Raw genomic sequence first — 227,872 nt, forward strand, 5'->3', positions numbered from 1 at the left:
CGCCGGCCGGCGGCTGCGCTGGTTCCTCGGCGCGCCGGACCGGGCACCGCTGGCGGAGAGCGAGCTCAAGGAGCATCTCAACTCCGGCTACCTCTCGTCGCTGACGGTCAACGGCGTCAACGCCTTCCTCAAGGCGTCGAAGGGGTTCCGCCTGGAGAAACTGACCAAGGAGACGCCGTCCGCGCTGGCCGGGACCGGGGTGATCGGCGAGCAGGCGTTCGCCCTGCAGCTCGGGGTGGACGGTGACGGGAAGATCAACCTGCTCGGGCTGACGCCCCCCGAGCCCTCCATGCCCGCCGCTCCCGGAAGCTGGAAGAAGCTCGACGCCCGGCTCCGCGAGGTCGCGCCGCGGGTGGGCTTCCTGGCCGCCGAGATCGACGCGCGGGGCAGGTGCGACGTCGCGCACGCCGTGGCGCCGGACACGGTACGGCCGCTGGGCTCGATCTTCAAGCTGTACGTGCTGGGCGCCGTGGCCGAGAAGATCCGCGACGGCGGGCTGAGCTGGAACGCCAAGCTCACGATCAAGCCCGAGTGGAAGAGCCTGGGCGAGGACGGGCTGACGGGCCGCCCCGACGGCGGCACCACCACGGTCAGGGAGGCCGCCAAGCTGATGATCTCGATCAGCGACAACACCGCCACCGACGTCCTGATCCACACGGTCGGCCGCAAGGCGGTGGAGGCCAAGGTACGGCGGTGGTCGAGCCATCCCGAGCGGAACCTCCCCTTCCTCACCACGCGCGAGGTCTTCCTGCTCAAGGGCGTGAACCACCCCGCGCAGGCCCGCGCCTACCTGGCGCTCGACACCGCCGGCAAGCGCGCCTACCTGAAGGACACGGTCGCCGGGCAGTCGCTGTCGGACATCGTGCTCTGGCAGAAGCCCAGGGAGATCGACACGCTGGAGTGGTTCGGCTCGCCCCGCGACGTCTGCCGGGCCTACGCGGGGCTTCTCAAGCTGGGCGGCAGGCAGGTGAGCGCGGTGATGTCCGCCAACGACGTCGGCCTCGGGCTCGACGAGAAGAAGTGGCCGCTGGTCTGGGCCAAGGGCGGTTCCGAGATGGGGGTCTTCGACCTGTCGTACCTGGCCCGCTCGGCCGGAGGGAGGACCTACGTCGTGACCGCGCTGACCAGCGACCCCGCCGGCGCGCTGGACGAGCGGGTCGCGGCCTCCGAGCTGATCTCGCTGAGCCGGGGCGGCTTCGCGCTGGCCACCCGAAAGTAGTCACTTCCAGGGGCGGCGGTGAACAGCCGCCGGAAGGTGGTCCCCCGGACGGGCGGGCTTCACCGTCGAGGCCGTGGCACTTCGTTGCCACGGCCTCGTTCGTCATGGAATAGTTGAAACATCAACTGAGTTATCACCTGCGAACATCGCAGGAAGGAATCCACAATGCCGGCCGTGACCGTAGAGAACCCGCTGACCCTGCCCCGCCTGCCGCAGCCGCTGAACGCGACCCGCGAGCGCCAGGTGCTGGCCGTCACCACCGCACCGAGCGGATTCGAGGGAGAGGGTTTCCCGGTCCGCAAGGCACTCGCGACGATCAAGTCCCAGTATCTCGATCCGTTCATCATGATGGACCAGATGGGTGAGGTCGACTACGCGCCGGGCGAGCCCAAGGGCACCCCCTGGCACCCGCACCGGGGCTTCGAGACCGTCACCTACATGATCGACGGCGTGATGGACCACGCCGACTCGCACGGCGGCGGCGGCACGATCTCCGACGGCGACACCCAGTGGATGACGGCCGGTGGCGGCATCCTGCACAAGGAGGCCCCCCCGGAGTGGCTGGTCCAGAAGGGCGGCCTGTTCCACGGGATCCAGCTCTGGGTCAACCTGCCGGGCAGCGAGAAGATGGTCGCGCCGAAGTACCAGGACATCGGCAGGACCAACGTCGTGCTGCTCAGCAGCCACGACGGCGGAGCGCTGGTCCGCCTCATCGCGGGCGAGGTCGGCGAGTTCACCGGCCCCGGCTCCACCCGGACGCCGATCACCCTGCTGCACGCCTCCCTCAGCCCCGGCTCCCGGCTGACGCTCCCCTGGCGCAAGGATTTCAACGCGCTCGCGTACGTCCTGTCGGGACGCGGCACCGTCGGCGGTGACCGGCAGCCGATCGAGTCGGGCCAGCTGGCCGTCTTCGACGGCTTCGGCAACCTTCCCGGCCTGGGCACCGACGGCGAGACCATCACGCTCTCGGCGGCTGGCACCCAGGAGAGCCGCAGCCCCAACCTGGAGGTCATCGTGCTCGGAGGCCGCCCGATCGGCGAGCCGGTCGCGCACTACGGGCCGTTCGTGATGAACACCCAGGCGGAGCTGGCGAAGGCGTTCGAGGACTACCAGGCCGGTCGTCTCGGCACCATCCCCGCCGGTCACGCCTGATCGCGGAACACGCGGCCCGGCCTCCGGGATCCGGCGCGGCCCGGAGGCCGGGATCCGGCACGGATCGGAACATCGCGGCCGAGGACGCCATGGCCCCGGCACCGGGACCCGCCGACGGGCTCATGCCTGGCTCATGCCGGACCTAGCGTTCGGTGAGGGTGACGCAGGCGACGCGGGGGCCGGCACTGCCGGCCTCGGCGCCGGTGGTGCGGGTGGGCTTGGCGTGGATCACGAGCGATTTGGGCAGCCGGCCCGGGACGAGCGCCCAGTCCTGGGTGGTGGTGGCGATGGCGTCGCCCCGGACGTCGGTGGTGAAGTCGAGCCAGACCTCGTTCTCGGCGCTCGCCTGGGTATGGGAGTGCTGGTAGTGCGGCCCGGCGTCCTCCGGTTTGAAACCGCACGCGTTGACGTGCAGGTGCGCCCCGTAGGTGCGATTGTGGAGCATGCCCTTGGCGATGACCTTGGCGGTGGCGAGCACCGCTCCCGACTCCACGGTGACCCGCGCCGAGGCTCCGGGGGGCACCAGCGCGGTGTCGTAGACGATGGCGGTGGCGCGCGGCGCGGGACTGGTGAACGTGCCGCCTCCGGCGAGGCGGATCCCCTCGGCGCTCGGACCCGCGCTGGGACTGTGCCCGGCCGGATGGGGCGCGGCGACCTGCTCGCCGCAGCCCGTGCAGAGCAGGGCGACGGCGGCGAGAACTCCCAGAATGCGCATCCACGATCTCCTTGACCGGGCCGGAGAAGAGCAGCGCCCACCATATCGAGTGATCATACGACCACGCTCGGTATTGACCGCTCCCGGCCACGCCGCCCCGGAGATCCGCGGCGGGGGCCGGACGGTCCCCGCGCCGCGCGGGAAGGCGGAGGTCACGGCGGGGGCCGGAGACACCCGCCGTCGTCGGCCCGCGCTGGGCGGGAGGACGGAGCCGCCTCCATCGGACCCGTCACCACGGCGACGACCGTGGTGTTCCTGGGGAAGGCCCCGCGTTCCGCCAGGGTGAAGACGCCCCACATCATCTTCGCCACGTAGATCCGGTCGAGCGACATCCCGTGCCGGCGGGCGAAGTCGTCGGCGAACGCGTCCAGTTCGGGAGCGCGTCTGGCGTAGCCCCCGGCGTGGAAGTCGTGGTCGATCGTCCAGTTGGCCGACACCTCGCCGTAGGCGGCCTCCTGGAGCCTGGCGACGTCGTCGGCCAGGAACCGCGCTCCCCGCAGGACGGAGAAGCCCAGGGCCCGCTGCCCGGCGGCCAGCCCTGCGGCGATGCCCGCGAGCGTGCCCCCGGTGCCGACGGGGCAGCACACGACGTCGAACGGTACGTCGATCTCCCCGGGGAGTTCGGCGCAGCCGCGGACGGCCTGCTCGTTGCTGCCGCCCTCGGGCAGCAGGTAGAACCGGCCGAACCTCCGGTGGAGTTCCTCGACCACGGGCGCGGTGCCCTTCGCGCGGTAGGTGGTGCGATCCATGTAGACCAGCCGCATCCCCGAGCGCGCGGCGAAGGCCAGCACGTCGTTGAGCGGCAGGTGCTCCTCGCCCCGGATGACGCCGACGCTCCGGAACCCGAAGCGGGCTCCGGACGCGGCGACGGCCCGCACGTGGTTGGAGTAGGCGCCGCCGAAGGTGAGCAGGGTCTCGTGGCCCAGTTCGGCGGCCCGCGCGAGGTTGTACTTGAGCTTGCGCCACTTGTTGCCCGGCAGGAGGGGGTGGATCAGGTCGTCACGCTTCAGGATCACGCGTACGCCCGCGCGGGCGAGCCGGGGGTCGTCGAGCTCCACGAGGGGCGAGGACGGCGTCCGGTCGAACTCCCGCGGCCCGTGTCCCGGATCGGTCATGATCGGCCGAGGAGCGGTTCAGGCGCCGGCCGAGGCTATCTCGTCGATGCGGGCTGCCAGGGTGAAGTCGAGCTCCGTCAGGCCACCCGCGCTGTGCGTGCTGAGCGCCAGGTGCAGGGTGCGCCAGCGGATGTCGATGTCGGGGTGGTGGTCGAGCTTCTCGGCCTCGACCGCGATCTCGTTCACGATGCGGATCGCGGCGGGGAAGTCGGTGGCGGTGATCGTGCGGCGGATCTCGTCGCCCTCGCGCCGCCACTCGGGCAGGCCGGTCAGCCGCTCGTCCACCGCGGAGTCGTCAAGCAGGTTCATCCTCCCAGGAGATCATGTCTCCGGCGAAGACGCCAAGCCTGGGCAGGCTTCCGGCGCGGCGGGCCATGGCCATGATGCCCTGGGCCATGGCGGTGGCGTGGCTGGCCTGGTCGAGGAGGGGCTCCAGCTCGGGCAGCAGGCCGGGCAGCCGGGCGAGGCTCCATTCGTGCCAGTCCGACAGGCGGGTGCCGCCGCTGTCGGGGTCTTCGGCGCGGTAGGCCGCCAGGATCGGGCACTCCCGGTGGATGCGCAGCAGCCATCTCTCGATGTCGGCGTTGAGCGCGGCGATCCGGGAGGGGGCGGCGTACAGCCAGCCGTCGTCGCCGATGCGGTCGGACTCGCCGGGGACGGCCGGGTAGGAGTGGACCACCGTGCCGTGCAGGAACAGGCCGCTGGCCACCATCAGCTGGCGGCCCTCGCACCAGTCGAGCGCCCCGCGCAGGGGCGCCGGGACGGTGTCGACGATGACCGCGCGCTGGGAGGTGCTCGGCTGCCGGGCGAAGCGTACGTGCACCTCGGCCCACATGTAGTAGCTCGCCTCCCCCGCGCCGAAGAAGGGGAAGGGGAAGTCCTGGTCGAGGAGGGCCATGTGTCGGGTTCTCCGTGGGGAGGGGACAGGAGTCGTTCCGAATATGAACGACTCCCGACGACACTCCTGGGATTACTCGCCGGAGCTCGTATTTTGACCGGATCCGGTCATTTGACGGCGCCGGAGGTGAGGCCCGACTGGATCTGGCGCTGGAAGATGATGTAAATGATCATGACGGGGATGATGGCCATGCTCAGCGCGGCGAACAGGCCCGGCCAGTCGGCCTCGTACCCGGCGCTGGTGGAGATGTTGGCGACGCCCTGGGTGATCACCCATTTGTCCTCGACGTTGCCCGAGAGCAGCACGATCGGCAGGAGGTACTGGTTCCACTGGCCCAGGATGTTGAAGATCGTGATGCTGATCAGGCCCGGCTTGGCCATCGGCATCATGACCTGGAAGAACGTCCGGGTGTGCGAGCAGCCGTCCATCATCGCCGCCTCGGCCACCGAGGTGGGCAGCGTCTTGAAGAACGCCGACAGGAAGAAGACGGTGAACGGCAGCGAGTAGGCGATGTAGACCAGGATCAAGCCGAGGTGGGTGTCGATCAGGCCGAGGTTCTTCACCACGAAGAACAGCGGGACCAGCGCGAGGAAGACCGGGAAGGTCATGCCCGACACGAACAGGAAGTAGATGAGCCTGTTGCCGGGGAAGGTGTAGCGCGCCAGCACGTACGCGGCCATCGAGCCCAGGAGCATGGTGCCCGCCGTGCTGCACGCCACCACGAAGACGGTGTTCAGCATGTACTGGCCGATGTGGGCCTTCTCCCAGGCCCGGCCCCAGGCGTCCCAGCCGAAGGAGGCCGGGAGGGTGATGGCGTCCCCGAAGATCTCGGTGTTGGTCTTGAAGGAGGACAGGAACGTCCAGACGATCGGGCCGATGATCAGGATCGCCCAGACCAGCAGCGCGACGTGGGACAGCGCGCCGAAGACCCCGAGCGGGTTCTTCACGCGGCGCCTGACGGGCGCGGGGGCGGAGGGGCGGGTGGCGTCGGGCTTGCGCGCCGTGTCCGTGGCCATCAGAACTCGATCCTCTCGCGCCGGGTCACGCGCAGGGTGAGGGCGGCGAACGTGATGGTCATGAAGAACAGCGCCACGCCCATCGCCGACGCGTAGCCGAACTTGGAGAAGTTGAACGCCGTGCGCCAGATCTCCATCGGCAGCACCGTCGTGGAGTTGTCGGGCCCGCCCCGGTCGACCGAGAGGACCTGGACCAGGGCGAAGGCGTCGAAGGCGGCGATGCCGAGGTAGACCCAGGCGACCTGCATGGTGTCCCACAGCAGCGGGATCGTGATCCTGAAGAACAGGGTGAACCGGCCCGCGCCGTCCAGCGCGGCGGCCTCGAACACGTCCTTGGGGATGGAGGACATGCCGGCCGAGAACAGGACCACGTAGAAGCCGACGGCCTGCCAGACCATCACCGCGATGATCGACAACAGGGCGATGTCCGGGTCGATCAGCCAGCCGACCGGGTCGATGCCGACCTTGCCGAGCAGGCCGTTGATCACGCCGGTGCCGTCCGGGCGGTAGATCGCCTGGAAGAGCACGCCGACGATGGCGACGGCCAGGACCTGGGGCAGGAAGAAGATCACACGATAGACCTTCGAACCCCAGATCCCGGTCATCCGGCCGCCCCGCTGCCCGCCGCTCAGGTTGAGCAGGAAGGCGAAGAACAGGGCGATCACGATCGTGACCAGCGGCATGACAAGCAGCAGAACACCGTGGTGCCGCACCGCGGCCCAGAAGACCTCGTCGTCAAAGAGCCTGGTGAAGTTCTCCAGGCCGATGAACTGGGGGTTCGCCGAGATGCCCTTCCAGTTGGTCATCGAGATGTAGAAAGCCTGTATGTACGGGCTGATCACGAAGACCACGTAGAGGAGGACCGGCGCGGCGAGAAAGCCGACGATGAACGGATACTTGCCCTGCCGCATCGGGAGCTACACCGTCCGGTTCTGCTTGGTGATGGACGAGTCGGCCTTGGTCTTGTCGGCGGCCTTCTGCATCTTCTCGCAGAACTCGTCGGCGGAGATGCGGCCGAACATGAGCGCGTTGGTCTGCTTGCGCAGCTCGGTCTCGAACTCCTTGTACCAGTTCTCGAAGCTGCTGAAGGTGACGATGTTCTGGCCGGCGGCGGTCTGCGCGGCGCTGAGGCTCGCGTTGCCGGGCGACAGCTCCAGGCCGTCGGCGGCACCGGTCACCACGGTGATGTTGCCCGACTTCTCGGTGAAGCCGCGCGCGCCCTCCTTGGAGAGCATGATGCGCAGGTACTCCAGGCCGCCCTTGGGGTTCTTGGCCTTGGCGGGGACGATGTAGGCCTCGCCGGCGGCGGCGCGGATGGCCTCGAACGGCATCTTGTCGGCGGCGGTGACGCTGGGGGTGGGCGTCAGCGCGTACTTGAAGGTCTCCGGGGTCTGGGCCTTCTGCTCGTTCTCCAGCCAGGAGCCCGACGGGTACAGTGCGACCTTGCCCTGGTTCTGGCGGAGCTGCACCTCGGTGTGGATCAGGCCCTCGAAGGACTTGTCCATGTACTTGGCGATCTCGGCCCAGGCCGCGGCGGACTGCTTCATGGAGTCGCGCTGCCAGACACCGTCGACGAGGTTGTCGACGTCGACCAGGATCTGGTTGCCCTCGATCTTCGCGGCGGAGATGAGGATCATCCAGTACGCGTAGTAGGCGGCGTTCTTGCCCGCGTACGCGAAGGGGGTGACCCCGGCGGCCTTGGCCTTCTCGGCGAAGGCCTTGAACTCCTCGAAGGTCTTCGGCGGGGTCCAGCCGTTCTTCTCGAACAGCGCGGAGTCGTACCAGAGGCCGTACGCGGAGAAGACGTAGTTCATCAGGTACGGCTTGCCGGCGATGAGGCCCGACTCGACGGTGCCCGGCGCGACCATGTCGCGCACCTTCTTGCTCGGGTCGTCGATCGAGGGGGCGTCCCACAGCTCGGTGAGCTCCAGGAGCTGGCCCTCCTGCTGCAGGGCGCCGTTGTCCATCAGGTCGGTGCCGGAGTTGGCGATCATGTCGGGGACGTCGCCGCCGGCGAACCGCGGCTGCAGGGTCTGCGCGATCTGCTGGGTGGCGACGTGCTTGATCTGGGCCTGCGGGAACGCCTTCTTGTACAGCGGCTCGTGGACCTCGGTCGCGTAGCTGTCACCCAGGCCGCCCTTGAAGATGACGACCTCGAGCGGCGCGTCCGCGGCGACGCCGAACGGGTTCTTCGCGGAGACCGCGCCGCCCGCGGAGGGGGCGGCGGAGGCCGGGGCCGCGGGGGCCGCGCCGCCGGTGGCGCAGGCGGTGAGCAGTCCGGCGCCGGGGCCGGCGATCAGAGCGCTCATGCCGATCCGGCGGAGCATCTGCCGCCGGGTGATATCTCCGGGCGTACCGGCCGAGTTGGACATGTAACCCTCCTGAACGGGGGATCAATTAGGAAAGTTTCCTAAACGTTTGCCCGAAGGTACGTACCCCCGGAGTCCACCGTCAAGAGCTCGTATCCGGTCTAGACCGAGCCGTGATGTCCTCGCGACATATCTGGTAGAAACCAAACGCCAGGGAAGTGCAATCCAATGACAGAACGGCACACAGTAGCCGATATTTCCCGGCCAACCGTTGACGCACGGCCGATGGGAAGGTAAAGGAACCATGCTCCCCGGTCATCGAGGGGCGACAACCGGTCTAGACCAGATAATGAGGGTTTGCCGCCTGATACCGCAACCCCCTACTTTTGGGGACATGTTGCTGGCCGAACAGCGCCGACTGCTGTGTGAGTACGGCCACCGGGCCGCCGCGACCGGACTGGTCGTCGGGACCGCGGGAAATCTCAGCGTGCGCGCGGGCGATCTGGTCGCCGTGACGCCCGGCGGCGTCTCCCTCGACCGGCTGGAGCCCGAGGCCTGCCCGGTCGTCGACATCGAGGGCCACCTCGTCGAGGGCGACCTGCGGCCGTCCTCGGAGACCCCCATGCACCTGGCGGTCTACGCGGCCACCGGCGCGGGCGCCGTCGTGCACACCCACTCCGTCTTCGGCACCGTGGTCGCCACGACCATGAGCGAGCTGCCGCCGATCCACTACAACGTCCTGCTGCTCGGCGGGACCGTCAGGGTCGCCGAGTACGCCACCTACGGCACCCCCGAGCTCGCCGCCTCCGTCAGGGCCGCCCTCAAGGACAGGCGTGCCGCGCTGCTGGCCAACCACGGCGGGGTCACGATCGGCGACGACCTGGACGGGGCCTTCGAGGCGACCCGGCTGCTGGAGTGGCTCTGCGAGGTCTACGTACGGGCCAGGAGCGTCGGCGAACCCCGCGTGCTCACCGAGGAGCAACTCGCCGCGGTGGTCCGGCGCGCCTTCGACCCGCCCACCTTCCCCCGCCGCGAGGACTGACCACGGCACGACCACCTGTCCGACCGGCACACCGCCGGACTTCCCGTCGCGAGGACTGACCGCATGCCCCTCCAGCTCACCGGCGCCCCGAGCGATCCGGACCTCATCCGCCTGCCCTGGGACGTCCCGCTTGAGCAGTGGCCCGAGCACCGGCTGGTCTCCCTGCCCCGCGGCATCTCCCGGCACGTGGTGCGCTTCGCCCGCCTGTCGGGCAAGGTGTACGCGATCAAGGAGATCAGCGAGTACTACGCCAAGCGCGAATACCGCCTGCTGTGGGACCTGAGCCGGATGGACACCCCGTCCGTCGAGCCGGTGGCCGTGGTCACCGGGCGGACCGACGCGAACGGCGAGCCGCTCGACTCGGCGCTCGTCACCCAGCACCTGCAGTTCTCCCTGCCCTACCGCGCGGTCATGTCCGGGACGGTCCGGCCGGAGACGCTCAACCGGCTGCTCGACGCCCTGGCCGTGCTGTTCGTGCGGTTGCACATCAGCGGCTTCTACTGGGGCGACTGCTCGCTGTCGAACGTCCTGTTCCGCCGGGACGCGGGCTCCTTCGCCGCCTACCTGGTCGACGCCGAGACGGGCGAGCTGCACCCCATGCTCAGCGAGGGCCAGCGGCTGTACGACATCGACGTCGCGCACACCAACATCTTCGGCGAGATGCTCGACCTGGAGGCGGGTCAGCTGCTGCACCCCTCCATCGACCCCGAGCAGATCGCCGACTCGGTCGTCCGCCGCTACCACCGTCTCTGGAGCGAGCTCACCTCCGACGACATCATCGACGAGGTCGACTGGCACATGATCGACCAGCGGATCCGCCGGCTGAACTCCCTGGGGTTCGACGTCGCGGAGATGATGGTCCGCCGCAAGGCGGGCACCGGCCGGCTCATCGTCCGGCCCAAGGTCGTGGACGCCGGGCACCACCAGCGCAGGCTGTTGCGGCTGACCGGACTGGACGTGGAGGAGAACCAGGCCAGGCGCCTCCTCAACGACCTCGACTCCTTCCGCGTGTCGCACGGCCTCCGCCACGAGGACGAGGCGATCGTGGCCCACCGCTGGCTGGCCGAGGTCTTCCAGCCCACGGTGCTGGCCGTGCCCCAGGAGCTGCGGGGCAAGCTGGAGCCCGCCCAGTTCTTCCACGAGGTGCTCGACCACCGCTGGTACATGTCGGAGGAGGCCGGGAACGACGTCGGCCTGCCCGCCGCGGTGAATTCCTATGTGAAGAACATTCTTGTTTTCAAGCCGGACGAAAAGGCACTCATCACCGACGACCCAACGGGTTGATTTCCACCCAGGGTATGTAACTTCCTACTCGGTTGGAGAATCGTATGCCTTCTCCTATCAAAGCCCTAGCCAGGAAGTTCGGTTACCGAGAGGTGTCCCTACGCTGACCGGGCGACGCTTGAAGTCGCTGGCGAGGGAGAGCACGTGCTCGGAATCGAAGACTGCCTCACCGAGGTAATGGCCATCCCCGGTGCCCTGGACGCGATCCTCATCGATCAGACCAGCGGGACCGCGGTGGCCACCGGCGGCGCGAGCCGCCACGCCGACGTGGAGAGGTCGGCCGCGGGGCTGAGCGAGACCCTGCGCGCGACGCTCGACGGGCTCGCCCTCGCCTCGCCCGGCGGCACGGTCCGGATCAACGACATGATCATCACCACGGACGGCGGCCACCATTTGCTGCGGCCGCTGGAAACGCTTTTCGACGGCCCTCTGGTCATTTATGTCAGGCTCGATCTCGAACGCTCGAACCTGGCACTGGCCCGCCACCGTCTCCAGGCCCTTTCCGGCCGTCTGATATCGACGTGAAATCATGCCGAACGTCGAGAACATCCTCAGCGGGCTCGCCGGCGACCACGCCACCGGCTCCCTGCGACTCGGCAAGGCGGGGATCATCTACCTCACCGACGGTCGCGTGACCTATGCCGAGAGCGCGGCGGCCCCCCGGCTGGAGGACCTGCTGGGCGCCTGCCGCGGGATATCCGCCCACGCCGTACGGCAGGTCAGGCAGGCCGCCACCCGCCGGCCACCGGACGCGCGTACCCCCCAGCCGTCGGGGGGCGAGCAGCTGGTCGCGCGGGGCCTGCTCACCAGGGGGGAACTGGAGTTCTGCGTGCTGAGCGCGGTGCTCGACGCCGCGTACTTCCTGCTGCAGGCCACCGGGCACCGGCCCAGGTTCCGGCGGGGAGAGCGGCACTGGCTCGGACCGCAGTGGTACTTCGACGCGACCGGCCTGCTCCGGGAGTGCGAGCGAAGGAAGGCGCAGTTGGAACAGACCTGGCCGTCCGCGGAGCTGGACACGCTCCCGGTCGTCCCGCTGGGGCGCATCAGCGCCCAGCGGGTGGTGCTGAGCTCGCTCCAGTGGGAGGTGCTCGTCGGCGCCGACTCCACGGCGACCCCGGCCGACCTGGCGCGCAAGCTGGGCCGTCCCGCGTACTCGGTACTGCTCGCCGTACGGCAGCTCGCCTCGTCCGGGCTGCTCCGCCTCCCGGAGCCCGCTCCGGCAGAGGCCCCCGGGGCCCCCGGGGCCCCCGGGGCCCCCGAGGCGCCGGCGCCGCTGCCCAGGCGGACGAGGGGTGCCACGGAGATCCCGGCGGCCGGTACGGGTTCTCCGGAGACGTCGCAGTGGCTTCCCAGGGCGAACGGGGACCCGGCCGACGTCAGTCTGCTCATCCGGCTCAGGAACGCATTGGAGGCGATGACTTGAGCCCGGTCACATGCCGATAAGGCTGCGGACGCTGAAGCTGATCGGAAGGAGGATGCCGGTGGAACTGCGTGAGGAGATACGGCGCGAGATGGCGGCGCTGCGAGAACGCGTACCCGACGTGAACGGGAGCATCGCGTGCAGCGTCGACGGTCTGACGATAGCGAGCGACCTGGAGAGGGACACCGAGCAGACCGGGGCGCTCTCCTCCGCGGTGCTGGCCCTCAGCCGCCGGATGACGAGCATGGCCGGCAAGGGCACCTTCGAGGAGACGTTGATCTCCGGCACCAACGGCTACGCGGCGTTCTACGCCGCCGGACCCAAGATCGTCCTCACAGTCCTGGCGCGCCCGGGGACCAACCTCGGGCTGCTCCGGCTGGAGGGCCGCAAGACGGCGGCCAGACTGGCCGCCGCCGGTTCGCGCACATCGATACCCCAGTGATCGGAGACAGCAATGGGCAACATGGACATCTCGCTCAAGGAGATGATGGCGATCGACGGTGCCGTCGGCGCGGTCGTCGTCGACTACAACAGCGGGATGGCGCTGGGCGCGCTCGGCGGGTCCAAGGACCTCGACCTCCAGATCGCGGCCGCGGGTAACACCGAGGTCGTCAAGGCCAAGATGCGGACCATGGAGTCGCTCGGCCTCAAGGACGGCATCGAGGACATCCTCATCACGCTCGGCACGCAGTACCACGTGATCCGCCCGATCGCCGGCCGGAGCGGCAAAGGGCTGTTCCTCTACCTGGCTCTCGACCGGAACCGGGCCAACCTCGCGCTCGCGCGGCACACCCTGCGCGGCATCGAGGAGAAGCTCGAAGTCTGATCCTCCGGTGCGGTCCGCGCCCCGGGAGGCACGGACCGCACCGGAGTCCTCTCAGCGTCCTCCCGGAGTCCTCCCGGAGCCCTCCCGGAGCCCTTTCGGAGCGTTCCCGGAGGACTCCGGAGGGCGGCGGCTCCGGCTCAGCCCTTCCCCGCGCCGATCTCGGCGGCGCGGGCACCGGCGACGGCCACGCCGGCCGGGGCGTGCCAGGAGGCGGACTCGACCATGACCTTGGGCTTGCCGGTCCACGGCCGCACCGCGGCGCTCACCGGCTGGGTCTGCACGCCTATCCCCAGTTCCTGGGCCTTGGCGAAGACGACCGTCGGAGGCTTGGCCGGGCTGGTGTCCCTGCGGCTCCAGGCACCGGTGGAGAACGCGACGGGGTGGTTCTTTATCCCCGTACCGTCACCCCACTTGGTGACCACGTACTTGATGTCGATGTGGCCCATCCCGCCGTTGCCGTCCACGCCGAGCGTGCTGGCGTTGAACGTTCCACCGGTCAGGTCGGCGAAGGTCTTGGCGTCGATGTCGATCATGATGCCCTGGTTCGAGGGGGAACCGGGGCCGCGGTCGCCGACGAAGAACTTGGCCTTCTTGCCCTTGTAGATGAGGTAACCCTCGGTGAGCAGGGGCCAGCTCGGGCTGGCGATCATGCCCTTCTGCATCGGCCGGCCGCTGGCGGGCAGACCGGTGTCACCGGCCCGGCCGGAGGAGTCGTCCCAGAAGTAGGAGGCCGTGGTCGCGCCCTGGAGGAGGACGGACTCGGCGCTGGCCTTCGCCACCCCGACCTCGGGGTCGGCGGTGGCGGCGAAACAGGTGGATGCGGGCAGCGCCACCGCGACACCGGTGGCGGCGAGGACGCTCGCGCCGACCAGAGCGGCGGCGGCGAGGCGGCTTCCGCGGGGCTTGTTCTTCTGCCAGGTGAACTTGCTCAGGCCGTTCTTGTGCAAACCAAGGAAGGGGCGCATGGAGAAAAGGCTCTTTCGCGAGGGAACGGGGCAGCCACGTGCGACACACCGAAGGGGTGCACTGGCGGGGACGCGCTCGTCGGAAAAGGGGGCGTAGCCGGAATCTCAGGCAATCGCTACGCGGAGCACGATCTGGAAGGTGCCGCGATCAGGCGCGGCGAGAAGGTCCGGGGGGAACGGGGGATGTCGGCGGAAGGGGGGAAAAGTTCAGGTGGTCGGCACGGACAAGGGCTGCACCGACGTGGTAACGCGGTGATCCATGAGGGGATCTCCTCTCCATCTCGTCTACCGGGTTAGCTGACGGGTTCGGGCGGTGGAGTTGCCCTACCGCCGCGTGGTCGCGGCGGATTCACCCCGGAAAAGTGGTTCCCCGGCTCCGGGGCCCCTGCGGGCCCTCGGGATTCGACGTCGGCCGGCCGCTCCCTCTTGTGAAGGGCAGGTCGCCTACCGATGACTGTGGACACTACCCACCAAAACCGGACAAAGCAAAGCAAACACCATGAAAACCCCAGAAGATCTACCTACAAGGTTCAAGGAAGCCTCATCGATCGCCCCGTCAGGCCAACACCCGTCCTACCAGCACGGATGTCTCCCCCATCTCGGTGTCCAGCCCCGAAACCCCGTCCCGGGCCCCGTTCCAGGGCCCCGCGCCCGGAGATCCACGCGGCGGAACGCCGCCTCGCGAGCCCTCCCCAGGCCGGCCGATCCCTTTCCGTAAAGGTTCACTCAAGGGGAGCCCGCCCCGCGGGTCGTCCCCGGCCGACCGGTCCCGCCCGGCCCCGCTCAGTCCCACCAGAACGACCAGGCGTTCCTGCCCTTGATCTGCTCGGCGTAGTCGATGAGGTTCCCCGCCCCCTGGATGATGCTGTCGGGACAGAACGTCCAGTGCTCCGCGGCGACGTGCAGGGCGTGCTCGGAGGTGGTCGGGGGCGCGGCGACGCTGAGGTCGAGGGTGTTGAAACCCATGCCGACCACCCGCACCCCGAACCTGTCCTCCCAGCTGCGCACGACGGCCGCGAGCGGGACCATCCACTCGTTGTGGTTGAGGGCGCCCTGCCAGCCCATGACGGCGAGGGCGTCGGCCCCGCGCTCGACCGCGACGAGCCCGAGCGGGGTCCTGCGCTCGGCCACCAGCCCGGCGTACCAGTCGGCGACCACGCCGGGGTCTGCGGCGAGCCTGCCCGGGGGGGCCGGGCCGGGGCACTCGGGTCCGAAGGGCTCGAGCAGTTCGAGCTGGTCGAGGTTGGCCTTGGCGATCCAGTCGGACCACACCTCGGCCATGAACGCGGCGGCGTGGTAGTTGTCGATCTGACCGGCCGTGTCCGGGGCGATCTGGCCGGCCGACCAGGGCTGGACGGAGTCCTCCAGCAGCACCGGCCACAGGCCCGACCGCTCGTGCTGGGCCCTCAGCCGCGCCCAGTACTCGCCGGAGACCGCCACCTCGCTGAGCCAGAACGCCGGACGGCGACGGACGGCGAGCTGGGCGTAACCGGGGTCGGGCCACACCACGTCCCCCGGCGGCAGCTCCACCGAGAGCCTCCTGCCCCTGCCCCCGCCGGTCCCGTCGCCGCCCTCGCTCCCGTCGGCTCCGTCGGCTCCATCGGCGAACAGCTGGCCCAGAACTGGCGGAAGTCGCTCACTCTCACAATCGCTCATCTCTACCGATCCGATCCTGACCACGGACCAATTTTGGCCTGTCAACCATCCCGAGGGACAGTTCTGCCCTGGTCCAGGCAAAAATTATCGGTAGTGGGGAGAAACGGAACCGGGTGGGTGCCCGTCCTCCACCGTCCGTCCGGCCGGCCAGGCGCGGTTTGTTGTGCAGTGCAGAACGTTGTGCTGCAAAGTGGCCGCAGGGCGGGGTACTCGCCTACCTTGACCAGGTATTCGATTGCCGGATCACATTGGGAAGCCGCGATGAGTGAGCCCGCTCCGGAACGCAACCGGTCGGCCTCGCTCCGACGCGCCCTCGCCGTCCTCGCGCACGTACGCGACCACGCGGGTGCGGGCCACGGCCTGTCGCTCACCCGGCTCGCCGAGGCGCTCGACCTGTCCAAGAGCACGGTGCTCCGGTTGACCGCCCCGCTCATCGAGGCCAGGCTCCTGGAGCGCGACCGCAGGAGCGGCGCATACCGGCTGGGCAGCGGCGCCCTGCACCTCGGGCAGGCCTACCTGTCCACCCTCGACCTGCGGACGGTGGCCGCCGAGGAGTCGCACCGCCTGATGGCGGAGACCAGGGAGACCGTCCACCTCGTGGTCTACGATCCGCCCGACGTGGTCTACATCGACAAGGTCGAGAACGAGACCAACGTGCGCATGGCCTCGCGCATCGGCAGCCGCAACCCCGTCTACCGCACCGCCGTGGGCAAGGCGATCCTCGCCTGGCAGCCGGAGGAGGCCGTCGAGGAGATCGTGGCCGCCGGGATGCCGCACGTCACCCGGTACACCATCACCGACGCCGCGCGCCTGCGCGCCGAGCTGGGCCGGATCCGGCAGCGGGGCTACTCGGTCGACGACCGCGAGAACGAGCCCGAGGTGCGCTGCGTCGCGGCGCCGATCTTCAACCACAACGACGTCGCCACCTCGGCGATCTCCATCTCGGGCCTCACCTCCCGGATCACCGCCGCGCGGGTGCGAGACCTGGGTCCCCTGGTGGCCGAGACGGCCCTGCGCATCTCCAGAAAGCTCGGGTCGACCCGATGACCGACGAAGCCCGCCCGCCGACTCCCTAAGGACCCGTTTTCCATGACTGATCTGGTAACGCTCGGTGAGAGCATGGCGCTGTTCACCGCGCGGCGCACCGGCCCGCTCAGGCACGCCCGCGACTTCGGGCTCGGCGTGGGCGGCGCGGAGTCGAACGTGGCCATCGGCGTCGCCCGCCTCGGCGGGCGCGCGGCCTGGATCGGCAGGGTGGGCGCCGACGAGTTCGGCGAGCTGCTGCGCTCGACGCTGGCCGGCGAGGGCGTCGACGTGCGGGGGATGCGGGTCGATCCCGAGGCGCCCACCGGCCTGATGATCAAGAGCAGGCGCACGGCCGAGACGGTCGACGTGCGCTACTACCGCTCGGCGAGCGCCGGATCCCGGCTGCGCCCCTCCGACCTGGACGTCTCGCTGATCCGCTCGGCACGCGTGCTGCACGTCACGGGCATCACGCTCGCGCTGTCGGCGTCCGCCGCCGAGGCGGTGCGGGCCGCGATCGCCGAGGCTCGCGCCGCGGGCGCGATCGTGTCGATGGACGTCAACTACCGCCGTGCCCTGTGGACGCCCGCCGAGGCCTCCGCCGCGCTGCGCGAGACCGTCGCCTCCGTGGACGTCCTGTTCGCGACCGAGGCCGAGGCCCGGCTGGTCGTCGAGGGGGACGACCCGCTCACCCTGGCCGGAGCCCTGTCGGCCCTCGGCCCGCGCCACGTCCTCATCAAGCGCGGCGCCCTCGGCGCGATAGAGCTCTCCGACGGCACCGTACGGCACGCGGAGCCCTACCGGGTCGTCGAGCTCGACCCGGTGGGCGCCGGGGACGCCTTCGCCGCGGGCTGGATCGCCGAGACCCTCGCCGGGGCGGCCCCCGAGCGGCGCCTGGCCACGGCCGGCGCCGCGGGAGCCTTCGCCGTCACCGCCGACGGCGACTGGGAGAGCCTGCCCCGCCGCTCCGACCTGGACCTGCTGCGCCCGGCCGACACGGTGGACGCGGTCAGCCGCTGAACCGGGCCCTTCCCGGGAGCGGCGGCCCGCGGTGCGGGGCGGGACGCCGGGCCCGTGGCGACGGCGCCTTAGTCGATCTTGCTGAGGTCGATGACCACGCGCTGGTCCCCGAGCCGGTAGCTGATCAGCCGTTCACCGCTCATCCCGGCCCCCGGCCCCGGTATTTGCAGGCCGTTCTTGCCGGGACGGACCCCGAAATCGCCGGATCTGCCGGTGACCAGATCGTGCAGGAGGGCACCCTCCGACTTCCTCTCCTTGCGGTAGGTCGAGCTCTGGAAGCGGCCCACGAAATCGCCGAACGCATGGGCCGGGACGAACGGCAACTCCTTCTCCCGGGAACCGTCGCGCAGCCGGTGGAAGAACCCGCCGCCGGCCTTCCTGCCGATGCACGCGGTCAGCCCGCACTGCACGTCGAGCTCACCGGGGTTGACCACTGCCGTGCGTTTCTCCCCGGTCTCCACGTTGAGCAGTTCGGCCAGGGCCGTCAATTCGGCGGAGGTCGTCTCTTCGAGGAAGTCGAACATCCCGGCCGTACCGACCCACGGCCAGCGCATGACGTGATGTCTCTCCGCGCCCGCGACGGGCTTCACCGCCCCGCCCCCGAGGGGGACGGTGAAGACGCCGTCGCTCTCCCTGAAGGAGAAGGCGATCCTGCCGTCGCCGGTCACGGCCGGCGGGTCGAGAGCCTCGTCCGCGTCCTCCTCGCCGTTCCGGTGCGAGGCCACGAGCCGGGCCTCGCCGCCGGCGAGCGGGGCCGCCCACAGATCTGCGAGCTTCTCGTCACCGATGTTGCGAGTCGTCCACCAGACCACCTGTCCGGCGCCGATGGTGAAGTCGAAGGCGAACGTCACCGTCCCCTTCGGCGTGGGAATGTCGGTGATCTTGCGGATTTTCGCGCTGTCCATGTCGTAGGCGTAGAGGGCGTCGGACTTCTCCAGACTCGACCAGGTCCCGGTGAGCAGCGTGTGGTCGTCGATGAAGGCGTGCGGCCGGAGTTCGCGCCCGTCGGGCAGCAGGGCCGGGATCTTCCTGACCGCCTGCGGCCAGACCTTCTCGACAGGGTCCGGGATCTCGGACACCTCGCCCGGAAGGCGCGGCTCCGCGGTCCCGGCGCTCGACACGGCCGTCGGGTCCGCCGCCGTCGGGTCCGGATGGTTCGCGGCGCCGCGTACCGCCACCGCGAGCCCACCCGCCACCACCGCCACGGCGAGGGCCGCGGCGGCGGTGGCCAGGGCCCGCGCGCGCGTCCCGCGACGCCGGGAACGGGCCACGATGTGCGCGGACAGGCTGCTCGGCGCGTGCGGCGCGCGCTCGGAGGCGTGGCCGAGGGCACTGCGGAGGTTGGCTTCCAGGTCGTCGTTCATCGGGTGCTCCCGTTGGCCGCTGCGGGATGGGGTACGGCGGAGCGAAGCCTGTTCAGGCCGAGCGACGCGTGACTGCGGACGGTCCCCCGGGAGATGCCGAGAACATTGGCGATCTCCACGTCGGTCAGCTGCTCGTAGTACCGCAGGACGAGCACGGCCCGCTGCTTGCGGGGCAGACCTTCGAGCGCCCGCCACAACCCCTGTTCCACGTCGGAGGGCAGCACGTCCAGATGGGCCCTTTCCGGAAGGTCCCAGGTGAGCCGCTCGCGACGGCGCAGCCGCCAGGTGCCGATGTGCAGCCGAGCCATGATCATCCTGGTGTAGTTCTCCGGATCGTGCTTGCGGCGCACCCGGGACCACGCCCGATGCAGCCGGACCAGCGCCTCCTGGGTGAGATCGGCCGCGTCGTGAGGGTCACCGCTGAGCACGTAGCCGTAACGCAGCAGTGCATCCGCCCGCTCAGCGACGAAGTCCGCGAAACGGGATTCGTCGTCCAATTGCCTTCGCCTTTACGAGTCCGTCACAGCTTTCCGGTTCCGTCACAACTCAGACGGACTCGGCGGCGAAACTGTTGAATCCGGCGGCGAAAGACGTCGCCGTCCACCCGCTCCCCGCGGTCTGCCACGGCCCGCTAGAGCTCGAAGAGCACGAGCCGATGCCGTGCCGCCATTTCCAGCACCACGCGGCACACCTCTCCTGCCCGGGGGAAGACGGCGTTCATCAGCACGAAGTCCTCACCCACGGTCAGCGGCTCGGACCATGGCGAGGTGCCGTAGTTCTCGGCGGTCAGGTCCGGGAAGAGCGCCGTCAGCTCCTCGTAGAAGGCCGCCACCTCCGGGCGCGGCTCACCGGGGGCGGCTCCGCTCTCGTCCCAGGCGAGATACCTGAGAAGGGCCTCGCGTGCGGTGATCGGTTCGGTCCCGAACCAGACTCCGAGATCAAAGCTCACACCACGTCCTCGTTCTCGCCTCGCCTGCCCGGCCGTCGAATCCTACGTGCCCGGCGGACGCCTGATATGCGCGAACGGTACGGAAAGATCGGCGCCTGCCAAGCCCGCCGGTCACCCGGTCGCGCGTGACGGCGGTTCTGTCGGTGGCGGACCGTACCCTGACGTCATGATCATTGTCTCAGGCTGGATCCGGGTCGACCCCGATGCCCGTGACGGCTACCTGCGGGGGTGCGTGAGCGTGGTCGAGCAGGCTCGCGCCTCGTCCGGCTGCCTCGACTTCACGCTCGGCGCCGACCTCGTCGACGCCGGCCGGATCAACGTCTACGAGCGGTGGGAGTCGGAGGAGACCCTCGACGCCTTCCGGGGCTCCGGGCCGGGCGACGACCAGGAGGCGGCGATCCGCGACGCCGAGGTGGCGCGCTACCAGATCTCCGGTGTCGGCCCCGCCTGACCCGGCGGGCTCTTCCCCCTTACGAATCCCCCTTACAAATGCCGGCGTCCTCATCCAGGCCGGACCGTTCCCCCGCGCCCGTCACCCGAGGCGGCGCGTCAGGCCAGGTTTCCGGCCGGGGTCCGGCCCTGGGCGGACCACTCCTGGATCCAGTTCGGGTAGGCGACCGGCGGCCGGCCGGCCTCGTCGAGTTCGGCGAGATCCTGCTCGGTGAGCGTCAGGTCACCGGCGGCGATGTTGTCCGTGAGCTGTTCCGGCTTGCGCGCGCCGACGATGACGCTGGTGACGGCGCGCTGGGCGAGCAGCCAGGCGATCGCGACCCGGGCGGGGCTCACCTCGTGCCGCGCGGCGACGGTCCGCAGCACGTCGAGCACCGTGAAGCCCTTCTCCTCCTCGAACGGCACGAAGTCGAAGCCGTTACGGGCCCGGCGGGAGTCCTGTTCGGTGGTCGCCCCGCCTCGGTCGAACTTGCCCGTGAGGAATCCGCCGAGAAGCGGTTGCCACACCGTCAGGCTCAGCCCCGCGTCCTCCGCCAACGGCACCAGCTCACGCTCGACGTCGCGCGTCGCCGGTGAGTACTGGATCTGATTGGCGACGAACCTCGCCTGGTTGTGCAGCGCGGAGATGCCCAGCGCCTTGCTGACCTGCCAGGCGGCGAGGTTGGAACAGCCGATGTAGCGGACCTTGCCCTGTCGTACCGCGTCGTCGAGCGCGCTCAGCGTCTCCTCGAGCGGCGTCAGGCGGTCGTAGTTGTGGATTTGATAGAGATCGATGTAGTCGGTCCGCAGCCGGCGCAGGCTGTCCTCCAGGGCCCGCATCACGTGCAGACGGGAAAGCCCCTGGTCGTTGGGTCCCGGCCCGACCGGAGCGAACAGCTTGGTGGCGAGCACCACGTCCCGCCGTCGCCGTCCGACCGCCCGGCCGAGCATCTCCTCGCTCTCGCCGTCGGCGTAGACGTCGGCGGTGTCGATGAAGTTGATCCCGGCGTCGAGTGCCGTGCCGACGATCCGATCCGCTTCCTCCTGCCCGAGTGCCCCGAGGTTGTGGAACACCGGGTGGTCCTTGCCGCCGAACGTCATCGCGCCCAGGGAGATCTCCGAGACCCAGACCCCGGTACGTCCCAGCAGACGATATTTCACCAGCTACTCCTTCGCGTGTACGTCCGGTCCACGGCAGTCGGCCGGGCATCCCGCACCCGTTCGGTCGCTACGTCCGGACACTGTGTCCGAAAATTACGCTACACGATGTCCGGACGAGGTGTAGCGCGCCGTTCGCCGCCGAGCGACGACCTAGGATCCGGATATGCCTTCGATTACTCGACGACGCACCGCGAGCGTCGGCCGTCCCACCTCGGCCGAGGCGGAGATCCTGGCCGCGACGCAGCGTCTCCTGATCAACGGCGCGAACTTCACCGAGCTCGGCGTGCAACAGATCTCCACTGAGGCCGGCGTCGCCCGCTCGACCTTCTACAGCCACTTCCGCGACAAGATCGACCTGCTCATGCGTCTGGCCACCGAGCTCATGGCCTCCTCGTTCGACCTCACCTCGGCGTGGGACCCGTCGGACGGCGCCGAACGTCTCGCGGACGCCTTCCTGCGGGTGGTGGAGGTCTACCGGAAACACGCCGCCGTACGGCAGGCGATCGCCGAGGTCGCCACCTACGACGCGACCGTGCGTGACTTCTGGAGCAGGGAGGTCAACCAGTTCACGGACTGGACGATCGCGATGCTCCGCGCCGAGCAGGACGCGGGCCACGTCCCCGCCGACCTCGACCCGGTGAGCGCCACCCGGGTGATCGTCATGGGCGGCGAACGGGCCCTCGTCGACCATGTCACCGCCGGGGATCCCGGCGACGACGCCGCGTTCGCCCGCGAGATGGCACTGACCTGGTGGTACGGCGTCTTCCGCCGCCCGGCGGACCACGGCAGGTAAACGCTTCAGAGCAGGCGAACGCTTCAGGCGCGAGTCGGCCGCACGCGTCGAGGGGTGTCCGTATGGCCGCCTCGACGACGGCCCGCCGATTCCCTGTCCGGCGTTCGAGCACAAGCCCCGCGGGCGCGCCTTCTCCTGGGTGGCCCTGCCGGTACCTGCCCGCTCAGGGCCTGCTTCGAGCCCCGTGAACGAAGCTCAGGGTGATGTGCTGGATCGTGGCCGCCGGCCACGGCCCCACCCCTTGACGCGTTTTCCCTTCGGAAGGCTCGCCGCATGCCCGGGAAACCCCTCGGGAGGACTGTCGCGACCAGGGCTCCCCCTGCGGCGAATCTCCATATCGAGACTGAACAGAGAATTTCCCGTGAGTGATCAGAAATACCAGATACGCCCCATGGGCCCGCAGGACCTTTCCCGTGCCGTCGAATTGTTGAACGAGACGAGCGCCCACGATGTCCGCCACGTTCTCCTGTCGGAGCTGGCCGGAAACTCGGCCCCCGCGCCTCTTCTCGCGATTGTCGCCGCAAGAGCGGACGCCGTCGTGGGTGCGGCGAAACTCACGGCGGATCCCGTGTTTCCCGAAACCGTCTCGGCTTTGGTCTCCGTCGACGCGGGCGCCGGGGGTCTCGGCGTCGGCTCGGCACTCGCCGAGCGGGTGGAGGCCGGGCTGCGACTCCTGAAGGGCGGAACGGCGACCTGCTCGATCCGGGACGATCTGCCTCGCGGGCGCGCGTTCGCGGAACGTCACGGCTTCACGGTCGCGCATCACAGCCTGGGTTTCCGCTTCGACCTGACCGGCTCCGGGTACTCGCTGGCCGCGCGGGCGGCCGAGACGGCCGAACGAGCCGGGGTGCGCATCCGGAGAGCGACCATGGCCTCCGAAGAAGACCTCATCCTTGAGTGCTTCACACGTTGCAGGATCGGGCTTCCCCTCCCCTACGGAAACCGCCCTGTCGACGTTCGCGCACGACTTCTGCAATTCCCACCCGGGAGCGTGTATCTGCTTGCCGATTCACCCGATGCCGGGTCCGTCCGGCACAAGGGTATGAGCATCCTGATACCGCAGGGGCGAAGTTGGTACGTGCGTTTCACCGGCACCGATCCCGACTTCCGGGGACAGGGAGTGGCAACCGCCGTGAAGGCGGGTTCACTTCTGTACGCCCAGCGGACCGGGGCCGAAAGCGTCACCACCCACAACGACGAATCCAACACGCCGATCATCCGTGCCAACAAGGCACTCGGCATGGTGCCGGACGTCGGATACTGGAGCCTGTTGCGTGATCTGTGAACGATGCGCGGAAGTGTCCGGCCCATGTTCACCCTGGGAACTTGAGGGCGCGGGGGCGCGGGGGGCGCGAGGGCGCGGGGGCGCGGGGGGCGCGAGGGCGCGGGCACACCGGTCCGGCAGACTGGACATGACAGAAAGGGGTCCCGCCATGACCGACAAGCCCATCCTGCAGCCCAGCCCCAGTCATCCGATCACGATCACGGCGAACCCGGCCCGGGTCGTCGTCTCGGTGGGGGGCCAGGTGGTCGCCGACTCGCGGCGCGCGCTGACGCTGCGGGAGGCGGCGTACCCGCCGGTGCAGTACGTCCCGATCGCCGACGTCGACCGCTCGTTGCTGGAGCGGACCGACACCGCCACCTACTGCCCGTTCAAGGGCGACGCGAGCTACTACACCGTCACGGTGGACGGGAAGCAGGCGGTGGACGCGGTGTGGTTCTACGAGTCGCCGCACCCGGCCGTCGCCGAGATCAAGGACCATGTCGCCTTCTATCCCGACCGGGTCGACTCCATCGTGGTCGAGTAGCCACCGCCTGGACCCGATGCGCTTTCCCGGTGCTCCCTGTGCTCCGCGTCTCCGGTGTCCCGGTGTTTCCTGGGTTCCCGGTGTTCCCGGTGTCCTCGGCGTTCCCGGTGCGAGACCTTTTCCGGGAACCGGGAACACGGCCGGGCCCGAGCGGCGGCCTGTGCGGACCGCCGCTCGGGCCGGTAAGGCACTGCCGGTCAGCTCCGACCGAGCAGCGCGTCGAGGACGGGGTCGTCCACACCCTCGACGGCGGTGGGCGGAGCGTCGGTGACGGCGTCGTCGGTGGCGAACCGGATCGCCTCGGTGAACGTGGGGAAGCAGTGCTCCGTTCCTGGCTCGTCCAATCCTCCGATCACATCGACGACGCAGTTGTTGGCGGGGGTGGGGGCGGGTTCCCCGGGTGTCGCGGCGGCCCCGCCGGTGCCGGGACGAGGGCGATCAGGGGCAGAGCCGTCCATGACCGATTCCATCCCCAGCAGGAGCGCTTGGAGCAGACGCCGGGCGGCGGGCCGGTTTCCCAGTGCCGCCCACTGTGCGGCGGTCAGATCCCCACGACTCACCCGGAGACCATTTCAGAAGTGGATCATTCATATGATCCACTTCTGAAACAGGCCTAGTAGACCTCGCTCCTGTTGTTGACGATCTCGTCGAGCAGGGCGGTGGTGTCGGCGTAGCGCTGGGCCGTCGAGCTGTTGACCGGCAGGTCCAGCGTGGCGAAGCCGTACCGGACGGCCTGTCCGACCGTGGTCGTCCCGAGCGCGCGGGTGAGCCTGCTGTCGATCTTCGTCGAGGCGTTGATCTGCCGCGCGGCCAGGTCGAACAGAGTCGCCAGCAGCTGGAACCTGGCGGGACCAGGCTGTGAACCGCCGGCCGAGAGCACCGCGTCGGCCTCGGTGTTGTCGAGCGCCCCGTTCGCGGAGCTGTCGAACTGCTGGTAGGTGGCCTGGACCCGGGCCAGCAACTCGGCTGTGCGGGCCTCGGGGTGGGTCTTCCAGTAGCCGTGCGAGCGCGGGTCACGGGTCGGCGTGACCTCGGTGATCGTCGTGGTGGCCGACGCGGCCACCGGCTCGTAGGTGCAGCCGTTGGCGTTGCCGTACGCCACGGAGGCGTGGTCGGTCAGCTTGTCCCCGGCGACGAACAGCAGGCTGGGCCTGGCCGTGAACTGCACCGACTGGTCACCGCTCGCGGCCAGCTCGCCCAGCGACCACGTCAGCGTCGTCGTCCCGTCGGCGTTGCGGGTGACCCCGGTCGGCTTGGGGCCCGTGCCCTGGTCGAGGGCCTGGCTGTAGTAGACCTCCTTGGGGAGCGTGTCGGTCAGGACGACGCCGGTGGCCTTGCCACTGCCGACGTTGGCGACCTTCAGGTCGACCGTGATCGCCTCGCCCGCGTTGACCGTGGCGGTCGCGCGCTTGTCCAGGGTGAGCTTGGGCGCGTGGACCTTGGTCGAGGCGGTCGCGGAGTTGTTCGCCGTGTTGGCCTCGGCTCCACCGGCGAGGTCCTTCGCGGTCACCTCGGCCTTGTTGGTCAGGACCTTCGCGTCCTCGGTGTCGCAGGGGACCTCATAGGTGAATGCCTCGGTCTTCGTGCCGCCTGCGCCGAGCTGCCCGACCTGACGCGTCTGGACGTCGCCGGCCGGCGGGGCGTCCTTCACGCTTGTCTGGGTCGCTGCGCCTGTGCCGATGTTGTCCAGCTTGACCTGATAGGTGAGGGTGTCGCCGGGCTCGGCGTCGGCCTTGTCGACGGTCTTCTCGATGGCCAGGTCGGGGTTGTAAAGGTTGAAGAAGGACATCTCCTGCCGGATCGCGGTGTCGAAGGTCAGTTCCGGCTCCACGTCGCCCCCGGCGCCTCCGCAGGTGGGCGCGCCCGCGGGCCAGGCGCTGCAGGCCCAGCCGACGCGGTCGGGGGACTGCGCCCTGAACCTGATCGCGGGCCAGTCCTTGTGGTCCGTGAGCGTGGTCAGGCCGTCCGCGTCGTTGATGTTCACCGGCTGGTTCGTCGTGTCGATGATCGGGACGTTGGTGCCGGCCGTGCGGTTGTCGTTCCAGTTGAGCGGCCCGTTGCCGGCGCCGGCTCGGATCACGGGGTCGCCGCCCGGGTTGGCGACGTTGGGGGCCCACCAGAACGTCCAGTCCGTGCCGTCGCTGATGCCCGCTGTCTCGTTCAGCCCGCCTTCGACCAGCTGGGGCAGCCCGCCGTCGGACAGGTCCAGCCGCACTGCGCCCACCCTCCAGTCGCGGAACTCGTCGACCAGCAGCGGCGGCGCGCTGTTGGGGATGCCCGTCTGGAAGAAGTAGTTCATGACGCTGAGGTAGTTGGGCTTGTTGTTGACGTTCTCGTTGCCGCCGTGCCGCAGGGCCATGGCGTGGAAGAGCTCGTGCAGGATGGTGCCGGCCTGGTCCTGGTCGGTGCCGACATTGGCGTCGACATCGCCCGTGCCCCGGGTGAGCACCTGCACGTCCGTCGTGTGGGCGCTGGTGGTGTCGCACCTGCGGTTGTCGCCGACGTGGATCTGGGTTCCGGTGGTGACGTCGTCTCCGGCCGCGGTCGTCTGCAGCATGCCGTCGCCGCCGTAGTCGGCGGTGAAGTCGGCCACGCACATGGTCCGCCAGTCGCCGAGAGTGACGATGAAGTCCTTGTTGTTGTCACGGACGGGTTCGCAGCACTGGCCGGAGGTTCCGACGGCGTTCAGCAGGCGGTGCGCGAAGATCCCGTAGTGCGCGTAGGGGGCGAGCTCGGCCGGGAAGTTGGCGGTGCGCGCGTTGCGGAAGTCATTGGTGTTCAGGCCCAGCTGGGCCTGTTCGGCCAGTTGCGCGCCCTCCCGGTAGATGAAGTCGATGCCGTCCTGACGCGTCCCCGGGTAGGGGCAGGGACTCGTGGCCGCGATGGGCGCGTCCTCCAGGGCGTTCTTGACCAGGGCGATCGCGCCCGCCTTGGGCTCGTGCGAGTGCCTGGTGGCGGGGGCGGCGTCCTCCATGTGGTCGAGCTGCAGGATGACCGTCTTGCGGCACGGGTCGGCGCCGAGCGCGGGCAGGTCGACGAGCACGTCGCCGGCCGCGTTCCTGATGCCGGACAGCTCGATGAGGTCCGGGATGCCGTCGAGGTCGGTGTCCGGCATCTCGGCGCCGGCGGTGATACCGATCTTGGTGATCCGGCCGTCGTTGTTGCGGGGGATGCCATGGTCGCCGTCGCCCTGGATGCAGGACTGGCCCTTGGCCGTCCGGCCGTCGGACCGGACGCACGGGGTGCCGAAGACGAGCTGGTCGCCCGAGAGTGTGCCCGAGCGCAGGTCGTAGGTGAGGTTCAGCTCCCAGTCCTCGTTGTTGGGGCTGATGTCCATCCGGTCGGAGTTGGAGTTGAAATCGCTGTCGTAGTCCCACATCGCGACCGTGATGTCCACGGTGGGCTTGTCGCCGGGCCAGTTCTCGTAGGTGAAGGTCCAGCCGCCGGGCGCCTCGGGCAGGCCGCGGGGCTCGAACTCGTCGTCCTCGATGCGGGGGCCCGTCACCAGCGGGCCATCGGCGATCTTCACCCTGGGGAAGTAGTCGCCGTCGCCCACCCCTCCGCTGTCAGGGTCCTCGACCTGGAAGAGGTACTCGATCTCAAAGATGATCTTGATGCCGGGGGGCGCCGCCGCCGCAGGAGTGGCGATGAGCGGTATGGAGGCCAGGAAAAGCGCCAGCATCGCCGCGAATGACAGACCGGCCTTCGTTCTTAAGCCCATGACGTTCTCCCCTGGAGTGCTGCCAGAAGAGCATCGTCCGTCGTGGGCCGGTCCGGCGCCTGAGTACCCCCGTACCCAAATCTCACCGGTCGCCGCCATCAACGAGTGGCTGTGATCAACTTATGAAACAGGCCTTAGATGTACTTACGCTGGATGAGGAGGCGGTGTGACTCCTGAAGCTCCGCCGGCAGGTCGTCCGGGGCGAACCATCTCGCCTCCAGGATCTCGAAATCGTCGAGCTTGAGCGTGCCGCCGGCGAACTCGGCCTCGTAGGCCACCTCCAGGCGCAGCCGGTAGCCGCTCCTCAGGCGGACCAGCTCCCCGACGTGGACCTTCAGCCCGGTCTCCTCCCGCACCTCGCGGCGGACCGTGTCCTCGAAGGTCTCCGACCTGTTCGCGTAGCCGGTCGGGAGACCCCACTGCCTGCCCTCCGGCCAGAAGCGGTGCTTCAGCAGGAGGACGTTGCCGTCCTGGTCGCGCACTACGCCGGTCACACCGACCATGAACGTGGCGTGCCGAAGCCAGTTGATGCGCCACTGGAGTGAGCCGCTGGTCAGCCTCCAGAGCCGGATGATCAGCTTCTTCACGGTGAGTCCCATCCGCGGGCCGGCGCCCGCCTGAAGATCAGACGCTACCCGCTCGGGCCATGGCGCCCGAGCCCGGCTTCACGAACCGTGAACGTAGTAGGAGTCGACCGCGGGCTGGCCGGTGTAGTTGGGTCCGGCGCGGTCGTCGGAGCCGAGATAGCGGTAGGGCAGCTCGACGACGCGCCGGCCCCGGCAGGTGATCCGGCGACGCCGGGGGTCGTAGTCCAGCCCGGCCTCCCGCAGCGCCGAGGCCAGCCGGCGCCCCGCCGGCACGCCGTCCTCGACGAGGACGCTCCGGGTGTCGAGGTTGCCGACGAGCAGGCCGTCCTCGGCCAGCCAGCCGGCGGCCCGGGACAGGACACCGAGTTTGTCGCCCACGTAGTGCAGACCGTGGACACAGGTGATCAGGTCGAAAGGTTCCTCGGGCTCCCAGCCGGTGATCGAGACGGTGACCAGCCGCAGCCTCGGCGGGCGCGACGGCCCGGCGAAGAAGTCGACCAGGTCGACACCGACGATCTCCACCTCGTCCCCGAGGTGTCGGGAGGCCTCGAAGAGAGCACGGGCCGAACCGCAACACAGGTCGAGCCAGCGCACCCGCCGCCCGGTCGGAGTCCGCTCACGCAGGACCTCCAGCACCTCGATGCCCAGCTCCCGGCCGTACCCGTTGGAACCGGTCAGCCCTCGCTCCCGGTTCATCACCCGGTTCGCCACCACCGACGAGCGCTCCAACGCCTCGTCATCGAGCAGTTCCGCCAAGGGGGCGCACTCCCTCTCGTCGGTCGCCGCATCTGTCCGGTGGAAGCTGAACCGGTTCTCGACGGCGCCGGGTGTCGTGTTTCCCGTCAGGTCAGTCGGTCGAACTCACCGATCTTGACGCCATCGACGAAGGTTCGCCACTCGGCGGGGGTGAAGAGGAGCTTGGGGCCACGAGGGTCCTTGCTGTCGCGAACCGCGACCACACCCGGCAGGTTGGCGGCGATCTCGACACACTGGCCACCGTTGTCTCCGGAGCGCGACGACTTCCGCCACACAGCGGCGCTCAGGTCCATTCCTGCCTCGCTTCCTCGATCATTTTGAGGGACATGCGGTCAGGATAAGCCCATCGACGTATGGATTCATATCTGTTCCATATCGAGGTCACGGAATCCTGGTCGGTCGTGACGTGCCCTTCGATCGACGAATCCACATGGATGGTGTCCGGTTGACCGTTCGGGAGTTCGGCGATCATAAAAGCGCCCAACATACCTGCGGTGCAATCCGGATCGACGACTTGAACGGCGAGCGTAGGCCGCTGGGCGGCCTCCAGCAGGTGGCCGAGTTGTTCCCGCATCACCTCGGGGCCGTTGACGCGACGACGAAGGACGCCCTCGTCGATGAGGACCAGGAGCATCGGGGGGTTGTCCTTGTCGAGGATTCTCTGACGGCGCAGGCGAGCCTGGACACGCTCTTCCACCTCGTCGGGAGTGGCGCGGGGGCCATGAGTGAAGAGGTGCCGGGCGTAGGACTCCGTCTGCAGCAGACCTGGGACAAGTAGGGGATCCCAGGAGCGGAGGACGAGGGCGGCGGGTTCTATTTCCTCGGCCCAGCCGATGAACCAGGCCGGGCCGCTGGGGCGGGCGACGATGTGTCGGCGCAGGTCCGTGAAGTGCGTGCTGCCGTTGGAGCCGAAGAGCAGGTCGAGCCGCTCGGCGTCGGATCTCGACGGCGTGCGGGTGGCGGACTCCAGGCGGCTCACCTGCGTCTGCGTGCATCCCAGGCGTGAGGCCACTGCGCTCTGGGACAGTTGCGCGGCCTCGCGCAACCGGCGCATCTCGGCCCCGAAACGCGCGTGCGGAGATCCGGGCTCCGGGGAGGTCTCGACGCTCATCGCATTCCTCCCGAAATAGAGAAAAACGGCCTTTTGGGTTAATGGGCGATGTCAGCTCTTGGTATCGACAGGCCGGCCGTCGGCATTTTCAGCTATCTCTCGGATTACCGATCCGGTTATGTCCTCACCTCTCATGAGGGCAATCTAATCACACGTCCTCTCGGTTCGACAGGACGGAAAAGAAAGCATCCCATCGCCTTTAACCAGGGACGAGACGAGTGATGAATGACCAGAACGGCGACCTTTCACGCCTCGATCGCGCTCGCCGGAGGCACTCGGAGGACAGGAGCGTGACGGCGGTGACCGTGTGAGATCCGAAAAGGAGACCGCGGGGAAAGAGGACGGCTGTCCTGGACATCACGGTGACGGAGCTGCGACAGCGCCGTGGGCGGGTGGGCCGTACGGCGCGTGGCGGAAGGTGTTTCCCGGGCGGGTGGAATCCGTTCCGGAGGCTCGGGCCTGGGCGCGCGACCTGCTGATCGGGCGGGTCGGAGCTCCGGTGCTCGACGACGTGCTGCTCCTGCTGAGTGAACTGGCCACGAACGCCGTGGCCCACTCCGACTCCGGGCGTACGGCGGATGGACGGGTGACCGTCTACGTGGCGCGTACCACCACGACGGTTCACGTGGAGGTCACCGACGACGGGTCGGCCGCGAGCGCGCCCGCCGTGCGCGTGCCGGAGGCGGACGACGACGGCGGGCGGGGGCTGTGGCTGGTGGAGATGGTCGCGGCCGGATGGGGTTCGCACCGCGACGACGCGGGCGGGTCGGTCTGGTTCCGGGTGCCGGGGTAGATCCGCGCACCCGGCCACTCGAAGGTGGTGGGGTGCGTACGGACACCTCCCCGTCATTACGGCGAGGGGAGCAAGGGGGGCGCTGGGGGCTTACAGTGCCATGCCGTGGCGCAGGATCCGTAACAGCCGTCGCGCATGGCTCGCGTCGGCGCCGGCGACGGCGGCCGCACCTGTCAGGGCCAGCAGGTCACCTACCGCGAGGTCGGATCGGACGGCGCCGTCCTCCTGCGCCCTGAGGAGCAGAGCCTCCGCGGTCGATCTCATCGACTCATGCCAGCGATCGAACAGTTCGGTGCGCCGCTCGTTCCTGCTCTCGGTGCCCGCGAGGGCGAGGGCACGCTTGGTCGCGACGTGGACGACGAAGCCGTCCAGCCAGTCGAAGAGCGCCTCGACCGCCGACGGCTCCCGAAGCAGTGCCGCACCCCGCTCACAGAGTGCGGCGACCTCCTCCGCGTACACGGCGACGAGCAGGTCGCCACGAGTGGGGAAGTGCCGGTAGAGAGTCGCGTTGCCCACGCCCGCTCTGCGCGCGATGTCGTCCAACGCGACCTCGGGACCGTGTTCTTCGAAGAGTTCTCTCGCCGCCGACAGCAGCAACCCGGCGTTCCGTGCGGCGTCGGCTCTGCGCCCTCGCCCGGGAGTGGTCGGCCTGTCGCCCGTACGCGCCATCTGCCTGCTCCAGACTTGTTAATGGGGACTTCCCCGCTTATGGTAGTACCCGTAAACGGGGAGGTCCCCATATCGCTCACCCGGGTTGACGACGGGCCTCATCGGAGGCCTTACGGGAGGACTGCCATGGCGCTCACCGCCGAGGATCGCGTGGCCATCGCGGAGCTGATCTCGATGCACGGTCACCTGATCGACACCGGGAGACTCGACCGGCTGCACGAGCTGTTCACCGCCGACGCCGTCTACGACGTCAGTGATCTGGGTGGAGGGATCATCGAGGGGCTGGCCGCGTTTCGCGACGCGGCGCTGGCCATGGGCGAGCGTAATCCGGTCGGCCACCACGTGACGAACATCGTTGTCACCGAAACAGCCGACGATCACGTACGCGCTCTGTCCAAGGGCATCGGCATCATGGCGGACGGGACGTGCGGAAGCGTGACCTACGAGGACACGGTCTCGCGCGGCGACCGGGGCTGGCGAATCAGCCATCGCAGGGTGCTCGCGCGGCGAGCCCCTCTGGGCGCCGGATAGGAACGGCTCCACGCCCTCGCGGGGCACCCGGGCAAGCAGGCCGGCGGAACAGGTTCAGGCCCTGGTCCGCCGCCGTTCACCGTCACCACGCCGTCCTGCCCGGGGCCGGACCCCGTTCCGGGATCAGTCGTCCCAGACGGCGTTCTTCAGGATCGTGGCCAGGCCGGGGGTGGCCCACTGGTCGACGACGAGGATCTTCGACTGCGGCAGGTACCACTCGCGCTGGTTGAACGTCGACTTCTGCTCGCTGCTGCTGTACGACACACACCGGCCGGGCCAGACCCGGTAGTGCGCCCTGTGCGCCACCCCGACGTTCCGGTAGCCGACCACGACCGCCTTGCCCATGACCTGCCCGTACTTGGGGTAGGCCAGGCAGCGCTGCACGTCGGAGGCAGGGTAGTACGGGCCCTGCGTGGGGTCGTAGCGCCGGAAGCCCTCTCCCCCGCGCTTGAGCGTCTTCGGCCCCATGACCCAGAAGCTGTCACACCTGGGCTGGAAGTAGCCGCCCTCGGGCCGAGCGCAGGCACCGGTCACCACCCGGATCTGGTCCGCGGTCCCGTACACCCGCCAGGAGTTCGGGATCTCCAGCGTCAGACCGGCGCGCAGCCGGAGCAGCGCGGTGGAGGAACCCGCGGACGCGGGAAGCTGGGCCGCCAGCACGGCGGCTCCGGCCACGGCGGTCACCGCGATCGTTCTTTTCATCATGGCGGCGACGATATGGAGCCCGGCTTGTCATCGGCTTGCAGGCTTCTTGCCCTCGAAAGGCTCCAGCCCCAAGACCGGCGGGTGGGCCGGAGCGACATACCGATGGGTATGCTCGCTGACGCGGATGCCCCCGTCCGATGGCACGGGTCAGAATCGCGAGAGAGGAGCCGGACGTGTTCAGTACTCCGAGCAACCCCGAGTCCGTCTTCACCTACGGCGCCCCCGCCCTGAAGTTCGGGCCGGGCGCCTCCGCCGAGATCGGCTTCGATCTCGGGCAGTACGGCGCGCGCCGCGTCCTCGTCGTCACCGACCCGGGGGTGGCCGCGACCGGCGCGCCGCGGCGGATCGCCGAGCAGCTCGCGGGCTTCGGCATGGAGGCGCGCGTGTACGACGGCGTGCGCGTCGAGCCGACGGACGAGAGCCTGCTCGCGGCCGTCGAGCACGCCCGCGCCTCCGGTCCGTGGGACGCCTTCGTCGCCGTCGGGGGCGGGTCGAGCATCGACACCGCCAAGGCGGTCAACCTGCTCACCACCAACCCGGGCGGGCTGATGGACTACGTCAACGCGCCCGTGGGAGGTGGCCTGGCGCCGTCACGGCCGCTCAAGCCGCTGGTCGCGGTGCCCACGACGACGGGCACCGGGTCGGAGAGCACCACGATCTGCGTGCTCGACGTGCTCGATCTGAAGGTCAAGACCGGGATCAGCCACGCCCGGCTCCGCCCGGTCCTGGCGGTCGTCGACCCGGACCTGACGCTGTCCCAGCCCCCGGAGGTCACCGCCGCCTCCGGGATGGACATCCTCTGCCACGCCCTGGAGAGCTACACCGCCCGCCCGTACACCTCCTACGAGCGCAAGCGTCCCGAGGAGCGCGTCCCGTACTGCGGGTCGAACCCGGTGGCCGACATGTGGTCCGAGCGGGCGCTGCAGCTGCTCGCGCTGTCCTTCCGCGCCGCCGTACGCGACGGGGACGACAAGGAGGCGAGGGCGCGGATGGCGCTGGCGGCGACGTTCGCCGGGCTGGGGTTCGGCAACGCGGGCGTGCACATCCCGCACGCCAACGCCTACCCGATCGCCGGGCGCGTGCGGGACTTCCGCCCCGAGGGCTACCCGGGGGACGAGCCGATGGTGCCGCACGGGATGGCCGTCGCGCTGACCGCCCCCGAGGCGTTCAGGTTCACCTTCGAGGCGCGGCCGGAACGGCACGTGCGGGCGGCCGAGCTGCTCGACCCGTCCGCCGCCAGGCCCGGCGACCTCGCGGAGTTCCTGCCCGGCGTGCTGGCGAGGCTGATGCGCGACGTCGGGATGCCCAACGGCATCGGCGGCGTCGGGTACACCGAGGCGGACGTCCCCGCGCTCGCGGAGGGGGCGATGAGGCAGCAGCGGCTGCTCGCCACCGCCCCGCGCCCGGTCGGCGAGGACGACGCGGCCGGGATCCTGAGCCGTTCCATCGCCCTGTGGTGAAGGCGCCGTTGGTGAGAACACCTTTCAGTGGAGCATGACGCGTGCCCACTGTCTCCTGGCCACGACGAGCCCCAGCGCTCCCATGACCAGGAGATAGAGCACGCTCACGATCAGGCCGGAGTCGATCCGGCCGAGGGCGCAGCCGCGCAGCAGCTGGATGGCGTGGTAGAGGGGCAGCAGCTCCACGATGACCTGTATCACCCGGGGGTAGACGGTGACCGGGTAGAACGTCGTCGCGAAGAGGAACATCGGCAGCAGCACCAGCTGCACGTACTGGAAGTCGTTCCACGCCCTGATGCGCGTCGTCACGGCCAGTCCCGCGCTCCCGAAGGCGAAGGCGACGAGCAGCGTCCCGGCCGCCGCGACCAGGGCGTCCGGCCAGGGGACCAGCCCGAACACGGTTATCACGAGGAGGAATCCGATCGCGGTGACGAAGCCGCGCAGCACCGCCCACGCCACCTCGCCGGCGACGATCCCGGTGAGGGACACGGGGGTGGACAGGATCGCCCGGTAGTGCCGCTCGTGGGTGAACTTGACGAAGGCGCCCTCCATCGTCTCGTACAGGGCGCTGTTCATCACCGCCGTGGCGAGCAGGCCGGGCGCGACGAACGCGGCGTAGGTGACGTTCACCCCGTCGACGTCCCCGACGAGCCGCCCGATGCCGACGCCGATGGCGAGCAGGTACAGGACGGGCTCGAAGATCGAGTACATCGCCATGGTCCACGGGTTGCCTCCGGTGTGCACCCGGAGGTTTCGGAACACCAGGAAGTGCGCGCCGCCCCAGCGGGGGACGGCGGGCGGCACCCGGTTCTCCGGGTTCTGCGGCATGTCGGCCCCTCAGACGTGGATGTGTCGCCGGTACGTGGTCAGGGCCACCGCGACGCCCCCGGCGGTGAGCGCGGCCAGGTAGCCGACGTGGATCGTGGAGGTGAGGGGGGTGGCGGTGCCCAGGCTCAGGGTTCGGCACAGGTCGACGCCGTGCCACAGCGGCAGGACGTACGCCAGCGGGCGCAGCCAGTCGGGGAGCGTCTCGACGGCGAAGAAGGTCCCGGAGAACAGGTACATCGGCATCAGCACGAACCGGAACACCGTGTTGAGGGTGTTGAACGTCTCGACGGTCACCGTCCACGCCGCCAGCGGGGCCGCGAAGGCCATGCCGGTCAGCAGGGCGGCGGGCACGGTGAGGACGGCCCACGGGGAGCGGGTGGCGCCGAAGGCCGCCATCACCACGGCGAACGCCAGCGCGCTCGTCCCGATCCTGAACGCCATGAACAGCAGGTGCCCGGCCATGATGTCGCGGGGTTCCAGCGGGGTCGCGGCGGCCACCAGGTAGCCCTTGCCCTGTCTCAGGGAGCTGTGGACCACGAACGCCGCCTCGACGTAGGCGTTCTGCATCGCCGCGGCGGCCAGCATCCCGGGGGCGAAGAACTCCAGGTAGTTCAGGCCGCCCAGCGACGCGGGGTCCACCAGCTGTCCGAGCCCGGCGCCGATGGCCACCAGGAAGAGCAGCGGGTTCGCCACGCTGATGACGATGGTGCCCTTCCAGGAGCGGCGGTAGCGGAGCATCCACGAGGAGAACTCGCGAAGGAACATGGGCATGCGTCGTCCGCCTCGGTCCGTCAGGGTCAGGAACGTGGACATGTCGTCCGCCTCAGTCCGTCAGGGTCCGGCCGGACAGGCGCAGGAACACGTCCTCCAGCGTCGATCTCCGGACGAGGGCGGTGATCGGGGTCATCCGCGCGGCGGTGACCGCGGCCAGCGCCGCCTCGCCGTCGTGCGTGTAGACCAGCACCCGGTCCGGCAGGACCTCCACCCGCTCCCCCTCGCCGGGGCTGACCAGGTCCTGGAGCTTCTCCGCGGCCTGCTCGTGCTCGTCGATCCGGAACCTCAGCTCCAGGACCTCGCGCGTCGAGTGCCGGCGGATGAGCTCCCGGGGTGATCCCTCGTCCGCGATGAGCCCCTTGTCCATCACCACCAGGCGGTCGCACAGCTGCTCGGCCTCGTCCATGTAGTGGGTGGTGAGCAGCAGCGTCACCCCCTGCTGCTTCAGCCTGAACAGCCGGTCCCACAGCACGTGCCGCGCCTGCGGGTCGAGACCGGTGGTCGGCTCGTCGAGCAGGAGGATGTCCGGCTCGTTGATCAGGGAGCGGGCGATCGTCAGCCGACGCCGCATGCCGCCGGACAGCGCCCCCAGGCTCTCGCCCGCCTTCTCCTCCAGCTGCGCGAACTCCAGCAGGCGCTCCGCGCGCTCCCTGATCACGCGGCGGGACAGCCCGAAGTAGAGGCCGTACATCGTCAGGTTCTCGCGCACGGTGAGGTCGGGGTCCAGCACGTCGTCCTGCGGGACCACGCCCAGGCGCGCCCGGATCCTCCGGCCGTCGCGCGCGGGGTCCATGCCGAGGATGCGCAGGGTTCCCGCGGTGGCCGGGGAGACGCAGCCGAGCATGCGCATCGTCGAGGACTTGCCCGCCCCGTTCGGGCCGAGGAACCCGAAGGCCTCCCCCCGGTCGACGTGGAAGTCGATCCCGGCCACGGCCTGGAACCCGGCGCCTCGCCGGTCCCTGGGCGGGTACGTCTTCCTCAGCCCCTCCGCCTGGATCAGCGGTGCCGCACTGTCATCGCCCGCCATGGACACCTCGGCTCCCCAGCACGATCAGTCATGTTGCCCATAAATCACGGGATCTTCATGACGTGATTTTGCAAGAGATATCTCATCCTGCGCAATATATTTACGTGTCAGGCGGAACGATGCACGTCGAGGCGGACGTTCCGAAACGGCACTTCCGTGAGCGCCACCCACGCCCCGGACGAGATCCGGCGCGCCGGCCAGGAACCCGCCGGCGACCCGGGGGCGTCGTCCGGCTCACCGGCCTCCGGGACGACCGTCACGGCAGCCGGCTTCCGGCCGGTACGGGTTCGCGGTAAGGCGGGCGGCGGCCGGCACGACGGCGGCCCGGTCGGGCGTACGACGAACTGCGCCTATCCTTCTCCCGTGGCACTGCGGTTCGAGACTCGCGCGTCCGACTCACCCTGGGTCGACACCGTGTGGACCTGTGCGAGCGAGCGGGTCGCGGAGATGACCTCGGTGGCGACGGCGTGCTGGGGTCTGGTGTTCTGGGAGCTTGAGGGCACGGCGCACGCGAACATCTCCGGCCCTGAGACCAGGACCGGCACCGCGCCGGTGCCGGAGGGCGCGACCTTCGTCGGCATCGAGTTCGCGGTGGGCACCTGGCTCCGGGCCGTGCCCACGCCGACCCTGGTCGACAGTGGCGTCGAACTCCCCGACGCCACGCACAGGACCTTCCCGCTGGACGGTCTCCGTTGGGAGACGCCCGGCCCCGACGACGCCGAGGCCCTGGTCGACCGCCTTGTGCGCGCCGAGGCCGTGGTGCGTGACCCGCTCGTCGCCGAGGTCCGCCGAGGCCACCGTCCAGTGGTCTCGGAACGCACCGTCGAACGCCGGTTCCGCGCGGCGACCGGGATCACCCGGGGCGCCGTACGGCAGATCGAACGCGTCCGCAACGCTTCGGCGCTGCTGGCCGCCGGCACCCCGGTCGCCGATGTCGTCTCCAAGCTCGACTACTTCGACGAGCCGCACCTGGCTCGTGCGCTGCGCCGGTACGTCGGGCGTACGGCGCGACAACTCCGTGAGGGCACCGGCGGTGCGATCGCCCTGGATCTGGATCAGCCGACGACGTCGTAGATCATCTTGACGACACCGTTCGAGTAAACCTCGGACGCCCGGAGGCTCAGTGCCTGCTTGTCCCTGTCCGCCCTGCCGAACAGGCTCTTCCCGGCTCCGAGCAGCACCGGGAAGACGAGCAGGTTGTACCGGTCGATCAGACCCGCGTCCGACAGGCGCCGGGCGAGCTCCGCGCTCCCGTGGATGAAGATCGCGCCCCCCTCGCTCTTCTTGAGCTCGGCGACGTCCTCGGTCGAGCGCAGGATCGTTATCGGGCCCCATCCCTCGACGAGGGCGTCGTCGGGCAGCGTGGACGAGACCACGTACTTGGGCAGTTCCTTGTAGGCGGCGTGGTCCTCCGAGTCGGGCCAGACCGGCGCGAACAGCTCGTAGCTGTGGCGGCCGAACATCAGCGCCGTCGTGTCCTCGAGCTCCTCGCCCTTGAGTGAGAACGCCTCGGGCAGGAACTCGACGTCGGCCACCCAGCCACCGCCGCGGTGCCCCTCGCTCGGCGCGCCAGGGGAGTCCACGACGCCGTCGAGCGAGACGAACGCGGTATAGACCAGATCACGCATGTGCTGTTCTCCTCATTGCCGGGTGACGGGGCCACCAGGTAGATCGACAAGCGGATGGCAGTGCCGCGCCGACGCACCGGCGGCGGAATGCCCGCGCCCATGCTAGGAAGCGCCATCGCGGCCGTCTTGTACGAAAACGACGGCCCGAGGAGGTGGCGGACGACGCCACGACCGGGCAGTGGCCGACGCGGACCGGTGCCGGCGCCGGCCGCCCCGCACCCGGCTCGCCGAGGCCCTGGCGAGCCGGCACCGGGGGTGACGGCATCCGGTCAGAGGGCCGCCGGTCCCCCGATGGTCGGCGTCGGGGTCATGATGGCCCCGTCGAGATAGTCGACGCCGAGCTCGGCGGCCCACGCGGCCATCAGGCGGGCGCGTTCCGGCGTGTCGGCGGTGAGGTTGACCAGGGTGCGGCCCTTCAGCGCGTCGGCCACCGTGTCCGCGCGGATCGCTCCCCGGGCGACGAGATCCTCGGCCCTGGCCGCCGTGCGGTTCCACACGGTCGTGGGATGGCCGTTCGCGAGGAACGCCCCGGCCAGCGCCCGGCCCATCGGCCCCAGGCCGAGAACCGTCACCGGGGTGGGGTGGTCGTGGGTCATGTCCTACTCCGATCCGATGTCGTGCGATCCGGCGTTCGCGCCCCTCGCGGAGTCCGTGCGAAGCAGGCCGATCAGGGCCGAGAGGTCGTCGTCGCCCCGGTTCGCGGCGACCCCCCGGTGGAGCAGCGTCCCCATGGGCTCCAGCAGCTCGGTGCTGACGCCCTGGTCCCTGCCGGCGTCCAGCAGGTTGACGAAGGCCTCCGCCTGCATCCCCAGGTTCGAGGCGGTGGCGGAGTGGTCGTTCGCGTCGTACGCCTTCGCCATCTCGGGAAGGCTTGTGATCATGGCGTTGAGCCACGAGACCACCAGCGGCGTGAACTCCGTCGCCGGGACCTTCTCGGAACCGACCATGGCGACGGCCTGGAAGAAGCCGCCGAACATCCCGTACATCGCGCTGAGCAGCGCGATGTCGTACAGGGCCGCCCGGCCCGCGTCCTCACCCAGGTGGGAGACGGTGCCCAGCGCCGACAGGGTCCGCTCGTGAGCGGCGAACGTCTCCGGCGACCCGCTGCAGAGGACGAGGGATCCGGGACTCCCGATCATCGGGGGCACCGCCATGATGCCGCCGTCCAGGTAGTCCGCTCCCCGCTCGGAGGCCCAGCGGGCCAGCTCGCGCGCCTGGCGGGGCGTGCCGTTGGTGAGGTTCACCAGGGTTCGGCCCGCCAGGAGGCCGGCAACGGTGCCGGGGGTGCCGGGGGTGCCGGAGCCCTCGGGGACGTCGAGGACGCCGGGCGCGCCGAGGACCTCGCGGACCGCGTCGTAGTCCAGCACGCAGACCACGACGATCGGGCTCGCGGCGACCGCCTCGGCGACGGTGGCCGCCTCGGTCGCGCCCCGCTCGGTGAGCTCTCCGCCCTTCCCCGCGGTACGGTTCCACACGGTCGTGGGATGACCGGTGTCCAGGAAGGCCCCGGCCAGCGCCCTGCCCATCGCCCCCAGACCGATGACTGTCACCGGCGCCCGATCGTCGGTATTCATTTATCCCCCTATTTCATGCGGTGTCGGCACAAGAAGGTCCCAGTCCCGGATCCCCTCGTGACCCCGGCTGGGACGTTTCGATGCTGGCGTGCCGCTGAAATTTCCTCAAGTACCTACTATTTTGTCAGGTACTAACCTTTTCGTAAGTGTGGAGAGCGGGATGAAGAAACGGACCTACTCGTGCGGGCTCGACGCCGCCGTCGACGTCGTGGGCGGCAAGTGGAAGGCGCTGATCCTGTGGGCCCTCCACTCCGGGGCCCTCCGGTTCGGCGAGCTGAGCCGGAGCGTGTCGGGCATCAGCGAGAAGATGCTGATCCAGCAGCTCCGGGAGATGGAGTCGTACGGCCTGGTGCACCGCGAGGTCTATCACCAGGTTCCGCCGAAGGTGGAGTACTCGCTGACCGAGTTCGGCCACTCGCTCAACACCGCGCTCATCCCGCTCGGCGACTGGGGCGAGATCCACATGGAGACCATCGAGGCCCTCCCCCGCCCCTGAGCGCGCGTCTCACCGGGAGGGCCCGGCCCCGGACGGGACGGCACGCTCGGCGTGCGCCAGCAGGTCGCCGAGGACCTCGCCGAGGATCTCCACGCCGTTGCGGGTCAGCACCGACGCGGGGTGGAACTGCACCGAGACGAAGCCGGGCCCGCGCAGCGCGTGGACCTCGCCGCTCGACGCCTCCCTGAACACCTCGACCGTGCCCTCGCGCTCCCGGCAGGGGAACCGGTCGGCGGAGCTGCGGGCGGTGAAGGTGTTGTAGAAGCCCACCAGCTCCGTCCGCCCCAGGAAATCGATCTTCCGCTGCACGCCCTGGTTGGGGAACGGGTTGCGGCCGATCTCCAGCCCGAGCAGCGTGCTGAGCACCTGGTGGCCGAGACAGACCGACAGGAAGGGGATGCCCAGCTCCAGCAGGCGCCGCGTCGCGTCCCGGAGATGGTCGATCTTGAAATCGTCGTGGTCCCTCGGGTCTCCCGGACCCGGGCCGACGATGACCAGGTCGTGCTCCTCCAGCCGGTAGTCCTCGTCGAACCGGCGCACGCTGACCTCGCACCCCAGCGCGGCGAGCTGGTGCCTGGCCATCGCGGTGAAGGTGTCCTCGGCGTCGATCACCAGCACCCTGCGGCCGACCAGCCTGGGCACGAGGTGCCTGCGGTTGTCCGGGCCCTCGAACCAGAAGCCGGCGAGCGGCGCGTTCCGCTCGATCAGTGCCCGCCGTATTCGCGGGTGGGTGCCCATGTCCGCCACCGGGGCGGGGGCGCCGACGTCGCCTCCCGGCGCGTGGCGCAGCGCCTCCAGCAGCCCCGCGGCCTTCGTCCGGGTCTCCTCCGCCTCGGAGGCCGGGTCGGAGTCGCGGACCAGCGTGGCGCCGACGGCGATCCGCATCCGGCCCGCCGCGTCGATGTCGGCGGTACGGATGACGATCGCGGAGTCCAGCGCCCGGCCGCCCGCCTCGTCCCGGCCGATCAGCGCGACCATGCCCGCGTAGTAGTCCCGGCCCTCCGGCTCGTAGCGGCTGATCACCCGGCAGGCGCTCTCCAGCGGGCCGCCGGTGACCGTGGGCGCGAACATGGTCTCCCGCAGGATGTCCCGCACGTCCAGCGAGCTGCGCCCCTCGATCAGGTACTCGGTGTGCGCCAGGCGCGCCATCTGCTTGAGGTACGGGCCCACCGTGCGGCCACCGAGGTCGCACACCCGGCCCATCATCTTCAGTTCCTCGTCGAGCACCATGTAGAGCTCGTTCGCCTCCTTGCTGTCGGACAGGAAGCCGAGCACCCCGCGCACCTCGGGTCCCTCCGCCGGGTACCGGTAGGTGCCGCTGATCGGGTTCATCACCACGGTGCCCGCGTCGAGGCTGATGTGCCGCTCGGGCGAGGCGCCGACGAAGGTACGCCCGCCGGTGTGGATCACGAAGGTCCAGTGGCAGCCGGGGTCCCTGCCGAGCAGCCGCCGGAAGAACGCCAGCGCCGTGCGGGTCGACCAGTTGGTGATGTCGGCGGAGAACGACCGCTTGATGACGAAGTTCGCGCCCGTTCCCCGGCCGATCTCCTCGGAGAGCACCCGGCGCACGGTGGCCGCGTACTCCTCGTCGTCGGAGTCGAAGTCGCCCTCGCCCAGCTCGATCGGCCCGTCGGGGAGCCGGTCGAGGACCTCGCCCATCGGCAGCACGGCCTGGTCGACGACGGTCATCGCGAGCAGCGGGGCCTCGTCGTCGGGGAACGCGTACCCGCGCTCGCCGATCTGGCGGTACGGCAACATCGCGAGCACCTCGTGCCGGGCACCGGCACCTCGGCGGGCGTCGTCATCGGGCGGCAGCGGGATGTCCGCGATGCGGCCGACCTCGGTGGTCTCCCCGATGAGCAGGTCGAGCCGGTCCGCCCCGGTCGAGCCCGGACGGTGCAGCAGGGCGAACGGGGGCGCCTGCGGGCCGAGGATCCGGTCGAGCAGGAGCGTCCCGGCCGCCTCGGTCATCGCCCCGGGCATCGGCCCGGTCGTCGCCGCGGTCGTCGCCGCGGTCATCGTCCCGCTCCTTCCAGCGCCGCCTCGTCCAGGACCGTCGCGTCCGGCGCGGCCCCGTCGGCGGCAGCCCCGTTCAGCATCGCCAGCGCGGACCGGGTGGACAGCGTCACCGAGCACCTCGACGCCGCGTAGTCCAGCGCCTGCCGGTGGTACTCCCGCGAGAAGTCGGCCACCGCGTCCGCCACCACGAACGTCTGGATGTCCTGGGAGAACCCCTCGTGGGCGGTCATCAGGATTCCGACGTGGGCGTACACCCCACAGATCACCAGCTGGTCGCGGCCCCTCTCGCGCAACAGGTCGAGCAGGCCGGTACGGCAGAACGCGCTGGGCCGCCACTTGGTGAACACGACGTCGGGGCCGAACGGGGCCAGCCGATCGATGATCATCCGGTGTTCCGGGGCGGAGCTCATCCCCGCGCCCCAGAAGTCCTTGAGCAGGCCGCGCTGCTCGTCGGTCATCCCGCCGGGCTGGGCGGTGTAGACGACCGGCGCGCCGAGCGTGGCGAAGCGCGCCCGCAGCGTCGCGACGTTCTCCACCAGGTCGGTCGTGGGGGCCTGCCCGCGCGGGAACGGGCTCAGGAAGTAGTTCTGCATGTCGTGGACGAGCAGCACCGCGCGATCGGGATCGATGGTCCAGCGCGCGATGTTCTCCGGCAGCTCGTCCTCGGTCGGCATGGGATAGGACTCGATCGCCGGGATCGCCATGGCGTGCCTCCGCTCTTCGTCAAGTCTCTTCGTGACGTCTCTTCGTGGGGTTCCGGGCTCCGGGGCCGGCCGGGCTCCCGGCCGGGCGGGGTCGTGCTCAGTTGCCGAGGGCGGCGCCGCCGTCGACCGTGAGGTCCTGCAGGGTGATGTGCGCGGCACGGTCGGAGAGCAGGAACAGCACCGCGTCGGCGACGTCGGCGGGCCGCGCCAGCCGCCCCATCGGGATGCCGACCCTGAAGGTCTCCGGCGCGCCCTCGATGGAGACCCGCGGCGCGTCGTCTCCGGCCCACAGCGAGGTCAGCATCGGCGTGTCGGTGGAGCCGGGGGCGACCACGTTGCACCGGATGCCGTGCTGGGCGAGCTCCAGCCCCAGGCACTTGGTGAAGCTGCTCGCCGCGGCCTTGGACGCCGCGTAGGCGGCCATGTTCCAGCGCGGCGTCCTGGCCGCGTTGGAGGCCAGCGTGACGATCGCCCCGGCCCTCCGGGGGATCATCCGGTTGGCCACCGCCCTGCTGACGTGGAACACGCCGGTCGCGTTGACCGCGAACGTGGTGTCCCAGTCGTCGTCGGTGAGCGCGGCTCCCGCGCCGACGCGCAGCACCCCGGCGGCGTTGACCAGGTAGCCGATCGGCCCCAGCTCGCGTTCCGCCCGCTCGACCACGATGTCCACCTCGGCGCTGGAGGTCACGTCCACGACGAAACCCCGGACGCGGTGCCCGGCCTCGGCGAGTTCCTTGACGAGCGGGTTCAGTGCCTCGGCGTTCGCGTCCACCGCCGCGACGGCGACGCCCTCGGCGGCCAGCGCCCGCACCACCGCCTCGCCGATACCGCCTGCCGCCCCGGTGACCAGGGCCGTCCTGTCATGCATCGGTGATACCTCCTCATCGGCGTGCCGCACGGGTCAGCGTGGCGACCAGATCGGGGTCGACACCGAGGCAGCGCACAGAGAAGGCGCCGAGTGCCTCGATGTAGTCGGCTTCGAGCTCGTCCTCGTCGAGACCGGTGGCCTTGCCGCCCTCCACCAGCGTCCGGCCCGCGACGATCACGGTGTCCACGTCCGTCGAGCCGCCGAGCGCGAGGAAGCTCTCCAGGGGGCGCGGGTTGAGCAGGTAGCGCCAGTCGTCGGCGGGGACCAGCAGCAGGTCCGCCTGCTTGCCCGCCTCGATGCTGCCGATCTCTCCCGCCCAGTCCAGCCCCCTGGCCGGGAGCCGGGTGGCCATCGCCAGCGCGTCGGTCGGCAGCACCTCGGTCGGGTCGGCGTACATCTCGTTGTAGATCTGCCAGGTGACCCGCATGGCCTCGGCCATGCCGCCGACCGGCAGCGCGGCGCCGTCGGTGGACAGCGAGACGTCCAGCCCGGCGCGCCGGAACTCCGGCATCGCCCGGGTCTCGGTCAGCGAGGACTCCCCCGCCGGGCCGTACTTCGCCGGCGAGTGGCTGATGTGCGCGTTCGCCGCGACGAGCATCTCGCGTTCCTCGTCGTCGGCGAACGCGCAGTGCACCGCCATGAACCGGTCGGAGAGCAGGCCGAGCTCGGCGAACCTGCGCACCGGGGTCGTGCCGTAGTAGCTCCGCGTCACCTCGGCCTCGTTGCGCAGCGCGCCGACGTGTGTCGCGAACGGCACGTCGTACCTGGCGACGAGTTCGGCGAAACCGGTGCCGAGCTCGCCGGTCATGTTGACCCCGTAGACCGAGGTCGGCCGCGCCCGTACCAGCCCGCTCGTGTCCCCCGCGCAGTCGCGCAGCAGGTCCTCGATCCGCCGCAGCACCACGTCGGCGTCGCGGGTCCTGCGGAACCGCGACTCGCCGGGGGCGCACACCGCGTCGCTCGCCCAGGTGCTGACCACACAGCGCATGCCGAGGTGGCGGGCGGCCGAGGCCAGCGCCTCGGGCCGGTTGAACGAGCCCACGTCCCCGAGGGTGGTCGCGCCGGAGCGCAGCTGGGTCCACATCGAGTATCGGGCGATGGCCTCGGCCTCGTCCGGGGTGAGCCGGTCGATCTGGTCGTGGAAGGAGTCGAAGACCACCGAGATCTGCCGGACGTCGCCGCCCAGCGCCATGAACGCGGGCTTGTCGTCGCGGTCGGCGGCGGGCCGCAGCGCCCCCTTGAAGGGGAACCGCATGGCGAACAGGTCGTGCCAGTGCGCGTTGACGAAGCCGGGCAGGATCATCTTCCCCCGGGCGTCGATCGTGCGCAGGTCCTCGCGCCGCCGGGGCTCCATGGCGGCCTCGACCTCCGCGGTGGTCCCGGCGGCGACGATCCGCTCGCCCTCGACGAGCACGGCGCCGTCGGGGACGACGCGCGCCCCGGCGTCGGCCGGGTAGAGGCAGCCGCCGCGGATCAGCAGCGCGCTCATCCGACGGCCTCCCCCGATTTCACCTGCCGGGCCTCCCAGGCCGCGCGCAGGTGCCGCTGCCACGCGTCGACGGTCGGCTCGGCGGCGAGCTCGCCGAACTCCACGGCGACGCCCTGGCGACGCCATCGGGTGACGAGCCGCATCATCTCCAGGGACCCCAGCCCGAGGAAGACGAGGTTGGCGTCGCCGGTGATCTCGCCGGGCTCGGTGCCGACGATCGTCGCGACGGTCTGCCGCAGGTCGTCGGCCGTGGGCGGTGTTGAGATATCGCGTTCCATGTCCGGTTCACCTTTCCTGGTGTTCGGGGGTGGGTTCCGCGGGCGCCCACCGGCGGGACAGTGCCGGGTCCTTCGCCGCGGCGGCGAGCACCTTCTTGTCGATCTTGCCGAGCGGGGTCAGCGGGAAGTCGTCGACGAACTCCACGCGGTCCGGCAGCTTGAACTCGGCCAGCCCGCGCTCGTGCAGCGCCCGCTTCAGCTCGGCCGGCGCCGGTCTCTCGCCCCGCTCGCCCCGGTGGACGACGAACGCGTAGATCCGCTCGCCGAGGAACTCGTCGGGGACCGGGACGACCGCCGCCCTGGCGACCGACGGGTGGGTGAGCAGGTGGCCCTCCACCTCTCCGGCCGCGATCTTGTCTCCGCCGCGGATCACCACGTCCTTCAGCCGTCCCTCGATGACCAGGTTCCCCTCGGCGGTCAGCCGGGCCAGGTCACCGGTGCGGTAGAAGCCGTCCTCGGTGAAGGCCCGCCGGTTGTGCTCCTCGGCGCGGTAGTAGCCGCGCAGGGTGTACGGGCCACGGGTGAGCAGCTCGCCGGTGGCCCCCGGGGGCACCTCGGCGTCCCGCTCGTCGACGATCCGCACCTCGTCGGCCGGTGAGATCGGCCGCCCCTGGGTGTTCACGACGGACCCGGGGTCGTCGCCCTTCCTGGACATGGAGAGCATTCCCTCGGCCATGCCGAACACCTGCTGGAGGCGGCAGCCCAGCTCGGGCTCGATCCGCGCGGCCAGCTCAGGCTGGAGTCTGGCCCCGCCGATCTGCAGCACGCGCAGGCTGGACAGGTCCGCCTCGGCCCACGCCACCTCCTCCAGCCAGAGCTGCGCCACGGTGGGGACGACCGAGGTGATGGTGACCTTCTCCCGCTCGATCGCGCGGAAGCAGTCCTCCGCGACCGGGCTCTCGGCGAGCACGACCGTGCCGCCGGAGCCGAGCGTGCCGACGACCCCCGGGCAGCCCCAGGTGAAGTTGAACTCCACCGGCAGCGCGGCCAGGTAGACGTCGTCCGCGCCGAGCTCGCAGAGCTCGGCCACCGCCCTGGTCTGGTACGCGTAGTCGTCGTGCGTGCGCGGGATCAGCTTGGGCAGCGCGGTGGTCCCGCCGGAGAGCAGGAAGAACGCCACGTCCGACGGGTCGCTCCCGGGGAGCGGGACCGGGTCGGCGTCCACCCGCGAGAGCGGGATCACCGCGGCGGCCGCGGCGGTCTCGTCGCCGCTCCTCTCGCCCTCCTCGCCGGTCTCCCCGTCCAGGACGAAGATCCGGCGCAGGCTCGGCACCTCGCCGGCCATCCGCAGGGCGAGCGCGGTGTGGTCGAACCCGCGGTGGACGCCGGGGACGACGTATCCGGACGCGCCGGACAGCTCGCACAGGTGCCCGATCTCGTTGGCCCGGTGCGACGCCAGGGAGAACACCGGCTTGGCGCCCACCCTGAAGAGCGCGAAGGCCACGATGACGAACTCGGGGACGTTGGGCAGCTGCAGGACGATCCGGTCACCGGGCTCGATCCCGAGCCGGTGGAAACCCGCCGCCATCCGGTCGACCCGGTTCTCCAGGTCCCGGTAGGACAGTCGCAGCCTCCCGCCGACCAGTGCCGTACCGTCTCCGAACGCGCGGGCCCAGGTCCGCGGGAGGTCGCCGAGGCGTTCCCCGCGCCAGAGTCCCTCGCGCCGGTAACGGGCGGCGAACTCCTCGGGCCATGGCGTGCATCCGTCAAGCATCTACCGGCCTCCGTTCTCCGGCTCGCGGTTCCCGGGCTCGTGGTTCTCGTTCTGGGGGTCGTGCCGCAGGGGCTCGTGACTCTCGGGCTCGTGGTTCTGGAGCTCGGGGTTCCCGGGCTCGTACGGGGCGACGATCTCCACGACCGCGCAGCCGGCCTCCATGCCGGGGGCGCTGCCGATGAGCAGCACGTGGTCGCCGGGAGCGACCTGCCCGCTCGTCCACAGGTGCTCCAGGCCGATGAACGGGTCGGCGGCGCCGGCGTGCCCGACCCCTCGGGTGAAGTCCCACAGGCCCCGGTCCGCGTCGATCTCCAGGGGGTCGAGGAACATGCCCTCCAGGGAGCCCCGCGCGAAGCCGGTGTGGCAGACGCGGGTGACCTTCTCCATGGAGATCCCGGCCTCCGCCAGCGTCCGCCCGGCCGCCTCGGCGACGCACTCGCCGAAGTGCCCCATCGGGGGCGCCTTCCCCTCCGCCCACTGCCGTCGCCAGTAGTCGCTGCGCTCCTCGAAGTTCAGCGAGCGGCCGACGGTGATGCCGGGCGGGAAGAGCACCTCCCCGCCGCGGTGCAGCTCCTCCATCCCGGGATTGGAGACCGTCCCGAAGGCCAGCACCCGGGCGAAGCCGCCGCGCCGCGAGACCACCGCGGCGCCGCCGCCGTCCGCGAGCAGGAACATCCTGGAGGCCCGCCACCGGTCCACCAGCGGGGTGGAGAAGTTGTCCCCGGCGGTCAGCAGCACGGCGTCCTTGTCACGGTCGGCGATCAGCCGGTGCGCGGCCATCTCAAGGCTCGCGATCATGCCGAGGCAGCCCTGCCTGACCTCCAGCGCGGTGATCGGCCGGTTCAGCGTCCTGCGCAGCACGTAGTGCGGCGCCGACCAGCCGTCCGGCCCCTGGTGGTAGCTGTCGCTGTGCAGCAGCGCGCCGAAGTCGTCCGGCTCGTGCCCCGACCGGCGCAGCGCGACCAGGGCCGCGCGGGCCGCCATCTCCGGGGCCGGCGTCTCGCCGGCCACCATCACGGCCTCCATCCCGGAGGCCTCGCGGTCGGCCCGGTCGTACCAGGACTCCCGGACCGCGTGCTCGGTGGTCACCACGGGGGGCAGGTAGGCGCCCACCCCGGCGAGGTAGATGTCGTCGACCCTCATCGCGCACTCCCCTCGACGGCGGGGACCAGGTAGCGCGCGACGCTGTCGAGCTTCTCGCAGGTCTCCTCGAACTCCCGCTCGGGAGTGGACTGCCCGACGATGCCGGCCCCGGCGCGCAGCCAGGTGCGGCCGTCCTTGCGGTAGGCGCTGCGCAGCACGAGTGCCGCGTCCATCTCGCCGGTGTGGTCGACGGTCAGCACGGCCCCGCTGTACAGGCCGCGCGACTCGGGCTCGTGCCTGCGGATCGAGGTGTAAGCGGCCTCCTTCGGCACGCCGGACGCGGTCACGGCGGGGAAGACCGCGCCGAAGGCGTCCCACGCCCTGAAGCCGGGGGCGAGCCTGCCGGACACCTGGGAGGCCAGGTGCTGGACGCTGCCGCGCTCGCGGATCGCCATGAACTCCGGCACCTCGACCGATCCGGGCACGCAGACGTCGACGAGCTCGTCGGTGCCGACCTTCACCGAGATCGCGTGCTCGTAGATCTCCTTGGCGGAGGCCAGGAGGTCGGCGCGCAGGCTCTCGTTCTCGAGCAGGTCAGAGGTGAGCGCCCTGGTCCCGGCCAGCGGCTGGCTGACCACGTGGCCGTCCGCGGACACCTTGACCACGATCTCCGGGCTGAACCCGGCCGTCTCCACGCCACCGAGGTTGAGCAGGAACGACCGCGCGGGGTTGTTGCCCCGGCGCCCGGCCAGGTAGGTGGCGATCAGGTCGATGTCCTCGTCGATGTCGACGACCCGCGACAGGATGACCTTGTTCAGGTCGCCCTGGTTGATCTCCTCGACCGCGAGCTTCACCGCGAGGCGGTACGCGTCCTCGCCGAGTTCGCGCACGTCCAACGGCTTCGGCGCTCCGTCGGGGGTCTCCGCGGGGCTGGAGATCGTCTCCAGCAGCGCGGTCAGCGTCTCCTGGTCGGCGGCGCGGAGGTGGGCGTGGCCGTCCTCGATGCGGACCTCGGCCTTCGGTACCACGAGGTGCAGCAGCCGGCCGTCACCGACGTGGTCCAGCTTCCCCTCCTTGGCGTAGGAGAGCTCGAAGGTCGCCCAGCCGTACGCGCGCCAGGCGGGGACCTTCACGGTGTCGAGCAGCCGGGCCACCTGGCGCAGGGGCCGGTCGCTCCAGGGCAGGACGACGTCGGGCTCGTCCTCCTGGACCAGCCGGGCGCCGTTGCGGTCCAGCGTGACCTCGGCCCGGGCTCCCCCCGCGTAGGACCACTTCCCTCCGCTCTCGTACACGACGTACGCCGCGTGCAGGCCGGAGCCGGCGAGCCTGGCCGCGATCCGCGGCGGCTCCTCGGAGAGGGGGATCCGCGTCTCGAAGTAGTGCAGCCACCTGTTGGAACTCATCTGCGGGCATCCTTTCCCGGCCGGGGGAAGTACGTGACGAACAGCGGCCGACGCTTTTGTTACCAGCAATTACGCTATGCCGGTAACAAAATCAGGACAATGGGCCCGCGATAAGACATCCTTCTCAGGATGCGAAGACGGAACGGCGAGAACGGAACGACGGACCCGAAAGGATCGGGAGGCCGAGGAGGCCGGGAAGGACAGGGAGGACGGGGAGGACGCGAGGTCCCGCCCGGTCAGATCCAGCCGGCCTCGGTGGCGATGCGGATGGCGTCCACCCGGTTCCTGGCGTTCAGCTTGGTGACTATCTTCGTGAGGTAGTTGCGCACGGTCCCGACGGAGACGTGCATGACGGCCGCGATCTCCGGCGGCTCGGCGCCGCCCGCGGCCAGCCTCAGGACCTGGACCTCACGTCCGGACAGCGGGTTCTCCCCGACGTCCCACGCGGTCAGCGCGAGCTGCGGGTCGACGATGCGACGCCCCGCGGCCACCTCGCGGACCGCCTGGGCGAGGCGTTCCGAGGGCGTGTCCTTGAGGAGGAAGCCGGACACCGACACCGAGAGGGCGCGGCGAAGCGTGCCGGGCCGTCCCAGGCCCGTCAGGATCAGCGTCCGGCACGTGGGCAGCTTCGCGTGCAGCTCCTCCGCCGCGGAAAGACCGTCGAGCACGGGCAGGTCGACGTCGATGATCGCGACGTCGGGACGCGTCTCGAGCGCGACGGGCACGATCCTGTCCCCGCTGCCGACCTGTGCCACCACCGTCAGGTCGGACTCGATGTCCAGCAGGGCGGCCAGCGCCCCGCGCACCATGGGCACATCCTCGGCGAGGAGGATCTTCAGCACAGCGGCGCTCCCGTTCGGACGTCGGCTCCGGGACGAGAACCGACGACCGGGGGCCCCGGGCGCCCCTGCGGCCGATCCCACGGGCGGCGCCGGGAGCGATCCCGCGAGCGACTCTGCGAGGCGATTCTCGTCCACATACGCCTCGCCACCATTCGATCGAACGACTGGACCAACCGATCTTGCCCCGAATAGTACCCAGTCAATTGAATTTGGCAATGCCGCAGAATTCTGACATTCACTTACTCGCATTTGTCAGCCGAAAAAAGCTCCGGCCGTATCACCCATCATGGCCGTCCGTTCTCCGCGCGCCTCTCGATATATCTGCAGACATATCTTCCGGCATGTCTCCCCGAGCGTCCCGCAACGCGTCCCCCAACGCCTGCACACGGGGAACGAGGGCGGCGCCGGGAGCGATGACGACCAGCCGGAACGCCCCGTCGGCGACCTCGGCCGCCAGCCGCCCGCCGACGGCGCGCAGCCGTGCCGCCAGGTCCCCCAGCCCGGAATCGTCGCGGACGGCCGGAAGCACCTCCGGCGGCGCCCCGTCGTTGGTCACGCACAGCCGCACCCCGCCCGCTTCCAGGACCACCTCGATCGTGCACCGCCGCGCGTCGCTGTGCCGCAGCACGTTCGTGGCCGCCTCACGCAACACGACCGCGAGCAGCGCGTCCAGCTCCCCGAGGACCAGGTCCGCGGGAACGCTCACCCCGGTGTCGATTCCCGCGGCGGCGAGCGTGGAGACCGACGAGTCCACCTCCGCGTCGAACGACATGTGCCGGTACCCGCTGGCCACCGCCCGGACATCCGCGACCGCCCGCCGCGCGATCTCCAGCACCTCCGCCACCTCGGTCTTCGCCCGCTCCGCGGACCTCGGCAGCAGCCGGTGCGCCAGCTCGCTCTTGACGATCATCACCGACAGCTCGTGCCCCAGCAGCGCGTGCAGCTCCCGCGCCACCCGCAACCGCTCCTGGGTCACCGCCATCCGCGCCAGCTCCCCCCGCGTCCGGTCCACCTGCGCCACCAGGTCCGACAGCGAGCTGATGCCGAAGACCACCAGCCCGGTCAGGAGCGTGGAGATCACCAGATACGCGGTCCACTCCGCCACGTCGCCCTGGAGCACGGACAGCAGCATCACCCCCGCGCCGACGGCCGCGTACAGCACCCACCGCCAGCGGCCGCCCACCAGCAGCAGGACCGCCCCCGCGAGGAAACCGCCCATCGAACCCCACGGCGCGCCGACCCACAGCAGCGGCAGGGCCGTGGCGACCGCCTGCACCGCCAGGGTCACCTTCCTGAGCCACCCCGGCCACGACCGGGGCTCCCCCAGGGAGTGGACGATCTGCACGCCGACCAGCACGGCCACGCACGCGGCGAATCCGATCAGCCCGACCGGGTGCGGCCGCTCCGCCAGCACGTTGACCACGATGAGGACGCCGTAACCCGACAGCACCAGCACGGCGATGAAGCGCGCCACCCGCAGGTGCCACGTCCGCGCCGTGGCCCTGACCGGCGGCCGGTCGCCCGGTGTTCCCGGCCGCGCGTGCTCCTCCTCCGGCGCTCCGGGCACCTTGACCGTCCCGGGCGTGCCGGGGGTCCCGGGCCTGCCCGGCACCCCGGGTTCCTCGGACGTCTCCGGCGCGTCGGGCGTCCTGGTCACCTCGGGCGCGCCGGGGACCTCGGAGCCCTCCGCGACCGGTGCCACCGGCGGGGCCTCGACCGGGGCCTCCGCCGTCAGCTGGAACCACTCACCGTCGACCGTGACCGACAACCGTCCCCCCGCGGCCTCCAGCCGGCCCGTGAGATTCCCCAGTCCCGTACCGGTCTCGAACGAGCGCGTCCCCAGCTCCGGCTCGACCCCGTCGTTGCCGACCCGCAGCCGCGCCCAGCCGTCCTCCACCCCCGCCTCGATCTCGCAGCGCTGCGCCTTGCTGTGCCGCAGCACGTTGGTGACCGCCTCCCTCAGCACGATCGCCAGCACGGTGTCCAGCGCCTCGGGCAGGCCCTCTCGCGAGACGGCCACGCCCACCCGTATCTCGGCGACCGACAGCATCGACTCCGCCGACTCGGCCTCCGCCGTCAGCGACATGGGGAGATACCCGCCCGCCACCACCCGCACCTCCGCCAGCGCGCGGCGGGCGACCACCAGGACGTCCCGGAGTTCCTGCCGCGCCCGGTCGGCCGCCCCCGGCAGCAGCCGGTACGCCAGCTCGCTCTTCAGGGTCATCGCCGACACGTTGTAGCCCAGCAGGTCGTGCAGGTCCCGCGCCACCCGCAGCCGCTCCCGCGCCACCGCCATCCGCGCGAACTCCCCCCGCGCCGCGTAGAGCACCTTCACCAGAGACGCCAGCGAGCTGACCCCGTACACCATCAACCCGGTCAGCAGGGTGAAGTAGACGCTGTAGACGACGTCCAACGCCAGCAGGTTCGCCTCCCGGAGCGCGAGCAGCGCGCCGACACCGGCGGCGACGGCGAAGAAGAGCCCCCAGCGCCCCGGCCCCGCCACCACCAGCAGCATGGACCCGGCGAGGAACCCCGCGATGGATCCCGCCTGCGGACCGACCCACGCGAACGGCAGGAAGGTGGCGACGGCCTGTACCGACAGCGTGAGAGCCCGGACCGGCGCGGGCCAGCTCAGCGCGTCCCGCGTCGAATGCGCGAGTTGCAGGACCAGCGCGACGAACAGGCAGCCGGCGAAACCCAGCAGGTCGGGACCCGGCAGACCGCTTCCCCACACGAACATCAGCGCGTTGAACACGTAGCCGTACAGGACGGCGACGATGATCACACGGGCCATTCTGGGGGCGGCCAGCCCGCCCACCCCGTGCCGGGTCCTAAGGCGTGACCTGTGCAGCGACCTGGCGAATCCGCGCCGGCGCTGCGGCGGGCCGGCGTTCACCGTCATCGACCGTCTCCTCCAAAGCCCGACCGGTGGTCCTTCCCCGTCAGCCCGACGCCCCGAAACAATCTATATCAGCTGAATAAGCTTAGATAGGCCCGTCCGCGTGGCTCCAGGGGAATCAACGGGTGCACGCGGCGGAAAAACCACGTGTCATAGTCGTGCGGCACGATTCACGCGCGTCCGGCGGGTGGGACGCGGCGTGTTCACGCGGCTCCCGCCGCGCGCATCCTCACACATTCATGAAATGCCAAAAAAGGAAGTCCAACTTACGTGATTTCCGCCCTTGCTCGAAGAACCCACTCGGCGTCATTCACCGCGTACCGCCCGGAAAAGCGGCTCGGCTCGCGGCCGGGACGGTGGCCGACGACGAACCCGCCGACACTCGACTCGACACGCCAGTCGAGGCCGAAAACGCGTCCCGTCACCTCGATGTCGCCGCTGTCCAGCCTGCACGCCGCCAGCCCCATGGCCGTACTGACCAGGGAGAGCGTCTGCGTCAGCGCTCCGACGTTCTTGAGCACCAGCGAGTAGCTCAGCCCGTTGTACTTCCGCGACAGCCTGCGGAAGCGCGCGGTGATGGTCAGCAGGACGGGCGGCGTCGCGTCCAGGTTCGCCGCCACCTTGCCCGTCTCCAGCAGCTCGTCCACGTCCGCCGGGGTGGACTCGATCGGCTCCAGCCGGTGCCGCAGCGGGTCGTAGTGGTAGACGCCCCGGGGGACGCCGGCGCACCTGTCCACCGTGGCGTACAGCTCGAGCTCGTAGGAGCCGCCGCTGCTCGGGTAGGGGCGATCGCTCGTCGAGGTCGTCGAGGTCTCGTCCGGGGAGCCGACCAGGGACCGGACCCTGGCCGTCCGGTACAGGAGCTCCCCGAGCTCGTCGGCCGTCAGCTGTCTCTCACCGTAGTGCCGGGTGTGCCGGCTCGCCTCGACGACCGTGGTCAGCGGCGGATCCGCCGCGAGCAGCTCGCCCCACTTCGGCCGGGGCAGCGCGACGGGAGCCCGCTCCCGCCCCGGATCGGCGAAAACCCGCGCGGGCTCCGGCTTCACGACGGGCTCGACGCTCCACTGGTCTCCCATCGGGTACGTCGCCCCGAAGTCGTGGTCGTGCCTGCCCAGGGTGGACCGGGTGTGGAACATGAGATCGACGGGAGTCCAGGCCACGAGAGCGGGGTCGACGTCCTCCTCGAACACCATCGGCTGGAAGGGGTCCTCCTCCACGGCCTGCACCACCATCCCCGCCGCCATCAGATAGTCGACCACGGGCCGGCGGTCCCGCTCGATCGCCGACGGGACGACCGGGCGGATCAGCGACCCGACACCGGACATGGCCTCGGCCCGGTGCAGGATGACCCGGTGCAGCGACAGCGGGGACTCGACGTGGTAGTTGTTCCCGTCGGTTCTGATCAGCGCGAACCTGGACAGGCGGACCGGGTGGAGCGGGGGGACCTCCGGCAGCCGGAACCGTGCCCGCTGGGCGAGCGGGATCACCGACATCAGCGGCTGCTCGGGGTCGAAGCCGAAGGAACGCACCACGAGGTGCTGGAGACCGTCGAGGATCGCGTCGAGCTCCCGCCGCTCGGCGTCCTCGCGGATGACGTTGTCGAGCGAGGTGGGCCCCAGGCTCATCCGGCGCATCGCCTCCAGCACGGTGGATCCGGGGTATCGCAGGACCACGTCCTCCCAGCGGCTGTGGAGCACCACGGTTCCGCCGTACGGGTCCGGTTCGACGTACACGTCCTCCCGGAACGACCACTGGGGGAATATCTGGAGCACATCGGTATCGCTGCCTTGGCCTCCGACCATCCTGTGACTCCTGACCCTTGTCGAGGCGGAACGGCTACATGAAGAGGGGAATCGGGTTGAGGTCCTCGTAGGCCGTCGCCCTGTCGAGACGCCCGAGGAGGACGGGGACGTCGTACAACCGGCCGGGGCCGAACCTCGCCCAGAAATGCCGCAGGCCGGGAACGACGACCTTGACGACCGGCATGCCGATGTCGGGACGCGTCTGGTCGAGGACGAGGACGTCCAGGCCCGTCCGCCCGGCCAGCGTGACGATGTGCTCGACGTCCTCCCGCAGATCGCCGCGAGGGGTGTAGGCGTAGTCGCCCGGGGTCCGCGGGGCCCGGTTCCCGTGGGGACGGAGGTAGGGCTGGTTCCCCGTCGTCGCGGTGAGCCACCAGTCCCGGATGTGGTGATCGGTCGGACCGTACCCCGTCCCGTCGGCGCGTGCCCCGGCGACGGCCGGGAGCAGCTGCCCGAGTTCGGTCAGCGCGCGCCGCGCGGCGATCCGGGGGTCGAAGTGAGCCCCGAACCCGAGCATGATGTCCTCGGCCGGCTTGTCGACGCGCCGCGAGATCGCCACCATGACGGGGATGCCCAGGTCGGAGGTGACGTCGAGGACCCAGAACTCCCGGTCGATGTCCTCGTAGCGCGACCGGAGGTCGGTGATCCACGGGTCGTCGAACGAGCCGAGGTCCACCGCGGGCTGGCGCGTGCGGTTGTACCACCAGATGGCCACCGCGTCGCGCTCCACCAGTTCGAGGAAGCCCTGGACGATCGCGTCCTCGACGCTGGAGCCCGCGGCGTTCCCGTTCGAGGTCGCGCGCACCGACGGATGGCCGCCCCTGCTGAAGTAGAGCAGGTCGGTGGGGAGCAGGCGCTGCCGCTTCGCGGTGAGCGACCACACCGGGGTCCACTCGACGACCTCCTCGTCGTCGAACGGCTCCGGGACGTGCTGGAAGGCCATGCTCTCGGCGTTCCAGCGGTCGCGGTCCTCGAACTGGCGCCGGTGGAAGTGCTGGCACTCGTCGGGACGCACGGCTCGCTCGCCCAGGCCGCGGAGGCTGTCCCTCACCGTCGGCTCGTCCCCGTGCCGCGAGCCGCAGTGTCTCTCCACCGCCTCGCAGAGCGCGCCCACCCTGGCCTCGATGTCGGTGCTCCCCTTGCCGCCGCTCTGCTGGCGCAGACCGGCTCTCATCGCGGTGAGGCTGTCGTCGGTGAGCGCGAGATTCGGCCCGGAAAGGTAGCAGTGCAGGAAGGAGGGGCTCCGCGGGTCGCGCCGGATCGCGTCCGTGATCCCGGTGAGGGGGTCGGCCAGGTGGCGGTAGCGTTCCCACACCAGCTCGGAGGCGAGCGCGCGGTGCCCGTTGCCGCCCACGGCCGCCTTGCTCCTGGACGCGATGACGACGGGCTTCTCGACGCTCGCCGCCACCAGCCCGGAATCCCCGCAGGAGGGGCACTGCGGGCGCTTCTCCACCCGGTGGTGGCGGCCCTCCAGCGAGAAGGTGTCCAGCGTCCACACGGTGTCCTGCCGTTCGCCCCGCGACCCGGCCAGCCACTTGGCCGCCTCCAGGGCCGCGAACTGCGCCCCGAGGGCGCGGGTGAGGGGCAGCGACGCGTCGGGCGGGCTGGTGGCGCTCGTCTTCGACGCGCTCCACAGCCGCGCCTCCCCGCGCCGGTGCCCGCGCAGCCGCGTGGTCAGGCACGACCAGCAGGGCCCCTCGCCCGGCCGGAAGACCGGACCGACCCACAGGTCGGCGCCGGCCGGCTTGGCCAGCAGCCAGGGCCGTCCGTCCGCCAGCAGCCGCTCGTTGACCCGTTCGAGTTCCGGGTCGAGGTAGTCGTCGCAGAGAACGAGGGTCAGGGTCGCGGGCCGGTCACCGTCCTCGTCGACGGTGACACCCATCGACCGCAACGCCTCGGCCACGGGCCCCGTGTCGACGCCCCCGAGGGCGACGAGCCCGACGGACGACTCCGCCAGGGCCGTCGCGGCCCGGTCCGCGCCCACCCGCCCGAGGTCCCAGTACGCCTCGGACGCGGCATCGGCGCCGCCTCGCGGGGGACGGCGGGATCCGACGAGGTTCGCCTCCGCCAGCCTGCCGAGGATCCGCCCGAGCTGCACGGCCGAGATCTCGGACGCCGTCCGCCTCCGCACCTCGGCGAGGCTGTGGTCGCCGCCCAGCAACGGCGCGAGCGCCTGGATCTGCCCACCGGACAGGGCGACCGTTCCCCGGGCCGAGGTCAGATAGATCGCCTCCCCCGGAACCGTCACCGCCCGCAGGTGGCGCTTGAATCCGATCAGCGGTGAGGTCGCCCCGCCCTCGATGGGATCGTTCATCCGCAGTAGGTCCAAGCGGCCACGACGGGAGCGGGATGGTCGAGGTCCTCGATGACGAGGTCCTCGAGGACCTCGCACGCCACGGGCCCGGCACTCGGCTCGGGCGCCTCCTCCCCGCTGTGGAGGTGGACACCGAACCCGGCGAGCGCCGCGACGGGGTCGCCGTCGTGCCCGCCGGCGCGCGCGGGCTCGGTCCAGGCGCTCACGAAGAACTCGGCGAAGAGCCGGTCGTGCTCCTTCGGCCGCTCGGTCCGTGAAGCGTTCAAGGTCACCATCGCCGTCTCCTCGATCTGGATGAGTTCGAATAAGTAAATTGTGCTTCCCGACCGGCGATGAGAATAGTTTTCGCGTCATCAAGCGAGCATGAGAGTTTCACACCGCACTCGTGGCCCTGTGTGTAGGAGCTCCCGGTCCGCCGGGGCTACGCTGACCGCATCCGGACCAGAAGACTGGAGGAGACCATGGAGCGGAAACAAATCCGCCGGCCGCAGAGAAAACTCATCCGGATCCCCCGGCAGAGGAGGAAACGCGCGAACGACTCCCGGTACGCCCTCGACACCCGCACTCCCAGCGGGGTCCACCTGCCCTACTAGAGCACGGCGCGAACATCCGGAAAAGCCTGCGACCTATTTATCCAAAAAGCCACTTCGAACAGATGGCTCGATACTTTCCTACTAGGTCAGCTTAAGAGGAAGAATGTACCACGACCTGCAAATAAATCGGCTGAGAGCATTGGTCACCGTAGTCGATGTCGGCGGTTTCCGGAGGGCCGCGGAGTCCCTGCACATAACCCAGCCCGCCATCAGCCAGCAGATCCGCCAGCTGAGCGGTCTCGTCAAGGGTCCCATATTCACCTCGACCGGCCGGAAGCTGCAGCTCAGCCCGCAGGGCGAGGAACTCCTCGGGTACGCCCGCCGCCTCGTGGCACTCAACGACGAGGCGGTGGGCCGTTTCGTCCCCCCGCCGGGGAACGTGCGGCTGTCCATCGGGATCGTCAACCAGCTCGCGGAGGCGCTCCCGGAGATCCTGCGGCTGCTCACCAGGGGCATGCCGCACGCCCAGGTCAGCGTCCAGACGGGGTTGAGCGAATCCCTGGAGGGCCGGGTGAACACCGGCCAGCTGGACCTGGCGCTGCTCCTGCAGACGAAGTCCAACGGCGCCGGCGCCGCGAGCCAGGAACTCGGCCACATGCGCATGGACTGGTTCGGCCGTCCGGCCCACGGAGAGGGCGCCGCGCTCCCGCTCACGCTCTTCACGGAACCGTGCACGCTCCGCGGCCGCATCGTGGACGTCCTCGACGAGTCGGACGTCCCGTGGCGTGTCGGCTACGAGGGCGCCGAGCTCGTCGGGCTGCGCGCGGCCGCCAAGGCCGGCCTGGGCGTGGCCTGCCTCGTCGCCAACGGCGACGACCTCTGGGGCCTGCCCAAGGCGGCCAGGCTCGCCCTCCCCTCCCCGCCGGGCCCGCTGCCGGTGACCATGGCCCTCTCCACCGGCGCCGCGACCTCGGGGTACGTCCCGATCGCGCGCAAGGCCTTCCAGCAGTCACTGCGCGGCTACCCCTTCGCCGGCTGAGCCCTCCGAACAGGCCGACCCGCCCTCTGAACAGGCCGGCCCGGCCGAGCCGGTCGGCTCCGTCCCCGAAGGTTCCCGCCGGGTGACTCACCCCCGAGATGCCGGGTGACTCACCCCGACGACCACGGGCGCCGGACGGCTCCTCGGCGCACCGCCCGAACGGGCGAAGACACGACCCACCCCGGAAAGCACGAATGCCGGGTGATTCACCCTGACGATGCCGGGTGAATCACCCCGATGGCGCCGAGCGGCCTCACCCCGGCGGCGTCTCCTCGACGATCCCCGCGGCGCGGGTGGTCCCGTCCGCCGGATCGATCAGCAGGCAGGAACCGGTCATGCGGGACCGCGCGTAGGGATCGGCCGCGAGAGGGTCGGTGGTACGCAGCACGACGTTCGCGATCTCGTTGACGGCGAGACTGTCCGCCTCCGGGGCACAGGTCAGATCCCCCAGGGCGGTGGAGGGCACGATGTCCTCGACGACCGCCTGGACCGTCCTGGTGGTGTGCTTGACCAGGACCCGTTCCCCCACGCGCAGGGCGCGCTCGTGGAGGTGACAGGTGGTCGTGCGCAGCTCGCAGGTGAGGTCGGGGGCCGCGTCCTCCGGCACGATGAGGGAGCCTCTGGAGACGTCGACGTCGTCGGAGAGGCGTACGGCGACCGACTGCGGCGCCCACGCCGTGGCGACGGGCTCGCCGAGCACGTCGATCGCCGCCACCGTGGAGGTCCGCCCGCCGGGCAGGACCGTGACGCGCTCGCCGACGCGCAGGACGCCGCTGGAGATCTGGCCCGCGTAGGCGCGGTGGCCGTCCGCCCGGATGACGTACTGGACGGGAAGCCGCGCGGGCGCCCGGGAGGGGTCGACGCCCACCGGCACCGTCTCCAGGAGTTCCAGGATCGTGGGACCGGTGTGCCAGTCCATGTTCGGCGAGGGGGTGACGATGTTGTCGCCGGTGAGGGCGGAGATCGGGATCGCGGTCACCTCGCCGACCCCGAGGCCGGACGCGTGTTCGGTGAACTCCTCGGCGATCGCCGCGAAGACCCCCTCGTCCCAGCCGACGAGGTCCATCTTGTTCACGGCCAGCACGACGTGGGGGACGCGGAGGAGGCCGGCGACGGCGGCGTGCCGCCTGGTCTGCGAGACGACGCCGTTGCGGGCGTCGACGACGATGAGCACGAGCTCGGCGGTCGAGGCGCCGGTGACCATGTTGCGGGTGTACTGCACGTGGCCGGGCGTGTCGGCGAGGATGAAGCGCCTGCGCGCGGTGGCGAAGTAGCGGTACGCGACGTCGATCGTGATTCCCTGCTCGCGCTCGGCGCGCAGGCCGTCCGTGAGCAGCGCGAGGTCGGCGGTCTCCAGGCCCTGCTTGCGTGAGGCCGTCTCCACCGCCTCCAGCTGGTCGGCGAGGATCGATTTCGAGTCGTACAGCAGCCGGCCGACGAGGGTGGACTTCCCGTCGTCCACGGATCCGGCGGTGGCGAAGCGCAGCAGTGTGGTGGTCATCAGAAGTATCCCTCCCGTTTGCGGTCCTCCATGGCGGCCTCGCTCAGCTTGTCGTCGGCGCGGGTGGCGCCCCGCTCGGTCAGCCTGGAGGAGCAGATCTCCTCGATGACCGCCTCCAGGGTCGCGGCGCCGGAGTCGACGGCGCCGGTGCACGACATGTCGCCGACCGTGCGGTACCGCACGAGGCGCCGCTCCAGGGGCTCGTCCTCCCTCGGGCCGCCCCACGCGCCGGGGGCGAGCCACATGCCCCGGCGCGAGAAGACCTCGCGCTCGTGCGCGAAGTAGATCGGCGGAAGCTCGATCCCCTCCCTGAGGATGTACTGCCAGACGTCCAGCTCGGTCCAGTTCGACAGCGGGAAGACGCGGACGTGCTCGCCGGGCGAGTGGCGGCCGTTGTAGAGGTTCCACAGCTCCGGTCGCTGCCGCCGCGGGTCCCAGCCGCCGAAGTCGTCGCGCAGGGAGAACACCCGCTCCTTGGCTCGGGCCTTCTCCTCGTCCCGCCGCCCGCCGCCGAAGACCGCGTCGAAGCGGTTCGTCTCGATGGCGTTGAGCAGCGGCACCGTCTGCAGCGGGTTGCGCGAGCCGTCGGGCCGCTCGGCCAGCTCCCCCCGGTCGATGAGCTCCTGGACCGAGGCGACCTCCAGCCGCAGGCCCTGCTCGGCGACGACGCGGTCCCGGTAGCCGATGACCTCGGGGAAGTTGTGGCCGGTGTCGACGTGCAGCAGGGGGAACGGCACCGGCGCGGGGGCGAACGCCTTGCGCGCCAGGTGGAGCATGACGATGGAGTCCTTGCCCCCGGAGAAGAGGATCACCGGCCGGTCGAACTCCCCGGCCGTCTCCCGGAAGATGTGGGCGGCCTCCGCCTCCAGCGCGTCCAGGTGGGACAGCTGGTAGGTGTGGCCGGCGGTCTCGTCGACGGCGATCGTTGTCATCACGGTGTCCTCTCTCCTGCGACAGCCTCAGCGGCTCCGGCGGCTCCGGCGGTCTCGCCGGCCCCGGCGCCACCGGCGGCCTCGGCACCTTCGGCGGGCCCGGCACCGGCCGTGTCCTGCGGTGTGGCCGGCGTCGCCGGTGGGCGGCCCTGCTCCACCCAGTTCGCGACCGCCCTGGACAGCACGGTCCTGGCCCGTCTGAACTCCTCGGCGTCGAGGTGCTCGTCCGGCGTGTGGTCGAGCGCGGCGTCACCCGCGCCGTAGGCGACCATGGGCACCCCCCGCCAGGTGGTCGCGAGGGTGTTCATGTCGCTGCTCCCCTTCTTCGCGAGGAACCTCGGAGCCACGCCCTCCTCCCTGAAGGCCCGCGAGAACGCCTTCACGAGCGGGCTGGTACGGGAGGTGACCACTCCGGGCGTGGCGCGGAGCACCTCCACGACGACCGGTCCCGCGACCCGGCGGACGAGCTCGACGAGGTGTTCCAGGTCCAGGGTGGGGGGGACCCGCACGTCGACGACGGCCTCGCCCAGCTGGACGTCCCCGCCGTTCACCGCGTGGATGCCGAGCACGGCCACCAGCGCCTGGGAGTCGGCCCCGGCGATCTCGTCGCGGAGCCTGCCCAGGACGTCCACCAGCTGGTCGGCGGCGGTGGTGACGCCCTGCCCCGCGGTGTGGCCGACGCTGTGGCTGACGCGCATCCGCACCTTGAGCAGGCCGTAGTAGCCGATGGTCAGGGCCTTCTCGCCGCTGGGCTCGCCCACGACCACCGCGTCGGCCGGGTAGTGGTCCCTGGCGTGGAAGGCCCCCGCCGAGGTGACCTCCTCCTCGACCGCGCCGACGACGCGCACCTGCGCCCAGCTCGGCACGTCCATGTCCGCGAGGGTCTCCAGGTAGGCGACGAGGCTGGCCTTGGCGTCGACGCAGCCCCTGCCGGTGATCGTCAGCCCGTCCCAGCGCACCGGCCACCGGTGCGGCACGGTGTCGAGGTGCCCGAGCATGAGCAGCCGCCGGTCGCCGGAGCCGCGGGTGGCCACGAGGTTGCCCGCCGCGTCGATCTCCGCGTGGACGCCGCGCCCGGTGCACCAGTCCACCAGGTACTCGGCGAGCTCCCGCTCGTCGGCCGACACCGAGGAGATCTCCACGGCGCGGGCGAGGAGCGACAGGTCCGGCGCGGGCGCCGGGGCGCGCCAGAAGCGCGTTCCCGACGCGGGCGACAGGATGTGCGGCCCGGTTATCGCGACGTCGGCGCTCCCGTCGAGGGCGATCTCCGCCGCGCGTACCTTCTGCCGCATCCGGCCCCGCGCGAACCGCTCTCCCTCGCCGCGTACGACGTCGGTCAGGCGGCTCGCGGGATCCTCCGGATCGGCGAGCAGTCCCGGTGTGCCGGTGACGAGGCGCAGGTGGTCGGCGGCGAGGGCGTTGGCCAGCTCGGCGGCGAGGACGTCGGCGTCGACGTTGAGCGCGGAACCGTCGCCGCCGGCGCCGTCGGCGACGGGCGGCGAGAGGCACACCACGTCGAACGCGTCGAGCAGCGCCTGGACGCGGTCCGCGGCCACCCCGGTCACGGTGCCCGCCCGGTGGTCGCGGACCACCGTCGTCCTGCCGTCCCGCACGGCCCGCAGCGGCCGGTTGGCCTGGGCGCTCACCAGCGCCCCGTCCCGCGCGACCGAGGCGAAGACGGTGAGCCCGCGCGAGGTGAGCGCGTCGCGCACGCGCGGCAACGTCACCCGCTCGTACGCGTCCACGATGTGCGGCATCTCCTCGGGAGGGCAGTAGCGCACCTCGCTGTCGCCCCGCAGGCTCAGCGTCCTGACCGGGCGGCCGATGTCGGCGTAGTGCCGGGTGATGCCGGCCGCGCCGCCCGCGACGAGGAGCACGCGGGCGCCGCGGCGGCGCAGCAGCGCCAGCTCGTCGAAGAGCGCGTCGTGGCCGAGACTCGCGCTCCCTATCTTGACTACGTAGAGTGCCGCCTTGCGCGTACTGGCGACGTGTCCGAGTACGGACATCTTTCGCTCCTCCTCAGCTTCCCGGCCGGTCGGCCGATGTCTTCGGCCGATGTCTTCGGCCGATCTCCTCGGCCGATGCCTTCAGCCGATGCCGCGGGTGTTGCCTCCGTCGGCCACGAAAACCGTGCCCGTGACGTACGAGGCCTGGTCGCTGGCGAGCATGGCGGCCAGCGCGCCGAAATCCGCCACGTCCCCGATCCTGCCGAGGGGGATCCGCTCGGCGACGCGGGCGATCTCCGTCTCCACCTCCGCGCCGAACTGCTCGTCGAGGATGGGGGTGCGGTGGAAGCCCGGGGCGAGGATGTTGATCGTGACCCCGTTCGCGCCGAGCGCGTGCACCAGTCCCTTCATGTAGCCGAGCAGGCCCAGCCGGGCCACCGACGACAGGCCGCTCTCCGGGTGGGGCTGGCGCACCGACTCCGAGGCGATCATCAGCATGCGGCCCCAGCCGCCCTCCTTGATGAAGGGCAGCGCCGCGAGGGTGATGCTCACGTGCGGCAGGAGGTTCCCGTCGATGGCCGCCCGGTAGTCGGCGACCTGGAAGCTGTCGACGGGCCCGAACGGGACCCCGCCGGAGTTGGTCACCACGATGTCCAGCCCGCCGAACGTGTCCGCGGTCCGCCGCACCCATTCGGCGGCGGCCCGCTCGTCGCGCAGGTCCACGGGAGTGCTGAGCACCTCGCCCGTCCCCATCGTGTTGACCTCGACGTGGGCCGTGGCCAGCTTGGCGGGATCACGGCCGCAGATCGAGACGTTCGCCCCCTCCGCCGCGAGGGTCTTGGCCACGGCCAGCCCGAGCCCACTGCTCGAAGCCGCCACCAGGGCCACGCGCCCTTTGAGCCGAAGGTCCATGAGATGGCTCCCTAATTCTCGTACCTGCCCGATCGGCAGGAGCGGGTACCCGCGGCGGTCGCCTACCTCGTCGGCAGGAGCGGGTACCCGTAGCGGGTGAGCACCGGCAGGGCCGGCGCGGTCGCGGCGGCGATCTCCCGCGCGGACAGCGCGGTGCGCCAGCGCTCGTCGGAACGGATCTTGGTGTCGCCCTTGGACAGCCGGTCGGGGTTGCCGGTCACCGTGTGGTTCTCCCCGAGCGAGACCAGGCCGGTCCCGTCGACCGGCGGCTCTCCCGCCAGCCCCGCGAACCGCATGACCCGGGCGACGACCTCTCGCGGCCGGTCGCAGAGGTCCTCGTGCCTGACCCGCAGGTACCGGTCGGGGGCGGCGCCTCCGACGAGTTCCGACGCGACGTTGAACGCGCTCCAGTACCCGCTGCTGCGGGCGGGGCTCATCGGGTCGATGTACTCCTTGGCGTTCTTGTAGGAGAACGCCGTCGCGCGGGGGTCGCGCACCATGTGCAGCACCCGGACGTCCAGGTCCGTACGCCCCAGCAGCGCGGCCGCCTCGGCGGGATACTTCGAGCCGTCCACGATCAGGCGCTCGCCGCCGCTCGTGGCCAGCGTCCGGTAGACGGCGGCGGTGCGTCCGAGCGCCTCCTCGACGCCGGGTGCCGTCGGTGTCCTGCCCTGGGCCTCCGCGAGGCGGTTCCTGGTGTGGCGGGTCCGCAGCAGGAAGCGCTGCAGGATCATCATCCGGCGCGCGGCGCCGGCCTGTGCCACGTCGCCGGATCCGAGGACCGGGGACCAGACGTCGCACGCGGTCAGGTCTCTGCCGCAGCCGCAGCTGGAGTTCGTGCCGGCGTTCAGCACGCCGTTGCGCCACAGGTAGTGCAGCTCGCCGACGTGCAGGACGCCGGGGAGCTCGCCGAGGACGTTCCCGAGCAGGGTGCTGCCGCTCCGCATCCACCCGGTGATGTACAGGATCCGCGGGTCACCCATGGCGGCCACCCCACGACAGCGTCATCAGGTGCTGCGGCAGGTGCACGGCGAGGCCGACGCGGGTGCTCGCCTGGACGAGGTCGGCGCCGTCGGTCCCGGCGCCGCGGCGCAGCGCGAGGAAGGAGGTGCCGGGCAGCAGCAGGGTGAACGCGGCGCGGAAGTCCCCCATGAGCAGGGTGTCCCTCGGGATCATCCGCGTCCTCGACACGGTGATCCCGGCGGCGGCCAGCCGGCCGAGCATGCCCGTCCTGACCATCTCCCAGTAGACCGCGGGGTGGGCGACGATGCCGTCGCACGAGCCGCCGGTCTCCTCCACCTCGGCGGCGGCCTCGGTGGCCGCCTCCTCGAGGCCGAGGCCGGTCCGCCGGTGGCGGGTGCCGGGCAGCCGGAGCAGCCCGGTGATCGCTCCGTCGCGGGTGCCGTGCAGCAGCGCCTCGTTCTCCGCCACCGACAGCCGGACGAGCACGCGGTAGTCGACGTACGGGGCCAGCAGCGCGGGCTGCCCGAGGATCCCCTCGGGGATCGGCACGGAGACGGTGAGGTCGGTGAGCCTGGCCCGCTCGATCCTGGGCGCGAAGGCCGCCTCGGGGGTGGCGGCGTAGGAGGTGCCCGACTCGCTCAACCGCCCCCGGGGAGGTTCGTGGACGTAGGACGCCGGGCCGTCGGCCACGGGCGCGGTCTTCAGCAGGTGGCGTACCGGATAGCGGGGGCGGGAGGCGAAGAGCGGGAACGCCGCGGGCAGGTGCATGCCGAAGGGCACCACCAGGTCCCCCCGCTCACCGGCACCATCACCGTCACCGGCGCGTTCACCGGCCGCGCTCACGGCGGACGCGAACTCCTCGCCCGGCGTGCGATCGACGGTTCCGAAATCGAAATCAAGATCAGATGGAGCCGGGTGCGCACCGTTGCCGTTGACGGCCGGACTCTCTGCGATCCCTCGCATTACCCCTCCTTCTGGAGACCTCTGGAGACCTCTGAGAACTTCTGGAGACTTCCGAAGATGACGACAAGCAAGCAAATAATCACCACTGAAGAGCTTAATCACCCGGCACGGCAATTTTCGGCCCCTACCCAAGAAGCGATGCTTATGAGGTAATAGACCAGTGTTATGAGATCTCCATATAAGCAATATCGTTCATTTCGAGTAAAACCACTTATTAGCTGTTTCATGGGAAATGGGGTTACGGTTTATAAGACAATCTCGGACAACTACGAACAGGGATGAGCTCATGCAGAAGGTTGTGAACGGCCCGGAATGCCCTGAGTGCGCGGCCGAGGTGACGATCGACGGAGACGCCAGGGTGAGCGAGATCGTCGAGTGCCTGGACTGCCGGAGCGAGCTGGAGATCGCCTCCGTCCAGCCCCCGGCCCTCACGCTGGCACCGGACGTCGAAGAAGACTGGGGCGAGTAGCGGAGGGAGCTGTGCCATGGATTCCGTAGCACCTCACCTCGCCGTCCTCGCGTCACGAGTGCGGTTCGAGGAAAAGAGCATCATGGGCGCCCTCGAACGGCGCGGCGCCAGATTCGAGCACCTGGACCCCAGGTCGCTGTTCGTCGCCGACGACTCGGCCTGGACCGGTCCCACCCTCGTCCTCAATCGCGAAGTCGGGCACTTCCGCGCTCTCTACGCGGCGAGTGCCCTGGAGTCGGCGGGGGTGACGGTGCTGAACAGCGCCGCCGCCACGCATCTCAGCGGCGACAAGTGGCACACGTCGGCGGCCCTGCTGAACAGCGGACTGCCGACGCCCAGGACCGCGCTGGCGATGACGTCCGAAGCGGCGCTGGAGGCCCTGGACGAGATCGGCTATCCGGCCGTGGTCAAACCGCTGGTCGGCTCCTGGGGCCGGCTGGTGACCAGGGTCACGGACCGCGCCGTGGCGACGGCCGTGCTCGAACACGTCGCCGCGCTCCCCTCCCCGCAGTCGCACGTGGTCTACCTGCAGGAGCAGGTGCCCAAGGCCGACCGGGACATCCGCGTGCTCGTCGTGGGCGGCGAGGCGATCGGCGCGACCTACCGCCGGGGCGAGGAGTGGCGTACCAACGTGGCGAGGGGCGCCGTGAGCGAGTACTGCCCGCTCGGCCCCGTCCACGCCAAGCTCGCGGTCGCCGCCGCGGACGCGGTCGGCACCGACATCGCGGGCGTCGACCTCATCGAGGACGTGGACGGGCACCTGACCGTGCTCGAGGTCAACGACCGGGTGGAGTTCAGGGGCTTCCAGGAGGCCCACGGCTCCAGGGTCGACGTGGCGGACGCCATCGCGGCCCATCTCATCGCGAGGGGAGAGACATGACACGCGTCGCGGTCGTCGGGGCCGCCGGCTACATCGGCGGCGAGCTCCTGCGCATCCTGACCACACATCCGGAGGTCGAGCTCGCCGCCGCCACCTCGCGGCGGCTGCAGGGCCGCCAGGTCGACGGGGTCCACCCGAACCTGAGGGGAAGGACCCGGCTGGCGTTCTGCGCGGAGGACCGGCTCGGCCACTACGACGTGCTGTTCCTGGCGACACCGCACCGGGAGACGATGCGCCGGATGCCGGAGTACCTCGGCAGGGCCGGCACGGTCATCGACCTGTCCGGAGACTTCCGGTTGCGGTCCGCCGACACCTACGAGGACTACTACGGGGTTCCGCACGAGGCCACCGAACTTCTCGGCACCTTCGTGCCCGGCGTGCCGGAGTTCCACCGGGACCGCCTGCGGACGGCCGACCGGATCAGCGTGCCCGGCTGCATGGCGAACGCCGGCATCCTGGCGCTCACCCCGCTGGCCGAGGCCGGGCTGATCGAGGACGAGATAACGGTCGACGCCAGGACCGGCTCCAGCGGCGCCGGGGCGACCGCGGGCTCGGAGAACCTGCACGCCGAACGCAGCGGCGCGCTCAGGGTCTTCGCCCCGACGCGCCACCGGCACGAGGCGGAGATCTCCCAGGCGACCGGGCTTCCCGTCCGCATGACGGCGACGGGAGTGGAGGCCGTACGAGGGGTGCAGCTGCTGTGCAGGGCACGCCTCACCGACGGTGCCGGCGAGCGGGACATCCGCACCGTCTACCGGGAGCGGTACGGGAACGAGCCGTTCGTCCGCGTGGTCGCCCAGCGGCGCGGCCTGCACCGGTTCCCGGACGCGAAGATCCTGTCCGGTTCCAACTTCTGCGACGTCGGCTTCGCCCTGGACCCGGAGTCGGACGGCGTGACGGTGATCGCGGCCCTGGACAACCTGGTCAAGGGCGGTTCCGGGAACGCGGTGCAGTGCATGAACATCCGGCTCGGCCTGCCCGAGTCCCTCGGGCTCGACTTCATCGGCCTGCACCCGAACTGACCGAGGCGAAAGGAGCAGACGTGAGCAGCACCTCCATCCTGCCGGGCACGACCCCGGCGGGCGAGATGACCGATCCGGCCGCGGTGACGGGCCGGATCAGGGAACACATCGTGAACATGTGCGCGAGTCCCGAGGGCGGGCACCTGGGGGGGTCCATGTCCCTCGTCGAGGTCCTCGCCACCCTGTACTTCCAGATCATGCGCATCGACCCCCGGAACCCGGGTTCGCCCGACCGGGACATGTTGCTGCTGAGCAAGGGACACGCGGGCATCGCCCTCTACGCGACCCTCTGCGAGGCCGGCTTCTTCCCCGAGGAGCGGCTCGCCGACTACGCGCTGCCGGGGAGCTCCTTCATGGCCCACCCCCACGCCGAGATTCCCGGCGTGGAGATGCCGTCCGGCTCTCTCGGCCACGGCCTGGCGCTGGGCGTCGGGGTCGCGCTCGCGGCCAGGCTCGGCCGCTCCGGCCGCCGGTGCTTCGTGGTCATGGGCGACGGCGAGCTCCAGGAGGGCTCGGTCTGGGAGGCCGCGAGCGTGGCCGCGAACCACGGGCTGGACAACCTGACCGCCGTGGTCGACCGCAACCGCCTCCAGATCACCGGCGAGACGGAGTCCGTCGGCGACCTGGAGCCGCTGGCCGACCGGTGGCGGGCCTTCGGCTGGCGGGTCCACGAGGTGGACGGCCACGACGTCGACGCGCTGACCTCGGCGTTCACCGCGCCGCCGGAGCGGGGGCGGCCCACCCTGATCATCGCCCACACCGTCAAGGGCAAGGGACTGCCCTTCATCGAGGGGCAGGCACGCAGCCACTACGCCAAGCTGGGCGACCGGCAGCACCGCCGCGCGCTCTCCGCCCTGCGCGCCACCGCGGAAGACCTACGCGCCGACTCGGAAGGAGAGCGGCGATGACCGCCACCACACTGAAGACGCGCTCGTCCCGTGAGGTCTACCGGGACGTGCTCGTGGAACTCATGCCCGCGGACGAGCGGCTGATCTGCCTGGACAGCGACACCGGCCTGTTCAGCGGGGTCGACTTCGGCGAGGCGGGCGACAGGTACCTCAACCTGGGCATCGCCGAGCACACCCTCATGGGCGCCGCGGCCGGGCTCGCCAAGGAGGGGCGCGTGCCCGTCGTGAACACGATGGCGGCGTTCGCCTCGACCCGCGCCCTGGAGGCCGTCAAGGTCGACATCGCGCTCAACAACCTGCCCGTCCGCATCGCCGCGACCCACTCAGGGGTGTCGGGCGGTCATCTCGGCCCCACCCACCACTCGCTGGAGGACCTGGCCGTCATGCGGAACCTGCCGAACATGACCGTCATCGTCCCGGCCGACGCGGCCACCACCGACGAGCTGTTCCACCAGGCCCTCGTCCTGCCGGGCCCCGTCTACTTCCGGCTGGGCCGCAACGCCACCCCCGACCTTCCCGACGGCCCGCCCGTACGGCTCGGGCAGGCGCGGACCCTCAGGGAGGGGGCCGACGTCACGCTCGCCGCCTGCGGCCCGTACCCGGTGCTCGCCGCCCTCGACGCCGCGGACCTGCTGGAGCGCGACGGCATCGCGGCGTCCGTGATCCACGTGCACACGGTCAAGCCGCTGGACACGGCCACGCTCGCCGCCGCGGCGAGCGCGACCGGCGTCGTGGTCACGGTGGAGGAGCACTGGCGCGCCGGGGGCTTCGGGGCCGCCGTCGCCGAGAGCCTCTCCGAGATCCTGCCGGTCAGGGTGCACCGGGTGGCGATGCCGGACGCGTTCGTGCCGGTCTCCGGTGGCCAGAGATATCTCCTGGAGCGGGGTGGCATCACCCCCCAGGCCGTCGCCGCGCGGGCCAGGACGGCCCTCGGCAGACCGAGGAGGGACCCCCGATGAAGGACGACTTCCGGTCCGCCGGCTGGTGGCGCGACGAGACGGTCCTCGACGACCTCCGGCGTTCCGCCGCCAGCCACCCGGACAAGCAGGCGCTCGTCTGCTACCGCGACGGCGTCGCCGAGACGGTGACCTACGCCGAGCTCGCCCACCGTGTCGACCGCCTCGCGGTGAGCCTGGTGCGGCTGGGCGTGGGCCGCGGTGACGTGGTGACCCTGCAGCTGCCCAACTCGTGGCAGCTCGTCGCGTCGATCCTCGCGTGCGCGCGGATCGGCGCCGTGGCGGGCCCGGTCGTGCCGATCATGCGCAGGCGCGAGGTCGAGTTCATGACCGGGCTCACCGCCAGCCCCGTGTACATCGCGGCGGCCGAGTTCCGCGGCTTCTCGTACGCGGACATGAGCGCCGAGGTCGCCCGCGCCGTCCCCGGCCTGCGCCACCGGGTGCTGCTCGGCGGCGGCAGCGGTCGCGGCGGCGGCATGAGCGGCGCGCTCGACTTCGACCGCGACCTCCTCGGCCCCGATCCCTCCCCCGAGGAGATCGAGGCCCTCGACGCCCTCGAGGCCGGACCGGACGACCCCGCCCAGATCGTGTTCACCTCCGGCACGACCGGTGAGCCGAAGGGCGTCGTGCACAGCCACAACACCCTGTACTCGATGAACAGGGCGCAGGCCGACGTGCTTCACCTGACGATCAGGGAAGTGACGGCGATGGGTTCCCCCACGACCCACCAGGCCGGTTACACCTGGAACTTCCTCATGCCGCTCATCCTCGGCGCGACGGCCGTGCAGGTGGACGCGTGGGACCCGGCCCTGATGCTGCGGATCCTGGAGGAGCGGAAGGTCACGTTCTTCATGGGCGCGCCCACGTTCCTCTCCGACCTCATCGAGGCGCAGCGCGCCTCCCCGAGGGACCTGTCCGCGCTGGCGACGTTCGCCACGGGCAGCGCGCCGATCGCGCCGCTCCTGGTGGAGGAGGCGCGGGAGGTCCTCGGCTGCCGGGTGTACGCCCTGTGGGGCATGAGCGAGAACGGCTGCGTGACGATCACCCGCCCCGAGGACCCGGCGATGCGCGCGGCCGAGAGCGACGGCACCCCGGTACCGGGGATGGAGGTCAGGATCGTCGGCCGCGAGGGCGGGCCGGTGGCCGCTGGGCAGCCCGGCCTGCTCCAGGTCCGCGGCGCCGCCCAGTGCCTCGGCTACTTCCGCCGCCCCGAGGTGTACGCGAAGTCGCTGACCGAGGACGGCTGGTTCGACACCGGGGACCTGGCCCGCGAGGACGGCCACGGCGGCATCCGGATCACCGGCCGGGTCAAGGACGTCATCATGCGGGGCGCCGAGAACATCCCCGTCGTGGAGGTGGAGGCGGCCCTGCTGCGGCACCGCGCCGTCAAGGACGTGGCCGTCGTCGGCTACCCGGACCCCCGGCTGGGCGAGCGCGCCTGCGCGATCCTCGTCACGGCGGACTCGCCGTCGGATCCCCCGCTCACCATCGACGACATGCGCGGCCACCTCGCCGGCCTCGGCATGGCCAAGCAGTACTGGCCCGAGCGGCTGGAGATCGTGCCGTCGCTGCCGAGAACCCCCTCCGGAAAGATCCAGAAATTCGCCCTGCGCGACCGGCTCCGGGCTTAGGACAGGTCATGGACTTCGAATTCACCAGTGAACAGCAGGCGCTCGCCAAGAGGGTGCGGGAGTTCGCGGCCGACAGGGTCGCCCCGTACCGCCACGAGAGCGACGTGCGACGCGGTTACCGTTCCGGGCTGCTCGCCGAGATGGGCGAGGAGGGGTTGTTCTCGCTGCGCGTCCCCGAGGAGTACGGAGGGCGCGGGCTCGACGCGGTGAGCGCGGGCATCGCCCTGGAGGAGCTGGCGGCGGCGGACCTGTCGGTCTGCTACCCCGTGCTCAACGCCGCCCTCATCGGCGGTGTCCTGGCCGCGAACGGCACGCCGGAGCAGCTGGCGGGCTGGCTGCCGCCGATCGCCACCGGCGAGGCGATCGTCGCGCTCTGCCTCACCGAGCCCGGCCACGGCACCGACGCCGCGGGCATCGAGATGCGCGCCGAGCCCGACGGTGACGGATGGGTGCTGAACGGCGAGAAGACCTCCATCATGCTCGCCGCCTACGCCACGCACGGCCTGGTCTTCGCGCGCACCGGAGAGCAGGGGGCGCACGGCATCACCGCCTTCTACGTCCGGCTCGACGAGGCCAGGGTGAGCCGCGGGGTCCTCTCCGACCTCGGCTGCCGGTCCGGCGGGCGCGGCAGGCTCGTCCTCGACGGCGTCCGCGTCGGCCCCCGGGACGTGGTCGGGCGACCGGGACTCGGCTTCGCCGCGGTCATGCGAGGGTTCGGCGTCTCGCGGGCGCTCATCTCGCTGATGGCACTCGGGGTCGGCAGGGCCGCGCTCGACGAGGCCGTCGCCCACGCGGGCGCCAGGGAGGCGTTCGGCGAGCCCATCGGCAGGTTCCAGGGAGTCGCCTTCCCCCTGGTCGAGCACGCGACCATGCTCCACGCGGCACGGCTGGTGTCGTACGAGGCGCTGTGGCGCGCCGACGGCGGCCTGGACCCGCGGCTCCCCTCCAACATGGCCAAGTGGTGGGCGCCGAAGGCGGCGATGGAGGCCGTTCACCAGTCCCTGCTGACCATGGGCCACCTCGGCTGGTCGGAGGACGGGCCGATCGCGCAGCGGCTCAGGGACGTCATCGGGCTCCAGCTCGCGGACGGCACCGCGGCGGCCACCAAGCTCGTCGTCGCGAGAAAGCTCCTCGGCCGGGAGAACGCACCGTGATCCCCGACGAGGCGCGACCGGATCGGTGACACGACCGGACGAGCCGGGTGGAGGCGGCCGGGCCGCCTCCACCCGGCTCGTCCGGTCTACCCGATCTCGTTGTGCGCCCGCTTCGCCTCGCGGTAGGTGCGCATCTTGGCCCGCGTCCCGCACACCGACATCGAACACCACCTGCTGCCCCGGTTTCGTGACCGGTCGTAGAAGACCCACTCGCATCGGTGCTCGCCGCACGCCTTGAGGCGCTGCCAGGAACCGTCGGCGACGGCATCGGCGACGGACGCCAGCACCGTGGCGAGGGCCCCGCGCACGTCGGTCAGCGCGGGCCGGAGGCCGAGGGTCCCGGCCTCCCCGTCGAACCCCACGACGAGCGGGCAGGCGCGCGCGACGTGCTCGATCGTGCGGCGGGCCTGAGGGTCGGGGGGCCCGCCGTTGTTCTCCCGCAGGAGCGCGCGGAGCGCCTCCCGCAGGATCACGGCGTCACGGCGATCCAGCTCGCCCGGCTCCACCCCCGGGCCGCCGAGGCCGTTGCGTTCCAGCCAGGTGGCGAGGCCCTCCGCGGTGGCGAAACGGTCAGGGCCGAACTCCACGTTGACGCTGTTGACGAACGCCTGCACCAGCGCGAGCGGGCCCGGCGCCACAGCTCTGTCTCCCGGTTGTCGCTTCACCCTGACAAGGTTACTACCGAAAAATGTTTACCGGTAGTGCAGTATCGGTGATTCGACACGCCTCGCCGAGATTCCCGCCCCACCGGCGCCCGGCCACGACGGCACGGACACGATCGGCGAGCCGGAATCTGTTTGTAGTACCGCGCGCTCCACGGTTCGCGTTCGCATCCCGAGAAGCAGGTCTTATCGCACCCCCGTTGTTCCACCCCTGTTACCGCCTTAGCGTAATTGCTGGTAACTACAAATCCGACCGAGAAATCCGGGGCGCGAAGGGAAACGACGTGACGACCAGGGTCTATCCCGCCTACATCGGCGGCAGGGACATCACCGGCGACAGCGGGAAGTACGTCCACACGGTCACCACGCGGGCCGTCCTGGAGGACACCTTCTCCAGCCTGAGGCTCAAGCGCGACCTTGACCTGGGCGTCGTCGACATCGAATCGGCCGGGGACGTCGTCGCGGGAGCGTGTGCCGTCGCCGACGAGGCGATGGTGGAGCTGGCCCTCGAATCGGCGGCCCGGGCCGCCCCCGAATGGGCCCGCTTCCCGCTCGCCACCCGGATGGAGATCGGGTACCGCATCGCAGAACGCCTCGCCGAGCACCGGGACGAGCTGGTCGAGATCCTGGTCGCCGAGGGGCAGCCCCGCTCCCTCGCCGAGGGCATGGTCGACGGGATCCCCCTCACCGGCTGGAGCCGGGAGACGCTCGGATGGTGCGCCGCGCAGATGCGCTTCGACCGGCACGACGGCGAGCGCGAGATGATCCTGCGACGCGTCCCCGACGGGGTGGTCTGCGTCAACCCGCCGCAGAACGCCGCGGTCGCCAACGCCCTGTTCGGCGTCACCGCCCTCCTGGCCGGCAACGCCGTGGTGGTGCGCGCGCCGCGCGGGATCCCGCTCGCGGTCATGTACACGATGCGGGAGATCGTGGCGCCGGTGCTCGAGGAGGCGGGCGCGCCCCCCGGCACGCTCAACGCGCTCTGCGGGCCGCCCATGCTCGACGCCTGGCTGGCCAGCGAGCACGTCGACGACATCGTCTACATCGGGGGCAGCAAGAAGGGCCTGGCCCTGGAGCGTGACTGCGTCGCGGCCGGCAAGAAGCCCATCCTGGAGCTCGCGGGCAACGACTGCTTCGTGGTCTGGCACGACGCGGACCTGGACGTCGCGGTGGAGAGCCTCACGCAGTTCTTCACGCAGTCTGGCCAGATCTGCAACGTGCCCAACCAGGTGGTCGCCCACCCCGCGATCGCCGACGAGCTCGTCGAGCGGCTGACCGTGGCCGTGCAGAAGATCCAGCCCGGATACCCCGAGGAGCGCGGCGTCGTGCTCACCCCGGTCCTGATGGTCGACGCGTTCCACGCCTGCGTCGCCCAGGCGCTCGGGCAGGGCGCGACGCTCGTCCACGGCGGCCGCCGCCTGGAGGCGGACGGATCCGCGTCGGAGACCGGGTTCTTCCTGGAGCCGACGATCCTGCGGGTCGACGGGCTCCGCGACTCCAGGTCGCTGTGGGTGGTACGCGACGAGACGTTCTTCCCCCTCCTGCCGGTCATCGTCCCCGAGGCCGGCGGGACGGACGACGACCTGCTGGAACGGGTCATCGAGTTCGTGAACGGCAACGCGTACGGCCTGCGCAACTCCTTCTGGGCCGCCGACCCCTCGGTGATCGACCGGTTCGCCGAGGGGGTCACGAGCGGCGGCCAGCTCAAGATCAACGACTCGCACGCCGGCTTCCTGCCGTTCCTTCCCACCCACGGCGGGACCGGCCTGACCGGCGGCGCCTTCGGGGAGGCGAACTACCTCATGCTGCGCGCCTCGCACCTGCAGGGCGTCAGCATCGTCCGCCCGGCGACCGATACGGAGTAAATACCATGACATCTCGCATTTTTAAGGCCAAGGTGTGGTGCTCGGCCGAGGATCTGATCGAGCAGCTCGGCGACGACCGGGCGTTCCCGTCGTGCGCCCCGGACATCCTCTCCGTCGAGGACCTCGGCGGCGGGCTCCGCCAGTGGGTCCTCGCCTTCCGCGGCGGCACGGCCGAGTGGGTCCAGCACAGCCGCCACCTGATCGGCGCGCAGCCGTACCGGATCGAGTTCGAGCAGGTCACCGGCGACTTCCACGAGTTCAGGGGCTCCTGGACGACCGAGGACCTCTCCGAGGGCTGCGAGGTCACCTTCCAGGTGGACTACTCCACGAGCGTCCCGCACCTGGCGGGCGCGATCGACACGGCCGTCGGACGGGTGCTGCTCCGCAGCGTCCGGCGGATCCTCGACGGGATCTGCGGGCCGATCCACGTCACCGCGGGCGGCGAGTACCTGTGGGACGTCCCCGAGACCTCCGGCGCCGCCGCCACCTCCGGCACCTCCGGCACCTCCGGCACGGAAAGGACGCTCAGCGATGCGATTCGATGACATCTGGATCTCCGGCACGGGCGGCACGCTCGGCGACCTGGTGCCGATAGGCCGGGCCGTCGAGGACGGCTCCTACTCGGCCGAGGTCGCGGAGAGCACCGGGATGGTCTCCGTCTCCCAGTCCGCGGACGCTCCCCCCGAGATGGCCGTGACCGCGGGAAGGCAGGCGCTCAAGGAGGCCGCGGCCTGCGGGACGGAGATCGGTCCCGACACGCTCTACCTGCACAGCCACAGCCACTTCCAGGGCGTCGACATGTGGCCCGCGGCCTGCTGGATCGGCGGGGAACTGCTGGGCACCCGGATGGCCGGGATGCCGATGACCGTCTCGGCGGCGTCGAACGGCTCCCTGGCCTGCCTGGAGATCGCGGCGAGCATGCTGGCGGGACGCCCCGAGCTCCCCTCCGCCCTCATCACGGTCGCGGACCGGTTCGCCCCGCCCACCGACCGCTGGTACCTCTCCCCCGGCATGGTCTTCGGTGACGGCGCCGCGTCGGCGGTGGTCACCCGCGGCGGTGGCCGGCTGAGGCTGCTGTCCTGCGCGTCGGAGACCGACGCGGCCCTCGAAGGCCTCTCACGCGGCGACGAGCCGTTCCGTACGGCCCCCGAGCCGCGGCCCGACATGAGGCGCAGGACCCGGGAGTTCCTGGCCCGCGGCGAACTGTCGCTGCGCGACGTCCGCGCCAGGTCGGCGGCCGGGACCGCCGGCGTCGTCTCCCGGGCGCTGTCCGACGCCGGCCTGTCCATGGACGGGATCGACTGGCTCGTCACGCCGTTCGTCGGGCGGGCCCTGTTCAAGGAGAGCTTCGTACGGCCACTGGACGCCGTCCCCGGTAACACCCTGGCCGAGCTCGGGCTCACGATCGGCCACCTCGGCCCCGCCGACCAGCTCTACGGCCTGGACCACCTGTTGAAAGAGGATCTTCTGGAGCCTGGGAACCGGGTGCTCCTCATCGGCACCGGCATGGGATTCACATTCTCCGCGGCCGTCCTCGAGGCGCGCGACGCCTGATCACTCCACAGGAAGGAACCCCGTCATGACCGTCACCCAGACCCCCGACGCGTCTCCCACCCCCTCCCTCGACTCCCGTGTCACCCCGGTCGAGCCGCTTCTCCCGCCCGCGACGCTGCGGGAGGAGATCCCGCTGTCGCCCGCCGCCGGGGAAACCGTCCTCAACGGCCGGTACGAGGTCGCCCAGGTGCTGAGCGGCCAGGACGACCGGCTCGTCGTGGTCGCCGGCCCGTGTTCCATCCACGACCCCCGCGCCGCCCTGACCTACGCCGAGCGGCTGTCCGACCTCGCGCGGCAGGTGTCCGGCTCGCTCGTGGTCGTCATGCGGGTCTACATGGAGAAGCCGCGGACCCGCCTCGGCTGGAAGGGGCTCATCAGCGACCCCCACCTCGACGGCTCGCACGACCTCAACAGCGGGCTGCGCCTGGCGAGAAGCCTGATGGTGGACGTCCTGGAGACCGGCCTGCCGATCGGCTGCGAGTTCCTCGACCCGCTGACCCCCCTCTACTTCTCCGACGCCGTGTCCTGGGGGTCGATCGGTGCCCGCACCGTCCAGAGCCAGGTGCACCGGCAGCTCACCAGCGGGCTCAGCATGCCCGTCGGCATCAAGAACGCGACGAGCGGCCACGTGGAGGACGCGGTCGACGCCATCGTCGCGGCCTCCAAGGGGCACGTGTTCCCGGGCATCGACGACGAGGGCGTCGCCTCGATCGTCGCCACCAGCGGGAACCCCGAGTGCCACGTCGTCCTGCGCGGCGGCAGCACGGCCCCGAACTACGGACCCTCCGACGTGGCGAACGCCCTCGAGCTGCTGGGGAAGGCGGGACTGCCCCAGCGCCTCTTCATCGACGCCAGCCACGGCAACAGCGGCAAGGACCACGAGCGGCAGCCCCACGTCGCCTCGGACATCGCGCGGCGGATCGCCGGCGGGGAGACCGGCATCGCCGGGATCATGCTGGAGAGCTTCCTGGCCGCCGGCCGGCAGGACCTGGTCCTGGGGCGGACGGACCGCCTCGCGTACGGGCAGAGCGTGACCGACGCCTGCGTGGACTGGGAGCAGACCACCCGGATGGTCGAGGAGCTCGCCGAGGCCGCCGAGACCGGGCGTTCCCTCCGGCGGGCCGGTGCCGAGAACACCCCCCTGCTGGCCGAGGCCGCTCTCCCCGCCTCGCTGCCGGCCCTCGCCTGAGCCCCTGTCCCACGCTATCTCGAGAGGAACGATTCCCATGGAAACGACCAACTCGTCGCTTCCCCTCGCCCGTCCCGCCGGTGACGACCCGAACGGGGAGCCGCACCGGCACCCCATCCCCGTCCCCGAGAAGGCCGTCCCGCACCGGGAGACGTTCGCGGTGGCGGCCCTGGCCGGTCTGCTCCACCGCTACACGGGGGAGACCGAGCTGCTGATCGGACGGCGGGCGCGACGGGGTCCGGCCGGGACCGTCCGGCTGCGGGTGTCGGGGGACACGACCGCCGCGGACCTGCTGTCCGCGATCGCCGCCGCGCGGGCGGAGCCGTTCGACGGCGAGGCCTGTCACGCCGTCGTCTTCACGGGAGACGCGCCCGCGAACGGCGTCCCCGCGAACGACGGCTTCGCGAACGGCGAGGAGGCGGGCCCGCGTGCCGCGCTGACCGTGCTCGTCCGGGACGAGGGCGGCTTCGAGCTCGTGATGTCCGGGGCGGAGTTCGACGCGGACGCCGCCGCCCAGTACGCGCTGCACCTGGGGCGGGTCCTCGACGCCCTGGCGGCCGACCCGGCCGTCGCGCTGCGGGACGTCGCCCTGCTCACGGAGGAGGAGTCGCGGCGCATCCTGGTCGACTGGAACAGGACCGACGAGCCCGTGCCCGACCTCTTCTTCCACGAGGTCGTCGCGGACATCGCGCGCCGGACGCCCGACGTGGTCGCGGTGGCCTGGCCCGGTGGCCGTCTGACCTTCCGCGAGCTCGACGACCAGGCCAACCAGCTCGCCCACCGGCTGGCCTCGGCGGGGGTCCGCCCCCGCGACCGGGTCGGGGTCTGCTTCCCGCGCGGCGCCGAGAGCCTGATCGCGCAGCTCGCCTGCTTCAAGACGGCGGCGGCGGCGATCCTGCTGGACCCCGAGTTCCCCGACGACCGCGTCCGCTTCATGATCGAGGACGCCTCCGCCGTGGTGGTGCTGACCATGACGGCCCACGAGTCCACGGTGTCCGGGATCTGCCCGGTGCTCTCGCTCGACGACGCGGACTGGCGCGACGAGCCCACCACCCCGGTCGGCGAGCGGGTGGAGGCCGGGGACCTCATCCACATCTGCTACACCTCCGGCTCCACGGGGGTGCCCAAGGCCGTCATGGTGCCGCACGGCGCGGCCCGCAACCTCATCTACAGCATGCGCGTGATCTGCGGCATCACCGAGAAGTCCCGCGGGACGTGGCTGGCGGCGCCCGGCTACGGCATGGTGGAGGTCGAGTGCTTCTCGGTCCTGGCCGCGGGCGCCACGGTCCACATCCCCGAACCGTCGGTCGTGACGTCGCCCGAGTGGCTGCGCGACTGGCTCGTCTCGGAGCGGATCACCCACACCCTGCTCATGAAGGCCATGGCCGAACGGCTGTGGACGCTTCACTGGCCCGCCGAGACCGAGCTGGTCAACATCAGGATCTGCGGCGAGCGCGTGCAGTCGTGGCCCTCCGCCGACCTGCCCTTCCACGTGTTCAACCTGTACGGCTCCGCGGAGGCGACGGTGGTGGCCACGTGCGACATCACCCAGCTCGGCGTGGACCTCGGCGAGGAGGGGCGCGCCCACCGCCTGCCCCCGATCGGCCGGCCCACGCCCAACGTCAAGGCGTACGTGCTCGGCGAGAACCTCGAAGTCCTCCCGCCGGGAGTCGTCGGCGAGATCTTCGTGGCCGGGGAGAGCCTGTCGCAGGGGTATCTGGGCCGGCCCGAGGCCACCGCGGAGAAGTGGCTCGCCAACCCGATGGACCAGGTCCGCCACCCGGTGCTGTACCGGACGGGCGACGTGGCGCGCTACTGGACCGACGGGAGCATCGAGATCGTCGGCCGTACCGACAACCAGATCAAGGTCCGCGGCAACCGGGTGCACCTCGGCGAGATCGAGGCCGTCCTGGCCGCCCAGCCGGGCGTCGGCCAGGCGGCGGTCCTGGCCAAGAAGGACGGTCAGGGAGACGTCCAGCTGGTGGCCTACATCGAGCCGGGCTCCGGGCCCGTCCCCGAGGTGCGGGACGTCCGGGCGGCGCTGCAGCAGACGCTTCCCTCGTTCATGGTGCCGGCGGCGTACGTCATCGGCGGTCTCCCGACGACGACGAACGGCAAGATCGACCGGACCGCGCTCCCCGAGCCGCCCCGGTCCCGCCCGGACGTCGGCAGCCCCTACCAGGAGCCGCGCGACGACATCGAGCGGTCCCTGCAGCAGATCTGGGCGAAGACGCTGGAACTCGAAGGCATCGGCATCCTCGACAACTTCTTCGAGCTGGGCGGGGACTCCCTGCGCGCGGCCCGCCTGACCGAGCGGATCCGCGAGGTCTTCGACGCCGACGTCGACATCGACGACCTGTTCGACGAGGCCAGCATCGAGCGGATGGCCCGCACCATCGCGGAGGCGAAAAAGGGCTGACCGCTGATTCACATACGAAGAAACCGATGAAAAGGACCGGCCCCGGCGAAAGACCGGAGCCGGTCCTCAACATTTCCCCTATCCCTACCGGCCGTTTTCCGACGCCCGCTCATTCCCGCTTGAAACCTTTTACGATCACTGTTTCTTATTGTTCGCATCATGAGAAGAATGTCTTATCACCGGCCCGTTGTACCGCCCTGAGCTGGGGATTACCGTACTAGATGACAACCGAAGAATGGCCGTTCACCCGGGAAACAAAACACCCGCTAAAACGGCACGAAGAATCGAATTCCGGAGGTGTCACGCGTATGCAGGCCGCGGTCGTCTGGTGGGATCTGCGGGACTCGGACCAGACCGTCGAATCGCTCCGCGCGTTTCTGCGCGACGAGGCGGTGGACCGGTTCGCCACGATTCCCGGGCTGCGCCTGAAGTTCTGGATATCCGACCGGAGGAGCGACCGCTGGGGCGCCGTGTTGCTCTGGGAGTCGGCGGAGGCCGCGGCGGTTCCGCTGCCGGCCAGGGCCGCCGAACTGATCGGATTCCCGCCCGTCCAGCGCTCCGTCTTCGAGGTGGAGGCCACCACCGAGGGCATCTTCGACATCGCCGAACTGGCGGGCCGTGGCCTGGCCCTGGAGGGATGACGAGGACATGGCGAAGATTCTCATCGCCGGTGGTGGCATCGGCGGCCTCGCGGCGGCGCTGGGCATCGCCGATCGGGGACATCGGGTGACCGTGCTGGAACGCCAGGCCACGTTCGCCGAGCTGGGCGCCGGCATCCAGCTGGGGCCGAACGCCTTCCACGCGCTCGGCTGCCTCGGGGTCGGCGAGGCCGTGCGCGACCGGGCGGTCTTCATCGACGAGCTGCGCTTCATGGACGGCACGACGGGCGAGCGGGTGGCCAGCATGCCGCTGACCGGCGCCTACCGGGGACGGTTCGGCAACCCGTACGCGGTGGTCCACCGGGGCGACCTGTACCAGCCGCTGCTCGACGCCTGCCGCGCGTCCGGCGACATCGAGCTGCTCGGCGGCCGGCAGGTCACCCGGTACGAGCAGGGCCCGGCCGGTGTCACCGCCGTCACGGACGCGGGAGAGCGGTTCACCGGCGCCGCCCTCGTCGGGGCCGACGGCATCCGCTCGGCCGTCCGCCGGCAGCTCGTCGGGGACGGCGGGCCCCGGATCTCCGGGCACACCATCTACCGTTCGGTCATCCCCATGGAGAAGGTCCCCGAGGAGCTGCGCTGGAACACCGTCACCCTCTGGGCGGGTCCGAAATGGCACTTCGTCCATTACCCGATCGGCGGCGGCAGGTTCCTGAACCTGGCCGCCACCCGGGACGACGGCGCCCGCGAGGAGGTCGCCGGCGAGCCCGTGGACGGGTCCCGCGTGCTGGGCGAGTTCCCCGGCCTGAGCGACACGGCCCGCGACCTGCTGGAACTGGGCGAGGAGTGGAGGACCTGGGTCCTGTGCGACCGCGACCCGGTCGACCGCTGGACCGACGGGCGGGTCGCCCTGCTCGGCGACGCCGCGCACCCGATGCTGCAGTACGCCGCCCAGGGCGCGTGCATGGCCCTCGAGGACGCGGTGGTGATCGGCAGGCTGCTCGACTGGGACGAGGACGCGATCCCGCAGCGCCTGGAGAAGTACAACGCCGAACGGCGCGAGCGCGCGGCGAGGACCCAGCTGGTGGCCCGCGAGCTGGGGACGCGGCTCTACCACCCGGCGGGCGCCGAGGCGCGGGCGCGCAACGAGATGCTGTCCTCCCTCACCGTGGACGACCTGCACGACAGGGTGGCCTGGCTGCACGGCGCCCGCGACTTCGGCCGCGCTCTCAGCCTCAGCGCGGGAGCGTCCCGATGAGCAGGCTGCGCTGGCTGACCGCCGGGGAATCCCACGGACCCGCCCTGGTGGCGACCCTGGAGGGGCTGCCCGCCGGTGTGCCGGTCACCACCGGGATGCTGGCCGACGCGCTCGCCAGGCGGCGGCTGGGGTACGGCCGGGGCGCGCGGATGAGGTTCGAGCGGGACGAGGTGACCGTCCTCGGCGGCGTACGGCACGGGCTGACCCTGGGCTCACCGGTCGCGATCATGGTGGGCAACACCGAGTGGGCCAGGTGGGAGCAGGTCATGGCGGCCGACCCGGTCGCCCCCGAGGCGCTGGAGGGACTGGCCCGCAACGCTCCCCTGACCCGGCCCCGGCCCGGCCACGCGGACCTGGCGGGCATGCAGAAGTACGGTTTCGACGAGGCCAGGCCGATCCTGGAGCGGGCCAGCGCGCGGGAGACGGCGGCGCGGGTCGCGCTGGGCGCGGTGGCCCGTTCCTACCTGCGGGAGACGGCCGGGATCGAGCTCGTCTCGCACGTCGTGGAACTGGCCTCCGCCAGGGCCCCGGGCGGGATCCTCCCCACCCCCGGGGACGCCGGGAGACTGGACGCCGATCCGGTGCGCTGCCTGGACGCGGACGCGAGCAAGGCGATGGTCGCCGAGATCGAACAGGCCCACCGGGACGGTGACACGCTCGGCGGCGTGGTCGAGGTCCTCGCCTACGGGGTCCCCGTGGGGCTCGGCTCCCACGTGCACTGGGACAGGCGCCTCGACGCGCGGCTGGCGTGCGCCCTGATGGGTATCCAGGCGATCAAGGGCGTCGAGGTCGGGGACGGCTTCGAGCTGGCCCGTACGCCGGGGTCGAGGGCGCACGACGAGATCGTGCCGACGAGCGAGGGCGTCAGGCGGGCTTCGGGGCGTTCCGGCGGGACCGAGGGCGGTCTGAGCACCGGCGAACCGCTGCGGGTGCGGGCGGCGATGAAGCCGATCGCGACCGTGCCCCGGGCCCTGGCCACCGTGGACGTCACCACCGGCGCCCCGGCGCGGGCCCACCACCAGCGGTCGGACGTGTGCGCGGTCCCGGCGGCCGGGATCGTGGCCGAGGCGATGGTCGCGCTCGTCCTGGCGGACGCGGTGGCGGAGAAGTTCGCCGGGGACTCGGTGACCGAGACCCGCCGCAACCTCCGGGGCTACCTCGACCACCTGCCCGTCACCTGACGATCGAGGTAGCACCAGCTGTACCAGGAGTCTCCAGCTCGCGGGATCGAAGTGATGATCTCCCCCGCGACATGCTTCAGGGGTCGGCAAGTGACCCTCGAACAAGGAGTTCCGATGTACAAGCTCTCCTCCCCCCGCTCCCGCCTCCTCGTCTGCGGGCTCGCCACGATGATCGCCGTCGGCGCCGCCGCCGCCCCGGTCGCGGCGTCGGCCTCGGCATCCACGGCCGCCGGTTTCGACGACGGTGTGCAGAAGTCACTCGACGGGTTGATCGGCAAGGAGTTCCCCGGCGCGCTGGCCTCGGTGCGTGACATCGACGGGCGCGTCACCGGCTACACCGCGGGCGTCGGCGACCTGGAGACGCGGGAGGAGGTGCCGGTCGACGGCCGGGTGCGCATTGGCAGCAACACCAAGACGTTCGTCGCCACCGTCGTGCTGCAGCTCGTCGGCGAGGGGAAGATCAAGCTGGACGGACCGGTCGAGAAGTACCTTCCCGGGCTGGTCCGCGGCAAGGCCGGCGACGGCCGTGAGATCACGATCCGCCGGCTCCTCCAGCACACCAGCGGCCTGCCCAACTACACCCGCTACATGCATCAGGACTTCTTCAAGATCCAGCACCGCTATGTCGAGCCCAGGGACATGATCGACGTGGCGCTGCGGCACAAGGCGTCGTTCAGGCCGGGCAAGGGCTGGGAGTACAGCAACACCGGCTACCTGCTGCTCGGCCTGGTCGTGCAGAAGGTCACCGGCCGGCCGATCGCCGAAGAGGTCACCAGGCGGGTCATCGACCGTGCCGGGTTGCGTGACACCTACTGGCCGGGCGTCGGCGACCAGACCGTCAAGGGCCCGCACCCCCGCGGCTACACGGTCAGGAAGCCCAGGGGCGAGTTCGTCGACATCACCACGATGGACCCGTCCTGGGGTGGCGCGGCCGGCCAGCTCATCGGCACCCCGAACGACCTCAATACCTTCTTCCTCGCCCTCCTGGACGGCAAGCTGCTCAAGCCCGCGCAGCTGGCGGAGATGAAGAAGACGGTCAAGGCCCCCGGGTTCCCCGAGGGATGGCGGTACGGGCTCGGCGTGGTCAAGATGAAGCTGAACTGCGGCGACGCCGCGTGGGGCCACGGCGGCGACATCGACGGCTACGAGACCCGCAACGCCGCCACCACCGACGGCCGGGCGGTCGCGGTCGCGGTGACCGCCCTGCCCGGCACCGAGGCCGGAGCCCTGAAGGTCATCAAGGTCACCGACGACGCCCTCTGCGGCGCCAAGTAGCGGGTGGCCGCCCCGCGTGCCCCCGCACCGCCCCGGCGGCACTCGGGGGTGCCGGCATCCGTGGAACCGTCCGGCCATCCGTGCACGGACGCCGCGCCGGACGGTCGCGTACGAGCGCACCCGAACCCGGAGACGCCTGTGAGCATCCCCGCCGGACGTTCCCCTGTCCTCAGAACGGGGGTTCGTCGACGAGCGTTCCGGCCGTGCCGGCCCAGAAGGTCTCGTCCTCCGGGGGCTCGGGCCTGCGCTGGAGGACCGCCACGGCGTCCTTGACGCGGCCGAGCTCTATGAGGTGACGGGCCAGGAGGCCGCTGTCGGCGTCCGGGTGCCGTTCGAGGAGGGCGACCGTCTCCTCGGTGCGTCCGGCGCCGGCCTCGCTCCGTGAGCAGCCGGGCCCACTCCCGTGCGCAGAACCACTCCCCACGCCCGGCATGGAACTCGACCTCCCCCACGTGACCGAGTTCGACCAGCCGGGAGACCAGGTCCGGGGGAATACAACCGGAGAGCGTCCGGACCCGATAGTCAAGATCGGCAGCATCCATGACACCGCACCCTAGCCCCGCCTCCGGCATGACCGGACGCCTCACGATGGTTGCCGGTGATCGTCCTATCGGCGTGGCGGCGTTGGAGCCGACACGGGCGACGAGCCCATGCGGGAACGAGACGCCAGAAACGCCAACAGCGCACCTGCGAAAATCGCCGGTGCGCTGGTCGGACGTGCTGTGCGCCGCCAGGGACTCGAACCCCGGACCCGCTGATTAAGAGTCAGCTGCTCTAACCAACTGAGCTAGCGGCGCTTGAAGCCCTTGAAGAATAGCGCACATCGGGCGGCGCTTCGAAATCGGCGACCGCCGCCGGCCGAAGGCGATCGCGGGGCGGAGACGATCACCGGCTAAGCTAGAACAACATTCGGTCCTGTACTGGGAGCACATATGTGGTTCGCCTCACCGAGCGACGCCGGCGAGCGGCTCGACGCCGTCGACTACCTCCCCGACGCCTCCATCTCGACCTCGGTCTTCCTGGCCGGAGCGCTCGGCAAACCACTGCTCGCCGAGGGGCCCGCGGGGGTGGGCAAGACCCAGCTCGCCAAGGCCGTGGCGGCGACGACCGGGGCCCGGCTGGTCAGGTTGCAGTGCTACGAGGGGCTGGACGAGGCCAGGGCGCTGTACGAGTGGAACTACAAGAAGCAGCTGCTGCGCATCCAGGCCGGGCAGGGCGAGGACTGGGACGCCACGCATGACGACATCTTCACCGAGGAGTTCCTGCTGGAGCGGCCGCTGCTCGCGGCGATCCGGTCGGAGACGCCGGTGGTCCTGCTGATCGACGAGATCGACAAGGCCGACGTCGAGGTGGAGGGACTGCTGCTGGAGATCCTGTCCGACTACCAGGTCACGATCCCCGAGCTCGGCACGATCGCCGCCGTGCGGAAGCCGTACGTGGTGCTGACCTCCAACGCGACCCGCGAGCTCTCCGAGGCACTGAAGCGGCGCTGCCTCTACCTGCACCTGGAGTACCCGACGCCGGAGCGCGAGCGCGACATCGTGCTGGCCCAGGTGCCCGCGATCGAGGCGAGCCTGGCCGAGCAGCTCGCCCGCACGGTCGCCACCCTGCGCGCCCTGGAGCTGAAGAAGTCGCCCTCGATCGCCGAGACGATCGACTGGGCCAACACCCTGATCGCGCTGGGCAGGACCGAGCTCGACGAGGCGGCGATCGGAGCCACCCTCGGCGTCGTCCTCAAGCACGCCTCCGACCAGACCCGGGCGCGCAAGGAACTGGCCCTGTGACGGGCCCGGTCCACGGGAAGGGAGGCCGGAGGTGAGCCTGCTCGACCGGCACGTGGGGTTCGTGCACGCGCTGCGCGAGGCCGGGCTGCCGGTTTCGCCGGCCGAGGGCCTGGACGCGGCCAGGGCGCTGGCGGTGATCGACCTGGCCGAGCGGGAGTCGCTGCGGGCCGCGTACGCCGCGACGCTGGTCAAGCGGCCCTCGCACCGGCCGGGCTTCGACACGCTGTTCGACCTGTGGTTCCCCGCCTCGACGACCGGACTGCAGGCGCCGCGCGCGGCCCATCCGGACCTGCCAGGCCTGCCGGGCCTGCCGGACCCGGAGACCGCCGAGGTCTCCGAGCTGCGCGACCGGCTGGCCGGGCTGCTGCTGGGCGCCGAGGGGATGAACGAGTTCGCGCGGGCGATGGTGGAGCGCTTCGGCCGCCGGCCCGCGGGCCCCGGCAGGCAGAACTGGTTCTCCTACCCGGTGATGCGGGAGCTCTCTCCCGAGACGCTCATGGCGCGGCTGCTCGCCGAGGTCCTCGCGGGCCGGGAGCGCGGCGGGCTGGCGGAGAGGGTCGCCCGGCAGCGGATCGGCGAGAACACCAGGCGCTTCGAGGACGCCGTCTCCGCCGACGTGCGCCGCCGGATCGCCGAGGACTCCGGGATCGAGCGGATCGCCCGCTCCGCGGTGCGCCCGCCGCTCGAACAGCTCGACTTCCTGCGGATCACCAAGGCCGATCTGGCCAGGCTCCGCCGGGAGGTCCACCCGCTCGCCCGCCGCCTCGCCGCCCGGCTGACCGTCAAGCACCGGCTCGGCCACCGTGGCCGCCTCGACTTCCGCAGGACCCTACGGGCCTCGCTGTCCAGCGGCGGGGTGCCGCTCACCACCTTCAACAGGCCGCGCCGCCCGCACAGGCCCGAACTGGTCGTCCTGTGCGACACCAGCGACTCGGTCGCCTCCTTCGCGCACTTCACCCTGCTGCTGACGTACGCGCTGCGCGAGCAGTTCACCAAGGTCCGCGCGTTCGGGTTCGTGGACACCGTGGACGAGATCACCCGGTTCTTCGTACCGGGCGCCGACGTGGTGGAGGCGATGACCCGGCTGACGAAGGAGGCCGACATGGTGCGGTTCGGCCGGACCGACTACGGCCACGCGCTGGAGCGGTTCGCCGAACGGTACGGCGACGCCATCGGGCCGAAGACGTCCCTGCTGATCCTGGGCGACGCCCGGTCCAACTACCAGCCGCCCGCGCTGGAGACGCTGAGGCGCCTGGCCGGGGGTGCCCGGCACGCCTACTGGCTCAACCCGGAGCCGACCGCCCAGTGGGACAGCGGCGACTCGCTGGCGACGGCGTACGGCGGGATCGTGCCGATGTACGAGTGCCGGAACGCCGCGCAGCTGGCGGCCTTCATCGAGGAGCTCGTCTGAGAAAAGGGCGGCGGGCGCGGTCAGCTCATGCGGCGCAGCACCCGGGCGGCGGTCCTGACGAGGACCTCCACCTGGGCGTCGTCGAAGTCGGCCCGTGGCCCCTTCTGGATCCAGCGCGCGACCAGGCGGGGCTTGAGAAGGGTGATCCCCTCCGCGGTGACCGACCGCCTGATCTCCCCGCCGTGCACGGCGATCAGGGGCTCGATGGTGACGGGGATGCCCGACTCGCGGGAGAGGATTTCGGCCAGCGACTCCGAGACCTCGACGAGTGCCTTGGCCACCTTCGTGCCGTACTTCTCACCCAGGAACAACCGGTCGCCGTACCGGGCGATCTCGGTGTCGGGGTCCCATGCCTCGTTGTCCACCACCCAGACCCCACCGGGGCCGATGACGAGGTGGTCGACCGAGGCCTTGCCCGGGACGGCGCGGCCTTCGAGGATGTGGTAGCCGTCCTTGCGCAGCTTGCGGCGGAGCAGCTTGCCGGTGATGGTCTCGCCCCGGCGCCTGCCGCGCCAGACGGCGGTGGCGTCGTACTCCCGCCAGGTCAGGAACGCGTCCCCGGCGGCGACGAGCAGAGCGCCCAGCAGCCCGAGGATCGGCGGCGACAGGTTGAACCGGTAGGCGAGCGCGACTCCCACCGCCAGGCCGACCACCGCCTTGACCGCGCGCATCTTCCTGCGCTGGGCGGCTTCCTTGATCCAGAACTGCTCGTACATGACCTGCGGCGACAGGCCGTGAACCTGGTCGACTGGCGTCACGTAGATAGATCCGCCCGGCATAGCGAACCCCCATGGCTAGAACGGTCGGGAAGGACGGGAGGGGGGACCTGCCACGCTGAAGATCCTTAGACTATGAAATACCCGATCGGGGGCTCCAGCTATCCCTGGATCGCGAAGGTGACGCAAGTAACACACATTCGCCAGCCACCAGCGGCGCAACCGACCAGTCGGTATGCTTTCCCTCACCACACCATGGGGGACGCATGACTCAGGACCAGGAGCCGGTACGGCAACGCCTGCTCAGCGAGGCCACACGCCTGTTCGCCGAGCGAGGCTTCGAGAGTACGTCGGTGCAGGAGGTCGTCTCGGCGGCCGGCGTCACCAAGGGCGCCATGTACCACTACTTCGACTCCAAGGACGACCTGCTCCACGAGATCTACGGGCGCGTGCTGCGCCTGCAGATGGAGCGGCTGACCCACTTCGCCGACGGCCCGGGGCCGGTGGCCTCACGCCTGCACTCCGCCGCCGCGGACGTCGTGACGACCACGGTGGAGAACCTGGACGACTCCAAGATCTTCTTCCGCTCGATGCACCTGCTCGCGCCCGACACCCGCAAGGTCGTCCGCGCCGAGCGGCGCAACTATCACGAGCGCTTCCGCGACCTGGTGACCGAGGGGCAGCGCGAGGGCACCTTCAGGAGCGACGTCCCCGCGGACATCGTCGTCGACTTCTTCTTCGGCTCCGTCCACCACCTGGGCACCTGGTACAGCGCGGAGGGCGCGCTCTCCGGTCCCGAGCTGGGGGCGCACTTCGCCGACCTGCTGCTCACCTCGCTGCGACCGGATCGGCCAGCACCCCCCGCGTGACCCTCCGCCCGAGCAGGGCGACGAGCCTGCGCGGCAACTTGGCCAGCAACCGGGTCGAGACGGAGTTGCCCACCCCGGGGATCACGTAGCCCCGGTCGCGCTCGAGCGCGCGCAGGGCGGCCCCGACGACGGCCTCCGGCGTCAGCTCCTGCGCGCCGATCTTCGCGTCGTCCGTGCCGAGCGCGTCGAAGAACCCCGTCTGGACCGGCCCCGGGCAGAGCGCCAGCACCTTCACCCCCCTGCCCCGGAATTCGCTCCACAGGGCGAGGCTGAAGGTGAGCACGAACGCCTTGGACCCGCTGTAGGTCGCGAAGTAGGGCGTGGGCTGGAAGCCCGCGGTGGATCCCACGTTGACGACCGCGCCCCCGCCGCGCTCGACCATGCCCGGGACGAACGCGTGCGTCAGACCCGCCATGGACACGACGTTGACCATCAGCTGGTCCTGATCCCGCTCGGCGGGGATCTCGGCGAACCGGCCGGCCGTACCGAAGCCCGCGTTGTTGACGAGCAGGTCGACGGTCATCCCCCGGGCGGCCACCTCTTCCGCCACCCGCGACGCGGCGTCCGGCGCCGCGAGGTCCTGGCCGACCACCTCGGCCCGCACGCCGTACGAACTCCGCAGCTCATCGGCGAGTTTCTCCAACCTGTCGACCGAACGGGCGACCAGCACGAGGTCGTCCCCGCGGGCGGCGAGCCGTCGGGCGAACTCCATGCCGAGGCCCGAGGAGGCACCGGTCACCAAAGCCGTCTTACTCATCACGATCTTCCTTTCGATGTCCTGACACTCCTCGAAAGTAGCAGCTTGTCGATTATCTGCAACACTCGTGTACCACTAAAGATTTTAGCGGGGTCATTCCTGTAGCATCTGCCTATGGAGACGAAGGGCCGCCCGCTGCGAGCGGACGCCGAGCGCAGCATCCGGGCGATCATGGAGGCGGCCGAGCAGCTGCTCGGCGAGAATCCGGGCGCGACGATGGAGCAGATCGCGGAGGCTGCCGGGGTGGCCAGGACCACCGTTCACCGGCGGTTCGCCAGCCGGGAGGCCCTCGTCGAGATCATGACGACCGCCGCGTGGCGGGAGATCAGCGCGGCCGTCGAAGCGGCCAGGCCGCACACCGCTCCCCCGCTGGTCGCGCTGCACCAGGCCACCACGAACGTGCTCCACATCAAGTCCCGCTGGCGGTTCGCCCTCAGCCACGTCAACCCGCTCGGCGAGGAGGCCGCGAGCATCCAGGCCGAGACCATGGACAGGTGCGACGCGCTGTTCCTGCGCGCCCGGGAGACCGGGCTGCTCCCCCCGGGCACCGACCTTCTCTGGACCCGCCAGGTCTACCTGGCCCTGCTCAACGAGACCGCGTGCGGCCCCACCTGGGACAGGCCCGGCGAATCCGGTAAGCCCGACCCCGACGCGCTCGCCGCCCGGATCATCGACACCCTGTTCCACGGCGTGGCAGCGCGATGAGCTTCACGGTCTGACAGCACGACGACCCCCGGCACGGAGCCGGGGGTCATCGTGTCGGCACGCGGTCAGGCGTCAGGCGGGACCGGGCAGGTCCGCGAGGGCCGCCACGGCCTCCCGGTGGGCACCGGGGGTGCCGAGCGCGATCTCGGCGGACTTGGCGCGCTTGAGATACAGGTGCACCGGGTGCTCCCAGGTCATCCCGATCCCCCCGTGGAGCTGGACGCTCTCCTCGGCGACGTGCACCGCCACCTCCGAGCACCACGACGCGGCCACCGCCGCCGCCAGCTCGCGGTCCCTGGCCGCCTCCCCCGCATCGGACGCGCCCGGGTCCGCGGCCAGCAGGTCGGCCGCGTTCCTCGCGGCGGCGCGGGCCCGCACCACGTCCAGCCAGAGGTCGGCCATCCGGTGCTTGATCGCCTGGAAGGAGCCGACCGGCCGGGCGAACTGGTGGCGCTCCTTGATGTAGGAGAGCGTCGTGCTCAGACACCACTCGGCGACCCCGAGCTGTTCGGAGGCGAGCAGGCCCGCGCCGAAGTTCAGCACCCTCCGCACGTCGAGCCTGCCGATCGCATGACCGGGGGTGTCCGAGAACGTGACGGTGGCGACCGGCCGCGTCAGGTCGAGCGACGGCACCACGTCGATCCGGACATTCGCCGCCTCCACCTGGTAGAGCGCCGTCCCGACGGGCACGAGCAGCACGTCCGCCACGTCCGCGCCGGCCACCGCCGTGATCTCCCCGTTCAGCGCCCCGCCGTCCGTGACGGTGACGGTCTCCGGCAGCGGCCGGTACGGCGAGGCGGCCAGCGACACCGCGAGCGCCGCCGTCGTCTCCCCCGAGGCGAGTTCCTGGATCAGGTCCTCCTCGCCGACCTGCAGCAGGGCCTTCGTGGCGAGCACCGAGCTGGTGAGGAAAGGCAGCGGCGCCACCGCCCGCCCCAGCTCCTCCAGCACCACCGCGACCTCCCGCGCCGACGCCCCCGCCCCGCCGTACTCCTCCGGCACCAGCAGGCCCGCCACCCCGATGTCCCGGGACAGCGTCTTCCACAGGTCCATGTCGTACGGCGCCTCGGACTCGGCACGCCTCAGCACGGCGTCGGCCCCGCAGCGGTCCGCGAGAAGATCCCGCACAGAGGCCCTGAGCTCCTCTTCGACTTCGGTGTACAGCAGTGTCATCGGTCGCTCACCACTCCTCGTTCACTACGCGGCCCGCTCGTCCCTCGCGACCCACTCCGCTCACTGCGTCGGATTCGCTCCGTCTCATCGCGGGAGGTCCTTCCAGGGCACGTCCTTGTCGACGCGGGGTTCCGAGGGGAGGCCGAGCACGCGCTCGGCGATGATGTTGCGCAGGATCTCCGAGGTGCCGCCCTCGATGGAGTTGCCCTTGGCGCGGAGGTAGCGGTATCCGGGGCCCCGGCCGAAGAAGTCGACGGTGTCGGAGCGGCGGAAGGTCCAGTCGTCGTAGACCAGGCCCTCCTCCCCGCGCAGCTCCACGTCCAGCCCCGACAGGGCCTGGTTGAGGTCGGCGAAGGCGAGCTTCATGCCGGAGCCCTCGGGTCCCGGCTGCCCGGCGGAGAGCTGCTCACGCAGGCGCGTACCGGCCAGGCGGGTCACCTCCGCCTCCACCCACAGGCGCAGCAGGCGCTGGTGCAGGTCGTGGGTGCGCGCCTCGGGCCGGGAGCGCCAGGTGTCGGCGACCAGGCCGACCACGCCGCCGCCCCGCCGGACCGGCGCACCGCCGATGGCGACCCGCTCGTTCATGAGCGTGGTCTGCGCGACCCGCCAGCCGTCACCGACCTCCCCCAGCCGCAGGTCGTCACCGAGCCGTACGCCGGTGAGGAAGACCTCGTTGAACTCGGCCTCGCCGGTGATCTGCCGCAGCGGCCTGACCTCGACCCCGGGGGCGTGCATGTCGCACACGAAGTAGGTGAGCCCCCGATGCTTGGGCACGTCCGCGTCGGTCCTGGCGACCAGGATCGCCCAGCGGGAGTGGTGGGCGCCGGAGGTCCACACCTTCTGCCCGTCCACCACCCACTCGTCGCCGTCCCTGACCGCGCGGGTGCCGAGCGTGGCCAGGTCGGAACCGGCGCCGGGCTCGCTGAAGAGCTGGCACCAGATCTCCTCGCCCGTCCACAGCGGGCGCAGGAACCGCCTGCGCTGCTCGTCGGTGCCGAACGTCAGGATCGTGGGCGCCGCCATCCCCAGCCCGATCGTCTGCAGCCCGGGATTGATCTGCGGCGTCCCCTCCAGCTCGCGCTCCACGACGCCCTGCAGCTCGCGCGCCGCTCCGAGCCCGCCGAGCCCTTCGGGGAAGTGCACCCAGGCCAGCCCGGCGTCGAACCTGGCCCGCAGGAACTCCAGCCGGTCCCCGGCGGGGTCGTGCCCGGCCAGGAACGCGGCAGCGCGCTCCCTGACCGCCTTCTCGTCCAGCGCCACGGACGCTCCCTTCGTCGATCTCCATCGATCCTCGTCGACCTTCGTCGACCTTCGTCGAGCCTCGTCGGCCGTCAGCCGGCCGTCGTCGGTTCGCGCGCCCCGCGCCTCCGGGGCGCCCCGGCCCCCGCGCCGCCCCGGGTGTACGGGATGGCCGGAGCGACGCCGGGTCACATATGCTTTTTAAGCTCCCGGTAGGCCAGGGAGCGCTTGTGGACCTCGTCGGGCCCGTCGGCGAGCCGCAGCGAGCGGGCGCCCGCCCAGAGGCCGGCCAGCGGGAAGTCCTGGCTGACGCCTCCGGCGCCGTGGGACTGGATCGCCTTGTCCAGGATCCACTCCACGTCGCGCGGTGTGGCGATCTTGATGGCCTGGATCTCGGCGTGGGCGCCCCGGTTGCCCACGGTGTCCATCAGCCAGGCGGTCTTCAGCACGAGCAGGCGGAGTTGCTCGATCCTCACCCGCGACTCGGCGATCCAGTCCTGGACGACACCCTGCTGGGCGATCGGCTTGCCGAACGCGTTCCGCGACAGGGTCCGGACGCACATCATCTCGACGGCCCGCTCGGCCATCCCGATCAGCCGCATGCAGTGGTGGATACGGCCGGGCCCGAGGCGGGCCTGGGCGATCGCGAAGCCGCCGCCCTCCTCGCCGATCAGGTTGTCGACCGGCACCCTGGCGTCCTCGAACACGATCTCGGCGTGCCCGCCGTGGTCGGAGTCGGAGTAGCCGAAGACGTGCATGCCCCGCCTGACGTGCATGCCGGGCGTGTCGCGCGGCATCAGGATCATCGACTGCTGCCGGTGCGAGGACGCCTCGGGGTCGGTCTTGCCCATCACGATGAAGATCTTGCAGTTGGGGTTCATCGCGCCGGAGGCGAACCACTTGCGGCCGTTGACGACGTACTCGGAGCCGTCCCTGACGATCGACAGCGCGATGTTCGTGGCGTCGGAGGACGCGGTGTCGGGCTCGGTCATCGCGAACGCCGACCGGATCTCGCCACGCAGCAGCGGTTCCAGCCACTCCTTGCGCTGCCACTCGCTGCCGAACATGGAGAGGACCTCCATGTTGCCGGTGTCGGGGGCGGCGCAGTTGGTCGCGGTCGGGGCGATCCTCGGCGAGCGGCCCATGATCTCGGCCAGCGGCGCGTACCGCAGGTTCGTCAGGCCGGCGCCGTGCTCGCCCGGCAGGAACAGGTTCCATAGACCTCGCCTGCGCGCCTCCTGCTTGAGATCCTCCATCAGCGGTGGAGTGGCCCACCCGCTCTCGGCGGCCTGGGCCTCGAAGGCCTCCTCCGCCGGATACACGCACTCGTCCATGAAGCCGAGCAGTCGTCCCCGCAGTTCCTCGGTCTCGGCGTCGAACGCGAAATCCATGGCCCCTCCTCACGGTCTCCCGTGAGGGTACCGACCGGACGGTATGTCTGTCGACAGGCCCTCTATGCTCGACCCCATGGACCCCGCCTTCTTCGCCACCCCCGAGGAGTTCCGCGCCTGGCTGGAGGCGCACCACGAGACCGAGAGGGAACTGCTGGTGGGCTTCTTCAAGAAGGGCACCGGCCGCCCGAGCATGACCTGGCCCGAGTCCGTCGAGCAGGCCCTGTGCTTCGGCTGGATCGACGGCGTCCGCAGGACCGTGAACGCCGAGAGCTACAGCATCCGCTTCACGCCGCGCAAGGCGCGCAGCACGTGGAGCGCGGTCAACATCGCCAAGGTCGCCGAACTGACCGAGCGCGGCCTGATGCGTCCCGCGGGCCTGCTCGCCTTCGAGCAGCGGACCGAGGACAACTCGGTGATCTACTCCCACGAGCGGACCGAGGACGCCGCGCTGGACGAGGAGCAGGAGCGCCGCTTCCGGGCGGAGACGGCGGCGTGGGAGTGGTTCCAGAGCCAGCCGCCCGGCTACCGCAGGACCGCTCTGCACTGGGTGACCACCGCGAAGCGGCCCGAGACGAGGGAGAAGCGTCTCATCCGGCTGATCGAGGACTCCGCGGCGGGACGCAGGCTCGCGCAGTTCGAGCGCCGAGTGGTCCCCGGGAACACCCCCTGAGTGGACCTTCGAGCAGGTCCGCCGCAGGTTCTAGGGTCGTCTCCATGACCGCGAAGATGCCCGTTCCCGTCGTCCTCGAAGGCGAGACCGTACGGCTGGAGCCGCTGACCGGCGACCACCTCCCCGATCTGTTCCTGGCCGGTGGCGGCGACGACGAGGTGTGGCGCTGGATGCCCGCCCCGACCCCGCGCACCGAGGCCGAGCTGACGGAGATCGCGGTACGGCTGATCGAGACGCCGGACCACGTGCCGTTCGCGGTGATCCTGAGGGAGACCGGCCGCGCGGTCGGCTGGACCACCTACATCGACACCCCCGGATACGCCGACAGCATCGAGATCGGCTGGACCTGGTACGGCAGGTCCGTGTGGCGCTCCGCGGTGAACACCGAGTGCAAGGTCCTGCTGATCGACCACGCCTTCGACAAGCTCGGCGTGAACCGGGTCCAGCTCAAGACCGACAACCTGAACGTCCGCTCGCAGGACGCGATCAGGCGCCTCGGCGGCGTCGCCGAGGGCACCCTGCGCCGCCAGCGCCGCCGTGCCGACGGCACCTGGCGCGACACCGCCTACTTCAGCATCCTCGACGACGAGTGGCCGGCCCACCGCGCCCGCCTCACCGGCCTGCCCGGCGGTTCGTGACCTACGGTCCCTCACGGCCGAGCATGCCGCGCAGGAGTTCCCTGACCCCCAGCCGGAGGTCCTCCAGGGTCGGTTCCGCTCCGGCGCCGACGACGGCGTCGAAGATCACTCCCTCGCTGAAGGCGATGATCTGGCGTCCGTGCCGTACCGGGTCGGACGATCCCGCGGCGGAGAGGATCGCGACCACGGGGGCGCGGAAGCGCTCACCCGCCCTGTCGTAGATCCTGCGCAGCTCGGGGCGGCGGGTGGCCTCGAGGGCCAGCTCGTAGCGGGCGACCGTCCGGCGGCGGCCGACGGTCAGCTGCGTCCAGAGCGCCTGGGCCGTCATCTCGGCGAGGGCTTCGACCACGTCCGGCGCCGGAGGCTCGAGGATCGGCGCGAACGCGGCCGACTCCAGCTGGGTGAGCCGCGCGAGGGTCAGCTCCAGGAGCGCGGACCGGGTGCGGGCCAGGTTGGAGGTCGACCCCGGCGGCAGACCCGCCGCCTCGTCCACGGCTCGATGGGTCAGGCCGCGCATTCCCCGATCCGCCAGCAGGGCGATGGCGGTGTCGGCGACGAGCTCCGCGCGTTGGGACTTCACCCTTCGATACTACATTTGTAGTTCGACTACAGGCGTAGTAACCTTCACTACATCCGTAGTAAAGGAGAAGGTCATGGCACGTGCGGTGGTCATCGGAGCGGGCATCGGCGGGCTGACGGCGGCGGTGGCGCTCCAGCGGCGGGGCTGGGACGTGACGGTGTTCGAGAGGGCGGCGTCCCTGGAGCCGGTCGGCTCGGGGCTGGCCGTCGCCGCCAACGCGCTCAAGGCGCTCGACACGATCGGGGCCGGTGACGAGATCCGCAAGCTGTCGGCCGTCCAGGGCGCCGGCGGCATCCGGCGCTCCGACGGCAGGTGGCTGGTGAGGACCAGCGTGGAGGCCGCCTCGGCGCGCAACGGCGGCGACTCCGTGGTGCTGCTGCGCCGCGCGGACCTGGTCGACGTGCTCTCCTCCCACCTCGAACCCGGCACGGTCCGGCTGAACACCGAGGTCTCGGAGGTCGACCCGGAGAGCGGCCTGGTGACCCTCCCCGACGGGCCGGCGGAGGCGGACCTGGTGGTGGCGGCCGACGGCATCCACTCTCCCGTCAGGTCGGCGCTGTTCCCCGGCCATCCCGCCCCTCGCTACGCGGGCGTCACCAGCTGGCGGGTGCTCATCCCCGCCGAGGGCGTCCCGGGTCAGGCGTACGAGAGCTGGGGGCGGGGCAAGGTCTTCGGCGTCATGCCACTGGCCGGGGGCACCTCCTACTGCTACGCCACCGACACCGTCCCGGCGGGCGGCGGTGGCGGGGACCAGCTGGCCGAGCTGCGCCGGCTGTTCGGAGACTGGCACTCCCCGATCCCGGAGCTGCTCGCCGCGGCCTCGCCGGAGAAGGTCCTGAGGAACGACGTCCACCACCTCGCCGCCCCGCTGCCCGCCATGCACCGGGGCAGGGTCGCCCTGCTGGGCGACGCCGCGCACGCCATGACCCCCAACCTGGGTCAGGGCGCCTGCCAGGCGATCGAGGACGCGGTGGTGCTGGCCCACGTGGTCGGCGACGGCGGGAGGTTCACCGGCGGTACCGGCGCGGACGGCGGAAGCGGCGTATCACCGGCCGGAAGCGGCGGGCCGACCGGCGGGAACGACGTGCTGGCCGGCTACAGCGCCGCGCGGCTGGAGCGTACGTCCAGGATCGTGGCCCGGTCCGCGGCGGTCTGCCGCGCCACCCGGCTGCGCGACCCGCTGGCCGTACGGCTGCGCGACACGATGATGGCGCTCAGCTGGCGGCTCGCCCCGGCGAGCGTGAACGGCGCGATGGACGAGGTGTTCGGCTGGACACCGCCCTCCACCTGACCCCGCCTGGCCCCGCGCTGTTTCGCGACTACCGCGCGACGCCCGCCTTCTCGCGCACCGTGGCGGGAACCCCCTGGTCGGGGGAGAGCCGTCCCAGGGTGATCGTCCCCCAGACGAGCAGCGCGGCGGCGCCGAGGGCGGGGATCACGTTCAGCCAGCCGCTGGGCACCGCCTCGTCGAGCAGGAGCGCGCCCGCGAGGATCGAGGTGATCGGGTCGACGATCTGGACCGCGGCGTAGGAGATGCCGAAGTAACCCACCTCGTAGGTCTTCTGCAGCAGCACCACCGCGCAGACGAGCAGCACGGGAATCGCCACCGTGAACCAGTTGAGCAGCGTGCTCAGGTCGCCGTCGAAGGTGCCGCCCACCACCCGGACGAAGGTGGAGACGCTGGCCGTCACCGCCCCCGCGCCGACCGACAACGCGAGCGCGTGGGCCGAGCCGGTCATCTTCCGGGCCAGCAGATGGGTCACCAGCACGACCAGCCCGACGCAGCCGAGGAAGCCCAGCGCCTCCTGGTTCGTCATGTGGGGTTTCACGGGGTGCGCGGGGACGAGCAACAGCAGCCCGAGCAGCCCGACGGCCACCGCGATCGAACCGATGATCTCCGCCTTGTGCGGGCGCCTGCCGTGCAGCATCGCCGCCAGCGGCACCGCGAACACCAGGGTCGCCACGCTGATCGGCTGCACCGCGATCAGCGGCGCGAAGCTGAGGGCGACGGCGTGCAGGGACGCCCCGGTGAAACCGATGACGCCGCCGAGCCACCAGCGGGGCCGCTTCATCAGCTTCAGCGACGCGCCCTCGGAGACCGCCTCGAACTGCTGGAGCGCGGCTCCCAGGGCGTATCCCAGCGCGCCGACCAGGGCGATCGATATCCCGACCCAGGTCATCGCCACCTCACATAACGGACGGGGCATCCGGAAAGAAGCGATTCACGGGTCATCCCGCAAGCTTAAGGCGCACGGCGAACGGGTAGGGACCTTCTTCTGCCTGTACGAGACGCGGCGAGGCGTCGTCCGGCCGGTGCCGACGAGAGCGACGCCCCCCTCCGGCGGGAAACACCCTCACGAACCGGCACCTCTGGCATGACCGGCATCCCGGTCATCGGTCCGGATCCGGTCGGCACCCCGACCGCCGTCACCGGTCCGGGCGGCGGGCTCGCCGGGCCGGGAGTCCGCACGGTCCTCGGGGCCCTCGGGGTTCTCGAGGTCCTCGGTGCCCTCGGTGCCCTCAAGGACGAGATGCGGGGTGCCGGGGCCGTCATCGCCGGACCGGGAGTCGTCGGGGTTCCCACGGTTTCCCCGGTTCTCCCGGTTCTCGCGGACCTCCCGGACCAGATGCGCCGTGCCGGAGCCGTCATCGCGGGCGGTCTCCCGCCACCCGGCGGGCCAGGATCGCCGGCCGGCGGGAGCCTCCCGTACCGTCGCCTCCCAGAAGGCGGGCGCGGTCGTGAAGACGGCCTCGCCGAAGGACGTCCCTCCCGCGAAAGTGGCCTGACGGAAGACCGCCTCGTCCTCGAACACGGCGTCGCCGAAGAGCACGATCCCCTCGAAGGTGGTCCCGCGGAAGAGAGCCCGGTCCCTGAAGACGGCCCGGTTGAAGAACGCCTCCCGCTCGAACGTGACCCCCCTGAAATCCGCCCGGAGGGCGAACACCGCCTGCCGGAACGCGGCCTCGTCCTTGAACACCGCGCCCTCGAAGCCCGCCTTGTAGTTGGCCTCCCCCCAGGCCGCCCTGCCGCTGAAGACCGCTCCCCCGAACACCGCCACGCCCTCGAAGACGGCCCTGTCGAAGCGGGCGAACCCCTCGAACCTGGCTCCACCGAACCCGGCCCGGCGCATCCGGCAGTCGACGAACCCCAGCTTCACGAGCCACGCGCCCGTGAGGTCGACGTCGATGTCCGGCCAGAACGTGACGGGCCTGACCGGCTCGGACCTGCTCCAGCGCAGGTGGTTCCTGAGGATCACCTGGGCCGTGGCGCGCACCTGGAGTTCCTGCGGGTCGATGGTCTCCTCCCGGCCGGCGGGTTCCGCCTCCCCCGGCGCGGCCGGGGCGGGCGGCATCCGCAGATAGGCGCAGATCACGTCGACGACCGTCTGGCGGTGTTCGGGATTGTCCTGCGCGACGCGTTCCAGGGCGTACAGGCCGGCCAGGCGCACGGCGGCCTTGTCGTGCCCGAGCTGGTCGGCCGCCTTGGTGTAGAGCTCGGTCACGCGCCGCTCGCCGGCGTCGTACTCCTGGTAGGCCTGCGTACGCTCCCCGAGCCACTGGCGGCGCACGCCCAGGAGGAGCGCCACCAGCCCCACGGCCCCGGCACCCACGGTCAGGCCGGTCTTCACCGCGTCCAGGCGCATCTCGACGCGCTTGGAGGCGTCCGGCGCCGTGTCCGCGAGGAACAGCAGGACGGCCGTGGCGCCCCACATGGACACGACGATGAGCACGACGCCGGCGAGGACCCACCACCAGGACAGGACGCGCAGTGCCGCGCGGTCGTCCCGCCGGGGACGCGCCAGGGTCAGCCCGGCGCCCACCCCCGCGAGCACCGCGGCCACCAGGGCGAGCAGGCCGGGCAGGGGGACGTAGGCCGCCAGGTCCGGTGCCCCGGCCCGGCTCGCCACCAGCGCGACCGTCGCCACCGCCCCCGCCGCGACGAGTGAGATCACGCCGACCGTCCCGCGCCGGGGGTGCCGCCTCATCAATCCTCCTCGGGGTGGGGGCCTCCGCCTTCGGACGAGCCTCGGACGAGGGAGAACGGGCTCTCCGCCGCCTCCGGGGAGGAGAGAGTCCGGAAGGCAACTTCAGCGCATCCCTCCCGGATCGTCCAGTCATCCGGAGGAACGCGCCGCCCCGCCCCCCACGGCCCCGGACGGGGGCACCCTGCCCGGGACCCGCACGGCCGGTGATCACCCCGGGCCGGGGCGCGAACGGTGCCCGGGTCCGGGGCGTCCGCACGGCCGGCGATCTCCCCGTGCCCGGCGGAGCCCGGCCGGCCACCCGGCCCTAAGGTGTCCGCGCGGCCGGTGGTCACCGGCCGCTGGTCACTGGCCGCTGGTCACTGGCCGCTGGTCACTGGCCGCTGGTCACTGGCCGCTGGGCGGGCAGACGCAGAACAGGTGCCCTTCGGGGTCGGCGAGCACGACCCACTTTCCCTCGCCGGGCTGGAAGTCGGGCCGGGTGGCTCCGAGTTCCAGGTAGTCCCGGACGGCCCCTTCCAGGTCGGGCACGCGGACGTCCAGATGGAACTGCTTGTCGGGCCCCGGCCACGCGGCCGGCTTGCGGTCGAGGTTCTGCTGGAAGTAGACGCTCGTCGTGCCGTCGCCGATACCGGCGTAGGTGTCCTCCGCGTACTGGATCTCGTAACCGAGGACGGCCGCGTAGAACTCGGCCAGCCGCCTGGGCTCGGCGCAGTCGATGTTCACGGCGAGAAGCTGTGCTGTCGTGGTCATGGAACGATCGTCGCGCCCATACCTGTCAGCTGCTGTCACGTTTGCCGGAACAGTTCGCGGGGCCCGCCCGGGCACCGGGACCGGGACCGGCTCGGGCACCGGAGCGCGGGCCGGAACGGCTGGTGGCCGGGATAAGTGGTGGCCGCCGTGAGGAGAGCCTGGTTAGGGTGACTCCATGTTCCTGATCGTCTCCCCGCCGACCGCCCCCTAGCGGGCGGCCCTCTCTCCTGACGACCGGACCCGAGCGGTCCGGTGGGTGCTTGCCGTCCGCATACGTGCGACCTGACGACGACCACCTCATCTGGAGAGATCTCCATGACGCATGTCTCCGTACGGCGGGGCCTGCTGTACGTGTCCATCGCGGCGACCGCCTGGGGCACCGGCGGCGCCGCCGGCGCTGCTCCACCAGACGGGCGGGCTCGGCCCCGTCGCCGTCTCCTTCTGGCGGTTCGCCGCCGGAGCCGCCGTGCTCCTGCTGGCCAGGCTCCTGTTCGGCCTCGGCGGGCCCCGGCCCGCCGGACCACTCACCATCGCTCGGCGGACCCGTCCCACCGGATGGGACCCGGCCCCCGGCGGGCCCCGGCCCGCCGGACCGCTCGCCGTCCTCCGGCCGGCCCGCCTCGCCTGGCGGAGTCCGGTGCTCGGGCGGGTCCTGGTCACCGGCGTGGCGATGGCCGTCTACCAGACGGCCTACTTCGCGGCGATCGCCGAATCGGGCCTGGCCGTGGCCACCGTGGTCACGATAGGCGCCACCCCCGTCCTGGTGGCCGCGGGCGGGCGGCTGCTGCTGGGCGAGCGCCTGGGCGCCACCGGGCTGGGCGCGGTCACGATCGCCCTGACCGGCCTGGCCGTGCTGACGCTCGGCGACGGGTGGGCGGCCTTCTCGGCGGCCGGTATCGGGTGGGCCCTGCTGTCGGCGGCCGGGTACGCGGGTGTGACCCTGCTCAACCGGGCCTCCACCGGTGAGCCGTACGCCACCGCGACGGGCGGCTTCGTCGTCGGCGGGATCTGCCTGCTCCCCGTCGCGTGGGCCCAGGGGCTGCTGCCCTCCGGTGACCCGCTCGCCTCCTGGGCGGTCGTCGCCTATCTCGGTACGGTGCCGACGGCCCTGGCCTACGGGCTCTTCTTCACCGGCCTCGCCGCGGTACGCGCCACGACGGCCGCCGTGATCTCCCTGGTGGAGCCGGTCGGCGCGGCGATCCTGGGGATCCTGCTGCTCGGCGAACGGCTCACCCCGGCGACGGCGTGCGGGAGCGTCCTGCTGCTCGGCGCGGTCGCCCTGCTCGCCCTGAAGGAGAGAGGACAGGCGCCCGTCCCGGTGTGACCGGGGCGCGGGCCCCGTACGGGAAACCGTACGGGGCCCGCGCGGGGCGTCAGCCGAACAGGTCGGGTTCGGTGGCGACGATCTGGTCGTACAGGGGCTGGAAGTTGATCCAGCCGACCGTGTCGTTGCCGATCTGGCCGTGGGTGAGCTTGGCGTTCTCGTGGGTGATCTGGACGGTGGGCCCCGCGGCCTTGGCCAGGAGCTGGGCCTGGCACGAACGCTCCATCGTGATGAACCACCAGGCGGCGGCGTCCACGCTGTCGCCCACCGTCAGCAGCCCGTGGTTGCGCAGGATCACCGCCTTGTGGGAGCCGAGGGCCTGGGCGATGCGGCGGCCCTCCTCGGTCTCCAGGACGACGCCGGTGTAGTCGTCGAACAGGGCATGGTCCTCGTAGAAGGCGCAGGCGTCCTGGGTGAGCGGTTCCAGGAGCGTGCCGAGCGACGACAGCGCCTTGCCGTACACCGAGTGGCTGTGCGCGGCGGCGACCACGTCCGGCCTGGCCTGGTGGACCATCGAGTGGATCGCGAACGCGGCCTGGTTGACGTGGTGGCGGCCGTCGACCACCTGGCCCTCGTGGTTGACGAGGATCAGGTCGCCGACCTTGATGTGCTTGAACGACATGCCGAACGGGTTCACCCAGAAGTGGTCGGTGTGCTCGGGGTCGCGGACGGTGATGTGCCCGGCCACCCCCTCCTCGAAGCCGAACCCGCCGAACAGCCGCAGCGCCGCGACCAGGCGTTCCCGGCGGTGGCGGCGCTCCTCCTCCACGCTCTCGAACTTCTGCGGGAGCCGGAAGATGAGCTGGTCGCTGGGAACGGGCTGCAGGTCGGACAGGCTCACGGTGCCTCCAGGACGGAAGGGTCGAGATCGGCGGGGCGGCTGTGGCCCGCCAGGCCGAGGGTGAGATCGAGCTCGGCGAGCAGGCTGCGCACCACGTGGCGCACGCCCTCCTCACCGCCCGCGGCCAGGCCCCAGACGTACGGCCTGCCGAGGAGCACGGCCCGCGCGCCGAGGGCGAGGGCCTTGACGATGTCGGAGCCGGTGCGGACGCCCGAGTCGAACAGCACGGTCATCCGGTCGCCCACGGCCGCCGCGATCGCGGGGAGCGCGTCGAGCGAGGCCGTGGCGCCGTCGATCTGGCGGCCCCCGTGGTTGGAGACGACCACGCCGTCCATGCCCGCGTCCGCGGCGCGCAGGGCGTCGTCCACGTGCTGGACGCCCTTGAGGACGATCGGCCCGTCCCAGTTGTCGCGGAGCAGGGCCAGCTGGTCCCACGTGTGGGGGCGGCCGTTGAACATCGGCACCCACTGCATGATCGCCGCGTCGAGGTCCTCCTCGACCGGGCGGGCCAGCCTGGCGCGGAACACCGGGTCCGACAGCGGGATCGCCAGGCCGGTCCCGCGCAGGAACGGCAGGTAGGCGTGGTCGAGGTCGTGCGGGCGCCAGGCCAGGGTCCAGGTGTCGAGGGTGACGACCAGGGTGTCGTAGCCGTTCTTGGCGGCCCGGTCGAGCAGGCTGAGCGTGACCTCGTCGTCGTGCGGCCAGTAGAGCTGGTACCACCGGGGGCCGTCGGCCTCGGCCACCTCCTCCAGCGTGTGGGACGCGGCGGTGCTCAGCACCGTGGGAATGCCGAGCGAGGCGGCGGCCCTCGCGGTGGCCATCTCGCCGTCCGGGTGCACGATCGACTGCACCCCGATCGGGGCGAGGGCGAGCGGCGCGGGATAGGTCCTGCCGAACAGCTCGACGGCGAGGTCCCTGACCGGGACGTCGCGCAGCATCCTGGGCACGATCCTCCGGCGGTCGAACGCCTCGCGGTTGGCGCGCTCGGTCGCGCCGGTCCCCGCGGAACCGGCGACGTACCAGTACGGTCCCGGGTCGAGCCGCTCGCGCGCGACCCGCTCCAGCTCGGTGACGGACGTTGAGTACGCGGGCGGGGTCCCGACCAGGCCGTTGAGGTATATCTCGTACTGGTAATCGGAGAAGGCCATGTTCCAAGCTTTGTGGTGATCATCCTGGATGTCCACGGCTTGTTGGCTAAAATCGCCTCCGACTTATCCCGCTATGGCGTGACAAGTCACCGGTGCTCCGGAAATCTGGCGGGAGCACCCCGATCCTGAACGGCCGATCTTTGCACCACAATGTGCGGAGAGACGGAACGCGAGCCCGGGGACGGGCGTTGGAGGGAACGTGGCCTCGATTACCCAGCTCTTCAGGCGGTTCCTCGAACGCCCCGGCACCATCGACCTCTCGAAGTTCGAGAAGGTCGTCGCGGAGGCCGGGACCCGCGAGGAGCGGATCCGCGCGCTCGACGAGCTGCCCACGCCGTCGGCCGACGACCTTCCGGAGTTCTGCGCGATCATGCGCGAGGCCGCGCGCCGCGCGCTCGACCTGCGGCCGTACGACGTGCAGCTGGTCGGCATGCTGGCGATGCTGTCGGGAAACGTCGCGGAGATGGCCACCGGCGAGGGCAAGACCCTGTCCGGCGCGATGGCCGCCGCCGGATACGCCCTGCAGGGCAAGCGCGTCCACGTCATCTCGGTCAACGACTACCTGGCCCAGCGTGACGCCGAGTGGATGGGCCCGCTCTACGCCGCGCTCGGCGTCTCCTGCGGCTGGATCGGGCAGAACTCCACGCCCGGCGAGCGCCGGGCGGCCTACGCGGCGGACGTGACGTACGGCTCGGTCAGCGAGATCGGCTTCGACGTGCTGCGCGACCGGCTGAGCACCAGCGTGGACGACCTGATCGTGCCCGCGCCGGCCGTGGCGCTGATCGACGAGGCCGACTCCGTGCTGGTCGACGAGGCCCGGGTGCCGCTGGTGCTGGCCGGCGCCGCCGACCCCGGCGACGCGGTCCCGGAGATGGCGGCGCTGGTCAGGCAGCTGGTCAAGGGCTACCACTACGAGCTCGACGACCAGGCGCGCAACGTCCACCTGACGAGCAAGGGCATCGACACCGTCGAGCAGGCGCTCGGCCTCGACCTCTACGACACCCCGGCCACCCTGACGGACGTCAACCTCGCGCTGCACGCGCACGCCCTGCTCACCAAGGACGTCGACTACATCGTCCGCGACGGCAAGGTGCACCTGATCAACCCCTCCCGGGGCCGGGTGGCGCTGCTGCAGCGCTGGCCGGACGGGCTGCAGGCGGCGGTGGAGGCCAAGGAGGCGCTCTCGCCGTCGGAGACCGGCGAGATCCTCGACTCGATCACCGTCCAGGCGCTGATCACCCGTTACCCGGAGAAGTGCGGCATGACCGGCACCGCGGTGGCGGTCGGCGACCAGCTGCGGGAGTTCTACGACCTCAAGGTCGCCGTGATTCGGCCCAACCGGCCGAACGTGCGGATCGACGAGCCCGACCGCCTTTTCGAGTACCGCATGGAGAAGGACCTCGCGCTGGTCGAGGAGATCGTCGAGGTGCACGCCACCGGCCGGCCGATCCTGATCGGCACCCTGGACGTGGCCGAGTCCGAGCGCCTGGCGCTCACCCTGAGCGGGCGCGGGCTGGAGTGCGTGGTCCTCAACGCCAAGAACGACGCCGAGGAGGCGGCCATCATCTCCCGGGCCGGGGAGCGCGGCGCGCTCACGGTCTCCACCCAGATGGCCGGGCGCGGCACCGACATCCGCCTCGGCGAGGGCGTCGACGAGCTCGGCGGCCTGTACGTCATCGGCTCGGGCCGGCACACCAGCAGCCGCCTGGACGACCAGCTCCGCGGGCGCGCGGGCCGCCAGGGCGACCCCGGCGGCTCGGTCTTCCTCGTCAGCGGCGAGGACGAGCTGATCACCCACTACGTCGCCGACGAGTACGCCAAGGGCGTGCCCGAGCACTCCCTCGTGGGCCACGCCCAGCGGGTCGCCGAGGGCGTCAACATGGAGATCCACCGCAACACCTGGCGCTACACCCGGCTGCTGGAGCGCCAGCGCGGCCAGCTGCTGGAGCGCCGCGACCGGGTCCTGCGCGACAGGGTGGCCGGCGAGGCGCTGGCCGCGGCGGCCCCCGAGCGGTGGGCGGAGCTGGCGGAGAGCGTCGGCGAGGACGTGCTGCACGAGGCGGCCCGCCAGATCGTGCTGTTCCACCTCGACCGCGGCTGGGCCGACCACCTGGCGTACCTGGCGGAGCTGCGGGAGGGCATCCACCTGCGGGTCCTCGGCCGGCTCAACCCGATCGACGAGTTCCACAAGGACGCCGTCCCGGCCTACCAGCGCCTGCTGGCCGAGATCGAGTCACGCTCGGTCGAGACCTTCGAGACCGCCTCCGTCACCGAGGAGGGCCTCGACCTGGAGGGCGCGGGCCTCAAGCGCCCCACGGCCACCTGGACCTACCTCGTCCAGGACAACCCCTTCGGCACCGAGTGGGACCGCATCCTCAACCGCCTCGCCACCAAGGTCCGCCACCGCTGACCAGGATCGCCCCTCACCGCGACCGGTAGGCGTCCGATCGATGCTGGATGGTGATCACTTGGACCACGATCGTGTCGTCGTCGATCAGATAGAGCACCCGGTAGTCGCCCCGGCGCGCTGACCACTGCGGGGCGAGAGGCTCGTCGAGCGGCTTGCCCACCCGGTGAGGGTTGTCCAGGAGCGGGCCGGTGATGAACTCCCACACCGCCGGAACGACCTTCGCCGGCAGCCGCTCGGCGAGATCCTGCCTGGCACGGCGGGTGAGGCTGAGTTCATACCGCCTGCTCACAGACGACCGGTCCGGCGGAGCTCGGCCTCCACCTCCTCAAGGGAGGAGACGCGTCCCGACTCCAGGTCGGCGAGCCCTTCGCGAATGGCCGCCACCGTTTCCGTCGAAGCGAGAATCTCGATCATCTCGCGCATCGTCTCGTAGTCGTCGGCGGCCAGCAGCACAGCGGCGGGCAGGCCGTTACGAGTGATCTCGAATCGCTCATGGGTGGTGACCGCGGACTCGACGATGCCGGAGAGCCGGTTTCGCGCGTCCGCGAGAGGAAGAACAGTCATGTACATAATTCTAGCCAACATGGATCGCGGCGGCCAGCGATTCGGATTTCCTGGGAAACGCAAGCGCCACTTCAGCTCCGACATCATGGCGCGCGTTACGTGGGTGGTAATGGTTTCGCCAAACGTCACCGATTATCGTGGCGTAGGTGACCACCACCAGCGCGTCCCGGCCGGTAGGCGAGCTTCTGCGCCAGTGGCGGGAACGACGGCGGATGAGCCAGATGGACCTCGCGATCCAGGCCGACATCTCCACCCGGCACCTGAGCTTCGTGGAGACGGGGCGGTCCAAACCGAGCAGGGACATGATCCTGCACCTCGCGGAGGAGCTGGAGCTCCCGCTGCGCGAGCGCAACCACCTGCTGCTGTCCGGCGGGTTCGCGCCGCTCTACGCGGAGACGCCGCTCAGTTCACCGCACATGGCGTCGGTACGGGAGGCGCTGGGGCAGGTGCTGAGCGGGCACGAACCGTACCCGGCGGTCGTCGTCGACCAGCGCTGGAACCTCGTCGACCGCAACGCCGCGACCGGGTTGCTGCTGCGCGGGGTCGCGCCGGAGCTGCTGGTCCCCCCGGTCAACGTGCTGCGGCTGAGCCTGCACCCCAAGGGCATGGCGCAACGGATCATCAACCTGGGCGAGTGGCGGGCCCACCTACTGCACCGGCTCCGCCGCCAGATGAGCCTCACCGCCGACCCCGAGCTGGCGGCGCTCTGGCAGGAGCTCGACGACTACCCCTGCGACCAGCCCGAGCCGGAGATAGACCGGCCGGGGCCCGGCGACATCGTGATCCCCCTGCGGCTCCGCCGCGGCTACCGGGAGCTGGCCTTCTTCAGCACCATGGCCACCTTCGGCACCCCGCTGGACATCACCGTCGCCGAGCTGGCCATCGAGGCGTACTTCCCGGCGAACCCCGAGACCGCCGCCTACCTGCAGCACCAGCACCACCCCGACTGAGCGGAGAGGCCGGGACGGGGCGGGGGTGCGGCGTGCGCCCACGCCGCACCCCGCCGTCCCGGCCGGTCCGGCCGGGGTCACTCGTCCCCGGCCGGTCCGGTCCTGGAGGGTCCTCGGCCGCCGCCGGCGAGTCTCAGCCGGAGACCCCGGCCTCGGGCTTGCTCGGCTCGCCGGGCTCATCCGACCCGCCGGGCTCGCCGGGCTCGCCGGGCTCGTTCAACGTGCCGGCCTCGCCGGGCTCGCCGGTTTCCGGCTTCCCCGCGCGCGACGCCGCGACCCTGGCCAGGACGACGTCGACCACGAGGAAGGCGAGCAGCGAGATGCCCAGCAGCGGGAGGAACACGCCCACCGCGACCGCCACGGCCGCCAGGGGAAGGACTACGGCGAGGGGCAGCCGCCGCAGGCCGCCGCGCTCGTAGGGGACGCCGAAGCCGCGGGTCGGGCGGCGCAGCCACCACATGCGGTAGCCCCACACGATGACCGAGATCAGCGCCACGGCCAGCGCGGCCAGCAGGATCTGGTTGACCAGGCCGAACAGCACTCCCATGTGCCCGTCGATGCCCCACCGGGTCAGCTTGGCCCCGATGGGGAAGTCGTCGAAGCGCAGCTCCGCGACCGCCTGGCCGCTTGCGGCGTCGACCGCCACCTGGTCGTTGCGCTGCGGCCAGAGGCGGTCCGTCTCCTTGACGACGTACGGGTCGCCGGACTCGGCCGGCCAGACGATCTCCAGGGGTCCGGACAGGCCCTTGCCCGCCGCCGCCTGGACGACCTGGTCGGGGTCGGCGGCCGGGGCGGCGCCCGCGTCCCCTCCGGCGTGGCCGCCGTGGTCACCGTGGCCGCCGGAGACGGGCATCGACGGGGTGTCCCAGCCGATCGCCCTCTGGATCACGTCGACGTTGGCTCCCGCGTACTTCGACCAGGTCAGGCCGGTGGCCGACAGGGCGAGCAGGCCGACCAGCGCCCACAGGCCGACCGAGCCGTGCCAGGAGAGGGTCTTGCGCCGGCCGCGGGCGCCGCGCTCGGGGGCGACGAGGCGGCGCAGCCGCTGACCGGCACGGCGGCGGCGGGTCAGCCACAGCACCAGGCCGCCGAGCCCGACCAGCCACAGCCAGCTGGCGGCCGTCTCGCTGTAGATGCGTCCCGGCTCGCCCAGGTGCAGGTGGCGGTGGAGCTGGGAGATCCAGGTTCGCACGGGCAGGGCTCCCGAGCCGCCGTAGCTCTCCAGCGACCCGCGGACCTGGGCGGTGTACGGGTCGACGAAGACCGCCGTGCGGACGCTCTCCGCGAGGCCGGGGTCGTTGAACAGCACCCGGGTCGTCGCGTCAGGCTCGTCGTAGGTCCATACGGCTCCGACCGTTCCCCCGGGATGCGCGGCGGTCGCGGCCGCGACCTGCCGCGCCAGGGGCAGCTTCTGCTGCCCGGCCGGTACGGGGACCGTCAGCTCGTGGGAGTGGACCACCTTCTCCAGCTGGAAGGAGGCGGCGTACAGCAGGCCGGTCGTCGCCGCCACCAGCAGGAAGGGCGCGACGAGGATCCCGGCGTAGAAGTGCAGGCGGAGCAGGAGCGAGCGCAGCGTCGCCCAGGTGGAGGGCACCGGGGACACGGGGGGCACGGGGACCGGCGAGGGGCCGGACGGCCCGGTCCCGGGCTGGATCTCGACGTCGGACGTCATGGGGAAGGGTTCTCCGTTCGCAGGGAACGCGCGCACCGTCGGGTACGCGGCACCGCGGTGTGAGGTTCGATTCGGCGTCGCGGCAGGGCAGGCGGGATTCCGGCTCTCACCGGCCGGAGGCATGGCGGGAGCCGGGCTCGCGGCCCGTTGGCGTTGGCTGGTGCCGCCGGGTACCACCGGGAACCGGTAGGCGCCGGCGGGCGCCGGTGTGGCGGCACTCGGGCTCACCGACCGGGAAGGGCGCGACGGCGCGACGGCGCTACGACCCGCGGTCGGGAGGGGTACGGCGCCCGGAGACGCGGGCCCGGCGAGGGCGCGACGGCGTCCGGGCGCGACGGCCCGATGTCAGACGGCGTACGAGGCCGCGGGCGGCCCGCGGCGCGAGACGGCGGCGGCGAGCAGCCGGGTGACCGGTGGCACCCGGTCGCCGGGCGCGGCGGGGAGCGCGACGAGGCAGGTGACGGGCGCGCGCCACCGCAGCAGGGTGAGGACCGGGGCGAAGAGCAGGAACAGGAGTGTGGCCAGGCCGCACTCCCCCCGCTCCAGCCAGTGTGCCGACAGCACCGCCGTCACGGCGTGCACCAGCAGCATGAACAGGCCGGTGGACAGGTCACCGGCGCCGTGCTCGTGCCCGGTCGACGGTGGTACCGCGCCGGAGGTGAACCACAGGTGCATGCCGTACTGCGCGGCGAAGCTCGCCCCCAGCAGCATGCCGAAACCACGCCGCCGCCGGGCGAGCGCGAACGCGCCCGCCGCGGTCGGCAGCACCGCCCAGACCAGCACACCCGGTCCCACCGGGCTGCCTCCGGCCAGCACGTGCATGGCCAGTGACGCCGTCACGCACACGACCGCGAACACTGCGGCGCGAACAAAACGGAAGGCGTACATGGGGCAATGGTGACAGAGAATGATGAATTCGCCAGCCCTTGAACTGTTGATAAGAGTGTGGATTAATACCACTCGATCCGTGCGTCACCATCGCACGGTTCGTGCTAGTCGCGTGCTCCTTGTGTGCCGGTCGCGGGGTCGGCGCCGCCGGACGCGGGGCCGGCCACCTCGGGCGCGCTGTCGGTCACCTCGACCTTCAGTTGCGCCGTCGAGGTCAGCAGGGTGCCCTCCGGCGCCCCCGCCCTGGCGGCGTCCGTCGCGACGACGCGCTCGCCCAGGTACAGGTGGGTGGTGGAGTCGAAGATGTACTCGTGCCGCACCCCGCCGAGCTTGTTGGCCATGGCCACCGCGACCCCCTCGCGCCCGGCCGCGTCCTCGGCCCGGTCGACGGTCTCGACGCCGGGGATCGTACCGGCCGCCCGGAACAGCGCGGCCCGCTGGGCGGACGGCATGTACGCCTGCGTGATCATCGAGCCGACGTTCCCCCACGCCTTGTAGTCGGCCAGGGGGTCCTGGGCCAGACCCCGGTAGAGGTGCTCGCGCATCCCCGCGGGATCGGTGGGCAACCGGCTCAGGTAGGCGTAGTCGGTGCGCTGGTGCTCGGCACGGATGTCGTGGCCGGTGAACCTCGACGGCGGCGCGCCGCCGCCCTCCCGCCGTTCGGCCTCGGCGGGCAGCGGCTCCCCGGGGAACGGCTCCGGCTCCAGATGCCTGCTCGACGTGACCCCCTCTTCCATGGGGGAGCCCTCGACCGGCAACCACACCTTGAACAGCACGCGGTCGAAGAAGCGGACCTCCTTTCCGCCCTCCCTCAGCTTGACCGGGAACATGCTCTGCATCTCGTAGGCGAGGAACTGGCCGGGCTTCGGGTCCAGCTCGTCCCGCTCGCCCGCGGTGTCGGCGGCCCGCTGGAGGACCGCCGACATGGCCACGGGCGCCACCCGGACGGTCGTCTCCGGCCGGGAGGCCGGGCCGGTCTCGACGAACCCGAGTCCCACGACCACCGCGGCCCCGGCCCCCAGCACCAGGCTCGTTCCCAGGCTCGTTCTCAGGCTCAGCCGGAGGTTCCTCCGGAGGCCGGCCGGACGGCGGGCCCCGGGGCCGGCCGGTGTCGCGCCGAGGGCGGCGATCTCCGACAGCAGCCGCCGCTCCTCGGCGCGCAGTTCCGCCGGGTCCGGCCGGGGCACCTCCGAGCGCAGCCGGTTCACCTGGGTCATCTCATCCATGGAAGGTCTCCTCGTTGACGGACGTGGGGTCGACCCCGCCGAGTTCCTCGCGCACCTTGCTCCTGGCCCGGTTGACGCGCGAGCGGACCGTGCCCACCGGGATGTCCATCGCCTGGGCGGCCTCCGGGTAGGTGAGACCGCCCCACGTCACCAGCAGCAGCACGTCCCGGTGGCCCGCGGGCAGCCTCGCCAGGGCGGCGGCCAGCCTCCTTCGCGCGGCACCGGCGCTCAGCCGCTCGTCGCTGCGCTCGGTGAACGGTGCGGTCACCGGGTCGACGCCGGTCCGTTCGAGAACGCGCAGCCGCCGCACCTCGACGCGCTTGTGCCGCCTGATCAGGTTGGTCGCGATGCCGTACAGCCACGGGCGCGCGCTGGGCTGCGCCGGGTCGTAGCCCTCCCTGCCGCGGAACGCCGCGAGGAAGGTGTCCGCCACGACGTCCTCGGCCGCGTCGGCGCCCAGCCGCCGGGTGACGTAGCGCTTGATCTCCGGCGCGTGCCGGTGGAAGACCGCGGCGAACGCCTCCGGCTCCCGCCGCGACCGCACGACGAGGGAGGCGTCGTCGGCCTCCGTCCCATCGACGGGGGAACCGGCGGGAGAGAGGTCGCGGTCCCCCGCCCCGCCGGTGGGGGAGGTGTCCCGGTCCTCCGCCTCATCGACGGGGAGGATGCCGCCCGCCCCCGTCCGGGTCCGGCTCGTTTCGCTCATATCCGGCCTCTCGGCTCTCGGTCAGGACACCCGTTGTTGCCCTCCCGCGTGCCCGCGGTTCCCGAAAACGACCAGGCAATCCCGCCGGAAGTGAGATCGACCGGCCCCCGCCCCGGTACGCGCCCCTCCGAACCCGGTGAAGCGGGGCGCGCGCCTCCCGCGCGCGCTCCCGCACCGGCGGCCGTATCGACGGCCGTATCGGCGACCCCTCCGAGGGCTCGGGGGGACGCGCGTCCCCGTCACGCCGGGGTGAGCTCCAGGTAGGAGACGGCGGGCATGGGCAGGGAGAACTCCAGCCGCAGGATCCCGTCCGGCGCGTGGAGGGTACGGGCGGGTTCCAGCTCGTCCAGGCCGTTCGCGGCGCGGAGCCGTTCCCACTGCTCGCCCTCGGGCCAGTCGGCACCCCCGCCGACCTCCGCCCAGACCGCCCGGATGTTGGAGTGCCGCTCGTCGATCCGGTGGTGGCTGACCGCGTAGTCCCCCGCGGCCAGGCCCTCGACGGTGAGGGCGATCTCGCGCGACAGGATCTCCGCGCCGTCGGCCCGGTCCTGGTCGAGGGTGCCGTTCCACACCAGCACCCCGACGGCGCCGGTGGCCGAGCGCGCCGCCCACGCCTCGACTCCCGCGACGTCGCCGCCGGCCGAGCAGGCGAGCTCGTCCTCGCCCAGCCGGTCGGCCAGGGTGAGCGCGAGGTAGCGGGGCTTGCGCAGGTTGCCGACCGTGAGCAGGCCGAACCCGCCGTGGAAGAGCGCGGGCGGGCGGCCCAGCTCCTCGAAGTGGTCCGAGGCCACCCAGTGGGCCAGCGCGTCCACCCGCCCGGCCGCCGACCGCATCCCGTGCAGCAGGAACGCCGCCCCGAACGGCCCGTCGCCGATGCCGTGGAAGTGGGTGGGGGTCGGTCCCCACTCCGTCCACCAGATCGGCGTGCCCGCGCGGCCGTGCCGTTCCAGGGCGGGCCGCCAGTCGAGCGGGGCGTTGCCGTAGGTGTGGGTGGAGACGAAGTCGAGCGCCGCGCCCGAGGCGTCCACGTGGTCGATGAGTTCCTGGACCCAGCCGTTGGCCGCCGACGACGGGCCGCCGACGCGGATGTCCGGGTGGACGTCCTTGACCGCCGCCGCCGACACGTCGTACAGGCGGAAGAACTCCTGTGGCGTACCGCTCCAGAAGACCTCCAGGTTGGCCTCGTTCCACACCTCGAAGGCCCAGTTGTCGACCACCTCGCGCAGGCCGTACCGGTCGACGAGGTGCCGGGTGAGGTCGCGGACCAGGTCGCCCCACCGGTCGTAGTCCCTGGGCGGCGAGATGATCGCCTCGTAGCCGAAGACCGTCTTCGACGGGTCGGAGGCGAGGTCGCGCGGCATGAACGACAGTTCCACGATCGGCCGCATGCCGAACGCGGTGATCGTGTCGTAGACCTCGTCCACCCGGCTGAAGTCGTGCACGGGCTTGCCGTCCTCCTCCCGGTAGACGCCGAGGTCGTCGCAGAGGATCGCGTGGGCGCGCACGGTCTCGACGCCCAGCTCGTCCCGCATCGTCCGCAGCGCCTCGGTCAGCTCGGGACCGATCGGGCGCCCGCCCACGGTGTCGGCGGACAGCATGTACGACAGGTGCTCGGAGCCGATCATGTACTTCCACGGCCTGGGCAGCGGCCGCGTGCTCACCGAGGCGTCGACCCGCAGGACCGTCGCGCCCGGCTCTTCGAGCGGCGCGGCGAACACCGCCTCGGTGAGGGGGCCGGTCCGCTCCATGGTGGTGACGGCGGCGACCCGGTACCAGGCGGGTTCCCCGCGCGTGTCGACGTAGCGCGGATCCGGCACGGCCGGCACGTCGACGTCACGCTGCTCGGTCGGGGTGTACGGCCCGTCCTCGGCGGGCGCGCGGTGGACGAGGTAGCCGATGGCCCCGGCCACCGGTTCCCAGGTCAGCGTGACGTGCCCGCCTCCGCTGTCGGCGCGCAGGCCGCGGGGGGCGGCGACCTCGACCCCTCCGGCCGCGGCCACCTCCCCCGACGGCCGGTAGATGCGGGCCTGCCAGTCCCGGTGTGCGGCGTCGGCCGTGCTCATTGATGTCTCCCCGATGGTCGATGGGTGGATGTGCGCGTTGGGCCACGGCTCACTTGGGAGGCACGACGGCCCATTCCTCCAGGCGCAGCACGGGGGCGAGCCTGGCCGTGACGTCGCGGGTGGCGAAGTGGCGGCGCAGGCTGTCGTCCGCGAGCGCGTTGCCGAGCGCGATCATGATCATTCCCTGGTCGAGGGCGAGATACTGCTTGGCGACCTTGCCGCTGCGCACGGCGACCGCGTCGTAGAAACCGCCGGGCCCGTAGGCGTCGAAGTTCGCCCTGAGCCTGGCGAGGTTGGCGAGAGCCGCGTCGGGCGCGTGGCGCAGCGCGAGGAACGACGCGTGCGGGGTGACCACGCCGTCCCCGTACGACGCCGGTTCCGGAGCTCCCTCGCGGCATCCCTCGAAGCCGTAGTCGACGGAGGTGCGCTCCTGGTCGGAGGTGTAACCGGGGGTGTCCATGCCGATCGCGTCCACGCCGTACTCGCGGTAGCCCCCGGCGGGGTCGTTGGACGGGGAGAAGCCCCAGTAGCCGTACTTCGCCTCGTTCATCCCGTGCTCGATCTGGGCGGCGATGTAGACCGGCTGGTTGCGGCCCCAGCTCCTGGCGCCCCAGACGTCCTCCGGCACGAGCTGGGTCACCATCAGCTCCTCGAACATGCTGCCGCCCCAGGTGGGCACCAGGCGCATGCCGCGGTAGCCGTAGGTGCCCTCGAAGACGTTGACGCCCATGTACGTGCGCCAGGCGCCGACCGGCTTCTGCTCGGCCCACGACCAGTCGCAGGTGTCGGGGAAGGTCCGCCACATGCCGTAGTAGTGCTCGGGCGGGAGCTGGCCGAGGACGATGCCGACGTAGCTGGCGATCCTGGCCTCGGTGAGCGCGCCGTAGTGGTGGCAGGTGGAGTGGACCGTGGTCCCCGAGCCGTTGTAGTCGCTCTCGACCGAGCAGCCGGTGGGCTTGTCCGGCCAGAACCCGCCGCGCAGCAGGCCGGTGCCCGCGTCGGGGCGTGCCTGCGGGTCGTAGTAGGACTCGAAGTCCATGCTCCTCGCCAGCGCCCCGGCCTGCTCGGAGACCTCGGGCACGGCGCTTCTGAGCATCATGAGGGCGGCGGCGAGCCAGCCGTTGTCGACGCTGGACAGGAACGGCTGGACGGCTGAGCCGTCCTCCGGCCAGGTGCGGACGATCTGGAGCGTGCGCGGGTCGTACCAGTTGTAGAACTGGCCGGTCGGGGCGTGCCGCTCCAGCTTCGCCGTCGAGGCGAGCGTCCTGGTCACGCGGCGCAGGGCCTCACCCCTGGAGATGAGGCGGGTGTCGCGGGCGGCCACCGTACTCCACAGGTAGGTGGCGATGTTGGTCGGCGAGGTCACCTTGGCGCGGGTGGCGGGGTCGAGCGAGCCGTCGATCTTGTCGGAGGGCAGCCCGGTCGCCGGGTCGGCCATCGCGGCCATGGACTTCCAGGTGTCCGCGGCGTAGCGGCGCAGCAGCTCCCGCTGCCGCCCCGCTGTCAAGGGGACATCGGGGGAGACGAGGGGAGACGCGGAGGGGGAACCGGAAGGGGCTGGGGGTGCGGGGGGTGCGGGGGGTGCGGGGGTAGGGGCGGCCGAGGCGGGAGAGGGGGCGGCCGTGATCAGGGCGAGGCAGGCCGCCAGGGCGGCCACGTGACGACGACGCACGGGTGCTCCTTACGTGGGGGGTTACTTGAGTCCGGTGGAGGCGATTCCCTGGGTGAAGAAGCGCTGCAGGAAGACGAAGAGGACCAGGACCGGCAGCACGACGACCACCGCCCCGGCGATGAGCAGGCCGTACTGGGTTCCCTGGTAGCCGTTGAAGATCGCCAGCGCGACGGGCAGCGTGTACTTGTCCTCGCTCTGGGCGACCACCGCGGGCCACAGGAAGTTGTTCCACGAGCCGAGGAACGTGATCAGGCCGAGCGTGGCGAGCGCGGGCTTGCAGAGCGGCATGACGATCCTCAAGAAGATCCGGAACTCCCTGGCGCCGTCGACCCGCGCGGCGTGGATCAGCTCGTCGGGGATGTCCGCGATGAACTGGCGCATCAGGAAGATGCCCAGCGGGGTGACCAGGCCGGGCAGGATGATCCCGAGGAAGGTGTTGACCAGGCCGAGCTTCGCGATGAGCACGAACTGCGGGATCATCACCACGATGGCGGGCAGCGCCATCTGCGTGAGGACCAGCGCGAAGAGCACGTTCTTGCCGCGGAAGGCGAGCTTGGCGAAGGCGTACCCGACCATCGAGCAGAACAGCAGGTTGCCCGCGACGGTGGCGAGGGCCACCACCGCGCTGTTGACGAACACCTGCGTGATGTTCATCTTCTCCAGCAGCTCGCCGTAGTTGCCGAGCGTCCACTGCACCGGCAGCAGGTCCGGCGGTGTCCGCCTGATCTCGGTCTCCGGCTTGAACGAGGTGAGCAGCGTCCAGGCGAACGGGAGCACGACGAGCACGAGCCCGACGCTGAGCAGCGCGTACGTGGAGAAGCGGCGTTTCACGAGGGCCTCGCGGCCCGGAGCGGGTCTCGCGGTGGGCTTCCGCCCCGGCGCCGGTTTCACGCCGGCCTCCCGGCCCGGGGTCGGTTTCGCGGGGGCCTCCCCGCCCTGAACGGGCCTCATCTGGACCTCCCGACCCGGAACTGCAGGACCGCGAGGGCCACGATCACGGTGAACAGGACGCTCGCCGCGGCGGCGGCGTAGCCGTAGTTGCCGGAGCCGAACTGGTTGTAGATGGCGAGCGACGCCGAGGTGGTCGCTCCCGCCGGGCCTCCCTGGGTCATCACCAGCGGTTCCTCCATGAACTGGGCGAACCCGATGGAGCTGTAGACGGTGCAGAACAGCAGCGCCGGGCGGAGCATCGGCAGCGTGACGGAGCGGAACCGCTCCCAGCGTCCGGCGCCGTCGACCTCCGCCGCCTCGTACAGCTCCCTGGGGATGCCCTGCAGGGCGGCCAGCAGGACGACCATGTCGAAGCCGAAGCTCCGCCAGGCGGTCATGACGATGATCACAGGAAGCGCCAGGTTCTCGTCGGCGAGCCAGCGGGGGCCGTCCACGCCCACCGCCGCGAGCACCTGGTTGACCAGTCCCGCGTCGGGTTCGAGCAGGAACCTCCAGGCCACCGCGACGCCGATGATGCTGGTGACGTACGGCAGGTAGTAGCCGAGCCGGAAGAACGCGGCGGGCAGCCGGGCGATCCCGGAGTTCAGCGCCACGGCCGCGCCCAGGCCGAGGGCGATGGTGAGCGGGAGCGCGGTCACTACGAAGATCAGCGTGTTGACCGCGGCCTTGCGCATGAGCTCGTCGTCGAACAGCCGCAGGTAGTTGTCGAGCCCGACGAGGTTCACCCCGAGGGGGTCGCGCACGTCGGTGCTGCGCATGTCGGTGAAGCTCATGCCGAGCTCGACGAGGAGCGGCCCCGCCCAGAAGACCGCGAACATCACCACGAAGGGCGTCACGAAGATCCAGGCCAGGCCGGTACGGCGGAACCCTCCCCCGGATCGCCGCTCCCTGACGGGAGCCGGTCCGGTGGGCTCGCGCGAGCCCACCCGCTCGCTGACCACCATGGTCAGACCCCGGTCCCGATGGTCTCGGCCTGCTCCTGGACGCGCTTGGCCGTCTCCTCGGCCGTCTGCTTGCCCAGGGCCATCTTCTCGACCTCGGTCTCCATCACCTTGGCCACCTGCTCCCAGGTCGGGACGGCGGGGACGGCCTTGGCGTTCTTGAGCTGCTCGCCGAAGACGGTGACGCGCTCGTCGGCGGTGAGCGCCGGGTCCTGCCAGGCGGCCTCGACGCTGGGCAGCGCGTTGACCTTGGTGTACCAGGTGGCCTGGACCTTGGGGTCGACGAGCCAGCGCAGGAACTTCCAGGCGGCCTCGCGGTTCTTCGCCTCCTTGAAGACCACCATGTCGCTGCCGCCGACCAGGCTGGGGCCTCCGGCGCTCCCCTTCGGGTAGGGCGCGACGGCGAACTTGTCGCCGAAGCCCTCGCCGCCGTCCTTCTCCAGGCCCGCGATCATCCACGGCCCGGAGTAGAAGGCGCCGACCTTCCCCTTGACGAACGTCTGCGGGAAGGCGCCGGTCGGCTGGTCGGTGCTGGCGAGCCCGCTCTCGAAGAACGAGCCGTACTGCTTGAGCGCCTTGACCATCTCGGGGGTGTCCAGCGTCCACTTCCCGTCCGCGATGATCTCGCCCCCCGCCTGCCACACCAGCGGCAGCACCTCCTGCCAGGAGCCCTGCCGGAAGTTCTGCTCGACGCCGAGCGAGGCGCCGCCCCTCTCCTTGAGGGCCTTCACGAAGGCGGTGGTCTCCTCCCAGGTGGCGGGCGGCTTCACCGACGCCTTCTCGGCGAGGTCCTTGCGGTAGTACAGGGCGCGGGTCTCGACGTACCAGGGCACGCCGTACGCGGTCCCCTCCACCTCGACCGTGCCCCACGCGCCGGGGAAGAACGCCGACTTGTCGATCAGGTTGGCCGGGGTGGGGTCGAGAGCGCCGGTCTTGGCCATCTCGCCCATCCAGGTGCTGCCCAGCATGGTGACGTCGGGGGTGGCGTTCCCCGCGATGGCCGCGGTGATCTTGTCGTGGGCGACGTCCCAGCCGAGCGCGGTCACCTTGATCGTGATGCCGGGGTTGGCCGTCTCGAAGTCCTTGGCGAAGGCGCCCAGCGCCTCCCCCTCGGCCCCGATCGCCCAGACCGTGACCTCGCCGGCGGCCTTGCCGGTGTCGACGTCCCTCGCCTGCTCGGCGGCCCCTCCGGTGCTCCGGCCGCATCCGGCGAGCACCAGCCCCAGCGCGAGGATCCCGACGGCGTACTTCTTCACTTTTCCTCCAGGGGGTGAGGCCCGCAGCTGGATCGGACGATCAGCTGAGTGGGGAGAATCTCGGAGTTCGGGACGGTGCGGGTGCCCTTGATGAGCTCGTCCAGCGCGCGGGCGGCGCGGGCGCCGAGCAGGCGCATGGGCTGGCGCACCGTGGTGAGGGCGGGCCTGGCGTGGCGGGCGGCCATGATGTCGTCCCAGCCGGTGATCGCCACGTCGCCGGGCACGTCGAGGCCGAGCTCCTCGGCCGCCAGGATGACGCCCAGGGCCACCTGGTCGTCGGCGCAGATCACCGCCTCGGGACGGCGTCCGTCATCGGGTTTCCCGCCGAGCAGCGCACGCCCCGCCGCGTACCCGCCCTCCACGGTGAGCTCGCAGGGCAACGGCGCCGGAGGCCGGATCCCGTGGCCGGACAGGACCCGTCTGACCCCTGTCCAGCGCTGGGTGACGTCGCCCCGGTCGTCGTCCCCGGCCAGGGCGAAGGTGGTGTAGCCGTGACCGAGCAGGTGGGTGGCGAGCGCCTCGGCCGAGGCGGTGTTCTCGCTGGAGACCGCGTCCGCCCGTTCGACGGGATCGCGCGCGAGCAGGACCAGCGGGGTCCTGCTCCTGACGATCTCGTCCACCAGGGCGTCCTCGACGGTCCTGCCGAAGATCACCATGCCGTCCACCCGGCCGACGAGGTCCCTGACCAGGTCCTGCACCGCGGCCCGCCCGCGGGTGGACAGGATGAGCACTGAGCGGCCGAGCTCGGCGGCCACCTCCTCGTACCCGAGGAGGACCTCGGCGAAGTAGGGGCCGGACAGGTCGGGGAAGACGATCCCGTTGGCCGCGTGGCGGCCCTGGGCCAGGGAGACGCCGAGGCGGCTCGGGGTGAAGCTGAGCTCCTCGACCGCCCTCAGCACCTTCTCGCGCGTTCCGGCCGCGACGGGGCCGGTGTTGCGCAGCGCCCGGGAGACGGTGGCGATGGAGACGCCCGCCCGCTGCGCGACCTCGTAGATGGTCGCGCCCTGACCTTCGTCGCTGTTTGACACCCGTCGTCCGATCTGCCGGGAAGTGGAAGCGCTTACACTCGGCGGCGAGAGAGGGTGGAAGCGCTTACAGTTGGATGACCGGAGTCAATCACCGGACGGAATCATCAGTAAAGGCTTGTTACGTCACCGTTACCAAATAGGCACGGCGATATTCCGGGATTTGTGAGACTTGTCAGGAAAAAAGCAATCCTGCCGCCTCCCGATACGAACGAACGCCGGTTGACTATCGCCAAAAGATCATCCGGGCTATCCTCGCCGGAATCGGGCAGTCCATGACCGCCAGGGCGTGGCACCGTCCACCTCGCCCCCTGAGATCCGTGAGCCGTTCGGGGAGCTTGATGAGATTCCAGGTGCTCGGCGATGTGACGATCATCGCCGACGAACGTCCCGTGCCCCTGTCCTCACGCAGGCAGGAGCAGCTGCTGGCGCTCCTCGTCTGCGCGCGAGGGCGCGTCGTGCCGGCAGAGAACCTGATCGACGCGCTGTGGGGCGAGCGGCTCGGACCCCGCGCGGGCAAGAACCTGCAGGTGCTCGTGCACCGGCTGCGCAGGACGCTCGACGCCCCCGAGCGGATCCGGCACGACCGCTCGGGCTACGCGCTGTCCGCGCGGCCCGAGGAGGTCGACGCCTGGCACTTCGCCGACCTGACCGAGCGCGCCAGGCGGGCACTGAACCGGGGGGAGCCGGAGGCGGCGTCCGTCCTGCAGCGGGAGGCGCTCGCGCTGTGGAACGGCCGGGCCTTCTCGGGACTGGACGGCGTGGCCCAGCTGGCGGAGGCGGCCGAACGCCTGGAGCAGGACCGCAGGCGGGTGCTGACCGAGCGCATCGACACCGACCTGGCGCTGGGCAGGCACGCGGAGGTCATCCCCGAGCTGCTCTCGATGGTCGCGGAGGATCCGCTGGTGGAGTCCACGACCGCGCGGCTGATGGTGGCGATGCACCGGGCCGGGCTGCGTACGGAGGCGCTGGAAACCTACCGGCGCACCCGTACCGTCCTGGCCGAGGAGCTGGGCCTGGAACCGGGACCGCAGCTGCGCGCGCTGGAACAGGCCATCCTGCGCGGGGATCCCCGGGTCGACCTGAACCCCCGCCCGGAAGCGGCACCGGAGATGGACCCGGCCCCCTCTCCCCCGGTTCCGCCCCCGCCGGCCCCGCCGGCCCCGCCGGCCCCGTCCCTGCTCCCCGCCGGGGTGGGCGACCTCACCGGGCGCGACACCGAGCTGCGCTGGCTCCTATCCGTCCTGCGCGACCGCCCCGCCTCCGGACCGGTGATCTGCGCCATCTCCGGCATGCCGGGGGTGGGCAAGAGCGCGCTGGCCCTGCAGGCCGCCCACGACCTGCGGGACGCCTTCCCCGACGGCCGGCTGTACGTGAACCTGCGCGGCGCCGGAGCCGAACCGGTCGAGCCGTCGCACGCGCTCAGCCGGTTCCTGCGCGCCCTCGGCGTGGCGGGGACGGCCGTTCCCGACGGCCTGGACGAGCGCGCCGAGGTGTTCCGCGCCCACCTGTCCGACCGGCGCGTGCTGGTGCTGCTGGACGACGCCGCGAACGAGGCCCAGATCGAGCCGCTCATCCCCGCGGGGAACGGCTGCGCGGTGGTGGTCACGAGCCGCGGCGCGCTGACCGCCCTGCCCGGCGCGCAGCGGCTCGCGCTGGGGGTGCTCGGAGAGGCCGCCGCCGTCCGGCTGCTGGGTACGATCACCGGCCGGGTCGAGCTGGCCGCCGACACCGCCACCGCCGGGCGGCTGGCCGAGCTGTGCGGGCATCTCCCCCTGGCGCTCAGGATCGCCGGGGCGCGGCTGGCCGCCCGGCCGCACTGGAGCGTCGACCGGCTGGTCTCCCGGCTCGCCGCCGAACACGACCGGCTCGACGAGCTCACCCACGGCACCCTGTCGGTACGGGCCAGCCTCGCCCTCGGTTACTCCGGTCTCGACGAGCCCGGCCGCACCCTGTTCCGCCGCCTCGCCCTGGTCGGGACGCCCGACTTCGCCGGCTGGGTCGCCGCGGCGCTGCTCGACGCCGGCCCCCGCGCCGGATCGCGCGCCACCGGGGAGATGGACGCCGAGGAGGTGCTGGAGAGGCTCACGGAGGCTCAGCTCGTCGAGTACGCGGGCCAGGACGGCATCGGCGAGCCCCGCTACCGCGTCCACGACCTGGTGCGGCTGCACGCCAGGGAGCGCGGCGAGATCGACGATCCTCCCGGCGCCACCGTCGCCGCGCTGACCCGGCTGGCGGGAGGGTATCTCGCGCTCGCCGAACGGGCGCACCGGCGGCAGTACGGCGGCGACTACACCGTCCTGCACGGCGGCGGGCCGCGCTGGGACTGCGGGGAGGCCACCTCCGACCGCCTGCTCGCCGACCCGTCCGGCTGGCTGCGCGGCGAACGGCTCGGCCTGGTGGCGGCGGTGGAGCAGGCCGCCCGGCTCGGCCTGAGCGAGATGTGCTGGGACCTGGCGATGACGGCGGTCACCCTGTTCGAGGCGCAGGGCCACTTCGACGACTGGCGGCACACCTCGGAGACCGCGCTGGCCGCCGCCCTGCGCGCGGGCGACCGGCGCGGCGAGGCGGCGATGCGCTACTCGCTGGGCACGCTCGCCCTGTTCCGGCAGCGCTACACCGACGCGCGACCGCACCTGGAGGCCGCGCTGCCGCTCTTCGAGGCGGTGGGCGACCGGCACGGCCAGGCTCTCACCCTGCGCAACGCGGCGCTGATCGAGCGGGTGGAGGGACGGGTGGAGACCGCGCTCGACGCCTACCGTCGGGCGTTGCGCATGCTCCGCGAGGTCGGCGACCGGCACGCCGAGGCCCATGTGCTCGGCAGCATGGCCCAGATCCACATCGAGCACGACCGCCCCCGCACGGCGGCCCCGCTCCTGGAGACGGCGCTGGCCGTCTACCGCGACCTGGGCAACGCGCGAGGAATCGCGCAGATCCTCAACAGGCTGGGACTGCTGCACCTGCGCCAGAACGACCCGGCGCGGGCGAAGGACGCGTTCGGGCAGGTCCTGCTCGCCGCCAGGTCGGCCGGAGACCGCATCGGCGAGGCGTACGGCCTGCTCGGGACGGGCGAGGCCGAGCTGCTGGCGGGCGAGTTCGACAGCGCGGCCGGCCTGCTCGACGCGGCGCTGCTGCTGGCCGAGGGGCTCGGGGAGCCCTTCGTCGCGGCCCGCGCCCGCCTGGCCCGAGGGCGGCTCGCCGCCGAGCGCGGCGAGCACGGGCAGGCCGCGACCCTGCTGGACCGGGCGGTGAGGGAGTTCGCCGACATCGGCCTGCCGGTCTGGCACGAGCGGGCGCTCGAGGCCCGGCGCGCCCTCGACGGCATGCTCTCCGCGCCGCCCACCCCCTGCTGACCGGACGGGAGCGCGGCCGGGCTGGATGTGCGACCCGGTTGCGCGGCCGGACGGGTGCACGAGGCCCGGGGGGTACACGGTCGGACGGGAGCGCGGCCGGACGGGAGCGCCGAAGCCCCTCGCCCGGCCGCTTCACACGACGCCGGTCCCCGCCGGTGAGCTACTCGCCGGGATCCATCCAGTGGCTGTCATAGTCGGGCTTGGTGACCTGATCATGCAGATCGATCGCCGCGGCCGGCGTGGCGCTCGCGCCCAGCAACCCGGCCACCATCAGCGCCAGCAACCCCGTCTTGATCTTCTTCATCTTTCTCCTTGATCGTCAACAGATCGGCGCCATACCCCGCAGGCGTTGGTGATCGATAGCAAATCACGAGCGCCAGGTGTCGCGTATGGGATCTCGCTGTTGAACTTCTCCCCCTTCGAGCCGTTATCGCCCTTCCCCTGGCGAAGGCTGACGGTCGGACGAAAAGACCGGTTCCGCCGACCTGGGCACCGGACCTCGGCCCACCCGCCGCTCGACGCTGAGCGGCGGTTGCTTCCCACCGGCGATCAGTGCCCGGTGCCCGGCCGCCGGTGCCGGACGTCCGGCGCGAGCGGGCCCGCGCAGAAGTGACCGGCACCCCTCGGTGGAGCCGCGATGACCACGTACAACCCCGTTCCCGGTGTCAGGCCGCAACAGCCCCCGTAGCCGCTACGGCGGCGACCCCGGCGCGATGTGGCCCACCCGATGTCGTTCCCGGCCGGTGGCCCACCCGAGGTTCCGGGCGGTTCCCCGACCGATGGGAAGCGAGACGACAGGCATGGGTGCGACCGGCTGACCGGCCGTACCCATGCCGCCCCGGTGTCGTGTCGTTGGTTCCCACTGCGGACGACCATCTCCACCTCGCACAGCTCGGATGCCGCCTGCGGACGACATCGACGCTGGTCAACGCCAAGATAGACAAATCCGGTTTCACATCGGTTTCACGTCACCCCCTCCGGCCGGGCCCGGACCCCCGGGCCGGGGAACCCCGGATCCGGTGTCACGGGACGGTGATCACGATCTTGCCGAGGAGATGCCCCTCCTCGCTGAGCCGATGGGCGTCGGCGGTTCTCTCCAGCGGGAAGGTCCTCTCGATCGGCACGCGCAGCGCGCCGCGCTCCAGCAGGGGCAGGACGTCGGCGAAGACCTCCGCCAGGGGAGGCCCGCCGGTACCCCTGGAGAAGCGCACACCGTACTCGGCGGCCCGCCCGTCGGCGATGGTGACCACCCTGTCCGGACCACCGGCCAGCTCGACCGACATGGCGAGCACGTCGCGGCCGGAGGCGTCGAGGACCGCGTCGACACCTTCCGGGGCCGCGGCGCGCACCCGCCCTGCCATGCCGTCACCGCCGTCACCGCCGTCACCGCCGTCACCGCCGTCACCGCCGTACTCGACCGGCCGCACGCCCAGCTCGCGCAGGAAGTCGTGACGGGCCGGGCTCGCCGTGCCGACCACCCGCACGCCCCTGGCCCGGGCGAGCTGCGCGGCGACCAGCCCGACGCCGCCGGCGACCGCGTGGATCAGCAGCGTGTGCCCCTCCTTCACGTCGAGCTCCCGCAGGGTACGCCAGGCGGTGTCCACGGCCACCGGCAGCGCGGCGGCCTGCTCGAAGGACAGCCAGGCGGGCATGGCCAGCAGGTTCCCGACGTCGGCCGGCACGTGGGTGGCCACGGCGCCGGAGAGGACCCTGCCGAAGACGGCCTGCCCCACCCTCCAGCCCCCGGCACCGGCCCCGAGATCGACAGCGGTGCCCGTACCCGTACCGACGCCGGCCCCGAGGGCGTCGACCGTTCCGGCGAACTCGACACCGACGCCGGCGGGCCCTGCCGACAGCTGGCCACGGTCCACGAATCCGCGGCGGAGTTTCCAGTCGATCCCGTTGACCCCGGCGGCCCGTACCGCGACCCGCACCTGCCCGGGACCGGGATCGGGAAGGGGAACGTCGTCGAGGGTGAGCACCTCGGGACCGCCGTAGCGGGCATAGCGGATGGCCTGCGACATGGTTCTCTCCCTCTGAGCGGGTGTGTGCCTGGTCGACGGCGTGGACTGCCGGGGTCCACGGCCCGGGCGCGCCACGGCGAAGGCGCGGGGAAGGCATGGGGAAGGCATGGGGAAGACATGAGGACGGCGTGGGGGCGGCGCCCGGCCGGTGAATCCCTCAGACCAGCAGCAGGGTCTTCCCCACGGTGTCGCGGGCCTCGATCGCCGCGTGCGCCTCGGCGGCCCGATCGAGGGGAAAGGTCTGTCCGATGACCGGCCTGATCCGGCCCGCCGCCGCCTCGGCCAGCGCCAGCCCGGCCAGCCGCCTGCCCTCCTCCGGGACGAACTGCACCTGCTCCATCCCGCGCACGCTCACCCCCCGCCGCCCGGCCTCCTCGGGGTCGATCCGCGCGAAGCTCCCACCGGGCACTCCGTACGTGAAGAACCTGCCCCCGTTCGCGACGATCCCGAACGCGTCCTGGCCGATCCGCCCCCCGGCGCCGTCGAAGACCACGTCCACCCCGGCACCGCCGGCCGCCTCCCGGACCCGCTCGGGCCACCCCGGCTCGGAGTGGTCGACCACGGTGCCGGCTCCCAGCTCCCGGGCCAGGCCGAGTTTGCGCCCGCCCCGGGCGGTCGCGATCACGTGTGCGCCGGCCGCGTGGGCGAGCTGTACCAGCAGGGTGCCGAGCCCTCCGGCCGCCGCGGTGACCAGTACCCGCTCCCCGGGCTTGACCTCGGCCGCGCCCGCCAGGCTCAGCGCGGCCGGGCCGATCTGGAGAAGCGCCGTCGCCTCCCGCACGCCCAGCCCGTCCGGTACGGGGACGAGAGCCTCCACCGGGACCACGGCCCGCTCGGCGTACCCTCCGTCGCCGGTCATGGCGATGACGTCGCGGCCGACCCAGCCGGAGTCGACCCCCTCCCCGGCGGAGACCACTCGCCCGCCCACCCCGCCCCCCGGCACGTACGGTGGACTCTGGCCGAAGAACTCGGCACCCCAGCCGGTGCGGAGCTGCGTCTCGAGGGACAGGACATCGACGACGGACACCCCGACCACTACCTGCCCGGCTCCGGCGACCGGCTCCGGCGAGCGGTCCACCACGAGTACCTCCGGCCCCCCGAACGCGGTCACCTGGACAATGCGCATGTCGACCACTTTCTCTCGATGTCCTCGCGCACAGTCTCGAACCTGAAGTTAAGTTGATGTCAACCGGCAACGAAAGGATCGTGCCCGTGCGTCCTCCCGCCCATGACCTGCCGAACCATCTCGGCCGCGTGAGAGGCTGCCTGCTGGGCGGCGCGCTCGGCGACGCGCTGGGGGCTCCCGTCGAGTTCGAGTCGATCAAAAGGATTCGCCGGCAGCACGGACCCGAGGGGCTGACCGGCCTGGTCCCCGACTGGCGCGGCAAGGTCGGCCTGATCACCGACGACACGCAGATGACGCTTTTCACCGTGGAGGGACTGATCCGCGGCGGTGACGTCGCCGCCGTCCGGCGCGCCTACCTGCGCTGGCTGGACACCCAGCAGCACCGCTCCCCGCCCCCCGCCTCCCCCGCGCACGACCGCACCGCCGCCCGCCCGGCGCGCGTCTCCTCCCCGGCCACGAACGACCGTCCGGCGAACGATCCCGCTCCGGCCCCGTCCGGGAACGACCCGGTCCGCACCGGCCTGCTCCGCGAGCAGGAGTGGCTCTACTCCCAGCGGGCCCCCGGGAACGCCTGCCTGTCGGGCCTGCGCGACCGCAGGGCCCGCCAGGCGGGCGCCCCCGCCCCGTTCGGCGAGCCCGGACCGGTCAACCCCGGCTCCAAGGGCTGCGGGACGGTCATGCGCTCGGCCCCCTTCGGCCTGGGCGCGCGCAGCGCCCGCCACGCCTTCGACCTGGCCGCCGAGTGCGCCCAGATCACCCACGGCCACCCCACCGGCTACCTGGCCGCCGGCGCCTTCGCCGCCATCGTCCACTTCCTGGCGGAGAACGAGTTCCCGGCGGAGAACGGGTCCTTGACGGAGAACGGGTCCGGCGGGGCGGACGGGCCCCTGAAGCCGGACGAGACGCTCGCGCGGGCCGTACGGAAGGCGATGGACCTGCTGGCGACGTACCCCTCGCACGAGGAGACCAGCCTGGCGCTGCGCGGCGCCGTGTCCCTCGCGGCGCGGGGCGGCCCGAGCCCGGAGAAGGTGGAGTCGCTGGGCGGCGCGTGGGTCGCCGAGGAGGCGCTCGCCATCGCGGTCTACTGCGCCCTGACCCACCCCGCGCCCGGCGACGTCGGGCGGGCGCTGCTGCTCGCGGTCAACCACTCCGGCGACAGCGACTCCACCGGCGCCGTCTGCGGCAACCTCCTGGGCACCCTCCACGGTGAGGCGGCGCTCCCCGCCGACTGGCTCGCGCACCTTGAGGGCCGGGACGCCATCACCGAGCTGGCCGACGACTTCGCGGCCTGGTCCGCCGGGAACCACGAGATCACCGACGCCTGGCGCAGGAAGTACCCGGGCGCCTGACCTCTGGGCTTCCCCCGGTGGTGAGCCTGCGTCCAGCCGATGGCGAGGGCGCCTGCCGCGTCGCGGTGGACCTGGCCCGAGTGGCCGCGGTGCTGTCGTGGACCTGGGCAAGCCGGTCGGGACGAGCGCCTGGCTCGTCGCGCGTCCGAACCGTCCGATCCCTTCGCGTACGGTCCAGGCCCTCACGCCGTCCGCGTGCTGAGCGGGAGACGGAGGACGAAGCGCGCTCCGCCCGAGGACGCGTCCTCGACGTGGAGGGTGCCGTGGTGGGCGCGGGCGATGTCACGGGCGATGGCCAGGCCGAGCCCGGTGCCGCCGCGGTCGCGGCTGCGGGCGGTGTCCAGCCGGGCGAAGCGCTGGAAGATGTGCTCGCGCTCCGCTGGAGGCACGCCCGTGCCGTCGTCGGTGACGCTGAGCTCGGCTGTGCTCCCGGCGCGGCGCACCGTGACCACCACGTCGCGCACGGCGTGCCGTTGCGCGTTGTCCAGCAGGTTGTCCAGCACCCGGTTGATCTGTTCCGGGACGGCGTCGGCCGTCATGCCGGCGGTGAGGTCGAGCCGTGCCGGGTGCGGATCGCCGGTGCGGCGCGCGGTTCCGGCCTCGGCCAGTACGGCCAGGTCGACGGACTCCAGGGCGGCGGGCGGTGCCGCTCCGATCCGGGCCAGCATGAGGAGGTCGCTGATGATGGCCTGCAGCCGGTCCACATCGCCCAGGGAGTGTTTCACCAGGTCGGCGAGGTCGGTCTCGTCGGGGTGAAGTTGCGCCTCCTCCAACTTGACCCGCAGCCCGGCCAGCGGAGTGCGCAGTTCGTGCGAGGCATCGGTGGTGAAGCACCGCTGGCGGTCGAGCGCCTGCTGCAACGACTCGGTGACGCGCTCCAGCTCTGCGGATATCGCGCGCTCGCGGGTGTAGTGGCGGGCGTTGTCGACGCACACCGCGGCGCGGCCGACCAGTTCCTCGGCCAGGGCGAGGTCGTCCTCCTCGAACGCGTCCTTGCCCTTGGCGCGATAGAAGCTCACCACCCCGAGCGTGACGCTCCGGGCTCGCACCGGCACCGTGATGAGCGAGTGGATGCCCTGCTCACAGATTCTCCGGCCGCGCTCGGGATCCTGTGCCAGCCACCCGAAAGCAGTGGACAACACCGGGCCGAGCACCGGCTGCTCGGTGGCGAGGCTGCGCCCCTGCGGCGTGGAAGGGAGCGGGTGGATGAGCGCGCCAAGCTGGTACAGAGCGGTCCCCTCCCCGATGCCCGCGAAGGCGACCCGGCGCAGCCCCGCGTCCATGCCGACGGGCTCGTCGCCCCGCAGGACGCAGTCGGCCAGGTCGACGGCGACATAGTCGGCGAACCGGGGGACGGCGACCTGGGCCAGTTCCTCGGCGGTCCGGGTGACTTTCAGGGTGGTGCCGATGCAGGAACCCGCGTCGCACAGCAAGGTGAGTCGCTCACGCGCCCGCAGGGCGAGCTGGCCGATGCCCGGCTCGCTCATGGCGAGCAGCCACCCGTCGGTTTCGGTCACCTTCCTCCCCCGTCCGGCCGGGCCTCCTGGCCGTCGGTGAGCCTCGCCTTCACCGCGATGGCGGTGGAACCGCTGATCGACTGGGCCACAAGCGTGGCGGTGCGGCCGTCCGAGAGGGCCATCTTCACCATCGCCGCCCGGCCCTGCGCGACCAGCCTCACGGCGGCGTCCTCCAGGGCGAGCCGATCACGGCGGCACAGGTCCAGGGGCGTGGAAGCCGTCGCGACGCCTCCTTCGGGCGCCCGGAGGAACTCCTCCATCAGGGCCCGCTCGTGTTCGACCACCATTTCGAACAATCGCCGCTCGACGGCGGCGGCCGATCGCCGGGCCAGGACCATCATCTCCGCGTTGGCCGTGTCCTTCAGGCAGACGACGCTGATGGCCCCGTTCATCCGCCCGCTGAGCGGGTGGCGTATCGGGGCGCCCACGCCGGTGAGCCCGCGCAGTTCCTCCGCGAAGTGCTCGTTGCCGGTGACCTGGCAGATTCGCCGTTCCACCAGCGCCGAGCCAAAGGCGCTGGTGCCCATGTCCGCCTCGGCGAAGTGGAACCCTGGCGCGGCGCCGACCGCGTCCATGGTCCGGCGCAGGGCCGGGTCGCCCTCGTTGCGCAGGAACAAGACCCCACTCGCATCGCCCAGGAACATGGTCACGGGGGTGCCCTTGATGACGGTACGCATCCGCTCGAACACGGGCCGGGCCGCGCGCACCACTCCGCAGTCAAAATCAAGATCACCGGACAGGCGCGGCCTCACGGCGCTGGGCATGAGTCCCGCCTCCTGGCACCGCCGCCACGATTGCAGGGTCGCGGCGCGCACCTCGTTCCCCGTGAGCTTCCCGTCCAGGAACCACTCCACGAGCTTCTCGTCGGGCCCTCCCCCGTCGTCCCAGCCGTCTGCCATCCTGCCCACTCCAAAACATCCACACGGTGAGCTTTATGTACCTTTCATCCAGAATACGGAGGAAGCGCATTTCTAATCCCATACCGTGGCAAAGATTTCTAATCCCATATCGCGGCAAAGAAATGCCAGGCCCTGGCCTTCCCTGGCGGAGGTCAAGCCCGGGCATCCGGGGGAGCTGACCGCGCTCGTGCCGTTCGAGCTCGTCGATGCGGTCCCTGACGGGATCGACGCGGTCCTTACGGGACACGCAAGGTGCGGCACCGCCTGCGTTGTCTGCCCTCGCGGGCCCGGGGTCCGCTTCCTGCCGGGGAGGAGGCGTACGCCGGAACGGGGAACGCCCGTCTCGCCCTCCTCCGGGCGGGGGCGGTCACAGAGAGGGCATCCTCCACTGTCAGGCAGGGTGATACCGGGCCGTGGATGGGACAGGCGGTACCAGGCTGTACCTCGTAAAACGTCTCATACTGGATAAATGACCGAAAGCGGAGAATTGGGCCCCGCGCTGCGGCACTGGCGTGACCGGGTCGCCCCGGCCGCGGTCGGGCTGCCCGGCGGCGGGCCGCGCCGCGCGGCGGGCCTGCGGCGCGAGGAGCTGGCGATGCTCGCGGGGGTGTCGGCCGACTACATCACCCGCCTCGAACAGGGCCGGGCGACCTCCCCGTCCGCGCAGATCCTCACCGCGCTGGCGCGGGCGCTGCGGCTGTCCACCCAGGAACGCGAGCACCTGTTCCTCCTCGCGGGGCAGCCACCGCCCACCGCCGGGCGCATGTCCACCCACATCACCCCGAGTGTGCAACGACTGCTCGCCCAGCTGGACGGCGCACCCCTCAGCGTCAGCGACGCCTCCTGGAACCTGATCAGCTGGAACCGGCCGTGGGCCGCGCTCTTCGGCGACCCCTCCCTGCTGGTCGGGCGCGAGCGCAACGCGGTCTGGCGCCACTTCACGGGCCTGCCGGGGCGCGTGAGCCACACCCCGGAGCAGGAGACCCGCTTCGAGACGGTCGCGGTCGCCGATCTCCGGTCGGCGACCGCCCGCTACCCCGCCGACACCGATCTGCGCTCGCTCGTCACCGACCTGCGGAACGCCAGCCCGCGCTTCGCGGAGCTGTGGGACAGCCATGTCGTCGGCGTCCACGAGTCGGACCGCAAGACCGTCCACCACCCCGACGTCGGCCCGCTCACGCTCGACTGCGACGTGCTCACCGTTCCCGGCAGCGACCTCCGCATCATCGTCTACAGCGCCGCCCCCGGCACCGAGGCCGCCGACAAGCTGAAACTCCTCACCGTCATCGGCACCCAGACCATGCGGCCGTCCTGACGCCCTCGGTGAAAACCTGGTCGATCGTCTCGTACGGCGAAGCCGGCGGACGCCCGCTCGCAAGGAACGGGGGGCATCACCGGGTCGCCGGCGTGACAAGCTTCGCGGCGGCGGGCTACCGCCGTTCTGGAACATGGCCGACACTGAACACATGTCGAGACGCGCACTGACCTGGTCGGGTGTAGCCGTGGCACTGGTGGCACTGGCCACGCTGGGGTGGTATTTCATTACGGTCGGCCTTGATCGTGCGGATAAGCTCGCCAGCGTTCTCGGAGCGTTTGTCGGACTGCTGGGGCTGGGGCTGGCGGTTTATGGCGCTTTTTCCTCGCGCCCCGAAGAGGCCGCACCCGAACCCGAGGCCGGTGGTGTTCACAACGAGATCAGCGGCACCGTGCACGGCAACGCCGTGCAGGCCAGGGATATCGAGGGTGGGATCACCTTCGGTGCTCCGAAGCCGCACGGAGCACCGGACACGGACTGACCATCCTTCACGGAGCCGGCGTTCAGGTCCCACCGGCAGCTCCGATCCGCTGTTCCTGTCCGGACCGGCACTCCGGCAACAGGGCGTGAGTCGTGCGTGTGGAACCTGCCGTAATCGACCACCAGACGCCCCAGATGGGGTTGTGACCTGCCACGACACCGGAACTTCCGCTCCCTTTCTCGTTAATGTGCGAGCCCTTGACCCAGGAAAGCCATGCGTGCACTGTTCGTACCATGGTGCCCTTGAAGTCTCCAGAGTCCACTGATCACTAGAATCGATCATCGATGAACTGGATGTCGGGATATGCGGCCATAGCGCGAATCCGGAAAAGTCTGCCACGGTCCACCTGATCGCCATCCCTCCACTCAAGGTCGACTCGGCGTAAGGCCACCGTAACCCTGCGCATCGACAATCAGCGAAGCGGTGCGATACGACGAACACTTTTCACTCAGACCGCTTTACTCCTGATTTCGGACCGGCCGTTTGTTTTTTCGGCTATTTTTGCGTGACAACTCACTCATTCCGTTGTCCCAGAGAACCGTCCAACATATGCTCCGCACAGGTGAAAACGTACAGCCAAGCCGAGTGGAGGCGGGCATGGCTCGTTCCTGGGAGGCGGACCCTTCCGCGTCGTTCGAGCGACGATTAGGAAAGTCGGCCAAAGAGTTAGACAAATCAGACGGCCGCGACGAATGCCCAGATATCTGGCAGCTCAGCAATGGTGACATCGCGGTGATCGGCAGGGACCTCACGGCTGCCTACAGTCCTCACCTGCCGGAGGGCGTGTCCCTCGCACCGGACGAGCGACTGGTCGTCATCCCGGGCATCATGCTCAGCACAGCCAAGGCGGACATCGCCGATGTTTGATCCCCGTGCCCCTTTCGTCGTTCCCGGGCGGGGCGTGCCCGCGCAGGGCGAGAAACTCGTCAGGGAAGCCTACAGACGCGACTTCCGGCAACGGGACGCACAGGTTCGCAACCGTGACTCCTGGAAGTTCGAGCGGCGGCAGCACTTCGAGGAGCAGGGCAGTCCAAGCCGTGACGCGTTTCGCCGAGGCGATTGGGACGAGGCGCTACGGCTTCTCGAGGAGAGACGAGACGATCTGCTCGCGCTCACCCGAGAGGACGAACGGCGCGGCTCCTTCTTTCACCGGGTACGCGTGGTCGAGACGCCGCTCACACCGTATATGCGGTGGGAACTGCACTCGCTGCGAATCCGTGCCGAATGCGGTGAGCGGATCCGTGTGATCGGCGTGGAAAAGGTGGCAGCCTCGGAGAGGACCGATCCGCTGCCCGAAGTGGTCATCCTCGGCGGCCGGACCCTCTACTACGTCCTCTACACCGCGACCGGCGTCCCGGACGGCGCGGTTCGCTACACCGATCCCGGCATCATCGAAAATTGGGAGAAATACATCAAAGACCTCTATGAGGGTGGAGAAGATGTGATTTCCTACTTCGACCGCGAGTTGACCTACCTTCACTCGCCCGGGACGAAGCTGGAGTAGGCGTCAACAGGACCGGAGAAGAAGAGGAGCGCCCCGGCGGCTCGCGTTCAGAACTGTCGGGGTCCTCTCGTGATGTCGTACAGGCCAGGGACGTCAGTGGCGGAGTCCACTTCCACGAGCATGGCAAACCAGGCCGAAGCGACTCTGCCAACCTCACCCCACGGCAACTACCGGCCGATGTGCGTGGTTTCGTCAACCGTACCGGCGAGTTCGAAGAGCTGAACACGGTACTGATCGGTGAGGACGGCGATCCGCGCGTCATCTCGGTGTATGTGATCGCCGGGACAGCGGGCGTGGGAAAGACGTCGCTCGCACTGCGCTGGGCCCACCAGGTCCAGGATCGTTTTCCCGACGGGCAGCTTTATATCAATCTTCGTGGCTATGACCCGGGAGAGCCGGTCACCGCCTACAAGGCTCTGCACCGTTTCCTGGTCGCTCTCGGCGTCCGCGCCCATTCCGTGCCGCAGGACGTCGACGCCGCCGCCGCGCTCTATCGCTCGCGGCTGGCCGGCCGCCGGGTGCTGATCGTTCTGGACAACGCGGCGACGGCGGGTCAGATCCGTCCCTTGCTGCCTGGCAGCGCAGGCTGTCTGGTCGTCGTCACCAGCCGCAACCGCCTGTCAAGTCTCGCCGTACACGACGGAGCACACCGGCTGACGCTGGGCACGCTGCCCGAGCCGGAGGCCGTCGCCCTGCTGCGGGCCGTCACCGCCGGATACCGTCCGGAGGACGACGAGGAGAAACTCACCGAACTGGCCCGGCTGTGCGCCCGGCTGCCGCTCGCCCTGCGCATCGCCGCCGAACGCGCCGTCAGCTACCCGCACATGCGGCTGGACGACCTGATCGCCGACCTGCGTGACGAGTCCGCCCTGTGGGACGCCCTGAGCACGGGGGACGACGAAGAGGCCGGAGCCGTCCGTACGGTGTTCGCGTGGTCCTACCGTGCCCTGCCCGAGCAGGCCGCCCGGCTGTTTTGCTTACTGGGCCTGCATCCAGGTCCCGAGTTCGGATTCCACGCCGCCGCGGCCCTGGCCGGATCGTCCCCCAGCCGGACCCGGCAGCTTCTTGACTCCCTGGTCGGCGCCCATCTCCTGGAACAGACGGCACCCGGCCGTTACCAGTTCCACGACCTGTTGCGTGCCTACGCCGCCGACCAGGCACAGCAGGAGGAACCGCCCGAGGAACGCGAGGTCGCGCTGCGCCGGGTGCTGGAGTGGTACCTGCACACCGCCGACGCCGCCCAGAGCTGGATCAATCCCGCCGAAGCCCGGGTGGAACTCGCACCACCAATGGACGGTGTGCATCCGCTGACCTTCTCCGACTACAACGGCGCCGTGGACTGGTCCGAGCGTGACCACACGAACCTCCTGCAGGCGATCAGGAGCGCCGCCTCGACCGGGCAGGACCGGCTCACCTGGCAGCTGTCGGCCGTCCTGTCGAACGCGCAGTCTCCTTCAGCACCGGTCGCCGACTGGTTGGCCGTGGGCCGCCTGGGGCTGGCGGCGGCCGAACGGCTGGGTGACCGCGTCGCGGAAGGGCAGCTGCTCACGGAGCTGGGCATGGGATACACCCGGATCAATCACCTGGCCGAGAGCCTCGAATGCCATCGGAACGCGCTGGCGATCTGGCGCGAGCTGGACGACCGGCTCGGCGAGGCACACTCGCTCAACCTGATCGGGTTGGTGCATCTCCGCACGAGACGGCTGGACGACGCCGCGGAGCACTTCGAGCAGGCCGCCGCCGCCTTCCACGAGCGGGACTCCGCTCACTGGGAGGCCACCATGCTGTCCAACCTCGCCAGTACTCACTACCACGCGGGCCGCCTGCCGGAGGCCGCGGACGCCGTCCGGCGTGCGCTGGCGGCGCACCGGTCCCTGGACAACCAGCGCGGTGAGGGCAACGTCCTGCGCCTCATGAGCGAGCTCCAGCGGGAGCAGGGAGAGGTGCGGGAAGCCCTGCGGTCGGCCCAGGCCGCGCTGGACATCGCCCTCGGCCTCCGCAACCACCGGCTGGAGGGCTTCTGGCTCATCACCCTCGGCAACGCCCAGCAGGCCGACGGCCGCTTCGCCGACGCGCTGGACTCCTACCACCGCTCCGCCATGCTCCATCGCCGCCTCGGTGACCGCAGCCGGGAGGCGCTGGCCTGGCACGGCACGGGCGAGACCTACCACCACCTCGACCGTCACGCGGAGGCCGCCGACTTCCACCGGCAGGCCGCCGCCGTCCACCACGAGCTCGGCGACGTCTGGAACGAGGCCCTGGCCCTCGACGGCCTGGGGCTGGCCCTGCTCGACGAAGCCCCGGAGGCCGCTCACCAGCACTGGACGGAGGCACTGAGCCTCCTCGCCGACTACGACGACCCTCGGGCGGTGGCTGTACGCGACCGCATCGAGCTGCGGGTGACGGAGACGAGCTGAGCCGGCCAGAAACAGGAACATTTGCCAGCCGAGATGCGTGCACGGGAACTGCCGCACGCCGCACCCGAGCAATACGGGTTACCGGCCGTCGTCGTTCCGCAGGATCGATCCGGCGACCCGCTCCACAGCGGCGAGTAGCCGCATCGGTGGCAGGGTCAGGTCGATCGCGTGCTGCGTGATCTCGATCCCCACGCCGTGCACCACGTGCTGGTACGGCTCGGCATTCCCCTCGGCGTACACCAGATGACCGCGATCGAGACCGAGCGCCGTGCAGTACGCCAGCATCTGGTAAAGATCCGCACCATGGCCGTCAGGTCCTGTTGAGATCTTGTACTTGCTGTCCACCACCGCAGCCGGAACCTCCTTTCCCGCGGAGTCGATGACATAGCGCACCAGGTCGGGCCTGAGCAGCACCCGCCGCCCGTGGTCCAGGTGGTGGCGACGGTCCTGCAAGTCGGTGCGGCCACCGGACGGGTGGAACGCCTCCGCCAGGGCCACGGTCACGAAGTCCTCGAACACCCGCCACATCTCCACCAGCAGGCCGTTCACCCGGACAGCCGTCCCGTCGTCCAGCTCATAGGAGGCCCCGCGAAGCACGAGCTCGGCCAGCCCGAGCGCGGTCTGGTAGCGCGCGTTGATCCGGCTGGGACGCCACACCGGGAACGGCCGCCCCGGCACCGGCGGCGTGACTCCGGCCAGCCTGGCGATGACGTGCCGCAACGTCTTGCGGGTCGCTACGGAGAGGCCCTGTAGCCGCAGCAACCGGGCGGACGCGGCCAGCAGCAGCCTGTTCTCTGCGATGTCGACGGTGTAGTCGTCGTAGCGGACCTCGACGGGCAACGGGAGCCCGTACCGGCGGCGGATCTGGTCGGCCTCCCGGATCCGGCCCCGCACGACCGGCAGTGCCTCCTCCACCTCCCGGTAACCCTGCAGCACCCCCTGCCGCAGGGCACGATCGGCGGCCAGCGCGTAGGCGTGCGCGAGCGCCGGAAGCAGCTCCGGGTGCTCCCCCGCGTCCACCTCCTCCTGCCGCCAGCCGCGCGGCCGACGGGCGTACCCGAGAAGGAAGAGCACCCGGTCGATCGGGGTCTTCGGGGTGATCCGCACCTTGACGCCACCGATGACCGCCGCGCCCACGTACCCGTTGTCGCGGACCTTCCACAGCCCTGACCTCGGTCCGGGACCCATCCGTACGACCTTCGCCGCCGCCAGCGCCGCCACCTGCTCGGTGGTCAGCTCGTACTCGACCGGTGGAGCGCCCTCCCTCAGGTCGATCACCGATCGAGCCCCAGCCGGTGCCGGAGCACGGACAGGCCGTACCGCTCGGCGACGTCGATGCCGTCGCCGTAGTGGTGCTCCTCCAGCAGCGGCAGGATTTGGGTCCGCCACACCCGCTCGAACCCCTTGGCGTCCCGGTGAATCGCCGCCCGCATCAGGTACGACGGACCGATCTTGAAGTCGCGGTCCTCGATCCGGGCGTTGAGCTCGGCCAGCAGGCGGGCGGCGTCGTCGGGCAGTTCCCTGCTCTCCAGCCAGCGCCCCAGCATCTCCCGGGTCGGCGTCTCCTCCGGGTGCAGCTCCACGAACGCGAAGCGGCGCCGCATCGCCGCGTCCACCAGTGCGATCGACCGGTCGGCGGTGTTCATCGTGCCCAGGATGATCAGGTTCTCCGGCAGCGTGAACGCCTGGCCCGTCCCCTCCGCCGAGGAGTACAGCAGGTCGACGGCCTTCTTCCGGTACTCCAGCAGGAAGTACAGTTCCCCGAAGATCTTCGCGAGGTTGCCCCGGTTGATCTCGTCGATGATCAGGACGTACGGCTCCTCGGGATGCTGCCGCGCGGCGTCCACCAGCCGCAGCAGCGGTCCGGGCAGCGGCTTGAAGGTCACGCCCTGCCCGTCGGCGGTCTGCACCGGCCGGAACCCCTCGAAGAAGTCCTCGTAGGAGTAGGCCGGATGGAACTGCACGAGCTTGACGTTCTCCGGCTTCCCGCCCACCAGGAACTGGGCGAGATGCTGCGCGAGGTAGGTCTTCCCCGTCCCCGGCGGTCCATAGAAGATCAGTTGCGGACGGTCACGGAGCAGCTCCACACACTCCTGCAACCACTCCTGATCGACGAGCAACTCCTCGGCCAGCTCGGCACCGGCATCCGGCAGCACCAGATCCCGGACGACCGGCGGCCTGACCGGCGCGGGCCCGGCCAGCGCCTCCAGCTCCTCGACGAACTCCGTCAGGTCGAGCACGTCGTGCTGGGTGGCCAGCTTCGCCGAGATCTCGTCCGGCAGGTCGTCGGCGAAGTCGAGCGGGGCCCGCGAGTTCGACCACTCGACCGGCCGCTGCAGGTTGGCCCGGCTCTCCACACTGGCCCGGAACGCCGGACCACCTTTTATCCGGCCGAGGTAGACCTTTCCCCCGTCGTTGCTGAGCACCAGATCGTCCTCGCGCATCCGCGACAGGAACGCGTGGAACTCGGCGGTCTTCTTCAACCGGTCGTTGTACGAGCCGTGCGCGTAGTCCTCGTCCACCGCTGCCCGGATCGCCTCCTGCGCCGTCCCCGGCGGCAGCTCCCGAAGCTTGGAGGCCGGGAGCGAGCAGTATCCCTCCACCAGCCAGTCCGCCACCAGACTCACCCCGTGCACGTTGGACCCGCGCACCAGCCACGCGCGACGCGGACGCTCCGCCCCGTCGCCGCCCTCCGTGTCATCGTCCACCAGTTGCCGTAGATCGGCGCCGGAGATCCGTCGTTCCTGCGGCACCATGCCGAGCATCGCGTCCAGCCCGTCCGCGGTGAGCAGTTCCTGCCACTCCTTCCGCAGCCGCTCGTCGGCATGCGCGTCGTCCGGAATACCGCCGTCGGAATCCAGCACCCGGTGCCAGCCCTCGGGCCGTTCCCCCTGGAACAGCGACGTCAACCGCGCGCCGTCCAGACCGGTCTGCGCGGCCAGGTCTCCGGCCGCGATCCAGCTTCCCTCCGGTACGGCCTCCGCCAGCCGCTTGGCGGCCTCGAACCCCGCCTTGTGCTGCGCCCAGTACTGGTAGCCGGCGTGGGCTTCCGCGGTGAAGGACGAGACGTCGAGATGGCTCTTGACGGCGATGCGGCCGAGTGGCGTCAGGTACCAGCGGCGATGCGCCTTGGTGACCCAACCGGATTTGACCAGGCCACCGCTCTTCCACGTCAGAGTGAGCTCCGGCGTGTTACTCGCCGCGCCGCCCGCGTTCCACTGCTCGTCCACGTCCGGCAACCGCTTTTTGATGAGCTGCCACATCTCGGAGACGGGCAGGCCGTCGGGGTGCTCGGCCAGCAGCCGAGCGGCCATGAACAGAATCTGCCGGGTGAGCTCCATCCGCGATGCCATGGTCGGATCATCGCGAGATCCGCTCCGGCCATTACAGAGAAATTCCACCGGAGATCATTTGTTCTATTACGGACAGTAGCTGCTCAATGCTTGAGACCACATGCACTCCGGGCTTGTTCGCGTACTCCCGAGCCCAGTCGTGTTCCAGAAGCTGGTCGGGCATCACCACGGGGCGGCCATGCTCAAGAGCCAGCCGGGCCTGGATGCGCGCCCCGCTCTTCCAAGGCGCCTCGACCACCACCGTGGCCGCGGCGTAACCACTCATCACGGCATTGCGCATCGGAAAGCTCTGCTTGCTGGGCGGCGCATCCGGCCAGAACTGGCTGATCACCGCGCCTTCCTGGGCGATCCGCTCCTGCAGCGCACGGTTCTCACTGGGATAGAACCGGTTGATCCCGGTTCCGATCACGGCCACCGTACGGCCATGGGCGTCGAGCGCCGCCCGGTGCGCAGCGGTGTCGATGCCCTTCGCGAGCCCGCTGACCACGGTCACATCGTTCAGAGCCAGCTCTCTCGCTACCACTGAGGCGATCCGCAGTCCTCGCTCACTCGCCTGCCGAGTGCCGACAACGGCGATCGCCCGTTGATCCTCGACGAGGCCGCCTCGTGAGAACAGCAGCGGAGGCATCTGGTGGATGCTGCGCAACCGGCTTGGGTAATCAAGATCAAAGCAGGCGTGAACCCCGATCCTGGCCTTTTCCCAGCCCTCCACCAGCTCCGCCGCGTCCGCGATCGCGGTCACCACGGGATCGGATGCGGGGAAGAGGGTCTCCTGCAGCCTGAGCCGGGATTCGAGGACGGTCACCGCACTGCCGGACTCCAGCACCTCAAGCCCGATGTCCTGCCACTTCGCCCCAGGACGCTGCAACAACGCCACAAGAGCGGCACGTTCGCGCAGTTCCGGAACCATGCTCCCGACGCTACTGGTGTACGAGAGCAATGCCCCAGTGCTTGCCTCTCCGAGTCTCACCACATCTCCTTGAACGGCAACCCCGCCCTCGGCGTGGTCAGACCGATCACGCGACACCTGATCTTGGCGCCGCCGTCGGACGACCATGATTGCGAACGTCTTCTTACTCGGTCCGCAGGAACGGCGGTGAGATCAGGCGGCGAGGGCGTGGTTGAGGTGGTCGTGGAACTCACGGACCATGATGCTGTCGCCGTAGGGCTCCAGTTGGCCGGCGAACCGCCGAATCAGCTCGACCGAACGGGTGGAGGCCAACGCCTTCGTCTCCGGGATCGCGGCCCGCGCGGAGTCGAGGGCCTGCTCCAGCTCTCCCATTCCCAGGTACGCCTCGGCGGCATGCACTCGATTGAGCCGGGTGGACCTGGGGAGACGCTCACCGAACGCGGTCACGGCCGCTTCCGCGTAGTTCACCGCCCGCATGTGGTCGCCGAGCAGTCGCCAGCAGTTGCCCGCCTCCGCGTTCAGCTCCGCCTCCTCGTACCTGCTCGTCCACACCGGGTCGCGGTCGGTGGCACCTTGGGCGTGGACACTCTCCGCCTCGGCGAGCAGGTGTTCGACCTGCTTCGCACCGTGCCCGTCACGAGTTTCAGCCGGTCTTGCATGCAGGGCCGTCGCCCAGGCCTCCCTGGTCAGCGTCAACGCCATGACGCGCGGCGGCGCCTGCGCCCGACGGGCGGTATCGGTCGCGGCCCGTGCCAGCCACACTGCCAAGGTGGCCTGATCCAAGTGAATCGCCTGACGGGTCAGCGTCGCCAGCACCCAAGCACCGGTCAGCGGGTCGTCCCCCGTCTTCGCCAGCCGCAGTGCCTGGCCGAAGTGCTGTTGCGCCTGGCCGTGATGCCCTAGATCGAAGGCCGTCCAGCCTGCCAGCCAGGTCATTCCCGCCGCCGCCGTCATCAGCTCCGAACCCACCCGGTCGTCATAGCGGCCCCGCAGCAGCGGGGTGACCGTTTCGCTCAGATATCGCACGACCACCGGACGGACCAGTCCGGCCCCGAAGCGCTGATCTATCTGGCCGAACACCTCACGCGCCTCGTTGATCCGGGCGACGTCGGCCAGGCCCACCGTGCACCTGCCCCCCTGCTGCGCGACCGTCCGTGGCGCGGTGGCGTAGTTCCATGACATCAGCCATTCGCCGAGCACCGAGGGCACGAAAGGCAACGAGGCCAGTAAATGACGCCGGGACGCATCCATCTCGTACCTCCACAAGAGCGCGGCCGACCTCACCGTAGCCGCCGTCGAGGTGTCGCCGTACTCCGTGATCGGCCACGATGATGTCTCCCCGAAGGACCAGCCGTCTATCCACCGCTCAACCTCCAGCGCGTCCACTCCGAACGCGGTGGCGATCCGCGCCCGGTGAGCCGCCCGGACGCCCTGCTCGCCGCGCTCCCACCGCGCCCAGGTCGTCGCCCCCACCCCGACCGCCTCCGCCGCCGCCCCCTGACTCAGCCCGCGCTGCCTGCGTGCTCTGGTCAACTCCGGACGCCCTTCGCCCCGCCGTGGCTCATCCACAACCGCCTCCATGACGTAATCGAACGACTACTCATTGTCATATCGGCGAGGCTTGCCGCGCTACCGTGCGCAGCGAAACGACCAGCAAACGACCACCTCGGGCGCGCGGCTCACTCGCCTGCGAACAACGAGCCGACCTCGGCCTTCATCCCTCCCGGCGCCGTGCCGTTTCCTGCTGTGCACCGTCACCGACAGCGAACGGAGCAGCTCCATGCGGCCAGCCGGCAATCTTCCTCCAGACGCCGTCCCCGATCACCCCGGTATGCGGCATACCACTGGAGAGCAGCCTGGTGACGTCCGGGTGATGATCAGGGTTCTCCAGCCAGGCTCGGCCTCCCGCCGAGCCCGCGCCATCCTGCGCGAAGTGCTCCAGGAGAACGGCCTGGACGACGATGCCATCTCCGACGCCGAACTCGTCGTCGCCGAGCTCGCCGCCAATGCCGAGAAGCACGCCCGCCCGCCTTACGAGCTGCGCATCATCAGCGTGGATGCCACCCCCACCTGGTGCGAGATCGCCGACGGTGATCCCGACCTGCACGAGGTCGGCATCATCTTCAACCTGCTCCGCTCGGTGGACGAGCTCGGCCTGCCACTACTCGCCGAGAACGGCCGTGGACTGCTCCTGGCCCACCAGCTCTCGCACGGCCACTGCCACGTCTACGCCACCACGACCTTCACCACCGGCGCCCCCGCCAAGGCCGTCACCTTCGCCCTGCCCACCCACCCACCCTGACAACCAGCACCCATTCCCCACCGCTCTGCCCTACGTGCTTAATTCTCCTTCTGAAGATAAAAAGCCAAGCCCTTCGGTCGCTCATCACCCAGAACCATTTCAACACCCATGTCTGTGATTTCCAGAAGCCCACACCCCTGACAGGCCCACAAGAGCAGCGCACCGCATGCAAACTGACTCTTCAGCATTACGGTCACATAAAGCATCTACCTTACCACTAGGGTCGAACTTGTATTGCTTCCTTGAAAGCATCCCATAGGTCATCCACATCCTCTAACACCGGTTGGGCCGCTGCCTCAAATTTTTTGATAACCTCGCCTTGTTGAGCCAAATTCCATCGCACGGCTTGAGACACTAATGGCTGCAAGTGCTCGGGGGCGAAAGGGATTAAACACTTAACCATTGGCCGCCATAAGGCAATAGCCTCATCAGGACCAACTGGGTCCGCTAACTCGATACGAAATAAATTTTTTGGAAGCTCATTTAGATGCGACGTCACGCAGCTTGATGCCGCTGCGATCAAGAGCCACGTGGCACCTTGGCAGCCCAGATAGTCAAGCTGCTTGCGTTTTCCGCCCTGCAAACGAGAAGAATTTTGAAGCTCTAATCGGCGTTCTTCTATGGCTTTCCCAACCCCCCAGCAAAGCAGAAAATGACGCGCCGTTATATCCTCGTTGAAATATTTTCTATAAAGGGAGTTGGAATCCCATATAGAGGAGGGATTTCTGTGAGCAGTCACGGGATCGCCGTGGAATGAAGCGAGGGCCCGTGCTGCATAAGTGGCTCGAATGGCTGCGTTATCTACTCGACGGATCGCGTCCTGATTACCCCCTAGGCGAGGACGCACATAATTCGAGATACCTAGACTCGAAAATTCTTTTACGAGTCGCTGCTGAGTTCGATCATTGCTGCGAAACCCTTCAACCGATACGCTATTCTGTCGATTGTTGAGCTTTATTATTTTTTCAACGACCGACCGATCGCGACACTTAATAAACCGAATACCTACTTGCGCCTTCTCTAAATTAGCGTCTCCGCTTCCGGAAAGAGCGCCCGTGGTTTGAGCGCCATTGACGATGGAGATTCCTTTGATGATCAGGATATCTTCATCGTCTATCTCAAAATCGTCGACCAAAGCAGTAACGCCATTGTTGTAGACGAAAAAATTCTCAGGCTCCTGTTGTAGAGTTACCCGAATACCGTTATTTATATTGCTTGCACGATTCATTCGCCCTAGGTAGTCTCGTACATTGGCCGAAAAAAGCGCTTCTTTGTATGACCAATATTGCCCTGCGAGCCAGCTTAGCGGCACGCTAGTTTGAATTGCTTCCCACCCAGGGCCGGAGATTCTTTGTCCTCCGTTCCAAGGAATTTGTATCACTTCTTTCACGGCAATCGGAGACTCATAGCTCCGATACCATGAAGCGAGTTGGGGCAGAGATACTTCTAGGCTTTCAACGCTAATCTCTGGCGCAACATCTGAATAAAGCGAGTTCAGGGCATTGCTTGCAGCATCCTTAGCCCCGGTTAACGCCTCGTGAATCTGCGGCTGATCTTCGAGATTATGAACAAACCAGATCTTAAGGTGCCGAATTTCTCCGTTTTCGATAGCCGACCTAGCTGACGAAATCGCTGAATTAAGCCGAACAGGAAGACCTTTTAGTTCTTTTGTCAACAGCCAATCGACTGCCTGATTCAGGTCTCGAACTTTTGACTCAGCAACTGTTTTTCTTTGGAGGGCTTCGTAGGACTGAGCTAGAACGACCACCCCAGCATCTCGATCCACATAAAGAAAGTCGCATGAGCGATCTCCTGGAGCATCGGTAAGGGCATCCGCAGCGACAGTGTGGATATCTTCTATTCCTAATAGAATTTGTGCGGCAAATAGCAGCCGCTTGGAGTGCTTATATCGATCTAAATCAATTCTGGAATCTAATGTTCTCTGTAGTGCCAACTCTGGGGTGACGTCGTTCACTGCCGGACCTCTCCGGGTAAAAGTCGACCCCCAAAGAGGGCGAGACTCGGATTGCACAGAAACTGATTTACTTCCACAAGTGCCGACTAGCGTGTAGAGTTCAGGGCATCTTTTTGCAAAAGTATTATTTTTCTAATTTGGAATTCTCGGGATGGCGCAAGCCATTTCCAGGAGGCGGATCGATCATGGTCTGGTAGGGCTGATGTCTATCAATAGCGACTTGCATAGAATCATAAATTTTTAAGATCAATTCCTTCGTTCGATACTCGCCGTACTTTGCTTCATCCTTGCGTCTAACGGTTGGAAAGGTCTCCATGATGTATTCCACGTCAACCCGCTTAATTTCGTACAAGTGGAAGAATGCCGCGTCCAATTCTGCGCGAAGCAGCACTCGCCGCTCCTCGTCCCAAATGAAAGGCGCACCGTCATACTCAAGCTCCTTTGCGAAATCTTCTAAAATCCACCCAGTGTAAGTTAACTCGATGAATCGAGAGAGTATCCATTTCTGAAGAGTCAATGACTTTTGCCACGGAGAAGAACTAAAAAATGTTTCAGGTTTGGGGATAGGTAACTGTTCAGACGTTCCTTGAGGAACAGAAGGCTGCGACAAAGCATTACGTAGACAGTAGTCATAAACAAACGTATTATAAACAACCCCGAGAATGCCGAGATCTTCGGCAGTCGGACCCGCAGAAATTATCCATCCATATGAAGCGGCGCTCCACGGCAAAATTGCGGCAATCGCTGTTCGTTCGTCTGTGCTTCTAGCAACACGGCGATGCCCTAACAGAGCAGTCTTACATTCGAATGTCCGGCGTTTCATTCTTTCCTGAAAAACGGCTTCGCTGACCCAATACCTCGGCATAGAAGCCTTTTGTGGCAAAAAATGATTGACCGACTGCAGGTCAGTATCTCCCATTCCGAAAAACTCTGCCGAACGATGATCAAATTTGTTTCCCATTTTGCCCTCGTGAAGCGGAAGGAGACGTTCCAATCCTTTAACAAGAACATTTCCTTCGAGCTGCCAGCCATCGCGTTCCATAGACTCTAGCGTTTCACCATCCCGTTCGCTGGGCCTAAAAAGGCTAGAGTCATTCGACATATGGAACATCGTCATGAGCGAAACCTTCCATTGATTCCCGCTCTTTTCTGTTGGGCGTATAAAAACAGGAACTCGGCGATAGATTCCGATAGTGATCTCAGCATCGCGACGAGTTCGAAAAACTGGACATGTTCCTGTATTGGGATTCAGTAATGTGATCTCTTCTGGTGTCAGCTCAAATCGCTTACCCTCATCAGCCAACTGAGTTGAATCATGCAAGAAGAATGCAAACTCGGCTCGATCGACTCCGCCCTCGCCTCCAGTAACGGTGAGCAGGCTGAACTTGTAGCTCCGATGTACACGCGCGAAGATCCCTCTAGCATTTTCAAAATCATAAAGCGAAGCTAGGGATTTCTTAATCACAAGGTCTTTGAAGAAATACTGGGTTGTAGCATCGGTAGCGATGCCTGTTGGAACGATCACACCGAGGCGGCCTCGAGGATGAAGTACAGTCCGGTTATTTTCTGCGAATATTGCGTAGGTGTTGACATCACCCGTAGCAGTTAGCGGATAACGCGCAGAAGCACGCAAATAATGACTCTCTCCCTCCGCTCGACGCTTGGCATCGATAAATTCCCGATAAAGCACCTTCCCATCAGCTGACGTCGCTAGAGCCTTGATAAGGCTATCTCGGGAAGCCTTGTTTCCTGCAGTGGCGATTTCCTCGTTGCGAGCAGCGAAGAATTCTTTTTCAGAAAGCTTTACCTTCTCCCACGGCGGGTTACCAAGCACGCACGAGAATCCCCCACCCCAGCCAGTCGCTGGATTTATGTCGTTCCCTGACTCGCCGACACGGAATATCTCAGGGAACTCCAAATGCCAGTGGAAAAAGCGATACTGCTCGGCGAGCTTTGCTAGTTCTTTGTCTACCAACTCGGGTAGATTTCCACCATTACTCAAGTGCCGGACTGTAGAACTGGTTATGGCATCAGGAGCGGCAGCGTTCTTATACCAGACGAAGGCAGCACACCAGGCATCAGCCGTACGACGTGCCTGAGCAAGGGATTCAGAGGTATCGAACTCACGAAAACGACGCTCCTGCTCACGGACATCGGTAACGCGAAAAACTTGCATAGAGGCGAGAGATAGAATTTTCTCAGCAAACTCCCGATTCCCGATCCGCTTTCCCCCGTCATCAAAAAGCGTGTTCTGGCCGGCAAGCTCCTTGGCATTCTGCTTTTTCAGCGAGCCAACAATAGTCTTATCGTCACCTTCAATTGCCTTGAAAGCTGCGTCTGGAACGCCCTTCGCTAAAAGTGCCGGAGTGGTACCGAGTAGGGCGTTTCCGACCTTAATATGAGCATCAAGAAAGGCCAATGGCTTACCGGGCTCTAAGGACTCTATCCAGAGGGAAATTTTGGCCAGTTCGGCAGCTAAAGGTTGAATATCTACTCCGTAGATACATTTTGCGACGACCTTATGCATCGCCGCGCGAATTGCTGACAGCACCGGCTCATCCTCGCCAGTAAGCAAGGCGGCGTACCGCTTAGCTATCCGGCGGGCAGCGGCAACCAGGAAATGCCCAGAACCACAAGCTGGGTCACAGACAGTGATCTTCAGGAGATCATCGGGGTTGCCAAACTTAGCGTGCTCTTCGATTATCGGTTCAAGAGCAGTATCGAGCAATGACTCAATCAACGAATTCGGCGTATAGTACGAGCCAGTGGTCTTGCGTTCGTTGCCGGAGATCTTATCTTTTAACTTGAATCGTTGAGTCGCTATATCAACGTAAGGAACGAATTCCAATAGCGACTCATAGATACTGCCAAGCTCCTCAGCGCCTAGGTGTTGGAAGTCGACATCACGTGGACGACCATCTTTGTCCCAAACTGTACACATCTTCTGAATCCCGGCCAGCAGTGCCTTATTTGGCAGATCGCACCAGAGAAGCTGATCTGGCTGCGGCTCGTCGGTTAAAACTTGGGTGACTGTAGCTGCACGAAAGAAGAGGCCGCCGAGACCGGGCAAGGCTAAAGCAGGTAGACCTTCATCGTCGCCGAGCGCCTTGATTACTGTAGTTACCGTCTTCCACAGGTCGGTGTGCCGGTCACCGGAACGGCGGGCTGCAAGGCTGCGTAGCCGACGGCTAGAGAAGTACGTCGTGTAGCGGTCCTTGGCGGCCTGTGGTGCCGCAGGATCGAACAGTGCGCTTCGATCCTCTGCGACGAAGATGAAGATAAGCTGGTATGCAAGGCGGAGCAGCTCATGGCGAAATTCTTCGCGATCCAGTTTGCCTGATTCGATTTGATCACAGAGCTTAGGGTTGGCAATGAGGAAGCCCGTGCCTATGGCTTCAAGAGCTTCCTTCACCCCGTCGCGCATCTGTTCTCGGGCCTTTAGACCAGTTTCAGCGGCGAAGACGCGCCATTTCTCCAGCCAGCAGTCCGCGCAGGTGGGAACGGATTCGCCGCCGGAGATCAGCTCGAAACGGGAGGCGTGCAGCAGCGTGTAAAGCAGCACGAAGTCCGAGTAGAGCTCGCCGTCGAAAATGGCTTCTAGGTCGAACTCGACGTAAGCCGCGCCAACCAGGGTGGTGGAGTCGCGCAGGATGCGCAGTTGCCGCCCATTAGAGAGCACGCCCCACAGGTGATTGTCGGAGAGGTTGAGAAACTCCTGGAGCATCGACTGCGGAACCCGCTTGGTCGCCGCCTTGCCGGGGGTGCCCTTGTCCAACTCGGTGTTCCAGCCGAGCAGGTGCATCGGCACGCTGTGCCACAGGTGGGAGACGGGAAACTCCTTCTCCCCCGCCTTCAGGCCGCCCCGGACGTACGGCACATGCCCGAAGCCCAGCTCGCCGAGGAGCACCTGCAGCCAGCGTTCCCTGGTGGGGGTGGTGGCGGCGTCGCCGTCCGGCAATTTGTCCACCCGGTCGCGGAACGCTCGATAGGCGCCGAGCAGATACTCCCAACGACGGCTGGCCGCGTCGCCCAGCCGCTCCGAGGCGGCCAGGTGGTAGTCCTCGGGGCGGATGCCGGGAAGCTCGCGGTCGGCGGCGCCGATCCGGGAGAGCACGTCCTGCGGGATCAGACCGCCCTCGACCTTGACAGCCAGGTAGGCGAACTTCTTCATCGGGCACCGCCGGTCGGGAGGTAGACGTAGACACCGAGCACGTCGGTCTCGGGGTTGGCGGTCACCTTGAGTCCTCTCACTCTCTCGCCGATCGCGCCGCGGACCCGCTGGTGGGATTCGGCGAGCCTGGCGGCGAGGGCCTCTCCTCGGACACGCAGGTCGTCGTCGAGGACAGGGATCTCGTCGGCGACGCGCTGTGCGGTGCGGTCGATGAGCTGCCGCAGGACGTTCTCTGGCCGGGAGGTCAGCACCTCCGACACCTCGGCGTCGCTCAGCCACTCGCGCCCGTCTTCGGCGGCCCGGTAGCCGAGCACCTGGGCGTCCTCGGCGATGAGGGTGCGCGTCCCGGCCCGGCCGGGCAGCGTCACGTGGAAGCGGTAGCGGACCAAGAGCACCGTGGTGCGGGTGCGGACCACGTCGGTGCGGACGACGCCGAAGCGGCCGGCCGGTCCCTCCGCGTCGAGCGCAGAGTCCAGGACCGTCCGGGCCAGGTCGCGGATCATGGGGTCGGTCCGTACCAGGGCGTGGCTGCCGGGTGGTGCCGGGATGTCCGGATGGAAGTTCAGCTCCGGGGCCTTTCCGTTGAAGCTGAGACCGAGGGCGTGCCGTACCGAGATCGGCAGTTGCCGGGTGTCGGCGGCGAAGCCCTCCGCCCGGTTGTCGATGATCGCGCCGAAGCCGGAGAGCGCGTCGCGGGCGAACCGCGCGACGTCGTCGGAGCTGCCCAGGGCGGCGCGGATCTCGGCGACCTCGCGTTCGACCTCGTCGAGCTTGACGCCGGAGTGGGCGTACTTGGTGAGCGCCTTGGACTCGCGGTCGGCGGCGCTCTCCCAGGCCCGGTGGATCTGGTCGCGGGTCCTGGTGACGCCGTAGTCCAGGTCGAGCTGGTCCTGGTCGTTGTCGCCGCGGATCAGCAGGCCCTCGATCAGTGCTTTGATCACGTCGTCTCCACCGCTGGGGACGGGGACGGCGACACCGGTCTGCTTGGCGATGGCGCGGTGCTTGCGGATCAGCACGTTGAGCACCACGCCGTCGATGCCGTTGTCCAAGCCGTACATGGTGACGGCACGGACGATCTGCTTGCGCTGGCCGAACCGGTCGACCCGGCCCTCCCGCTGTTCGTGCCGGGTGGGGTTCCAGGCCAGGTCGTAGTGGACGACCGCCTGGAAGTGCTCCTGCAGGTTGACGCCCTCGGACAGGCAGTCGGTGGCGACCAGCACGTGCCGGCCGGGTTCGGCGCCGAGGGCGTCGATGGCCTCGATGCGGGCCTCCGGGGGGAGGCGCCCGGTGACGTGGCGGACGTGCGCCTTCTTGCCGAGGGCCTTGGCCAGGTGCTCGGCGACGTACTCGGCGGTGGGGATGAACCGGCAGAAGACGATCGGGTCGTAGCCGTCGGCGAGCAGCGACTTGACCTCGTCGATGAGCGCCGCGAGCTTGGCGTCCTCCGAGGGGCCCTCGATCGCGGCGAAGGCCGACGCCAACCGCCTGAGCTGCTTGGCCTCCGCCGATGTCTCGTCGTCCTCGGCAAGGCCGCCGGCCGCCGCGTCGATGCCCTCCAGTGCCTCGTCGTCGGTGAGGTCGAGCACGCTGGAGCGTCCCAGCTCGTCGGCCTCCCGGTCGGTCTCGGCTCGGATGGTGGCCGACCGGGTGACGAGCGTGGCGGCGGCGGCCCTCGGGGAGGAGGCGACGGAGCGCAGCATCGCGAGGGCCGACCACCACGACACCCGCTGACGCAGCCCGCTGCCCGGCTTGCGGACCGTCTCGCGGGCGTAGTCGAGGACCTTGCGGGCGAGCCTGCCGTACTCGCCGGTCAGCGCGTAGGAGACGTCGCGGATGTGCCGGTCCTGCGGGAAAGGTGTCTCCTGGTGGTAGGGGGAGTCCTCGCGGAGGAACTTGCGGATGTCGCGGCGGCGGCGCTGTACGAAGTGCGTGGCCAAGTGCTCGCGACCTTTCACGCTCTCCAGGTCGACGTTGCGCAGCGTGGGGTCGAGCAGGGCGATGAGGTCGCGGAAGGCGTCCTCCTTGCCGCTGTGCGGGGTGGCGGTGACCAAGATGAGGTGCCGTCCGGGATCGGCGGCGACCTGCTCCAGCAGCCGGTAGCGGAGCTGGCTCTGCCTGCCGGTCGATCCGGCCGACACGCAGGTGTGGGCCTCGTCGACGATGACCAGGTCCGGGCAGGTGCGGACGAACTGCTGATAGCGGCGGTCGGTCTTGATGAATTCGGTGGAGACCACGGTGTACCGGTGCTTGTCGAAGATCGTCTCGTCATGGCGGAGTTCGCGCTCCAGCCGGTTGGCAGTGGAGCGCAGGACCAGGGTCGCCTCGATGGCGAACTTGTCGCGCAGCTCGTCGCGCCACTGCTCGGCCAGAGCCGGGGAGCAGAGTACGGTCAAGCCGGTGGCCTCGCCGCGCTCCAGCAGTTCCTTGGCGATCAGGCCGGACTCGATGGTCTTGCCAATGCCTACGTCATCGCCGATCAGCAGCCGTACGGTCTCCATGCGCAGTGCGAGCAGCAGCGGGACGAGCTGGTACTGGCGCGGACTGACCGCGATGGAGGCCAACGAGCGGAACGGCCCGGCGCCGGAGGTGAAGCCGATGCGCAGCGCGGTCCGGAGCAGTCCAGCGGCGACGCTGTCGGCGACCTCCTCGGGCCTGGGTGGCGGGAAGGTCGCCTCGGTGACCTCGTCGGCGAACAGGCATGCCTCGAAGTCGGTGTCACCGTTGAGCGGCCGGGCGAGCAGGAAATCGTCGCCGCTGCCGGGCTGGACGACCCATTCGCGGCCCCGGGCGGCTACCAGGGCGCCGACGTCGTAGCTCATCGGGTGCCCCGTCCGGTGCCGAAGACGCTCGGGTACCTGCGCACGATCTCGCCCCACTCCTCGTCGTGTCGGAATCTGATGACCAGCCAGCCCAGATCCATGAGCCGGTCCTCGGCCCGCATGTCGCGCTCGGTGACGTACGCGTCGTCGTGATGAGGTCCGTCGACGAAGACGGCGACGTTCCCGGCCTTGGTTCGGTAGACGAAGTCCGGCTTCGCCCTAGCGTCGGACAGGAGCTCCTGGGCTCCGTCGGGGAGGCGGTAGTCGCCCTCCCGCAGGAAGCCGACGAAGCGGCGTTCCAGCTCGCTGCCAGCGGAGTCGCTGAGAGCGTCCAGCTGGTCCTCCACGGAGGCGTGGCCACCGCTTCGCTCGGTGACCGCGGCCGCCAGCTCCCGTAGCAGGTCCACCACCGCGAGCCTGTCGATCGCCCTGTGCCAGAGCTGGTTGCCGTAGGAGAGCAGGCAGTCGTAGCAACCTCGCTCGCACCGCTCCTTGGCGTTGGGGGCGTGGTCGAGGTCCTCGCCGCTGTCCGGGTCGATGTGAATGATCTCCAGTGCCCTGCGGGCCACCTGCCGCAACGCCTCTGGTTCGTCGTGCAGCCTGCGCAGCACGCCGGCACCGCCCTCGGCACTCTCGATGAACAGCATCCGCCCGCGCCCCGCCGGGTCGGGAAGGGGTTCGCTGGTCAGCTCGGCGTCCTCAAGCTGGAACTCGGCCTCGATGCCGCGCTCCAGCGCGTAGCGGAGGGTGGTGGCCACGGTCTCCGGCACCTGCCCGGCGAGCCGAATCACACAGATGTTCTTACGGTCCTCGACGAACGGGACGACCTTCAGGACGCGCTGTGCCTCCTCGGTCGACGTCAGCCCCTGGTCTTCCGGAGTGCGCTCGGTGGCCTTGGACTCGCTGAGCCATCGGCCGCGGACCGGGTCCAGCCAGAAGCCGACGTCGTTGCGGTTGCGGCGCCCCTTACCACCCTTGTTGATGATCCGGACGGTGGCGGTGTCGCCGTACACCAGCTCGGCCAGCGATCCGCCCGTCCCCCGCACATCGGCCTGGAGCCGGCCGGAACGGGTGCCGTGCGTGCTGAACCGGTAGCTGGTGACGAGCTCGAACCCGGCGCGGCGCCTTTCCTCCTCGTCGGAGGAGATGCGCTCGCGGCGGACGGTGTGCACGGTCTGCAGGTGCATCAGGCCGGCGAGGGAGCCGCCCAGCTCGGCGTCGCACTCATCGCAGTTGTCCACCCCTGCCTCGCGGGTGTGCCAGTAGCCGCATCCGGCACAGATCCGGGCCTCTGCGGTGGCCACGTCGCCGGACTCCCCGGCCGGGACCTGGATGCTGGCCACCTGGTAGCGCTGTCCCTCGTGGTAGATCAGCGCGCCGGGGCCGAACTCGCCGATCGCGATGAACCGGGGACGCTGCACATAGCTGCCGCGCTGTCTGCGGCCGGGGATGTAGGCGGCGAGCGGGAGCCGGGGGAAGGAGTAACCGGGCAGGAAGCCCTCGGAGGCGAAGTAGCGGTAGGTGTAGAAGTCGCTGAACTGCTGCTCGGTGTCCTCGTTCTTGAGCAGCCGGATCTGGTTCTCCGCCTGCATCCGGCGCCCCTGCGCTCGCTTCCGGGCGTCGGGCGTGGAGGCGTGATCCAGGACGCGGCGGTTCTGCTCGGCCTGCTCGGCGATCGCCGCGCGGTACAGGTCGCGCCACCGGCCGCAGGCGGCGTCGAAGCGTTCGGCCGCGCCCCGCACCTTCCGCTCCACCCAGTTCTCGTCCCACCAGGTGGTCTGCTCCAGGTTCTCGGTCTTGGCGATGGTGTCGAGCATGCGCCGCGCGCGCGGTACGGCCCTGCGTACCGCGTGGTCGTCGGCGAGCTGGAGCCGGAGATTCTTCCGGACGGGGAGTGTGTCGAGCTGGGCGATGTCGAGCACCTCGGTCATCTGGCTGTACAGGTCCGCGCCCGTCTCGGCCAGCCAGATGGCGTGGACGTGGGAGAGCACGAGGTCCTCGTTGGTCAGGTCGAGCCGGGGCGGCTGCACGCTCCCGGCGACCATCAGGTGGCTGCGCCGGAAGTAGTACTGGTCGTGCGGGCTGCCGGTAGAGCAGTAGGTGGTGATGAGCGCCGGCTGGCCACTCCGGCCCGCGCGGCCGGAGCGCTGCGCGTAGTTGGCCGGGGTCGGCGGCACGTTGCGCATCGCCACCGTGTTCAGGGTGGCGATGTCGACACCGAGTTCCATCGTGGGCGAGCAGTAGAGCAGCGGGAGTTTCCCCTCGCGGAACAGCTGCTCGCGCTCCTGGCGGTCCTGTGCCCGTACCTGGGCAGTGTGCTCGGCGGCGTGAATGCCGGCGAAGCGGGTGGCGACCTCCGCGTACAGATCCTTGAAGAACTCGCTGATCCGGGTGCCGACCTCCGGGTCGACGGTCTTCCTGAGCGGGTCGGGGGCGCCGGTCCTGCCGTTTCCGGCCCGCCAGATCAGCTCGGACGACTTCAGGCGGTAGCCCTTCGCCCCGTCGCGTCCCTCCTGGACCTCGGTGAGCAGGCCGTACTTCTCCAGTGCCCAGAGCAGATCGACGATGATCTCCTGTGCGTCGTCGACAGTCAGCCGGTGCGGGTGGTTCGGGAACATCCCCGCCCGGCGGAGGTAGTTGCCGAGCGCGGAGCGGCCGGTGAAGTTGACCCGGTCACGGCTCTCCCCCGGACGTCCCGGTCGGGCGAAGACAGTACGGGCGCTGTCACGGCCGCCGCCCTCGGGGAGCGCCCACACCCCGGTGAGGTTCTGGCCGCTCTGCTTCTGGATCCGCTCGTATCCCTCGGGAGTGAGCTCCTCCACCTCGACGGCGAGCGCCCGCCGCATCTCGTCCAGCACGATGCGGGCCAGATCCGCGCGGTGGGCCGGATCTCCGGTCCGCAGCGCCGGGTGCGTCCTCTCCCAGTACTCGGTGTCGGCGGCGATGTCGTCCAGCGCCACGTAGTCGAAGCGCAGCAGGCCGGTCTGCTCCAGGTTCGGCATGGTGATCCGCCAGCCGCGCTCCAGGTCAAGGTAGATCAGATAGGAGAGGACACCGCGGAGTGCCTTGAGCACCGCCTCCTTCTGACCGAACTTCACCTCGGGGTTCTGGGCGAAGGCGGCCAGCGGCAACTCCATGGCTCTGGCCACCCGCTGGGCCACCTCGTCATGGCGCAGCCCATCCTCGCCCGCGGCCCGCGCCGCCCGGTACAGCGCGCCGCGAAGCTGAGTCACCTGGACGAAGTCGTTCAGGTGACCCGCCTGCAGGCTGGCGTCCTGCCGGTTGTCGACGAAGGTGAGCAGCTTGCGGGCCTCGTCGTCGAGCTGCCCCTTCTCGTTCTGCTCGCGGAGACTGCGCACCACGCTCGTGCTGATGATCGACACCGCCGAACTGCGGCCCTCGGTCGCGAAGGTGGCCAGCTTGGCGAAGTCCCGGCCTCGGGTCTGCTCGTACGCCGCCCGGCAGCGCAGGCAGAAGCGGAACGGCGAGGGCAGGTACCAGGCCTGGATTCCCTCGCCGGTGGGGACCTCGGAACCGCCGGGGCCGAGCCACACCTCGCGAGGAAGCCTGTCGCTCAGCGACGGGCGTACCTGCGTGCGACCGTCGGCGTCCGGCTCCAGCCAGGAGTCGGGCAACCGGCCCTCCCCCACCGGATCGGCCGGCCAGGGGTGCCCGCTGCTGAGATAGAGGTATCCGTTGACCGCGTCGCCGCCGGCGACGTTCGCCTCCTGGCGGGCGCTGTAGCGACCGCCCTTCTCCCTGGCCACGACGAGGTAGTCCTGGCCGCACTCCCGGCAGAAGGCCTGCGGCAGCAGGATCTTCTCCCGCTGTCCCGGGACGCTGACCTGGTACTGGCTGGTGATGTACCGGACGTCCTCGGGCTCCAGGCTGACGTAGGTGGTGTCTCCCTTGGAGAGGAACTGGTGCAGCCGGAACGCGAACAGCGGCCTACCGGTTTCGGGGTGCGGGGCTCGCGCCCCTTCCTGCAGGAGGCGTTCGATCGCCGCCGTGCACTCTTCCCGCTCCTGGCCCGTGATCGCGTGGAGTTCCCCGGCGACGTCCGCGACCTTGGCCGGGTGGCGGCGGATCAACCGGGTGCTCTCCGGTTCGGCTTCGAGTCCGAACTCCGACTCGATCCAGGTGGCCAGCGGATCGTCGACCAGTTTCTGGTACGAGCGATCGCCACCGGCCGCCGCCATGCTCGCGACGAGCTCGGCGGAGGTGGGGACACCGTCTCGGGTGGCACGGACGAGCGTCTCGCCGATCACCCGGTCGGAGGTGACCTCGGTGCCGAACAGGCGGGTGGCGACGCCGGCCACCACCTGCCGCGTCCGCTCGAAGGAGGTGCCGGTCGCCATCGTCGCCGAGGTGCCCACGCACTGCAGGTTCGGCGCGGCGCACGCGTCGCGCAGCCGGCGGACCAGCAGTGCCACGTCGGCTCCCTGACGCCCCCGGTAGGTGTGCAGTTCGTCCAGCACCAGGAAGCGCAGGCCCTGGGCCGCGCCGATCAGGTTGCGGCGCTCCTCCGGCCGGGTGAGCAGGTATTCCAGCATCACGTAGTTGGTGAGCAGGATGTCGGGCTTGCGGGCCAGAATACGGTTGCGCTTCTCCAGGTCTTCCTGCCCGGTGTAGCGCTCGAAACTGACCGGCCGCGCGTCCTTGGGGAGCCCCCATTCGAGAAAGCGCTCCAGCTCGTGGAGCTGGCTGTTGGCCAGCGCATTCATCGGATAGACGACGATCGCCTTGACCCGTCCCGGTTCGGGGTCGCGCAGGATGGAATCGACGATCGGCACCATGTAGGAGAGGCTCTTACCGGAGCCTGTTCCGGTAGTCAGGACGTAGCTGCCGCCGTCGCGGGCGGCCTCGACCGCCTCGCGCTGGTGACGGTGGAGGGAGAGAGGCCGGCTTCCTGGATCGTTCCCATCCGTCTTGATCCTGAAGAGCTGCTCGCACATCGGGTGCAGCATCTCCGCAGTGACCAGCTCGGAGATCGTGCCACCGGCGGCGAAGCTGGGGTTCAGGGAGACCCACGGGTGCGGCCACCGGACCCGCGCCGCCTGCTCGTCTTTCAGGTGCCGGGCGATCCGTTCGTCGCGCACGTGCACAAGCGAGGTAGTAAAACGGTCATAGTCGGCAATAAGTCGCTCATGGACCTGAAAGACATCCATTTATGGACAGGTACCCCTTTTAGGACAGCGTCCGAAATGACCGATTGACTGACCGGAAACCGAGTACTTCCGCAGCTTTTCCGGATGAGCTCCCGATTTAACCACCTGATGGGGCAGAAATGAACCTCGGTTTATCGTGCGCCTCATACCGGTACGATCACGTCGGCGGCAGCGAGAACCCCGGGAGATGATGCATGGCGAGACTCGGCGTCCACCGCGACTTCTTCCGGACCTTCCTCAAGCTCGAAAAACCGGTTCAGGATCAGACCATCGAGGTGTTCTCGAAATTCCAGCGGGCGACCCACGCTGGGCTGCACCTGGAGCCGGTGGCCAAGGCCCGCGACCCTCGGATGCACACGATCCGCATCACCCTTTTCTGGCGAGGCGTCGTGCTCGCCCCCGATCGGGGCGGCCTGTACGTGCTGCTCAACGTGCTGCCGCACGATGACGCCTATGACTGGGCCAAACGACGCCGTGCCACGGTGAACGCCGCCACCGGCGCCGTCGAGCTGCGCGACCTCGTCACGCTGGAGGAGCGGGCGGCGTCGGTCACTCCCACGGCCACGCCCGCGACTCCGCTTTTCGGCCACGTCAACGACGCCGACCTGACACGTCTCGGCATCGACGCCCAGGTGCTCGCGTTCGCCCGTACGTTCAACAGCGAGGACCAGCTCGACGGGGCGCAGGCGTTCTTCCCGAAGCAGCAACACGACGTGCTGGTCGGCCTGGCGTCCGGTATGACCCCCGACGAGGTTTGGACGAGTCTGCCCGCCCCCTCCGCCGAGGTCGTGGGATTCGACCCCGAGGACATCACCGCCGCCGTCGAACGCTCACCCGGACAGGTGCTGCTGGTCAACGGACCCGACGAGCTGATGGACGCGTTCACCAAGCCCTTCGCCCTCTGGCGCGTCTATCTGCACCCCTCCCAGCGCGACTCCGCCTCCGGCTCCTTCAGCGGACCGGCGCGGGTGACGGGCGGTCCTGGAACGGGAAAGACCGTCGTCGCCCTGCATCGCGCCAGGCACCTCGCCTCGCGGGTGAGTGATGAGAAGTCCGTCCTGGTCACCACCTTCGTCCGGACGCTGCCCTCCACCATGGAGGACGCCCTGCGGCAACTCACCGACGGCGATGGCATCCTGATGAACCGGATCGAGGTCCGGCACATCGACGGCGTGGCCTACCGGATCGTCACCGGCGGCACGGGCGGTCTCGCCGTACTGCGTTCCGAGGACGAGAAGGCACGCTGGGCGAAGGTGGCCCGGAGCATCGGCCTCCCCTCGCGCTTCGACGAGGCATTCCTCTCCCACGAATGGCGACAGGTGATCCTCACCCAGGGCATCGTCTCCCTGGAGGAATACCAACGGGCATCGCGGCCGGGGCGGGGAAGGGCGCTCGGCCAGCTACAGAGGACGCAAATCTGGGCTGCCGTCACAGCGTTCACCGACGCGCTGCGTGCGGACGGGGTGTGGACCTACGAGACCATCTGCCTTGAGGCGACCCGGCTCGTGGAGGACGGCGAGCACAGGCCATACCGGCACGTCATCGTGGACGAGGCGCAGGACCTCAGCCCCTGGCACTGGCGTCTGCTCCGGGCCGCGACCGCCCGTGGCCGCGACGATCTGTTCCTCGCCGGCGACACCCATCAGCGGATCTACGACTACCGGGTGTCCCTGAAGAAGCTGGGCATCGACATCGCGGGCAGATCCACTCGGCTCAGGATCAACTACCGGACGACCGCGGAGATCCTGCGCTGGAGTCTCGGCTTGCTTCACGGGGAACGGATCGACGACATGAACGGCGACCTCGACACGCTCGCCGGATACCGGTCGGACGTCCACGGCGCCGATCCTCGGCTGAGCGGCTTCGCCACCCAGCAAGACGAGTTGGCGGGGCTGGTCGAAACCGTCGGTCAGTGGCTCGGCCAGGGAGTCGCACCCGGTCAGATCGGCGTGGCGGCGCGCTCCAACATGCTCGCCGACCAGGCCGTCGCCAAGCTCAAGGCCGCGAACATCCCGGTCACCGCGCTAGCCAAAAGGCACACCGACCACGAGGTGGGAGTGGGCACCATGCACCGGATGAAGGGGATGGAGTTCCGGTGCATCGCGGTCATCGGCGTCGGGGAACACTCGGTTCCTCCCACCTCCGCCATCACGTCCGCCGAGGAGGACCTGATCGCCCACCAGCAGGATCTGCAGAAGGAACGCTGCCTGCTCTTCGTGGCCGCCACCCGCGCCCGCGAGGAGCTCACCATCTCCTGGCACGGTTCCCCCAGCACGTTCCTGCCCGCCTGATCGGCGTGTCCCCCGGGGCGCGGACCGGAGGACACGCGGGCTCGGCGACTACTCGCCCTTGGTCACGGTCTGGGCGAACCAGTCGAGCGAGGAGACCACGACATCCCAGACGGATTCGTTGACCAGCAGCACCGTCTTGAAAGAGGGGTACAACTCGATCTTCGCCGCGGGCAGTTCGATGCCCGGAGCGTCGTTGAGATTCCTGCGGAGTTGATCACGGAGGATCGGGTCGTCGAACGGCGGCCGCCGCTTCAGCGTGCCGAACGGGACTTCGACGGTGTCGGCGTAAAAGCGGATCATCGCCAACGTCTTGCCGTCCCGCTTGATGACCGGCGCGCACGAGCTGCCCGCGGACCGGCCGAACTGGATCTCACCACCGCGGGCCCGCCACCAGTCGAGCAGCCGGGTGACCGCCCCGGCCGCCTGCGGCCCGCTCCCCTCGCCCAGCTGCTCGAAGAAACGGCGCTCGTACTCCTCCAGGTCTCCCTGGTCACCGGGGAGCAGCTCGGCCTCGCTGATGTCCAGCGCGGCGGGAAGTCCCAGCAGTTCGGCGAGCTCCCGAGCGGAGATCAACTGGGTCCGGTCCGCCTTGTCGGCCTGGTCGAACTTGATTCCCTCGGCTCGGAGCACCTCGTGAACGTCCCGCTCGTCATCCTCGTCCGCCCAGCCGAAGCCCTTGGACACCTGGCCCGACGCGTTCAGCACCCGATGCGCGTTGAGCAGGCTGGTCTTGGCCAGGTGAGCACCCACCGGGACCGCGTGCGAGCCGATCAGCTCGGCGAGGTCCCCGTAGGTTGTCCAGGTGCCGGCCGGGAGCGCGGCGAGCGCCGCGTGCAGCAGCGTCCAGTCGCGGGACGGCCCCACCGGGCCGCTGTCCAGCGGGCCGGGCCAGATCTCGATCGCCCGGGTGGCGAGCCGTTCCGCGCGGGCCTCGATCTCCGCCTTTCCCCATCGCTCCTGTTTGGCGATCTCCTGGTTCATGACGACTCCGCTGCGCGTGAAGAAGTCACGCTTCCTCGCGAAGGACATGTTGCCCAGCTCGGAGTTGTAGCCGCTGAGGGTGAGGTTGCCCAGGGTGTGCACCAGCTCCTTGTGCAGCCGGTCCGCCTCTCCCTCGGTGGCGAGGGTCTCAAGCCAGTCGGGCGTCGGGCTCTGCGGCAACACATGCTCGATGGTGATCTTCTTGTCGGAGAGGTCCACCCGCTCCTTGGGGTCGTAGGTCTCCTCCAACCGGCGGAGCACGAGCTTCTGCTGCGCGGTGCGTCCCTGCCAGTAGAAGGCCTTACTGCGAATGTCGGCACGGAACTGTTCGTCCGAGGACCAGTACAGCCTCGCCGCCGACAGTTCGGTACGCAGAACATCTGCCACCTGCCGCTCGCCCGTCAGCTGACGGGTGAGCCGCATGAAGATCTTGTTCAGGTTGCCGGACGTGACGCCTGAGATCAGCCGCCGGATCAGAAAGCTCTCGATGTAGCTCAGCGCCTCGCAGACCTCCTCGTCGGTGCAGTCTCCGCTGTCACGGAGCTCCAGCAGTCGCATGATGACGGGGTACGCGGTGCTGCCCTTCCACTCGTTGAGGAAGCGCAACCGCCTCTCGATCTCCGTGTCGCCTTTTGGTTCGAGGATGTGCTGAAGATAGCGGGAGCGGCGAGAGAGCTCCTTCACGTACTCCTCGACGCGTTCCTCGACCTTTCCCCTGTCCACGGTCACGGCCCGCAGAAGCTCCTGGTGGCCTCGGTAGGCGTCGTTGTACTGGGCCTCGTCACCCCGGTCGAGAATCAGGGTGAGATACATCAGCTGATCCAGTGCCTTGTGACCGAGGAGTCTTTGCATCGGCAGCCAGTAGGTGTCGTGAACATACTGCCCCTTTTTCGGCAGATGCATGAAGACGTAGTTACGGATCAGGTCCACCTGGCTGAGCCGCATACCGGTGTTGTTGATGGATTCGAAGATCCGGAAGGCGTTGTCGTCGTCCTCCACGACGATCTGCACGAGGTTCAGCCGGTTGAGAACCACGCTCTCGACCCGGGCGATGTCATGGGGATCGGCCGGATCGTCGACCTCGACCAGCTTGGTGCGGAAGAACTGGTAGGCGCTCGCGATCCGGCTGTCCGTCTCCCCCATGGGCAGCCCCTCGACACAGGCCCTGAAGGTAGAGCGGTCGACCTGGGTGGGCAGCAGACGATATCTGAGATTTCCCGGCTTGAACTTGTTGATCAGGTGGGTCTCGTTGATGCGCTCACGGTGCATCGGGTCCTCGGCGGCCTGGTGGTCGCGCAACGCGCACAGCGCCACCATCAGTGTCGTCAACCGCTGCTGGCCGTCGACGACCAGCCACTGGTAGTTGCCCGGTGAATTCTCCGGACCGGGAGCCAGCACGACCGATCCCAGGAAGTGGGTGTTGTCCTTGCCCTGTTCGATCTGGTCGACCTGCAACTCGATGTCCGCCCACAGCTTGGCGAGCTGCTCGCGCTCCCAGGAGTAGGGCCGCTGGTACAGCGGGATCATCAGCTGCTGCTCGCCACCGATAAGACCCCGGAGCGTCGTCTCATTGGCCTTCATGCCACCTCCATGGAACGTTCCTTCGACAGGAATCACGATCTTTACACGACAAGGGGTTTCAGTAGAGGTGATCTTTAAAGAACGTCTCGCGAGCAAACCTGTTCACGAACGCCTTCAACGTAAACCCTAGGCCCGACAGATCCTCTATCCAGGAAAACTTCGACTCTCAAACAGGATTAATAGCTAACAAAGCCGCAAATATACGCGATTCTACGGATTGCGAAAGGCGGTCAGAGCTTGTCTTCCACCCCGCGCAAGCGCACGCAGACATTCGCGACCTGGCGTATCAGGCTTGGTCCGGAGCCGGCGCAGGGACCGCCATACGCGTGATGGATTCGAGGAAGACGATTCAGGGAAAACGGTCGGGCTCGCCGCGTTGACATACCGCGGCGGTTCCATCGCGACGGCGCGTACGGCGGATGTCCGTTCTACCGGTTCGCGGAATCTCCGGCGTCGCCCCCTGTTCCCTGCGCCGCGGCCGGAATTTGTCGGAGCCGGTTGGTAGTCATGGCGCTACCCCCTATCGCTGGAGACGACCGTTGACTTCTGACATGGGCCTTCTCGACGAGCTCTCCCCCGAGCAGCTCGGATGGCTCGGCGACGACCCCGGCCGGGTTCGCGCGGACCTGTTCGCCCGGCTCGACGAGCTCTACGTGCCGGCGCGGCAGTGGCCGGCGCCGACGTTCACCGAGAAGGTCGTCGCCGAGCTCGTGCCCACATTCGGCGACGCGCAATGGCGTGCGCTGGGGGTGTGGGCGCAGCTGCGGATGAACCTGCTCCACACCCGCGGGACGGACCACCGCCCGGATCCGACGCTGCTGGCCGCGCGGGTCGCCGAGCGGAAACTCGCCTGGACCGGCGACGAGGTCGAGCTGCTCTGGCGGGCCGCGATCGGGCCCAGCCTGCTCGACTACCGCCACGAGTCCTCGACGGCCCTTCCGTGGGCGGCCACCGAGAGTCTCTCCCGCGAGGCGCAACGCCGTCATCTCCCGCTGATGCGCCAGATCCACGAGGCTCTGACCGACAACCCGTGGGCGCCCCACTCCCGGCTCAAACGCGACATGGACATCCTCCTGGCGGAGCACGCGGAGGACGACCCCGTGCGGGCCACCGCCTACCTGGTCGGCGCGGGCGACGGCTTCGCCACCCTGATGGCCACCGAGTACGGCTCCCGCCTCGGCGACCCGAAGGCGCTTCCCCTGTTGTGTCACTGGATCACCGCGACCGCCGCGCGCCCCGCTCCCGCCTGGCTCCGGCAGGCCGCCGCCCTGCTCACACCGGACACCGGCCCGCTCGTCCGCGACATCCTGAGCCGCGTCCCCGCCCACCGGGAGACGACGATCCGGCACCGAAACGGCGACCACGAGTGGACCACGACGACCTATCTGAACGAACGCACCGCCGTGGCGCTGCGCGGCCTGGTGTGGACATGTGAGCTGATCGACGAGCCGTGGACGGTCCCGCTGCTCGGGGAGGTCGCCCTGGCGGCGGGCACCGGCATCGGCGGGTCCGGGCCCAACTCGCGCAGCGAGAAGCTCGTCAACGCCGCCCTGCTCGTGCTGGCCGGACACGGCGGTCTGGAGGTGGTGGCCCCGCTCGCCCGGATGCAGACCAAGGTCAGGAAGAGGTCGATCCTGGCGAAGGTGACGCGGACGCTGGACGCGGTGGCCGAACAGGCCGGGCTCAGCCGCGAGCAGCTGCTCGACCGGACCGTGCCGACGTTCGGACTCGACCCGGACGGCGTACGGGAGGAGAAGGCGGGCGAGCACGTTTTGCGACTGGCGCTGGACGAGGCGGGCACACCGCTGCTGACCTTTCTCGATCCGGCCGGAAAGCCGGCCAAATCAGCCCCGAAAGCGATCAGAGAGAGCAATGGCGGACTGCTCACCGAGTTCAGGAACACGCTCAAAGAGATCCGGAAGACCCTGTCCTCCGAGCGGCACCGCGTCGAGCGGGCACTCGCCGAGGACCGGCTCTGGCGCTGGAGCCAGGTTGAGGAGTTCTTCCTCGACCACCCCGTCACCGGTGTCCACGGCAGGCGGCTGATCTGGCAGATCCTGCAGGGTCCCGCCGGGATACCGGTCAGGACCGACGACGGCTGGGAGCTGACCGATCCGATCGGCCGCCGGATCCAGCCCCGCGCCGACACCCCGATGCGGCTCTGGCATCCCATCGGGGAAACCGTCGAGGAGATCCGCGGCCGGCGTGACCACCTCCTGGAGATCGGGCTGCGGCAACCGTTCAAGCAGGTCTTCCGCGAGGTCTACCTGCTCACCCCGGCCGAGGAGCGGTCCGGGACACTCTCCAACCGCTTCACCGGACACAGGCTGCGGTACGGCCAGGCCAAGGCACTGCTTTCCGAACGCGGCTGGACCGGCCTCTCGCTCGGCCACTGGGACGCGGCGGGCGGCTCTGAGCAGGGCGAGGCCGTCAAGGAGGTCCCCGGCTGGCAGGCGCGCTGGGACATGCACCTGCCCTGGGAGTCCTGGGAGACGGACGGCTACGATGCCCCGGCCGCGTTCTGCCTCAGCGGGCCGATCCGGTTCTACCGCACCGGCGAGGAGCCGTCACAGGAGGAGTTCCGCAGACCGGCACCGCTGACCGAGGTGCCCCCGCTGGTGCTGTCGGAGACCATGCGCGACGCCGACCTCGCCGTCGGTGTCTCCTCCGTCGGCCTCGACCCGCAGGGACAGGGCGACTACTGGCATTCCTACAACTTCGGCGACCTCACCGAGACCGCCGAGATCCGCCGCGACGCCCTGACCCGGCTGCTCCCCCGGCTGCGCATCGCCGACCGGGCCGAGCTCACCGACCGCTTCCTGCGGGTCCGCGGTGACCTGCGTACCTACCGGATCCACCTGGGCTCGGGCAACATCCTGATGGAACCCAACGACGCCTACCTGTGCATCGTCCCCGACGTCGCGCCCGACCACGTTTTCCTGCCGTTCGAGGAAGAGGGCGGCATGCTGTCGGTCATCATCTCCAAGGCGCTCCTGCTGGCCGGCGACGCCGCCATCACCGACCCGTCCATCACCCGCCAGATCAGGGCCTGACCGGAGGTCCGCCGGGGGACACGACAGGCCAGCCGCCTCTCGGGGTATGTCGGCGACTTCACGAAACCCTGTGTGGTCACCGGCGACCGCGGCGGGCCCGGGCGCGGTAGTGGTCGAGGACGTCCTGGCGAAGGAGGTGGCCGAAGCCCGCGGCCTCGATGCGCAGGCCGAGCTCGGGCTCGGTCACGCCGAGCGCGACGGCGGTCTCGGCCAGGTTCCAGCCGGCGGCGGCGAGACTGGTCAGCAGATGACCGCGCCGGACCTGGTTCTCCGACAGGCGGAACGTCTTGAGGTACGCGAGCCGGCCGGTGCCGTCGGTGATGAGCTCGCCGATGTGGTTCTCCCGCTGCCGTTCGAAGGGCGGCAGGAAGCGGGACAGGCGATACCCGCCCATCTCGTGAACGCGCTGGTAGGTGTAGTCGGCGCCCAGCAGCCCGCCCGCCATGACCCGGTCGTGGAAGGCCGCCCACTCGTCCCGCTGCCGGCGGGCCTGGGCGCGCAGATCGGCGAGCGAGCGCACCGTCGCGTCCGCGATGCGGGCCCGGAAATCGGGCACCGGCCCGCTGTACATCGCGTAGTGGTGGATCAGCTCGCCGTACAGGTCGTGGACGAGGGTGGTGTGCAGGGCGCGGTAGTCGTCGGGGTGCGGCACCACGAACGCGGCGGCGAGCGCGTCCGCGACGTGGACGAGAACGCCGCACTGGCCGTGGTGGATCTCGAAGACGCGAAGGGCGTCCTCCAGGCCGCTGACCGCGGCGCCCACGTACGCCTCCTCGACACGGGGCGAGAGCCCGTGGCTGATCGCGCGGTGCGACCACTCCTCCCATACGATCTCCGGCCCGCCGAAGTGCAGCGCCAGATACCCTTCGAGCGCCAGGTGCAGGGGCAGGAAGCGCAGCCGGTTCCTGCCGGCCCGGCGGGCCATCCGGCGGTGGAACCGCAGCGGCATCCGGCTGGGCGTGCGCTCACGCTCCTGCGGCCCCCGCAGCTGTGTTCCGTACGCCGCGGCGGGGGTGCCGTCAGGCGTCCAGCTCGCCACGAACCCGTGCGGGATGTAGGAGGAGTACGCGGTCCGCGCGTCCACCTCGACGACGCCGAAGTCCGCGTCGTAGAGCCGGGCGTCGAGCCGCAGGTCCTCGATCGGCTCCTCGCGGACCAGCGGGACGAGCCGTACGCCACCCCATGCCTGCGCGGGGCGGGTGGAGAGCCCGGTGAGGGTGAGATCCGTCATGCGTCCTCCCGCAGGAACGCCTCGACGCGGCGCGCCAGGTGGGCGCGCAGCTCGGGGAGCCCGGTGCGCCCCTCCGCGAACCGGGCCAGCTCCACCAGGGCGACCAGGTTCTCGGCGTCGCGGATCCCGGCGGTCGGGACGGTGGGCGCCAGCCGCCGTACGTCGAAGTCGGCGGCGTCGTACACCGGGTTGAGGTGCACGACGGCGCAGGTGTGGTCAGGGTCGAGCCGGGTGCGCCAGATCCGCAGCACCTCTCCGGCGAGCCCCGGCGGCGAGTTGTCCCACCCGTCGGAGACGATGACGAGGCGCCCGGGTCCGCGTTCGAGGCCGTCGAGGACGCGCTCGCCGAGCGGTGTCGCCCCGTACGGACGGGCGAGCAGCGCGTCCGTACGGCCCGACAGCCACAGCGGCGTGTACTCGGAGGCCAGCGCCTCCAGCAGGAAGTGGCAGGCGAGCGCGACGGCGAGCGGACGGCGGCGCTTGTGCCCCGAGCCGTACGCGGAGAAGCTGTCGTCGAGGACGGCGGCCACCGCGCCCCAGCGCCCGGCCTGGTCGCCCGCGGTCCGGCGGGCGGCCGCGCGCAGCGCCTCCGTCAGCTCGGCGCGGCGGCGCACGCGATCGTCCAGGGAGAGGGCGAGCACGTATGACGCGAGCCGGGTCAGCGGCATCGTGGTGAGGTCGGCCCGCACCGCGCCGGCCCCCAGGCCGCGCGCCGACTCCTGCAGGCGCAGCCGCTCCAGCCGGGTGAGCCGGGGCGCGATGCGCTCCAGGAAGGTGGCGCGTGCGATGCGGTGTTTCGCCGCGAACCCCTCCGCGACCGTGTAGGGCAGCTTGTACAGCGCGGCCTGCTCGTAGTGGGCCCGCCGCCAGGTCTCCAGGATCGGCGTGGCGTAGACGGCCTGCCGGTGCGGGGTGAACAGGAACGGCCCCAGCTCCCCGCCCGGCCTCAGGTGGGCGTGGCGGACGGCGTCCTTGACGGCGCCGCGGTACTTCACCGCGTCGAACGCGAGGTCGGGACGGGCGGCCAGCCAGTCCCGCATGATCGCCCTGGTGCGCCGGTTGTTGACCCTGGCGCGGCGCAGCTCGCGGAACAGCCCGTACACCCGGGGTGGCGGCAGCAGGGCCAGCCTCCGGGCGATCAGGCGCCCCTCGGCCAGGCGCTGCGCCCGGCCCGTCTCCCCCGCCGTGACCAGCAGGTTCCTGGCGATCAGTACGGCGTTGTGGTGGTTGACGTCCAGGGCGAGGGTGGCCGCGTACAGGTCGCGGTAGTTGCCCATCAGGTAGCGGTGCAGGAAGTCCAGCGAGAGCCCCTGCTCGTCCGCGCCGGAGTGGAACTCGCGCTGGCCGGTGGAGGTGATCGCCGCGTTCACGAACAGCAGGACGTCCTCGGCGGCGATCAGGTCCGCACCGGTCTCGATGTGAGCGTCGATCGCCGCCTCCGGGGTGATGTGCGAGGCCGGCCGGGGAGTGGGAGCACGAGCTGCGAATCATCGCTTCAAAGGCGGGTTCCGGAAGTCGCGCCGGAGTCCCGCGGCCGACCCCGGAAGGCTAGCACCGGCATATCCCCTTCTTCTTCCTTATTTCCCGCATCTCCCGCTGCCCGGGCCGGGTGTCACCTCGACGCCTCGGTCAGTTCCCGGGACTCCCGCCCCACCTCGGCACGGCCCAGGCGGCTGGGCCACCAGGCCCGCGCGCCCAGGTCCCGTACCAGCGCCGGGACCAGCAGGGATCGCACCACCAGGGTGTCGAGCAGGACGCCGAAGGCGACGATGAAGGCGATCTGCACGAGGAAGGCCAGGGGGATCACCACCAGCGCGGCGAAGGTGGCGGCGAGCACGACGCCCGCCGAGGTGATCACCCCGCCGGTGGTGACCAGCCCGCGCAGCAACCCCGCCCGCGCCCCGTGGTGCGCGGTCTCCTCGCGCACCCGGGACATGAGGAAGATGTTGTAGTCCACCCCCAGCGCGACCAGGAAGACGAAGCCGTACAGCGGCACGGACGCGTCGACGCCGGTGAACTTGAACACGTGCGTGAAGACCAGCGTGGAGACGCCGAGGGTGGCCAGGAAGTTCAGTGCGACGGTGACCACCAGGAGCACGGGCGTCACCAGCGAGCGCAGCAGGACGATCAGGATGAGCAGGATGATCGCCAGGACGACCGGGACGATGAGCAGCGTGTCGTTCCTCGCGGTCTCCGTCGTGTCGTATCGCTGGGCGCTGTAGCCGCCGACCATGACGCCGTTCTCGGGGGCGAGCGCGGCGCGCAGGCGCCTGACCGTGTCCTGGGCGGCGTCGCCGTCCGGCGCGTCGTTCAGCGTCGCCTCCACCAGTACGAGCCCGTCGACGATCTTGGGGGGGTCGCCCGGTCGTCCGCTCCGGGTCACCGCCGCGGCGTCGGACACGCCCTCGACGCCGCCGGCCGTCTTCTCCACGGCCGCGGCACGCCCGGCGGGGGCGACGATGACCGCGGGCTGCCCCGAGCCGCCGGGGAAGTGCTCGCTCAGCGTCGCCTGCGCCGCCACGGACGGCGCGTCGTTCACGAAGGTCTCGTCCAGCGGCACCCCTCCGGCGTTCAGCTGCGGCGCGAGGAGGGCGAGGCCGGCGAGAGGCAGGACGGTGGCGATCCAGAGCCGGCGCGGACGGCGGTCGACCAGGGTGGCCACCCGGCTCCAGATCCCGCGGCCCTCGGCGTCGGCCGCGACGGCCGGGCGCGGCCTCGTGGGCCACAGGGCGGCGCGGCCCAGCAGGACGAGGGCGGCGGGCAGGAAGGTGAGCGCGCTGAGAGCGGCGCACGCGATGCCGATGGCGCCCACCGGGCCGAGCGCGCGGTTGTTGGTCAGGCCGCTGAGCAGCAGCGCGAGCAGGGCCAGGGCCACCGTGGCGGCACTGGCGACGATCGGCTCGAACGAGCGCCGCAGCGCGACGCGGCCCGCGGTGAAGCGGTCGCCGGTCGTGGCCAGTTCCTCCCGGAAGCGGGCGGTCAGCAGCAACGCGTAGTCGGTGGCCGCGCCGATGACCAGGATGAACAGGATGCCCTGCACCTGGCCGTCGACCCGGACGATGTCGCGGTCGGCCAGGAAGTACACCACGGCGCACGCGAGGCCGAGTGCGAAGACCGCGCCGCCGATGATGATGAGCGGCAGCAGGACGCTCCGGTACACCGCCAGCAGGATGATCAGGACGGTGATCAGCGCCACCCCGAGGAGCAGGCCGTCGATCCCGGCGAAGGCGTCGGACAGGTCGGCCCGGGTGGCCGCCGGCCCCGCCAGCTGAGCCCGCAGGCCGTCGACCGCCACCGCCGAGCCGATCCGGTCCAGGGTCTCCCCGAGCGAGCCCTCGACGTCGGGTCCGAGCTGGACCACGCCCTGCAGCGCCCGGCCGTCGTCCGACGGGATGGAGGGCGTGGGAGTCCCGGCGACGCCCTCGGTGCCGCGCAGCGAGGCGAGCGCCCGGGTCGCCGCGGCGCTCTGCTCGGGAGTGATGTCCTTCCCGTCCTCGCCGTCCGCGGTCCACACCACGATGAGCGGCTGCGTCGCGTCCTGACGGAACCGCTCCTGCACCTCCAGCGCGCGTGTCGACTCCGCGCTCTGCGGCAGGAACGCGGCCTGGTCGTTGGTGGACACCTCGGTGAGCTTGCCGGCGAACGGCCCCAGCCCTCCGCCGACGGCCAGCCAGACCAGCACCAGCAGCGCCGGGACGAGCCAGCGGATCGGTCGCCGCGCCATGAGATCACCCTTCCCACATCTAACTCAATGATTAAGTATCTCAATGATTGAGTTAAAGTAGCATGGCGATATGAACGGCGACAGCGAGGAGAGCATCGACCTGCTGTCCTTCGCGGTGCGACTGCGACGGATGACCGCCGAGTTCAACCGCATCGCTCACGAGTTCGCCCACGAGCACGGGCTGCATCCCACCGACGTCCAGGCCCTGATGAAGATCTTCGACGCTCCGTCGCCGATCACGCCGAGCCGGCTACGGGAGGAGCTGAACCTCACCTCGGGCGCCGTCACCGCGTGCCTCGACAGGCTGGAGCGGGCCGGGCACATCCGCCGGGTTCGCGACGTGCACGACCGGCGCGTGGTCCACCTGCACTACCTCGACGCGGCACAGGCACTCGCCGCGGTCTTCTTCCGCCCGCTCGGCCGCAGCACGGACAACGTCCTGCGGCGGTTCGGCCCGGAGGAGCTGCGCATCGCGGCCGCCTTCCTCGACGCGATGAACGAGGAGCTCGAAGCGTTACGAGCCGCTCCGGGTTCCGGCTGACCCCTCCTTCGAGCGCGCGGGCCTGGCCGGAGACTGGAGAGCAGGCGGTGCGATGGCCTCGCGCGATGCCTGATAGGCGGCCGTCGTCCGCTCGGGGCCCCGCACCCTGCGCCAGATGAGGTACTGCAGGGCCATCAGGGGGCCCGCCGGCACCATGAGGGGGAACGGCTCCGTCAGCAGGCCCGTCCGCATCGCGAGGACCAGCGTCGCGGCCAGCACCAGTGAGACGCCCGCGGCCGACCAACCGGCCTCCCGCCCGAACGCCTTGAACGACACCAGTGTCCACAACACGAACATGAGCACGTCCCCGAGACCGATCACCACGGGCTGCGGTCCGCCCCACCAGGCGAAGACCGGCGCGAACGGCAGGTCGATGACCTTGCGCAGGAAGTCGCCCATCATCGGCAGCAACGCCGTGGCCACGAGGTCGTAGCCGGCCAGGAGCAAGGCGAAGACGGCCACGTCGCGGGCCTTGATGCCACTCTGGACGTAGAGGTTGCACACGCCGATGACGAGGATCAGCAGGAGGACGTTGTTCCAGACCGTCGCCGCGGAGGACCCCGAGAGGAAGAGCACGAGATCGAGCGCGGCCGCGCCGAACGCCACCAGCAGCGCCACCCGCCCCGACAGCAGCGGCGCCAGGGTCATCTGGATCGCGAAGACGGTCATCAGACCCAGCACCGTCGCGACGGCGGACGACGGCAGGGCGAGGTAGACCACGGGGATGACGAGGACGGCGGTCATCATGATCATGACGTCCCCGAGCGTGTACACCCCGACCGGGGGCCGTTCCATCCGCACCCGGAGGAAGTAGAGCACTCCGAGCAGGATGGCCGCGGCCGGAATGAGGACGATCACCACGATCTCGGCGAGGGCGGAATTCACTGTGCGGTCTCCGGATGCTTCTTCGGGGTCGCCTGGGTGAAGCTCAGCTCGCGCAGGTCCGCGCGTACGGGCGCGGTGGGCGGCATCGTGGCGCGTTCACCGTGCACGATGACACGGGACAGCGGGATCTCCTGTTCGAGGCCCCGCTTGCGAATCCGGTCGGCGGCCTGCGGGTCGTCGCCGAGGATGTGCAGTTCCAGCCCGTCGGTCCCCGTCCGCAGGGACCACCGGGACGGGAACCTCGCCGCCGGATCGGCCTCGACGAGCTCCAGGATGTCGCGCGGAGTCACGGTGCGGCCCTCGAAGCCGTACAGGTGCCCGTCCTTGCCCAGCACCCGTGAGGTGGCCGGCAGCTGCGCCAGCTCGCAGCCGAGCTCGTCATCGGCCAGCCGGCGTACCACGTCTCCGCTGAACAACCTGAGGAGGAGAGTGGTCTCCCGGTAGGGGAAGACCGGGGTGAAGGTGAGCACTCCCAGCTCACCGGGCTCGGCGGCCCGGGTCCCGGTGAGATCGAGCACCTCGGTGATGCCCTGTTCCGGGTGGAAGTGCAGATGCCCCCCGGTACAGATCTGGCCGCTCGACGGGGCGATCTCGGTCATCCCGTAGGTTTCCACGACCGTGGCCCCGAAAAGTCGTTCGGCGCGGCGGCGCAACCCCTCGGTGAGGATCTCGCCGCCGCACGTGATCTGCCGCAGCCCGAAGTCGGCGGCCGTGTACCCGAGCCGCTCACCGACCTCCACCAGCAGGCCGAGGTAGCTCGAGTAGGTGACCAGCAGGACGGGCCGGGCCTTCGCGTCGGAGAGCCGGGTGCCACCCGCCAGCCGGGAGAGCGAGATCTCGGGCTCCACCAGCCCGAGGGAGCTGGGCGCCACGCCGATCAGCGCCGCCGCCCCGGCGAAACAGTGGATTCCGAAGAAGGCACGCGAGACCAGGTTGAGCTGGATGACGTCGCCTTCGCCGAGCCGGTTGTCGATCAGGAGCGAGACCGCGGTCATCGCGGTGAGCAGCTCGGCCTCGTAGCGGGAGAACCACACCGACGACGGCGGGCCGGTGGTGCCGGAGGTCTCCGCCCGGTACCAGGGCCGGACACCGCGGTTCACGAGTGCCTCGGGTGTGTCGCGCAGGGTCTCCTTGCGCGTGACCGGCAGCCGCTCCAGGGTCGACAGGTTCACCTCGTCCGGCCGCATGCCGACACGATCGAAGAGGTCCCGGTAGTACGGGGTCTCGGCGTACGCCATACGTGCGAGGCGGCGCAACCTCCGGTCGTCGATGGGCTTACGGTCCTGGACCGACATCGAGGTGCCGCGGAACGCGTCGAGGTCGCCGATCCCACCGAACTCGGCACGGGTGGCCACGATGTCGGCGACGACACGTTCGATGTTCGCCACCCGGAGCCGGCGACCGAACACAAGGGAAAGGCCATGGTGCAGCTGGGCCACTGCGGTCCTCAGCACGAATTCATCCTCCGACGGCGGCAGGGAGCTGGCAGTGAACCGGGCCGCCCCGGGGCGCACGCGCCCCGGGGCGGCCCTTGGATCCTGTCGATCAGTACGGGCACACCACGAAAGCGACAGCGGTGATCGCGCTCACTGCGTACTTGCAGTAGGCGAAGGCAGCCTTGACCATTTTCCCTCCCTTCGGTTCCTGTCATCCCCGTTAATAGTGCCGAGCGTTTCGGCCACTTCAAAAAGCAACCTTCGGGCATCCCCGGCACACCGTCAAGAGTTCAGTCAATCGCGGTAAATGTCTACCTTTTTCCGCACAAACCTATTTACAATTATTGACAGCATGATAGGTACAGATTTATAGATTTTTGCTGATAAGTCTGGCCTGAATGCGGGAGAAGGTCCGCTCGGGGGTGGCGCGAGACGCCCTTCCCGCCGAAGGCGAGCCGCCGCGCGGCTGGGATTCTCGCGGTGGGCGTGGTCACGGAAACTCCACGGGCGGCCTTGGCGGGAGGTCTCCTCACCGCAGCCGCAACTCACCGCGGCCGCGACCGGACATCCTGGCGCGCGCCGCCCCGACGACGCCGGAGCGTTCCGGTGCACCCCGTGCCACGCGGCTCGTCACCCTCCCGGCAGTGCCGGTGCGGAGAACGTGGGCGTGACGTGCGCGACGGACATCAGCGCAGGTCAGGCCGCCCGGCGACCAGGATTTCCACCGGCCGATGGCGCCGGCATTCGCGCGGTCCCGGATGGTTCCCGGCCCGCCCTCGACGGCCCGCCGAGGTTCGCCGCCACGGGGGCGCCGGTCGCCCCGCTCGGCATCGCAGCCCTCGACACCCTCGCGACCGATCGCACCACCGACCGGACCCACGCCCGGCCTCTCAGGCCCCGTAAAGCACAGCAGCAGTTCTTGTCAACCTGGAAGCTTCCAGGTTCCCGTACGACCGGTCCGTGTTCCATCATTTGATCGCACCATCTCCTCCCGGGCAGACCAGAAATGGTCGAACCGGATTTTCCGAGACCACCTCGATGCTCCGTCAGCGCCGGCCGGAACAGTCGGACAGCCGACAGGTCGAATCGATTTCCTCGTCACAGGAAATGGGGGAGAAAAAGGGAAAGAGGAAAACGTCCCACCGCCCGGCAATCGCCGCCGGCTTTCTCCTGACCAGGATCATGGCGGGCGGAATGAGGCAGCAGAGCCCGGCCGGAGAATGGGAGCTCGATATACAAGGCGTTTCCGGCCTCGCGGGACCTCGAGCCGCTTCGCGCGGTCAGGCCACGCGTCCGGCGCTCGGCGAGCGCGCTCTCCTGCCAGATCCGAGAGGTGAGGGGCGACGACCTGGGCCCCCACCACGATCGGCCGAGCTCGCCCTCACGCGGTGCCGGTCACGGTCGGCGGTTGAGACCCGCGTACCCGCACCGCGAGCGCCGCGGCCCACCCCCAGCCCAGGAACGCGATGGCGCGCAGGAGCAGGCTCAGGGGCCGGGAGTCCTCGCCGCCGTCCGACAGCAGCCCCGCCAGCAGGTAGAGAGCGGGAAGCGCCACGCCGGTGGCCGCGCAGTAGAGCGCCCATCCGCGCTCTCCCCGTACGGCGAAATGGCGGGTGAAGACGAAGCATGCCGCGACCAGCGAGACGAACACCAGGCCGAAGGCGGCGCCGTGCAGGATGTAGCCCAGGCCAGGGTCGTCGGGGAGACCCCGCGGCGCGCCGGGCGGGTAGCCCCACGCCGGTTCGAAGCGAAAGACACCGGCGGCGACCAGGCCGGTCCCGTACGCGCCGATAAGCAGCGGCCCCCAGGTCCCGCCGCGGCCCGGACGCAGCGCCCGCCACAGCCCTGCCGCGAACGCGATGTTCAGCAGCCCGGTGGCCACGAAGTTGGTGATCTGGATCCACCCCAGGTCGCCCAGGCTCAGCATGCTGAGCGGCTGCCGCCGGGGGTCGAAGTCCGCGCGCGTGTAGTCCTGGACCACGACCACGAGGACGAACAGCGGTCCGGCTACGGCACCGCAGGTCAGCAGCGCCCTGGTCAGGCGCTGTTCCCGCATGGTGGACATGGCTCTCCCCTCTTCGACCGGCATCCGGCATGTGCCCGGGACGTCCGGCGCGCGACCTTTCCTTGGCGGCGTTTCCTTAGCAGCGCTAAGTGCGCGCCGCCGTCATGTTTCCTTAGCGCTGCTAAGGTGTCAACCGATGGGAGAGAACAAGCGGGGAGCCGGCCTGACCCGGCAGATGATGATCGATACGGCGCTGCGGCTGCTCGACGAGGTCGGCCTGGACGGGCTGACGGTGCGCCGGCTCGCCTCGGAGCTGGGCGTCCAATCACCCGCCCTGTACTGGCACCTGCGCAACAAGCAGGAGCTGCTCGACGGGATGGCCGACGCGATCGTCCTGGCCGCCGGGATGGGACCGCCCCGCGAGGGCGAGTCCTGGCAGGACTGGCTCGCCCGCCGGGCCCGCGCGTACCGCGACTCCCTGCGCGCCCACCGCGACGGCGCCCGCCTCGTCGCCAACGCCGCGAGCCTGAGCCCGGCGACGATCAGGATGTTCGACGAGGAGCTGACCGCCATGGTCGGCCGTGGCTTCACCCCGGTCCTGGCGCTGCGCACGATCACGGCCCTCACCCGCTACGTCAACGGGTGCGTCCTCCAGGAGCAGAGCGAACGCCAGGCGTCCTCGGGCACACCCGCGGACTGGTTCGCGGCACTGGCCGAACTGCTCGACGGGGGCATGGAGGCCACCCTGCTCACGGCGTTCCGCGAGAGCGGCGGCTCGTTCGCCGAGGACGCCTTCGAACACGGCCTCCGAACCCTGATCGACGGCACGGCCGCCGCCCTGGTCCTTGAGCGATCCGACCTGGACGACCGGGGGTGAGGTGCCGTCCACGACGCCGACGTGACCAGGGGGACGAACTCTGGGACGGGCCGCCACCCGCTCTCGACACCTGGGACAGGACCTGGTCCGGAAGCGTGCGCCTGACCTCGGGAAGCATCCAGTCCGTTGACCGGTGTTCCGGGGATGTGTGGTCAGGCGGGAGTGGGTGCTGACCGGCCGGGCCGCGACAGGCCGGTGAGGACGACGTCGACGGCGCGGGCCAGGGTGTCGGGCGGGGTCCGCGTCGTCGCCGACGCCTGGGCCAGGCCGCGGATGAGCAGATAGACCTCCTCGACCGTGACCGAGGGCCGGACGGCCCCGGCCTCCTGTCCCCGGCGCAGGACCTCGCCGACCACGGACTTCAGCCGGTTCGACGCGGCGACGGCGCCGGCGGGGAACTCGTCGCGGTCGGCCACCAGGGAGACGAGGGTGAGTTTGGTGGCGCCGGTCTCGATCATCGTCCGTATGAGGGCGCGCCATGCCACGGCCGGGTCGGCGTCGGCGACGAGCGCGTGGGCCAGGTCGGTGAGCTGCTCGAAATGCCGCAGCAGCGCCGCCTCGATCAGCTCCTCCTTGGTCGGGAAGTGGCGGAAGACCGTGGCGATGCTGACGGCGGCCCGCCGGGCCACCTCCTCGGTCGACCCGGCGGCACCGTACTCCCCGAACACCGCCTCCGCCGCGGCCAGGATCCGTTCCCGGTTCTCCCGTGCGTCCTGCCGCATCCGGCCTCCTCCTGATCTCTGATCTCATTTCAGGGCTTTAACCGTAGTCTGGACTACGGTACGCTTTCCGTAGTCCAGACTACGGTTACCTTAGGAGAATGCCATGCCGCAGCCGTACACACCAGCGGAGGTCGTCCAGGCCGTCGCCGCGGGAGTCAGCCGCCTGATCGCCGGCGAGCTCACCGAACGCGAGCGGGAGGCCGAGCTCGACCACCTGGCCGGCCTGTACGCCGAGCGGACCGACGTCCGGCACCCGTTCGCGCCGCTGGGTGACACGCCGCTGCGCACCCGTGCCGAGCTGCGCCGGCACTTCGCCGAGGCGCCGGGCCGGGCGCGGGCCGACCGGTTCGAGCCCGTGGGCCACGTCCATGAGACGGCCGATCCCGAGGTGGTCGTCTTCGAGTTCAGCTACGTCGGCTCGGCCGGCGGCCGTCCCTTCGCGGTGCCGTGCGTCTTCGTGTCACGGGTACGTGACGGCGTCATCGTCGAGTCCCGCGACCATATCGACCACCTGGGCCTGGCCCGGGCCTTCGGCCGGCTCGACGGTCTGGTCACCGCGCTGGCCGCGGGCTCTTCGTCCTGAGCGAGTTCTCGAGAAGGCTCGGTTGAGCGTTCGCGCCTTCAACGGGATCCTGCTCCTCGACGTCCCCGAGAACTTCGAGATCAAGGCGATCGAACTCCATGGCTCCGTCTTCTCCGACGGCGTCACCGTCGCCCTGGACGACTGACGACACACCCGCTACCGGACGACGTCGCTCCGGCGGTTCTCGATCCCCCGGCGTCGGCTCCCCGAAGAACCCGTCCCGCGCCGGCTCCCTAAGGGATCTGTCCGGGTTCGTCGACGACTCCCGACGCGACCTCGGCGGTCACGAAGGCGCTCCCCTTCGGGAAGGCCACCTCGCCGTTGATGAGATAGTCCTGCAGGTAGTCCGTCCGCGAGCCGAGATGGCGATAGGTCGTGCTGTCGAGGATGACGTAGGACCGCTCGGTGACCTGGCCGTTCTCGTCGCGCTGCGTGCCGTAGCCCGGGCTGCCGGCCTCGTAGGCGATGCCCATGCCCGACCTGCCCGCCGCGTCGCGTATGCCGAGGTCCACCCGGACTCCCGGAATCCTGGCGAGGGCGCGGAAGATCGCGGCCTCCAGCTTGGGCGGCATGTACTCCTCCTGACCGAGATAGAGCGACAGCACTCGGAAGGCCCGCGCGTCCGGGTGCTCGTGGAGACCGCGCTCCTCGTCCGGCTTGTCCCTCCAGTGCAGGTCGCCCTTGACGTGGGCCAGCAACCTGTCCGGGTCGGTGGGCAGTTTGGCCAGCCGGGCCGCGTACTGCCGGGGGGACAGGTCGTCGTCACCCGGGTCCGGCCCGATGGTCCGCGTCTCCATCGGGCGCGAGCCCATCCGGGTCGCCTGCCTGGTGCCGTCGTAGCGCGTCCAGTACTCCTGGATCTCGGTCGAGCCGTCGGCGGGCTGCGTGACGACGCTCTTGCGGTACAGCCACTGGTCGGGACGGAGAGGGGTCCTTTCAGGACGGCGCTTCTCGGCCGTCAGCGCCGCCTTCCTCAGCATGACCTCCGCGCTCACCGGCGTCGCCTCCACGATGACGGACGGCGGCACGACCGGCCGCTCGTCGTCGTTCACCACCATGATCACCGCCGCGATCACCGTGACGGCCGCCGTCACGGCCATCGGCAGCGAGAGCACGGGCCGGAATCGGCGGCGGTGCCGCAGGGAACGCGCCCGCAGCGCGCGCAGGCGGTCGGCGTCGGGCTCGGGCGCGTCCGCCCGCAGCTCACTCAGCAGCTTCAGGTCATCCACGACCGGTCTCCTCCTCCGAGATGGCGGACGGATCGACCCCGCCCAGGGCCTCGCGGGTCTTTCTCCTGGCACGGTGCAGGCGCGAGCGCACCGTGCCGATGGGGACGCCGAGTGCCCGCGCCGTCTCCTCGTAGCTGAGATCCGCCCAGGCGATCATCAACAGCACCTCGCGGTCCTTCGCCGACAACACGGCGAGTGCCCTCACCAGCTCGCGCTGCGCCGCCGAGGCCGTCACCCGGGACTCCACCCGGTCGGCGTAGCTCTCGGCCACCTCGTCCACCCCGGTCCTGGCCAGCGAGAGGTACGCCCTGACCTCGGCGCGGCGGTGCTTGCCGATGAGGTTGGCGGCGATGCCGTACAGCCAGGGGCGGGCATTGCGGTAATCGGTGTCGTAGCGCCCGAGCCGCCGGAAGGCGGTGAGGAACGTCTCGGCCACGATGTCGTCGGCCGTCGAGTCTCCCAGGCGCCGCGTCACGTAACGGTGCAGGGCGGGGGCGTGCCGGTCGAACAGCACCGAGAAGGCGGCGGAATCACGCCGGGCACGCTTGATCACCTCCGCGTCGTCCAGGTCTGTTTCCACACTCAAGCGTGAACTCCGTTTCCGTGGTCCGGTCCCCCCTTTTCACCCGATGACGCGAAACGAGTTCTCCACACCTCCGTTTCGGACGGCCTGGGCGGGCGTGTGACGGGAGACGCGTACCCGGGCCCACCCGATCAGACCGACGAGGGCCGCGCCCAACGAGAGCGTCGCCGAGCGATGGCCCCGCCCGGGGGCGGGGCCATCGCCGGTTCCTACGATTCCTGCCGGTTCCTACCGGGGCGGCGTCCCGTCGGACACCGTGCCCGGCACCGGCGCGTACCCGGTGGCCCGGGTGGTGAAGGTGCCCCGGCCCTGGGTGCGGCTGCGCAGCCGGGTCGCGTAGCCGAACAGCTCGGCCAGCGGCACGGTCGCGGTGATCACCACCGTCCCGGCCCGCGCGGTCGAGCCGGAGACCCGGCCGCGCCGGGCCGCCAGGTCGCCCATCACCCCGCCGGCGGCGTCGTCGGGCACGGTGGCCGTGACCTCGACCACCGGTTCCAGCAGCGCCATCGCACCGGTCCGCAGCGCCTCACGCAGCGCGAACCTTCCGGCCGCGCGGAACGCCATCTCCGAGGAGTCCTTGGGGTGGGTGGCCCCGTCGGTCAGCGTGACCCGCAGGCCGGTCACCGGATGGCCGCCGAGGGGACCCTCGGCCAGCGCGTCCCGGCACCCCGCCTCCACCGCCCGCACGTACTCCTTCGGCACCCGCCCGCCGACGACGGTCGAGCCGAACACGAAGCCCTCCGCGTCCGGGGCGGTATCCAGCGGCTCCAGCGGTTCCACGTCGAGGACGACGTGGGCGAACTGGCCGGCGCCGCCGTCCTGCTTGACGTGCCGGTACAGCAGCCCGGACACCCCGCGCACGACCGTCTCCCGGTAGGCGACCTGAGGCCGGCCGACACCGACGTCCAGCCCGTGGGCACGACGGATATTCTCCACCGCGACCTCCAGATGCAGCTCGCCCATTCCCGACAGCACCGTCTGGCCGGTCTCGGGATCGGTCCGGACCACCAGCGAGGGATCCTCCTCGACCAGCCGCGCCAGCGCCGACGACAACCGGCCGGAGTCGACGCTCCTGCGAGCCTCGACCGCGACGGAGACCACCGGATCGGCCACGGCCGGCGGTTCGAGGACCAGCGGCGCCGAGGGCTCGCACAGGGTGGCCCCGGTGCGGGCCGCCTTCAGCCCGACGACCGCGACGATGTCCCCCGCCACGGCCCGGTCCACCTCGGTGTTCCGGTCGGCCTGTACCCGCAGGATCCGGCCGATCCGCTCGGTACGCCGCGCGCCCGCGTCCAGCACCGTGTCTCCCTTCAGGATCGTTCCCGAGTAAACGCGCAGGTAGGACAGCCGCCCGGTGGCGGTCGAGCTCACCTTGAACACCAGAGCGGCGAACGGCGCCGCCGGGTCGGCGGCCCGTTCCAGCACCGCGCCGCCCCGGGTGTCGTGCTGGGAGCCGCCCTGGATACCGTCCCGGGTGCCGCGTACCGGCGGCACGTCCAGCGGCGAGGGCAGGTAGGCGACGACGGCGTCCAGCAGCGGTTCGATCCCCCGGTCGCGGTAGGCCGATCCGCACAGCACCACCACGCCCTCACCGGTACGGGTCAGGTCGCGCAGCGCGGCGGCGAGGGTCGGCGCGGAGATCGCCGACTCCGCGCAGAACTCCTCCAGCGCGATCGGGTGCAGTTCGGCCACCGCCTCCTCCAGCAGCCTCCGGCGCCGGTGTGCCTCCTCCAGCAGGGCGTCCGGCACCGGCCCCTCCTCGAACGTGTCGCGGCCCCCGGCCCAGACCAGCGACCGCATGCGCAGCAGGTCCACCACGCCGGTGAACCCGTCCTCCCGCCCGATCGGCAGCTGGACGACGAGCGGGACCACCCGCAACCGCTCGCGGATCGACGCGACCGCCGTGTCGAGGTCGGCGCCGGCGCGGTCGAGCTTGTTGACGAAGGCGATCCGCGGCACCCCGTGCCGGTCGGCCTGCCGCCACACCGACTCGCTCTGCGGTTCGACGCCCGCGACGGCGTCGAACACCGCGATCGCGCCGTCGAGCACCCGCAGCGAGCGCTCCACCTCGTCGGAGAAGTCGACGTGGCCCGGGGTGTCGATCAGATGGATGCGGTGGCCGTCCCAGGCACAGCTCACCGCCGCGGCGAAGATGGTTATTCCACGGTCGCGCTCCTGGGAGTCGAAGTCGGTGACGGTCGTCCCGTCGTGCACCTCGCCACGCTTGTGGGTGGCGCCGGTGACGTACAGGATCCGTTCGGTGATGGTGGTCTTGCCCGCGTCGACGTGGGCGAGGATGCCCAGGTTGCGGACGCCGGTCAGCGAGTCGGTGAGATGACGGTGCAGGTCGGTGCGCACGGCCCATGGCCCTTCGGAATGTTCCGGACAGGACGGCGCGATTCCCGGACGAGACGACCCGAGGTCAGGTCGTGGAGGGACCCCTGGCGTGGCGCGACCGCACGGGGGCATGCCCCGGCGGCCGGTTCGGCGCCGGGCGGGCAGGGGTCAGGGGTTCGTCACGGGCATTCGACGCCGGCCGCGCGGCCGGCGTCGGGCACCGACGAAGACACCAGGATCACGTCGTAGCGTGACGGGGGAATGACCACAGCGGTGCGGTGGCGCACGGACTGCTCCCCTCACTGGTAAGGCGCGCGCCGCGGTGTCGCGGCAGCGCGTGATCAGTGGCGAGTGTAGCGAGACCGATACGGGCGGGAAAGCGATTTTCTCGCCGGTCCGGCGACACATGCCGGCCATTGACACCACTGCCTGATTTATCTGACTTCCGGACGTCGCCGTAAGGGAAACCTTTCACGCGGGTGAACGCGGGAGTGTGGCCATGTCGCCCGAGAATCCACTGTCCGGCCGGCGCCGGACGCTCCCGAACGGGGCTGGACGCTGGTGATCGCGGCCGGGACCTACCGCGAGACGGTGCTGGTACCCCAGACCAAGACCGGCCTGACCTTCCTCGGCGCCACCCGTGACGCCCGTGACGTCGTCATCGTCTTCGACAACGCCGCCGGGACGGCGAAGCCCGACGGCGGCACGTACGGGACCGGCGGCAGCGCCACCACCACGATCCAGGCCGACGGGTTCACCGCGACGCACGTGACCTTCGCCAACGACTGGCTGCGCGCCGACCACCCGGAGATCACCGCGACGCAGGCCGTCGCGGTGAAGGTGATGGGCGACCGTTCCGCCTTCGAGGCGTGCCGCTTCCTCGGCCACCAGGACACGCTGTACGCCGACACCCGCGGCCTGGCCACCTTCGCCCGGCAGTACTACCGCCGCTGTCACGTCTTCCGGCTGCGGGCACGGGCCGTGCCAAGGTCTTCCACGCCGAAACCCGGCTTCACCATGAACCACGACACAGAACCGACCGGGCCGTGCGGCGGATATCCGCTCGCAGCCAGGCCCCCATCCCCATCCAGCCGACCGGATACCCATGAGCAGTTGTTTCGCCGTGTACGAGCGAGCACGCGAGTCTTTTCCCGAACAGGCCTGCGTGACCCGGGTCAGGGCCGGCGACTCCGACCCGGCTTTCGCCGCTGCTCCTTGGGAGGTCAGGCAAGGGCCTGACGGTAGGGGACGAGGGCCGCGAGCCATGCGTCCAGGGCGCCGGATTCCTGCCACAGTTCGTACAGCTCGTTGTCGTCGGGGCGGGTCGCGCGGTCGATGGTGACCCTGGCGAGGTCGCGGAGTTCGGCGGACGGTTCGAAGGGATTGTGCTCCAGCCAACGGGCGGCGACGGCGTCCGGCTCGGTGCCGATCACGCGGGCGCCGACCAGACAGGCCACCGCCACGGCCCCGCTCATCTCCGGCCCCTCCACGTAGCCGTCCTCGTCGAGGACCTCCCGCATCGCCACGGCGAGCCGGCGCGCCGTGCTCCTGTCGCCTTCGAGGTCGGCCAGACTGTCGAGAGCCCCGTCGTTGTCGAACGGCCCCATGCCCCACGCGCCCATACCGGTCTCCCGCCTGCCCTTCTGATCGGTCGATCGGATCATAGGGACCGCCTGCGACATTTCAGTTCCGGTCGGCCTGTATCCGCAGGATCCAGCCGATCCGCCTCGATCCGGCGACCGCCTTCTCCTGCCTGTGGATGTCCCTGCGACGCGTGCTGAACAGAGGTTGCGAGGTGCATCTCGCCGCGCGTAGCGAGCGTGCGCTGACCGCCGTCCTTGCTCAGGCGCCCGGTGACATCCCGGAACGGCTCGGCCGCCGCCACCACGCCCGAAATCCGTCCGACCACTTGCGAGCCGAGCTGTGGAGGGTGGTGTCGTGCGCTCTACAGGCCGAACATGTTCGGGTCTGCCGCAAGCTCCTTGAGGTGCTGCCGCGGATCGGCGACCAGTCCCCGCGCCTTCAGGTCCATCAGGCCCACGACCGAATCGACCTCGGCCGCGACCGTGCCGTCGATCTTGCGGATCGTCTGCCGGACCCGGATCGTCTTGCCCTCGCCCCATTCGAAGCCGGACGTCACCTCGATATCGTCGCCCGCGAGCAGTTCTCGCCGGTAGCGGATCGTGGTTTCCAGAACGACGGGACCGATGCCTCTGCTGATGAGCTCGGCCTGACGGACGCCCCCAGCTTGGAGCATCGACCAGCGGGCATGCTCGGCGTAACTCAGATACGCGGCCTGGTTGAGATGGCCCTGCGCGTCGGTCTCGTAGCCACGGACGGTCAAGGGTACGAAGAACGCTTCACTCACGGTATTTCCTTGCATTTTTCGATTCGTAGTCCGGAGCGAACGTTCATCGCTCCGGAACCGGGCGGTGACCGCGATCCAGCGGATTCCGTCGACGTTGATTCAGTGGATTCCATCGACGCTGACGCCAACATTAGGGCACCCGACTTTATTTCAAGTTTAAATCGACTGAATCGCGGCGGCTATTCCATGTGAGAGTGTGTCGTGGACGCGGATCGGGTGGCGTTCCGGCAGGTCGGCCGCTTGATCGAGCAACACGCGCACGGCGGCGACCGTTGCCGGGCGCGTTCGGCACGTGGTCGATTCGGCGGTGGTCGGGCCGTTTGCCGCCTGGGCCGCGCGAAACCTGAGCAGCGTTGCGTCCGGCGCGGAAGAAAGGCCGGCGTCTGGTTGGCATGTTGCGGCGTGGTGGCCGGTGATCCGTCGGAGAAAGGCCCGGGTTCACGCGCGGATGCGGTGCGCAATCGCGAGCGGATCATTGACGCCGCCCGGGCAGACGGGCCGAGTGGTCCGTGTCCGCCCGGGCGGCGTGTGGCTGGGGTTGTCAGCGGTTCGTCGCGCGGGCGACCTTGTCGATGAGGTCGGCGACGGCATGGGACTTGGAGACGTGGACAGCATGGGAGGCCTTGACCTCCACGCTGTGCGACTTCGCCCGCTTGGCCATGAAGCGGCCGGCCTCGCCGGGGATGGCGAGATCGCGCTCGGCGTAGATGAACCAGGAGGGAATTGTCTTCCAGGCCGGCTCGCCGGACGGCTCCTCCAGGGCGTTGCTGTTGACGGGGCGCTGGCCGGCGGCGTCCAAGGCCGCCTGCTCGGTCGGCAGGTCGGCGCAGAAGTGCTCGTGGTAGGCGTCTGTTCGGTTTTTTCCGCAAGTACAGTGAGAAGGCCGTCCAGACGCGGAGTAACTTTCTTGATCCCGTGAATCATGCGTGGCGATCATGGGACGGCCATCTGATCAGGTGTGGCACGTGGTGATCTGAGCGGCGGAGGGTTTGCTGTGCCGGCGACCTCGCCAAGGGCGCAGCCAGTGAGTGACGCCCAGTGGCCGGATCAGTGGCAGGCCACCAACGCGGTCCGCTGGATGAAACGCACCGGCTCACCGTGGCGGGACCCGTCGGAACGGCCAACCACCCACGGAGACCGCCTGCCATCGATTCACCGAGGGGGGCGTAACGGCGAATGACCGAGATGGAAAGTCGAGCCGGCTGGGCCGAACCAGCAGCAGGGACAGCACCTCGCACTCGTTGTGACTGTTCGCGACCATTCCGCATGCGCCACTGTGTTGAATCGATTCAGGACAAGCATGCAGAGGTCCGTTCGTGACCGGGATGGCCGGCGGCGTTCCGCGCTTGCGGTTCGAGATTCTGGGGCCGGTCCGGGTCCGGCGCCGCGGCGATGAGCTTGACCTGGGCCCGCGCCAGCAACGTTTGATCCTGGCATTGCTACTGGCTCGGGCCGGTCAGCCCGTGGGGACCGAGGATCTGGTCACGCTGCTGTGGAGGGATCGGCCACCGGCCAGCGCCGTCAACATAGTGCACCGTTATATAGGAGGCCTGCGACGTCTCTTCGAGCCGGATATACGACCTCGGGCCGCAGGGCAGTGGCTGGCTTCCGACGCCGGCGGCTACCGCATGACGGTGGATGCGAAAAGCCTGGATCTGCTGGCGTTTCGGAGTCTGGCAGAACAGGCGCGCGTGGCGGCTGGTACGGACAAGCCGGACGCGGCGATGACAGCGTATGTCGAAGCCCTGGGACTGTGGCGTGGGCCGTGCGCGGGTGCGCCCGAGCAGTTCACGGCGTTCAGCGCGGTGGATTACGAATACGCCGACCTGGCTCGTGAGGCCGCCGATCTAGCACTTCGCTCGAACGGCGCACGGTCCATACTCAGCACACTGCGGCGTGTCGCAGAACAGCATCCCTTCGATGAGTCCATACAGGCCAGGCTGTTGCTGGCGCTGTCCGCGGTCGGACAGCAAGCCGAGGCGATCGCCCTCTATCAACGGCTCCGCCGCGGACTCGCCGAGGAGCTCGGGATCGATCCCGGCGACGAGCTTCGAGAGGCTTACCAAAAAGTACTGCGGCAGCAGGACTCGACCACGCCGGTGGAAAAGGTGGAGGTCACTCGGTCACCCGGCCACTACCGGCAGACCCTCCACGACGAAAACCAGGACCCGACCCCCAGGATCGCCGCCAAACCGCAGAACCGTCCGGACCGACCGGCGAACGCGATACACATCGTCATCAGCGGCGACGACATCGGTACCAACGGACACGTCCGCAGCTCGAAGTATCTCGACTACGCGGTGCACGCCCGATGGGCGGCGCTGGCACAGGCCGGGTTGTCGATCAAGGAACTGACGGCGGCCGGCCTGGGACCGGTGGAGCTGGACGTGTCGATCAGGTACTTCCACGAGCTCGTGCTCGGCGATGAGATCGACGTCGAGACCCGCTACGAATACCCGTCACCGAAGATCGTCCGGCTCGTCCAGTCGCTGGTCCGTCACTCTGACGGGGTCTTGGCCGCCGAGGTGACCAGCGTGACCGGTCTGATGGACCTGCGGGAACGCAAGCTGGTCGAGAACGCCGCCGACGTATGGGCGAAGTTTCTGCGAGATCTGTCCGCTGTCGACCTTCCCGACTCCCTGGAAGGCCGGGTGCGCGACTCGATGTCACCGGAGGCCAGGTAGAAGATCACGCAGGCCGCTGAGGGTGATGGCGATCGGTCAGCGTCACCCACCTACCCGACGGGCTCACCGGTGAAGTCCTGGGCGGAGCGGCCCGTCCACCGGGGCATGGCGACCGCGTTCGTCTCCTCGGTGACGGCGGCGTAGCCGTACCGGTGGCGGCGCGACAGGACGCTCTCGTTGACATGGGGGAATTCCTGCGGGCGGTCGTCGATCGTCCGCCGGCGCATCGTCCCCGCCCCCGGGTCGATCGTCCAGCGTTCCAGCACACCTAGCCCAGGCGCCGCAGCGCGGTCACGGCCGACCTGGCCGCCTCGAGGCCCGCCTGTCGCAAGGCGTCGTCGGAGACGGTCCGCAGATTGGCGTAGTGCAGGTCCGCCACCAGGTTGCCGAGTCTGAAGGTGATCACGATCATGCGGACCCGTCCCTCGGCGTTGGCCGCGTTCCAGGAGAACGCCTCGTCCCCCACGTCCGTGAGCGTGCGGGGAGCGGAGCGGGTCATGCGTTGCCCGTCCTCGATCCCGATCTCGTACCAGATCCACTCCATGTCGCGGGTGCCGTGGATCTGCCGCCGCTCCAGGGCGGCGAAGAGCTCGTGCGCGGACCCGGGGTTCAGCGACCACGGGTCCGGGGTGTCGGAGCCGGTGAGGGCGGTCAGTTCCACCCCCGCTCCGCGGATCGTCCACTCGCAGCCGTTCTCGGACGCGCGCCCGCCGGCCGGAGCGCCGAGAAACCTGGTGACCTGTTCCGGTGACAGCGCCTTGCAGAGGTTCACGGCCTTTTCGAACACCGGTGACACCGGTCTGGCCGCCGGTAAGGGCTCTCTCGTGACCAGAATGGCGGCCGCGGCGGAGACCACGGCCGCCGCCACGGCCAGCAGGACCGTCGGGGTCCACCGGCGCGACCGGCGGCCGATCGTCTGGGGCGCGGTGACGCGTGGTGACTCACCGTCCGCGATCTGCCGCAGCAGCCCCAGCGCGATCTCGGCGTCCGGGCGCGCCTCGGGCTCGCGAGCCATCAGCCACTGCAGGAGTGAGGTCAGCGGACCGGCGACCCGCGGCGGGCGGGGGTCCTGGGTGAGCGTCGCCCGGATCACGTCCGCGGGAGAGCCGTCGTAGGGCGGGACACCCTCCAGCGCGACGAAGAGGGTCGCCCCCAGCGACCACAGGTCCGAGGCGGGACCGCCGTTCTCGCCGGCCAGGCGCTCCGGGGCGATGAACCCGGGCGTCCCGATGACCTGGCTCGCGCCGGTCGGCGTGGGCCGGTCCGGGAAACGGGCGATGCCGAAGTCGGTGAGGACGACGCGGCCGTCGTTGGTCAGGAACACGTTGCCGGGCTTGACGTCACGATGCTGCACGTCGTACGCGTGCGCGGCGACCAGCGCCTCCAGCAGGAAGGCTCCGATCGAGGCCACCTGGAGGGGGAGCCGCGGGCCGCGGGCCGCCAGCTCCTCGGCGAGGTTACGGCCGTGCAGCCGTTCCATGACGATCCACGGCCTGCCGTCCTCCACCAGCACGTCGTGTACGGCGACGATCGCCGGGTGACGCAGCCGCGCCATGACCTCGGCCTCCCGCACGACCCCGGCCACCAGCTCGGCGCGGCTCCGCTCGTCGCCGCCCTCCGGGATCCTCACCTCCTTGACGGCTACCTCACGGTCGAGCATCTCGTCCCTGGCCAGCCACACGGTGCCCATTCCGCCGTGGCCGAGCGGGCGAAGGAGAAGATAGCGAAGAGCCAGCTTCGCCCCCATCGAGTCGGCCATATTCCAACAATAGGCAATTATCCTGCGTCAATCGAACTCGAATGCGACGAGGCGGTACCGAAACCCCTGCCGCGACGCCCTCGCGTCGCGTTCACGAAGTATCACGGTCACGAAGTATCGCGTTCATGAATCGAAGAATGGGCAGCCAGGCGCGTCACGCACCTCGAAGGACGTGGCCGGCGCGAAGGTCTCACGGGCGTCACGGCGAGGAAGAACTTTTTGTTTTCGGCCAGCCTGTGATCAATTTCGGCCATCGAATGAAACCTGATGGTCATGCCGATCGACGCGATCGAGCCGGTGCTGTACCTGCTCCTCGGGCACGGGTGGCGTTTGCGGATCTCGGTCTTGGCGCCGGCCTTGGCGCCGTCCTCGACTCCCGGGCCGTGACGCCGGGAAACCCCGGATACCATTCGAGGGCGCGTCCGGGTAAAAGCGCACACTTCCCCCGCCAGCTTGCAAAGGCCATTCCTTTTCCCCTTTCTCCTATCTTCAAACGTGACACCGAAATCGGTGTCCATTCACGGGGAAAAGGATTTTGACCCGTCCGCCGGCCGATGCCCCCGACGCCATCCGGCACCTCCAGGAGGGACACACCCGGGGAAAGGCCGTCATCACCGTCCGAGCCGGGATGAGGCGGGCGCCGGATCCGACCATGCCTCTCCTCACCGCCGGTGCCGGTAGTGGTGGACGATCAGGGCGGCGACGCACGCGAGAGTGGCCAGTCCGAACCCGACGCCGGCGAGGACGTTGTCACCGACGGACGAGAACACCATGTTGAGAACCGCGCTGATCATCAGCAGAAACCACAGCACGGGACGCACCATCCCGGCCCGGGCGCCGGTGGGCCGTACCGGACGTGGCGCCTCGGAGGCCTGCAGAACGTGGTGGGAATCGGTCACGGTACGCTCCTCGCTCGATGAACTCGACAGATCGTCTGTCGCACCTCGACGCTACGAACGATCACCGCCGGCGGCGATCCCGCCCACGGGACAGCCGAGGTACAGCAGGCTGTACTCCTTGGCCGGCGATCTGACGATGCTCCGGATGGTGCCCTATCGTCTGGTCCAGGAGGTTCGTCTGGTCCAGGAGGTGCGGATGCCGGCCCCTGACCCCGCGACCGGCCGGAAGCCGGAACGTCGATGGGACGTGTTCGCCCGCGCCCGCACCACCCTGGACGCGTTCGAACACCTCGTCGGCGGGCTCGGCACCACCGTCCTGGCGCTGGTCGCGCTCCTCCTGGTGGCCGCCACCGCACTCGCCTGCCTCGTCGGCGTGGGCCTGCTCCTGGTGCCCGCCACGCTGCGCGCGCTGCGTGCCGTCGCCGACCGGGAACGCGCACGCCTCTCCCGCTGGGGCCCGGAGATCATCGGCCCGGAGCCGGTGCCGCCCGGCCTGCGTGCCGCCCTCACCGCTCCGACCACCCGCCGGGAGCTGGGCTGGGTGATCGTCCACGCCACCCTCGGGCTGTTCCTCAGCCTGGCCGGTCTCACGGTGTCCTTCAGCGCGGTGACCAACACCACCTTCCCGCTGTGGTGGCGGCTGCTGCCTCCGGAGGAGGCGTCCAGCTCCGCCATGGGGCTCTGGACCGTGCGGGACCTGCCCAGCGCCCTCGGGGTCGGCCTGCTCGGCCTGGGATGGATCGTCCTCGCCCTCCTCCTCACCCCGGGTATGGCGCGGCTGCAGGCGTGGCCCGGCCGGCGCCTCCTGCCGGCCGACCCCGGCACCGACCTCGCGCTGCGGGTCGCGCAGCTCACCGCGACCCGCGCCGCCGCGCTGGACGCGCACGCCGCCGAGCTGCGGCGGATCGAACGGTCGCTGCACGACGGGACCCAGAACCGCATCGTCGCCGTCACCATCCTGCTCGGCGCGGCCCGTCGTACGCTGGCACGCGACCCGTCCGACGCCGATGCCATCCTCGAACGCGCGCAGGGCGCCGCCGAGCAGGCGCTCGCCGAGCTTCGCGCGGTCGCCCGCAGCATCCTGCCTCCGGTGCTGACCGACCGGAGCCTCGCCGACGCCCTCACCGGCCTGGCCACGACCTGCCCGGTCCCCTGCCGGATCGACGCCGACATTCCCGTCCGGTGCGCCGCCTCCGTCGAGGCCACGGCCTACTTCGTGGCGGCCGAGGCGCTCACCAACATCGCCAGGCACAGCCATGCCCGGACCGCCACCGTCAAGGTCCGCCGCGACGCCGACCGGCTCCACCTCCAGATCACCGACGACGGCCACGGCGGGGCGGACCAGCGCAGCGGGTCGGGGCTCGTCGGCATCCGCCGCCGTACCGAAGCACACGACGGGACATTCATGCTGAACAGCCCTCCCGGTGGACCCACCACCCTCACGGTGAGCCTGCCATGCGGATCGTGATCGCCGAGGACGACCCGCTCCTGCGTGAGGGCCTCGCGCTGCTGCTGCGCGCCGAGGCACTCGACGTCGTGGCCACCGCCGGCGACCCCGACGGCTTCCTGGCCGCCGTCGACGCCCACAGGCCGGACGTCGCCATCGTCGACGTCCGGATGCCGCCGACCCACACCGACGAGGGGATCGTCGCGGCCGTCGAGGCGAGGCGGCGCCGTCCGGACCTGGCCGTGCTCGTGCTGTCCGCCTACGTCGAGCAGGCCTTCGCCACCGAACTGCTCGCCCAGGGCAGCGCCCGCCTCGGATACCTCCTCAAGGAGCGGGTCGGGCGCGTCCAGGAGTTCCTGAACGCGCTGCACCGGGTGGCGGCCGGAGGTACGGCCATCGACCCCGACGTCGTCGCGCAACTCCTCACCCGCACCCGGCCCGACACGCGGCTGGACCGCCTCAGCCCTCGCGAGCGCGACGTGCTGGCCCTGATGGCCGAGGGGCTGGGCAACACCGCCATCGCCGAACGGCTGTTCGTCACCGACGGCGCCGTCCACAAGCACATCCGCAGCATCTTCGCCAAGCTCGACCTGCCGCCCACCGACCGGGCGGACCGGCGCGTCACCGCCGTCCTGCACTACCTCGAGGACGTCCACCGCCGCGCCTGACCCGTCCCCTGGATGCCCGGACGCCCGGTGCCACATGATCGGGGGCGGTGCCGGGGCGCCTCGTCGCGCTTGCGCCGCTCCTCGGCCTTCCATTCCGGCATCTCGCGTCCCTCCACGTCACCGCGGCCCCCGTCCTCACCGAGCCCGCCGGAGACGTCCGATGAGATTCCCCAGCCGCCTTCTGGGCGCCCCCCTGGTCTACACCGCCTTGCTGTGGGCGGGGTTCTACGTGCTGATCGTCCTGATCACGGTCGGCGTGACGATGTTCGGAACACTCGACGTCAGCGTGTGGGAGGCCGCCACGCAGCTCCCCCGCTGGCTCGTCCTGTTCGTCGGTGTCTCCTTGATGAGGGAGTTCCTCCCGCTCTACATCGCGCACGGACAGACCCGCAGGCAGTTCGGCGCGCAGGCCGCGGTGACCGTCGCGCTGTACGCGCCGGCGTTCTCCGCCCTGATCACCCTCGGCTACCTGCTGGAAGCCCTCCTGTACAACCTGCTCGACCGGCCGCAGACTCTGATCAGCGTCCACCTGTTCTCCTCGCCGGCACAGGTGCCGCTGATCTTCGCCGAGTACCTCGTTCAGGGCCTGGCCTGGGTCGTCGCGGGAGCCCTCATGGGGGCGGCGTTCTACCGCTGGCAGGCCGGTGGGCTGCTCTCCCTGCCGTTCGGCGTCGCGCTGGTCGCGCTGGGCGAGTCGGCCATCGGCGGGAACCTGAGGCTGCCGTTCTTCGGCTCGATACTGGACTTCGACCTCACGCCGAGCGTCACGACGGCCCTGGGAGCCGGTCTTGCCTGCCTTCTGCTCGGCCTGGCGATGACCTGGCCGCTCATCCGCGACGTCCCGCTTCGCAACAGGGCCTCTTGAGCACGGGCCGCTTCCCGGCGGGGCCCGGTGGCGTGGCACCCGGACCTCTGGCTGAGATGAATGAGGCCCCGTCCAGTGGGCGGGGCCTCCAGGCTTCCATCGGGCAAAACGATATCTACAGGCCATGCATCCCATATTGGACAACCGCATTTCTTATTCGGCATGACGTCCCCGGACAGGTCAAGGTCCCAGGCGATCTCCACGCTGAATGAAAATCGCTCATTCTGGAACTAGAGTGAAATAACTGAAAATAGGGCGAGAGGGGCGGTGGAGGCGATGTCGCCGGGAGCGGGGCCCACGTCGCCGGACTTCACCGGAATCGACCCCGAACTGATGCGGGGTTTCGTCACCGCGCTCGAACGCGGTCGCGATGTGATCGGTGAGCAGTCCGAGCGGATCCGGCAGCTGCTCGCGGCGGCCGAGGTCTCTGCGGCGGGGCTGGGGCCGATCAGGGAGATCGACGGCTGGGTCGGCGACGAGCTCCCGAAGCTGCGCGAACGCCTGGAGACGATCGACCAGGACCTCCCCATGCTGGGAGGGGCGCCCCACATCCCGAAGCAGGGCTCGCTGTGGACCGGCGACCCGCTCCAGGACCCGTTCCAGTGGGGGCTGCTGCCCTACGACGAGAAGACGGGAAAGTCCCCGGCGGGCAACGCCAGGAAGGGCACCGACCTCGCCGCCGAGTTCCGCCGTCTTCCCGAGTCATCCCTCGGCCTGCCCAACGCCGCCTACGACCGGATCCTCGAAAAGCTCGCCGACGGGCGGAAGGACGCCTACCTCACCGCCGGGTTCTTCCGGTCCATCGGCCCCGAGGGCATGCTCAGCATGGTCAGCCGCCTGGAGAGGTACGACAAGAAGGCGGCCGACAAGCACCGCAAGGTCATGGGCGACGCCCTGGCCACGGCGGTCGGCGCGCAACCGGCCCTCCTCGGCTCGGCCTGGCAGGCCGGCAATCTCAAGAAGGCGTCGGACCACGAGCTGACGACCCTGCTCCGGCACGGCATGTTCCCCGCCGCGTGGCTCACCGAGATAGCGCGGAGCAGGGTGGGCAAGCCGGTCGGCGCCGGCGACGGCTCCCGCCCCCGGCGCTGGGAGACCGACCTCGCCCCGCTGCTGCCGACCCTGGCGAACAATCCCGACGTGGCCAGGGGCCTGTTCAACGCCATGTCCCGCGAAGACCTCAGGGACCTGTTCACCGAGCTCAACCGCATGAGAAGCCCCGAAGAGCCCTGGAAGCGGGTGGAGGGCATGGACTTCGACGTCAGCGCGGAGTTCGGCCGGATGCTCGCCGCCGGGGGCGGGGCCTACGAGAAGGGACCGCACAGCCCCGAGGCCGCGAAGTTCGCCTTCAACGTCATGACCATCATGGGAGACCTCAAGGACACCGACGGCACCGCGGACTCTCCGGCCACCCCGATGGAGGTCGCGCCGAAAGTCCGGCCCTTCATGTCGGCGCTGGCCGGCGCCTACGCCGCCGAGATCACCGAGGGCGCGAACATCGGCGACACGAACATGATCGAGGAGAGCGCGCTGAAGCCCTTCACCTCGGCCTTCGGCACCACGTCCGCGTTCACCCTGAGCCCGGAGGACACCTACCGCTTCCTGAAGACCTTCGCCGACTCCCCGGCGAACCTCGCCCCGTTCGACCGGGCGATGGGCGGCTTCTCCCAGAAGCTCATCGCCGGCGCCTCGGAGAAGGCCAGGCGCACCGGGGACGTCGACCACCTGGACCGGGTCTTCACCGCCCTGGGCAACGTACGCGGCTTCGAGCTGGCCGCCGTCGAGAAGGTCCAGGGCAACCTGGACATGATCGACAAGCAGCAGAAGGACACGTTCAACTTCTTCCGCGACGCCACCATCGGGCTGGTGAGCATCTACGCCTCCCCCGTAAAAGCCGCGGATTTCGCCTGGTACGCGCTGAGCACCGGCCTCTCCGGCCACGGCGCCTTCATCGACGAGGACGTGACCCGGATGGACCAGGTGACCAAGGACGAAAGAGCCGCGACCCTGGGCCGTCAGCACACCTACGCGCACATCCTCATGGCCAACGGCTTCGACTTGAAGGTGACGCCCGCCGAGTTCCAGGCCACCTGCCCACCGGGCGTGGCCATCGCCGACGCCAAGGGCAACCTCAAGCCGTTCTCCGAGTTGATCAAACAGGGGAACGGAGGGCTTGAGGCGTTCGAGAGGTGGACGGTCGCCAATGGCATGGGCAGCGATGACGATCTTTCACTGGGGGTGTTGTCCAGCCGGTCTGCGGACGCGTTCGAAAGCCGCAACAAACGAGGCCGGGAGCGCGCTCTAGCCTTCGACAGTTAGATCACGAGGTTCGGAGACATTCGGTCTCACCTCGAACGCCATACTGCCCGTTGCCCGGAGACTCCAGGACGATTACCGTCTTGTATTTATCGTTGGCCAGCCGGATGGGAGCATTGCCGCGGTCTTCGGCGATTTGATAGGGAGCGACCCGGGAGAGTGCGCCCAGCAGAAGGTCATTGAGCATATCCCCGCTGGTTCGCGGTGCGGGATCCGTACCAATGGCGGCGAAAGTACGCTTAGCCTTACCTTCTCCACAAGGAATATTACGTCCACCAGAATCAGTGATTCGGACGTCCAAAGCATGACGTTCCTTCATCAACTCGGTGATGTGGACTTTGAGAGTCTCCCCCGCTTCGGCCGCCGTAGGTCCGCTATCCCCGCATCCGGACACCGTCAGCACCACAGCCGCGCCGATCAGAAAGCCGCTCCATACAAAACGTGTCATGCATTCCTCCGGGGCTGGCCGAGGTGCCATAGATCCAATAATGTCCAATGGATCGCCCCCTGTATCCGCATCCGAAGAGGGATATATGAATCCTGGTCCGGAAGATCTGGTGCCCAACCCGCGGCGTCAGGTGCTGGAACAGACATTGGCGGAGGTCAGGGCGCGGGTCGCCATCCTCGAGGCCGCACTCGATCCGGCCCACGGCCAGTTCACCGGCCAGTCGGTGTGGGTCGGGCCGAAGGCCAGGACGTTCACCGAAGATCTCACCGCCCGCCGCGCCCGACTGCGCCAGGCGGCCAGGGCACTCGTCGAGGCCCTCGAAGAGGAGATCCGGTCCGCCCCGGCGAAGGTCCCGCCTTCGGTCGCACGGCGTTGACGCGTCAGGTTCGACATCCGGCCGCGAGCCGACATCACCTGCGGGGGACCGGAAGGTTCGATCTTCTTGGCCGAACTTCCATCGTCAGGCCCGCTCCCGAGTGAACTGAGTCAACGGATAGGCTGCCAGGAGATCTCCGCGGGAAATCATGGCGCCTGCCCACCTGGGCACATGCCGTCATCGCACCTTCCGGCGAGGTCGCCACCGTCCTGTCCCCTACCCGGAGACACCATGCCTCCTTCTGCCGACCCGTCCGTCTCCGTCACCCTGGCGGAGATAGCCAGGATCGCCGGTGTCGGGCGCGCGGCCGTCAGCAACTGGCGCCGCCGTCACGACAGCTTCCCCGCACCGGTCGGCGGTACGGACACCAGCCCGCAGTTCGCGCTGTCGCAGGTGGAGGAGTGGCTGAGACGGCAGGGGAAGCTCGACGAGGTCGGCAGCCGGGAACGGCTGTGGCCGGAGTTCGAGGCGCTCGGGGACCGCGACACGATGGGGAGGGCGATCGCCGCGGCCGGTGCCCGGCTCGCCCGGGAGGAGGCGGGGCACACGACGGACACGACACACGCGGGTGGTCCGCCGGACGCCGATGCCGCCGAGGGACTTCCGTACGACACCGGCCTCTCCGACGCCCAGCGGTCCTTGGTGGAGCGCGCGGTCGGCCTGGCGAGGAAACACGGGGCCCGGGAGACCTTCGACTTCCTGCTCGGCCGCTGGCTCGACACGCACGTCCGGCAGATCGGCGTCACGCCGCACCCGCTGGCGGCGCTGATGGCCGAGGTCGCCGAGCTGGCGCGCGACGGCGAGGCCGGTGACGTCGGCGCCGTGCTCGACCCCGCGTGCGGCACCGGCGGTCTCCTGCTCGCCGCCGCCCGGCAGTGGGCCGGCACGGTGGACGCGCCCCCCTCGGGTGTCCCGCTGAAACTGCTCGGCCAGGACGTCGATCCGACCCAGGCGGCGCTGGCCGCCGTACGGATCCTGCTCGCCGGCCACTCGCCGGGGCGTGAGACCGTCTGGGAGGTGGACGTCCGGGCCGGGAACACGCTGCGCGCCGATCCCCATTCCGAGGTCTGCGCCGACGTGGTGCTGTGCAACCCGCCGTTCAACGAGCGCGACTGGGGATACGAGGAACTCGCCACCGACGCCCGCTGGACGTACGGCCTGCCTCCCCGCACCGAGCCGGAGCTCGCCTGGACGCAGCACGCGCTGAGCCGTCTGGCGCCCGGCGGGACGGCCGTGCTGCTGCTGCCGCCCGGTGTCGCCTCCCGCAGGGCGGGGCGCCGGGTCCGGGCCGGACTGCTCCGCAGCGGCGTGCTGCGCGCGGTGGTCGCCCTGCCACCGGGGTCCGCGCCCCCGCACAGCGTCGCGCTGCATCTGTGGGTCCTGCGGGCACCGTCCGGGGGCGGAGCGGACGCGGGAGCCGGGGTGCTTCTGGTCGACGCGGCCGACGTCCAGCCGGAGCCGTCGGGAAAGACGCAGCGGACGGGCAGGGCCGCGATCGACTGGCCCCTCCTGCGCAGGCGCGTGGTGTCGGCCGTCCGGGTGATCCAGGTGGGGGACGAGGACGGGAACCGGTCGGCCGATCACGCCGTGGTCCCGGTGATCGACCTCCTGGACGACGAGGTGGACCTCACCCCCGCACGGCACGTCCCGAAGAGGGGGACCTCCGCGAACCTGGGCCTGCGACGCTCGTGGAACCGGTTCGGCGCACTGCTCCACGAGTTGCGGAATCTGACCGCGACCCTGTCCGCACTCGAACTGGGCGACGAGGAGCCGGCGGGCCAGGGCACGGTGACCGTGGGCGACCTGCTCCGGGCGGGCGCGGTGACGATGCGGGCCGGGCAGCAACCGGCGGACGGCGCGGTGCGCACCGGGGACGCCCCCGATGACGCCGTACCCATGCTGACCATCGCCGACGTGCTGGCCGGAGGCAGGCCGTCCGGCTGGCTGCCCTCGCGTGAGGCCTCCGCGGGAGAGACGGCGGGCACCCTCACCGTGACCGTCCCGGAGGAGGTGGTGGTCGTCGGCGCCTACCGGGCGTTCGGCGCCTGGGTCGACACCGGCGCCCCCACGGTGCTGGGCTCGCAGCTGTTCGCCCTGCGGGTGGACCCCACGCTGCTCGACCCGTGGTTCCTGGCCGGTTGCCTGCGCGCCCCGGCCAACGCGAGGCAGGCGGGAACCCACGCCTCGACCTCTTCCCGCATCGACGTCCGCAGGCTGCAGGTGCTGCGGCTGCCCCTCGACGAGCAGCGCCGCCACGGCGAGACCTTCCGGCGGCTCATCGCCTTCGAGCGATCGCTGCGGGAGGCGGGGACGGTCGGCGGGGAGCTGGTCGACGGGCTGACCGACGGCATCGCCGCCGGGAGGCTTCCGGGAAACCGGGCGTGATCTTCGCCGGACGACGCCCCGGACCGGACGCGGTCTCCACCGGACGACACCCGAGAGCGGGCGTGGGCGACCACCTGGCCTTTCGCGACGTCGCCGGCCGGACGCGGGCGACACTCCACGCCCCGCCGACATTTCAAGATTCATAACGGGTATCGGGTCCGGCTTGCGCGACCGAACGTGAACGATGTTCGATGTACCGAGTTCGTCCCTGTCACAGTGGTCCGCACCTGCTGTGCCGACCCTAGGTGGTAGGCATGGATTTTCGGGTTCTCGGCCCGCTGGAGGTTCACCACGACGAGGTCCGCCTGGGGGTGGGCGGTCCACGTCAGCGCGCGGTGCTGGCGCGGCTGCTCGTCGCGGGCGGCACGCTCGTCTCCGTCGACACCCTGGTCGACGATCTGTACGGCGACGCCCCGCCGCCGAGTGTGGTGGCCACCATCCAGGCGTACGTGTCCAACCTGCGCCGGGTCGTCGAGCCGGAACGCCCGCCGCGCACCCCGCCGCGGCTGCTCGTCGGACGGCCGCCCGGCTATCTGCTCGCCACGGCCGACGTCGACGCGGTCCGGTTCACCGAGCTGGTCTCCGGGCCGGAGTCACGTCCCGCCGGTGAGACGCTCGACCGCCTGGAGGAGGCGCTGCGGCTCTGGCGCGGGCTGCCGTACGGCGAGTTCCACGGTGAGCTGTGGGCGGCTCCGGAGGTCAACCGCCTCCGCGAGCTGCGCCTGGTCGCGATGGAGCGGCACGCCCAGGCGCACATGGATCTCGGCCGCCCGCAGGCCGTCATCACCGGCCTGGAGGCCGAGGCGGACGCGAACCCGTTGCGCGAGCGGCTCTGGCACCTGCTGGCCCTGGCCCTGTACCGCACCGGGCGGCAGGCCGACGCGCTGGGCGCGTTGCGCCGGGCCAGGGACCTGTTCGCCGACCGGCTCGGCCTGGATCCGGGCCCCGGCCTGCGGGCGCTGGAGGAGGACATCCTGCGGCAGGACGACCGGCTCCTGCTCCCCTCCGTCCCCGCGGTCCCCGTTTCCGTCGCGGTCTCCCCCGCGCGTCCGGTCCCGCACGGCCGGGATCGGCAGCTCGCCGACCTGGAGAGCCTGCCGACGTGCGGCGGCCTGGCGATCGCCGCGGTGAGCGGTGAACCCGGCATCGGCAAGACATGGCTGCTCGAAGCCTTCCGGGACCGTTGCGCCGGGTCCGGCCACCTGGTGCTGTGGGGCCGCTGCCCCGAGACCGAGGGCGCCCCGCCGCTCTGGCCGTGGCTGCAGATCCTGCGGGCACTCGCCCGCGTCTGCCCCCCGCCGGATTCCCGGGCCCTGGCCGGGCTGATGGACGACGAGACGCCCGCGGGCTCGACCGAGGCGGCCCGGCTCCGCCGCCACCAGGCCGTCGCCGACTGGGTGACGGCCACCGCGCGGACCCGGCCCACGGTGATCGTGCTGGACGACCTGCAGTGGGCCGACACCGCCTCGCTCGGCATGCTCGGCGACGTGGTCGCGCTCATCGGCGACGCGGAGAAGGGGGCCTCCGTCACGGTGGTGACCGCGTTCCGCGAGGGCGCGGACCTCCTTCCCCTCGACGGCGTGCTGGGCCGGCTCGCCCGCCACGACCTGCTTCGCCTGCGCCTGACGGGCCTCGGCTCCGACACCGTGCGGGCCATCGCCGCGGAGATCGGCGTCGAGGTCGACGAGGACACCGCCCGCGCGTTGACCGAACGTACCGGCGGCAACCCCTTCTTCGTCCGGGAGACCGTGCGGACGCTCGCCCAGGGGGGCACCCTGGACGCGGTACCCGGCGCGGTCGCCGACCTGATCCGGCGGCGGGTGGCCGCGCTCGGCCCGCGGGTCGGTGACGTGCTCGGGACGGCGGCGGTGCTCGGCCGGGACTTCGACCCCGACGTCGTCGCCCAGGCGTGCCGGGAGGAGGTGTACGACCTGCTGGATCGGGCCGCGCACGCCGGGCTGCTGCTCCCGCGCGCCCGGCGCATGGCCTTCGCGCACGACCTGGTCAGGGAGACCCTCCTGGACGACATCCCCCCGCTGCGCAGGGCGAGGATCCACCGGGAGCTGATGACCGCCCTGGCCGCCCGGCCCGCCGTGGACGTGGCCGTCATCGCCCATCACGCGATCGAGGCCGGTCCCGCGGCCTACGGCGAGGCGACCGGGTGGGCCCGCGCCGTGGCCGAACAGGCGTCCCTCCGGCTGGCGTACGAGGAGGCGGCCGTGTGGTGGGGCCGGGCGGTGGAGGCGCACGGCTCCTCCGCCGGTGACCCGCTCGACCACGTCGACCTCCTGTTGCGGCAGGTCCAGGCGCTGCTGAAGGCCGGGGACCCGCTCGGCGCCCGCGAGGCGCGGGCACGGGCCGTCCGCGCCGCCGACCGCGCCACCGGCCGGGGTGGTCCCGCGCTGATCGCACGGGCGCTGACCGCGTTGGACGCCCCGTCGGCCTGGACGCTGCGCAACCCGTACGAGGAGGTGGAGCTGCGATTGGTGCACCGCTTCGAGATGGCCCTGCGGTCGCTGCCCGAGGGGGACGGTTCCGAGCGGGCGCTGCTGCTCGGCGGGCTCGCGCAGGAGCTCTACGACGGGAGCGACGACCCGCGCTGCGACTCCTTCTCCGCCGAGGCCGTCGAGATGGCCCGCAGGCTGGGGGACCCGCACCTGCTGATGCGGACGCTCAACGCCCGCCAGCTCTCGCTGCCCCAGGCGGCCCATCCCCACGAGCTGGTGGAGATCGCCACCGAGTTGATCGATCTGGCGTCGCGGACCCGGATGCCGGAGTACGAGCTGCTCGGGTGGCTCCTGCTCACCCACCACAGGCTGCAGCTGTTCGACGTGGCCGGCGCGGATGAGGCCGCCCTCCGCTGCGACGCCATGCTGGAGCGGCTGCCGCTGCCCTGGCCGCGATTCCAGCACACCATGTGGCGCGCCAACCGGCTGGTCCTGGCCGAGTGCTTCGACGAGGCCGAGGCGCTGTACCGCGAGGCGGAGCGGCAGGCCGGACGGCTCGGCATGTGGTACGCGGGTGCGGTGGTGGCCACCGGGCGCATCCTGCTGCACTACCGGCGCGGTTCCCTGGCCGACGCCGGACCGCTGATCGACTCGATCACCGGCATCCACGCCACCATGGACCACGACACCCGGATCCTGAGGCTGTGCGCCCAGGGACGTGTCGAGGAGGCCGCGAGAACGGTGAAGAACGGCTGGCCCAGACCGCCGGGCGACTGGTCCTGGCTGACCATGACCTGCCTGCAGAGCGAGGCCCAGGCCGCCGTCGGCGACCTGCCGGCCTGCCGGGCGAGCTACGCGGCGCTGCTGCCGCACGGCGGGAGCGTCGCGGTGGGCTCGGCCATCGCCCTGGCAGGCCCGGTGGACTGGTTCCTGGCCCGGCTCGCCTCTGCGCTGGGCGAGCACGAGACCGCCGTCGAGCATCTCGCGAGCCTGGTCCGGCATGCGGACCGGAACGGCCTCACCGCCTGGCGGGAGCGGGCGACGGCGGCGCTGTCCCACGGGAACGGCGGGAGGCCGAGGTGGGTCCATGTCCACCGGGCACCGCCCGGCGGCCGGGGGACGCCGCTCAGGCGGTGAGCCGCTCGGCGACGAGGTCCACGAAGCGCTCGCGCCGCAGCCCGGCCATGTCCTGGTCCAGCACGAGCGCGCCGCCTTCCCGCCCGGCGGGGTCGTCGAGCTCCCGGACCATGTTGAGGACCTTGTACACGTTGACGATCTGGTAGACGGCGACGATCTCGTAGACGTAGCCCGCCATCGGCGCGTACTGGTAGGTCACCAGGCCGTTCGCCCGATCGGCGGCCGAGGGGGCGGCCCGGAGACCGAACCGTTCGGCCAGCACGTCGCGGGTGATGTTCTGCGCCGCCGTGAGGGCCCGGTCGATCCGGACCCGGTCACCACTGGTCATCTCCCGGCCGAACGAGGCCAGGAACGCCGGGTCCCTCCTCGAGACCGCCGCCACCACCGCCGAGGCGAACTCCTCCTGCCTGGCCGTCACCCCACCGGCCGGACGCACGATCTCCGGGAACCTCTCGGCCACCGGCCCGATCCCCAGGATCAACCCCCGGTAGACGCTCTCCCCGTCATGAACCGAAACCCCCGCCCCGGCCACGGCGACACCCACCGCACCGGCCGCCTGAACCGGCACCGCCACCGCACCGGCCACCATCCCGGCGACCGCGACCGCCAGAACCATCTTCGATACCCGCATCGAACTCCCTCCACGAACGTGAACGATGAATGAAACCCGGTCATGGAACCGGACCGGCCTCCGGCGGTGAACGCGCTCCGCGCCGCCGCCGAGGCCCGCCCGCCCCCGGCCGGAGGCGTCCGGCTCGGTCATGACCGTCCTTCGCGGCGCGAGCCGTCTCCCGGTGCCGGCCTCGCCGCCGGACCGGCCCGCCGTCGCGGGGTGTCCCCGCGTACCGAGCACAGGGGGGTGCCGCCGGGCAGGCGGTGCCGCGTCCGGGCCACCACCGCGTAGACCGGTTCGGCCGCCCAGGACACCGGGGGGACCGACAGGAGCCTCCCGAGCACGCGCCACCCGCGGGAACGCTGCCAGACGAGCAGCGCGGCGAAGGCCCGCGCGCCACCGGCCGGAGCCCTGCCCCGCTCGATCCACCACGCGGCCCTGGCCACCTGTTCCGGTGAGAGCCCGTGGTGCGCGAGGTCGAGGGTCTGCCAGGCGAAGGTCTCCGGCCAGTCCGGGAGGACGCGGCGCAGGGCGCGCAGCGCGTTCGCGCAGAATCCGCAGTCGCCGTCGTAGACCAGGAAGGGGGCGGGCGTTCCGGCGGGCGTCACGGGTGCCTCACGGGAGCCGCCGGACCGGCGTGCGCCGGAGCGGGAACGGCCGGACCGGGAACCGCGCCGGGAACAGGAAGGGGGACGGGGGGAACGGCGACGGGGACGGGGACGACGGCCGTCGCACCCGTGATTCCGGAAGCGGCCGGCGCGGTCGCGCCCGCACGGCGGGCGAGGGCCGGCCACACCGCCCGTACGCGGTCGAGCCGGGCGGAGACCCGCGAGCGGCGGGGCAGCCGGACCGGGACGTCGACCGGGCGCAGATGGAGCACCAGGCAGGCGATCATCGCGAACATGAAACTTCCGAGGCCCATGAGCAGGCCGATCGAGATGTGGAAGGCGACCCCCGCGGCCAGCAGGTACGGCCGGACCGGCCGGCGAGCGATCATTCCGAACGCGAGCGCGAGCTCGATGGCGAGCGGCCCCCACGTCATCACGGTGACACCGATCGGGTTGACCAGGATCGGGGTGAGCCAGGGCTTGGTCCAGCCCGGCATGCCGAAGAACGGGTCGCTGAGCCAGTACCACAGTCCCGTGCCGTCGGCCCATTCCGCGTGGCTCAGTTTGGCCACCGACGCCTGGAAGTAGAGGCCCGCTACCTGCAGGCGGATCACGAAGAAGGTCGTCCAGGCGAAGAACGACCGGACCGGGCGGTCACTCACGTCGACGGGCGGGCCCCAGTGCCACCTGCGCCCGTCCAGCAGCGCGACGGGAAGCAGCAGCAGGGTGATGACCGCGCTGATCTGGTCGCCCCCGTCGGGGATGGTGGCCGAGGCCATCAGGCTGACCGTGACCCACCAGTGCCCCAGGGCGGTGAACCGCGGGCGCCAGCCGATGACCACGAGCAGCAGCAGGCCGATCGAGAGGAACCGGGCGACCTCCAGCTGGTCGCCGGGGACCACGCAGTAGATGCCGAACCGGGCGATGCCCGAGCAGTTGGGGAAGTCCGGCATTCCCTGCGCGGGGCGGAAGAGCGAGGTGCTGTGACTGAACAGGATCGTTCCCAGCGTGCCGAGCGCCATCAGGGTACGGGCCAGGCCGTACACGTTCGTCCAGGGCGACACCCGCGCGAGGCGTGCGACGGCCAGACCGGCTCTGGTCAGCATGTGACCTCCAATCGGGCGACCTTGGCGGGCATGGCCGTGCCGCTCCCGGCCCACGCCCACGGCAGCGGCTCGCGCTGGACCAGGCCGATCGAGCCGCAGTGGATGGGGTTGGGCGCGATGTTGCGTATCGTCACGGCGCTGGGGACGCGTTCGAGGCACGAGGCGACGTCGCCGCCGTCACACGACGCCCACCCGCCGGCGGGGACCGAGGTCTGCATGATGCCCAGCTCCAGGCCCTGTGCCCGGGACCGCCGGTTGAAGCCCAGCACGTTGCGCGGTTCGGAGTGCGGGCCGAGCCGCGCGTCCCGCCAGCCACCCGTGCCCGCGGTCTGCCATACGCCGATCTGCGGCTCGCGCGGCGATTTGGTGAAGAACGCCCATCCTTGCGGGGTAAGAGTGGTGATGGTCAGCCTCAGTTGCTCCTGCCCCGGAAGCGACAGGGCGTTGCTCGGCAGCTGGGTGTGCACCACGTAGAAGATCACTGATCCCCAGAAGGCGACGATGCCGGCGAGTGCCCGTCCGAGGCGCCTCGCCATGGCGTTTTCGGTCAACGGAATCTCCGTGGATTCGTAGGGCCGGGTCCGGTTCCGCGCCGGGGTCCGGCGTGGAACCGTGCCCGGGAGCCGGAGATCAGGCGGCGAGCCGCTCGGCGACGAGGTCCACGAAACGCTCGCGATCGAGCCGGGCCAGGTCCTTGCTCACCAGGGACTCGGTCCAGTTCTCGATCTCGTAGACATTGGACTCGCGGACCGCGTTGGCGACCTTGTACACGTTGACGATCTCGTAGACGTTGCCGAGATAGACCATGTACACGAAGAACGCCAGGCCGGCCGCCTGGTCGACGGCCGAGGAGTCGGCCTTGAAGCCGAACCGTTCGGCCAGCACGTCGCGGGTGATGTTCTGCGCCGCCGTGAAGGCCCGGTCGATCCGGACCCGGTCACCACTGGTCATCTCCCGGCCGAACGAGGCCAGGAACGCCGGGTCCCTCCTCGAGACCGCCGCCACCACCGCCGAGGCGAACTCCTCCTGCCTGGCCGTCACCCCACCGGCCGGACGCACGATCTCCGGGAACCTCTCGGCCACCGGCCCGATCCCCAGGATCAACCCCCGGTAGACGCTCTCCCCGTCATGAACCGAAACCCCCGCCCCGGCCACGGCGACACCCACCGCACCGGCCGCCTGAACCGGCACCGCCACCGCACCGGCCACCATCCCGGCGACCGCGACCGCCAGAACCATCTTCGATACCCGCATCGAACTCCCTCCACGAACGTGAGGCGGTGCGCGAAATCCGGGCCTGAGCCCGTGGGATGGATTCCGGCCACCGTCCCCGCGGACCTTTCGCCGCTCCGGCGGAGAGTGCCACGGGCGATTTGCCGTGCGCTTGGAACGGCGCCGCCCCTCACCAGTGAACGGCTTGGAGCCCAGCCCACAGGGCCGTCCCGGACGGTACGGCCCTGTGGCATTCCCCGGCACGGCGACCATCCCGGCTACGGGATCGGGGGCGTGAGGCGCTTCCTGAGCGGGCCCGCCTACGCCTGGAGGCTCGTGCGGCATGTCACGGGTCGGACGACGGCTCGTCGAACAAGCGATCCTTCAGCCCGCTAAACAACGAACATGATGCACAAAACATCGCATTAATGAATTTTCACCAATAGTCGGCCACCCCGATTCGGGGCACCCCGGACGGGCGGCCTTCATCCGGCCGGGCCACGCGCCCCGGTACGCCGCCAATCGCCCGCCCCGCGGAAACAGCCGGACGGGTTCCCGTCGCCCGGAGAGGCCGGCCGCCCTGGACGGCGGCCGAGCGGTGATCTCGAGGAAAGACCGCGACACCAGGCCGGCACGTCGGCACACTGGGGTGCGACGAAGTCGGCCGATCGCGGCAGCACCCCGGCCACTGAACCCGATTTATGTCTTATACGAGCTTAATTCAGCACTAAACACCATTTATGGTACACAAAGCCCGGCCGCTGGAACCGGCGGAGCCCGGCTGACATCCAACCCCGTATGACTGGCGTCCATTTATCGGACGTGAGCCGTACATCCCCCAGGTTGATGACATATGAGGTGTCGTGACTATGGCGTCGAACGTGACGCGGTTATATCAGGCGGTGCTGCGCGACCCCGCCGCCCCCATCTCGATCCGGCTGCGCCGCACCTTCTCGGAGTGGGTCGAGCGGAAGGGGTTCCCGCCGCCGGGCGCGGCGCGGGCGATGGTCGAGGCCGAGGCCGGCCGGGCACGGCTCACGATGGAACGGCGCGGTGACTGCGGCCGCTACACGCTGGACGAGCCGCACGGGGAAGGGCACCTGCGGACCCGGGTGACCTACACGGAATCGGTGCCGGGCATGACCGGGTGGGTCATCGTCACCGTGGACCGGCACGAGGGGCGCGAACCGGAACGTCAGCGGCGGGAACCGTACCGGCGCGGAAGGCGCGAACCGGAGCGGCGGGAACGGCGGGAGCGGCACGAACCGGCCGTGGTGAGCGTGCCCGGTTTCCTCCCGGCGTACCTGCGCACCGCGCGCATCAGCGACGGCGGCATCCAGGTGGAGGACGGCCCGGTGGTCCTCGACGAGGAGGGCATGGACCGGTTCGTCCCCGTGATGACCGAACCCCGCCGGAGGATGCCGATCCTCGTTCTCTCCGTGGACCCCCAGAACCCGGAGGCGGCGCGGGCCCGTGCCGACTATCTGGCCGGTGCGGTCACCGGCGCGGGCCTGGTGGTACGGCTGGCCGACCTGCGCGCCCAGAACCGGTTCAACAAGGCGATGGGCAAGGAACTGGGCGTGTTCGGCGGCGGGATCCGCACCTACCTCGCCCCCTTCGACCCCGCCGAGGAACGCCACCCCCGCAGGCACCCGCCCATGGGCGCCGCCATGATCCGGGACCAGGGTGACGCCGCCCTGGACCGGATCGTCGTCGGAGCGGTCGGCGACACCGTCCATCGTGAGTTTCCCGCGGACGTCCAGCGGACGCTCCACGTCGTCTACCGGGTGCTCGCCGGACGCGCCGACCTGGGCGAGATCGCCGAGGCCGCGCGCCGGCCCGCGAAGACCGACTCCGCCCGTGAGGAGCTACGACGGCGGATGATGGCCATGACCCGGCGCCCGGCGCCCGCCCCGGCCGGCGGAACCGGCGCGGCCGGCGCGGTCTCCGCCGGGAAGCAGGGGCCGCCTCCCTCGGAGGAGGCCGCCGTCGTCACAAGGAACACGGGGAACACGGGGAACACGGGGAACAGGGAGGGGAAGGAGACCGGGAAGAAGGAGGAGACCGGAGAGAACGAGAGGAACGGGCAGGCCCTCTCCGGGGGCGGCGGCCCGCTCTCCGGGGTGGAGGAGATCGCCCAGGTGGTGGCGGACATGGTGGTCAAGGAACTGCGCGGTGACCTGGACACGGCGCTCGGACTCGCCACGTCGTCACAGGCCTCCGCCGGTGACCTCGCCAGGGTTCTCCGCGAGCTCCACACGCTCCGCGCGCACCTTTCCGGCCTGCGTGACATCGTCGCGGAACGGCGCGGCGAGGCCCCCCTCGCGGACGAGGGAGGCGACCGTCCGGCCGCCGACACCGGGAGCCTTCGCGAGGAGTACCGGCTGCTCACCGAGGAGTACGCCGAGACCGTCACGAGCGCCAGGAAGCTCACCGAGCGGGTCCGCTGGCTGGAGGGCCGGCTCGCCGCGGCGGGCCAGCCGGTGTACGGCGTGCCCGAGGAGAGCCCCGTCTTCGAACCCGCGAGCCTGGTCGCGGTCCTGATCGAGGCCCGCGAGAGCCTGCGCCACATCGTCGTCGGCGACACCGACGGCGCCGCCGCCCGGCTCGACCTGGCCCACCCGGCCCACTCGCGTACGTGGGCGGCGAAGGCGTGGGACTCCCTGCGCGCCCTGGAGGACTTCGCGAGGGCGCGGTCCGGCGGGGAGTTCTCCGGGGGCTTCTACGAGTGGTGCTCCCACGGCTCCTCCGGTCGCCTCACCATCCCCACCGGGATGCTGTCCATGCGCGAGTCGAAGAGCGTGGTCACCCGCGCCAAGTTCAGCGACCGCCGGACCTTCGCCGTCCCGTCCGAGGTGAACCCGGGCGGGCAGGTCCTGATGGAGTCCCACGTCAAGCTCCGGCCCGTCGGCTACCCCGCGCCCCGGATGTACTTCCACGACGACTCCGGCGGCGCCACCGGCAAGATCTGGATCGGCTATCTGGGAGAGCACCTCCCCAACACCCGTACGAACTGATCGGTGGTATCGAGGATCCGCGCGGCCTTGGGTCCCCTGTCGCCTGATTTGCGGAGTCGTCGATCTTCCCGCCAAGCTGTGGGACTACACCAGGGCACGGAGGTGGGAAGTGCGGATCGAGCGTCACCAGGTGGGTGAAGACGTGGTCGCGGCGGCCCGCGAGGATTTCCCGAACAGGATCGGCGGGATGGTCCACTCCATGTCGAAAGCCGGGCCGGTGACCGATGAGGAATGGTCGCTGATCTCGCACGAGTTCCTGGACTATCTCGGAGCGCTCTCGGTCGAGACGCCCGATCTCGACACTCCTGAGGCCAAGGCGGCTCTGGACGACGCCACCGAGGCCGCCGCGGGCGCCGTGGCCTACGCCGCGTACTACCCGATCGCCCCCTTCCAGGTCTTTCTCAACTACGCCAACTTCGGAATCAGCTACGAGCGCGAACCCGAGGGCCGCCGGACGTCCATCACCGCGGACGAGTGGCTCGACGCGTTCTGCCTGGCGGTCCTGGCGGACAAGGCCCAATGGCATGGAGAGGCGTTCCACTTCGCCCGCCAGGCTCCTCAGCGGGGCGGGGCCGGGCGTCCGGCCGTCGAGCTCATCAACGGCTTGATGGCGTACGTCATCGGCGATACCGGGGACGACGAGGCGGACTTTCCGCCGTCCGGGGAGCAGCGGCTGACCGCGATCGACGCGGCGCTGGGCCGGGTGCGCGCCCTGGCCGGCGAGCTCGGCGCAAGCCTCGTCGATCACCCGCACGGCATCGCGCTCCGCGCGTTGCGTGCCTTGAGCGCCGAGGACCCGGAGACCTTCCGCGCGGAACTGGTCAACCTGCTCCTCTCCCACAGCACCAGGCCCCATCGCGCCAGGCCCCGTACTCTGCTTCCTCTCCTCCCGCTCGCTCTCGCCGCCCTCGCCCACCACCGGCACGGCTAGCCGCCGATGATCGAAACCGGCTATCTCCCGCGCGCGCTGGTGACCGGATTCGAGACCCGGGGGCCACGGGTGCAGGAGTACGGCCGTAACCGGCGTTCGGACGCGGTCGCCGAACTGGTCGCCGGACCCGTGACAGTGCGGCGGCCCGAGAGTCCGCGGCCCATCGATCCGGAGAGCGAGGCCCTGTTCGAGCAGTACACCCGGGAAGCCATCACACCGGCGGCCGGAGACCCCCTGCGGCCCTGGCAACTGGGGCACGCGATGGGACACCAGAGGCGTCTCTTCCAAGCACGTGCCTCGCTGTCGGCCGACGTCACAGACCCGCAGCGGAAGAATCTGCGCCTTGCCTCCCGACTCGGCGCCGCGTTGTTCCGCGCCGCCCTCGCCGAGCCGGGCACCGACGTTGAGATGACGGTCGACGACCGCACTCTCACCGTGCCCGCCCACGACGATGCCGAGCCCGGCCTCTGGGACGCCGCCATGAACTTCGCCCTGATCACCGGTGATCGTGAGGACCTGGCCCCCGTCGTCCTGGCCGGCGCCGCCGTCCTCCGCGACGACGCCTCCGCCTTCGCCTCCTACCGCCGCGCTCTCCACGACTACCTGCGCGGCGTCGAGCCGAAACCCGCCACCGACCGCGCGCTGCTCGATTGCCGGAAGGCGAAGAACTGGGGCTTCCTCCCACCACCGGCGGTGCTGTTCTCCCAGTTGGTCGAAGGCGACGAGGAAAGCTTCAACCTGGCCCTCCTCGACGCCCTCGAGGCACACCGTGATCACTACAGCGTCGCCACCCGCGCGGACGATCTCGAAGCCGCGATCAACCTCGACATCCTGGCGCTGGCCTGCCATGCCCGCCGCCGGGGCTGGACCGTCCGAGTCACCTCCCCTTACCTGCCGGCCGGTGTCCTTCGAGGCGTATGAGCCGATCTCAGGACGCGATCGGCAGGCGGTGCCACCCGCCACCTCGCGGCCGCGTCGGCACCGGCGGGACCACTCGCTCGAACGACTCCCACGACTCATCGGGCACCAGCCGTTGAGGGAACGCGTCCGCGATCGCTTCAACGATCGATCCGCGGACGAGTCATGCTCCTGATCGCCGGAGGCCCGCGCCGCGCGATTCCGTGAACCTTCTCCCCGCGTCGTCGCAGCCCGGTGACGACACCCTGGCCGGCGAGCCCGTCAGCGGTCGGAGAGCCCTTGGAGGATCGCGCGGACCTTTCCGGCGTTGTGGTGGTACGGGCCGTATCTGCGTTCGAGGTCCGGCAGCAGCTCGCCGAGCAGCCGTTTGGCCCGCCCCTTGTTGCCCGCGTCGAGTTCCACCATCCCGATCTGGCGCCGGATCTCCAGGATCCGTTCCTCTCCCGCGCCGAACCGCCTCTCGTCGGCCAGCAGCCGCCGGAGCTGGGTCAGGGCGAGGTTCGTCTCCCCGATCGCCGCGTGGCACCCCGCCTCCATCAACCGGCACCGCAGGGCGAGGTTGTTGCCCGGCCCCTCCACCCTGGCGACGTCGGCCGCGAGCCGCTGGAACTCGGGCGCCGCCCGGCGGTAGTCACCGCCCAGGAAGAGGGCCTCGGCGAGCTCGATCCGCAGGTCGACCACGGCGGAGCTCGTCGAGCCGAAGGAGCCCGCGGCGGGCCCGACCACCTCGGCCAGGAGGTCCGCCGCCTGGCCGAAACGGGCTTCCGCCTTGAGAAGATCGGCCTCCTTGCGAGCGCGCTCGATGTCGGCCCGCTCGATCTGCACCAGTCCCGTGGCACGCCTGATCCGCGCCGGCCGTACCGGATGGGAGGGCCGCCGGTCGTCGGCCCGCGTGGAGGAGATCCGTCCGAGGACGGTGGCGTACATGCGCACCGAGTGGGACGCGTCCAGGTCGACGTAGCCGGTGAAGGGCGGCAGCTCGCGGCAGAAGTCGAGCAGCCGCTCGTAGACGACGTCCGCGCTCGCCGGCCGCTCCTCGGGTGTCTTCGCGAGCAGCCGCAGGACGAGCCGTTCCAGCCCCTCGGGGACGTCCTGCCGTCTCGCGCGCAACGGCCGGGGGGCGGCGTCGGTGTGGTTGCGCATCGAGGCCAGCGGGGTGGGCGCGGCGAACTGGTTGTTCCCGGCGAGCATCTCGTCCAGGATCACGCCGAGGGAGTAGAGGTCGCTCCGTGGTCCCGCGGTCCCGGCCATGGCCTGCTCCGGCGCCATGTAGGCCGGGGTGCCGAGCACCTCGCCCGTCCTCGTGAGGTTCGTCGTGTCCGTGGGGGCGAGCGCGGCGGCGATGCCGAAGTCGAGGACCTTGACCGTGCCGTCGGGGCAGAGCATCAGGTTGCCCGGTTTGAGGTCGCGGTGGACCAGAGAGTTGGCGTGGGCCACGGCCAGGACCGAGCACACCTGGGCGGCGATCGCCGCGGCCCAGGCCACGGGCACCTCCGTCTCGTCGAGCAGCGTCGCGACGGAACACCCCCTGACGAGTTGCATGACCATGTAGAGGTCGTCACCGTGCGGCCCGCAGTCGTAGATGGTCGGCACTCCGGGGTGTTCCAGCCGGGCGGTGATCCGCGACTCGCGTACGAAACGCCTGACCAGTTCCTCGTCCCGGCGACCATCGGGAAACCTGTCGGCTTTGATGAATTTGATGGCGATCTGCCGATCCAGGCGTTTGTCGTAGCCGAACCAGACCTCTCCCATTCCGCCGGAGCGACGCGACGTGGGATCCAACTCGTATCGGCCACCGATGATCGTTCCTCTGCCCAAAACGATCCGCCCTCCAGAAACGCCCCGTCTTCCCCAGGAAAATGTAGCGCTCCCGGAGTCCCGTCGTCGTGGACGAAGGTTTCTCCAGGTCACCGCCCCGCGATCGGATCGGTTCGCGCCGGGCGAGGTCGTCGAATGCGTCACGTGTCCGCGACCCGGCTTTTCCCACGCGCACGTGGTACCGGTCAATTCCCGTGTCACTTCCGGAAGCAGGGCTGAAGCGTTCTCATGTTGTGAGACCGAGTAGCTGGAACACGTCCTCCGGGTGGCTGCGGTAGTGGTCGGTGGCGGCGATGTCGGTCCAGCCGATCGGACGGGCCAGGCCGATGGCCGGGTTGCGCGGGCTCGCCACGATCGGGGGCGCGGCGCCGATCCGCGCCCGCGAGGCGTCCTCGCGGTAGGTGACATCGCCTCCTTCGATGTCTCGACGAACACGCTGCCGTCCAGCGGTCGGCGCAGGTTCTCGTACACCGGGATCGAGGAACGGCCCGGCGGCGCACCGCCGCCGGGCTTGATGACGCTGAGCTGGTCCGGGGCCGGCACGGACGGTGGCCAAGGCCGGTCCGCCGCAGCCGGTGGGCCGCCTCGGACCGGCGTGCGTGGTGTCCGGTCTCAGCCGATCTCGACCGAGCCGGTGTCGCAGACGGCCGAGCCGTTGGCGTCACCGTCGCGGGGGCGGGAGACGCCTCGCTGGTCGGTCGCGGGGCAGTTGAACAGCGCGCCGGAGGTACCCGAGTCGGCGAAGTCCACGGCCGGGCTGCCGCTGAGCGGCGGCCGGTTCGTGGTCGTCCCGCCGTTCTGCGCCATGGCGCCCACCCGCGGGTCGAGCGGGGCGGCGGGATCCCGGCTGACCCGGTCGAAGTTCAGGCTCTCGCCCCAGAACGTGTCGCGGACGACACACGTTCCGGTGAGGAGCCCGATCACGTTGTTGCGGAACGAGGTGAACCGGAAGGCGTCAAGACTGTGGCAGTCAGGAGTGAAGGAGGCATCGAAGTGGGAGCGGTTGTCGGTGTTCCCCGCCAGAATCGTTCCGCCCATGTTGACCTGACCGCCGGCGTTGGCGATCCCGCCGCCCAACTTCTCGTCGTCGGCCCCGGACACGTTGGCCTGGTTGCCCACGATCGTCGAGAACCCGATGTTGAGTGTGCCCTTCGGTCCGGTGCCGTAACCCCGGTTGAGGATTCCCCCGCCGCTGTTGCGCGCGGTATTGCCGGTGATGGTGCTGTTGCTGATCGTCATCTGACCGAAATTGTTGGTGATACCGCCGCCGCGCAACGAGAAATTGTTGCTGATCGTACTGCGGTCGATGGTGACCGAGCCGGTGCTGAAGTTGTGGATGCCGCCGCCCTCGGCGGTCACGCCTCGACCACCGAAGCTGGACAGGTTGCGGTTGTTGTCGACGGTACTCTCGAGCAGGTTCAGTCGCCCCGCGTTGGCGATGCCGCTGCCCTGCTCTGTCGTGACATTGTCACGCACGGTCACTCGCGTCAGCGACACCGATCCGGCCCGGATCAGCAGGCCGCCGCCGCTGCCGAAGCTGGAATGCTCCTCCTCGCCGCCGTTGGTCACCGTCAGGTTGCGGATGTCGACGACGGCCGACACGTTGTCGACCTCGAACACGCTGCTGAACCGACCACCGTTGACGGTGGACCCGGTTCCGCTGGGCGTGGCCCCCCCGAGGATCGTCACGCTGTCGGTGATGTCCAGGTCCCGGGAGCTCGGGCGGCCGGCCGGCTCCGCGGGGTCGACGGTGGCGGCCGACTGCTGCACTCCACCGGCGAAACCCAGCCGGTAGGTGCCGCCCTGCAAATGGATCGTGTCCGCGCCCGCGGTCGCGTTGGCCTGCTGGATCGCCGCCCGCAGGGAGCAGTTTCCGGCTGAGGTCAGGCAGACGTTGTCAGCGAGGTTGGTGTCACGACGGTCGTCGAAGCTGTTGACGTTGAAGGTGACCGCGGCCTGGGCCGGGAGCGCGAGGACGGTCGCCTCGAGCGTGACGCCCACGACGGCGACGACAGACGCCACCAGCAGCACGCCGAGCCGCCGGGGACCTGTGATGACGGTGCCCCTCATCGCCTTCCCTTTCGTCGCGAGAACGCGCGATCCTTCCAGCGCCGGAATGCCGAGGAGCGCAGAACCTCTCGGCTCGTCCGCTCAGGATCGGCGCCGAACCACTGCCGCACGAACGGGCCATGCAAACGGAGGTGGAGTTGCCCCGTTTTGATGGACACATCAGGGCTTTCGGCTGCACGACAGCGCAGTCGTCTTCGTGAATGGGCCTGAGGACTTGGTGTCGCCGATATTCGGCGGGGCTGAGCTGTCCGTTCGCGGAATGGCGGCGTCGTGGATTGTAGGACCATGTCCTGCACCGTCATCTCGTTTCCTTCTCCCGATCGGGAACCGACTCTTGCGTCCCCAGCATCGGTAACCGGTGGCCTGTGCAGGTAGAGCAGTCATTACTCATTCAGCCGGCCCGGCACTACTTACGCTACTCATTCGATCTCTGACCTTTGATGCCGTCCGCCTGTTCTCTGTGATCTCTGCTGTGTGGTCCTGGCCGCTCACTCCTTCGTGTTCTTCGGCCTTGGTTCTCCGCGTCCTCTGCGACATGCACGACGATCCGGGTTGTGGCCGGCTGTGCGGCCTCCGGCGAGGCGGGGCCGTCCTCGGACCGGCGATACGCCACAGGCGATCTACGACAGAATGTCGTTCGTGGAAGCCCGCATCGCGATAGCACCCTCCGCGGAGGCGAGGACGTCCCCCGGGCAGCCCGACTCCGCCGATGTCGATCTCGACCGGCTACGGCTCGGGATCGAGGAGGCCGTGTCCCGCGGCGGCGGGGCCAACGTCCCGCTCGCCGACGCCGACGGCCTGGTGTGGCTCGTTCCCGGCGAGCCGGAGCTGCTCGTGGCGACGCTGGACGCCCACCCCCGGATCGGGTGGGTGCAGTTCCCCTGGGCGGGAGTGGAGAGGTTCGCGTCATCAGGGGTGTTCGACCGCCCCGTGGTCTTCAGCTGCGCCAAGGGGTCGTTCGCCGGGCAGGTCGCCGAGCACGCGCTGATGCTGACGCTGGCCTGTCTGCGCGGCCTCTCCCGCCAGGCGCGGACGCCCGGCTGGTGTCCGGTGGAGCCCCGGTCGCTGCACGGCCGGCGGGTGACGATCCTCGGCGGCGGCGGCATAGCCACCGAGCTCGTCCGCCTCCTGCGGCCGTTCGGGTGCCGGATCCGGGTGATCCGTCGCCACCCCGGGAAGGCCGAGGGCGCCGACGAGACACCGGAGACGCCGGAGACGCCGGAGACACCGGAGACGCTGCCGCCCTCGGCCCTGCCCGCCGTGCTTCCCGAGACCGACATCCTGGTGCTGGCTCTCGCCCTGACGCCGGAGACGAGGCATGTCGTCGGCGCCGCCCAGCTGGCGCTGCTGCCGCCACACGCCGTCGTCGTCAACGTCGCCCGCGGCGCGCACATCGACACCGGCGCGCTCGTCGAGGCCCTCGGCGCGGGAACGATCTCCGCCGCCGGCCTGGACGTGACGGATCCCGAGCCGCTCCCCGACGGGCACCCCCTGTGGGCCGACCCACGGGTGCTCATCACCTCGCACTCCGCCGACTCCGCCGAGTACGTCGCGCGGATGCTCTGCGAGCGGGTCGAGCGCAACGTGGGCAACCTGCGCGCGGGCCGCCCGCTGGAGGGAGTGATCGACCCCGCCACGGGATACTGACCGCCGCCCACACCTCCTCCGACCTGTGGGCGACGGGCGTGACGCCGCACGAGGCGGCGGAGGGGCCCAGGCCGTTCGACCAGCCGCCCGCGCCCGCCCGGTACGCGGACCGGCTCCTTCCCGTGATCGAGGGCCTGCTCAGGAAGGATCCGCCGGGCGGCTGACGGCCCCGCAGGCCACGGCGCTGCTCACGCCGATGCGCCCCGGGTCCGGAGGGTGAGGCACGTGATTGCCGTCACCAGCGCGAAACGCCTGCTCAGCCGCCCGCGCCGATCACCCGCGTGGCGGCGAGGTAGGCCGCGAGCAGGCTCTCGGCGACCGCCGTCACGGTCTCGTCTCCGGGCAGGAAGTACGGGCTGTGCAGTCCCGACGCCGTGTCGGTGCCCACGAACAGCATCAGCGACGGCACGACCGACGCGAAGTGGGCGAAGTCGTCGGCACCGCAGGAGCGCAGCGTGGCGGGCATGTGGTGGGCGACGTCGACGAGGATGCAGCCGGTCTCCTCGGCGAGGCGGGCGTCGTTGACGAGCACCGGCTCCCCGTTCGTGATCCGCACCTCCGCCTCGCAGCCGTGGACGCGGGCGACGCCCTCGGCGACCTCGCGGAAGCGGTGGTGCAGCTGGTGGCGCCACGACTCCGACATCGTGCGGAGGGTGCCCCGGGCGGAGGCCTGCCCCGGGATCGCGTTGGGGGCGCTGCCCGCCGACACGGTCCCGAAGGTGACCACGGTCGGCGTCATCGGGTCGGCGTCGCGGCTGACGAGCTGCTGCGCGGCCACGATGATCTGGGCGAGCGCCAGGACCGAGTCGCGGGACAGGTGGGGGTAGGCCGCGTGCCCGCCCTGTCCCCGGACGGTGACGGTGAACTCGTCGGAGGAGGCGTTGACCGCGCCGGGTGTGCAGGCCGTCTCGCCGGCGCCGAGCACCGGCTGGACGTGTGCCGCGATCATCGCGCCGACCCGGTTCCTGCGGAGCGCGCCGGAGGCGACGATGTCGCGAGCACCGGAGGGGTGGGTCTCCTCGCGCGGCTGCAGCACCGCGACCATCGGCGCCGGCGCCCGTACCCGGTCGACCGCCCTGGTCAGCGCCACCAGCGCCGCGAGGTGCACGTCGTGGCCGCAGGCGTGCATGGAGCCGTTGCGCGAGGCCCAGGGCACGTCCGTCTCCTCCCGGATCGGCAGGGCGTCCAGCTCCCCGCGCACCCCGACGGCCAGGCCCTCGCCGCCGACGCGAAGGAGCGCGCCGGTCCCGGCCACCCGCTCCGTCGCGTCACCCTCGGGCAGCGCGTCCAGCACGCGCTTGAGCGTGGGCTCCTCCTTTCCCGACACGCACGGCTCGGCGTGCAGTTCCCGCCGCAGCTGGAAGGCCGCGGGCAGCTCGGCGTGCAGAGCGGCGCGGAGCCGCTCGTGGATCTCGTTCATCGCCGCCCCCCGAGCAGGCGGGCGTCGCGGTTGCCCCTCACGCGTCCTCCTCGGCGGGTGCGGCGAGTGTGCGGACGTGAGTGCCGATCATGGATCTCCCTCTGGCTGTGCGTGGTGCCGTTCCGGTGGTACGTGGGTGACATGGGCGCCGTTCTCGTCGTACGTGATGGTCGTTCTCGTCGCCGGCCTCGGGGCCGGTCACCCGGTCTCTCCGAGGCCGTAGACGCGGCGGGCGTTCCGAGCGCCGATCATGGTGGCGACCCGGATCGCCTGCGGCTCGCTCCACTCGCCGTCCGCGACGAACCCCCCGAGGACCCGGGCCGTCGCGCGGCGCCAGAGCAGGGCGCCCAGGTGGTGGAGCTCCGCGGGGCCCCAGGCGTCCGAGGAGAAGAGGATCTTGGCGAACGGCGCCAGCTCCAGGCTCTCGGCCACCACGGCCACGCTGCGCGCCCCGGTGTGGTTCACCCCCAGCCCGACGTCGAGGTAGACGTGCGGGTAGGCCTGGGCGAGGTAACCGGCGTTGCGGTGGTACGGGTAACAGTGCAGCAGGAGCAGGGGGACGCCCCTGGGCTCGGCGAGCTCGACGAGGCCGCGCAGCAGCAGGGGGTCGGAACGGCGCAGGTCGAGGTCGGGGTCGCCGTATCCGACGTGGAACTGGAGCGGCAGCCCGCGCTCGATGCCCGCCCAGATGAGGTGGCGCAGCAGCACCGGGTCGTCGACGCGGATCGTCCCGGTCCGCTCGGACTCGCGCAGCCAGCGTCCGGCCGCCGCCGTCACCTCGGCCGGGGCGGGCGGGGCGGGGTCGAGGTCGAGCCCGTACCGGTAGGCGGCGACGCTCTTCAGGCCGCGCGCCGTACGGCTGCGCTCCCACAGGGCCGCCTCGAAGCTGGCGGCGAACCCGGCGGCGTCGGTCCCCTCGGCGACGACTCCCTCGGCGACCGACTCCAGGCGGACGATCTCCTCGACGGGCCGCCCCGTGAGGGCCGCCATCGGCGCCGGGCCGAGGATCTCCTCTCCCCCGTAGCCGGTCTCCAGGAGGAAGTGACCGACCCCGGCAGCGGCCAGCAGGCGCCGGTTCGCCTCCCCGGCCCCGAGCTCGGCGCGGCGGGCGAGGTAGGTCTCCGGGTCCGGGTGCGGGTCGAGACCGAGGACGGGCGCGCAGTGCCGCAGGACGGCGAAACCGAGCTGCGAGTCGAACTGGGTCATCCAGCCGGGCACCGGCCGGTCGGACTCGGTGATCAGCTCCTCGAACCGCCTCCGCGGCAGGTCGCCGTCCAGGGCGCCGTGGACGTGATGATCCACCAGCGGTATCGCCTCGATCGCACGCTCCAGGGTCCCGGCCCCCGCCGTCACGGCCGCGCGCTCCGGAATTCCGGCCTCCCCCGCCCAGGCCGAGTGTTCCGGGGGCCCGCCCCCCGGCGTCCCGTCCGCGCCTTCAGCGGACCCGGCCCTCACCGGAGAGTCCATGGGTGCCGGGGTCATGGTGGAACGCTCCTCGAGTGTGCGGTGTCGCTGGGATACGAGGTGCCCATGAAAAGGGGATGTCATGCCCCGATGTCCCATCCGGCTCACCCGCCGATCGGACGCTCCACCCCGCCCGCCGCCTCATCGGGCGTCCCGTCTGCCGCCGTACCCGCCGTACCCGCTGTGCTTGCCGCGCCCCTCGCCCGGATGCCGTACGCGAGGGTGAGGGCGACGACGGCGAGCGGGAAGGCGGTGGCGACGAGGATGCCGGTGCGCAGGCCGGAGCCGCCGTCGCCGGGGAGCGCGGCCGACAGGGTGGACAGGAACCCGCTCGCGGTGGCGGAGGCGTCCGCGGCGGCCCCGGCGATCCAGGGGCCGGCCGCGCCCCCGGCGTCACCGAAGACGGCCAGCACGCCGAACATGGCCGCGCCGCCGAGGGGGAAGCGGGCCGCGGCGAGGCTGAAGGTCCCCGGCCACAGGAGGCTGACGGCCAGGCCGCACACCGCGCAGCCGACGAGGCTGACCACCGGGTCGGAGGACAGGCAGACGACGAGGTAGCAGACGGTCGCCAGCGCGCCGCACGAGGCCATCGCGGGTACCAGCGGGATCCGCTCGCCCCACAGGCCGTAGACGATGCGGCCGATCCCCATCAGGACCGCGAACAGGCACGGGCCCGCCAGGTCGCCCCACACCTTGGAGACGCCCAGCCCCTCCTCCGCGAAGAGGGAGGACCACTGCGACATGGTCAGCTCGGCCGCGCCCGCGCAGAGCATCAGCACGACGACGGCGGCGAAGGCGGGGGCCCCGAAGAGCGCCCGCAGGGAGGTACGGTGCTCGTCCGGCACGGTCGCGGGCAGCGGCACCCTCAGGAACGCCACCATGTTGACCAGCGGGACGAGCGCCCAGGCGACCGGCAGGACCTGCCAGGCGTCCTGGCCGATCCAGGCCAGCAGCAGCGTGCTGCCCGCCACCACCGCGACCTGCCCCCAGCAGTAGAAGGAGTGCAGCAGGCTCATCGCCGCGGCCTTGCCCTCCTGCGGGCTGGGCAGCGCGTCCACGACGGGGCTGACGAGCACCTCCAGCAGGCCGCCGCCGACGGCGTAGACGACGATCGCGACGCACAGTCCCAGGTACGGGGAGGGCGACACCGCCGGGGCCACCGCCAGCAGCACCAGCCCCAGCGCCGACAGGATGTGAGCCAGCACCAGCGGGACGCGGTAACCGGTCCGGTCCACGAACCGCACGGCCACGATGTCGGTGACCAGCTGGGTGGCGAAGTTGAGCAGCACCAGGCGCCCGAGCATCTCCAAAGGCAGCTGGTAGCGGGTCTGGAACACGATGAACAGCAGGGGGGCCAGGTTGTTGACGATGGCCTGGGTGACATATCCGGTGTAGCAGGCGCGGCGGGTGTGGTCGTACGTCATGGGCGATGCGTTTCTCTCCATGAGGGGTGGCCGTCCCGCACACTACGGGGCCGGACGGCACGGCGGCACACCCACCCCCGGCGGCGATCACCACCGGGTCACCGCGACACCGTGACGCCGTGACACCGGATGCCGGGGAGCCCGCTTCCGGCGGACGTGACCGCTCAGGCCCTTTCCGGCCTCCCGGCGCCCTCCCTTTTCAGGCGCTGCCGCCCTTCCGGCGCTTCCCCTTTTCCGGCGCCTTCCCGGTCCGCCTCTTCAGGCGCCTTCCCGCTTCCTGCCCGCGGACCTCTCAGGGCCCCGGACGGCCACGCGATCCCGGGCCGGGTGACACCGGGCGCGCCGGACGATCGGGCGCCTCCCGGCACGCGCCTACTTGAACTGCAGGACCGGGGCGACGGCGGGACGGAGGTGGGCGGGGGCGGGGAGACCCAGGACGAACCAGACGATCTTTCCTCCGGAGGGAGGATGGGCGACACCCCAGTCGTCGGCGAGGGAGTCGACGATCTGGAGGCCCCGGCCGCCGGTGGCTTCCATGTCGCGGGCGCACACGCGGGGAGCCCCCTCCCCCGGGTCGAAGAGCTCGCCGCGGACGAAGCTCCCGCCGCCCCGGATCCGCAGCGCGCACGCGGCGCCGCCGTACCTGACGGCGTTGGTGACCAGCTCGCTGACGATCAGCATGCAGTCGTCTATCAGATCGTCCGCACCCCACAGGGAGAGCTCCCGGCGGACCAGCGAGCGGGCGTCGCGCACGCTCGTGGGAACGGCGGGCAGCAGGCACTCGCCTTCGTACTCGTGGGCGACCTCGAGGGACGCCGCAGATGAGTCGTGCTGGAGAGACACTGCGCCTCCTTCTGATGGGAGCGCTCCCATGACAAATGTAGAACATTCACCTACGTCTGTGAATTGATTCCTCCCGAATTGTTTCCATCACATGTCGCGAGAAGTGAGGAAGATCCGATTCGTGCCATGGCCTCCGGCGGCTGAAGAGGCCGGTCACCGGCCGGGCACCCGCCCTTACCGTTCAACCTCCCCGGCCGGAAATCCGCCCGCGCCGTCGTCCCCTCCAGCCGGAAATTCGCCTGCGCCGTCGCCCCCTCCGGCCGGGACGCCGTCCGTACCGCCCCCTCCGGCCGCGCGCCGACGTCGGCGCGACGTCAGCGCGGCCGGGGAGGCGGGAGAGGCATCCGTCAGCGCAGCTGGGGAAGCACCTTCGCGCCGAAGGCGTCGATGTAGGCGGCCTGCTCCTGGCCCACGTGGTGCAGGTAGATCTCCTCGAAGCCCAGGTCCGCGTACTCGTTGATCCTGGCGGCGTGCCAGCCGAGGTCGGAGGAGACGTTGACGGCCTCGGCCACCTTCTCCGGCGAGACGTCCGCGGAGACCACGTCGAAGAGCTCGGCGGTCTCGAGGTCCCAGCTGACCGGCGGCGAGAAGACGTTGCTCCGCCACTGGTCGTGGGCGATGGCCATCGCCTCGTCGTCGCTCTCGGCCCAGCTGAGGTGGACCTGGAGCGCCACCTTGCCCTTGCCTCCGGCGTCCCGGTAGGCGCCGACGACCTCGCGCAGCCGGTCGACGGGCCCTCCCACCGTGATCAGGCCGTCGGCCCACTCCGCGCACCAGCGGGCCGTCTCGGCACTCACCGCCGCGCCGACCAGCTTCGGGGGGACCTCCGGGCGGGTCCACAGCCGGGCACGGTCGACGGTCACCAGCCCGTCGTGGCTGACCTCCTCCCCCGCCAGCATCGCCCGGATGACGTCGACGCACTCCCGCAGCCGCCGCTTGCGGAGCTCCTTACGCGGCCAGCGGTCGCCGGTGATGTGCTCGTTGCTCGCCTCACCCGTGCCGAGGGCGGCCCAGAAGCGCCCGGGGTACATCGCGCCGAGGGTGCCGATCGCCTGGGCGATGATCGCGGGGTGGTAGCGCTGGCCGGGGGCGTTGACCACACCGAACGGCAGGTTCGTGGCCTGGAGCGCCGCGCCCAGCCAGGACCAGGCGAACCCCGACTGCCCCTGACGCTCGCTCCACGGGGAGAAGTGGTCCGACGACATCGCCGCCCCGAACCCCGCCTGCTCGGCCCGCGTGACCGCCTTCAGCAGCTCTGCCGGATGGATCTGCTCGTGTGAGGAATGAAAGCCATAAGTCGCCATCGTCTCCGGCTACCCGGGAGAGGGACGTCCATTCAGGTGAGCGGCGCGGTACCGCCCGGGACACCGGACGGTACCGCGCCCCGGCCTTCGCGAGGCCGAGGTGGCCTTTTAGAAGGCCGAGGTGTAGGTGACCAGCGACTGCCGGTCGACGCGGGTGGTGGCGTTGTAGCAGATGACGTTGCGGACGAACGCGTTGCTGCCGCTGGTGTTCCAGATGGTCTGCAGGTTGCAGAACTCGGGGCCGGAACCGTACGCGGTGACCTGGACCTGGTCCTTCAGGACCCCGACCCTCGGGAAGATCACCAGGCGCTGGCCGGGTCCCGCCACCTGGATGGTGTTCGTGCCTCCCTGGGAGTTGTAGTTCAGAGCCGAGGGCACCGGCGCGTACGGGCCGGGGTTGGCCGGGGTGGTGTCGAAGGTGTAGGCGAAGTTCTTCGGCGGGATCGCCGCGCCGGTGATGGCGCGCTCACGCTGGTAGGTCAGCGTCCATCCGGTGTTGAGCGGCACGTTCGTCGCGTTGTGGCAGCGCACCTGGACCGCCTGCGCGCCCACGCCCGGGGCCCAGGCGCCGACCTTGCAGCGGGCGGGCTGGCTGGGATTGACCGCGGTGACCTGGAGGTTCCCGGCGAAACCGGACGAGCCCAGGCCGGGCAGGGTGACCGTCCAGACACCCCCGCCCCCGGCGACGGTGTTCACGCCCCCGGCCGAGTTGAACTGGGTGGCGATGGCGGCGCCGTTGTAGTGCACGTAGCCGAACGCCTGCGGCGCGGGCAGGACGCCGGTGCTCTGCTCGAAGACGATGCTGTACGGGGTGAAGACCGGAGCCCCTCCGTACCGGTAGCACTGCACCGCCACCACCAGGTCGGTGCCCGACGGGCCCCAGTTCTGCGCCTGGCACCAGTAGGCGGTCTCGGAGATCGCCGTGACGTGGACCACGCCGCCGGTGATCGCGATCTGCGGGAACTTCACGAACGTCTGCCCGACCCCGCCGGGAGTGACGCTGACGTTGAAGCCCACCCCCCAGCTGCCCGCCTGGTGGTTGACGTCGGGAATGCCGGAGGTCACGTTGACCACGGCGAAACCCCACCGGTTGGGAACGGAGGCCTGCGCGCCCGTGGCCGTCGCGGTGATACCCGCGGTGAGCATCGCGATGACACACAGGATCCGCAACATCGCTCTTCGTAACTGACGCATGCCGTACTCCATCGGCTCGGGGGTTGGGCGATCGGACGCGACCGCGATGCCGGCGCGGGAAAATGTCGGAAATCACAGTTCGTCCTGAGCTCTTGATAACCCGCCCGTCCCCCCTTGAGAAGACCCAACCTGACGGGTGAGATGACTCCGTCTTCCCAGATCAGGTCAGGGTTCGGACCAGATGGCGGCTCTCTCGTCGAGAGATCGTCCGGCCGTTCCGCCGAGTACCGTATGTACATGCACAGCCGATCCGCCAGGATCCACGAGACGGGGTGTGAGACCGTGCCGGAGCCCGAACCGAACGTTCCGCGTGTCATGTGGCAGTTACTGGAGCCCCTGCACGCCGTCACCTATTTCGCCCCCGAGGCTCGGGCGGCGGCCGACGCGGTCGGCATGCGCGGCTTCTGGATGGGCTACTTCGCGGCCAGGGCGGCACCGCTCGGGCCGGTGGGCCCCGGCGTCGTCACGGCGGCGTTCCACGGCTTCCCTCCGGCCAGGGTCGCCAGGGCGCTCCCCGACGCGTGGACGTTCGCGACCCCCGGCGACGTGCTGCGCGCCCGGCTCGACGGGGCGGGAGCGGCACTGCGGAACCTGCTCTCCGACAAGGTGACCGGCTCTGACGACCTGCGCGCGGCGGCGGACCTCGCCTGGGAGGCCGCCGGGCTCGCCGACACCGCCGGCCGGGTGCTCGGCGCGGCCAACCAGGCGCTGCCCGCGCCCGACGAGCCGCACCTGCTGCTCTGGCAGGCCGCGACCACGCTGCGCGAGCACCGGGGCGACGGGCACGTGGCCGCCCTCGTCGCCCACGGCGTCTCCCCCGTCCAGTCCCACCTGCTCAAGGTCGCGGCGGGCGAGACGGACATGGACCAGCTGCGTCTGGCACGGCGCTGGGACGACGAGGAGTGGGAGGCCGGTGCCGCCGCGCTGCGCGAGCGCGGGTGGGTCGACGGTTCCGGCCTCCTGACGGCCGAGGGCGCGCGGGAGCGCGAGCGGATCGAGCGGCTGACCGACGAGGCCGCGGCCGCTCCCTGGCGGGCCCTGGGAGACGAGCGCACCTCCGAGCTCGCCCTGCTGCTGCACCCGCTGACCATGGCCGTCCTGGAGTCGGGCATCATGCCGCCCTCGAACCCGATCGGCCTGCCGCCGCCCCCCGGGGAAGGCGGGAACGGCCGGGGGCTCACGCTCCCGGCCGTCCCTTCACCGATCAGCTGAGGGGGGTCAGCCGAACGGCAGCCTCACGGTCGACTGGTTGCCGATGCCGAGGCTGACGGCACCGTTGCCGATGGCGTTCCAGACCTCGACCCTCACCCGGCCGTTCGACAGGTTGCCGAGCGTTCCCGAGGAGGACTGCGGGCCGGCTCCCTGCGTGTAGTGCTCCCAGCCCGTCACCGGGTCGGTGGCGAAGTAGGCGTAGGTCTCCACCCTGTCCCAGCTCCCGTTGCCGGTCAGGTCGTAGGAGACCCGGACCTGGGTGCCGTTGGCGACCGAGGTTCCCGCGTCCACGAAGAGGTCGAACGCGGTGGTGCCGCCGTTGTGGCCGGCGGTGAGACCGGTCGCCGTGAAGACCTGGGCGTTGGTCGGCACGCCGTCGTGGTTGCCGTTCGCGGCGGCCACCGTGACGCTGCCCGCCGCGCCCGCCGTGCCCGGCAGACCGCCGCCGCTCTGCAGGTAGCGCGTCGCGGTGAAGCCACCCGGGTCCGGGGTGGGCGTCGGGGTCGGGGTGGGCGTCGGGGTCGGCGTGGGCGTCGGGTCGGGGTTCGTGGTGCCGCCGCCCGCGTTGCCGCCGCTCCAGGTGAAGGCGCCGGAGGTGACCGTCTTGCCCGCCGGGACGTTGAGCACGGTCCCGTTGGAGAAGGTCACCGTGAGCGCGCTGCCGGTGATGTTGGACGCGACGTAGGTGCGGGCCCCGTTCTTGCTGAACACCTTGGCCAGCGGGTGGTTGGCGGTGATGGAGGTGTCGACCGTGCCGAGGGCGGCCAGGTTGCGGATCCAGTGGAAGGTGTGCGCCCTGCTCTCCCCCTCCTCGGGGGTGTAGGCGCCGGCGGCGCGCAGGTTCGCCAGGGCCGCGTCACCGTTGCCCAGCGCCTGGAACTGCCAGAGGATGTCCCGCCACACCGTGGGCGGGCCTCCGTTGTTGCGTACCAGCTCGGCGTAGTTGGTGTTCACGTAGGCGGGGTTGTCGCCCATGTAGAAGTGTCCGCCGGTGACCGGCAGCATGTTGATGCCCTGGATCATCTCCGGCTCGCCGCTGAACCAGGTGGCGTACGCGCCGCCGCTGCCCCAGACCATGCCGACCGTGCTGTGGCCGAAGGCGGCGGGGAAGTTCTGGTCGCGCGAGTCGAACCAGTACTCCTGGATCGCCGCGGCCTGGGTCGTGTAGATGAAGATGCCCGCGTCGCGGACGGCGGTGTTGCCGGTGGCCTGTCCCCACTGGATGAGGGCGTTGGCGAAGTTCTGGCCCTCCGACGACGACTCCTGGTTGTTGCCCGAGCCGAACGCGCCGTGCCCGGACGCCCAGTCGTGGCCCGCGTAGATGTCGAAGTCGCGCAGGTACGGGAAGCGGGTGTCGTTGCGGTCGTAGTTGTTGGCGTCGCGGATCAGCAGGTCCACCATGCCGCCGTACTGGCTGGTCTTCGCCCAGTTGGGGTCGAACTTGGCGAGGGTCGCGGCCGCGGCGATGTAGTAGCCGTAGTGGAAGTGGTGGTCGTTGAGCTCCAGGTCGGAGCCGTACGAGGCCGGGTAGCCGAGCAGGGTCCCCCAGCTCGGGTTGTAGTAGAAGACCCGGCTGGTCTTGCCCGGTGAGGCGGTGAACCAGTCGTTGAGGCGGGTGCGGATGGCGTTCAGCGCGGCGGTGCGCACCGACGTCAGGTTGAGCTGGTCGGCGATCTCCGCGATGCGGGCGGCCCGGCCCAGGCCCTTGCCGGTCCAGTAGGTGTCGTCGCCCCGGATGTCCATCGGGTTGCCGAGCTCGGCGTTGAGCTGGTTGGTGACCGTGGTGAGGTCGGCGCCCGAGCTGTCGGCCACCGCGGGGATCTCGGGCAGCACGCCGGTGTACTTCATCGTCGTCCTGAACTGCGTACCGGTGACGATCTTCATCGGTCCGCGCGCCGACACGTACGTCTGCGCCAGCGGCGTCGAGCCGGTCAGGTGGTTCCACTGGTGTGGGTAGAGCGCGATGACCGTGCCGGTCTGGCTGCCCTGCCTGGCCGTGGTGGTGAAGGCGTACGTCGTGGTGAGCGAGCTCGCGGCCTGGTTGTAGGCGTACGAGACCCGGGTGCCGGTGACGTGCGCGTGCGCGTACTGGCCGTAGGTGCTCGCCAGGGCCGCGCGGTCGCCGCCCGCGGGCAGCGCCGCCACGGAGAAGAAGCCCCTGCCCGCCAGGG

The 227,872-nt window shown here is 70.3% G+C and carries 191 protein-coding genes, 1 tRNA gene, 1 pseudogene and 1 riboswitch (2 of these 194 only partly in view); of the genes and pseudogenes, 75 read left to right on the forward strand and 118 right to left on the reverse strand.

Annotated elements, in window-relative coordinates:
* Together ACTOQ3_RS01080 and ACTOQ3_RS01085 are read left to right on the forward strand one after the other, a co-directional pair.
* Positions 1 to 1,219, forward strand: partial view of a serine hydrolase gene (locus ACTOQ3_RS01080; RefSeq protein ID WP_440081437.1) — the 3' portion only. The gene continues 191 nt to the left of window position 1, outside the view; 1,219 of the gene's 1,410 nt are visible here — the last part of the coding sequence; its start codon lies beyond the left edge, outside the window; its stop codon occupies positions 1,217 to 1,219.
* 165 nt (positions 1,220 to 1,384) lie between these two features.
* On the forward strand, positions 1,385 to 2,371 hold the full coding sequence (locus ACTOQ3_RS01085; RefSeq protein WP_362687463.1) for a pirin family protein: 987 nt from the start codon (positions 1,385 to 1,387) through the stop codon (positions 2,369 to 2,371).
* A 142-nt stretch (positions 2,372 to 2,513) separates the two neighbouring features.
* Here the strand turns inward: ACTOQ3_RS01085 and ACTOQ3_RS01090 are convergent, their stop codons facing one another.
* From ACTOQ3_RS01090 to ngcE, 7 genes are all read right to left on the reverse strand, one after another.
* Complete coding sequence (locus tag ACTOQ3_RS01090) at positions 2,514 to 3,086, reverse strand: hypothetical protein (RefSeq protein ID WP_440081438.1); 573 nt, start codon at positions 3,084 to 3,086, stop codon at positions 2,514 to 2,516.
* 152 nt (positions 3,087 to 3,238) lie between these two features.
* On the reverse strand, positions 3,239 to 4,201 hold the full coding sequence (locus ACTOQ3_RS01095; protein WP_440081439.1) for a 1-aminocyclopropane-1-carboxylate deaminase/D-cysteine desulfhydrase: 963 nt from the start codon (positions 4,199 to 4,201) through the stop codon (positions 3,239 to 3,241).
* Between the two features lie 18 nt (positions 4,202 to 4,219).
* Complete coding sequence (locus ACTOQ3_RS01100; protein WP_440081440.1) at positions 4,220 to 4,510, reverse strand: 4a-hydroxytetrahydrobiopterin dehydratase; 291 nt, start codon at positions 4,508 to 4,510, stop codon at positions 4,220 to 4,222.
* On the reverse strand, positions 4,497 to 5,099 hold the full coding sequence (locus ACTOQ3_RS01105) for a hypothetical protein (RefSeq protein ID WP_440081441.1): 603 nt from the start codon (positions 5,097 to 5,099) through the stop codon (positions 4,497 to 4,499). The genes ACTOQ3_RS01100 and ACTOQ3_RS01105 overlap by 14 nt, the downstream gene beginning before the upstream one ends.
* Positions 5,100 to 5,206: 107 nt before the next feature.
* On the reverse strand, positions 5,207 to 6,115 hold the full coding sequence (locus ACTOQ3_RS01110) for a carbohydrate ABC transporter permease (RefSeq protein WP_440081442.1): 909 nt from the start codon (positions 6,113 to 6,115) through the stop codon (positions 5,207 to 5,209).
* Positions 6,115 to 7,026, reverse strand: coding sequence for a carbohydrate ABC transporter permease (locus ACTOQ3_RS01115; RefSeq protein WP_386155842.1), 912 nt, complete (start codon positions 7,024 to 7,026; stop codon positions 6,115 to 6,117). Before ACTOQ3_RS01115 ends, ACTOQ3_RS01110 begins: the two co-directional genes overlap by 1 nt.
* Positions 7,027 to 7,032: 6 nt before the next feature.
* Positions 7,033 to 8,487: an N-acetylglucosamine/diacetylchitobiose ABC transporter substrate-binding protein gene (gene ngcE / locus ACTOQ3_RS01120; protein WP_440081443.1), complete on the reverse strand. Its 1,455-nt coding sequence runs from the start codon at positions 8,485 to 8,487 to the stop codon at positions 7,033 to 7,035.
* Positions 8,488 to 8,818: 331 nt separating this feature from the next.
* Here ngcE and ACTOQ3_RS01125 point away from each other — a divergent pair, with 331 nt between their 5' ends.
* The 6 genes from ACTOQ3_RS01125 to ACTOQ3_RS01150 all read left to right on the forward strand — a co-directional run bounded on the left by ACTOQ3_RS01125 (position 8,819) and on the right by ACTOQ3_RS01150 (position 12,996).
* Positions 8,819 to 9,466 (forward strand): class II aldolase/adducin family protein, encoded by a 648-nt coding sequence (locus tag ACTOQ3_RS01125; RefSeq protein ID WP_440081444.1) that lies wholly within the window; start codon positions 8,819 to 8,821, stop codon positions 9,464 to 9,466.
* A gap of 63 nt (positions 9,467 to 9,529) precedes the next feature.
* Positions 9,530 to 10,750 carry a DUF4032 domain-containing protein gene (locus ACTOQ3_RS01130; protein ID WP_440081445.1) on the forward strand — a complete coding sequence of 407 codons (1,221 nt, stop codon included), beginning with the start codon at positions 9,530 to 9,532 and terminating at the stop codon, positions 10,748 to 10,750.
* 144 nt (positions 10,751 to 10,894) lie between these two features.
* On the forward strand, positions 10,895 to 11,275 hold the full coding sequence (locus ACTOQ3_RS01135; protein WP_440065748.1) for a roadblock/LC7 domain-containing protein: 381 nt from the start codon (positions 10,895 to 10,897) through the stop codon (positions 11,273 to 11,275).
* Positions 11,276 to 11,279: 4 nt separating this feature from the next.
* Positions 11,280 to 12,173 carry a hypothetical protein gene (locus ACTOQ3_RS01140; RefSeq protein WP_440081446.1) on the forward strand — a complete coding sequence of 298 codons (894 nt, stop codon included), beginning with the start codon at positions 11,280 to 11,282 and terminating at the stop codon, positions 12,171 to 12,173.
* Between the two features lie 52 nt (positions 12,174 to 12,225).
* Entirely contained in the window at positions 12,226 to 12,612 is a 387-nt protein-coding gene (locus ACTOQ3_RS01145) for a roadblock/LC7 domain-containing protein (protein ID WP_440081447.1), read from the forward strand.
* A 12-nt stretch (positions 12,613 to 12,624) separates the two neighbouring features.
* Positions 12,625 to 12,996 carry a hypothetical protein gene (locus ACTOQ3_RS01150; RefSeq protein WP_440081448.1) on the forward strand — a complete coding sequence of 124 codons (372 nt, stop codon included), beginning with the start codon at positions 12,625 to 12,627 and terminating at the stop codon, positions 12,994 to 12,996.
* A 137-nt stretch (positions 12,997 to 13,133) separates the two neighbouring features.
* On the opposite strand, the gene ACTOQ3_RS01155 is transcribed toward ACTOQ3_RS01150, so the two are convergent.
* Positions 13,134 to 13,961 (reverse strand): hypothetical protein, encoded by an 828-nt coding sequence (locus ACTOQ3_RS01155; protein WP_440081449.1) that lies wholly within the window; start codon positions 13,959 to 13,961, stop codon positions 13,134 to 13,136.
* Positions 13,962 to 14,228: 267 nt separating this feature from the next.
* Positions 14,229 to 14,379, reverse strand: a riboswitch (cyclic di-AMP (ydaO/yuaA leader).
* Between the two features lie 365 nt (positions 14,380 to 14,744).
* Positions 14,745 to 15,617, reverse strand: a complete 873-nt coding sequence (locus ACTOQ3_RS01160; protein WP_440081450.1) for a DUF4253 domain-containing protein — start codon at positions 15,615 to 15,617, stop codon at positions 14,745 to 14,747.
* Positions 15,618 to 15,878: 261 nt separating this feature from the next.
* On the opposite strand from ACTOQ3_RS01160, the gene ACTOQ3_RS01165 reads away from it, so the two are divergent.
* Together ACTOQ3_RS01165 and ACTOQ3_RS01170 are read left to right on the forward strand one after the other, a co-directional pair.
* Positions 15,879 to 16,664, forward strand: a complete 786-nt coding sequence (locus ACTOQ3_RS01165; RefSeq protein WP_440081451.1) for an IclR family transcriptional regulator — start codon at positions 15,879 to 15,881, stop codon at positions 16,662 to 16,664.
* Positions 16,665 to 16,706: 42 nt separating this feature from the next.
* Positions 16,707 to 17,660 (forward strand): sugar kinase, encoded by a 954-nt coding sequence (locus ACTOQ3_RS01170; protein ID WP_440081452.1) that lies wholly within the window; start codon positions 16,707 to 16,709, stop codon positions 17,658 to 17,660.
* Positions 17,661 to 17,728: 68 nt separating this feature from the next.
* On the opposite strand, the gene ACTOQ3_RS01175 is transcribed toward ACTOQ3_RS01170, so the two are convergent.
* From ACTOQ3_RS01175 to ACTOQ3_RS01185, 3 genes are all read right to left on the reverse strand, one after another.
* Positions 17,729 to 19,024: a TolB family protein gene (locus ACTOQ3_RS01175; protein ID WP_440081453.1), complete on the reverse strand. Its 1,296-nt coding sequence runs from the start codon at positions 19,022 to 19,024 to the stop codon at positions 17,729 to 17,731.
* On the reverse strand, positions 19,021 to 19,521 hold the full coding sequence (locus ACTOQ3_RS01180; RefSeq protein WP_440081454.1) for a SigE family RNA polymerase sigma factor: 501 nt from the start codon (positions 19,519 to 19,521) through the stop codon (positions 19,021 to 19,023). The genes ACTOQ3_RS01175 and ACTOQ3_RS01180 overlap by 4 nt, the downstream gene beginning before the upstream one ends.
* Before the next feature lie 134 nt (positions 19,522 to 19,655).
* Positions 19,656 to 19,973 (reverse strand): hypothetical protein, encoded by a 318-nt coding sequence (locus ACTOQ3_RS01185; protein WP_362687523.1) that lies wholly within the window; start codon positions 19,971 to 19,973, stop codon positions 19,656 to 19,658.
* Between the two features lie 166 nt (positions 19,974 to 20,139).
* Between ACTOQ3_RS01185 and ACTOQ3_RS01190 the strand changes: the two genes are divergently transcribed.
* Positions 20,140 to 20,424, forward strand: a complete 285-nt coding sequence (locus ACTOQ3_RS01190; RefSeq protein WP_440081456.1) for a putative quinol monooxygenase — start codon at positions 20,140 to 20,142, stop codon at positions 20,422 to 20,424.
* 98 nt (positions 20,425 to 20,522) lie between these two features.
* On the opposite strand, the gene ACTOQ3_RS01195 is transcribed toward ACTOQ3_RS01190, so the two are convergent.
* Positions 20,523 to 21,563 (reverse strand): aldo/keto reductase, encoded by a 1,041-nt coding sequence (locus ACTOQ3_RS01195; RefSeq protein WP_440081457.1) that lies wholly within the window; start codon positions 21,561 to 21,563, stop codon positions 20,523 to 20,525.
* A gap of 163 nt (positions 21,564 to 21,726) precedes the next feature.
* Between ACTOQ3_RS01195 and ACTOQ3_RS01200 the strand changes: the two genes are divergently transcribed.
* The 3 genes from ACTOQ3_RS01200 to ACTOQ3_RS01210 all read left to right on the forward strand — a co-directional run bounded on the left by ACTOQ3_RS01200 (position 21,727) and on the right by ACTOQ3_RS01210 (position 24,164).
* The gene (locus tag ACTOQ3_RS01200; protein WP_440081458.1) at positions 21,727 to 22,356 is read left to right on the forward strand and encodes a TetR/AcrR family transcriptional regulator; all 630 of its coding nucleotides are present in this window, start codon (positions 21,727 to 21,729) and stop codon (positions 22,354 to 22,356) included.
* A gap of 361 nt (positions 22,357 to 22,717) precedes the next feature.
* The gene (locus ACTOQ3_RS01205) at positions 22,718 to 23,641 is read left to right on the forward strand and encodes a GNAT family N-acetyltransferase (RefSeq protein WP_440081459.1); all 924 of its coding nucleotides are present in this window, start codon (positions 22,718 to 22,720) and stop codon (positions 23,639 to 23,641) included.
* A gap of 148 nt (positions 23,642 to 23,789) precedes the next feature.
* Positions 23,790 to 24,164, forward strand: a complete 375-nt coding sequence (locus tag ACTOQ3_RS01210; RefSeq protein ID WP_440081460.1) for a DUF427 domain-containing protein — start codon at positions 23,790 to 23,792, stop codon at positions 24,162 to 24,164.
* Between the two features lie 197 nt (positions 24,165 to 24,361).
* Here ACTOQ3_RS01210 and ACTOQ3_RS01215 read toward each other — a convergent pair whose 3' ends face one another.
* From ACTOQ3_RS01215 to ACTOQ3_RS01240, 6 genes are all read right to left on the reverse strand, one after another.
* A complete protein-coding gene (locus ACTOQ3_RS01215) occupies positions 24,362 to 24,724 on the reverse strand; it encodes a hypothetical protein (protein ID WP_440081462.1) in 363 nt (120 codons plus the stop codon).
* 53 nt (positions 24,725 to 24,777) lie between these two features.
* Positions 24,778 to 27,885, reverse strand: a complete 3,108-nt coding sequence (locus ACTOQ3_RS01220; RefSeq protein ID WP_440081464.1) for a CARDB domain-containing protein — start codon at positions 27,883 to 27,885, stop codon at positions 24,778 to 24,780.
* A gap of 134 nt (positions 27,886 to 28,019) precedes the next feature.
* The gene (locus tag ACTOQ3_RS01225) at positions 28,020 to 28,472 is read right to left on the reverse strand and encodes an NUDIX domain-containing protein (protein WP_440081465.1); all 453 of its coding nucleotides are present in this window, start codon (positions 28,470 to 28,472) and stop codon (positions 28,020 to 28,022) included.
* 78 nt (positions 28,473 to 28,550) lie between these two features.
* Positions 28,551 to 29,228, reverse strand: coding sequence for a class I SAM-dependent methyltransferase (locus ACTOQ3_RS01230; RefSeq protein WP_440081466.1), 678 nt, complete (start codon positions 29,226 to 29,228; stop codon positions 28,551 to 28,553).
* Positions 29,229 to 29,314: 86 nt separating this feature from the next.
* On the reverse strand, positions 29,315 to 29,521 hold the full coding sequence (locus tag ACTOQ3_RS01235) for a DUF397 domain-containing protein (protein ID WP_440081468.1): 207 nt from the start codon (positions 29,519 to 29,521) through the stop codon (positions 29,315 to 29,317).
* Positions 29,512 to 30,339 carry a helix-turn-helix domain-containing protein gene (locus ACTOQ3_RS01240; RefSeq protein WP_440081469.1) on the reverse strand — a complete coding sequence of 276 codons (828 nt, stop codon included), beginning with the start codon at positions 30,337 to 30,339 and terminating at the stop codon, positions 29,512 to 29,514. Before ACTOQ3_RS01240 ends, ACTOQ3_RS01235 begins: the two co-directional genes overlap by 10 nt.
* A 433-nt stretch (positions 30,340 to 30,772) precedes the next feature.
* Between ACTOQ3_RS01240 and ACTOQ3_RS01245 the strand changes: the two genes are divergently transcribed.
* Positions 30,773 to 31,132, forward strand: coding sequence for an ATP-binding protein (locus ACTOQ3_RS01245; RefSeq protein WP_440081470.1), 360 nt, complete (start codon positions 30,773 to 30,775; stop codon positions 31,130 to 31,132).
* A gap of 90 nt (positions 31,133 to 31,222) precedes the next feature.
* On the opposite strand, the gene ACTOQ3_RS01250 is transcribed toward ACTOQ3_RS01245, so the two are convergent.
* The gene (locus ACTOQ3_RS01250) at positions 31,223 to 31,801 is read right to left on the reverse strand and encodes a TetR/AcrR family transcriptional regulator (RefSeq protein WP_440081472.1); all 579 of its coding nucleotides are present in this window, start codon (positions 31,799 to 31,801) and stop codon (positions 31,223 to 31,225) included.
* Positions 31,802 to 31,927: 126 nt separating this feature from the next.
* On the opposite strand from ACTOQ3_RS01250, the gene ACTOQ3_RS01255 reads away from it, so the two are divergent.
* Complete coding sequence (locus ACTOQ3_RS01255) at positions 31,928 to 32,332, forward strand: nuclear transport factor 2 family protein (RefSeq protein ID WP_440081473.1); 405 nt, start codon at positions 31,928 to 31,930, stop codon at positions 32,330 to 32,332.
* A 123-nt stretch (positions 32,333 to 32,455) separates the two neighbouring features.
* Here the strand turns inward: ACTOQ3_RS01255 and ACTOQ3_RS01260 are convergent, their stop codons facing one another.
* Positions 32,456 to 33,037: a hypothetical protein gene (locus ACTOQ3_RS01260; protein ID WP_440081474.1), complete on the reverse strand. Its 582-nt coding sequence runs from the start codon at positions 33,035 to 33,037 to the stop codon at positions 32,456 to 32,458.
* Positions 33,038 to 33,210: 173 nt separating this feature from the next.
* On the opposite strand from ACTOQ3_RS01260, the gene ACTOQ3_RS01265 reads away from it, so the two are divergent.
* Positions 33,211 to 34,497, forward strand: a complete 1,287-nt coding sequence (locus tag ACTOQ3_RS01265; RefSeq protein ID WP_440081475.1) for a hydroxyacid-oxoacid transhydrogenase — start codon at positions 33,211 to 33,213, stop codon at positions 34,495 to 34,497.
* Between the two features lie 24 nt (positions 34,498 to 34,521).
* On the opposite strand, the gene ACTOQ3_RS01270 is transcribed toward ACTOQ3_RS01265, so the two are convergent.
* From ACTOQ3_RS01270 to ACTOQ3_RS01280, 3 genes are read right to left on the reverse strand one after another with little or no spacing between them, the layout of a single operon-like run.
* A complete protein-coding gene (locus tag ACTOQ3_RS01270; RefSeq protein ID WP_440081476.1) occupies positions 34,522 to 35,325 on the reverse strand; it encodes an ABC transporter permease in 804 nt (267 codons plus the stop codon).
* Between the two features lie 9 nt (positions 35,326 to 35,334).
* Positions 35,335 to 36,096, reverse strand: a complete 762-nt coding sequence (locus tag ACTOQ3_RS01275) for an ABC transporter permease (protein WP_440081478.1) — start codon at positions 36,094 to 36,096, stop codon at positions 35,335 to 35,337.
* 52 nt (positions 36,097 to 36,148) lie between these two features.
* Positions 36,149 to 37,126, reverse strand: coding sequence for an ABC transporter ATP-binding protein (locus ACTOQ3_RS01280; RefSeq protein WP_440081480.1), 978 nt, complete (start codon positions 37,124 to 37,126; stop codon positions 36,149 to 36,151).
* Between the two features lie 363 nt (positions 37,127 to 37,489).
* Here ACTOQ3_RS01280 and ACTOQ3_RS01285 point away from each other — a divergent pair, with 363 nt between their 5' ends.
* Positions 37,490 to 38,200: a helix-turn-helix domain-containing protein gene (locus ACTOQ3_RS01285; RefSeq protein ID WP_440081481.1), complete on the forward strand. Its 711-nt coding sequence runs from the start codon at positions 37,490 to 37,492 to the stop codon at positions 38,198 to 38,200.
* Here the strand turns inward: ACTOQ3_RS01285 and ACTOQ3_RS01290 are convergent.
* From ACTOQ3_RS01290 to ACTOQ3_RS01300, 3 genes are all read right to left on the reverse strand, one after another.
* Entirely contained in the window at positions 38,182 to 38,754 is a 573-nt protein-coding gene (locus tag ACTOQ3_RS01290) for a dihydrofolate reductase family protein (protein ID WP_440081482.1), read from the reverse strand. The genes ACTOQ3_RS01285 and ACTOQ3_RS01290 overlap by 19 nt on opposite strands.
* A gap of 269 nt (positions 38,755 to 39,023) precedes the next feature.
* Complete coding sequence (locus tag ACTOQ3_RS01295) at positions 39,024 to 39,350, reverse strand: NAD(P)-binding domain-containing protein (RefSeq protein WP_440081483.1); 327 nt, start codon at positions 39,348 to 39,350, stop codon at positions 39,024 to 39,026.
* A 3-nt stretch (positions 39,351 to 39,353) separates the two neighbouring features.
* A complete protein-coding gene (locus ACTOQ3_RS01300; RefSeq protein WP_440081485.1) occupies positions 39,354 to 40,304 on the reverse strand; it encodes an NAD(P)-dependent oxidoreductase in 951 nt (316 codons plus the stop codon).
* A 184-nt stretch (positions 40,305 to 40,488) separates the two neighbouring features.
* Between ACTOQ3_RS01300 and ACTOQ3_RS01305 the strand changes: the two genes are divergently transcribed.
* Complete coding sequence (locus ACTOQ3_RS01305) at positions 40,489 to 40,824, forward strand: winged helix-turn-helix transcriptional regulator (protein WP_440081487.1); 336 nt, start codon at positions 40,489 to 40,491, stop codon at positions 40,822 to 40,824.
* A gap of 9 nt (positions 40,825 to 40,833) precedes the next feature.
* Here ACTOQ3_RS01305 and ACTOQ3_RS01310 read toward each other — a convergent pair whose 3' ends face one another.
* The 13 genes from ACTOQ3_RS01310 to ACTOQ3_RS01370 form a co-directional block, all read right to left on the reverse strand.
* Complete coding sequence (locus ACTOQ3_RS01310) at positions 40,834 to 42,843, reverse strand: anthranilate synthase family protein (RefSeq protein WP_440081488.1); 2,010 nt, start codon at positions 42,841 to 42,843, stop codon at positions 40,834 to 40,836.
* The gene (locus ACTOQ3_RS01315; RefSeq protein ID WP_440081490.1) at positions 42,840 to 43,547 is read right to left on the reverse strand and encodes an isochorismatase family protein; all 708 of its coding nucleotides are present in this window, start codon (positions 43,545 to 43,547) and stop codon (positions 42,840 to 42,842) included. The genes ACTOQ3_RS01310 and ACTOQ3_RS01315 overlap by 4 nt, the downstream gene beginning before the upstream one ends.
* A gap of 97 nt (positions 43,548 to 43,644) precedes the next feature.
* A complete protein-coding gene (locus tag ACTOQ3_RS01320) occupies positions 43,645 to 44,415 on the reverse strand; it encodes a 2,3-dihydro-2,3-dihydroxybenzoate dehydrogenase (RefSeq protein WP_440081492.1) in 771 nt (256 codons plus the stop codon).
* A gap of 13 nt (positions 44,416 to 44,428) precedes the next feature.
* A complete protein-coding gene (locus ACTOQ3_RS01325; RefSeq protein ID WP_440081494.1) occupies positions 44,429 to 45,904 on the reverse strand; it encodes an amidohydrolase family protein in 1,476 nt (491 codons plus the stop codon).
* Positions 45,901 to 46,182, reverse strand: a complete 282-nt coding sequence (locus ACTOQ3_RS01330; protein ID WP_440081496.1) for a phosphopantetheine-binding protein — start codon at positions 46,180 to 46,182, stop codon at positions 45,901 to 45,903. Before ACTOQ3_RS01330 ends, ACTOQ3_RS01325 begins: the two co-directional genes overlap by 4 nt.
* A 7-nt stretch (positions 46,183 to 46,189) precedes the next feature.
* Positions 46,190 to 47,896 (reverse strand): (2,3-dihydroxybenzoyl)adenylate synthase, encoded by a 1,707-nt coding sequence (locus ACTOQ3_RS01335; protein WP_440081497.1) that lies wholly within the window; start codon positions 47,894 to 47,896, stop codon positions 46,190 to 46,192.
* The gene (locus ACTOQ3_RS01340) at positions 47,897 to 49,039 is read right to left on the reverse strand and encodes a ketoacyl-ACP synthase III family protein (protein ID WP_440081498.1); all 1,143 of its coding nucleotides are present in this window, start codon (positions 49,037 to 49,039) and stop codon (positions 47,897 to 47,899) included. It lies immediately after the preceding gene.
* On the reverse strand, positions 49,036 to 50,382 hold the full coding sequence (locus ACTOQ3_RS01345) for a salicylate synthase (RefSeq protein ID WP_440081499.1): 1,347 nt from the start codon (positions 50,380 to 50,382) through the stop codon (positions 49,036 to 49,038). Before ACTOQ3_RS01345 ends, ACTOQ3_RS01340 begins: the two co-directional genes overlap by 4 nt.
* Positions 50,383 to 50,618: 236 nt before the next feature.
* Positions 50,619 to 51,224 carry a response regulator transcription factor gene (locus ACTOQ3_RS01350; protein ID WP_440081500.1) on the reverse strand — a complete coding sequence of 202 codons (606 nt, stop codon included), beginning with the start codon at positions 51,222 to 51,224 and terminating at the stop codon, positions 50,619 to 50,621.
* Positions 51,225 to 51,501: 277 nt separating this feature from the next.
* The gene (locus tag ACTOQ3_RS01355) at positions 51,502 to 54,126 is read right to left on the reverse strand and encodes a histidine kinase (RefSeq protein ID WP_440081501.1); all 2,625 of its coding nucleotides are present in this window, start codon (positions 54,124 to 54,126) and stop codon (positions 51,502 to 51,504) included.
* A 263-nt stretch (positions 54,127 to 54,389) separates the two neighbouring features.
* Positions 54,390 to 55,925, reverse strand: coding sequence for a SagB/ThcOx family dehydrogenase (locus ACTOQ3_RS01360; protein WP_440081502.1), 1,536 nt, complete (start codon positions 55,923 to 55,925; stop codon positions 54,390 to 54,392).
* Positions 55,926 to 55,959: 34 nt separating this feature from the next.
* A complete protein-coding gene (locus ACTOQ3_RS01365) occupies positions 55,960 to 58,239 on the reverse strand; it encodes a TOMM precursor leader peptide-binding protein (protein ID WP_440081504.1) in 2,280 nt (759 codons plus the stop codon).
* A complete protein-coding gene (locus ACTOQ3_RS01370) occupies positions 58,236 to 58,514 on the reverse strand; it encodes a hypothetical protein (RefSeq protein ID WP_440081506.1) in 279 nt (92 codons plus the stop codon). The genes ACTOQ3_RS01365 and ACTOQ3_RS01370 overlap by 4 nt, the downstream gene beginning before the upstream one ends.
* A gap of 421 nt (positions 58,515 to 58,935) precedes the next feature.
* Between ACTOQ3_RS01370 and ACTOQ3_RS01375 the strand changes: the two genes are divergently transcribed.
* Positions 58,936 to 59,811, forward strand: a complete 876-nt coding sequence (locus ACTOQ3_RS01375; RefSeq protein ID WP_440081508.1) for a LysR substrate-binding domain-containing protein — start codon at positions 58,936 to 58,938, stop codon at positions 59,809 to 59,811.
* A 253-nt stretch (positions 59,812 to 60,064) separates the two neighbouring features.
* Here ACTOQ3_RS01375 and ACTOQ3_RS01380 read toward each other — a convergent pair whose 3' ends face one another.
* The 6 genes from ACTOQ3_RS01380 to ACTOQ3_RS01405 form a co-directional block, all read right to left on the reverse strand.
* Entirely contained in the window at positions 60,065 to 61,312 is a 1,248-nt protein-coding gene (locus ACTOQ3_RS01380; RefSeq protein ID WP_440081510.1) for a sulfate adenylyltransferase subunit 1, read from the reverse strand.
* On the reverse strand, positions 61,312 to 62,244 hold the full coding sequence (gene cysD / locus ACTOQ3_RS01385; protein WP_440081511.1) for a sulfate adenylyltransferase subunit CysD: 933 nt from the start codon (positions 62,242 to 62,244) through the stop codon (positions 61,312 to 61,314). The genes ACTOQ3_RS01380 and cysD overlap by 1 nt, the downstream gene beginning before the upstream one ends.
* Positions 62,244 to 64,250: a M20/M25/M40 family metallo-hydrolase gene (locus tag ACTOQ3_RS01390; RefSeq protein WP_440081512.1), complete on the reverse strand. Its 2,007-nt coding sequence runs from the start codon at positions 64,248 to 64,250 to the stop codon at positions 62,244 to 62,246. The genes cysD and ACTOQ3_RS01390 overlap by 1 nt, the downstream gene beginning before the upstream one ends.
* 81 nt (positions 64,251 to 64,331) lie before the next feature.
* Positions 64,332 to 65,102, reverse strand: a complete 771-nt coding sequence (locus ACTOQ3_RS01395; protein WP_440081513.1) for an SDR family NAD(P)-dependent oxidoreductase — start codon at positions 65,100 to 65,102, stop codon at positions 64,332 to 64,334.
* 62 nt (positions 65,103 to 65,164) lie between these two features.
* Positions 65,165 to 66,085: a sulfotransferase gene (locus ACTOQ3_RS01400; RefSeq protein WP_440081514.1), complete on the reverse strand. Its 921-nt coding sequence runs from the start codon at positions 66,083 to 66,085 to the stop codon at positions 65,165 to 65,167.
* Complete coding sequence (locus ACTOQ3_RS01405) at positions 66,078 to 67,028, reverse strand: family 3 encapsulin nanocompartment shell protein (RefSeq protein WP_440081515.1); 951 nt, start codon at positions 67,026 to 67,028, stop codon at positions 66,078 to 66,080. The genes ACTOQ3_RS01400 and ACTOQ3_RS01405 overlap by 8 nt, the downstream gene beginning before the upstream one ends.
* Before the next feature lie 286 nt (positions 67,029 to 67,314).
* Between ACTOQ3_RS01405 and ACTOQ3_RS01410 the strand changes: the two genes are divergently transcribed.
* The 7 genes from ACTOQ3_RS01410 to ACTOQ3_RS01440 are packed head-to-tail and all read left to right on the forward strand — an operon-like array spanning position 67,315 to position 74,048.
* Complete coding sequence (locus ACTOQ3_RS01410) at positions 67,315 to 67,497, forward strand: lysine biosynthesis protein LysW (RefSeq protein WP_440081517.1); 183 nt, start codon at positions 67,315 to 67,317, stop codon at positions 67,495 to 67,497.
* Positions 67,498 to 67,513: 16 nt separating this feature from the next.
* Complete coding sequence (locus tag ACTOQ3_RS01415; protein ID WP_440081519.1) at positions 67,514 to 68,377, forward strand: RimK family alpha-L-glutamate ligase; 864 nt, start codon at positions 67,514 to 67,516, stop codon at positions 68,375 to 68,377.
* Complete coding sequence (gene argC, locus ACTOQ3_RS01420) at positions 68,374 to 69,399, forward strand: N-acetyl-gamma-glutamyl-phosphate reductase (RefSeq protein ID WP_440081520.1); 1,026 nt, start codon at positions 68,374 to 68,376, stop codon at positions 69,397 to 69,399. Before ACTOQ3_RS01415 ends, argC begins: the two co-directional genes overlap by 4 nt.
* Positions 69,400 to 69,419: 20 nt before the next feature.
* Positions 69,420 to 70,307, forward strand: coding sequence for a transketolase (locus ACTOQ3_RS01425; protein WP_440081522.1), 888 nt, complete (start codon positions 69,420 to 69,422; stop codon positions 70,305 to 70,307).
* Positions 70,304 to 71,266, forward strand: coding sequence for a transketolase family protein (locus ACTOQ3_RS01430; RefSeq protein ID WP_440081523.1), 963 nt, complete (start codon positions 70,304 to 70,306; stop codon positions 71,264 to 71,266). Before ACTOQ3_RS01425 ends, ACTOQ3_RS01430 begins: the two co-directional genes overlap by 4 nt.
* The gene (locus ACTOQ3_RS01435; RefSeq protein WP_440081524.1) at positions 71,263 to 72,894 is read left to right on the forward strand and encodes an AMP-binding protein; all 1,632 of its coding nucleotides are present in this window, start codon (positions 71,263 to 71,265) and stop codon (positions 72,892 to 72,894) included. Before ACTOQ3_RS01430 ends, ACTOQ3_RS01435 begins: the two co-directional genes overlap by 4 nt.
* Before the next feature lie 8 nt (positions 72,895 to 72,902).
* Positions 72,903 to 74,048, forward strand: coding sequence for an acyl-CoA dehydrogenase family protein (locus ACTOQ3_RS01440; protein ID WP_440081526.1), 1,146 nt, complete (start codon positions 72,903 to 72,905; stop codon positions 74,046 to 74,048).
* 86 nt (positions 74,049 to 74,134) lie between these two features.
* Here ACTOQ3_RS01440 and ACTOQ3_RS01445 read toward each other — a convergent pair whose 3' ends face one another.
* Positions 74,135 to 74,713 (reverse strand): CGNR zinc finger domain-containing protein, encoded by a 579-nt coding sequence (locus tag ACTOQ3_RS01445; protein WP_440081527.1) that lies wholly within the window; start codon positions 74,711 to 74,713, stop codon positions 74,135 to 74,137.
* A 281-nt stretch (positions 74,714 to 74,994) separates the two neighbouring features.
* Between ACTOQ3_RS01445 and ACTOQ3_RS01450 the strand changes: the two genes are divergently transcribed.
* From ACTOQ3_RS01450 to ACTOQ3_RS01490, 9 genes are all read left to right on the forward strand, one after another.
* The gene (locus tag ACTOQ3_RS01450; RefSeq protein ID WP_440081528.1) at positions 74,995 to 76,575 is read left to right on the forward strand and encodes an aldehyde dehydrogenase family protein; all 1,581 of its coding nucleotides are present in this window, start codon (positions 74,995 to 74,997) and stop codon (positions 76,573 to 76,575) included.
* A gap of 5 nt (positions 76,576 to 76,580) precedes the next feature.
* Entirely contained in the window at positions 76,581 to 77,120 is a 540-nt protein-coding gene (locus tag ACTOQ3_RS01455) for a type II toxin-antitoxin system RatA family toxin (protein ID WP_440081529.1), read from the forward strand.
* A complete protein-coding gene (locus ACTOQ3_RS01460; RefSeq protein ID WP_440081530.1) occupies positions 77,107 to 78,129 on the forward strand; it encodes a ketoacyl-ACP synthase III family protein in 1,023 nt (340 codons plus the stop codon). Before ACTOQ3_RS01455 ends, ACTOQ3_RS01460 begins: the two co-directional genes overlap by 14 nt.
* A 25-nt stretch (positions 78,130 to 78,154) precedes the next feature.
* Entirely contained in the window at positions 78,155 to 79,318 is a 1,164-nt protein-coding gene (locus tag ACTOQ3_RS01465; RefSeq protein ID WP_440081531.1) for a 3-deoxy-7-phosphoheptulonate synthase, read from the forward strand.
* Positions 79,319 to 79,355: 37 nt separating this feature from the next.
* Positions 79,356 to 81,737 carry a non-ribosomal peptide synthetase gene (locus tag ACTOQ3_RS01470; RefSeq protein WP_440081532.1) on the forward strand — a complete coding sequence of 794 codons (2,382 nt, stop codon included), beginning with the start codon at positions 79,356 to 79,358 and terminating at the stop codon, positions 81,735 to 81,737.
* Between the two features lie 308 nt (positions 81,738 to 82,045).
* Positions 82,046 to 82,378: a hypothetical protein gene (locus tag ACTOQ3_RS01475; protein WP_344745356.1), complete on the forward strand. Its 333-nt coding sequence runs from the start codon at positions 82,046 to 82,048 to the stop codon at positions 82,376 to 82,378.
* A 7-nt stretch (positions 82,379 to 82,385) separates the two neighbouring features.
* The gene (locus tag ACTOQ3_RS01480; protein ID WP_440081533.1) at positions 82,386 to 83,594 is read left to right on the forward strand and encodes a 3-hydroxybenzoate 6-monooxygenase; all 1,209 of its coding nucleotides are present in this window, start codon (positions 82,386 to 82,388) and stop codon (positions 83,592 to 83,594) included.
* Positions 83,591 to 84,775, forward strand: a complete 1,185-nt coding sequence (aroC, locus tag ACTOQ3_RS01485) for a chorismate synthase (protein ID WP_440081534.1) — start codon at positions 83,591 to 83,593, stop codon at positions 84,773 to 84,775. Before ACTOQ3_RS01480 ends, aroC begins: the two co-directional genes overlap by 4 nt.
* A gap of 114 nt (positions 84,776 to 84,889) precedes the next feature.
* The gene (locus ACTOQ3_RS01490) at positions 84,890 to 86,050 is read left to right on the forward strand and encodes a serine hydrolase domain-containing protein (RefSeq protein ID WP_440081535.1); all 1,161 of its coding nucleotides are present in this window, start codon (positions 84,890 to 84,892) and stop codon (positions 86,048 to 86,050) included.
* A gap of 169 nt (positions 86,051 to 86,219) precedes the next feature.
* Here the strand turns inward: ACTOQ3_RS01490 and ACTOQ3_RS01495 are convergent, their stop codons facing one another.
* Positions 86,220 to 86,474, reverse strand: coding sequence for a tetratricopeptide repeat protein (locus ACTOQ3_RS01495; RefSeq protein ID WP_440081536.1), 255 nt, complete (start codon positions 86,472 to 86,474; stop codon positions 86,220 to 86,222).
* A gap of 299 nt (positions 86,475 to 86,773) precedes the next feature.
* Positions 86,774 to 86,847 (reverse strand) — tRNA-Lys (locus ACTOQ3_RS01500).
* A 135-nt stretch (positions 86,848 to 86,982) separates the two neighbouring features.
* On the opposite strand from ACTOQ3_RS01500, the gene ACTOQ3_RS01505 reads away from it, so the two are divergent.
* Positions 86,983 to 87,834 carry an AAA family ATPase gene (locus tag ACTOQ3_RS01505; RefSeq protein ID WP_440081537.1) on the forward strand — a complete coding sequence of 284 codons (852 nt, stop codon included), beginning with the start codon at positions 86,983 to 86,985 and terminating at the stop codon, positions 87,832 to 87,834.
* Between the two features lie 31 nt (positions 87,835 to 87,865).
* Entirely contained in the window at positions 87,866 to 89,245 is a 1,380-nt protein-coding gene (locus ACTOQ3_RS01510) for a vWA domain-containing protein (RefSeq protein ID WP_440081538.1), read from the forward strand.
* 20 nt (positions 89,246 to 89,265) lie between these two features.
* Here the strand turns inward: ACTOQ3_RS01510 and ACTOQ3_RS01515 are convergent, their stop codons facing one another.
* A complete protein-coding gene (locus tag ACTOQ3_RS01515; protein WP_440081539.1) occupies positions 89,266 to 90,003 on the reverse strand; it encodes a nuclease-related domain-containing protein in 738 nt (245 codons plus the stop codon).
* Positions 90,004 to 90,227: 224 nt separating this feature from the next.
* Between ACTOQ3_RS01515 and ACTOQ3_RS01520 the strand changes: the two genes are divergently transcribed.
* Entirely contained in the window at positions 90,228 to 90,830 is a 603-nt protein-coding gene (locus ACTOQ3_RS01520) for a TetR/AcrR family transcriptional regulator (protein WP_440081540.1), read from the forward strand.
* On the opposite strand, the gene ACTOQ3_RS01525 is transcribed toward ACTOQ3_RS01520, so the two are convergent.
* Positions 90,790 to 91,587, reverse strand: coding sequence for an SDR family NAD(P)-dependent oxidoreductase (locus ACTOQ3_RS01525; RefSeq protein WP_440081541.1), 798 nt, complete (start codon positions 91,585 to 91,587; stop codon positions 90,790 to 90,792). The genes ACTOQ3_RS01520 and ACTOQ3_RS01525 overlap by 41 nt on opposite strands.
* A 114-nt stretch (positions 91,588 to 91,701) precedes the next feature.
* On the opposite strand from ACTOQ3_RS01525, the gene ACTOQ3_RS01530 reads away from it, so the two are divergent.
* On the forward strand, positions 91,702 to 92,292 hold the full coding sequence (locus ACTOQ3_RS01530; protein ID WP_440081542.1) for a TetR/AcrR family transcriptional regulator: 591 nt from the start codon (positions 91,702 to 91,704) through the stop codon (positions 92,290 to 92,292).
* A 72-nt stretch (positions 92,293 to 92,364) separates the two neighbouring features.
* Here the strand turns inward: ACTOQ3_RS01530 and ACTOQ3_RS01535 are convergent, their stop codons facing one another.
* The 3 genes from ACTOQ3_RS01535 to ACTOQ3_RS01545 form a co-directional block, all read right to left on the reverse strand.
* A complete protein-coding gene (locus ACTOQ3_RS01535; protein ID WP_440081543.1) occupies positions 92,365 to 93,465 on the reverse strand; it encodes an acyl-CoA dehydrogenase family protein in 1,101 nt (366 codons plus the stop codon).
* A gap of 84 nt (positions 93,466 to 93,549) precedes the next feature.
* Entirely contained in the window at positions 93,550 to 94,725 is a 1,176-nt protein-coding gene (locus ACTOQ3_RS01540; RefSeq protein WP_440081544.1) for an acyl-CoA dehydrogenase family protein, read from the reverse strand.
* A 167-nt stretch (positions 94,726 to 94,892) separates the two neighbouring features.
* Positions 94,893 to 96,095 carry an acyl-CoA dehydrogenase family protein gene (locus ACTOQ3_RS01545; protein ID WP_440081545.1) on the reverse strand — a complete coding sequence of 401 codons (1,203 nt, stop codon included), beginning with the start codon at positions 96,093 to 96,095 and terminating at the stop codon, positions 94,893 to 94,895.
* Between the two features lie 76 nt (positions 96,096 to 96,171).
* Between ACTOQ3_RS01545 and ACTOQ3_RS01550 the strand changes: the two genes are divergently transcribed.
* Complete coding sequence (locus ACTOQ3_RS01550; protein ID WP_440081546.1) at positions 96,172 to 96,768, forward strand: YdeI/OmpD-associated family protein; 597 nt, start codon at positions 96,172 to 96,174, stop codon at positions 96,766 to 96,768.
* A 44-nt stretch (positions 96,769 to 96,812) separates the two neighbouring features.
* Positions 96,813 to 97,406, forward strand: coding sequence for a GNAT family N-acetyltransferase (locus tag ACTOQ3_RS01555; RefSeq protein ID WP_440081547.1), 594 nt, complete (start codon positions 96,813 to 96,815; stop codon positions 97,404 to 97,406).
* A gap of 1 nt (position 97,407) precedes the next feature.
* On the opposite strand, the gene ACTOQ3_RS01560 is transcribed toward ACTOQ3_RS01555, so the two are convergent.
* A complete protein-coding gene (locus ACTOQ3_RS01560; RefSeq protein WP_440081548.1) occupies positions 97,408 to 97,986 on the reverse strand; it encodes a TetR/AcrR family transcriptional regulator in 579 nt (192 codons plus the stop codon).
* 73 nt (positions 97,987 to 98,059) lie between these two features.
* On the opposite strand from ACTOQ3_RS01560, the gene ACTOQ3_RS01565 reads away from it, so the two are divergent.
* A complete protein-coding gene (locus ACTOQ3_RS01565; RefSeq protein ID WP_440081549.1) occupies positions 98,060 to 99,277 on the forward strand; it encodes an FAD-dependent oxidoreductase in 1,218 nt (405 codons plus the stop codon).
* A gap of 28 nt (positions 99,278 to 99,305) precedes the next feature.
* On the opposite strand, the gene ACTOQ3_RS01570 is transcribed toward ACTOQ3_RS01565, so the two are convergent.
* From ACTOQ3_RS01570 to ACTOQ3_RS01580, 3 genes are all read right to left on the reverse strand, one after another.
* Entirely contained in the window at positions 99,306 to 100,166 is an 861-nt protein-coding gene (locus ACTOQ3_RS01570; RefSeq protein WP_440081550.1) for a hypothetical protein, read from the reverse strand.
* A 174-nt stretch (positions 100,167 to 100,340) separates the two neighbouring features.
* Positions 100,341 to 101,972, reverse strand: coding sequence for a pentapeptide repeat-containing protein (locus ACTOQ3_RS01575; RefSeq protein WP_440081551.1), 1,632 nt, complete (start codon positions 101,970 to 101,972; stop codon positions 100,341 to 100,343).
* Positions 101,973 to 102,356: 384 nt separating this feature from the next.
* Complete coding sequence (locus ACTOQ3_RS01580; protein ID WP_440081553.1) at positions 102,357 to 102,722, reverse strand: VOC family protein; 366 nt, start codon at positions 102,720 to 102,722, stop codon at positions 102,357 to 102,359.
* 322 nt (positions 102,723 to 103,044) lie between these two features.
* Between ACTOQ3_RS01580 and ACTOQ3_RS01585 the strand changes: the two genes are divergently transcribed.
* Positions 103,045 to 104,046, forward strand: a complete 1,002-nt coding sequence (locus tag ACTOQ3_RS01585; RefSeq protein ID WP_440081555.1) for an EamA family transporter — start codon at positions 103,045 to 103,047, stop codon at positions 104,044 to 104,046.
* 49 nt (positions 104,047 to 104,095) lie between these two features.
* Here the strand turns inward: ACTOQ3_RS01585 and ACTOQ3_RS01590 are convergent, their stop codons facing one another.
* A complete protein-coding gene (locus ACTOQ3_RS01590; protein WP_440081557.1) occupies positions 104,096 to 104,887 on the reverse strand; it encodes a class II aldolase/adducin family protein in 792 nt (263 codons plus the stop codon).
* The gene (locus ACTOQ3_RS01595; RefSeq protein WP_440081558.1) at positions 104,884 to 106,035 is read right to left on the reverse strand and encodes a lactate 2-monooxygenase; all 1,152 of its coding nucleotides are present in this window, start codon (positions 106,033 to 106,035) and stop codon (positions 104,884 to 104,886) included. The genes ACTOQ3_RS01590 and ACTOQ3_RS01595 overlap by 4 nt, the downstream gene beginning before the upstream one ends.
* Before the next feature lie 208 nt (positions 106,036 to 106,243).
* Here ACTOQ3_RS01595 and secA2 point away from each other — a divergent pair, with 208 nt between their 5' ends.
* Entirely contained in the window at positions 106,244 to 108,445 is a 2,202-nt protein-coding gene (secA2, locus tag ACTOQ3_RS01600) for an accessory Sec system translocase SecA2 (RefSeq protein WP_440081760.1), read from the forward strand.
* A gap of 13 nt (positions 108,446 to 108,458) precedes the next feature.
* Here the strand turns inward: secA2 and ACTOQ3_RS01605 are convergent, their stop codons facing one another.
* On the reverse strand, positions 108,459 to 108,734 hold the full coding sequence (locus tag ACTOQ3_RS01605; RefSeq protein WP_440081559.1) for a type II toxin-antitoxin system RelE family toxin: 276 nt from the start codon (positions 108,732 to 108,734) through the stop codon (positions 108,459 to 108,461).
* Positions 108,731 to 109,009, reverse strand: a complete 279-nt coding sequence (locus ACTOQ3_RS01610) for a type II toxin-antitoxin system Phd/YefM family antitoxin (protein ID WP_362837472.1) — start codon at positions 109,007 to 109,009, stop codon at positions 108,731 to 108,733. The genes ACTOQ3_RS01605 and ACTOQ3_RS01610 overlap by 4 nt, the downstream gene beginning before the upstream one ends.
* A 146-nt stretch (positions 109,010 to 109,155) precedes the next feature.
* On the opposite strand from ACTOQ3_RS01610, the gene ACTOQ3_RS01615 reads away from it, so the two are divergent.
* On the forward strand, positions 109,156 to 109,959 hold the full coding sequence (locus ACTOQ3_RS01615; RefSeq protein ID WP_440065630.1) for a helix-turn-helix domain-containing protein: 804 nt from the start codon (positions 109,156 to 109,158) through the stop codon (positions 109,957 to 109,959).
* 133 nt (positions 109,960 to 110,092) lie between these two features.
* Here the strand turns inward: ACTOQ3_RS01615 and ACTOQ3_RS01620 are convergent, their stop codons facing one another.
* The 10 genes from ACTOQ3_RS01620 to ACTOQ3_RS01665 all read right to left on the reverse strand — a co-directional run bounded on the left by ACTOQ3_RS01620 (position 110,093) and on the right by ACTOQ3_RS01665 (position 122,362).
* Positions 110,093 to 111,631, reverse strand: a complete 1,539-nt coding sequence (locus ACTOQ3_RS01620) for a PepSY-associated TM helix domain-containing protein (RefSeq protein WP_440081560.1) — start codon at positions 111,629 to 111,631, stop codon at positions 110,093 to 110,095.
* A 345-nt stretch (positions 111,632 to 111,976) separates the two neighbouring features.
* Complete coding sequence (locus ACTOQ3_RS01625; protein WP_440081561.1) at positions 111,977 to 112,519, reverse strand: hypothetical protein; 543 nt, start codon at positions 112,517 to 112,519, stop codon at positions 111,977 to 111,979.
* A 104-nt stretch (positions 112,520 to 112,623) separates the two neighbouring features.
* Positions 112,624 to 113,745: a CU044_5270 family protein gene (locus tag ACTOQ3_RS01630; RefSeq protein ID WP_440081563.1), complete on the reverse strand. Its 1,122-nt coding sequence runs from the start codon at positions 113,743 to 113,745 to the stop codon at positions 112,624 to 112,626.
* Positions 113,738 to 114,451, reverse strand: a complete 714-nt coding sequence (locus ACTOQ3_RS01635; protein ID WP_440081564.1) for an RNA polymerase sigma factor — start codon at positions 114,449 to 114,451, stop codon at positions 113,738 to 113,740. The genes ACTOQ3_RS01630 and ACTOQ3_RS01635 overlap by 8 nt, the downstream gene beginning before the upstream one ends.
* Before the next feature lie 239 nt (positions 114,452 to 114,690).
* Positions 114,691 to 116,514 (reverse strand): GH39 family glycosyl hydrolase, encoded by a 1,824-nt coding sequence (locus ACTOQ3_RS01640; RefSeq protein ID WP_440081565.1) that lies wholly within the window; start codon positions 116,512 to 116,514, stop codon positions 114,691 to 114,693.
* A gap of 49 nt (positions 116,515 to 116,563) precedes the next feature.
* Complete coding sequence (locus ACTOQ3_RS01645) at positions 116,564 to 118,186, reverse strand: glucoamylase family protein (RefSeq protein ID WP_440081566.1); 1,623 nt, start codon at positions 118,184 to 118,186, stop codon at positions 116,564 to 116,566.
* Positions 118,187 to 118,207: 21 nt separating this feature from the next.
* Entirely contained in the window at positions 118,208 to 119,077 is an 870-nt protein-coding gene (locus ACTOQ3_RS01650; protein ID WP_440081567.1) for a carbohydrate ABC transporter permease, read from the reverse strand.
* Positions 119,078 to 119,133: 56 nt separating this feature from the next.
* Positions 119,134 to 120,081 (reverse strand): carbohydrate ABC transporter permease, encoded by a 948-nt coding sequence (locus tag ACTOQ3_RS01655; protein ID WP_440081568.1) that lies wholly within the window; start codon positions 120,079 to 120,081, stop codon positions 119,134 to 119,136.
* Positions 120,082 to 120,083: 2 nt separating this feature from the next.
* On the reverse strand, positions 120,084 to 121,334 hold the full coding sequence (locus ACTOQ3_RS01660) for a sugar ABC transporter substrate-binding protein (RefSeq protein ID WP_440081570.1): 1,251 nt from the start codon (positions 121,332 to 121,334) through the stop codon (positions 120,084 to 120,086).
* Positions 121,331 to 122,362 carry a LacI family DNA-binding transcriptional regulator gene (locus ACTOQ3_RS01665; protein WP_440081571.1) on the reverse strand — a complete coding sequence of 344 codons (1,032 nt, stop codon included), beginning with the start codon at positions 122,360 to 122,362 and terminating at the stop codon, positions 121,331 to 121,333. Before ACTOQ3_RS01665 ends, ACTOQ3_RS01660 begins: the two co-directional genes overlap by 4 nt.
* A gap of 338 nt (positions 122,363 to 122,700) precedes the next feature.
* Here ACTOQ3_RS01665 and ACTOQ3_RS01670 point away from each other — a divergent pair, with 338 nt between their 5' ends.
* Positions 122,701 to 125,712: an AfsR/SARP family transcriptional regulator gene (locus ACTOQ3_RS01670; RefSeq protein WP_440081573.1), complete on the forward strand. Its 3,012-nt coding sequence runs from the start codon at positions 122,701 to 122,703 to the stop codon at positions 125,710 to 125,712.
* A 160-nt stretch (positions 125,713 to 125,872) separates the two neighbouring features.
* On the opposite strand, the gene ACTOQ3_RS01675 is transcribed toward ACTOQ3_RS01670, so the two are convergent.
* The 3 genes from ACTOQ3_RS01675 to ACTOQ3_RS01685 form a co-directional block, all read right to left on the reverse strand.
* The gene (locus ACTOQ3_RS01675) at positions 125,873 to 126,016 is read right to left on the reverse strand and encodes a hypothetical protein (protein WP_440081575.1); all 144 of its coding nucleotides are present in this window, start codon (positions 126,014 to 126,016) and stop codon (positions 125,873 to 125,875) included.
* A 718-nt stretch (positions 126,017 to 126,734) separates the two neighbouring features.
* Positions 126,735 to 127,736, reverse strand: coding sequence for an NADP-dependent oxidoreductase (locus ACTOQ3_RS01680; RefSeq protein ID WP_440081576.1), 1,002 nt, complete (start codon positions 127,734 to 127,736; stop codon positions 126,735 to 126,737).
* A 157-nt stretch (positions 127,737 to 127,893) separates the two neighbouring features.
* Positions 127,894 to 128,862, reverse strand: a complete 969-nt coding sequence (locus ACTOQ3_RS01685; RefSeq protein WP_440081577.1) for a zinc-binding dehydrogenase — start codon at positions 128,860 to 128,862, stop codon at positions 127,894 to 127,896.
* An 86-nt stretch (positions 128,863 to 128,948) separates the two neighbouring features.
* On the opposite strand from ACTOQ3_RS01685, the gene ACTOQ3_RS01690 reads away from it, so the two are divergent.
* Positions 128,949 to 130,211 carry an ADP-ribosylglycohydrolase family protein gene (locus tag ACTOQ3_RS01690; RefSeq protein WP_440081578.1) on the forward strand — a complete coding sequence of 421 codons (1,263 nt, stop codon included), beginning with the start codon at positions 128,949 to 128,951 and terminating at the stop codon, positions 130,209 to 130,211.
* Positions 130,212 to 130,393: 182 nt separating this feature from the next.
* On the opposite strand, the gene ACTOQ3_RS01695 is transcribed toward ACTOQ3_RS01690, so the two are convergent.
* Entirely contained in the window at positions 130,394 to 131,728 is a 1,335-nt protein-coding gene (locus ACTOQ3_RS01695; protein ID WP_440081579.1) for an ATP-binding protein, read from the reverse strand.
* Positions 131,725 to 132,636, reverse strand: a complete 912-nt coding sequence (locus ACTOQ3_RS01700) for a hypothetical protein (RefSeq protein ID WP_440081580.1) — start codon at positions 132,634 to 132,636, stop codon at positions 131,725 to 131,727. Before ACTOQ3_RS01700 ends, ACTOQ3_RS01695 begins: the two co-directional genes overlap by 4 nt.
* A gap of 460 nt (positions 132,637 to 133,096) precedes the next feature.
* Between ACTOQ3_RS01700 and ACTOQ3_RS01705 the strand changes: the two genes are divergently transcribed.
* From ACTOQ3_RS01705 to ACTOQ3_RS01725, 5 genes are all read left to right on the forward strand, one after another.
* Positions 133,097 to 133,942, forward strand: coding sequence for a helix-turn-helix transcriptional regulator (locus ACTOQ3_RS01705; RefSeq protein ID WP_440081582.1), 846 nt, complete (start codon positions 133,097 to 133,099; stop codon positions 133,940 to 133,942).
* Between the two features lie 133 nt (positions 133,943 to 134,075).
* Positions 134,076 to 134,423, forward strand: a complete 348-nt coding sequence (locus ACTOQ3_RS01710; RefSeq protein ID WP_440081583.1) for a hypothetical protein — start codon at positions 134,076 to 134,078, stop codon at positions 134,421 to 134,423.
* 597 nt (positions 134,424 to 135,020) lie between these two features.
* Positions 135,021 to 135,290 (forward strand): hypothetical protein, encoded by a 270-nt coding sequence (locus tag ACTOQ3_RS01715; protein ID WP_440081584.1) that lies wholly within the window; start codon positions 135,021 to 135,023, stop codon positions 135,288 to 135,290.
* Positions 135,283 to 135,927, forward strand: coding sequence for a DUF6879 family protein (locus tag ACTOQ3_RS01720; RefSeq protein ID WP_440081585.1), 645 nt, complete (start codon positions 135,283 to 135,285; stop codon positions 135,925 to 135,927). Before ACTOQ3_RS01715 ends, ACTOQ3_RS01720 begins: the two co-directional genes overlap by 8 nt.
* Before the next feature lie 179 nt (positions 135,928 to 136,106).
* Positions 136,107 to 138,344: an ATP-binding protein gene (locus ACTOQ3_RS01725; protein ID WP_440081586.1), complete on the forward strand. Its 2,238-nt coding sequence runs from the start codon at positions 136,107 to 136,109 to the stop codon at positions 138,342 to 138,344.
* A 78-nt stretch (positions 138,345 to 138,422) separates the two neighbouring features.
* Here ACTOQ3_RS01725 and ACTOQ3_RS01730 read toward each other — a convergent pair whose 3' ends face one another.
* The 4 genes from ACTOQ3_RS01730 to ACTOQ3_RS01745 all read right to left on the reverse strand — a co-directional run bounded on the left by ACTOQ3_RS01730 (position 138,423) and on the right by ACTOQ3_RS01745 (position 144,140).
* Positions 138,423 to 139,622 (reverse strand): McrC family protein, encoded by a 1,200-nt coding sequence (locus ACTOQ3_RS01730; protein WP_440081587.1) that lies wholly within the window; start codon positions 139,620 to 139,622, stop codon positions 138,423 to 138,425.
* Positions 139,619 to 141,697, reverse strand: a complete 2,079-nt coding sequence (locus tag ACTOQ3_RS01735) for an AAA family ATPase (protein WP_440081588.1) — start codon at positions 141,695 to 141,697, stop codon at positions 139,619 to 139,621. The genes ACTOQ3_RS01730 and ACTOQ3_RS01735 overlap by 4 nt, the downstream gene beginning before the upstream one ends.
* Before the next feature lie 31 nt (positions 141,698 to 141,728).
* Positions 141,729 to 142,607 (reverse strand): DNA-processing protein DprA, encoded by an 879-nt coding sequence (locus tag ACTOQ3_RS01740; protein ID WP_440081589.1) that lies wholly within the window; start codon positions 142,605 to 142,607, stop codon positions 141,729 to 141,731.
* Positions 142,608 to 142,799: 192 nt separating this feature from the next.
* A complete protein-coding gene (locus ACTOQ3_RS01745) occupies positions 142,800 to 144,140 on the reverse strand; it encodes a helix-turn-helix domain-containing protein (protein ID WP_440081590.1) in 1,341 nt (446 codons plus the stop codon).
* Positions 144,141 to 144,480: 340 nt separating this feature from the next.
* Between ACTOQ3_RS01745 and ACTOQ3_RS01750 the strand changes: the two genes are divergently transcribed.
* Entirely contained in the window at positions 144,481 to 144,909 is a 429-nt protein-coding gene (locus ACTOQ3_RS01750; protein WP_440081591.1) for an ATP-binding protein, read from the forward strand.
* Between the two features lie 217 nt (positions 144,910 to 145,126).
* Here the strand turns inward: ACTOQ3_RS01750 and ACTOQ3_RS01755 are convergent, their stop codons facing one another.
* From ACTOQ3_RS01755 to ACTOQ3_RS01770, 4 genes are all read right to left on the reverse strand, one after another.
* Positions 145,127 to 146,884 (reverse strand): AIPR family protein, encoded by a 1,758-nt coding sequence (locus ACTOQ3_RS01755; RefSeq protein ID WP_440081592.1) that lies wholly within the window; start codon positions 146,882 to 146,884, stop codon positions 145,127 to 145,129.
* 124 nt (positions 146,885 to 147,008) lie between these two features.
* Positions 147,009 to 151,055: an Eco57I restriction-modification methylase domain-containing protein gene (locus ACTOQ3_RS01760; RefSeq protein ID WP_440081593.1), complete on the reverse strand. Its 4,047-nt coding sequence runs from the start codon at positions 151,053 to 151,055 to the stop codon at positions 147,009 to 147,011.
* Positions 151,052 to 153,874, reverse strand: a complete 2,823-nt coding sequence (locus ACTOQ3_RS01765) for a helicase-related protein (RefSeq protein WP_440081595.1) — start codon at positions 153,872 to 153,874, stop codon at positions 151,052 to 151,054. Before ACTOQ3_RS01765 ends, ACTOQ3_RS01760 begins: the two co-directional genes overlap by 4 nt.
* Entirely contained in the window at positions 153,871 to 158,973 is a 5,103-nt protein-coding gene (locus ACTOQ3_RS01770) for a DEAD/DEAH box helicase (RefSeq protein ID WP_440081596.1), read from the reverse strand. The genes ACTOQ3_RS01765 and ACTOQ3_RS01770 overlap by 4 nt, the downstream gene beginning before the upstream one ends.
* Positions 158,974 to 159,236: 263 nt before the next feature.
* On the opposite strand from ACTOQ3_RS01770, the gene ACTOQ3_RS01775 reads away from it, so the two are divergent.
* Positions 159,237 to 161,333 (forward strand): UvrD-helicase domain-containing protein, encoded by a 2,097-nt coding sequence (locus ACTOQ3_RS01775; protein ID WP_440081597.1) that lies wholly within the window; start codon positions 159,237 to 159,239, stop codon positions 161,331 to 161,333.
* Between the two features lie 48 nt (positions 161,334 to 161,381).
* Here the strand turns inward: ACTOQ3_RS01775 and ACTOQ3_RS01780 are convergent, their stop codons facing one another.
* Positions 161,382 to 163,895, reverse strand: coding sequence for a GmrSD restriction endonuclease domain-containing protein (locus tag ACTOQ3_RS01780; protein WP_440081598.1), 2,514 nt, complete (start codon positions 163,893 to 163,895; stop codon positions 161,382 to 161,384).
* Between the two features lie 539 nt (positions 163,896 to 164,434).
* Between ACTOQ3_RS01780 and ACTOQ3_RS01785 the strand changes: the two genes are divergently transcribed.
* Positions 164,435 to 166,948, forward strand: a complete 2,514-nt coding sequence (locus ACTOQ3_RS01785) for a DUF4132 domain-containing protein (RefSeq protein ID WP_440081600.1) — start codon at positions 164,435 to 164,437, stop codon at positions 166,946 to 166,948.
* Between the two features lie 76 nt (positions 166,949 to 167,024).
* Here the strand turns inward: ACTOQ3_RS01785 and ACTOQ3_RS01790 are convergent, their stop codons facing one another.
* From ACTOQ3_RS01790 to ACTOQ3_RS01800, 3 genes are all read right to left on the reverse strand, one after another.
* A complete protein-coding gene (locus ACTOQ3_RS01790) occupies positions 167,025 to 168,179 on the reverse strand; it encodes an ARPP-2 domain-containing protein (protein ID WP_440081601.1) in 1,155 nt (384 codons plus the stop codon).
* A complete protein-coding gene (locus ACTOQ3_RS01795) occupies positions 168,176 to 169,549 on the reverse strand; it encodes a hypothetical protein (protein WP_440081602.1) in 1,374 nt (457 codons plus the stop codon). Before ACTOQ3_RS01795 ends, ACTOQ3_RS01790 begins: the two co-directional genes overlap by 4 nt.
* Positions 169,550 to 169,791: 242 nt before the next feature.
* Complete coding sequence (locus ACTOQ3_RS01800) at positions 169,792 to 171,903, reverse strand: MMPL family transporter (protein ID WP_440081603.1); 2,112 nt, start codon at positions 171,901 to 171,903, stop codon at positions 169,792 to 169,794.
* Between the two features lie 70 nt (positions 171,904 to 171,973).
* On the opposite strand from ACTOQ3_RS01800, the gene ACTOQ3_RS01805 reads away from it, so the two are divergent.
* Positions 171,974 to 172,444, forward strand: coding sequence for a MarR family winged helix-turn-helix transcriptional regulator (locus ACTOQ3_RS01805; protein ID WP_440081604.1), 471 nt, complete (start codon positions 171,974 to 171,976; stop codon positions 172,442 to 172,444).
* Here the strand turns inward: ACTOQ3_RS01805 and ACTOQ3_RS01810 are convergent.
* The 3 genes from ACTOQ3_RS01810 to ACTOQ3_RS01820 all read right to left on the reverse strand — a co-directional run bounded on the left by ACTOQ3_RS01810 (position 172,418) and on the right by ACTOQ3_RS01820 (position 176,830).
* A complete protein-coding gene (locus ACTOQ3_RS01810; RefSeq protein WP_440081605.1) occupies positions 172,418 to 173,329 on the reverse strand; it encodes a hypothetical protein in 912 nt (303 codons plus the stop codon). The genes ACTOQ3_RS01805 and ACTOQ3_RS01810 overlap by 27 nt on opposite strands.
* Complete coding sequence (locus ACTOQ3_RS01815; RefSeq protein WP_440081606.1) at positions 173,326 to 174,783, reverse strand: phenylacetate--CoA ligase family protein; 1,458 nt, start codon at positions 174,781 to 174,783, stop codon at positions 173,326 to 173,328. The genes ACTOQ3_RS01810 and ACTOQ3_RS01815 overlap by 4 nt, the downstream gene beginning before the upstream one ends.
* A 1,363-nt stretch (positions 174,784 to 176,146) precedes the next feature.
* Positions 176,147 to 176,830, reverse strand: a complete 684-nt coding sequence (locus tag ACTOQ3_RS01820; protein WP_440081607.1) for a DUF998 domain-containing protein — start codon at positions 176,828 to 176,830, stop codon at positions 176,147 to 176,149.
* A gap of 136 nt (positions 176,831 to 176,966) precedes the next feature.
* Between ACTOQ3_RS01820 and ACTOQ3_RS01825 the strand changes: the two genes are divergently transcribed.
* Positions 176,967 to 177,647 (forward strand): TetR/AcrR family transcriptional regulator C-terminal domain-containing protein, encoded by a 681-nt coding sequence (locus ACTOQ3_RS01825; protein WP_440081608.1) that lies wholly within the window; start codon positions 176,967 to 176,969, stop codon positions 177,645 to 177,647.
* 152 nt (positions 177,648 to 177,799) lie between these two features.
* Here the strand turns inward: ACTOQ3_RS01825 and ACTOQ3_RS01830 are convergent, their stop codons facing one another.
* On the reverse strand, positions 177,800 to 178,369 hold the full coding sequence (locus ACTOQ3_RS01830) for a TetR/AcrR family transcriptional regulator (RefSeq protein WP_440081609.1): 570 nt from the start codon (positions 178,367 to 178,369) through the stop codon (positions 177,800 to 177,802).
* A 103-nt stretch (positions 178,370 to 178,472) separates the two neighbouring features.
* Here ACTOQ3_RS01830 and ACTOQ3_RS01835 point away from each other — a divergent pair, with 103 nt between their 5' ends.
* Both ACTOQ3_RS01835 and ACTOQ3_RS01840 read left to right on the forward strand, forming a co-directional pair.
* Complete coding sequence (locus ACTOQ3_RS01835) at positions 178,473 to 178,952, forward strand: nuclear transport factor 2 family protein (RefSeq protein ID WP_440081610.1); 480 nt, start codon at positions 178,473 to 178,475, stop codon at positions 178,950 to 178,952.
* A gap of 22 nt (positions 178,953 to 178,974) precedes the next feature.
* Entirely contained in the window at positions 178,975 to 179,097 is a 123-nt protein-coding gene (locus ACTOQ3_RS01840) for a hypothetical protein (RefSeq protein WP_440081611.1), read from the forward strand.
* Positions 179,098 to 179,185: 88 nt separating this feature from the next.
* On the opposite strand, the gene ACTOQ3_RS01845 is transcribed toward ACTOQ3_RS01840, so the two are convergent.
* From ACTOQ3_RS01845 to fusA, 3 genes are all read right to left on the reverse strand, one after another.
* Entirely contained in the window at positions 179,186 to 180,181 is a 996-nt protein-coding gene (locus ACTOQ3_RS01845) for a CU044_5270 family protein (RefSeq protein ID WP_440081612.1), read from the reverse strand.
* On the reverse strand, positions 180,174 to 180,761 hold the full coding sequence (locus tag ACTOQ3_RS01850; protein ID WP_440081761.1) for an RNA polymerase sigma factor: 588 nt from the start codon (positions 180,759 to 180,761) through the stop codon (positions 180,174 to 180,176). The genes ACTOQ3_RS01845 and ACTOQ3_RS01850 overlap by 8 nt, the downstream gene beginning before the upstream one ends.
* Positions 180,762 to 180,992: 231 nt before the next feature.
* Positions 180,993 to 183,122, reverse strand: a complete 2,130-nt coding sequence (gene fusA, locus ACTOQ3_RS01855; RefSeq protein WP_440081613.1) for an elongation factor G — start codon at positions 183,120 to 183,122, stop codon at positions 180,993 to 180,995.
* 507 nt (positions 183,123 to 183,629) lie between these two features.
* Here fusA and ACTOQ3_RS01860 point away from each other — a divergent pair.
* Positions 183,630 to 184,340 (forward strand): annotated as a pseudogene (locus ACTOQ3_RS01860) (pectinesterase family protein); the annotation flags it as partial.
* Here the strand turns inward: ACTOQ3_RS01860 and ACTOQ3_RS01865 are convergent.
* The 3 genes from ACTOQ3_RS01865 to ACTOQ3_RS01875 all read right to left on the reverse strand — a co-directional run bounded on the left by ACTOQ3_RS01865 (position 184,325) and on the right by ACTOQ3_RS01875 (position 186,406).
* On the reverse strand, positions 184,325 to 184,765 hold the full coding sequence (locus tag ACTOQ3_RS01865) for a DUF4259 domain-containing protein (protein WP_440081614.1): 441 nt from the start codon (positions 184,763 to 184,765) through the stop codon (positions 184,325 to 184,327). The pseudogene ACTOQ3_RS01860 and the gene ACTOQ3_RS01865 overlap by 16 nt on opposite strands.
* 281 nt (positions 184,766 to 185,046) lie before the next feature.
* Positions 185,047 to 185,469 carry an acyl-CoA thioesterase gene (locus tag ACTOQ3_RS01870; protein ID WP_440081615.1) on the reverse strand — a complete coding sequence of 141 codons (423 nt, stop codon included), beginning with the start codon at positions 185,467 to 185,469 and terminating at the stop codon, positions 185,047 to 185,049.
* A 541-nt stretch (positions 185,470 to 186,010) separates the two neighbouring features.
* Positions 186,011 to 186,406: an alpha/beta fold hydrolase gene (locus tag ACTOQ3_RS01875; RefSeq protein WP_440081617.1), complete on the reverse strand. Its 396-nt coding sequence runs from the start codon at positions 186,404 to 186,406 to the stop codon at positions 186,011 to 186,013.
* A 388-nt stretch (positions 186,407 to 186,794) separates the two neighbouring features.
* Here ACTOQ3_RS01875 and ACTOQ3_RS01880 point away from each other — a divergent pair, with 388 nt between their 5' ends.
* Positions 186,795 to 188,153 (forward strand): BTAD domain-containing putative transcriptional regulator, encoded by a 1,359-nt coding sequence (locus ACTOQ3_RS01880; RefSeq protein WP_440081762.1) that lies wholly within the window; start codon positions 186,795 to 186,797, stop codon positions 188,151 to 188,153.
* 50 nt (positions 188,154 to 188,203) lie between these two features.
* Here ACTOQ3_RS01880 and ACTOQ3_RS01885 read toward each other — a convergent pair whose 3' ends face one another.
* The 3 genes from ACTOQ3_RS01885 to ACTOQ3_RS01895 all read right to left on the reverse strand — a co-directional run bounded on the left by ACTOQ3_RS01885 (position 188,204) and on the right by ACTOQ3_RS01895 (position 190,811).
* Entirely contained in the window at positions 188,204 to 188,419 is a 216-nt protein-coding gene (locus ACTOQ3_RS01885; protein WP_440081619.1) for a carotenoid oxygenase family protein, read from the reverse strand.
* A gap of 2 nt (positions 188,420 to 188,421) precedes the next feature.
* Positions 188,422 to 189,912: a serine/threonine-protein kinase gene (locus ACTOQ3_RS01890; protein ID WP_440081621.1), complete on the reverse strand. Its 1,491-nt coding sequence runs from the start codon at positions 189,910 to 189,912 to the stop codon at positions 188,422 to 188,424.
* A 662-nt stretch (positions 189,913 to 190,574) separates the two neighbouring features.
* Entirely contained in the window at positions 190,575 to 190,811 is a 237-nt protein-coding gene (locus tag ACTOQ3_RS01895; RefSeq protein WP_440081622.1) for a hypothetical protein, read from the reverse strand.
* 145 nt (positions 190,812 to 190,956) lie between these two features.
* On the opposite strand from ACTOQ3_RS01895, the gene ACTOQ3_RS01900 reads away from it, so the two are divergent.
* The 4 genes from ACTOQ3_RS01900 to ACTOQ3_RS01915 all read left to right on the forward strand — a co-directional run bounded on the left by ACTOQ3_RS01900 (position 190,957) and on the right by ACTOQ3_RS01915 (position 196,110).
* On the forward strand, positions 190,957 to 192,279 hold the full coding sequence (locus tag ACTOQ3_RS01900; RefSeq protein ID WP_440081623.1) for a sensor histidine kinase: 1,323 nt from the start codon (positions 190,957 to 190,959) through the stop codon (positions 192,277 to 192,279).
* The gene (locus tag ACTOQ3_RS01905) at positions 192,267 to 192,926 is read left to right on the forward strand and encodes a response regulator (RefSeq protein ID WP_440081625.1); all 660 of its coding nucleotides are present in this window, start codon (positions 192,267 to 192,269) and stop codon (positions 192,924 to 192,926) included. Before ACTOQ3_RS01900 ends, ACTOQ3_RS01905 begins: the two co-directional genes overlap by 13 nt.
* A 160-nt stretch (positions 192,927 to 193,086) precedes the next feature.
* Positions 193,087 to 193,791: a hypothetical protein gene (locus ACTOQ3_RS01910; protein ID WP_440081626.1), complete on the forward strand. Its 705-nt coding sequence runs from the start codon at positions 193,087 to 193,089 to the stop codon at positions 193,789 to 193,791.
* Positions 193,792 to 194,067: 276 nt separating this feature from the next.
* Complete coding sequence (locus tag ACTOQ3_RS01915; RefSeq protein WP_440081627.1) at positions 194,068 to 196,110, forward strand: hypothetical protein; 2,043 nt, start codon at positions 194,068 to 194,070, stop codon at positions 196,108 to 196,110.
* Between the two features lies 1 nt (position 196,111).
* Here ACTOQ3_RS01915 and ACTOQ3_RS01920 read toward each other — a convergent pair whose 3' ends face one another.
* Positions 196,112 to 196,555: a hypothetical protein gene (locus ACTOQ3_RS01920; protein WP_440081628.1), complete on the reverse strand. Its 444-nt coding sequence runs from the start codon at positions 196,553 to 196,555 to the stop codon at positions 196,112 to 196,114.
* Between the two features lie 85 nt (positions 196,556 to 196,640).
* Between ACTOQ3_RS01920 and ACTOQ3_RS01925 the strand changes: the two genes are divergently transcribed.
* The 3 genes from ACTOQ3_RS01925 to ACTOQ3_RS01935 all read left to right on the forward strand — a co-directional run bounded on the left by ACTOQ3_RS01925 (position 196,641) and on the right by ACTOQ3_RS01935 (position 202,900).
* On the forward strand, positions 196,641 to 196,931 hold the full coding sequence (locus ACTOQ3_RS01925; RefSeq protein WP_440081629.1) for a hypothetical protein: 291 nt from the start codon (positions 196,641 to 196,643) through the stop codon (positions 196,929 to 196,931).
* 231 nt (positions 196,932 to 197,162) lie between these two features.
* The gene (locus ACTOQ3_RS01930) at positions 197,163 to 199,316 is read left to right on the forward strand and encodes an N-6 DNA methylase (protein ID WP_440081630.1); all 2,154 of its coding nucleotides are present in this window, start codon (positions 197,163 to 197,165) and stop codon (positions 199,314 to 199,316) included.
* A gap of 254 nt (positions 199,317 to 199,570) precedes the next feature.
* Positions 199,571 to 202,900, forward strand: coding sequence for a BTAD domain-containing putative transcriptional regulator (locus tag ACTOQ3_RS01935; protein ID WP_440081632.1), 3,330 nt, complete (start codon positions 199,571 to 199,573; stop codon positions 202,898 to 202,900).
* On the opposite strand, the gene ACTOQ3_RS01940 is transcribed toward ACTOQ3_RS01935, so the two are convergent.
* The 5 genes from ACTOQ3_RS01940 to ACTOQ3_RS01960 all read right to left on the reverse strand — a co-directional run bounded on the left by ACTOQ3_RS01940 (position 202,890) and on the right by ACTOQ3_RS01960 (position 206,481).
* Positions 202,890 to 203,531, reverse strand: coding sequence for a hypothetical protein (locus ACTOQ3_RS01940; RefSeq protein WP_440081633.1), 642 nt, complete (start codon positions 203,529 to 203,531; stop codon positions 202,890 to 202,892). The genes ACTOQ3_RS01935 and ACTOQ3_RS01940 overlap by 11 nt on opposite strands.
* A gap of 128 nt (positions 203,532 to 203,659) precedes the next feature.
* Positions 203,660 to 204,121 (reverse strand): thiol-disulfide oxidoreductase DCC family protein, encoded by a 462-nt coding sequence (locus tag ACTOQ3_RS01945; RefSeq protein ID WP_440081634.1) that lies wholly within the window; start codon positions 204,119 to 204,121, stop codon positions 203,660 to 203,662.
* Positions 204,118 to 205,227 (reverse strand): sporulation-delaying protein SdpB family protein, encoded by a 1,110-nt coding sequence (locus ACTOQ3_RS01950; protein ID WP_440081635.1) that lies wholly within the window; start codon positions 205,225 to 205,227, stop codon positions 204,118 to 204,120. The genes ACTOQ3_RS01945 and ACTOQ3_RS01950 overlap by 4 nt, the downstream gene beginning before the upstream one ends.
* A complete protein-coding gene (locus ACTOQ3_RS01955; protein WP_440081636.1) occupies positions 205,221 to 205,778 on the reverse strand; it encodes an SdpA family antimicrobial peptide system protein in 558 nt (185 codons plus the stop codon). The genes ACTOQ3_RS01950 and ACTOQ3_RS01955 overlap by 7 nt, the downstream gene beginning before the upstream one ends.
* Before the next feature lie 79 nt (positions 205,779 to 205,857).
* Positions 205,858 to 206,481 (reverse strand): hypothetical protein, encoded by a 624-nt coding sequence (locus tag ACTOQ3_RS01960; protein WP_440081637.1) that lies wholly within the window; start codon positions 206,479 to 206,481, stop codon positions 205,858 to 205,860.
* 839 nt (positions 206,482 to 207,320) lie between these two features.
* Between ACTOQ3_RS01960 and ACTOQ3_RS01965 the strand changes: the two genes are divergently transcribed.
* The 3 genes from ACTOQ3_RS01965 (at position 207,321) to ACTOQ3_RS01975 (ending at position 211,308) form a co-directional block, all read left to right on the forward strand.
* Positions 207,321 to 209,456 (forward strand): hypothetical protein, encoded by a 2,136-nt coding sequence (locus ACTOQ3_RS01965; RefSeq protein WP_440081638.1) that lies wholly within the window; start codon positions 207,321 to 207,323, stop codon positions 209,454 to 209,456.
* 109 nt (positions 209,457 to 209,565) lie between these two features.
* Positions 209,566 to 210,387: an Imm49 family immunity protein gene (locus ACTOQ3_RS01970; RefSeq protein WP_440081639.1), complete on the forward strand. Its 822-nt coding sequence runs from the start codon at positions 209,566 to 209,568 to the stop codon at positions 210,385 to 210,387.
* A 6-nt stretch (positions 210,388 to 210,393) separates the two neighbouring features.
* Positions 210,394 to 211,308, forward strand: coding sequence for an immunity 49 family protein (locus tag ACTOQ3_RS01975; RefSeq protein WP_440081640.1), 915 nt, complete (start codon positions 210,394 to 210,396; stop codon positions 211,306 to 211,308).
* A 258-nt stretch (positions 211,309 to 211,566) separates the two neighbouring features.
* On the opposite strand, the gene ACTOQ3_RS01980 is transcribed toward ACTOQ3_RS01975, so the two are convergent.
* From ACTOQ3_RS01980 to ACTOQ3_RS01990, 3 genes are all read right to left on the reverse strand, one after another.
* The gene (locus ACTOQ3_RS01980) at positions 211,567 to 213,057 is read right to left on the reverse strand and encodes a protein kinase domain-containing protein (protein ID WP_440081641.1); all 1,491 of its coding nucleotides are present in this window, start codon (positions 213,055 to 213,057) and stop codon (positions 211,567 to 211,569) included.
* 292 nt (positions 213,058 to 213,349) lie between these two features.
* Positions 213,350 to 213,475 carry a hypothetical protein gene (locus tag ACTOQ3_RS01985; protein ID WP_440081642.1) on the reverse strand — a complete coding sequence of 42 codons (126 nt, stop codon included), beginning with the start codon at positions 213,473 to 213,475 and terminating at the stop codon, positions 213,350 to 213,352.
* Between the two features lie 260 nt (positions 213,476 to 213,735).
* A complete protein-coding gene (locus tag ACTOQ3_RS01990) occupies positions 213,736 to 215,193 on the reverse strand; it encodes a choice-of-anchor Q domain-containing protein (RefSeq protein ID WP_440081643.1) in 1,458 nt (485 codons plus the stop codon).
* Between the two features lie 639 nt (positions 215,194 to 215,832).
* On the opposite strand from ACTOQ3_RS01990, the gene ACTOQ3_RS01995 reads away from it, so the two are divergent.
* Both ACTOQ3_RS01995 and ACTOQ3_RS02000 read left to right on the forward strand, forming a co-directional pair.
* Positions 215,833 to 216,840, forward strand: coding sequence for a D-isomer specific 2-hydroxyacid dehydrogenase family protein (locus ACTOQ3_RS01995; protein ID WP_440081644.1), 1,008 nt, complete (start codon positions 215,833 to 215,835; stop codon positions 216,838 to 216,840).
* A gap of 38 nt (positions 216,841 to 216,878) precedes the next feature.
* Positions 216,879 to 217,004, forward strand: coding sequence for a hypothetical protein (locus ACTOQ3_RS02000; protein WP_440081645.1), 126 nt, complete (start codon positions 216,879 to 216,881; stop codon positions 217,002 to 217,004).
* A gap of 92 nt (positions 217,005 to 217,096) precedes the next feature.
* On the opposite strand, the gene ACTOQ3_RS02005 is transcribed toward ACTOQ3_RS02000, so the two are convergent.
* From ACTOQ3_RS02005 to ACTOQ3_RS02030, 6 genes are all read right to left on the reverse strand, one after another.
* Positions 217,097 to 218,260, reverse strand: coding sequence for a M20 metallopeptidase family protein (locus tag ACTOQ3_RS02005; protein ID WP_440081646.1), 1,164 nt, complete (start codon positions 218,258 to 218,260; stop codon positions 217,097 to 217,099).
* 198 nt (positions 218,261 to 218,458) lie between these two features.
* A complete protein-coding gene (locus tag ACTOQ3_RS02010) occupies positions 218,459 to 219,742 on the reverse strand; it encodes an amidohydrolase family protein (RefSeq protein ID WP_440081647.1) in 1,284 nt (427 codons plus the stop codon).
* 86 nt (positions 219,743 to 219,828) lie between these two features.
* The gene (locus ACTOQ3_RS02015; protein WP_440081648.1) at positions 219,829 to 221,148 is read right to left on the reverse strand and encodes an MFS transporter; all 1,320 of its coding nucleotides are present in this window, start codon (positions 221,146 to 221,148) and stop codon (positions 219,829 to 219,831) included.
* Between the two features lie 372 nt (positions 221,149 to 221,520).
* A complete protein-coding gene (locus ACTOQ3_RS02020) occupies positions 221,521 to 221,991 on the reverse strand; it encodes an ATP-binding protein (protein WP_440081650.1) in 471 nt (156 codons plus the stop codon).
* Positions 221,992 to 222,338: 347 nt separating this feature from the next.
* Positions 222,339 to 223,295: a TIGR03885 family FMN-dependent LLM class oxidoreductase gene (locus tag ACTOQ3_RS02025; protein ID WP_440081651.1), complete on the reverse strand. Its 957-nt coding sequence runs from the start codon at positions 223,293 to 223,295 to the stop codon at positions 222,339 to 222,341.
* 108 nt (positions 223,296 to 223,403) lie between these two features.
* A complete protein-coding gene (locus tag ACTOQ3_RS02030) occupies positions 223,404 to 224,489 on the reverse strand; it encodes a hypothetical protein (RefSeq protein ID WP_440081653.1) in 1,086 nt (361 codons plus the stop codon).
* A 315-nt stretch (positions 224,490 to 224,804) separates the two neighbouring features.
* Between ACTOQ3_RS02030 and ACTOQ3_RS02035 the strand changes: the two genes are divergently transcribed.
* Entirely contained in the window at positions 224,805 to 225,701 is an 897-nt protein-coding gene (locus ACTOQ3_RS02035; RefSeq protein ID WP_440081654.1) for an SCO6745 family protein, read from the forward strand.
* A gap of 6 nt (positions 225,702 to 225,707) precedes the next feature.
* Here ACTOQ3_RS02035 and ACTOQ3_RS02040 read toward each other — a convergent pair whose 3' ends face one another.
* Positions 225,708 to 227,872: the 3' portion of a glycosyl hydrolase gene (locus ACTOQ3_RS02040; RefSeq protein WP_440081656.1), read on the reverse strand. The gene runs 664 nt beyond the window's last position; the window shows 2,165 of its 2,829 coding nt (coding positions 665–2,829); its start codon lies beyond the right edge, outside the window; the stop codon is at positions 225,708 to 225,710.

The organism is Streptosporangium sp. LJ11, assembly GCF_051918945.1.
GTDB lineage: Bacteria > Actinomycetota > Actinomycetes > Streptosporangiales > Streptosporangiaceae > Streptosporangium.

What these genes read in the sequence shown, in the direction of transcription:
- ACTOQ3_RS01085 (WP_362687463.1), top strand. Translation starts at nt 1,385, where the DNA reads ATGCCGGCCGTGACCGTAGAGAACCCGCTGACCCTGCCCCGCCTGCCG.
- ACTOQ3_RS01090 (WP_440081438.1), bottom strand. Translation starts at nt 3,086, where the DNA reads ATGCGCATTCTGGGAGTTCTCGCCGCCGTCGCCCTGCTCTGCACGGGC.
- ACTOQ3_RS01095 (WP_440081439.1), bottom strand. Translation starts at nt 4,201, where the DNA reads ATGACCGATCCGGGACACGGGCCGCGGGAGTTCGACCGGACGCCGTCC.
- ACTOQ3_RS01100 (WP_440081440.1), bottom strand. Translation starts at nt 4,510, where the DNA reads ATGAACCTGCTTGACGACTCCGCGGTGGACGAGCGGCTGACCGGCCTG.
- ACTOQ3_RS01105 (WP_440081441.1), bottom strand. Translation starts at nt 5,099, where the DNA reads ATGGCCCTCCTCGACCAGGACTTCCCCTTCCCCTTCTTCGGCGCGGGG.
- ACTOQ3_RS01110 (WP_440081442.1), bottom strand. Translation starts at nt 6,115, where the DNA reads ATGGCCACGGACACGGCGCGCAAGCCCGACGCCACCCGCCCCTCCGCC.
- ACTOQ3_RS01115 (WP_386155842.1), bottom strand. Translation starts at nt 7,026, where the DNA reads ATGCGGCAGGGCAAGTATCCGTTCATCGTCGGCTTTCTCGCCGCGCCG.
- ngcE (WP_440081443.1), bottom strand. Translation starts at nt 8,487, where the DNA reads ATGTCCAACTCGGCCGGTACGCCCGGAGATATCACCCGGCGGCAGATG.
- ACTOQ3_RS01125 (WP_440081444.1), top strand. Translation starts at nt 8,819, where the DNA reads ATGTTGCTGGCCGAACAGCGCCGACTGCTGTGTGAGTACGGCCACCGG.
- ACTOQ3_RS01130 (WP_440081445.1), top strand. Translation starts at nt 9,530, where the DNA reads ATGCCCCTCCAGCTCACCGGCGCCCCGAGCGATCCGGACCTCATCCGC.
- ACTOQ3_RS01140 (WP_440081446.1), top strand. Translation starts at nt 11,280, where the DNA reads ATGCCGAACGTCGAGAACATCCTCAGCGGGCTCGCCGGCGACCACGCC.
- ACTOQ3_RS01145 (WP_440081447.1), top strand. Translation starts at nt 12,226, where the DNA reads ATGCCGGTGGAACTGCGTGAGGAGATACGGCGCGAGATGGCGGCGCTG.
- ACTOQ3_RS01150 (WP_440081448.1), top strand. Translation starts at nt 12,625, where the DNA reads ATGGGCAACATGGACATCTCGCTCAAGGAGATGATGGCGATCGACGGT.
- ACTOQ3_RS01155 (WP_440081449.1), bottom strand. Translation starts at nt 13,961, where the DNA reads ATGCGCCCCTTCCTTGGTTTGCACAAGAACGGCCTGAGCAAGTTCACC.
- ACTOQ3_RS01160 (WP_440081450.1), bottom strand. Translation starts at nt 15,617, where the DNA reads ATGAGCGATTGTGAGAGTGAGCGACTTCCGCCAGTTCTGGGCCAGCTG.
- ACTOQ3_RS01165 (WP_440081451.1), top strand. Translation starts at nt 15,879, where the DNA reads ATGAGTGAGCCCGCTCCGGAACGCAACCGGTCGGCCTCGCTCCGACGC.
- ACTOQ3_RS01170 (WP_440081452.1), top strand. Translation starts at nt 16,707, where the DNA reads ATGACTGATCTGGTAACGCTCGGTGAGAGCATGGCGCTGTTCACCGCG.
- ACTOQ3_RS01175 (WP_440081453.1), bottom strand. Translation starts at nt 19,024, where the DNA reads ATGAACGACGACCTGGAAGCCAACCTCCGCAGTGCCCTCGGCCACGCC.
- ACTOQ3_RS01190 (WP_440081456.1), top strand. Translation starts at nt 20,140, where the DNA reads ATGATCATTGTCTCAGGCTGGATCCGGGTCGACCCCGATGCCCGTGAC.
- ACTOQ3_RS01200 (WP_440081458.1), top strand. Translation starts at nt 21,727, where the DNA reads ATGCCTTCGATTACTCGACGACGCACCGCGAGCGTCGGCCGTCCCACC.
- ACTOQ3_RS01210 (WP_440081460.1), top strand. Translation starts at nt 23,790, where the DNA reads ATGACCGACAAGCCCATCCTGCAGCCCAGCCCCAGTCATCCGATCACG.
- ACTOQ3_RS01220 (WP_440081464.1), bottom strand. Translation starts at nt 27,885, where the DNA reads ATGGGCTTAAGAACGAAGGCCGGTCTGTCATTCGCGGCGATGCTGGCG.
- ACTOQ3_RS01235 (WP_440081468.1), bottom strand. Translation starts at nt 29,521, where the DNA reads ATGGACCTGAGCGCCGCTGTGTGGCGGAAGTCGTCGCGCTCCGGAGAC.
- ACTOQ3_RS01240 (WP_440081469.1), bottom strand. Translation starts at nt 30,339, where the DNA reads ATGAGCGTCGAGACCTCCCCGGAGCCCGGATCTCCGCACGCGCGTTTC.
- ACTOQ3_RS01250 (WP_440081472.1), bottom strand. Translation starts at nt 31,801, where the DNA reads ATGGCGCGTACGGGCGACAGGCCGACCACTCCCGGGCGAGGGCGCAGA.
- ACTOQ3_RS01255 (WP_440081473.1), top strand. Translation starts at nt 31,928, where the DNA reads ATGGCGCTCACCGCCGAGGATCGCGTGGCCATCGCGGAGCTGATCTCG.
- ACTOQ3_RS01260 (WP_440081474.1), bottom strand. Translation starts at nt 33,037, where the DNA reads ATGATGAAAAGAACGATCGCGGTGACCGCCGTGGCCGGAGCCGCCGTG.
- ACTOQ3_RS01270 (WP_440081476.1), bottom strand. Translation starts at nt 35,325, where the DNA reads ATGCCGCAGAACCCGGAGAACCGGGTGCCGCCCGCCGTCCCCCGCTGG.
- ACTOQ3_RS01275 (WP_440081478.1), bottom strand. Translation starts at nt 36,096, where the DNA reads ATGCCCATGTTCCTTCGCGAGTTCTCCTCGTGGATGCTCCGCTACCGC.
- ACTOQ3_RS01280 (WP_440081480.1), bottom strand. Translation starts at nt 37,126, where the DNA reads ATGGCGGGCGATGACAGTGCGGCACCGCTGATCCAGGCGGAGGGGCTG.
- ACTOQ3_RS01290 (WP_440081482.1), bottom strand. Translation starts at nt 38,754, where the DNA reads ATGCGTGATCTGGTCTATACCGCGTTCGTCTCGCTCGACGGCGTCGTG.
- ACTOQ3_RS01295 (WP_440081483.1), bottom strand. Translation starts at nt 39,350, where the DNA reads ATGACCCACGACCACCCCACCCCGGTGACGGTTCTCGGCCTGGGGCCG.
- ACTOQ3_RS01305 (WP_440081487.1), top strand. Translation starts at nt 40,489, where the DNA reads ATGAAGAAACGGACCTACTCGTGCGGGCTCGACGCCGCCGTCGACGTC.
- ACTOQ3_RS01310 (WP_440081488.1), bottom strand. Translation starts at nt 42,843, where the DNA reads ATGACCGCGGCGACGACCGCGGCGACGACCGGGCCGATGCCCGGGGCG.
- ACTOQ3_RS01315 (WP_440081490.1), bottom strand. Translation starts at nt 43,547, where the DNA reads ATGGCGATCCCGGCGATCGAGTCCTATCCCATGCCGACCGAGGACGAG.
- ACTOQ3_RS01320 (WP_440081492.1), bottom strand. Translation starts at nt 44,415, where the DNA reads ATGCATGACAGGACGGCCCTGGTCACCGGGGCGGCAGGCGGTATCGGC.
- ACTOQ3_RS01325 (WP_440081494.1), bottom strand. Translation starts at nt 45,904, where the DNA reads ATGAGCGCGCTGCTGATCCGCGGCGGCTGCCTCTACCCGGCCGACGCC.
- ACTOQ3_RS01330 (WP_440081496.1), bottom strand. Translation starts at nt 46,182, where the DNA reads ATGGAACGCGATATCTCAACACCGCCCACGGCCGACGACCTGCGGCAG.
- ACTOQ3_RS01335 (WP_440081497.1), bottom strand. Translation starts at nt 47,896, where the DNA reads ATGCTTGACGGATGCACGCCATGGCCCGAGGAGTTCGCCGCCCGTTAC.
- ACTOQ3_RS01340 (WP_440081498.1), bottom strand. Translation starts at nt 49,039, where the DNA reads ATGAGGGTCGACGACATCTACCTCGCCGGGGTGGGCGCCTACCTGCCC.
- ACTOQ3_RS01345 (WP_440081499.1), bottom strand. Translation starts at nt 50,382, where the DNA reads ATGAGTTCCAACAGGTGGCTGCACTACTTCGAGACGCGGATCCCCCTC.
- ACTOQ3_RS01355 (WP_440081501.1), bottom strand. Translation starts at nt 54,126, where the DNA reads ATGACGGTGAACGCCGGCCCGCCGCAGCGCCGGCGCGGATTCGCCAGG.
- ACTOQ3_RS01360 (WP_440081502.1), bottom strand. Translation starts at nt 55,925, where the DNA reads ATGGTCGGAGGCCAAGGCAGCGATACCGATGTGCTCCAGATATTCCCC.
- ACTOQ3_RS01365 (WP_440081504.1), bottom strand. Translation starts at nt 58,239, where the DNA reads ATGAACGATCCCATCGAGGGCGGGGCGACCTCACCGCTGATCGGATTC.
- ACTOQ3_RS01370 (WP_440081506.1), bottom strand. Translation starts at nt 58,514, where the DNA reads ATGGTGACCTTGAACGCTTCACGGACCGAGCGGCCGAAGGAGCACGAC.
- ACTOQ3_RS01375 (WP_440081508.1), top strand. Translation starts at nt 58,936, where the DNA reads ATGTACCACGACCTGCAAATAAATCGGCTGAGAGCATTGGTCACCGTA.
- ACTOQ3_RS01380 (WP_440081510.1), bottom strand. Translation starts at nt 61,312, where the DNA reads ATGACCACCACACTGCTGCGCTTCGCCACCGCCGGATCCGTGGACGAC.
- cysD (WP_440081511.1), bottom strand. Translation starts at nt 62,244, where the DNA reads ATGACAACGATCGCCGTCGACGAGACCGCCGGCCACACCTACCAGCTG.
- ACTOQ3_RS01390 (WP_440081512.1), bottom strand. Translation starts at nt 64,250, where the DNA reads ATGTCCGTACTCGGACACGTCGCCAGTACGCGCAAGGCGGCACTCTAC.
- ACTOQ3_RS01395 (WP_440081513.1), bottom strand. Translation starts at nt 65,102, where the DNA reads ATGGACCTTCGGCTCAAAGGGCGCGTGGCCCTGGTGGCGGCTTCGAGC.
- ACTOQ3_RS01400 (WP_440081514.1), bottom strand. Translation starts at nt 66,085, where the DNA reads ATGGGTGACCCGCGGATCCTGTACATCACCGGGTGGATGCGGAGCGGC.
- ACTOQ3_RS01405 (WP_440081515.1), bottom strand. Translation starts at nt 67,028, where the DNA reads ATGCGAGGGATCGCAGAGAGTCCGGCCGTCAACGGCAACGGTGCGCAC.
- ACTOQ3_RS01410 (WP_440081517.1), top strand. Translation starts at nt 67,315, where the DNA reads ATGCAGAAGGTTGTGAACGGCCCGGAATGCCCTGAGTGCGCGGCCGAG.
- ACTOQ3_RS01415 (WP_440081519.1), top strand. Translation starts at nt 67,514, where the DNA reads ATGGATTCCGTAGCACCTCACCTCGCCGTCCTCGCGTCACGAGTGCGG.
- argC (WP_440081520.1), top strand. Translation starts at nt 68,374, where the DNA reads ATGACACGCGTCGCGGTCGTCGGGGCCGCCGGCTACATCGGCGGCGAG.
- ACTOQ3_RS01430 (WP_440081523.1), top strand. Translation starts at nt 70,304, where the DNA reads ATGACCGCCACCACACTGAAGACGCGCTCGTCCCGTGAGGTCTACCGG.
- ACTOQ3_RS01435 (WP_440081524.1), top strand. Translation starts at nt 71,263, where the DNA reads ATGAAGGACGACTTCCGGTCCGCCGGCTGGTGGCGCGACGAGACGGTC.
- ACTOQ3_RS01440 (WP_440081526.1), top strand. Translation starts at nt 72,903, where the DNA reads ATGGACTTCGAATTCACCAGTGAACAGCAGGCGCTCGCCAAGAGGGTG.
- ACTOQ3_RS01455 (WP_440081529.1), top strand. Translation starts at nt 76,581, where the DNA reads ATGACATCTCGCATTTTTAAGGCCAAGGTGTGGTGCTCGGCCGAGGAT.
- ACTOQ3_RS01460 (WP_440081530.1), top strand. Translation starts at nt 77,107, where the DNA reads ATGCGATTCGATGACATCTGGATCTCCGGCACGGGCGGCACGCTCGGC.
- ACTOQ3_RS01465 (WP_440081531.1), top strand. Translation starts at nt 78,155, where the DNA reads ATGACCGTCACCCAGACCCCCGACGCGTCTCCCACCCCCTCCCTCGAC.
- ACTOQ3_RS01470 (WP_440081532.1), top strand. Translation starts at nt 79,356, where the DNA reads ATGGAAACGACCAACTCGTCGCTTCCCCTCGCCCGTCCCGCCGGTGAC.
- ACTOQ3_RS01475 (WP_344745356.1), top strand. Translation starts at nt 82,046, where the DNA reads ATGCAGGCCGCGGTCGTCTGGTGGGATCTGCGGGACTCGGACCAGACC.
- ACTOQ3_RS01480 (WP_440081533.1), top strand. Translation starts at nt 82,386, where the DNA reads ATGGCGAAGATTCTCATCGCCGGTGGTGGCATCGGCGGCCTCGCGGCG.
- aroC (WP_440081534.1), top strand. Translation starts at nt 83,591, where the DNA reads ATGAGCAGGCTGCGCTGGCTGACCGCCGGGGAATCCCACGGACCCGCC.
- ACTOQ3_RS01490 (WP_440081535.1), top strand. Translation starts at nt 84,890, where the DNA reads ATGTACAAGCTCTCCTCCCCCCGCTCCCGCCTCCTCGTCTGCGGGCTC.
- ACTOQ3_RS01505 (WP_440081537.1), top strand. Translation starts at nt 86,983, where the DNA reads ATGTGGTTCGCCTCACCGAGCGACGCCGGCGAGCGGCTCGACGCCGTC.
- ACTOQ3_RS01520 (WP_440081540.1), top strand. Translation starts at nt 90,228, where the DNA reads ATGACTCAGGACCAGGAGCCGGTACGGCAACGCCTGCTCAGCGAGGCC.
- ACTOQ3_RS01525 (WP_440081541.1), bottom strand. Translation starts at nt 91,587, where the DNA reads ATGAGTAAGACGGCTTTGGTGACCGGTGCCTCCTCGGGCCTCGGCATG.
- ACTOQ3_RS01530 (WP_440081542.1), top strand. Translation starts at nt 91,702, where the DNA reads ATGGAGACGAAGGGCCGCCCGCTGCGAGCGGACGCCGAGCGCAGCATC.
- ACTOQ3_RS01535 (WP_440081543.1), bottom strand. Translation starts at nt 93,465, where the DNA reads ATGACACTGCTGTACACCGAAGTCGAAGAGGAGCTCAGGGCCTCTGTG.
- ACTOQ3_RS01545 (WP_440081545.1), bottom strand. Translation starts at nt 96,095, where the DNA reads ATGGATTTCGCGTTCGACGCCGAGACCGAGGAACTGCGGGGACGACTG.
- ACTOQ3_RS01550 (WP_440081546.1), top strand. Translation starts at nt 96,172, where the DNA reads ATGGACCCCGCCTTCTTCGCCACCCCCGAGGAGTTCCGCGCCTGGCTG.
- ACTOQ3_RS01555 (WP_440081547.1), top strand. Translation starts at nt 96,813, where the DNA reads ATGACCGCGAAGATGCCCGTTCCCGTCGTCCTCGAAGGCGAGACCGTA.
- ACTOQ3_RS01565 (WP_440081549.1), top strand. Translation starts at nt 98,060, where the DNA reads ATGGCACGTGCGGTGGTCATCGGAGCGGGCATCGGCGGGCTGACGGCG.
- ACTOQ3_RS01570 (WP_440081550.1), bottom strand. Translation starts at nt 100,166, where the DNA reads ATGACCTGGGTCGGGATATCGATCGCCCTGGTCGGCGCGCTGGGATAC.
- ACTOQ3_RS01575 (WP_440081551.1), bottom strand. Translation starts at nt 101,972, where the DNA reads ATGAGGCGGCACCCCCGGCGCGGGACGGTCGGCGTGATCTCACTCGTC.
- ACTOQ3_RS01580 (WP_440081553.1), bottom strand. Translation starts at nt 102,722, where the DNA reads ATGACCACGACAGCACAGCTTCTCGCCGTGAACATCGACTGCGCCGAG.
- ACTOQ3_RS01585 (WP_440081555.1), top strand. Translation starts at nt 103,045, where the DNA reads ATGTCTCCGTACGGCGGGGCCTGCTGTACGTGTCCATCGCGGCGACCG.
- ACTOQ3_RS01595 (WP_440081558.1), bottom strand. Translation starts at nt 106,035, where the DNA reads ATGGCCTTCTCCGATTACCAGTACGAGATATACCTCAACGGCCTGGTC.
- ACTOQ3_RS01610 (WP_362837472.1), bottom strand. Translation starts at nt 109,009, where the DNA reads ATGACTGTTCTTCCTCTCGCGGACGCGCGAAACCGGCTCTCCGGCATC.
- ACTOQ3_RS01620 (WP_440081560.1), bottom strand. Translation starts at nt 111,631, where the DNA reads ATGACGTCCGACGTCGAGATCCAGCCCGGGACCGGGCCGTCCGGCCCC.
- ACTOQ3_RS01625 (WP_440081561.1), bottom strand. Translation starts at nt 112,519, where the DNA reads ATGTACGCCTTCCGTTTTGTTCGCGCCGCAGTGTTCGCGGTCGTGTGC.
- ACTOQ3_RS01630 (WP_440081563.1), bottom strand. Translation starts at nt 113,745, where the DNA reads ATGGATGAGATGACCCAGGTGAACCGGCTGCGCTCGGAGGTGCCCCGG.
- ACTOQ3_RS01635 (WP_440081564.1), bottom strand. Translation starts at nt 114,451, where the DNA reads ATGAGCGAAACGAGCCGGACCCGGACGGGGGCGGGCGGCATCCTCCCC.
- ACTOQ3_RS01640 (WP_440081565.1), bottom strand. Translation starts at nt 116,514, where the DNA reads ATGAGCACGGCCGACGCCGCACACCGGGACTGGCAGGCCCGCATCTAC.
- ACTOQ3_RS01655 (WP_440081568.1), bottom strand. Translation starts at nt 120,081, where the DNA reads ATGGTGGTCAGCGAGCGGGTGGGCTCGCGCGAGCCCACCGGACCGGCT.
- ACTOQ3_RS01670 (WP_440081573.1), top strand. Translation starts at nt 122,701, where the DNA reads ATGAGATTCCAGGTGCTCGGCGATGTGACGATCATCGCCGACGAACGT.
- ACTOQ3_RS01675 (WP_440081575.1), bottom strand. Translation starts at nt 126,016, where the DNA reads ATGAAGAAGATCAAGACGGGGTTGCTGGCGCTGATGGTGGCCGGGTTG.
- ACTOQ3_RS01680 (WP_440081576.1), bottom strand. Translation starts at nt 127,736, where the DNA reads ATGTCGCAGGCCATCCGCTATGCCCGCTACGGCGGTCCCGAGGTGCTC.
- ACTOQ3_RS01685 (WP_440081577.1), bottom strand. Translation starts at nt 128,862, where the DNA reads ATGCGCATTGTCCAGGTGACCGCGTTCGGGGGGCCGGAGGTACTCGTG.
- ACTOQ3_RS01705 (WP_440081582.1), top strand. Translation starts at nt 133,097, where the DNA reads ATGACCGAAAGCGGAGAATTGGGCCCCGCGCTGCGGCACTGGCGTGAC.
- ACTOQ3_RS01710 (WP_440081583.1), top strand. Translation starts at nt 134,076, where the DNA reads ATGGCCGACACTGAACACATGTCGAGACGCGCACTGACCTGGTCGGGT.
- ACTOQ3_RS01715 (WP_440081584.1), top strand. Translation starts at nt 135,021, where the DNA reads ATGGCTCGTTCCTGGGAGGCGGACCCTTCCGCGTCGTTCGAGCGACGA.
- ACTOQ3_RS01720 (WP_440081585.1), top strand. Translation starts at nt 135,283, where the DNA reads ATGTTTGATCCCCGTGCCCCTTTCGTCGTTCCCGGGCGGGGCGTGCCC.
- ACTOQ3_RS01735 (WP_440081588.1), bottom strand. Translation starts at nt 141,697, where the DNA reads ATGGCATCGCGGATGGAGCTCACCCGGCAGATTCTGTTCATGGCCGCT.
- ACTOQ3_RS01740 (WP_440081589.1), bottom strand. Translation starts at nt 142,607, where the DNA reads ATGGTTCCGGAACTGCGCGAACGTGCCGCTCTTGTGGCGTTGTTGCAG.
- ACTOQ3_RS01750 (WP_440081591.1), top strand. Translation starts at nt 144,481, where the DNA reads ATGATCAGGGTTCTCCAGCCAGGCTCGGCCTCCCGCCGAGCCCGCGCC.
- ACTOQ3_RS01760 (WP_440081593.1), bottom strand. Translation starts at nt 151,055, where the DNA reads ATGAAGAAGTTCGCCTACCTGGCTGTCAAGGTCGAGGGCGGTCTGATC.
- ACTOQ3_RS01765 (WP_440081595.1), bottom strand. Translation starts at nt 153,874, where the DNA reads ATGAGCTACGACGTCGGCGCCCTGGTAGCCGCCCGGGGCCGCGAATGG.
- ACTOQ3_RS01775 (WP_440081597.1), top strand. Translation starts at nt 159,237, where the DNA reads ATGGCGAGACTCGGCGTCCACCGCGACTTCTTCCGGACCTTCCTCAAG.
- ACTOQ3_RS01780 (WP_440081598.1), bottom strand. Translation starts at nt 163,895, where the DNA reads ATGAAGGCCAATGAGACGACGCTCCGGGGTCTTATCGGTGGCGAGCAG.
- ACTOQ3_RS01790 (WP_440081601.1), bottom strand. Translation starts at nt 168,179, where the DNA reads ATGACGGATCTCACCCTCACCGGGCTCTCCACCCGCCCCGCGCAGGCA.
- ACTOQ3_RS01800 (WP_440081603.1), bottom strand. Translation starts at nt 171,903, where the DNA reads ATGGCGCGGCGACCGATCCGCTGGCTCGTCCCGGCGCTGCTGGTGCTG.
- ACTOQ3_RS01805 (WP_440081604.1), top strand. Translation starts at nt 171,974, where the DNA reads ATGAACGGCGACAGCGAGGAGAGCATCGACCTGCTGTCCTTCGCGGTG.
- ACTOQ3_RS01820 (WP_440081607.1), bottom strand. Translation starts at nt 176,830, where the DNA reads ATGTCCACCATGCGGGAACAGCGCCTGACCAGGGCGCTGCTGACCTGC.
- ACTOQ3_RS01825 (WP_440081608.1), top strand. Translation starts at nt 176,967, where the DNA reads ATGGGAGAGAACAAGCGGGGAGCCGGCCTGACCCGGCAGATGATGATC.
- ACTOQ3_RS01830 (WP_440081609.1), bottom strand. Translation starts at nt 178,369, where the DNA reads ATGCGGCAGGACGCACGGGAGAACCGGGAACGGATCCTGGCCGCGGCG.
- ACTOQ3_RS01835 (WP_440081610.1), top strand. Translation starts at nt 178,473, where the DNA reads ATGCCGCAGCCGTACACACCAGCGGAGGTCGTCCAGGCCGTCGCCGCG.
- ACTOQ3_RS01865 (WP_440081614.1), bottom strand. Translation starts at nt 184,765, where the DNA reads ATGATCCGATCGACCGATCAGAAGGGCAGGCGGGAGACCGGTATGGGC.
- ACTOQ3_RS01875 (WP_440081617.1), bottom strand. Translation starts at nt 186,406, where the DNA reads ATGATCGCCACGCATGATTCACGGGATCAAGAAAGTTACTCCGCGTCT.
- ACTOQ3_RS01880 (WP_440081762.1), top strand. Translation starts at nt 186,795, where the DNA reads ATGGCCGGCGGCGTTCCGCGCTTGCGGTTCGAGATTCTGGGGCCGGTC.
- ACTOQ3_RS01890 (WP_440081621.1), bottom strand. Translation starts at nt 189,912, where the DNA reads ATGGCCGACTCGATGGGGGCGAAGCTGGCTCTTCGCTATCTTCTCCTT.
- ACTOQ3_RS01900 (WP_440081623.1), top strand. Translation starts at nt 190,957, where the DNA reads ATGGTGCCCTATCGTCTGGTCCAGGAGGTTCGTCTGGTCCAGGAGGTG.
- ACTOQ3_RS01905 (WP_440081625.1), top strand. Translation starts at nt 192,267, where the DNA reads ATGCGGATCGTGATCGCCGAGGACGACCCGCTCCTGCGTGAGGGCCTC.
- ACTOQ3_RS01910 (WP_440081626.1), top strand. Translation starts at nt 193,087, where the DNA reads ATGAGATTCCCCAGCCGCCTTCTGGGCGCCCCCCTGGTCTACACCGCC.
- ACTOQ3_RS01915 (WP_440081627.1), top strand. Translation starts at nt 194,068, where the DNA reads ATGTCGCCGGGAGCGGGGCCCACGTCGCCGGACTTCACCGGAATCGAC.
- ACTOQ3_RS01920 (WP_440081628.1), bottom strand. Translation starts at nt 196,555, where the DNA reads ATGACACGTTTTGTATGGAGCGGCTTTCTGATCGGCGCGGCTGTGGTG.
- ACTOQ3_RS01925 (WP_440081629.1), top strand. Translation starts at nt 196,641, where the DNA reads ATGAATCCTGGTCCGGAAGATCTGGTGCCCAACCCGCGGCGTCAGGTG.
- ACTOQ3_RS01930 (WP_440081630.1), top strand. Translation starts at nt 197,163, where the DNA reads ATGCCTCCTTCTGCCGACCCGTCCGTCTCCGTCACCCTGGCGGAGATA.
- ACTOQ3_RS01935 (WP_440081632.1), top strand. Translation starts at nt 199,571, where the DNA reads ATGGATTTTCGGGTTCTCGGCCCGCTGGAGGTTCACCACGACGAGGTC.
- ACTOQ3_RS01940 (WP_440081633.1), bottom strand. Translation starts at nt 203,531, where the DNA reads ATGCGGGTATCGAAGATGGTTCTGGCGGTCGCGGTCGCCGGGATGGTG.
- ACTOQ3_RS01950 (WP_440081635.1), bottom strand. Translation starts at nt 205,227, where the DNA reads ATGCTGACCAGAGCCGGTCTGGCCGTCGCACGCCTCGCGCGGGTGTCG.
- ACTOQ3_RS01960 (WP_440081637.1), bottom strand. Translation starts at nt 206,481, where the DNA reads ATGCGGGTATCGAAGATGGTTCTGGCGGTCGCGGTCGCCGGGATGGTG.
- ACTOQ3_RS01975 (WP_440081640.1), top strand. Translation starts at nt 210,394, where the DNA reads ATGATCGAAACCGGCTATCTCCCGCGCGCGCTGGTGACCGGATTCGAG.
- ACTOQ3_RS01980 (WP_440081641.1), bottom strand. Translation starts at nt 213,057, where the DNA reads ATGGGAGAGGTCTGGTTCGGCTACGACAAACGCCTGGATCGGCAGATC.
- ACTOQ3_RS01990 (WP_440081643.1), bottom strand. Translation starts at nt 215,193, where the DNA reads ATGAGGGGCACCGTCATCACAGGTCCCCGGCGGCTCGGCGTGCTGCTG.
- ACTOQ3_RS02005 (WP_440081646.1), bottom strand. Translation starts at nt 218,260, where the DNA reads ATGAACGAGATCCACGAGCGGCTCCGCGCCGCTCTGCACGCCGAGCTG.
- ACTOQ3_RS02010 (WP_440081647.1), bottom strand. Translation starts at nt 219,742, where the DNA reads ATGACCCCGGCACCCATGGACTCTCCGGTGAGGGCCGGGTCCGCTGAA.
- ACTOQ3_RS02015 (WP_440081648.1), bottom strand. Translation starts at nt 221,148, where the DNA reads ATGACGTACGACCACACCCGCCGCGCCTGCTACACCGGATATGTCACC.
- ACTOQ3_RS02025 (WP_440081651.1), bottom strand. Translation starts at nt 223,295, where the DNA reads ATGGCGACTTATGGCTTTCATTCCTCACACGAGCAGATCCATCCGGCA.
- ACTOQ3_RS02030 (WP_440081653.1), bottom strand. Translation starts at nt 224,489, where the DNA reads ATGCGTCAGTTACGAAGAGCGATGTTGCGGATCCTGTGTGTCATCGCG.
- ACTOQ3_RS02035 (WP_440081654.1), top strand. Translation starts at nt 224,805, where the DNA reads ATGTGGCAGTTACTGGAGCCCCTGCACGCCGTCACCTATTTCGCCCCC.